Below are 225,867 nucleotides of genomic sequence, written 5' to 3'. Positions count from 1 at the left end.
GTGGCGGCTACGAGCAGAAGGCCGAGCTGACCGACGCGTTCCGGGGAGCGCTGGCCTGGTGCGCGGGGCTGCTGCTGGCCGGCGCGGTGCTGGCCCTCGTGCTGGTGCACCGGCCACCCCGCGAGGCCCTGCCGTCGCAGCCCTGCCACTCGATGCCCGCCGCCACGCCCCCGAAGAAGAACCGCCCTTCGGGGGCGTGACCCGAGCGTCAGCGGCGGGCGCGGTTGACGGCGCTGGTGACCGCCTTGATCGAGGCGGTCACGATGTTGGCGTCGGTGCCGACGCCCCAGACCGTCCGACCGTCCACCTCGCACTCCACGTACGCGGCGGCCTGCGCGTCACCGCCGGAGGACAGCGCGTGCTCGTGGTAGTCGAGCACCCGGACGCCCACGCCGACCGCCTGGAGCGCGTTGACGTACGCGTCGATGGGACCGTTGCCGATCGCGGTGAGCGACCGCTGCTCGCCACCGACACCGACCTTGGCCTCGATCTCGACCTTGCCGTCGGCGGTGCCGATCGTGTAGCCGGTCAACCGGACCGCCGGGTCCGGCTGGTGGTCGAGCAGGTAGTGCGTCGCGAAGATCTCCCACATGGCGGCCGGGTCGACCTCACCGCCGTCGTGGTCGGTGACGTGCTGCACGACGCCGGAGAACTCGATCTGGAGCCGGCGCGGCAGGTCGAGCTGGTGCTCGCTCTTCATGATGTACGCGACGCCGCCCTTGCCGGACTGCGAGTTGACCCGGATGACCGCCTCGTAGGTACGGCCCAGGTCCTTCGGGTCGATCGGCAGGTACGGGACCGCCCAGGTGTGCTCGTCGACAGGTACGCCGGCGGCCTTCGCGTCGGCGGCCAGGGCGTCGAAGCCCTTCTTGATGGCGTCCTGGTGGGAGCCGGAGAAGGCGGTGTAGACCAGGTCACCCGCGTACGGGTGGCGCTCGTGCACCGGCAGTTGGTTGCAGTACTCGACGGCCCGGCGGATCTCGTCGATGTTCGAAAAGTTGATCATCGGGTCGATGCCCTGGGAGAAGAGGTTGAGCCCCAACGTCACCAGGTCCACGTTGCCGGTGCGCTCGCCGTTGCCGAACAGGCAGCCCTCGATGCGGTCCGCGCCCGCCAGCAGGCCCAGCTCGGCGGCGGCCACGCCGGTACCCCGGTCGTTGTGCGGGTGCAGGCTCAGCACGACGCTGTCGCGGCGCGGCAGGTGCCGGTGCATCCACTCGATCGAGTCGGCGTACACGTTCGGGGTGGCCATCTCGACGGTGGCCGGCAGGTTGATGATCAGCGGGCGGTCGGGCGTCGGGTCGATCACGTCGATGACCTTGCTGCAGACCTCCAGCGCGTACTCCAGCTCGGTGCCCGTGTACGACTCCGGCGAGTACTCGTAGAAGATCTCGGTGTCCGGGGTGTGGATCTCCGCGTACTTCTGGCAGAGCCGCGCGCCCGTGGTGGCGATGTCGGCGATGCCGTCGCGGTCCAGACCGAAGACCACCCGCCGCTGCAGGGTCGAGGTCGAGTTGTAGAAGTGCACGATCGCCCGCTTCGCGCCGCGCAGCGACTCGTAGGTCCGTTCGATCAGGTGCTCCCGGCACTGCGTGAGCACCTGGATGGTGACGTCGTCCGGGATCATGTCCTGCTCGATGAGCTGCCGGACGAAGTCGAAGTCGGTCTGGCTGGCCGACGGGAAGCCGACCTCGATCTCCTTGTAGCCCATCTGTACCAGCAGCTGGAACATCCGCCGCTTGCGCTCGGGCGACATCGGGTCGATCAGCGCCTGGTTACCGTCGCGCAGGTCCACCGCGCACCAGCGCGGCGCGGCCTCGACGGTGCGGGTGGGCCAGGTGCGGTCCGGCAGGTCGACCCGGAACTGCTCCCGGTACGGCTGGTAGCGGTGGTACGGCATCCGGCTGGGGCGTTGCCGGGCGATCGGATCGGGTTCGGCGTCGGTGACAGGTTGAGCCATCTCGGAGTGCTCCCTGGAACATGTGGCGTCAGCAGATCGGAAGGTGTCGGCGGATTGCCGGGCGACGGTGCGCGGCGGTGCCGAGAGGAAACTCAGATGTGCTGGACGGCGCGATGCGACTCCGCGACGAGGTGCCGGCCGGTCAGGCCTCGTCGCGGCGGCTAAGGAGGAGAAGCGCTCGCCACATGACCAGGTCACCCTACGTGATGGGACGAAGGGTGCAAAGGCTGGTCCGGACTATGGGATCGATGTCATGGTCGCCTCCGGGGCCTGGGAACCCAGCCTCGGCGTCCGTTCGGTCCAGGTCACGGAGGGCACGATCGCCGCTGCGACCAGCACGAAGATCGCTGCCGTCGGTAACCAACCCCAGCCGCCGGTGCTGACGGCGAGCGCGGTCAATCCGGCCGGGGCGATCAGGTACTGCACCTGTCTGCCGAGTTCGAACGCCCCCACGTACGCGCCGCGCTGGGCGGCCGGCGGCAGGGTGGCGACCAGCCCCCAGGTGCCCGCCGAGTCGATCAATTCGGCGAGGATCAGCAGTAACGCGCCGACCACCAGCACCACGACGGTGAGCGCGCCCCGGGTGGCCCCGGAGATCGGCAGGACCAGGCAGGACAGGGCGATCAGCAGGCCACCCCGGCGGGAGGCCCGGGCCGCGCCCGAGGCCGTGTCGGTGCCCCGGCTGACGCGTACCTGGAGCAGCACGATCAGGACCGTGTTGAGCAGCACCAGGGCGGCGATCAGCGTCTTCGGGGCGTCGGTGTGGGTGAGGATCCACAGCGGCAGCACCGTCAGGTAGAGCGGCTGGTGCGCGGTGAGCAACCCGGAGAGCAGGGACACCACCATGAACGGGCGGTCCCGCAGCACGGCGAGCCGGCTCATCGGCTCCTCGGGTCGGGCGACCTGCGGCAGCCGGGGCAGTCGCCGGACGAACAGGGCCGTGATCAGGAAGACCGCCGCGATGAACCAGACCATCGCCCGGTACGCCTCGATCGTGTCCACCGCCAGCACCAGGCCGCTGATCACCGCGCCCAGCCCGAAACCCACGTTCAACGACGACCGCTGGTAGGCCATCGCCGTGACCCGTTCGGCGGGCGGGAGCGCGTTGATCGAGTAGACCTGCCGGGCCACGCCCGTCGACGCCTCCACCGCCGCCAACGCCACCACCACGGCGAGGAAACCGGCGAAGCCACCCACGAACGGGTACGACGCGAACAGCGCAGCGTCCAGCACCAGCCCCACCACCCAGACCCGCTGCGGCCCGTACCGGTCGGTGAGCCCGCCCAGCGGCACGGTGCCCAGCAGCGACACCCCCGCCGAGATGGACAGGCCCAGGCCCACCTGGGCGGCGCTGAGCCCCAGCGCCCGGGTGAAGAAGACGGCGCTGCCGGCGTGGAACAGGCCACTGCCGACGGCGTAGACCATGGCCTGCACGGCCAGCGCGCGGGTCAACCCGGCCGGCGGTACGACGTTCGCCACCGCGGTACGAATGCTCTCTCTGGCCCCCATGGCGGGGAAGTGAACCGTGCCCCCACAAGATCGGTCGAGCCTTTTAGGCTGGGTTGAATCCTGCTCCCGGGGGTGCCTGTGTCCGAGTTGCGCTTCAGCCTGGCCGACGTGGCGGGCGTGCGGCTCGCCGTGTCGCCGGCCAACGAGACGGTCATGAGCATGTGGGCGCTGGCCAGCCCCGTCTACCACGCGGTGCACCTGCCCTGGATCGACCGCGCCCGGGTGACGATGCGTCGGCCCGAGGTGGCCGCCCGGGTCCGACCGCTGGTGGAGCTGGCCCGGCCGCGTTGCTGGCTGCCCGACTTCCTCACCCCGGCGGCCCGACCGAACGTGGAGATGGCCGAGCAGCTTGCCCAGATCGCCGCGACACCGCCGGCCGTGGTCGTCCAGGACCTGCTGGCGACCACTCCGCGCCGGCCGCTGAGCCCGTTCGGGCAGGCGCTGCTCGCCGACCCCCGTGGACTGCTGCCGCAGCTCGTCGACGCGGTGCGGGTCTGGTACGACGAGGCGATCGCCCCGGACTGGCCGCGGATGCGGGCGCTGCTCGACGCCGACGTGGCCTACCGCGCCGCCCAGCTCGCCGAGAACGGCGCCGGACGGTTCTTCGAACAGCTCCACCCGAGCCTGCGCTGGCTCGGCGACCGGGTGGTCAGCGCCGACCCGTTCGAGCGGGACTTCGACCTGCGCGATCGTGGGTTGGCGCTGAACCCGACGGTGTTCTCCGAGCGGCGCGTGCTGTGGAACCTGCTGGAGGACTCGCTACCGGCGGCCGCGTACCCGGTGCGGGCGGTCGGGACGCTCTGGGAGACGGCCGCGTCGCCACCCGGCGACCCGTTGGCCCGGGTGGTCGGCTCCGGCCGGGCCGCGCTGCTGTACCTGCTCGACACGGCGTCCACCACCACCGATCTGGCCCGACGTACCGGGATGTCCGCCGGGAACGTCTCGGCGCACCTGACCGCGCTGCACGCCGCCGGCCTGGTCGACCGCGTTCGGCAGGGTCGGCACGTGCTCTACCGCAACACCGACGCGGCGGCGGTGCTGCTCCGCGCCAGCCGGGGCGGCTGACGTCAGGCGAGTAGTCAGTCGGGACGGCTGGCGTCAGGCGAGCAGCAGGTCGGCGACCGGGCGGCGGTGCCGCAGGCCGGTCTCGCTGGCGCGCAACTCGGCCGGCAGGGCGAACGGGTCGCCGAGTCGCCCGACGGCGGCGACCACCAGCGGTCGGATGCCGCCGGGCAGGTCGAGTTCGGTGGCGAGGCCGGCCCGGTCGAACCGGGTGAGCTGGCGTACGTGCAGCCCGAGGGCGGTGGCCTGGAGAGTCAGGTGGGCGATCGCCTGACCGAGGTCGTACGCGGCCCGCTCGGTGTCGCCGCCGGTGTGCGCGCCGACGACCAGCGTCGCGGCGTGCCGGGCCCAGCACTGGTCGCCGTCCGGGAGGTTGATCAGGATGCGCTTGAAGTTGTCGTCGTCCCGGTGCCCGAGGGCGAACCGCCAGGGCTGCCCGTTGTCCGTCGACGGCGCCCACCGCGCGGCCTCCAGCAGCGATGCCGCTTCCTGCGGCGTCAGGGTGGCGCGCGGGTCGAAGGCCCTGGGGCTCCAGCGGAAGGCGAGAAGTGGAGTCAGGTCAGCCATGTCGGCAATCGTCCCGTATGGGCGTTTAGCGGCTGAAAGCGGGCTGCGGAGATGTGGGCAAGAGCACCCGTAACGGTACGAAGATCAGGACGTTCCCGCGCTCGGGCTGAGTGCCGGGTCGGGAGTCGGCGGAGCCGCCGTGTCCAGCGGTTCCGCATCCACCACCGGGCCCGCCAACTGCACGGTGGCGGGCGCCGCGCCCGGCGGTGCGGCCAGCCGTAGGGTCCCGGCGTCGGTCCGGGCACCGGTCGGCGTGCCGTCCGGGTCGTAGCAGTAGATGCCGACGTCCAGCGGCGCGTTGAGCGAGGCGGACGTGGAGTCCACCGAGTAGCAGGCGCCGGTGAGGCCCTTCGGCGTGGTCGCCATGGCCACCGCGAGCGGCGCGCGCCGATCTGTCAACACGTCCAACCAGTCGGTGAGCGGATGCTGGATCCGCGGATCCAGCCGGCGCGGGATGGCGTCGTCGCGGTCGCCGAGGCGTACGCAGCGCGCCGGCTCCGGGTGACCCGTCGAGGGCAGGGCGCACTGGAACAGCCCGTCGGAGGTGGCGGCCAGCGAGACGTCGGCGGTGCCGCCGAGCGCCCCACCCGGCACGTCGACCCGCCAACTGCCGTCGTTCGCGCTTGTGAACACGATGGTGCGGTCGGGCTGGCCACTCCGGCTGAACACGTACCGCGCCACCAGGTGGCGATCCTGCGCGGCGGCGGCCAGGGCGGCCAACTCGTCACGGGTGCCGTCCACCTGCACCGGGCCGGGATCGGCCGGCGGCGGAGGCGGGGGCTGGGCGCTGTCGCAGGCGACCAGGGCTACCGGCAGAGCGAGCACGAGCGATCCGAGCACGCGGCCGGCCGGGCGGAGGAGGACGGGCACCGGCCCATTCTGGTGGGTGCGGGGCACCTGTGGGCAACGGCGCACAGGGGCCGCCTCCCGGCGTGTCGGGGCAGTTTGTCCGCGTACCCCTGGCCCCTCGCGGACCTGGCCAAGCGCGTCGGCCGGACGGCCGCGCGGGCCGGATGGTGGGATCACCCGACCCGCCGTCGTGACCCGCCGGATACGCTCAGGGGGTCTGACACGCGCCGCCGGCCCCGGTTCCGGCGGCGTCGGCACGCTCAGGGTCGCTGGGAGGGAGTGCACCGTCGTGGCACTCGTGGTGCAGAAGTACGGCGGGTCCTCCGTCGCCAACGCCGAGCGGATCAAGCGGGTGGCGGAGCGCATCGTCGCCGCCCGCAAGGCCGGCGACGACGTCGTGGTGGTGGTCTCCGCGATGGGGGACACCACCGATGAGCTGCTCGACCTGGCCAACCAGGTCAGCCCGCTGCCGCCGGGCCGCGAGCTGGACATGCTGCTCACCGCCGGGGAGCGGATCTCCATGGCCCTGCTGGCCATGGCCATCCACAACCTGGGGTACGAGGCCCGCTCGTTCACCGGCTCGCAGGCCGGCGTGATCACCACCTCGGTGCACGGCCGCGCTCGGATCATCGACGTCACCCCGGGGCGGCTCAAGGGCGCGCTCGACGAGGGCTCGGTGGTCATCGTGGCCGGCTTCCAGGGCGTCTCGCAGGACACGAAGGACGTCACCACGCTGGGTCGGGGCGGTTCGGACACCACCGCCGTGGCGCTCGCCGCCGCCCTGCACGCCGACGTCTGCGAGATCTACACCGACGTGGACGGCATCTTCACCGCCGACCCGCGGATCGTGCCCAACGCCCGGCACATCAAGGACATCACCTACGAGGAGATGCTCGAGCTGGCCGCGTGCGGCGCGAAGGTGCTTCACCTGCGTAGCGTGGAATACGCCCGCCGGGCGGGGTTGCCGATCCACGTCCGTTCGTCATACTCGACCAACACCGGCACGATGGTCACCGGATCGATGGAGGACCTTTCCGTGGAGCAGGCACTGATCACCGGGGTCGCGCACGACCGCAGCGAGGCCAAGATCACGATCGTCGGCGTACCCGACGAGCCGGGTGCCGCCGCGCGGATCTTCGACACCGTCGCCGACGCCGAGATCAACATCGACATGATCGTGCAGAACGTCTCCACCGAGGGCACCGGTCGTACGGACATCTCGTTCACCCTGCCCAAGGCCGACGGTCCGACCGCGATGGCCGCCCTCAGCAAGATCCAGGAGCCGGTCAAGTTCAAGGGCCTGCTCTACGACGACCACGTCGGCAAGGTCTCGCTGATCGGTGCCGGCATGCGCTCGCACCCCGGGGTCGCTGCCGGTTTCTTCGCCGCGCTCGGCGCCGCCGGCGTCAACATCGAGATGATCTCCACCTCCGAGATCCGGGTCTCCGTGGTCTGCCGGGACACCGACCTCGACGCCGCCGTCCGCGCCATCCACGACCAGTTCGAGCTGGGTGGCGACACCGAAGCCGTGGTCTACGCCGGGACGGGTAGGTAGCGCCGATGACGGCGCTGCCCACCCTCGCCGTGGTCGGAGCGACAGGTGCCGTCGGCACCGTGATGTGCGAGCTACTCACCGGGCGTCGCAACGTCTGGGGCGAGATCCGGCTCCTCGCCTCCGAGCGGTCGGTCGGCAAGCGGGTGCGCTGCCGGGGCGAGGAGATCGTCGTCCAGGCGCTGACCCCGGAGGCGTTCGACGGGGTCGACGTGGCCATGTTCGACGTGCCGGACGAGGTGTCCGCCGAGTGGGCGCCCATCGCCGTCGAGCGGGGCGCGATCGCCGTCGACAACTCCGGCGCCTTCCGGATGGACCGGGACGTCCCGCTGGTCGTACCGGAGATCAACCCCGAGCAGGTCCGCAACCGACCCCGGGGCATCATCGCCAACGCCAACTGCACCACCCTCGCGATGATCATCGCGGTCGCGCCGCTGCACCGCGAGTACGGCCTGCGGGAGCTGGTGCTCGCCTCCTACCAGGCGGTCTCCGGGGCCGGTCAGGCCGGTGTGGACATCCTGCACGACCAGCTCGCCAAGGTCGCCGGCGACCGGGCGCTCGGCTCCCGCACCGGCGACGTCCGCCAGGCGGTCGGCGACGACCTCGGCCCGTTCCCGGCGCCGCTGGCGCTCAACGTGGTGCCGTGGGCGGGCTCGTCCGCCGACGGCGGCTGGTCGTCGGAGGAAATGAAGATCCGCAACGAGTCGCGGAAGATCCTCGGCCTGCCCGATCTCAAGGTCAGCTCCACCTGCGTCCGGGTGCCGGTGGTCACCGCCCACTCGGTGGCCGTACACGCCGTCTTCGCCACCGAGGTCGACGCCGAGGGCGCCCGCGAGGCGCTGCGCAACGCGCCCGGCGTGATCGTCGTCGACGACCCCGCGGCAGGCGAGTTCCCGATGCCGATCGACGCGGTAGGCACGGATCCGAGCTGGGTCGGCCGGATCCGCCGTGCCCTGGACGACCCCCGCGCCCTCGACTTCTTCGTCACCGGCGACAACCTCCGCAAGGGCGCAGCCCTCAACACCGCCCAGATAGCCGAACTCCTAGCCAAAGAGTTCCGCACCCCCTAGCGGCTCTCCCTCCCCGCCACCCCCCGCCTCGCCGATCTTGCACTTCTGTCGCCGCATAAGGTGTAAAGGCGACAAAACTTCAACAAAAAGTGCAAGATCGGCGCGGGCAAGGGTGCGGGTGCGGGCGCGGGGTGGGGTTAGGCGGCGGAGAGGTGGACTCCGTCTCGGCCTTGGCGTTTTACCGCATAGAGGGCCTGGTCGGCTCTCTTCAGGGTGCGGTCGGGGGTTTCGCCGGGGCGGGGGAGCGCGACGCCCACGCTGATCGTGCGGCCGGTACGGCGGGCCGCCTCGGCCAACCGCTCGGCGATCCGGACCGCCTCCTCCGGGCGACTCACCTCGATCACCGCGACGAACTCGTCGCCGCCGATCCGGTACAGCTCGTCGCCGTGCCGCAGCGCGCCCTCCAGCGCCCGCGCCAACCCGACCAGCACCTGGTCGCCGGCCTGGTGCCCGTACGTGTCGTTGACCGTCTTGAAGCCGTCCACGTCGATCGCCAGCAGAGCCGTACGCCCCGGGGTGGCCGCCGCGATCCGCTGCCCGAACGGGCCGGTGTGCCGCAGCCCGGTGAGCGGGTCCGAGCTGGCCTGCTCCCGCAGTCGGACGAGCGTACGCAGCCGGTCCAGACTGGTCCACGCCTGCCCGGCGAGCAGTTCCATGAGGCTGACCGTGGTGGGGTCCGGGTGCAGGGCGCGGCCGTCGGCGACCAGCAGCACTCCGTCAGCCTCCGCCGGTCCGACCGGCACGGCGACAAGCGTGCGTACCCCCGCCCGGGTCAGCGGTCGGTAGTCCTCGGTCGGGGGATGCCCGGCCTCGCCCAGCGTGTATCCGGCGCCGTACCGGTGGGCCCGTTCGACGATGCGGTCCAGGGCGGCCGGGCCCGCGCCGGCCAACTCGGCACGGATCCGGGTCTCCAGCTCGTTCGACTCGGCCGGGGACGGACCGAGCTGGCCGCCGATGGACAGCACCGCGGTGGAGAGAGTGGACACCTCCCGGGCGGCCTCGGTCGCCGCGCTGATCACGGCCGCCTCGGTGGGGGCGGCGGACAGCGCCGCGGCGTGCCGGAGCAGCTTCTCGCTGCGGCTCTCGGACGGCGGGCCACCCAACGCGGCGATCCGCGCCCCGAGCCGGGTCGCCAGCCGCCGCGCGGTCTCCCGCCAGGGCCGCAGGTCGGCCGGGTCACTCCACTGCAGGTCCAGTACGCCGATCACCCGACCGCTCGGGTCGCGTACCGGAACGCACAGCTCGGTCGTGACGTCGGGGCGTACCGGTAGGTAGTCCGGGTCGACGGTGACGTCCGGGACCACGGCGGCGGTGCCGGTGGCGTACACCCGGCCGACGATCCCGGTGCGCGCCGGTACGGTCGCGAAGACCTGCCACGCGCCGGTCGCCGCCACGCACCGCAGCCGGTCGTGGGCCTCGAGCAGCACCGAGATGGTGGCCGGGGTGTGGTGGGACAGTGCGCTGACCGTCCACCGACAGGCTTCCGGCGCGCTGGACGCCATCGACAGGCGGACGGTGACGTCACGGATGACTCGCTGATGATCCACTCGCACGTCGTTCCAGGTAGGGGAGGGGCTGGATCAAGCGTACTCACGTTTTTCGGACGGCCTCCCGGCTTCGTACACATGTGCTATCCACAGGCTGTGGACGGGGCCTGTGGGAAAAGGTGCCGGGCGATAGCGTGGGAGTCCCGGCGTCCTGGAGGCGAGCCCATGCTCATCGCGCAGATCAGCGACCCGCACCTGACCACCGGTCTGCTCGCCGCCGAGCCCGCCGCCGGGCTGCACCGGGCGCTCGGGCGTGTGCTCGCCCTGAGCCCGCGACCGGACTGCGTGGTCATCACCGGCGACCTGGCCGACCACGGCCGACCCGACGAGTACGCGGCGCTGCGCGAGTTGATCGGGCGGTTCCCACTGCCGATCTACCTGACCACCGGCAACCACGACGACCGCGAGTCGCTGCTCGACGCGTTCGGCGGCACGCCCTGGCTCGGGGGCGGGTTCTCCGCCTACTACCACGTCGACCACGAGGCGGCGACCATCGTGGTGCTCGACTCGCTCGTTTCCGGCAGCGACGCCGGCCAGCTCGGCGAGGAGCAGCTCGCCTGGCTCGACGGGGTCCTCGCGGGCCGTCCGGAGGTGCCCGCCATCCTCTGCCTGCACCACCCGCCGGTCGCGGTCGGCATCCCCGCTGCCGACGCCATCCGGCTCGCCGACGGGCCCGCCCTGGCCGAGGTGATCGGCCGGCACCGGCACGTCGTGCGGGTCGCCGCCGGGCACCTGCACCGCACGGTCACCACGGGGTACGCGGGCACCGTGCTCACCGTCGCGCCCAGCACCTGGAAGCAGAGCACCCTCACCATGGCCACGGACGAGGTGATCGGCTGGGTCGCCGAGCCGAGCGCCTTCCTGCTGCACCGGGTCGAGCCGGACGCCTGCGTGACGCACACCGTCCAGGTCAGCCACTCGGCCGGGCAGACCTGCGGCTTCTGAGGTCGCCGCCGTGCTCATCTGGTACGTCGCGTACGGGTCGAACATGCACGCCGCCAGGCTGGCCTGGTACATCGGCGGCGGCTGTCCACCCGGCGGCCGGCGCACGTACCCGGGTTGCCGCGACACCCGACCTCCGAGCCGGTCGGCTCCGGTCTGGATGCCCGGCGGGATCTACTTCGCCGGTGAGTCCGGCGCGTGGACCGGCGGCATGGCGTTCTACGACCCGCAGCTGCCGGGCGAGGCTGCCGCGCGGGCCTACCTGGTGACCATCGACCAGTTCACCGACATCGCCGCCCAGGAGATGTACCGCCCACCGGGCGACACCGCCGACCTGCTCCCGGCGACCGGCGCGGCCATCGACGCGGCCGTCACCCACGGACGGGCGACGCTCGGTCCGGGGCGCTACGAAACCCTCGTCTGCCCCGGTCGGCGTGCCGGCCTCCCGATGCTCACCTTCACCGCGCCCGAACCGGCGTCCGCCGTGCCGCACCGGCCACCGGCGCCGGCCTACCTGCGCATGATCGCCCAAGGGCTGCACGAGTCACACGGTTGGCCGGCCGAGCGGATCGTCGACTACCTGGCGCGGCGACCCGGAGTCGTCGACGGCTGGCGGCCCGAAGCGGTCGCCACACTGGTCGCCGAAGCGCTCACCGTGGTCGGCTGACTCCGTCCTCTCTGGACCTTCGGCCGACGCTGTTTCGCCACCGGTCATCGACTGTTCGTCAGGTGGACCTGGTCCGGCGATGGGCGTTTCCGCAGCTCTCCCGCTCAGCCCGACGCGTCGGTCGCGATCCGTCGCTCGACTCGACCGGCCGGCGTCCGGATGAGAGGCTGTCCGGGCGGGAGGCGTTTCGCAACCGTGGCCGACCCTCTCCGACGGTGTCGGTCGGCGGCCCGGTCGGCCCACAGGCCGGGCACCGCACGCGTCGATTCTCACGAGGAGTTCCATGTCCGTACCCGGGATGCGTCGGGCCGCTGTCGGCCTGACCGCGCTCGCGGTGGCAGCGCTCGGCGCGGTCGCCACCACCGGAGAGCAGGCCGACGCGCGACCGAAGCCGGTCGACGTCACCCTGCTGGCCCTCAACGACTTCCACGGCAACCTCGAACCGCCGAGCGGCTCCAGCGGCACCATCGCCGGCCAGACCGCGGGCGGCGTCGAATACCTCGCGACCCACCTGGCCGAGCTGCGCGCCGCCGCGAAGAAGAAGAACACCATCACCGTCGCCGCCGGCGACCTGATCGGCGCGTCGCCGCTGCTCTCCGCCGCGTTCCACGACGAGCCGACCATCGAGGCGCTGAGCATGGCCGGTCTGGACTACGCCAGCGTCGGCAACCACGAGTTCGACGAGGGCGCCGCCGAGCTGCTGCGCATCCAGAACGGTGGCTGCCACCCGGTGGACGGCTGCGCCGATGGCACCCCGTACCGGGGCGCCGGCTTCAAGTACCTCTCCGCCAACGCCTTCAAGACCGCCACCGGCAAGCCGCTCATGGCGCCGTACGCGATCCACAAGGTGCAGGGCGTCAAGGTCGGCTTCATCGGGATGACCCTGGAAGGCACCCCGCAGATCGTCAGCCAGCAGGGCGTCGCCGGTCTCACCTTCGCCGACGAGGCGGAGACCGCCAACCGGTACGCCCGCGAGCTGCGCCGTAAGGGCGTACAGACCATCGTCGTGCTCCTGCACGAGGGCGGTGCCCAGGCGGCGACCGGTGGCATCAACGACTGCGTCGGCATGACCGGGCCCATCGTGGACATCGCCAACCGGATGGACCCGTCGATCGACGTGGTGGTCAGCGGTCACACCCACCAGGCGTACAACTGCAACATCAACGGCAAGCTGGTCACCAGCGCCAGCTCCTTCGGCCGCCTCGTCACCGACATCGACCTCAAGATCGACCGGCACAGCGGTGACGTGATCTCCGCCGCCGCGAACAACGTGGTCGTCACCCGGGACGTCGCCAAGGACCCGAAGCAGACCGCCCTGATCGACCGCTACAAGACCGTGCTCGGCCCGGTCGCCGACCGCCAGGTCGGCGAGACCACCGAAGCCATCACCAAGACCCAGGAAACCCTCTTCGGTACGACCCTGGGCGAATCCCCACTGGGCAACCTGGTCGCCGACGCGCAGCTCGCCGCCACCGACGACGAACAGAATGCGGTGGCCGCCTTCATGAACCCCGGCGGTGTCCGGGCCGACCTCAACGCCGGGCCGGTCACCTACGGAGAGGCGTTCACGGTGCAGCCGTTCGCCAACAACCTGGTGACCCTCGACCTGACCGGGGCGCAGCTCTACTGCGTACTCGAGCAGCAGTTCGTCACCGGCCGGACGCTGTACCCGTCGTCGACCGTCGGCTACGTGGTCGACCCGGCCGGCGCCACCGGCACCGCGGCCGACCCGTGCGCCGGCACCCGGGTGGTCCGGGGCAGCCTCACCGTCGGTGGCACCGCCGTCGACACGGCCGCCACCTACCGGGTGACGGTGAACAACTTCCTCGCCGGCGGCGGCGACGGCTTCAGCGCACTCACCGGCGGCACCAACCAGGTCACCGGCCTGATCGACCTGGACGCTCTGGTGGCGTACCTGACCGCGCAGTCGCCGGTCTCCGCCCCGGCGCTCGACCGTATCCGCACCACCGCCGAGGTCCCCGCCGCCTGACGGCCGACCCCGCGACGTCGGGCCCCGGAGCACCCGCTCCGGGGCCTGATCCGTCCCGCCCTGTTCCCGTCGGTCGCATGATCGCGCTCCAACCTGGAAGTAGTGGCCTGCGGGCGTGCGGATGCCACTCGATCCAGGATCGAGCGCGATCTTGCGGAATCGGCGGCTCCGCGAGCAAGATCCGCGCAACATCGGGGATGTTGCTGCCTCACGCGCGCCGGAGACAGCAACATCGGGGAACTTGCGCGGATCTTGGGCGCCGGGCGCCGGGCGCCGGGCGTCGGGCACCGGGCACCGCGCGCCGAGCGACGCGCGCCGCGCGCCGGGCGGGAGGCGTGTCGGGGTGTCAGACGGGGGCGGGGGTCGGGTTGGGGGTCGTGGGGGCCGGCGTCATCCGGCCGTCCTGATCGGCGCTGAGCAGTCGGCGCAGCGAGAGCGCGACCAGGGAGGCGACCAAGCAGCCTCCGACCACCGTCGCCACCCAGACCTTCCCGTCGGCGGCGCCGATCAGCGGGCCGGCGGTCACCGGGCCGATGACACCGCTGATTCCGAAGATCATCGAACTCATCGCGTTGTAGCGGCCGCGTAGCTCGTCGGTGGCCAGCGCGTTGGTCAACGCGGGCATGACCGGTGACAGCATCGTCTCGCCGAAGCCGAAGATCGCCGAGCAGGCCACCACGCACACGGCGGCCAGCAGGGCGTTCGTGCCGCTGACCAGCCCAGCCGCGCCGAGGACCAGCCAGGCGGTGGCGAACACGGCGCCCACCACGGCCAGCGCCCGGGTACGGCTGCGTCCGTCCATCCGGCGGATCACCACCAGTTGGGCGAGGACGATCATCACGGTGTTGGCGGCGAGCGCCCACGCCACCACTCGGGTGTGCACCTCGGCGACCCGTACCGCGTACGCGGCGAAGCCCACCTCGATCTGTGCGTATCCGCAGGTGGTGAGGATCAGGCCGAAGATCACCAGCCGTCGGAACGGGCGGTCGCGGAGCACGGTGAGGTAACCGCCGGGCGACGGCTCGTCGACGCCGCGACGGCTGCCGAGCCGGTGACCCACTCCCGGCAGGGTGAGCAGGATGATCGCCGGCAGCAGGTAGGTCACCGCGTCCAGCAGGTAGATCGTCTGGAAGGTGCCGAGGCGGGCGGTGTCGACGATCGCGCCGGACGTCATGCCACCGATGCCGATACCCAGGTTGAGCAGGGCGAAGTTCAGCCCGAAGACGCGTTGCCGCTCACCGTCGTCAGTCAGCGAGGCGAGGATCGTGTTCTGCCCGGACCAGATCGCCGAGCTGCCGACGGCGATCACGGTCATCACCAGCAGGGCTGACCCGGCCGAGTCGACAAGCGCCAGCGAGCCGGTCCCGACCGCCTCGATCAGCAGGCACGGCAGCACGATCCGACGTGCGCCGAACCGGTCGATCAGCGTCCCGCCCAGCGGCGACAGGGCCAGGGTGACCGCGCCGTACCAGCCGATCACGAGCCCGGCGCGGGCATCGGTGAGTCCGCGTACGTCGGTCAGGTAGATGAACAGGAACGGCAGGGTCAGGCCGCGCCCGATCGCCGACAGCAAGGTGCCGAGGAGGATCCGGCGGGCTTCTGGACGGCGAGGTAGGGCGCGACGCAGCATGTCCGGCATTCTGTGCGTTGGGTGTGACGTCAGGCGAACCCTTTTGGACGAAGCTCGGGCTCGCGGTGACCAACGCCACGACGGCAGCCGGTGTCGGCCCGGTCTGCGATGCTGGCCCGATGACCGGCACCTGGCGACACCTGCCTGCTTCCGCCCGCGCCATCGCGGTGACCGCCACGGCAGCCGTCGCCGCCGCCCAGGCCCGTGACGATGAGGAGTACGACGAGGCGGTCGCCGACCTGGCGGCTGACGAGCGGTCCGGTCTGGTGCTCGGGACGGTGGTCCGGCTCCTGCTAGAGGAGAGCCACCCGGATGGGTTGGACGGTGACGACATCCGCCAGGTGCTGGCGCGCTGCGTGCAGGACGCGATGCGCTGGCGGTCGGAGGTCGACCCGCACGTGGTGCTGGTCCTGTTGGCCGGCGCGCTGGGCGTGTACGACCCCGAGGGCGACGACGCGCCCCCGGACGCGTCCGCCCTGGCCCGGCACGCCCCGCTGCTGGTGGCCGATCTGCTGGCGGTGACGGGTGCGCCGTTGGACGGCTACCTGGCCGCCGCGTTCACCGAGATCGAGCGAAACGAGCGGCACGACTGACGGCGATAGGGCAGGGCCGCGACGCGAAGAGGGCACATCCGATCGATCGGATGTGCCCTCTTACCTCTGGTCGGGGTGGCCGGATTCGAACCGACGACCTCTTCGTCCCGAACGAAGCGCGCTACCAAGCTGCGCCACACCCCGAGGCGTGCCGACAAATAGTAGCCCACCCGCTCCGATGGTCAAACTCGGTACCCCCGCCGCCTGAGCCCGACCGGGATGATCGACTCGGCTTCCCTGAACGCGCGGTGTCCGGTCCGGGTGGATGGGCCGGTTTGCGGGAAGTCGAGTCGATCAACGGCGAGTCGATCAACGGCGAGTCGATCAAGCTAGCGGGGGATGAGGGTCAGGATGCTCGCCTCCGGGGGGCAGGCGAAGCGGACCGGGGCCGTCGGGTGGGTGCCGAGGCCGGCGGAGACGTGCAGCCACGAGTCCGAGCCCGGCCACCGGTGCAGCCCGCGCGCCATCGAGCGGGGCAGGCCGCAGTTGGTGACCAGCGCCCCGTACCCGGGGACGCACACCTGCCCGCCGTGGGTGTGCCCGGCCAGCAGGAGGCCGAAGCCGTCGGCGGCCATCTGGTCGAGCACCCGCGGTTCGGGGGAGTGCGTCACGGCGATGGACAGGTCGGCGGAGGACGCCACCCGGCCCGACACGGCCGGGTAGTCGTCCCGGTCGATGTGGGGGTCGTCGACGCCGACGAGGTCCAGCTCCCGGCCGCCGGCCTTGAGGCTCGTCCGGGCGTTGTTCAGGTCTGCCCAACCGGCGCCGGTGAAGACCTGGCGTAGCTCCTCGTAGGGCAGCTCGACGCCCTCGGTGTACTCCCGGTCGGGCAGGAAGTAGCTGAAGGGGTTCTTCAGCACCGGCCCGGTGTAGTCGTTCGACCCGAACACGAACGCCCCCGGATAGTCCAGCAGCGGTTGCAGCGCCCGCAGCACGCCCGGCACCGCACCGGGGTGCGCCATGTTGTCGCCGGTCACCACCACCAGGTCGGGATCCAGGGCGGCCAGCGACGCCACCCAGCGCTGTTTGCGGGCCTGGTTGGGCATCATGTGCAGATCCGACAGGTGCAGCACGCGCAGCGGCTCCGCGTCGGCCGGGAGCATCGGCACGTCGTACCGCCGCAGGGTGAACAGGTTGCGCTCGACGAGCGACGCGTACGCGAGGGTGGTCGCGCCAACCGCTGCGGTTCCGGCGGCGAGGCGGAATAGTGTGCGCTTTCGCATGGCGTTCAGGGTAGTTTGACCGTCCATGAGCACGCTGAAGGACCGCCTCACCGCCGACATGCGTTCCGCGCTCAAGGCGCGCGACGAGCTGACGACCTCCACGCTGCGGATGGCCCTGGCTGCCGTCGGCACCGCCGAGGTGGCCGGCAAGGCCAAGCGCGAGCTCACCGATGACGAGGTGCTCGCGGTGTTGACCAAGGAGGCCAAGAAGCGCCGGGAGGCGGCCACCGCCTTCGCCGACGCGGGCCGCACCGAGCAGGCCGCCAAGGAGACCGCCGAGGGCGAGGTGCTGGACCGCTACCTGCCCGAGCAGCTCTCGGATGCCGAGCTGACCGACCTGGTCGCGGGGGCGCTCGCCGCGGGCGGCTTCACCGGGAAGGCCCAGATGGGCCCGGCCATGAAGGCGGCCCAGGCCGCGGTGGCCGGCCAGGCCGAGGGGGGTCGGGTCGCCGCCGAGGTACGACGACAGCTGTCGGTCTAGTGCCTTTCGGTAACCGCTTCTGCAGAAATTGTCAACCACGTCCGCAAAAGTTGGGCTGCGAAGTATCGGCTGTGCGCCAGACCGAAATATGGTCTGAACCGAAGGCAAGCTTCTACTCGCGCGCTGCGGCCCGCTGTTCGAGTTTCAGTTCGGACAGCGGGCCGCAGTATTTATGTATCAGCAATTTTGTCGCGCATTCAGCAAGGGCGACTATTAACAGTTCGGCGAATCCATGATGCGGATTTTGTCCACCGTCCAGAAGCCCGTCGGAGTGCTGTTGTTGTTGACGTACTCGTTCGGGCCGAGGCAGCGCGTGTAGCCGTTCGTGTAGTGCAGCAGGGCACCGTCGTCGTTGCGGGAGTTGTAGACGTAGTAGGAGCCGTACGCCCCTGAGCTGAGGTTCTGGTAGGAGCTGGTGACATCCTTGTAGGCGGCCGTCCACGTCCTCGCGTTCCACTTGGCCTGAGTCTTGTAGAAGCACACCTGTGGATAGCCGCACCCGTAAGCAGTCGCGGCGCTAGCCGGTGAACCTATCGCCGTGGTAACAGAAATTGCGGCAACCACGCTTGCCGTCATCGTGCTAAGAATACGCCTGATCCGCATGTCTTTCCCCCGTCTGCGTTAAGGACTTAATGACGACTCTATAGGACGGGCTGAGGCGCAAGCAAGAGTGAAGGTGGTCATTGTTTGGTGGACGGTATGTGGTTTTTGTGATGGCTTGCTGTCTATGCCTCCCAAAAGAGTCGACGTAGTGGGCAGAAAAGTTGTCGCTGGCCGCACGAGTGCTCGGAGCAGTGGGTGCAATTCTTTGCAGCGGATCAGAGACTGTGCCGCGTCTTCGCTGGGCCCGCGTCAGTGAGGCGTCGGCGTCTAACAGAACGGGCGGGCACCCCCGAGAGAGGGTGCCCGCGCGTCTAACAGAACGGGCGGGCACCCTCGAGAGAGGGTGCCCGCCCGTTCGCGTGTGTTGCCGGGCCTCAGCCGCCCGGACGGTTACCGGGTCGGCCGGGCGGGTTGCCGGGCTGCCCCGGCTTGTTGCTGTCCGGCGGAGTGCCGCCGGCGCCGGTGCTGATCTGGATGGTGACCACGCCGCCCTTGATGGTGCGCCCGTCCGGGCTGGTGCCGGCGGCGGTGCCCGCCGGGCAGGACGACGCCACCTTCGTTTCGGACACGACGGGCTCGAAGCCCGCGCCCTTGATCCGGGACTTCGCCGTGTCGACCGGCTGGCACTTCACGTCGGGGATGCTGCGCTGGTCACCCTCGGAGATCTTCTGGCCCGGGGGTTCGAAGTTGATGCGCGGCTTGCCCTTCATGGCGTCCCGCAGCGTCTCGTACACCGGCGGGTTGATGCCGTCCTTCTCGGCGTGCTTCATCTTGACGTTCGTCTGCGGCCAGTCCGGGTCGGCCATGATGCCGGCCACCGCGTACTGCTTGGTCATCGCGACCAGCGCGGCGGTCTTCTCGGAGTCGGTGGTGCCGGACTTGCCGGCCACCGGCGCGTCGACGATGCCCTTCACCACGGCGGCCGTACGGCTGCTGCCGCACTTGCTGGTCTTGGAGTTGTCGCCGACCGGGCAGCGAGCGGCGTCGACGGCGGCGCGGGCTACCTCGGTGCTGAACCGCTTCTCACAGCGCGGGTTGGCGATGTCCAGCTTCTTGCCCTCCGGGTCGCGGATCTCCTGCACCGGGATCGGCTCGCAGTACTTGCCGTCCGCCGCGAGGGTCGCGTACGCGTTGGCCAGGTCCAGCGGAGTGGTGGAGGAGACGCCCAGGGTGAAGGCGCCCCACTGGTGGGCCGCCTCCTTCGTAGCGGCGAACTTGGCGTCGTTGCTGGCCCGGAACTGGATGCCGGCCCGCTTGGCGACGTCGACCACGTTCTCCGCGCCGACCTGCTGCTCCAGCGGCACGAAGTACGTGTTGACCGACTGGGCGAACGCGGTCCACATGTTCTGCACGCCACCGGCCTTCTTGCCGGAGTTGGTCGGGCAGTAGAAGTGGGTGCCGGGGCAGGCCGCTTCGCTGCCGCTTTCGATGATGTACTCCGACTTGAACTGCTGCGGCGCGTTCATCGAGTAGCTGAGCGGAACGCCCTTCTCCAGGGCCGCCACGATCGTGAAGATCTTGAAGGTCGAGCCGGCCTGGTAGCCGGCGATGCCGTCGCCGCCGGTGAGCAGCGGGTTGACCGTCGCCGGGTAGTTGCCCCGGATGCCCCGCTTGCTCTTCGCCGGATCGCTGGAAAGCTTGTTCTTCCGGTTCTTCGGGTCGTCCAGCTTGAACTGCCGGTTGACCGCCAGCGCCCGCACCCGGCCCGTGCCCGGCTCGACCACGGCGACCATGGCGGCTTCCTTGCTGTTCTCGCCCTTGGCCTTGCGGACCGCCTTGTCGGCGCCCTTCTGCGCCTGGACGTCGATCGACGTGACGACGGTGTAGCCGCCGCTCTTGAGCCGGCGCTCACGGTCGTACGAGGTCGAGCCGAACGTCGGCTGCTGCATCCACCAGCGGTAGAAGTAGTCGCAGAAGAAGCCCCAGCTGTTGACGTTGGTCGCGACACAGCCGTTCGGGGTGCGCTTGTCCTGCACCTTCAGCTTGACCGCCTTGGCGGCGTCGGCCTCCTGCTGGGTGATGGCCTTGGTGTCGACCATGTTCTGGATGACGTAGTTACGACGGTCCAGCGCCAGCGGGTAACCGCTCTTGGTGGTCGGGTCGTTCGTCGTCGGGGCCTTGACCATGCCGGCCAGCAGCGCCGCTTCCTCGATCTTCAGCTTGCTCGGCGGCTTGCCGAAGTAGACCTGGCTGGCCGCGTAGATGCCGTACGCGCCATTGCCGAACGAGGCGAGGTTGAGGTAGCGGGTCAGGATCTCGTCCTTGGAGAACTCCTTGTCGACCTGGAGGGCGAGGCGCATCTCGCGGAGCTTGCGGGCGCTCGTGTCCTCGGTCGCCGCGACCACGTCGGCCGGGTGGGTGGCCGAGTAGGCGATCGCCAGCCGGACGTACTGCATGGTCAGCGTCGAGGCGCCCTGGCGGCCGGCGCTCTCGTTCTGGTTGTTGACGAACGCGCGGGCGACACCGTTGATGTCGACGCCGTTGTGCTTGTAGAAGTCGTGATCCTCGGCCGCGATGATGGCCTTGATCATGTACGGCGAGATGTCGGCGTGCTTCACGTCTCGCCGGTTCTCGTCGTACATCGTCGCAAGCGGGGTCTTGCCGTCCGAGGCCAACAGGTAGCTGATCTGTGGCGCGCGGGCCACCGTCAGCTCCGTTGGCAGGTTGCCGAATGTCTCGGCGCCGGCCTTCGCGGCCAGTCCGGACATCGCCACCGCGGGGAAGGCCGCCGCAGCGACCACCACGCCAGCCAACAGGCCACATATGAGCAGCGATGCGGCGTTGGTCAGCACATTGTGGTCACGTTTCCGCATCCAGGTCACCTCGGCATGGTACGCGAGTAGGGAACGAGGGGCGCCTGGGCGTCTTTCCCCATTTCCTGCGCGCGCTGCCCTCGTTGTGCTAAACGCATGACCCCCGGTACGAGGTTGCGTGTGATCGGCGTGAGTCTCCTCCGTTTGGTGGAGGCGGCGCAGCGTTTTCGTGGACCTCGGCGGGGTAACCGGCGGTCGAGAGCCCGGGAAGCCGGGAGTGTCCGGAATGATGGATTTCGCCGACAACGTTGCGTAATCGGTCGACTACAGAGCATGATGATGGCGGCGACAGCGCCACATGTCGTCCGCGCCGCCTTGGGGAAGGCGAGCCGGGCGATCGGGGGGAATTGCCGGCTGCCGTGCAACGAGGTCGGTAGGTACTGCAAGGGGGGACGAGTACACATGGGCATGATCACTGACTGGCCGTCGCTGGCGGCGTGTCAGAACGGGGACCCGGACGCGTTGTTCGTACAGGGCGCCGAACAGAACGTGGCCAAGCGGATCTGCCGGAGCTGCCCAGTTCGGTACGAGTGCCTGGCCGACGCGCTGGACAACCGGATCGAGTTCGGTGTGTGGGGCGGTATGACCGAACGCGAACGCCGAGCGTTGCTGCGTCGTCACCCGCAGGTGACGAGCTGGCGCAAGATGTTCGAGGCAGCGATGAAGAAGAACAGCAAGGACAAGGCCGGCAAGGACAAGATCCTGGTCACCGCGGCAACCTGACGCCGCTCACGACCGGCTGATCGCCGCGCCGATCGTCCGTAGCCCGTCGACGTCGTGCACGTCGGCGGGCTGCGCCGTCACCGACACCGCCGGCACCGCCGGGAACGCCTCGGTGAACCGCGCGGCGACCTGCTGCTCGCGTACCGCCTGACGTGCCAGCGCCGCGTGCGCCCGCAGCACGTCGGCGGTGCCCTCGTGGCCACCCAGCTCGGCCAGCCGCTCCGCGGCGGCGCGACTCCGCTCGGCGTCCAGCTTCGGGACCACCGGGCGGTGCACCCGGTTGAGCACCAGGCCGGCGAGCGGCATCTTCTCCTCGCGCAGGCGGCCCGCGAAGTAGGCGGCCTCCCGGACCGCGTCCGGCTCCGGCGTCGCGACCAGCAGGAAGGCCGTCTCCCCCGCCTGGAGGATGCGGTACGTCTGCTCGGCCCGCTGCCGGAAGCCCCCGAACATCGAGTCGAGTGCGGCCACGAAGCCGGACAGGTCGGTGAGCAGCTGCGCGCCGAGAACCTTCTGCACCACCTTCGAGAACATCCCGAACGACGCCGTGACCAGGCTGAACATGCTCCGCCCGCCACTGCGCGCCGGTGCCAGCAGCAGGCGCAGCATCCGACCGTCGAGGAAGCGGGAGAGTCGGGCCGGCGCGTCCAGGAAGTCCAGCGCCGAGCGGGACGGCGGGGTGTCCACCACGATCAGGTCCCACTCGCCGCGCGCGTGCAACTGGCCCAGCTTCTCCATCGCCATGTATTCCTGGGTGCCGGCGAATGTCGAGCTCATGGCCTGGTAGAACGGGTTCGCGAAGATCTCCGCGGCCTTCGTCGGGTCGGTGTGCTGGAGCACCACGTCGTCGAAGGTGCGCTTCATGTCCAGCATCATGGCGTGCAGCTCACCGCCGCTGGCCTCGACGTCGATGCCCTTGACCTGCCGGGGCGTGTTGTCCAGCTCGGTCAGGCCCAGCGACTGGGCGAGCCGGCGGGCCGGGTCGATGGTGAGCACCACGGTGCGGCGGCCGTGCTGCTCGGCGGCCCGCAGCGCCAGCGCGGCGGCCGTGGTCGTCTTTCCCACCCCGCCGGCACCGCAGCACACGACGATCCGCACGCCCGGGTCGGCGAGGATCTGGTCGACGTCCAGCTGCGGCGCCGCGTCTTCGGAAGGCACCAATCGAGCGTATCGGGCCGCGTCGGTCCATGCGCCCGTGCTGAGCTCAGGTGTGAGTCAATCGGCGTGGACGAGGGCCTGGGCCAGGGCCGCGAGGCCCGTCCGGTCCACCCCGTCCGGCAGCAACGGCAGCTCGACCATCGGCAGCCCCAGCTCCACCAGGTCGGCGCGGAGGGAATCCTCCAGTTCGCGCCGGATGAGCTGGTCCCGTGCTTCGTCGTGCAACCCGGCCACGATGTCCTGATCGGCCGGCAGGCCAGCGGCGACCAGACCCCGCCGCAGGTCCGCCGCGGTGACCGCAGGGCCGGCCGGCAGCGCGGGCCGGGCGCCGTTGACGATCACCTTCCCGATGCCGAAGCCGAGGGACGTCAGGTCGGCGATGGCGTCGACCGTCTCCTGCACCGGCATCTCCTCCAGGAGGGTGACCACGTGCACGGCCGTCATCGGGGAGCGCAGCAGCGCGGACACCCCGTCGCTCTGGGTCTTGATCGGGCCGACCTTGGCGAGCCGGGCCGTCTCGGCCGTCACGTTGAGGAAACGACCGATCCGACCGGTGGGCGGCGCGTCCAGGACCACGGCGTCGTACGCGCGCCGCTGCCCCGAGGTGCGGGTCGTGGCCTCCTTCACCTTGCCGGTGAGCAGCACGTCCCGCAGGCCCGGGGCGATGGTGGTGGCGAAGTCGATGGCCCCCAGCTTGCGCAGCGCCCGCCCCGCCGCGCCCAGCTTGTAGAACATGTCGAGGTATTCGAGCAGGGCCTCCTCGGCGTCCACCGCGAGCGCGCGCACCTCACCACCGCCGGGCGCGTCGGCGAGGTGTCGCTCCTCGTACGGCAGCGGGTCGAGGCCGAAGAGTTGGGCGATGCCCTGTCGCCCCTCCACCTCCACCAGCAGGGTGCGCCGGCCACCGGCAGCCAGCGCCAGGGCCAGCGCTGCCGCCACGCTGGTCTTGCCGGTGCCGCCCTTGCCGGTCACGACGTGGAGGCGGGCCGACCATCCGCTACCGGCCGGGTCGGACGGCCGCTCAGGTGCACGCACCCGTCGAGCCTATCCAGGGCGACGGGTCACGCGACCTCGCAGACCCACCAACCCGTCTTCTGCACCACGGTGAAGCGCAGGTCCTGGTCGGCCACCTTCTCGTCGGCCGTGGTCATGGTGACCCGCGTGGAGACGGTGGCCCGGTCGCCGGTCTGGTTGTCGACCTTCGGGGTGGTCCACTTGAACCGGGGGTTCTGGTACGTGGCGGCGTACTTCTCCACCTCGGCCACCTTGGCGGCGATCTTCTTGTCGTCGCGCGAGGCGGCGCAGACGTGGTCGGCGGCCTTCCCGGCGTCCCGATCCTTGTAGACGGCGGTGAGGAACTCGTCGACGGCGACCGCCGGCTCCTTCGCGCCCTCGCCGGACTCGGCGTTACGCAGGGTCAGGAACGTTACGACGCCACCGCCCACGCAGAGCACCATGATCACGGCCAGCGCGATGGCCGCGATCAGCAGGCCGCGCTTCTTCTTCGGCTCGGTGCCGCCGGCGTACGGCGGGTAGCCGGGCGGGGGCGGCGGAATCGCGCCCGGGGAGACGGGCAGCGCCGACGTGTCGGCCGGGCCTCCGGTCGGCGGGACGCCACCGGGCGGGGCGGGGGCGACCGGCGCTCCGGGCTGCGCGGGAAACGCCCCTGCCCCAAGCTGGCCGGAAGAGACAGGCTGGCCGGAGACGGGCTGGCCGGAGACGGGCTGGCCGGAGACGGGCTGGCCGGAGACGGGCTGACCGGGCACGGGCTGGCCGGGGAGGGCGAGCTGACCACCGGGGACGGATTGGCCGGACCCGGCGCTCTGTTCGGGGAGCGCCGGCTGGCTGGCCCCGGCGGGCTGGCTGGGCTGCGTCGACGGGCCGGGCTGGGCCGGGATGACGGGCTGGCCCGGTGTGGCCGGCGTGCCGGACTCGCCGGTGGAGATCGTCGGGTCGGACTGCCCGGGGCTGGCCGCTGCCTCGGGCTGGGCGGTGGGGTCCGGGTGGGCCGGCGGAAGAGCGCGCGGGCCGGCCTGGTCGCCGCTGGGCGGTTGGGTCATCTCGTTCCCCCGGGGGTGCGGCGCCCGGCCGCCACCCCGGGCGCCGAGCGAGATCGAGCGGGCGGCCGGGCGCTGCGCGACCGTCCGACCGAGAGGGTAGCGGCCGACCGCCGGTTCGGTGTCGCCCCTACCGCGCCGTACGTCGCTTCTGGACCCGGAGAAGCGGATGGTGACATCCGACGCAGTCGGGATTCCTGCCTCCGGTCTGTCACATATGTGACTCAGGGTGACTGATCGTGCGCGTCCTGTTGGCGGGACCGCCCCCGTGGACCTACCTTCGTCCCGGTGCGGGGGACCGGAACGGTTGGTTGAACCCGACCGGAAGCGTGATCCGAGAGGTACGACCGGAGGCAGTTCATGCGCGACGCGGACAACATCCCTCGCACCCACTTCCCGACCAACGACCGGCAACGGCGGCTCGGGTCCACGGGTGAGGTGGCCGGCGGGCTGGTCGGCAACCTGCCCATCAACGAGCGGTCGTACCGCCGGGTTTCGGAGCCGCCGGAGATCGCCCGAGCGTCGAACCGACCGGTCGAGCGGTTGCGGGACGACGACGAGCCGGGCTTCGTCATCCACCTGCCGATCCGGGTGCCCGATCTGGCGGCGGCGACCATGTTGGCCGGGCGGGTCGCGGTGTCGCTGGGCTTCCTGCCGGAACTGGACGCGGGCGAGACGACCGTGTCGAACGCGGACGACCAGAACAACCGGCACCGGGTCTTCTGCGACCTGTTGCTGCCCGACCGCTCGCGTTGCCCGCAGGGGTACGGGCACGAGGGGCCCTGTGGAGAGCTGCCGGCCACGCCGGAGCAACGTCCCGCGCCCCGCCCGGCCAGCGGACCGTAGGCTGTGCCTCGACGAAGTCCGCACCACGAGGGAGCCCTCCAGCGATGCAGAAGTGGGAATACTCCACGGTCCCTCTGCTGGTCCACGCGACCAAGCAGATCCTCGACAACTGGGGTGAGGACGGGTGGGAGCTCGTCGCCGTGGTCCCCGGCCCCAACCCGGACCAGCTCGTGGCATACCTGAAGCGGCCCAAGGCGTGAGCGCCGGTACTCCGGCGCGGCGACGCTCCGCGATCGCGAACGACGAGGTGACGCGATGAGCAACGGCCCCCACGCGAAGCTCGCCGAGCTGGGTCTCGAACTGCCCGACGTGGTGCCGCCGGTGGCCAGCTACGTGCCGGCCGTGCAGTCCGGGCAGCACGTGTACGTCTCGGGCCAGTTGCCCATGGCCGAGGGTAAGCTCCTGGCGACCGGCAAGGTCGGCGCGGGGATCTCCGCCGAGCAGGCCAAGGATCTCGCCCAGCGGTGCGCGCTCAACGCGCTGGCGGCGGTCGACTCGCTGGTCGGCCTGGAGAACGTGGTCAAGGTGGTCAAGGTGACCGGTTTCGTGGCCTCGGCCCCCGGGTTCATCGGCCAGCCCGCCGTGATCAACGGTGCCTCCGACCTGTTCGGCACCGTCTTCGGCGAGGCCGGCCGTCACGCGAGAAGCGCGGTAGGCGTGGCCGAACTCCCCCTGGACGCCCCGGTGGAGATCGAACTGATCGTCGAGGTCGCCTGACCCCACCGCGATCTTGCACTTCCTGTCCCGACGAATGCCGTGAACAGGCATGAAGTAACAGCAGGAAGTGCAAGATCGCGGGGAGTGTCGGGCGGGGTCGTACGATCGCAGCCATGAGCGGGCACGTGACTGGGGCCGTGGCGGCGTTGGCTGGCGAGCTGCCGGCGTGGGTTTCGCTGCTACGCGCGCCCAACCCGGGGCCGATGACCCTCGACGGGACCAACACCTGGGTGCTGCGCGCGCCGGACGCCGACCACGCCGTGGTGGTCGACCCCGGGCCGGCCGACGAGGGGCACCTGAAGCGGATCGCGGAGCAGGGCCCGATCGGCCTGATCCTCATCACCCACGGGCACCCCGACCACACCGAGGGCGCCGCCCGCCTGCGTGAACTGGTCGGTGCGCCGGTCCTCGCCGCCGACCCGGCGCACACCATCGGCGGTACGCCACTGAGCGCCGAGACCACGCTCGACGACACCCTCGGCATCCGCCTGCTGAACACCCCCGGACACACCGCCGACTCGGTCTGCTTCCTGGTTGAGTGCGGCGACGAGCGGGTGGTGCTCACCGGTGACACCATCCTGGGCCGCGGTACCACCGTGGTGGCCCACCCGGACGGGAACCTCGGCGACTACCTGGGCAGCCTCGAGCTGCTGTCCTCGTACACCGGGATCGCGGCGCTGCCGGGCCACGGCCCGGCGCTGGCCGACTGCGCCGCCGCCGCCGAGTTCTACCTCGCCCACCGGCGTGCCCGGCTCGACCAGGTCCGGTCGGCTGTCGACGCCGGCGCCCGGACGCCCGCCGACGTGGTCGCGGCGGTCTACGCGGACGTGGACCGCTCGCTCTGGTGGGCGGCGGAATGGTCGGTCCGTGCCCAGCTGGAGTATCTGGGCGTCGACAGCGGGGAATCCGCGCCGGGGGTCAGTGGGTTGGAGCACACGTGACCTGCCCGGTGTGCGGAACCGTCGCCGTCCCCGGCGCACGGTTCTGCCACAACTGCGGCGCCGCGCTACCGGCGGCCGCCTCGTTGCCGGCGGCCGAGCGCCGGGTCGTCACCGTTCTCTTCGGTGACCTCTCCGAATTCACCTCCTGGTCGGAGGACCTCGACCCGGAACGCGTCGGCGCGGTCACCGACCGCGTGCTCGCCGCCCTGGCCGGTGCCGTCAAGACCTTCGGCGGGCACGTCGACAAGCTGACCGGCGACGGGATCATGGCGGTCTTCGGGGCCCCGGTGGCGCACGAGGACGACGCCGAGCGGGCCGTCCGGGCCGCCCTGTCGATGCAGCGGGCGGTGCGCCGGGTGCTCGACGACGAGCGGGGCGGCGGCGCGCCGCTCGGTCTGCGGGTCGGCCTGAACACGGGCGACGTCATCGCGGGCATCCAGGCCGCCATCGAGTACACGGTCATCGGCGACACGGTGAACACCGCCGCCCGGCTGGCCGACGCCGCTGCCGTCGGCGCGGTCTACGCCGGCGGGCGCACCGCCGCCGCCACCCGGCACGTCGCCTCCTGGCGGGCGCTGCGCCCGCTGCGGCTCAAGGGCAAGCGGGAACCGGTCGAGGCGTACGAGCTGCTGGGCCTGTTGGACGCGCCGGGCACCCGCTCGGGTCTCGGCGACGAGGCGCCCTACGTGGGCCGGGAGACCGAGATCGGGCGGATCGCCGGCCGACTCGCCGAGGTGATCGACCAGGGTGACCCGCGGGTGCTGCTGATGACCGCCGAGGCGGGCATCGGCAAGTCCCGGTTCGCCGCCGAGGTCGAGCGCCTCGCGGCCGGGTACGACGTGGGCGCCGGCCGGTACGCGGCGCACACCGGCGCGCGGGTGCTGTCGGTGCGCTGCGCCGCCTTCGGCGAGCGGCGTCGGCTCGCGCCCCTGGCCGACCTGGTCCGTGCCGCCGTCGGTCTCCCCAGCGACGCGGCCACCGCGCTGACCCGGCCGGCCGTGGAGGAGCGGCTACGCCGACTCGGCCAGCGTCTCGCCCGCTCGGGTGAGACGGTTCCGATCGCCAATGACCAACTGCTCGCCCTGCTCGGCTACGCCGAACTGCCCGCGCACGCCGGCACCGACAACGGCGAGTGGGGCGCCGCGGGTACGGCGGCCGCCGACGCCGAGGCGGTGCCGAGCGCCGTGGCCGACCTGCTCAGTGGGCTCGCCTCGGAAGCGCCGCTGGTGATCGTGGTGGACGACCTGCACGACGCGACCGCCGAGACCATCAGCGCCCTCGGGGCGACCCTCTCCCGACTCACCGGCCCGGTGCTCGTCCTGCTGCTCGGCCGCCCCGAGCTGGTCCGTACCGCCGGTGCGTTGACCCGGGTCGCGGACGCCGAGGTGCACTCCCTGCCGCCGCTGCGGGGCGCCGACGCGGCCCGCCTGCTCACCAGTTATCTCGGCGGCGGGAAGTTGCCGCCGGCGGACGCCGACCGGCTGCTCGCCACCGCCCAGGGCAACCCGTTCTACCTGGCCGAGTTGGTCACCCTGCTGATCGAGCGTGGCGCGCTGACCACCGCCGCCAACACGCGGGACCAGGACTCGTCCGGCTGGCGGTTGGTACCCGGCTCGCTGGGCAGCCGGCTGCTCTCCCGGGACCTCGCGGCCGTCCTCGCCGCCCGGATCGACGCGCTGCCCCCGGACGCCCGTTCCGTGCTGCGCGACGCCGCCGTCGTCGGCGACACCGTGCCGACGGGCGCGCTGGAAGCGCTCCGCGAACAGCGCCGGGACGGGAGACCGTCGGCGGTGGTCGCCGTCGAGTTCGACCGGGCCGTCGAGGAGCTGCTGCAACGCCGCATGCTGCACCGCACCCGCTCCGGGTACGCGTTCGCCACCCCGCTCATGCGGGAGGCCGCGTACGCCGGGGTGAGCAAGGCGGAGTTGGCCGAGCGGCACGCCGCGTTGGCCCGCTGGGCCGCGCCGGCCGAGGGTGTCACGGCGGGCGGCTTCTCGGAGGAGGCCCGCGACGACTTCGTGGCCGCACACGTGCAGCGGGCGGCCACGCTCGCCGACGCGGTGAAACTGCGACCGGACGCGCCGGCCCGCGCGGTGGTCCCGCTCGGGATCGCCGCACTCGGCCGGGCCGCCCGCCGCTCGCTGTCCGCCGGGGAGCCCGCCCTCGCCGTCGAGTACGCCGAACGCGCCAGCGAACTGGCCCGCGACGGGGTGCCGGCGACCGACCGGGTGGTGCACGCCCGCGCGCTGTTGCAGATCGGTCGGGTCGTGGACGCGCTCGCCTTCGCCGAGAAGATCGCCGCGAACGCGGGGGACGACGCCACCCGGGCCAGCGCCCTGCTGCTCGCCGGGCAGGCCCAGCAGACGCTCGGTGAGCAGGGCCGGGCGGAGGCCGCCTGGCAGGAGGCGTTGCAGGTGGCCACCGCCGAAGGGCTGCCCACGCTGCGCGCGTCCGCCATGCGCCGGCTCGGCATGGGCGACTTCGTGGCCGGTCGGCTGAGCCAGGCGAGCAGCCGGCTGGCCGCCGCGTACCAGGTCAGCCTCGCCGCGCAGGATCGGCGCGGGCAGGCCTGGTCGCTGCAGAACCTGGCGTGGGTGACCACCACCCGGGGCGACTTCGCCGGCACCGACGCCGTGCTCGGTCGGGCCGCACGGCTCTTCGCCGAGCTGAAGGACCCGTACGGTCGGGCCTGGCTCCGGGGCACCACCGCGTTCGCCCGGCTGCTCGCCGGTCGGCTGCGCGAGGCGTGCCGCCTGGCGCAGGTCTTCCTGCCCTTCGGCGAGCGGGTGGGCGAGGCGTGGGCGGTGGGTACGCTGCGCGCGGTCGCCGCGTTCGCCACCGCCGAGCTGGGCGACCTGGCCGAGGCGGACCGGGAGGCCCGCCGCGCGTACCGCGAGTTCGCGGCCGCCTCCGACGACTGGGGGCGCGGGTTCGCGCTGGTGGTCCGGGCCGTCGTGGCGCGCGGGCTGGGCGAGCCGGAACACGCGGCCGACCTGCTCACCGACGCCCTGGTGTACGCCGAACAGACCTCCCACCCGCTGCTCACCGGGATGGCCGGCACGCTGCGCGGCTTCGTGGCGCTGGACATGGGCGACCACGAGACCGCCGAGCAGGCTGCCCGGGCGGTGTTGACGGCCGTCGAGCCGCACAACCCGCAGGCGCCGGCGCAGGTCGCGCCCCGGGTGCTGCTGGCCACCGCCCGACTGGCGGCCGGCGATCCGGCGACCGCGGTCGGGCTGCTCGCCCCCGTGGCGACGGCCGCCGCCACCACGCCCTCCCTGCTCCTGTCCCGCCGCCAGACGATGGCCCGGTACGCGTCGGCTCTGCTTGCCCACGGTCAGCTGGAGCAGGGGCTGGACTGGGCCCGACGGGCGGTCGCCGCACCCGCCGAGGACGTACGCAGCCAGGTGATCGCGGCGAGCGTGCTCGCCGAGGCGTTGGCGGCCTGCGGTCACCCGGCCGAGGCCCGGTCCTGCGCCGACGAGGCGGTCCGCCTGGCGTACGCGACGGAACAGCGCAGCGAACGACGGGCCGCCAAAGCCCTCCGGGAGCGCCTGACCCCCACGAGCCCCCCGCTTGGTGATCATGAAGTTGTCGCCACCGACGCCGGCGTGTCGACGCAATAACTTCATGATCGCCGCCGAGGGCGGGTGGGGTTCGGTGGGTTTTGGCGGTTCTGGGGATGTGGTTGTCCCGGGGAGCGGCTAGCGTGTCACCACCGCGCGGTGCTCCACAGTGGTGACCGTCGCCGTGCCTGGGGGAGGCCCACCATGAAGCTGCCGCGTTCCGTCGCCGGCTGGACCATCGCGGTCTTCGGCGTCCTGGCGCTCGTGATGGGCGCCGTGGGACTGCTCTGGCCGGAGGCGCAGTTGCGCATGCTCGGGTTCGAGGTGCCGGCGACACGTTCCTCCGGTGACTACACCGGCACCTTCCTGCTGGCGTCCTCGATGGCGGCGTTCAACATGGGCGTCTACTACCTGCTCGCGACGGTCACCGAGTGGCGGTCGTTCTACCGGTTCACGGTGGTGTTCCGGTTGGTCACCTTCACCGTGTTCACCATCGCCGTGCTGGCCGACATCGCTCCCGACAGGTTCTTCGGCGTGGCCGCGTGGGAAGGGCTCGGTGCGGTGGCGACCGCAATCGGCCTGCGGGTGGACGCTCGCCGGGGCACGCCGCCCGCCTCTGCCGCTCCAGCGCCGGCCGCTTCGGCGGACGCGGTGCGCTGAGCCACCGGCAGGGTTGGGTATTTTCGAGCGGTGACCGACACCCCGACCGGCGGCCTGCCGGTGCCGATCGTGCCCGGTCTGACTGATTTGCGGGTCTTTGCCCGAGGTGGTTACGCCACCGTCTACCAGGCCACCCAGATCTCCGTCGACCGCGAGGTCGCCGTCAAGGTGGAAAATCGCACGCTGGACAGCGAACGCGACCAGGCCCGCTTCCTGCGCGAGGCGCGGGCGGCCGGACGGATGTCGTCGCACCCGCACGTCGTGGACCTCTTCGACGTCGGCGTCACCGTCGACCAGCACCCGTACCTGATCATGGAACTCTGCGACGGGTCGTACGCCGAGCGGATGCGCAACTCGCCGCTCGGCCCGGTGGAGGCCCGCGACCTCGGCATCAAGATCGCCGACGCGTTGGCCCACTCGCACGGTGCCGGAGTGCTGCACCGGGACGTCAAGCCCGCGAACATCCTGTACTCGCACTTCAACTCGGCGGTGCTTGCCGACTTCGGGCTGGCCGTACTGGCCGAGGCTCGGGACGCCTCGGTCACCCTGGAGGTGCTCACCCCGGCGTACGCGCCACCGGAGATGTTCAGCCACAGCCCGCCATCGCCGGCCGTTGACGTGTACGCGCTCTGCGCCACCCTCTACGCGGTGATGCACGGCCGACCGCCGCGGTGGCAGTCCGAGCGCAACCCCAGTCTGGTGACCGTGCTGGAGATGTTCAGCCAGCCCATCCCCGCCCTGCCCGGCGTCCCGGACGAGCTGATCGACGTGCTGCGGCTCGGCATGGCCAACGATCCGGGCGATCGGCCGTCCGCCCTCGAACTGCACGACCTGCTCGCCACCCTGCCGTTCGGCGGGCCGGCCGCCCCGGTGAGTGGCGCCCCCATCAGTGGTGGCGCCTCGATCGGCGGTGGCTCGCCCAGGTCCGGCCTGTACGGCACGGGCCAGCCCGGTCCCCGTCCACCGGTCGAGGACACCCGCCCCGGCGTGCCCGGCGGCCGGCGCTGGCGGCGACGCTGGTTCCTCGGAGGCGCCGGCGTGCTGGCGCTCGCCGCCTCCGCCACCACCGGCGCCTGGGTGGCCAGCACTGACGGGTCGCCCAGCCCGTCCCCCTCGGTGACCCGGGTCGCGGCGCCGGCGACCGGACCACTGCCCGGTTGTGCCGGCGTGCCGACCGAACTGCCCAGTGGCGCCCACTGTCTGCCCGAACTGGAGTGCTTCGGCCCGGTGCGCATCCGCGGCGAACGTGCGGAGGCCGCGCGGGTCCCCTGCGACGGCCGGCACACCTGGGAGGCGTACGCCGAGGGCGTCCTGCCGGTGCCGCTGCTGGGCGCGGACCACGACGAGGTGGTCGCCGCCGAGCAGGTACGACAGGTCTGCAGCACCACGACGTTCCGGCTGACCACCGAGATCACCGAGCCGGCCGGCTGGCACCTGGAGGTGTTGCCCCCCGTCGACGGCAACATCGACCGGGTCTACCGCTGCCTGGCCGGCCGGGGCGTCGACGCGCTCACCGCCCCCACTCTCACCGGTCGCTGAACCCGCCGCGCGCTCGTCCCCGCTCCCGCACCGCCCGCAACGCGTCCCGGCTGTCCAGCGCGTCGAGGGTGTCCGCGTCGATGCCGTACGGCATCAGGTCCGGTAAGGCGGTGGGGTGCGGCTGCTCCGCCGGCTCCGGTTCGTCACGCTGTCGGGCGGCGGACACGGCGACCGTGGCAACCGTCGCCAGCAGCACGCACAGCAGCGCGAGAACGACCCCGACGAGGTCCTGCCGGCGCAGGACGACCAGCAGGATGAGCAGCGCGAGGGCACCCGGCGCCGCGACCGCCGCCACCATCCGCGCATCGATCCTGGAGAGTCGATTCACCCTTCCAGCATGTCGTGACCCGGCTCGCTGTCAACCGCAGAGGCGATCCGCCACGCCGATCGGCGTCGATCGAACGGTTGGGTCGACCTGACCGATCGGTATGCGTACGCAGTGGACTCGTCTCGCTACTCTCGGTGTTCCGCAGGCTGGTCCGTCAGCGAGGTCGCCCATGAACGTACGCATGCCCCGGTCCCGGCTCCGCTCGGTCGCGACGACGCTGGCCGTCGCCCTGACCCTCACCCTGGCCGCCGCGGCCGGATGCGACAGCCGCAAGGAGCCGGACCTTCCGTCGGTGCAGCAGAAACTGCGGGAGTCGCACATCTATGGTCAGTCGACGCTGCGCATCGGCGTCGCCAACAAGGAGCCGCTGATGGGCGACCTGCGTAACGGCCAGTACGTCGGCTTCGACGTCGAGATCGGCAGGTACATCGCTGCCTCGCTCGGCTACCAGGGCGAGCAGCGGCTGGAGTTCGTGTCGGTGGCCACCGAGAACCGGATCCCGGCGCTGCAGGGCGGCACGGTGGATCTTGTGGTGTCCAGCTTCTCGATGACCGAGGAGCGCGAGAAGCTGGTCAGCTTCGCCGGCCCGTACTTCGTCACCACCCAGGAGGTGTTGGTGCCGGTCCGGCTCAAGGACAAGATCCGCACCATTGAGGACCTGCGTGACCCGGCCTACAAGGTCTGCACCAGTGGCGGGTCCACCTCGGAGGCCGAGCTGGAGAAGCACCAGGTCAGAACGTTCGTGGTGCTGGACGTGGGGGACTGCGTCGACGGTATCCGGGCCGGCCGGTACGACGTGGTGAGCTCCGACGAGACGATCCTCGCCGGCTTCATGTCCATCTACCCGAGGGAGTTCGAGGTCGTGGACATGCCGTTCGGCACCAGCGAGCTGCTGGGCATCGGCGTGCCGATCGGCGACCCCGCGCTGCGTGACCTCGTCGCGTACTTCCTGCAGAAGAGCTACCTGCTGGGCCGCAACGGGGAGGCGAGCCCCTGGCAGATCGCGTACAACAGCACCCTCGGGCCGTGGATGCGCGTCGAGAAGCGTCAGCCGCAGCCGCTGAATGTGCCGGATCTGGTGGACTTCGACGACAAGACGCCCACGTCGTGAGCACGACGCCGACCGCCACCGACGGCCCGGTTCCACCGCCCCGTACGCCGGTGCCGGTCGAGCCGACAACCCAGGTCGAGTCCGGACGCGCGCCCTGGGACCCGTCGGAACGGCGGGCGCGGGCCAGCCAGTCGTTCTGGACCGCAGTGGTGGGCGTGCCGGCGATCTTCTCGGTGCTCCGGCTCGGCGTGGAGGCGGGCGGCGAGCTACAGACCACCCTGTTGCTGGTCGCCAACGTCGGGACGGTCAACCTGCTCGCGGGTTTCCTCACCACCGCGGCCCGACTGCTCTCCACCGGGCTGGTCGCCGTCTTCGCGCTCGGCGCGGTGCTGGCCGTGAGCGTGGAGCGCCTGCCCGCCGGCACCCGACGTCGTCCACTCTTCGCCCGCTGGGCGGACCTCACCCCGGCCTGGTTCGTGCTGGCCAGCTTTCTGCTCGCCCTGCTCACCTGGCCGCTGCTCTACCTGCCGCTGCTGCTGCCGGCGTTCGCGGCCGCGTTCCAGCTCCGGCCGGAGCGGCTGCACGAATGGGTCGTACCCCGGTTCCTGGCGATCGTCGCGCTGTTCGCCGGGTACGGGTGGCTGATGGTGCCCACGCTGCGCGCCGCCGGTGCGGCGGGTGACCTGCTGGTGCTGGCGCTGCTGATGGTCCCGCCGGTGCTGGCGCTGTTCATCGCCGGGCCGCTGCCCGGCGTGGTCATCCGTCCGCTGGCCTCGGTGACCGAGGTGGCGGTGCTGGTCATGCTGCTCTGGGCCGCGCTGCCGGTGATCAGCACACCGGTCCTGCCGCTCACCGTCACCACCGTGGGCACCGAGAACGGCCCGACCGAGGACGTCCGAGGGCACGTGGTGACCACCGACGACGTCAACATGGTGATCCTGCAGGAACGGGGTGGGGTCCGGTACGTGCCCGTCGGCCTCGTCCGGGCGCAGGTGCTCTGCCCAAGCGAGGAGGAGTTGCCCCGGCACCGGCTGCGCATCCACGACTTCCACGTCGAGGACTCGCTGCTGGAAGGGCTGGGCCGCCGCGTACGCCCGGTGAACCGCATCGACGCCGCCTGCCGTGCCCCCGGGCTACCCGCCGCGCCTCAGTAGGACTTCTCCTGGCCCAGGACGTGCTGGGCGACGAAGTTGAGGATCATCTCCCGGCTGACCGGGGCGATCCGACCCGCCCGCACCGCGCCCAACAGCGTCGCCACCCCGTACTCGGTGGTCATGCCGGCCCCGCCGAGGGCCTGCACGGCGGTGTCCACGGCGAGCGCGGCGGCCTCGCCGGCCGCGTACTTGGCCATGTTGCCGGCCACCCCGGCCTCCAGGTCACGGCCGGCGTCGTACAGCGTGGCCGCCTTCTGGATCATCAGTCGGGCCAGCTCCACCTGCACGGCCGCGTGCGCCAGCGGATGCGACACCCCCTGGTGGGAGCCGATGCTCCGGCCACCCCAGACCTTGCGGGTGGCGGTGTACTCGCTGGCGCGTTCGATGGCGTACCGGCCGGTGCCGGCACCCATCGCGGCCACCGTGATCCGCTCGGGGTTGAGCCCACTGAACAGGGCCGGCAGTCCGGTGTCGAGGGACTCGCCGACCAGCGTGTCGGCGGGCACCCGCACGTCGTCCAGGTAGAGCAGGAACTGGTTCTCCGGAGACACGATCTCCATGTCCAGCTTGGACCGGGTCAGCCCGGCCGCGTCGGTCGGCACGATGAAGAGCGCGGGCTTGAGCTTTCCGGTGGAGGAGTCCTCCGTCCTCGCGACGACGAGCACGTGACCCGCCTCGTCGACCCCGGAGATGTAGCACTTGCGGCCGTTGAGCACCCAGTCGTCGCCGTCGCGGCGGGCCACCGTGCCGAGGCGGTGGAAGTTGGATCCGGCCTCCGGCTCGGTGATCGCGAAGACGATCTTCGCCGAGCCGTCGGCGAGACCGGGCAGGTGCCGTTTGCGCTGATCCTCGGTGCCGTGTCGGGCGATCACGGTGGCCGCGATGGCGGGGGACACCACCAACAGCAGCAGCGGGCAGCCGGCCGCCGCCAACTCCTCGCAGACGATGGCCAGCTCGGTGATGCCGCCGCCCCCGCCGCCGTACTCGGTGGGGATGTTGACCCCCAGGTAGCCGAGCCGGCCCGCCTCCGCCCACAACTCGGTGGTGTGTTCGCCGGCCTTCGCCTTCTCGACGAAGTAGCCGTGCCCGTACCGGCGGCCGAGCGCCCGTACCGCGTCGCGCAACTGGTCCTGTTCGGAGGTGAGGTCGAAGGTCATCAGTGGTCCTTTCCGATAACGGCCAGCACGACGCCCGTCCGTACCTGACCGCCGGCGGGCACCGGCAGTTCGGCGACCACGCCATTGGTCGGGGCGAGCACGGGATGTTCCAGCTTCATCGCTTCGAGGGTGAGCAGAAGGTCGCCGGCCGCGACGCGCTGGCCGACCTCGACGTGCACCCGGGTCACCGCGCCGGGCAGTGGCGCGAGCAGCGAACCGGCGGCCAGCTCCGCGGTCGGCAGTGGCAGACGCGGCAGCTCGGCCAGGCTCGTCGCCCCGTCCGGGCCGTCCACGAAGACCTCCGACCCCACCCGGTGTACGCGGTACGACCGCCGCACCCCGTCGACGTCGAGGACCACGCGGTCCGGGGTGGCCTCGACCAGCTCGACGGTGCACGGGCCGGCGGCGCGCTCGTCGGTGTCGCGTTCGACGGACCACGCGGCGAGCCGGCCGCTGCGGTCGAGCCGGTAGCGGACCTCGATCTCGCCGTCCGGACCGGTGAAGCGGGTGACCTGTGCGACGGCCGGCACGTTGCGCCAGCCGGAGGGGAGACCGGCGAGGACCGGTGCGGTCGATCGGCGGTGTGCGGCGTTGGCCAACGCGGCGGCGAGCGCGGTGACCGGGAGCTGGTCGGCGGGGAGCAGCGGCGCGAAGACCTCCGGGTGCCGGTCCAGGAAGCCGGTGTCGATCTCGCCGGCCGCGAACTCCGGGCTGCGCAGCACCCGCACCAGGAGATCCCGGTTGGTGGCGACGCCGTGGATCTCGGCCCGCGACAGCGCGCCCGCGAGCGCGCGGATGGCCTCGGACCGGGTCGGCGCCACGGCGATCACCTTGGCCAGCAGCGAGTCGTAGTGCACGCCCACCACCGAGCCGGCCACCACGCCGGAGTCGAGTCGCAGGCCCGCCCGCTGGATCCCGCCGAACTCGCGGTCCACACCCGGCACCTGGAAGCGGTGCAGGGTGCCGGTGGCCGGCCGCCAACCCTGCGCCGGCTCCTCGGCGCAGAGCCGCACCTCGATCGCGTGGCCACGCGGGGCGGCAGGGTGCTGACGGGCGGGCAGCGGCTCACCCTCGGCTACCAGAAGCTGCATCCGGACCAGGTCCAGCCCGTCCGGAGTGGTCAGTTCGGTGACCGGATGCTCCACCTGGAGTCGGGTGTTCATCTCGAGGAAGTAGACCGCCCCGTCGGGCGTCAGCAGGAACTCGACAGTGCCCGCGCCCACGTAGTCGACAGCCCGTCCGGCGGCCTCGGCCGCCTCGTGCAGACGCTCCCGGACCTCGGCTGGCACGAGACCGGGCGCCTCTTCGATGATCTTCTGGTGCCGGCGCTGGATCGAGCACTCCCGGACGCCGAGCACGTGCACGGTCCCGTGGGTGTCGCCGAGGATCTGCACCTCGACGTGCCGGCCGCGCTCGACGTACCGCTCGATGAAGACCGTGCCGTCGCCGAACGCCGAAGCCGCCTCGCGCCGCGCGGAGGCGACGGCCTCGGCCAGCTCGGCGGCGTCCCGGACGATCCGCATGCCCCGGCCACCGCCACCGGCGGACGCCTTCACCAGCACCGGGAAGTCGGTGACCTGATCGACGTCGGTCCAGCTCGGCAGCATCGGCACGCCCGCCTCGGCGAGCAGCGCCTTCGCCGCCAGCTTGTCACCCATCGCGGCGATGACCTTGGCCGGCGGACCGACCCAGGTCAGGCCCGCGTCGGCCACCGCCGCCGCGAACTCCGCGTTCTCGGCGAGGAACCCGTAACCCGGGTGGACGGCGTCCGCGCCGCTGCGCCGCGCCGCCTCCAGGATGAGATCCACCCGCAGGTACGTCTCGGCCGGCGTGGCGCCCGGCAGCCGGACCGCCTGGTCGGCCTCCGCGACGAAGGGCGCGTCGGCGTCCGCGTCCGAGTGCACGGCGACGGTCTGCACGCCCATCGTCCGGCAGGTGGCGAAGACCCGCCGGGCGATCTCGCCCCGGTTGGCCACGAGCAGTCTGGTGATCATCAGCGGCCCTCTCTACATCCGGAAGACGCCGAAGCCGTCGGCGCCCTGCACTGGTCCGTTGTGGATCGCCGACAGGCAGAGGCCGAGGACGGTACGGGTGTCCCGAGGGTCGATCACCCCGTCGTCGTAGAGCCGGCCGGAGAGGAACAGCGCGCCCGACTGCGACTCGATCTGCTGCTCGACCATCATCCGCATCGCCGCGTCGGACTCCTCGTCGTAGTCACGTCCGCGGGCGGCGGCCGCCTGCCGGGCCACGATCGACAGCACGCCGGCGAGCTGTGCCGGGCCCATCACCGCCGACTTGGCGTTCGGCCAGGTGAACAGGAACCTCGGCTCGTACGCCCGACCGCACATGCCGTAGTTGCCGGCTCCGTACGAGGCCCCGAGGTTCACCGTGAGGTGCGGCACCGTCGAGTTGGACACGGCATTGATCATCAGCGCGCCGTGCTTGATGATGCCCCGCTGCTCGTACTCGGTGCCGACCATGTAGCCGGTGGTGTTCTGCAGGAAGATCAACGGGGTGTCGGAGGCGTTGGCGAGCTGGATGAACTGGGCCGCCTTCTGCGCCTCCGCGCTGAACAGCACCCCCCGCGCGTTGGCCAGCACGCCCACCGGATAACCGTGCAGCTCGCCCCAGCCGGTGACCAGCGAGTCCCCGTACGCCGGCTTGAACTCGTCAAAGTCACTGCCGTCCAGGATGCGGGCCAGCACCTCGCGCGGGTCGAACGGCACCTTCAGATCGGAGCTGACGATGCCCAGCAGCTCCTCCGGGTCGTACTTCGGCGGCTGCGGCACCGCGGTCCGTGGCGCGGGACCCCGCTTGCGCCAGTTCAGCCGGCGTACGCACTGACGGGCCAGGCGGATGCCGTCGCGCTCGTCCTCGGCCAGGTAGTCGGCCAACCCGGACGTGCCGGCGTGCATCGCCGCGCCGCCCAGCGACTCGTCGTCGGTGACCTCTCCGGTGGCCATCTTCACCAGCGGCGGCCCGGCCAGGTAGACCTGTGACCGGTCCCGAATCATGATCACGTGATCCGACATTCCCGGCACGTACGCGCCGCCGGCCGTCGCGTTGCCGAAGACCACGCTGACCGAGGGGATGCCCGCCGCCGAGAGGCGGGTCAGGTCACGGAACACCCGACCGCCGGGGATGAAGATCTCCGCCTGGGTGGGCAGGTCCGCCCCGGCCGACTCGACCAGGTTGACCATGGGCAGCCGGTTGGCCAGGGCGATCTCACCGGCCCGCCGGGTCTTGGCGAGGGACCATGGATTGACCGCGCCGCCGCGTACCGTCGGGTCGTTGGCGACGATCAGGCACTCCACGCCCTCGACCACGCCGATGCCGGTGACCACGCTGGCTCCCACCGGGAAGTCCGTGCCGTACGCGGCGACCGGCGACAGTTCGAGGAACGGGCTGTCGGCGTCGACCAGCAGCTCGATCCGCTCCCGGGGGAGCAGCTTGCCGCGCGCGTGGTGCCGCGACACGTACTTCTCACCGCCGCCCGCGCGCGCCTGGTCGAGCGCGGTGTCCAACTCGGCCAGCCGCTCCACCAGGGCCGCCCGGTTCGCCGCGTACCCGGGCGTGGCCGGGTCGATCGCGCTGTCCAGAACGGTCACCGTTCCTCCTTCGTTCGCGACTGCGGGGCTCGCAAGCCCGGCTCACTCCTCGCGCTCACAGGCCCATGCCCTTTGCGATGATCTCGTTCATGATCTCGGTGGTGCCGCCGCCGATGCCGAGGATCCGCGCGTCGCGGTAGTGCCGTTCCACCTCGGCGTCACGCAGGTAGCCGAAGCCACCGTGCAGTTGCAGGGCCTGGTCGACGACGTGGTCGCAGGCGGCCACGGCGACGTTCTTCGCCATCGCCACCTCGGTCACCACCGGCTCGCCCGCAGCTACCCGGGCGGCGACCTCGTGCACGTACGACCGGGCCGCCTCGGCCCGCGTGTGCATCTCGACCAGCCGGTGCCGGACCACCTGCCGGCCCACCAGTGGACGCCCGAAGGTCTGCCGGTCCCGGCACCAACGCACCGCCAGCTCCACACAGCGTTGCGCGGTCGCGTACGCCTGTGTGGCCAGCGAGAGCCGCTCGGCCGCGAAGTGCTGCATGATCGCCAGGAAGCCGGTGTTCTCCGCGCCGATCCGATTGGTCACCGGCACCCGTACGTCCACGAACGACAGCTCGGCGGTGTCCGAGCAGTGCCAACCCAACTTCTCCAACCGGCGTCCCACGGTGAACCCGGGCGAACCCTTGTCGATCACGAACAGGGTCAGGTTGCCGCTTCCCGGGAAATCCGTGCACACCGCCGTGGTCACGAAGTCGGCCCGGTGACCGCTGGTGATGTAGGTCTTCGACCCGTTCACCACGTAGTGGTCGCCGTCGCGGCGGGCGGTCGTGCGGATACCGGCCACATCCGAACCGCCGTCCGGCTCGGTGATGGCCAGGGCGCCGATCATCGTGCCGGCCAGGGTGGGTCGGACGTACCGCTCGATCAGGCCGTCGTCACCCGGGGAGGGGACGCCGGTGAGTCGACCGCCAAGCGATCCGCCGGTGCGGGCACCGGCGGCGGCGACCATGTGCGGCAGCGCGATGCCGTGCGTGAACAGGGCCGCGACCAGGCCGGACGACCCGCCGGAACGGATCAGCTCCTCGGTCACGATGATGGAGTCGAGCAGGTCGCCGCCGCTGCCGCCGACCGACTCGGGAAAGCCGATGCCGAGCAGGCCCAGCTTCGCGGCCGTGGCGTGCAGGGCCCGGGGGACCTCGCCGGCCCGTTCCCAGTCGTCCAGGTGCGGCAGCACCTCCCGGGTCACGAACGCCCGGGTCAATTCGCGGAGCTGTCGACGCTCCGGCGTGTCCACGATGCTCATCGGGCGACCTCCGCCGGCAGGTCGACGATCCGCGCGCGGAGCAACTCACCGAGCGCCTTGGCCTGCGGATCGAACCGGGTGGAGGCGGCGACCCCGGCCCCGAGCAGGCCCTCGACCACGAAGTTCACCGCGCGTAGGTTCGGCAGCTCGTAGCGCCGGACGGTGAGTGCCGCCGTCTCCGGCAGCAGCTCGGCCAACCGTTCGACGGTCAACCAGGGGCGCAGCCACGCGTACCCGGCGTCGGAGCGCGCCCAGACGCCGAGGTTGGCGTCCCCGCCCTTGTCGCCCGAGCGCGCGCCGACCAACTCACCGAGCGCGCCGCGCCGGGTCGGGCCGGTGACCGCCGCGTCGCCACCCGACGTCGCCTCGTCCGGGGCGATCGGGGCCGTGCGGACCGGCGGGGCGATCGGCACCCGCTCGCCGCCGGGCAGGACCGCCACCTGCGCGACCTCGTCCTGCGGCACGGTGTCGGCGGTGAAGACGCCGTACGGGGTGGCGTCGCCCGGCAGGGTGGTCAGCGTGCAACCCGGGTACGAGGCCAGCGCCAGCTCCACGGCGGCGGCCGAGAAGGCCCGCCCGGCCCGCGTCCGGTCACTGTCGCGCAGGTGTACGTGCAGCAGGGCGCTGGCCGCCTCGGTGTCGGCGGCGTCGGGGTGATCGGTGCGGGCGAGGGTGAACTCCAGCCCGTCACTGCCGACCGCCTCCGCGATCTGCCCTCGTACGAGGGCCGCCTTCGCCTCGATGTCGAGGCCGCACAGGACGAACGTCATCGAGTTCCGGAAGCCGCCGAGGTTGTTGACGCCCACCTTGAGCGTGGGCGGCGGCGGGGTGCCCCGCACGCCGGTGACGCGCACCCGGTCCGGTCCGTCGGGGTGCAGTGTCACCGTGTCCAGCCGGGTGACCACGTCCGGTCCCAGGTACGCCGGCCCGCCGACCTCGTACAACAGTTGGGCGGTGACGGTCTCCACGGTGACCGCGCCACCGGTGCCCGGGTGCTTGGTGACTACGGCGGAACCGTCGGGGTGCACCTCGGCGATCGGGAAGCCGGGCCGGTGCCCGCCGTCGGGCAGTTCGGTGAAGAAGCTGAAGTTGCCCCCGGTGACCTGTGTGCCGCATTCGAGGAGGTGCCCCGCGACGGTGGCCCCGGCCAGCTCGTCGAGATCGTCACGACTCCACCCGTACCGTGCGATGGCCGGGCCCACCACCAGCGACGCGTCGGTGACCCGACCCGTCACGACCACGTCGGCCCCGGCGTCGAGGCAGGCGGCGATCCCGAACGCGCCCAGGTACGCGTTCGCGGTGAGCGCGTCGGCCCGTTGCAGCGCGTCGCCCTCGACGTACCCGACCTTCGCCGGCAGGCCCAGGCGACCGGCGAGCGCCTCGATGGCGGCGGCCAGGCCGGCCGGGTTCAGCCCGCCGGCGTTCGTCACGATCCGTACCCCCCGGTCGAGGGCCGTGCCGAGGCACGTCTCCGCCTGGCGCAGGAACGTCTTCGCGTAGCCGAGGCCGGCGTCGCGCAGTCGGTCCCGACCGAGGATCAGCATGGTCAACTCGGCCAGGTAGTCACCGGTCAGCACGTCCAGCTCGCCGCCGTCGAGCATCTCCCGCCAGGCGGTGAACCGATCACCGTAGAAGCCGGAGGCGTTGCCGATACGGATCACGGGCGTACCCCGTTCCCGCTGGCTGGCGTCCGGCCGTCGCCCGGCGGTCCGGCGAAGGCCTGGGCCACGTCGAGCCATTCGTCGGCGACCGGGCCGGTGGGCCGCAGGGCGAGATCCGCCCGGTGCCGGCGCTGGGTGACCAGGAGACAGAAGTCCCGGGCCGGGCCGGTCACCCGGTCGGCGGCGTCCGCCGGCCCCCAGGCCCAGGTGTCGCCGCCGGGCGCGGCCAGCTCGACCCGGACCGGCGTCGTCGGCGCCTCCCGACCGTGGGCGACGAAACCGTGCCCGAGGGTACGCACGCCGAGGTGCGCCACGTGGCGGAGGCGGTCGGTGGCCGGACGGGCGACACCGAGGGCGTCCGCCACGTCCTCACCGTGCGCCCACGTCTCCATCATCCGGGCGGTCGCCATCGAGGTGGCCGACATCCGGGTGCCGTACCAGGGCAGTTTCTCGCCGGCCGGAACGGCGGCCAGTGCGTCGACGAGCGCGGACCGGCCGGCTCGCCAGCGGGCCAGCAGGTCGGCGGGGGGTGCCAGGAACTCGTCGACCCCGGCGTCCACCAGCCGGGTCACGTCCGGCGCGCCGGTCACCGTCGCGTAGAACGCGTCGGTGTCGGTGGCGGCCAGCAGCGCCACGTGGTCGGTCCAGGCCAGGTGGGCGATCTGGTGCGCGATGGTCCAGCCGGTCGCCGGGGTCGGGCGGGCCCAGTCGGCCACGGACAGCGGCGCGACCAGCACGTCCAGGTCGGCGCACTCGTCGGTCAGGTCCGCGAGCAGGTCACTGAGGTCGACCATGGTGCCTCCGGTCGGTGCGGGCCCCGATGGGCGGGGTCAGGGCGTGAGCAGGGTGGCGAGCTGACGTTTCCAGGTGACGAGCAGGGCGGTACGACGGGCCGAGTCGTCGCTGAGCAGGTTGGCCACTCCGAGCCCGCGCATCAGGTCGAGGGTGGCCTGCACCGCCTCGCGGACGCCAGGTCGGCGCTCGTCGACCCCCAGCAGCGCGACGGTGAGCCGGTGCATCTCCCGGCCGACCGTCGCCTCCAACGGCACGAGGGCGTCGCGAAGCTCGCGGTCGGTGCGGGCCGCCACCCACAGTTCGAGCGCGGCGACGAAGAGCGGCCCGGTGAAGGCCACCCCGAGCAGATCGATCACCCGGTCCAGTCGCTGCGGGCCGGCCGGCAACGCCTCGGCCTCGGTGCGCAGCTCGTCGGCGCGGCGTTCGGCCAGGTGCGCCACGGCGGCCGTGACCAGCGCGGCCTTCGTGGGGTAGTGGTGCAACTGGGCACCCCGCGAGACGCCGGCCCGGGCGGCCACGACGGTGGTCGTGGTGCCGGACCAGCCGTGCTCGATGAGGCAGTCGACAGTGGCCTCCAGCAGGCGGGCCCGGGTGGCGCGACTGCGCTCCTGCTGGGGAACACGTGTCGATGCGGCGGGGGTCGATGCGGGAGGCACGCGAACAGCCTGTGGCCTCAGAAACAAACAGTCAAGACTGACTTTTTGTGGCGCAAGGCGACGAACAGTGGCCCGGAGCCGCTCTCACCGGCTGTTCTCGCGGCTGGTCCGGCCGCTCTCACCGGCTGTTCTCGCGGCTGGTCCGGCCGCTCTCACCCGGTGTTGTTCTCGCGGGCTGTCGGGCGGCCCAACCGCTCTCCTTGGACCCTGTCGAGCTGCCCCAGGAATGGGGCAATCGAGTCGCGTCGCCTCTTGACTCAGCTGCCCCAAATTCGGGGCAGCTCGACAGGACTCAACCACCTGGTCCGCAGTCCTGCTCGCCACCGATCGCCCGGCCGTGCCGGGGCGAGGGCTGGCTGGTCGAACGTGTACGCGGCGGGCAGATCCGCGCGGCTCAGCGGCCGTCGCGGGGGCCGAAGACGGCGAGTGCGTCGGCGTCGCTGTGTTGGGAGCGCAGGTACTCGTCGGCCCAGGACGCGGCGTCGGGGAAGGCCGACTCGGCTGCCACGCGGGCGCAGGCCGCGTCCACGTCGAAGGCGGTACGGCGGAGCTGGACGCCCGGCCCGAGCAGAGCCCACCACGCGCCCGCGCCCCCGTACGGCATGCCGACGCTGCCCGGGTTGACGACCAGCCGTCGGTCGACCAGCCGGGTGAAGGGCATGTGGGTGTGACCGCAGACGACCGTGGAGACCTCGGCCGGCAGGCCGGCGAACACCTCCGCCCAGCGTGCCATCCGCGAGTCGACGAGCACCATCTCCTCGTCGTCGCGGGGCGTCGCGTGGCAGAACAGTGTCCGGCCCAGGCCGTCGATCTCCAGCGTCACGGTCGCGGGCAGCGCGGCCAGCCGGGCTACCTGATCGTCCCGAAGCTGGCCGGCGGCCCAGTTCGACACCTCGATCGAGGCAGGGCGGCCCGCACGCGCCTCGACCAGCTCACGTTCGCAGTTGCCGCCCACCCAGCAGGCCCGGTCACCGAGCCCGGCGAGCACGTCCAGCACCTCGACCGGCTGCGGACCGGCCGCGATGTCACCGGTCAGCACGATGAGGTCGGCGGCGGCGACGTCCGGCTCGGCCAGCACCGCCTCCAGCGCGGGCAGCACACCATGGATGTCGGAGAGCACGGCGACCCGGTTCAGCATGGCCCCACACTTCACCCCGCCAGCCGTCCCGAACCAGCGATTCTGCGCCGGGCAGACAAACGCGCAGACAAATACGTCCCCGCCTTGCCGTCGGTGACGGAGGGCGGGGACGTACCGATGTCTCAGACGCGGGCGCGGCGGGCCAGACGCTCCGGGTCCAGGATGATGATGCTCTTGCCGTCCAGCCGCAGCCAGCCGCGCGAGGCGAAGTCGGCAAGCGCCTTGTTGACCGTCTCCCGGGAGGCGCCGACGAGCTGGGCGATCTCCTCCTGGGTGAGGTCGTGGGTCACGCGCAGGACGCCGCCGTCGCGGGTGCCGAAGCGGCCGGCCATCTGGAGCAGGTTCTTCGCCACCCGGCCCGGCACGTCCGTGAAGATCAGGTCGGCGAGCGAGTCGTTGGTCCGGCGTAGCCGCCGGGCGAGTACGCGGAGCAGTTGCTCGGCGATCTCCGGGCGGTTGTTGAGCCACGGCCGCAGCGCCTGCTTGCGCAGCCGTACGAGCCGGGTGTCGGTCACCGCGGTGGCGGTCGCCGTACGCGGACCCGGGTCGAAGAGCGACAGCTCGCCGACCATGTCCGACGGGCCCATCACCGCGATCAGGTTCTGCCGGCCGTCCGCCGCCCGGCGGCCGACCTTGATCTTCCCGGACAGCAGGATGTAGAGGCTGTCACCGGGCTCGCCCTCATTGAAGACGATCTCGCCCTTGCGGACCTCGATCGTCTCCATCTCCTTGGCGAGCGCCTCGGCAGCTTCCGGGTCGACACCCTGGAAGATCCCGCTGCGGGCCAGTACCTCGTCCATTGCGCACCTCCGGTTGCGCGTGCCGTCCGTCGGCCGGGGCCGCCGTCCGCTGATCCCCTCGCGCGCCGCCAAGTCTAGGCGCACGTGAGCACGAATCAGAGGTGGCCCCTGGAATCTTGATCGGTGGGCGTAACCTGCCCGACGTGCTGAGGGACCCGATTCTGACCAGCCGCGTCGAGGACGGGCGAAACGTACCGCTGCTCGTCTGGCGGGCCGACGGGCCCCTGCGGGCGGTCAGCAGCGGCCCGCTCGGTGGTGGTGTCGGCGTCCGGCGGTGGGTGCTGAACGCGACCGTACCCATGTCGTACGACCGGGAGGACCCCGCCGCCCACCTGGCCGCACTCGCCGCGGACCTGGCCCTGGACGGCCCCGGGGTGGGTCTGCTGACCGGCGTCGACGTGACCGAGGTGGTGGCCCGGACGGACACCGGGGTGCGGGCGTGGGCGACCGTCGGGCTCGGCACGCCGGTGCCCGCCGCCGCGCCGGCCGCGGGAGCGCTCACCCAGCGGGTGGGCACGGTCAACATCGTGGTGTACGTGCCGGCCCGGCTCGCCGATTCGGCGCTGGTCAACGCCGTCGCCACCGCCACCGAGGCGAAGACCCAGGCGATCGGGGAGCTGCTGGAACTGCCGGGGACGGGCACCCCCACCGACGCGGTCACCGTGCTCTGCCCGGTGGACGGGCCGGAGGCCGCGTACGGGGGGCCACGCTCGACGTGGGGCGCCCCATTGGCCAGAGCCGTCCACGCCGCCGTGCGCGCGGGCGGCGAACGGCCGGTCGTGCCCTGGTCAGACCGGCTGACCGGCTGAACTTCCGACCGATCGGCCCTCGTCGGCGCGTTCCGAGGTCGGTAGGGTCGCGGGCGATGTACGCTACCGCCCCTTCCGCGTCCCGCCCGTTCCGCTGCGTCGCCGTCGGCCTCGCGGCGCTGCTGGCCGCCCTGCTCGTCGCCGGCTGCGCCGACAGCGGAGACGCCCCGGTGTGGCAGCCCGGCGCCGGTGGCGGTGGCACGGGCGCGCCGCTGAACACGGCCGGCCCGAAGGCCAGCGGCGGCGCGACGGCCGCCAGCGGGGGCGGCTCCATCTCGCTCTCCGCGACCGGCGACATCATCATGGGCAACGCGCCCGGTCGGCTGCCCGCCGCCGGTGGGAAGGGATTCTTCGACTCGGTCACCGGGGCGCTCAAGGCCGACCTGGTCATGGGCAACCTGGAGGAGCCACTGACGGTGGACACCGGCGCCGGCAAGTGCGCGGCCAACTCCACCCGCTGCTTCCAGTTCCGCGCGCCGCCCGAGTACGCGGCGCACCTGCGTGACGCCGGGTTCCGGGTGCTCAACCAGGCCAACAACCACGGTTACGACTACGGGCCGAAGGGCTACCAGAACACGCAGAAGGCGCTGGAGAAGTACGACCTGGAGCACACCGGCGCGCCGGACGAGATCACCGTGGTCGACGTCAAGGGCGTCAAGGTCGCCGTGGCCGGCTTCTCCTCGTACGTCTGGTCCAACAGCCTGGTCGACATCGCCAAGGCCAAGACGGTGGTCGCGAAGGCGGCCACCCTCGCCGATGTGGTCGTGGTGCAGGTGCACATGGGTGGCGAGGGAGCGGACAAGACCCGGGTGAAGCCGGGCACCGAGCTGTTCCTGGGCGAGAACCGGGGCGATCCGGTCAAGTTCTCCCACGCCATGATCGACGCGGGCGCGGACCTGATCGTCGGCCACGGGCCGCACGTGCTGCGGGGCATGGAGTTCTACAAGGGGCGGCTGATCGCGTACAGCCTGGGCAACTTCGCCGGCGGCGGCAACTCGCTGAGCAACGCCGGCCGGCTCGGCTGGGGAGGCGTGCTGAAGGTGTCGCTGAAGCCCGACGGGAGCTGGAGCGGCGGCTCGTTCACCTCGACGTACATGAACTCGGCCGGCAAGCCGACGATGGACCCGGACGACCGGGGCCGGGGGCTCGTCACCGAGCTGAGCCGCACCGACTTCCCCAGCAGCGGGGCCCGGTTGGACGGGCAGGGCAGGATCACCGCGCCGACCGGCGGTTGACCCGGGAGGAACGTCCGGGGCGCGACGTAGGCTGACCGTCGTGACCAGTAGCCCTCCCGGCGCCAGCGAGACCGACCTCGGGCGCACCCGCCGCGCCCGCAGGATCGGCCGGGTGCTGACCGAGACGCACCCCGACGCGCACTGCGAGCTGGACCATTCCAACGCGCTGGAGCTGTCCGTCGCCACCATCCTGTCCGCCCAGTGCACCGACAAGAAGGTCAACGAGGTCACCCCGAAGCTCTTCGCCCGCTACCCGGACGCCGCCGCCTACGCCGGGGCCGACCGGGGCGAGATGGAGGAGCTGATCCGGCCCACCGGGTTCTACCGCAACAAGACGGACTCGCTGCTCAAGCTCGGGCAGGCCCTCGTCGACAGGTACGACGGCCAGGTTCCCGGCCGGCTCGCCGACCTGGTGACGCTCCCCGGGATCGGCCGCAAGACCGCCAACGTCATCCTCGGCAACGCCTTCGACGTGCCCGGTATCACCGTCGACACGCACTTCCAGCGGCTGGTGCACCGGTGGCGGCTGACCACCGAGACCGACCCGGTCAAGATCGAGCACGCGATCGGCGCGCTGTACCCCAAGCGCGACTGGACGATGCTGTCGCACCGGATCATCTTCCACGGGCGGCGGGTCTGCCACGCCCGCAAACCGGCCTGCGGGGCGTGCACGCTCGCGAAGCTCTGCCCCTCGTACGGCACCGGGCCGACCGAGCCGGCCGCCGCCGCCAAGCTGCTCAAGGGCCCCCGGGCGCGTGACCTGGCCGTGGCGGCCGGGGTCGACCCGGATCTGGTGCCGCCGCAGGCGGTCGCCGCGGAGGTGCCGTGAACCGCCTGCTCACGCGTGCGGCCACCCGGCGGCTCGCCCTGCTCGCCGTGCCGCTGACGCTGTTCGTCGGCGGCTGCACCGACAGCCCGGCCGACGACCCCGCACCCAGGTCGGCCGCCGCCGCCGAACGGCCGTCGCCCTTCAGAGACTGCGGCACGTTGGGTGCGGCACCGACACCCAGCCCCGGGGCTGTCTCCACCCCGCCGGCCGCGACCCCTGCCGCCGATGGGCAGGAGCTGCCGGCGTTGACCCTGGCCTGCTTCACCGGCGGTGCGCCGGTTGCGCTGCGGGACGTGGCCGGGCCAGCCGTGATCAACGTGTGGGCCTCCTGGTGCGGGCCGTGCCGCAAGGAACTGCCGGCCTTCCAGCGGCTCAGCGAGCGGACCACCGGTCGGCTCCAGGTGGTCGGTGTGAACACCCGCGACAGCCGGAGCGGCGCCCAGTCCATCGGCGAGGACTTCGGCGTACGGTTTCCGATCCTCGTCGACCAGGGTGACGCGCTGCAACGGGAGTTGAGGCGCAACGCCTTCCCGTTGACCCTCTTCGTCGACGCGGGAGGCCGGATCCGGCACATCGACGCCACCGGAGCCCTCGACGACGCCGCGCTCACCACGCTGGTACGCCAGCACCTGGGCGTGGCGGCGTGACTCGTCGACCGCCCGGCTGGATCGACCCGCTGCTGAGCCGACTGGGCACGGCCCGCGTCGAGGACTTCACCCGCCTCACCACCCCCGCCGAGGGTGGCCGGGAGAGCGCCGTGCTGGTTCTGCTCGGCGAGCAGCCCGACACCGGACCGGACGTGCTGATCCTGCAACGGGCCGCCACCCTGCGTAACCATGCCGGCCAGCCGGCCTTCCCCGGCGGGGCGGCCGACCCGGAGGACGCCGACGCCCGGGCCACCGCGCTCCGCGAGGCCAACGAGGAGGTCGGTCTCGACCCGGCCAGCGTGACCGTGCTGGCCGAGCTGCCGAAGCTGTGGATTCCGGTCAGCGACTTCGTGGTCACCCCGGTGCTGGCCTGGTGGCACGACCCGCATCCGGTGCACCCGCGGGAGCCCGCCGAGGTGGCCCACGTGGCACGGCTGCCGATCCGCGAACTGGTCGACCCGGCCAACCGGCTGCGGGTCCGCCACCCCAGCGGCTGGCTGGGGCCGGCGTTCTCGTCGCGCGGCATGCTCGTCTGGGGCTTCACCGCCGGGGTGTTGGCGGCCCTGCTCGAGATGGGCGGCTGGGCCCGCCCGTGGTCGCCCGGACGGCTCGTCGACCTGCCGCCCACGGGCGCCACTCCCGCGCCGTCGGCCGGCACCGACGAGGTCGACGAGACCGCCCTGCGCTGACCACCCGGTCACCTTCGGCAAGCGATGGTCATCCGGTGGGCGCGGTGCCCGTACGCTGGACCCCGTGTCCGTCGTGGATCTCGTCCTGCTGCTGCTCATGCTCGTGTTCGCGATCAGCGGATACCGTCAGGGTTTCGTCATCGGCATCACCTCGCTGTCCGGCTTCTTCCTGGGTCTCCTGCTCGGCCTGCAACTCGGGCCGCTGTTCGCCCGGCAGTTCGTCGACGCCGGCACCCGGGTGCTGATCTCACTGGTGGCGATCTTCGGATTGGCGGTGATCGGGCAGGCGCTCGCCGGCTGGCTCGGCTCGCACCTACGCAAGACGATCACCAGCGACGTGGGTCGGCGCATCGACGACGTCGGTGGGGCCCTCGTCTCCCTGTTCGCGGTGCTCTTGCTGGCCTGGCTGGTCGCCGTGCCGCTCGGATCGTCGTCGGTGCCCTGGCTCGCCGCCTCGGTACGCAACAGCGCGTTGATCAGCGTGGTGAACGGGATCCTGCCGGAGGAGGCACACCGGCTCTCGACCGCGTTGGAGGACACCGTCGACACCGACGGTTTCCCGGACGTCTTCGGTGGTCTCGCGCCCACCCGGGCCCGGCAGGTCGAGCCGCCCGACCCGGCCCTCGCGGGCTCCCAGGTGGTGGTCAACGGTCAGCGTTCGGTGGTCAAGGTGCTCGGCTCCGCGCCGAGCTGCTCGCGTCGGATCGAGGGCTCCGGCTTCGTGTACGCCGACGACCGGGTCATGACCAACGCCCACGTGGTCGCCGGCACCCGTTCGGTGGCCGTGGAGCTGGGCGGCGAGCGGTACGACGGCCAGGTGGTGGTGTACGACCCCAACCGGGACCTGGCCGTGCTGCTGGTGCCGGGGCTTCCCGGCCCGTCGCTGCGGTTCGCCGCCGGCAACGCGGGCAGCGGCTCGGACGCCATCGTGCTCGGCTTCCCGCTCGACGGCCCGTACAACGCGCAGTCGGCCCGGGTCCGTGACGTCGACCGGATCAAGGGCCCGGACATCTACTCCTCCGGGGACGTCACCCGGGAGATCTACACGATCCGGGCCCTGGTGCGCAGCGGCAACTCCGGCGGCCCGCTGCTGTCGGCCAACGGCCTGGTGCTCGGTGTCATCTTCGCGGCGGCGGCCGACGACCCCAACACCGGCTTCGCGGTGACCGCCGCCGAGGCCCGCCCGGTGGCGTTGGCCGGTGCCGAGCGCAACCGGGGCGTCGCCACCGGCGAGTGCACCTGAGCGTCGTACCGGATCAGGTCCGGGCGGTGGCGGCGACCGGGAGCTTCGCGCGTCCCCAGCGCAGTCCCCGGTCCAGGATCGCCCGGGCCATGATCGCGACGCAGGCGCCGCCGTTGAGGAAGGACGCCGTCACGTCGCTCGGGTGGTGCATCCCCCGGTACATGCGGGTCAGCGCCACGCCCACCGGCACCACCAGCAGCAGCGTCCACCAGGCGACCTTCGCGCCGGTGCTGCGCGCGCGCAGGGCCATCAGCACCGCGATGCCGACGTAGAGGGCGACCGCCGCCGAGGTGTGCCCGGACGGGAAGCTCGACGTGGGCGGTGAGACGTCCATGTGCTCCACCGCGGGCCGCTGCCGGTCGATCACCAGCGTGGTCAGCAGGAACACCAACGCCTGGGCGGTCACGGCCGCGCACAGGAACAGGGGCTCCCGCCAGCGCTTCAGCCAGAGCCGCAGCGCCAGCGCCACCAGCACGGTGACCACGACGATCATCTGAGTGCTGGCGAGGGTGCTGAACACCAGCGAGACGTCGTTCCAGCCGCCGGTGCGGTCACCGGCGAACTCCCGGTTGACCGCGTCCTCGACAGTGAACGGCCAGGTTCGGTTCAACACCCGGGTGACCAGCACCCCGAGCAGCACCATGACGCCGAACAGGAGGGACACCGGCAGCAGCACCCGCCGGACGATCTGGACCACGGTGTCGGACATGAGCCGGCCAATACCCGGTCGGCGTCCTCGTCACGCCTCAGGTCGCGTCGGGCTGCCGCTCGACCTCCGGCGCGACGCCGTCACGGGTCGGCCGTACCGGCCGCAGGCCCGAGTGCGCCCGCCAACTGGTGAACGCGGCGGTGGTCGCCGCGATCACCGCCACGCCGAGCAGCCAACCGCCGAGCACGTCGCTGGTGAAGTGCACGCCGAGCACCACCCTGCTCAGCCCGGTCACCAGCGTGACCAGCAACGCGGCGACCCAGAGCGCGACCTGCGCGGCCCCGCGCCGCACGTACGGCAGGAACACCAGCAGCAGCACGCCGGCGGCCAGGGTGGCGTTCAGCGCGTGCCCGGAGGGGAACGAGTAGCCGGCCGCCCGCGCCACCGGGTCGAGCAGTTCCGGTCGGTCCCGGCCGACGAGCAGCTTGAGCAGCGGCCCCATCAGTCCGCCGACGACCATGGTGGTGGTGGCCCAGAGGGCCAACCGGCGGGCCTTCCGGCGCACCAGCCAGATCACCACCAGCAGCACGACGACCCGCAGGGGCATCGGCGCGAACACCTCGCTCCACACCCGCATCAGCACGACCCAGGCCGGATGGTCCACCGCGTGCTCGTGCAGCGCGTCGGTGATCGTCGAGTCCAGCCGGTGCAGTGGTGCCCACGCTCCGAGCACCAGCAGCGCCAGCAGGGCGAACGGCACCAGCACCAGGAACGCCGCCGTCGCCGCCAGGGTCAGCCGCAACCCCAACGAGTGGTCCGGGTCGAGGCGACGCCGCCCCCAGGACGGGCGTCGGGCGGCGGCCAGGGTAGGGGTGGTGGGCGTACTCATGCGGTCGGTTCTACCCCACCCGCCGGGCAATCAGGCCTGTCCGGTGAGTCGTTCAGCGAGCGCGCTGACGGAACCGGCGCACCATCAGCGCCGCGCCGGTGACCAGAGCGGCGAAGAGCACGGCGCCGGTCCACAGTCGCTCCGGCGCGGAATCGGCCGGCACTCCCGCCGGTCGTGCCGTCCACCCCGTCTGCTGCCGGGGAGCGGTGAAACCGAGCGGATCGCTGCCGGCGCCGCTCACCGGGTCGTCGTCGCCCGAGCCGGGCGCCGGCCCGAAGCCGACCACGCCCGGCGAGGTCTGATCGTCCAGCGGGTTGGCGGCGACGGGCGGGACATCCGCCGTCAGCGCGGCCACCGGGTCGACCACCCCGTACCCGAACCGGTCGTCCCGGCCGGTCGGGCCGATGTCCCGGGCGGTGACCACGAGCCGGTTGACCACCTGGCCGGCGGGCATGTCCGGGTAGCGGGACCGGACCAGCGCGGCGGTGGCCGCCACCAGCGGCGCGGCGAAGCTGGTGCCCTGCACCCGCCAGTACCCGTCGGTCGGACGGGCGCCGACCAGGCCGGTGGCCGGAGCGGTGAGCACCGTCGCCCGACCGGTGATCGACCCGGACCACAGGTTGTCGCTGTTGCGCTCCAACCCGGCGACCGCGATGACGCCCGGCTCGCGAGACGGGTACCAGGGCTTGGAGTCGGGCGACGTGGCCAGGTTGCCGGTGCAGGCCACCACCACCACGTCGCGGGCGAACGCGTAGTCCAGAGCGGCGGCCAGGGCCGGGCTGTCGCCACTGCCGCCCAGCGACAGGTTGATCACCCGGGCGCCGTGGTCGACCGCCCACCGGACGCCCTTGGCGACGATCAGCGCGTCGTCGTACTTGTTGCGCTCGTCCAGCACGCGTACCGGAAGGATCCGGGCATCCGGTGCCAGGCCGACCACACCCCGCTTGTCGTCGTTGCGCCCGGCGATCAGGCCGGCGACCGTGGTGCCGTGGCCTACCGGATCCGGACCGGCGCCGCCGGCCGGTCCGACCAGGTCGAGCCCGGGCAGCACCTGACCGGCCAGGTCGGGATGGTTCGCGTCCACGCCGGAGTCGACCACGGCGACGGTCACGCCCCGACCGGTCGAGGTGCGCCAGGCCGTGTCGGCCCGCAGCTCGTCGAGCTGCCACTGCTCGTCACGAACCTGGTCGGTGCGGGAGAGGCTGTCACCGGGGGCGAACGCGGCCGGAGCGCCGGCGAGTTGCCCACCGCCGCTCGGCGTGGCGACGGGTGCGGCGCTCGGAACCGCGACAGCGGCCAGCGCCGCCATGCCGAGCAGCGCCCGGCCGGCCCGCCGGGCCACCGCCGGAGCGCTGTGCCGAACCCCAGTCACATCCACTGCCATTCATCCCGACGGAACCATGACGATCGGAGATTACCGGTTTCCCCACGCGTCACGGGGGGAACCGCGAAGACAGGTCACGGTGGCGGCAAATGTGCGAGCTGGACGAGGCGTACGCCCTCGCGCCGGGTGACTAACCGACCACGGCCCGGTGGCAGCGGCCCGGGTCGTACCGGCCCGACGAGCGCGCCCTCCTCCGGGCTGCCCGCCATCACCAGTCCGGCGGTGGAGAGTTCCCGCAGCCGCTGCACGATCGGCTCGTACTGGGCCCGGCCCGCGCCACCGGAGCGGCGGGCCAGCACGAGGTGCAGGCCGACGTCACGGGCGTGCGGCAGGTGCTCCTCCAGCGCCCGCAACGGGTTCGCCGGCCCGGTCGCCACCAGGTCGTAGTCGTCGACCAGCACGAACAGTTCCGGTCCCGACCACCACGAGCGGTCGCGCAACTGCTGCGGCGTGACCTCCGGCCCGGGCGCCCGCCGCTGGAGGTAACCGGCGGCCGACTCGACCAGGTCCGCGGTGTGCGCGGCCGCGGTGCCGTAGCCGATGAGGTGCGGTGTCTCGATGGCGCCGAGCAGGCTGCGCCGGTAGTCCACCAGGATGACCCGGGCCTCCTCCGGCGTGAAGCGCGTGGTGATCGACATGGCCAGCGCCCGCAGGAACGACGACTTGCCGCACTCGGCGTCGCCGAAGACCACGAAGTGCGGCTCGGCCGCGAAGTCGAGTTGCACCGGCCGTAGGTCGGCCTCGGCGACACCGATCGGCAGCCGCAGCCCGGTGGTGGCGGTGAGATCCAGATCGGCGTACGGCAGTACCGGCGGGAGGAGGCGGACCGGAGGCGCCACCGGCCCGGGCCAGCTGTCGGTGATCCGCTCGACCAGCTCGGCGGTACCCCCGCTCGGACCCGCCAGTCGCGGGAGCGCGGTCAGGAAGTGCAGGCTCTGGGCCGTCACCCCCCGGCCGGGACGTTCCGGCACGTTCGCCGCGGCCCGCCGGGCGACGAGGGAGTCGGCCGGGTCGCCGAGGCGCAGCTCCAGTCGGGAGCCGAACAGGTCCCGGATCGCCGGGCGGAAGTCCAGCCAGCGCAGGGCAGTGGCGACCACGTGCAGCCCGTACGACAGACCACGGGTCGCCAGGTCGGTGACCAGCGGTTCCAGGTCGTCGTACTCGCTGCGCAGCGTGCTCCATCCGTCCACCACCAGGAAGACGTCGCCGAACGGGTCGGCGTCCGGCTGATCGGTCGTCGCCGTCGCGGCCCGACGTCGCCGGTACGTGGCCATCGACTCCACGCCCAACTCGGCGAAGCGGCGCTCCCGGTCGGCCAGGAGTGTGGTCAGCTCGCCGACGGTGCGTCGTACGGCGGTCGGGTCGGCGCGACCGGTCACCCCGCCCACGTGCGGCAGGTCGCGCAGCGCCGCGAGGCCGCCACCGCCGAAGTCGAGGCAGTAGACCTGCGCCTCGGCCGGGGTGTGGGTGAGCGCCAACGCGCAGATCAGCGTCCGCAGCGCCGTGGACTTGCCGCTCTGCGGAGCGCCGACCACCGCCACGTGCCCGGCCGCACCGTCCAGGGCCAGCCAGAGCAGGTCCCGGCGCTGCTCCAACGGCCGGTCCACGACGGCCACCGGCACGCCCAGCGCCCCGTGCAGCTCGGGGTTTGCCACGGTCAGCCCGCGCGCCGGGTCCACCTCGACCGTGCCGATCAACTCGTCCAGGGTCGGCGGGTCACCGAGCGGCGCGAGCCACACCTGGTGCGCGGGCGGGCCCTGCCCGACGAGCCGGTCCACCAGCAGGTCGAGCAGGGTTTCCCGGTCGGGCTCGTCCTCGGCCACCATGGGCAGGGCCGGTGTCGTCGGCGCGGGCAGCGGTACGGCGTGGGTGGTGAACGTGAGCAGGCGGGCTTCCTCGCCGGCCGGGACGCCGGCCGTGGCGGCCCGGCGGCGCACGGCGCCGGAGACGTACGCGGCCTTGAACCGGGCCAGCGGGTCGGTGCCGGCGCGCAGGTAGCCGTGGCCCGGCGAGCGGGGCAGCTCGTGGGCGTCCGGCACGCCGAGCACCGTGCGGGACTCCAGCGCGGAGAAGGTGCGCAACCCGATCCGGTACGACAGGTGCGTGTCCAACCCGCGCAGCCGGCCCTCCTCCAGACGCTGGCTGGCGAGCAGCAGGTGCACGCCGAGCGACCGACCCAGCCGACCGATCTGCACGAACAGGTCGATGAAGTCGGGCTTGGCGGAGAGCAGCTCGGAGAACTCGTCGCAGATCAGCAGCAACGACGGCAGTGGGGCGAGCGGGCTGCCGGCGGCTCGCGCCCGCTCGTAGTCGCGCACGCTGGCGAAGTTGCCGGCCCGGCGCAGCAGCTCCTGCCGGCGGACCAGCTCGCCGTTGATGGCGTCGACCATCCGGTCCACCAGGGGCAACGCGTCGGCCAGGTTGGTGATCACGGCGGCGGTGTGCGGCAGCCGGTCGAACGGCGCGAAGGTCGCACCGCCCTTGAAGTCGACCAGGACGAAGTTGAGCTGCTCGGAGCTGTGCGTCGCGGCCAGCCCCAGCACGAGTGTGCGGAGCAGCTCGGACTTGCCCGACCCGGTGGCCCCGATGAGCAGACCGTGCGGGCCCATCCCGTCCTGGGCGGACTCCTTGAGGTCCAGCTCGATGGCGCCACCGTCGACGCCCACCCCGATCGGCACCCGCAGCCGGTCCCGGGGTGAGCGCGGCGTCCAACCCTGCTCCGCGGTGAAGCTCTCCGGGTCGCCGAGGCCGAGCAGCTCCGGCAGGCCCAACTCGATCTCCAGTGGGGCGTCCGGGCCGCGGGCCGTGCCGGCCAGCCGCAGTGGCGCCAGCCGTCGAGCGACGGCCTCGGCGTCGGCGAGGTCGAGGTGGTCGGCGCTGCCCACCTCGGCGTGCCCCTCGACCGACCACGAGTGCAGCCGCCGGCCGCGCAGCTCGAGCAGCAGCGCGTACCGGTCGAGCAGGCGCGGCGGTGGCGTCTCCAGGTCGAGCACGGTGACCGCGTCGATGCCGCCGTCGCCGGTCAGGTCGGTGGCGCCGGTCAGGTCGCCGCCGTCGAGGACCACCACCACGTGCGGGCCGTCGGTGGCCGGACCGGCCGGGCTGAACCGGGAACGGCTGGCCACCACGTCGGCGAGCAGCCGTTCCAGCTCCACGCCCGACGAGGTCACCAGCCGGGCGGGCCCGAGCGCGTCCAAGCGTCCGGGGTGGAGCACGTGCGGAAGCCACTTCACCCACTCCCAGGCGGCGCGGCGTTCGGGGCCGGCGCAGACCGCGATCAGCAGCTCGTCGGGCGCGTGGAACACGGCCAGCTGGATCAGCACGGCTCGGGCCAGGGCCTGCGCGGCCGGGTCGCCGGTGGGCGTGGGTGGCCCGCCGGTGGTCGGACCGCTGCCGGCGGAGCTGCGCACGTGCACCCGGGCGAAGCTGCGCAGGGACAGGGCCACCGGCAGCTCCGGCACCACCGAGTACGCGTCCAGGAAGCGGCGCAGCGCGCCGGCCGTCATCGGCTCCAGCTCCTCGAGCGGCCGGGTGACCGGCGGCACCAGCGGGGTGGCCAGCGTCTGCGGCCCGACGGCGACGCGAACCACGGCGAAGTCCGGGTCGCCGGGACGGCGTTCCCAGACCCGGCGGCTGTCCACGGTCGACCACAGTCGGCCCGGGTCGGGGTGGCGGTAGTACAGACCCGCGCGCTGCTGTCCGGCGGTCTGCCGGACCCGACGGCGCAGCGTCGCCAGGTGGCGCAGGTACTCGCGGCGGGCCGCCATCATCTCGGACTTCTTCGGGGTGCCCGAGGCGCTGCCCCACGTGGTCACCAGCATCGCGAGCGACGAGAGCCCGAACATGCCGCCGACGACGTACGAGTGCGCGCCGCCGCCCCGCCCGAACATCATCGCCATCGCCACCGTGCCGCCGAGCATGGGCAGGACCATCAGCGCCTGCTGCCACCGGCCGCCGGCCACGGCCGGGATCTCCGGCGGCGCCTCGACGGGCAGCTCGCCGACGGGGATCTCCGGCGCTGGCCGACGCGGTGGGCGCTTGATGACGACGGTGGACACTCGGCCTCCTGACTGCGCTGGGTAACCCGAGCCTGGCTCATGGTAGGTAAAGTCCTGTCGTCCCCGCAGCCTCCGATGCCGTTCGATATGGAGACCGGTCGATGACAACCGGACTGGCCCGCGTCACCATCAGCGCTCCCCAGCGGCGGGTGGACGTCGCCCTGCCGGAGCAGGTCCCCCTGGCCGAGCTGCTGCCCGACGTGCTCCGGCACGCCGGCGAGGGACTGGCCGACGACGGGGAGCGGCACGGCGGCTGGGTGCTGCGTCGTACCGACGGGGCGCTGCTGGCGACCGCGCAGGCGCTGCTGCCGCAGGGCGTCCGCGACGGCGAGGTGCTGCACCTGGTGCCGGCCCGCGCCCACTGGCCCGAGTTGGAGTACGACGACGTCGTGGAGGCGATCGCCGACGGCGCCCGTCGACGTGGCGGAGCCTGGTCACCCACCGCCACCCGGGTCGCCGGTCTGGCCGGCGCCGCCGTACCGCTCGCCGTCGGGCTGCTCGCCCTGCTCGCCAGCGGCCCGACGTCGGGCAGCGGCTGGGTCGCGGCGGCCGTGGTGGCGCTGCTGCTCACCGTTGCCGGTACGGTCGCCAGCCGTGCCAACGGCGACGGTGCGGCCGGCGCGACGCTCGGCGGGTACGCGCTCCCGTACGCCTTCGTGGCCGGCGCCCTCGCGGTCGGCTCGGGCGACCCGGTCGGCCCGCTCGTACCGGTGCGCTGGATCGGCGCGGCCGAACTGCTGGCCGGTTCGGTGGCGCTGCTGCTCGTGGCGCTGGTCGGGCTGCTCGGGGTGGCGAGCCGACAGCGGATCTTCGTGGCCGGAGTCACGGTCGGCCTGCTCGGTGCCGGCGCGGCACTCGGCGCGCTGCCGCTGACCCCCGCCGGCACGGCTGCGGTGCTGCTCAGCGCACTGGTCTTCGCCATCGGGGCGATCCCGCTGCTGGCCATCCGGCTCGGCAAGCTGCCGCTGCCGCCGATCACCCTGCCGGCCACCGAGCCGGAGCGGCCCGGGGACCTGCCGGACCGGGGTCGGGTGCAGGCGGCGGTCACCCGCACCGAGGAGATGCTCACCGGGATGCTGCTCGGGCACGCGGTGCTGGCGGTCGGGGCCGCCGTCGTACTCGGGGCGGCTGGTGGGACGGCCGGCGCGGTGCTGGTGGCGGTGGTCTCGGCCGTGCTGCTGCTGCGGTCGCGGCTGTTCGTGGCGCTGCGGCACCGGGTGCCGACGGTGCTCGCCGGGCTCGCCGGCTACGCGGTGCTGGGCGCGGTGCTGGTCGACCGGGCCGACGACACCGGCCGGCTGGCGCTGGTCCTCGGCGGGGCGGCGCTGGGCCTGGTGACCGTGGCCGCCGGCACCGGGTACGCCCGGCGACCCGTCTCGCCGTACCTCGGGCGGATCGCGGACCTCGCCGACACGGCCCTGGTGGTCGCCGTGGTGCCGGTCGCCTGCGCGGTGCTCGACCTGTACGACAAGGCCCGGGGTCTGCTCGGGTGAGCAGCTCCCGGGCCTGGCCGGTCGTCGTACGTCAGTGGGTGGACTCGCCGCGCGCCTCGGCGTCGCGCGCCCGCTGGTAGGAGGCGCGGATCTCGGCCTCGGCCTCGGTGCGGCCGACCCAGGTCGCGCCCTCGACCGACTTGCCGGGCTCCAGGTCCTTGTACACCTCGAAGAAGTGCTGGATCTCCAGGCGGTCGAACTCGCCCAGGTGGTGGATGTCGCGCAGGTGCTCCTGGCGAGGGTCCTCGTAGGGAACGCAGAGGACCTTGTCGTCGCCGCCCTTTTCGTCGGTCATCCGGAACATGCCGATCGTCCGGCAGCGGATGAGGCAGCCCGGGAAGGTCGGCTCGGGGACCAGCACGAGCGCGTCCAGCGGGTCGCCGTCCTCGCCCAGCGTGTCCTCGATGAAGCCGTAGTCGGCCGGGTACTGGGTGGACGTGAACAGGGTGCGGTCCAGCCGGATCCGGCCGGTCTTGTGGTCCACCTCGTACTTGTTGCGGTGACCTTTGGGGATCTCAACCGTCACGTCGAAATCCATCTGCACGCTCCCTCGTCTGCCCACGCTGGCTAACGGAACCACTGGCGGCCCTCCGGACAGGTGAATGCCCACCCGCCGACTCCGGCCGCCGCATAGTCTTCGGACCGAAGTAGTGTCACCCAAGCCGATTTTCGTTGGGGGAGGAGGGGGTCGTGGGGAGGGAAGATTCACACTACCGTCCGGACGGGGGCGTCGCAGGCGGTACCGGACGATCCGGCTCCGGTGGGGCGACCGGAAGAGTCCCGGTGCCGGACGCGCACTTCCCCCGCACCCCCGAGGAGTCGGTTCCCGAGCGGCCACCGCCGCTGCCGTGGCGTCCGTCCGGCTCGACCCCGGCGGGACCGAACAACGGTCGCTTCCCGGTCCTCGGTTCGGACCGCCCCGCGGGCGGCGCGCACCCCCCGGGTCGCGCGTCGGTCCGCCCCGCCCCGAGCGGCCCCACCTGGGGTGGCCCGATGCCCGGCGAGCGGCCGACCGCCGGCGGTCCGCACGGCGTACCGCCGCTGGGTCCGCCGATCTCCGCGCTGCCCTCGACGGCCGACGTCGAACCGCCGGTGACGCCGCCGGCCACGCCGCGCCGTCGCGGGCGACTGGTGACCGTGCTGGCCGTCGTGGTGCTGCTGGTGCTGGCCGGTGTGGGTGTCGTGGTGGCCCGTCCCGGCCCGGTCGCGGGCTGGCTGGGCGACGACGGGGCGTCCGCGCCGACCGCCGCCGGCCCCAGCCCCGAGCCGGACCCGTCGGACGTGTTGGACGGACCCGACCCGAACGCTCCGCTGCCCAGCGCCGACGCGGTACGGGCCGCGCTCGACCCGTTGGTCGACGTACCCGCCCTGGGTGACCGCGTGAACGTCTCGGTGGCCGACGTGACCACCGGCCAGACGCTCTACGGCAAGGGCGCGGACGACGGAACGGTGCCCGCCTCGGTGACCAAACTCGCGACGGCGGTGACCGTGCTGGCCGCCCGCGGCCCCGGATTCCGCATCCCGACCCGGGCGGTGGCCGGCACCAAGCCGGGCGAGGTGGTGATCGTCGGCGGCGGTGACCCCACGCTCGCGGTCAACAAGAAGGGCTACTACCCCGGCGCGGCACGCCTGGACGACCTGGCCGCGCAGGTGCGTACCGCCCTCGGCGGCACCGCCCCGACCAGCGTCACCGTCGACGGCACGGTCTACTCCGGCCCGCTGTACGGCCCCGGCTGGGACGACGACATCCCGACCGGCGGGTACGGCGGCGCGGTGACCGCGCTGATGACCGACGGAGCGCGCAAGGACCCGGGTGCCGAGCCCGGAGGCGCCGAGCGGGTCCCCGAGCCCGACCTGGCCGCCGGCCGGTCGTTCGCCCGGCTGCTCGGCGTACCCACCAGCGCCGTCAAGCGGGGTACGGCCCCGGCTCTGGCGACCGCCGCCGGTGGCACCCCGCCAGCCGGTACGGAGCTGGGTGTGGTGCAGTCGCCACCGCTGATCCGGTTGGTCGACATCATGATCAGCGAGAGTGACAACCTGCTGGCCGAGGCGCTGGCCCGCCAGGTGGCCCTGGCGCGCAGCCAGAAGGCGTCGTTCGACGGCGGCGCTGCCGCGATGGACGCCGAGGTGGCGGAGTTGGGCCTGCCCGCCGAGGAGATCACCCTCTCCGACGGCAGTGGGCTGTCGCGTCGCAACCGGATCAGCCCGTCCCTGCTCACCGACCTGATCCGACTGGCCGCGAGTCCGGATCATCCGGAACTGGCCGGCGTCTTCGGAGGCCTGCCGGTGGGCGGCTGGTCCGGCACGCTTGGCGAGCGCTACCGGGGTGCCCCGGGGACCGCCGCCGGCGCCGGCGCCGTACGCGCGAAGACCGGCACCCTGACCGGGGTGCACGCCATCGCGGGCCTGGTCACCACCGCCGACGGCCGACTGCTCACCTTCGCGGTGCTCACCGACAAGGTGCCCGGCGGGACGGACACCGCCCAACCGGCGCTGGACCGCATCGCCTCCGCACTGGCCGGCTGCGGCTGCCGCTGACGTCCGCGCGGGCCGGCTCCGGCTGCCGCTGACCAGCTCCGGGGCCCGGTCCGGGGTCGGCGCGTGGGGCCGCGACCGGCGTCGATCGCCGACGCGAGCCCGGGCTGGGGTGTCGCGACGCGGGTACGGTGGGTTCATGGCGCAGTTCGTGGACTGGGATCTGGCCGCCGCCACCGCGGGGGCGTTGAGCAAGTCGGGCCCCCGGGTGTCGTACACCGAGGCCACCGACGTGGTCGGCGACCTGCGTCGGCTGACCGACGAGGCCGCCGGGCACGTGGCCGACTACACCGGCCTGCGGGCGCAGGTGGCGCACCCGCCGGTGCGGGTGGTCGACCGGCGGGACTGGGCGGCCACCAACATCGCCGGGCTGCGTGAGGTGATCACTCCACTGGTCAGCCGGCTGTCCGGCGACAAGCAGCCCGGCGCGCTCACCGAGGCGATCGGGTCGCGGCTGACCGGGGTGCAGGCCGGCACCGTCCTGGCCTACCTGTCCGGCCGGGTCCTCGGCCAGTACGAGGTCTTCTCCGCCGACCCGGGCCAGCTGCTCCTGGTGGCGCCCAACATCGTCGAGGTGGAGCGCAAGCTCGAAGCCGACTCCCGGGACTTCCGGCTCTGGGTCTGCCTGCACGAGGTCACCCACCGCACCCAGTTCACCGCCGTGCCCTGGATGCGGGCCTACTTCCTCGGCGAGGTCCAGGCGTTCGTGGACGCCTCGTCCGCCGGCGGCGAACACCTCGTCGAGCGACTGCGGCGCGGTGTCGCGACGCTGTCCGAGGCGGTCCGCGACCCGGAGAGCCGGACGAGCGTGCTGGACATCGTCCAGACCCCGGCGCAGCGGGCCGTCCTCGACCGCCTCACCGCGCTGATGACCCTGCTGGAGGGGCACGCCGAGTTCGTGATGGACGGCGTCGGCCCGCAGGTGATCCCGAGCGTGGAGCGGATCCGGGCCTCGTTCAACCGTCGCCGCGAGGCGGGCAACCCGTTGGAGAAGGCGATTCGCCGGCTGCTCGGGGTGGACGTCAAGATGCGCCAGTACGCCGAGGGTCGCAAGTTCGTGCACGGTGTGGTCGAGCGCGTCGGCATGGACGGCTTCAACCAGATCTTCAACTCACCGCTCACCCTGCCCCGGCTGTCGGAGCTGGGCGACCCGGACGCCTGGGTGGCACGCGTGCACGGCCCGGCCGGCACCGTTCCGTCCGCCGGCTGACCGTCCGCCGGTGGCCGCGCTCGCCCCACCGGTGGCCGCGATCCGGGTGGCGGTCCGTCGCGCGCTGACCCACCTGCCGTCGGGCGGGCCGGTGCTGGTCGCCTGCTCCGGTGGGGCCGACTCGCTGGCCCTGGCGGCGGCGACCGTGTTCGTGGCGCCCCGGCTGGGTCTTCCCGCCGGCCTGGTGACCGTCGACCACGGCCTGCAGGACGGTTCGGCACGGCGCGCGGAGGCGGTGGCCGCCTGGGCCCGAGAGGCCGGGTTCGCGCCGGCCGTGGCGGTGCGGGTGGACGTGGCCGGCCGTCCGGGCGGGCCGGAAGCGGCGGCCCGCCAGGCCCGCTACGAGGCGTTGGTCGAGGCCGCACGGCAGCACGGGGCGGTCGCGGTGCTCACCGGCCACACGCGCGACGACCAGGCGGAGACGGTGCTGCTCGCGCTCGCCCGGGGCGCCGGTCCGCGCGGGCTGGCCGGGATGCCCGATCGGCGGGAGCTGGCCGGGGTGCCGTTGGTGCGTCCGCTGCTCCAGATCGGCCGGGAGCAGACCCGCGCCGCCTGTGCCGTCCTCGGGCTCAGCCCCTGGCAGGACCCGCACAACACCGACCCCTCGTACGCCCGCTCCCGGGTGCGGGCCGATGTGCTGCCGGCGTTGGTGCGGGCGCTCGGGCCGGGTGTGGTGGACAACCTGGCGCGTACCGCCCGGCTGGTGGCGGCGGACAACACCGCCCTCGACGAGATCGCGGCGATGGCGCTGGTGACATCCCGGCATCCCGCCGGTGGGCTCGCGGTGGCGGAGTTGGCCGGCCTGACCGCCGCCGTACGCGGTCGGGTGCTGCACGCCTGGGCCCTCGAGTTGGGCGCGGTCGGGGGCGCGCTGTCACACCGGCACGTCGGCGCGCTCGACGCCCTGGTCACCGACTGGCACGGTCAGGGTCCGACCGACCTGCCCGGGGGCATTCGCGTACTTCGTCGGGGCGATCGACTGGCGGTCGTCACCCCGGGCTGAGGGCCGCCGCGCCGTCGGTCCGGTCCCGGAACGTGGTCCGGTAGCTGTGCGGGGTGGCGCCGACCCGGCGGCTGAAATGGTGGCGCAGCGCCGCGGCGTCACCGAAACCGGCCTGGTCGGCGACGGCCTCCACGCTCAGCGGCGTCTCCTCGAGCAGTCGTCGGGCGAGCAGCACCCGCTGGTTGGTGAGCCAGTCGTGCGGGGTGGTGCCGGTCTCCGCCCGGAACCGCCGGGCGAACGTCCGGGGGGCCATGCCGGCGCGGGCGGCCAACTCCTCCACCGTGATCGTCCGGTCCAGGTGCCCCATCAGCCACTCCAGCACCGGTTCCAGGGTGGGCGCCTCGGGGGCCTTCGGGATCGGCGCCTCGACGTACTGCGACTGGCCGCCGTCGCGGTGCGGCGGAACCACCATCCGCCGGGCCAGCCGGGTCGCGGTGGCCGAGCCGTGCACCTGGCGGACCAGGTGCAGGCAGGCGTCGATACCGGCCGCGGTGCCGGCGCTGGTGAGCAGCCGACCGTCCTGGACGTACAGGGAGTTGCAGCGCACCCGGGCGCGGGGATGCCGGCGTTGCAGCTCGTCCACGTACCGCCAGTGGGTGGTGCACTCCCGGTCGTCGAGCAGTCCGGCCTCGCCGAGCAGGAAGGCCCCGGAGCAGACGCTGATGAGGTGGGCACCGCGCGCGTCGGCGCGGCGCAACGCGTCGAGCACACAGTCGGGTACGACGGTGCCCTGACCGTGTGCCGGAACGGCCACCAGGTCGGCCTCCTCGAGCGGGGCCAGGTCGGCGTTCGGCGTGAGGTGGAAGCCCGCCGAGGTGCGCACGACAGCGCCGTCGGGACTGCACACGTCGAAGCGGTACGCGGGGAAGCCGTCGGCCGTCCGGTCGGTGCCGAAGACCTCCGCGAGCACCCCCAGCTCGAAGGGAGCGACCTGGTCCAGGGCGAGGACGGCGACGGATCGGAGCATGTGACGAGGGTAACCCGAGAGATGGCAGTAAATCGATGCCCAATGGCATCTCTGCCACTGTCCGGGCGGTGCGGGTCGGCGCAGACTGGTCTCAGTCCGGTGCGCACCGGCGGCGAAACCGACAGCAATCATGCGAAAGTGAGCGCCGCCATGGAGTTCCTGTTCTTCCTCCTGTTCCTCGTTCTGCTCGTCGCCGCCTCGGCGGCCAACCTCACCGTGGACAGCCACGACTCGGCCGACTGGAAGCCCAGCGAGGACGGCCGCCGCTGGCGGTCCCGTACCAGCTGATGCTATTAGGCACCCTTTGCGGTGAAAATCCTGGGCGGGACCGTGCCGAAAGGTGCGGCCCCGCCGACGGAGGCCATCCGACGTACGGCAGGCTAGGAGTCATGGCTGACGGCTCCTGGTACGACGCCGACATCGACCACGTGATCATTTCCGAGGCGCAGATCCGCGAGAAGACAGCGGAGCTGGCCAAGCAGGTCTCCGCCGACTACGCCCACGTGGGCGACGGACTGCTGCTGGTCTGCGTGCTCAAGGGCGCGGTGATGTTCATGGCGGACTTCGCCCGGGCTCTGGGCCGAAGCGGCCCCCCGGCCGAACTCGACTTCATGGCCATCTCCTCGTACGGCCAGGGCACGACCTCCTCCGGGGTGGTCCGCATCCTCAAGGACCTCGACCGCGACATCGCCGGCCGGCACGTCGTGGTCGTCGAGGACATCGTCGACTCCGGTCTGACGCTCTCCTGGCTGCTGCGCTACCTGGAGTCGCGCTCGGCGGCGAGCGTCGAGGTCGTCGCGCTCTTCCGTAAGCCGGAGGCGGTCAAGGTGCCGGTGCCGGTGAAGTACGTCGGCTTCGACATCCCCACCGAGTTCGTGGTCGGCTACGGCCTCGACTTCGGCGAGCGCTACCGGGAGCTGCCCTACGTCGGGGTGCTCAAGCCCGAGGTCTACGCCCGCTCCTGAGCCCGGACGCCGGCCCGCCGCCGACCTGGGTGAGGGCGTTTCCTATCGGCGTTCGTCAAGCCGACGTTCAGCGGGCTCTCAGCTCTTGCGGTTACGGTGGACCCCGGTGGCGTGGAGGTAACTCCGCGTCCGACCCCTCGACCGCGTGACCGGGCGTTCGGGTGGCCGGGCCGGACTCCCCGCCACGCCGGTTCTTCCCGGACCCGATTCGATGGTGCACGACTGCGGGGCTCACCAGCTCACTCGTCGCGTACACCGCTGTGATTGTGTACGACTGCGGGGCTCGCAAGCTCACTCCTCGCGTACACGGTGTACCGTCGAATGACCGCGGCGCGGCAGTTTCGGTGCCTCGGGGTCGAGGCCGGCCCGCACGGCGGCTCCGGCCGCCGCTCACCGCGGCGACACCATCAGACGGTCAGGACGTCGATCAGGAGGATGCGGGCGCTCCGGCGCTCGACAACAGTATGGAACGTACGCGTTTCTTCCGCCGACCGGTGGTCTGGATCATCCTGGTCATCCTCGGCGCCGTTGTGCTCAGTCAGCTGTTCACCGCTGGTCCCAGCTACCACCGCGTGGACACTTCCGTTGCGCTCGACCAGCTCCACACCGCTCAGATCAACAAGGTCATCTTCCAGGACAAGGAGCAGACGCTCCAGCTCGACCTGAAGAACAAGACCAAGTTCGGTGACACCACCACCGACCGGATCGAAGCCCAGTTCCCGTACCAGGTGGGCGACGAGATCTGGAACGAGGTGCTGGCGGCCAAGGCGGCCAACCGGGTCACCGGCCCGGCCGACGCCAAGGTCTCATCGGACAGCATCTGGGTGAGCCTGCTGGTCAACCTGCTGCCGATCGCGCTGCTCGTGCTCCTGCTGCTGTTCTTCATGTCGCAGATGCAGGGCGGCGGCTCCCGGGTGCTCAACTTCGGCAAGTCCAAGGCGAAGATGATCACCAAGGACACCCCGAAGACGACGTTCGCGGACGTCGCGGGTGCCGAGGAGGCCGTCGAGGAGCTGTACGAGATCAAGGACTTCCTCCAGAACCCGGCCAAGTACCAGGCCCTGGGCGCCAAGATCCCGAAGGGCGTGCTGCTGTTCGGCCCGCCCGGAACGGGTAAGACGCTGCTGGCCCGCGCGGTCGCCGGCGAGGCCGGGGTGCCCTTCTACTCCATCTCCGGCTCGGACTTCGTGGAGATGTTCGTCGGCGTCGGCGCGAGCCGGGTCCGTGACCTGTTCGAGCAGGCCAAGACGAACGCCCCGGCGATCGTCTTCGTCGACGAGATCGACGCCGTCGGCCGGCACCGCGGCGCCGGCATGGGCGGCGGCCACGACGAGCGGGAGCAGACGCTCAACCAGCTGCTCGTCGAGATGGACGGCTTCGACACCAAGGGCGGGGTCATCCTGATCGCGGCCACCAACCGGCCGGACATCCTCGACCCGGCGCTGCTGCGCCCGGGCCGGTTCGACCGGCAGATCCCGGTGGACGCCCCCGACATGGAGGGCCGCAAGGCCATCCTTCGGGTGCACGCCAAGGGCAAGCCGTTCACGCCGGACGTCGACCTCGACGCGGTGGCCCGCCGTACGCCGGGCTTCAGCGGCGCCGACCTGGCCAACGTGATCAACGAGTCGGCCCTGCTCACCGCCCGCAAGGAGCAGCGCGCGATCACCAACGACTCCCTGGAGGAGTCGATCGACCGGGTGGTCGCCGGTCCGCAGCGGCGGACCCGGGTGATGAGCGACCAGGAGAAGAAGATCACCGCGTACCACGAGGGTGGGCACGCGCTGGTCGCCTGGGCGCTGCCGCACGCCGCGCCGGTGCACAAGGTGACGATCCTGTCCCGTGGCCGCTCGCTGGGCCACACCCTGGTGCTGCCGACCGAGGACAAGTACACCCAGACCCGCGCCGAGATGATCGACACCCTGGCGTACGCGCTGGGCGGCCGGGCCGCCGAGGAACTGGTCTTCCACGAGCCGACCACCGGTGCCGGCAACGACATCGAGAAGGCCACCCAGCTGGCCCGCGCGATGATCACCCAGTACGGCATGAGCTCCAAGCTCGGCGCGATCAAGTACGGCACCAGCGGGGACGAGCCGTTCCTCGGCCGCAACATGGGCCACGAGCGGGACTACTCGGACTCGGTGGCCGCCGAGATCGACGGCGAGATGCGGGCCCTGATCGAGCTGGCGCACGACGAGGCGTGGGAGATCCTGGTCGAGTACCGGGACGTCCTGGACAACATCGTGCTCGAGCTGATGGAGAAGGAGACCCTCTCCACGGCCGACATGGCGCGGATCTGCTCCCGGGTGGTCAAGCGCCCGCCGCTCGCCCCGTACAACGGGTTCGGCAAGCGCCAGCCGTCCACCGAGCCGCCCGTGCTCACCCCCGCGGAGAAGGACAAGCTCAAGGCGCAGGCCGAGGCCGACGGCGCGCAGGCGTCCGTCGGCGGTGGGTCGCCGTCCAGCAACAACTCGGACGGTACGCACTGAGCAACGACCCGACGGCCAGCTCCCCTCACCGGGAGCTGGCCGTTTCCGCGACCGAACCCGACGGTGACGACGAGCTGGACTACGTCGCCGCCCGGTTGATCAGCGGCAAGCTGACCGGCCGTCCCGTCGAGGACGCGGTCGACCTCGGCCGGATCGAGAGAGCTGTCCGCGAGATCCTGATCGCCGTCGGCGAGGACCCGGACCGGGACGGCCTCCAACAGACGCCGGCCCGGGTCGCCCGCGCGTACGCCGAACTCTTCGCCGGCCTGCGCGTCGACCCGGCGCAGGTGCTCAGCACCACCTTCGAGGCCAACCACGAAGAGCTGGTGATCGTCCGCGACATCGACGTGATGAGCCTCTGCGAGCACCACCTGCTGCCGTTCCGGGGCAGCGCGCACATCGGCTACATCCCCGGCCCGGACGGGCGGATCACCGGCCTGTCCAAGCTGGCCCGCCTCGTCGAGGTGTTCGCCCGCCGACCTCAGGTGCAGGAGCGGCTCACCTCGCAGGTGGCAGACCTGCTGATGAGCAAGCTGGCCCCGCGCGGCGTCGTGGTCGTGCTGGAATGCGAGCACATGTGCATGGCGATGCGCGGCATCCAGAAGTCCGGCGCCAAGACCATCACCTCGGCGGTGCGCGGCATCCTGCAGACGGACTCGAAGTCGCGGGCCGAGGCGATGGCCCTGATCCTTCCCCGCTGACCCGTCCGCGCGACGCCGGCCAGGTAGCCGGCGGGTCAGCCGGCCAGCAGAGCCAGCAGCAGGCCGGTCGTGACCAGGACCGCCGGCACCAGGCAGACCAGCACGCCGAAGCGCAGAGTGCGGTCCACCTGCTCGTCGGGGGCGGCACGGAACACCCGGCCGACACACACCCAGCCGACGACGAAGGCGGCCGCCGGCATCGGCAGCCCGCCGACCAGGGCCATCACACTGGCCGGGCCCGACCCGGTCGTCGCGTACACGGTGATCTGGATCAGCGGCGCCAGCAGCGCGAGCGGCCCGTACACCAGGAAGTTTCGGGCCCGCGCGGGCCAGGAGGTCGGTCGGAGGCCGCGCCGCGCGGCCAACGCCGCGTCCGCCGCCCCGGCCCGACCCCGCGCCGTCCGCAGCGCCGCCAGGACGGCGGCCGGGCCGCCGGCCATCGACCGGGCGGCCTCCGTCAGCTCCGGTGGCGACGGCACCAGCGAGATCGCCGGTACGCCCCGCTCCCGCAACCGCTCCTGCTGGGTCGCCAGCCCGGCGCGCACCACCGTCAGCTCCTCCCGGGCGGCTTCCGCCGAGCGGGCCTGCTCACCGGCGGCGGTCGCCGCGCTGCGACGGACCGCATCGAGCTGACGGGCCGCCGCCAGGTACTCGGCCCAGGCGTCGACAGGCGCCGTGCCAGCGTCCGGACCGGCGGTCCGCTGTGGACCCGGCCCGGTAGCCGTCGCCCTCACCTCGGGCCCCTCCCTACGCATCGTCGGCTCAGCCCGCATCGCCCACGCGCCCCGTCTCGTCCGGTGGCCCCGCCTCGTCCGGTCGCCTCGTTCCGTCCGGTGGCCCCGCCTCGTCCGGTCGCCTCGTTCCGTCCGGTAGGCCCGCCTCGTCCGCGAACGGCACCAGGATCGTGCCCCGCTCGTCGGGACCATCCCACAGCGCCGCCCGGTCCGGGCGCGCCCGCCACTGGACCGGCCTGCCGAACACGGCGGCGAGCTGCGCGGCCGGCACGTCCAGCGCCACGACAGCGGCCAGTTTGTCGACCTCGCCGTCCGGCTCCAGCAGCGCGGCGAACGGTGGCACCGCCCGCCACCAACCCAGTAGGTGCCGGCCCGCCGGTGGACCGTCCCGCAGCAGCGCCCGCAACCGATCCGCCGGCAGATCCCGGGGACCGGGCCGATCCAACCCAAAGATCACCAGGTATGTCGGCAGCTCGTCGTCGGCGTCCGCCAACAGCGTCGGCAGGTCGACCAGTCGGGCCGGATGACGGGCGGCCAGCTCGGCCGTCAACGCCTCCGCCAGCGGGCGAGCCCCCTGGTCGGGCGCGGCCACCACGAACCGGGCGGTGCCCGCCGCATGGTGGCTCGCGGTACTCCGGGCCGCCGTCGCCAGCAGGCCACCCGCCGCCGCGCCCGAGCCCAGCACCGCGAGGTTACGTCCAGGCGCGGGCCCCAACGGTACGGCGACCGTCGTACGGGCCACGTCCACCGCCCGGCCCAGCAGGGCCGCCGGGCCACCTGTCTGCCCGGCCAGGGCCGCCCGGTGACGCGGATCGTTGCCCAGCAGCGGACGGGCGTACCCGGCGAACACCACCGGCGGCACCGCATCCGACGGTCGGGCCGCCCACAGCTCGTGTCGCAGCCGCTCCACCACCGCCGGATCGTCGAGCGGATCGGGGTGGCGGATCAACCGCTCGTGACCACGGATCGCGCCACGTGGGCCGCCCAACCCCCCGGCGGTGTTCACCACCGCGCTGCCCACCGGCAGACCGGCGGCCGAATCGTTCGTCGGCTCCAACACCGGGCCGCCGCCCGGCAACGCCACCCGTACCGGAAACTGCCCGAGCACCGAATCCCGGTGCCCGGCGTCCGTACGGGCACTCAACCCCAGCTCACCCGCGCCGGCCAGCACCAGGTGCACGCCGTACGCCCGACCGGCGCGGGCCAGCGCGTCCACCTGCGCGGCTAGCTCGGTCGCCAGCCGATCCCGCTCGGCGAAGAGCAGCGGCACATTGTCCACCACACAGACGATGCGAGGCAGCGGACGGTGCTGGCGCAGCTCCGCGAAGCGCTGCCCGCCGGCCCGCTCCGCCGCCTCCGCGCGGTGCCGTACCTCGGCCGTCAACTGGTCGAACAGGTCCCGGACGTACTCCCGGTCGGCCGCCATGGCCGCCGCCCGCACGTGCGGGACCCAGGATCGGTCCCGCTCGGTCTGCAGAAACTCCACGAACGACTCGCCGTCGCCCAGGTCCGCCAGGTAGAGCGCCAGATCGTCCGGGCCGTACCGGGCGACCAGCCCCAGCAGGGCGGTGGTCAGGAACGCGGCACGACCCGCGCCCGACCGGCCGCTCACCAGCCAGTGCGGCGTCAGCTCCGTGAAGCCCAGCGGCACCGGCCGACCGCCCGCGTCCCCCACCATCGAGGTGAGGCTGTCCGAGGAATCCGCAGCCCACAGGCTGTCGCCCGTCTCCGGCAACAGATCCGCCAACGCCAACCGGGAGCCCGCCTCCACCTGGGCGGCGAGCCGTCGACAGACCGCGTCGACGAGATCCGCCGGTGGGTCCGTCTCCACGAAGACCGGTGAGTTCATCCCACCCGGCGCCTCGGCCCCGGGGCTCGCGAACGATGCGCCCGGCGGGTCGCCGAGCAGCGCGTACGCGTTGCGCAACACCAGCGAGGTGGCCCGGGGCAACGGATCCCGGGACGAGTACGGGCCGGGCGGCGGCCACCCCGCCACCACCAGGTGCAGCCCCGCCGCCGGTCCCTGCTCGGCCAGCGTCTCGATCCGTGCCAGGTCGGTCGGGCCGGTCAATTCCGGCAGCGTGGCGACCACCAGCAGCAGCGTACGGTCGTGGCGACGCCGTCCGCTCGCCCCCGGCGTTACCCACTGCTCCGCCTCCGTCAACACCGCGCGCAGACCCGCCACGTCCACCGCCGGTGGGGGCAGCAACCCGGCGTCGGCCAGCGCGCCGAACGGCGTCAGCACGGCACCCGTGGCATCCACCGCGCGTACCAGCAGCGCACCCGCGGGCGCGGCCCCCAGCAGCCGCAGCACCACGGCCCGCAGCAGCCCCGCCACCCGCGGCTCTCGCCCGTCGGCATCCACGCTCAGATGGCCCGTACCGACCAGCGGCACCAGAGCGGGGAACCGGGCGTCGTCCAAGGGCGCCGCCGTGCCGACCCGCACGAACGGCGGTGGGCCGTCACCCGCCGGAGAGCCCACGTCGAGTGAATCGAGAGCGGCCCCCGACCAGCCCGGGGCCAGCCGCGCGGCAACCAGCTGAAGCCGCTCGGCCAACTCGTACTGGCGGCGCTGATCGGCAGGGGCCGGGCGCACCTCGTCGAGGATCCCGGCGGCGGCGGTGACGACAGCGGCAGCCCGGCGGTGCAGCGCCGCGGCGCGGTTCGTGCGTGCCTTCGGACCGGCCACCGTGTCCACCTCCTCACCCGAGGTCGGCAACCCCTCCCCGAGCAGTGACGGTATCCCAGCCAGAGCCCCACCTCCGGGAGGTACTGCGGCGGTGCGCCGGTGTTGTCGCGGATGTCACCGGTGGGGAGTGGTCCGTCACGATCCGCTGGATCTGAGGCATTGGCTCCGGGCCGTCCAGCCGTTAACGTCAGGAGGTGGAATCAGTGCAGCCCCCCGCCGGTTCCCAGGTCTCCCGCGTACCGGCCCAGCGGACTCCGTCCGAACAGCTGCCGCCGGCCCTGCCAACGCCGGCACCACAGCCACGACGCCGCCGGCTGCGCACCGTGCTCATCGTTGTCGGTGGCGTGCTCGCGCTGCTCCTGCTCGGTGGGGTGGTGACAGGTTTCGTGCTCTACAACCGCGCCGCAGCCCCGGACCGCAGCGCTCCCGACGTGGTCGTCGACAACTACCTGCGGGCCTTCCTCGTAGACCGCAACGATGCTCGAGCCAATTTGTATACATGCGAAGGGCAAGCACAGCTTGGACCATTGCGGGAGCTCCGCCTTGAAGTGGAGCAGCGTGAGTCCAAATTTGATGTAACTGTACGAGTCAGTTGGGGACCGTTAAACAGGAGCCCGTCGAGTAGCGGCGAGTCGGTTGTTACGACGCTCACGATTGCCGGCTCCGCAGATGGTGTTCCAAGGAGCAGCCGGAGAGAAGATTGGACCTTCACCGTGGTCGAGGATGACGATGGTTGGCGTGTATGTGCTGCCGCGAAGGTCGGCTAGATGTCACTCGATCCACAGCAGATGGACGGGTACCTCCAGAGTGGTGGGTGACTGGCCGCGCCAGGCCCAGCGGTACCACTCCACCTCGGGCGTGATCCGCACGCAGATGTCGCCCTCGGCTCCCGAGTAGGTCTCGGTCACCGCCCTCATGTCCCGGTGTTCGCGACCGTCCTCGACGTGCACCACCCGGCGTCCGGTGACCGCGTCCGCTTCGAACACGGGGGTGGGAGCGCGGTGGGAGGGGCCGTCGAGCGAGACCAAGCGGATGCCGGTGTCCCGTCCGCCCTCGGATGTGGGTCGTTCACCGACCGTCTCCACCCACACCCGCTCCACCGGCACCAGCGGCGCGAACACCTCGACCTGGTCGGCCTCGGCCCGGTACCACTCGTGTTCGGGAATGACCGGCACGTAGGTGCGGGCCCCCTGCACGACCCGGTCGTCCGCGCGCAGGTCTCCACGCCAGCCCAGCCCGGGCAGACCCACGAGCACCCGCTGCCCGCGCAGCTCCACGCGCCCGGTGGCGGGCACGATGGTCAGGGGGCGGGGTGGCCGGGGCGCCCAGTCGGGTTGGTCGGCGAACGGGTCCGGCAGCGGTCCGGTCATGCCAGTGACGGCCTCACTCCGCGGCGCGCAGCGGAGCGCCCCGCTGGCGCATGAAGGGGATCGGGTCGGTCGCGCCCCGGCTGGACCGGTCGCTGCGCAGGTGCACCTCGAAGTGCAGGTGCGGTCCGGACGAATTGCCGCTGCTGCCGACCTGTCCGATCACCTCGCCGGCGGGGACGATCTGGTCCGGCGAGACGCGGGGCTGGACCACCATGTGGCAGTAACGGGTGATGTAGCCACCGGCGTGCAGAATGTCGACGAACCAGCCACAGCCACCCTTGCCCGGATAACCGTCCACGTCGCAACTCCGGCGTCCTTTGTTGTCCGGGTCGCAGCGGGCGACAAGCACTCGGCCGGCGGCCGCGGCACGGATCTCGGTGCCCTTCGCCGCTCCGATGTCGACACCGTTGTGGCTGGGGCGATCGGTGGTCCGGAAGCCGGAGCCGACGTCACCGGAGATCGGCGCCGTCCAGCCGGAAGCGGCGATCTCGCCGCGCTCGGCCGCGTCGCACACCGCCTTGCCGTTGATCTGAACGGTGCGGGCCGCACCACCGGCGAGTGCGTCCACGATCTTGCTGGCCAGCTCCTCGTGCTTGGCATACGCGTCCGGATAGGCGCTGACCTGGACCTGCTGCGCCACGACGGTCAGCGGCCGGCGCTGCCAGCTGCGCACCTTGACGAGTTTCTCGTAGAACTTCCGGGCGGTGTAGGCGGGCGTCATCCGCTCGGCGATCGAGCCCCACCCCGGACGCTGCTGAAAGAGGCCCAGCGAGTCGTGGTCGGCACCGACGCCCTCGTGTGGCAGGGACAGCGACTCGGGCACGTCCTTGTTGGCCAGGTTGCGTAGGGCGGACTCCTGCATCGCCGTGGCGAGGGCGATCACCCAACCACGCGAGGGAACCCCCATGTCCTGACCGACCTTGATGATGATCGCCGCGTTGCGGACCTGCGCGTCGCCGTACTCGCTGAACCGGGGTAGCTCGCCGGTGATGTCGACGGGACGCACCGGCCCGCAGCCCCAGCCAGCGAGGGCGTCCCCGTTCTCCGCGTCGCCCCCGAGACCGCTGAGGAAGAATGCCGCCGTCCCCCCGGTGCAGCAGAGCAGGAGCAGTACGCCGGTGAGCACCGAGGCGATCACGCCGGCCCGGATCGGCCGACGAAGAGCGCGGCCTGCTCGGCCGGCGGTCACTGTCGCTCCCAGTCGACCACGTCGACCAGCCAACTCTTGTCCGCTATCACCAGCTCCAACCGGAGACGGCCGGTGTTGAGCGGTAGCAGCACCTCGACGAAGGTCTCGGTGCGCGACCGCACCGTCGGCGGGCCGGTCACCTCCTCGGCCGGCACCCCGCCGGGCTCGGCGCCGGCCAGCTTCTCGGTGAGCGCCGGCGTCGACATCGGCCGCAGCCCGGCGTGCCACTGGTCGGCTGTCATGCCGGGCCGGCCGATCCAGGCCGAGGCGAACCGGTCCGCGATCTGCTCGGGCGAACGGGCACCGGGTGGGGTGACCGGCGACGGGGGTGCCTCGGTGGCGATCAGACCATCGTCACCAGCCGTCGGGTCGACCGTGGTGATCGGCCGGTTCGGCCGGTTGCTCAACCCGTCGGTCGGGTCGGTCGGACCGGACACCAGGCGCGCCGCTCCGATCACCCCGAGGATGAGGACCGCGATCAGCACGGCCACCCCCAGCCGGGATCGCAATGCCCGGCTGAAGAGGAACTCCAGGGCCCGTCGCATCGCTGTCACCGAGCCTCGGAACGCACCCGTGGTCCGGTGCGATCCGGCGCACGTTCGGTAGATCCCGGCCGATAGACCACGAATGACGGGTTCTCCGCCGGAACATCCGGTTCGGTCCACGTCGCCGATTGGCGGCGACGAGGCTGCGGCGGCACGGGACGGTCTCGACCGCTGGTCTCCCCAATCGGTGCCTCGTCGGCGCGTTCGTGACCATCCGGTCGGACGTCGTCGCTGCGTCGGCTCCCTGCCGGGGTGGGCGTCGGCGTCGGGGCCGTGTCTTCCCGGCGTGCCTCCGGGCGCAGTCGGGTCTGCTCGGCGTCCGGTGACCGGCGGCGCCCGCCCGCCGGTTCCACCGTCCCCCCAGGCTCCACGACGTCGAGTCGCGCCGCGACCCGCATGTCTCGGAAGAAGCGGCGGTGCCAGGAGCCGGCCGAACTGACCGCCTCGCTGCTGTCCTTACCGCCAAGCTGGGTGATCCGCCGGTACGGCCGTAGCAGTAGCCAACCGACCACTCCGCACAACCACACCAGTACCACCTGGAGCCATCCGGGGAGGGTGGGTGTACTCATGATCAGATCGACCGCGAACAGGTAGATGGCGGCCCCGGTGCCGAAGATGGCGATGTTGAAGATCGCGGCGACGACGGCGTTCGCCAGCCGTCGCAGGCCGGCGCTGGCCGGTCGGAGAAGCCCGACGGTGCCCAGGATGGGCGCCGCGATCACCGCCCACCTGAAGATGAGGAACCCCAGCAGGACCAGAAGCGACGCCGTCAGGTCGAACATGGCGAACAGCACCGAGGCCAGCACCGCGATGAACCCCGCCCCGACCCGGTCCATGTCGCGGACGCCCTGGAGGTACTCGTACGCCTCCGGATCCTCGGTCTGGATCTGCTGGGCCACCCGCGCCCACTGCTGCTGCTTCGCATTGATCGTCGCCTCCCGCGTGGCCGGGTTGGCGCGAAGCTTCTCCACCTCGTCCCACGACAGCGCCTTGGCGTCGTACAGCGCCGGCCCGTACTTGCGAGCCGTCTCACTGTCGGCCGAACCGAGGACACCTCGGACCCAGTTTCGATACAGCATCGCCTCAGTGGCGGTATCGCTGGCCCGTACGGCTGGTGGCCTGTTGTCCTTACAAGCCTCTGGATTTGGGTCATCGCACTGGCTCGGCGGAGTGTCTCTGGCGGCTGGGCCTACGGCATCATGCACCACGCCCAGGGACGTGACCAGGGTGCCGTCCGCGATGTTCGCCGACTTCACCGGCCAGGCGGCCAGCGCGGTGACCGCGACCATTACGAGGAGAGCCCAACCCGCGGTGGTCATCGCGTTGCTCATGTCCGACTGGCGGGAGCGCCAGAGGAGATAGAGGCCCACCACGCACAGCGTGACGATCCCGAAGACGCTGAACACCTTCTCGTAGACGGACTTCGTCGCTTTTTCTACCAGCGGGTCCGCCCAGCCCCACATGGACCGGGGATCCCAGGCGCGCTCGCGCAGCGCGTTGGAGGCGCCGACGATCGCGGTGGCAACCATGAACTCGCCATTGGCCACTGTGGTGGTGAACTTGTAGTCGGGGTGCAGTACCGATGATGCACAGCCGCCGGGGATGTCGTAAGTCGGATAGCTGTATCCCGCATAGCCGTAGTCGCTGTAGAGACCCTTTGGCCCGAGTTTCTTGGCGGAGTCCGGACGGCCCGCGAACCAGCCGGCGAGGCCGGAGTCGGGTGTGCCCGGGGTCGGCGCGTTGCGGCACTTGACCTCGTCCTCGCTGACCGCCTGGAGCTTCCCCACGCAGGTCCGGAAGTCGGCCTGCCACTCGGCCGTGGTGCAGAGTTCGGCTCGGGCCTGGGTGACGGGTGGGGCGGCGGCGGCCGCTTCCGCGCCGAGGAACGGCCAACTGAGGGTGGCCCCTGCCAGGACGCCGAGCGCGAGCAGGAACGACGCGATCCGAACCCGGGCCCCAGCCATGTCACGCCTCCAGATCGGGCAGGGAGATGCTCGGTAGGACTCCGGCCGCCGCGGCGATCGCGGCTGGCGTCGTGTCGAGGTGGTCCAGCAGGCCGTCGACGTACGAGACGTCGACCCGGACCTTCTGCACCCGGCCGTCGACGTCGCGCATCACGAACTCCCGGAAGCCGAGGCGGGAGGCCGAGTTGCTGTCGGCGGCGGAGAGCGAGGCCAGCGTGGCCTCGTACCCGTCGTTGACCGGCACCCGCAGCAGGCGCAGCGCCTCGGAGGCGATCTCGGCGTCTTCGGCGATCCGGCCGACGAAGACGGTGGAGACGAGGTTCTGCACGTCGAGGCCGAGGATGTCGCGGGGGTTCTGTGAGGCGACCAGCGCGGCGAGATTCCACTTGCGGGAGTCGCGGGCGAGCCGGACCAGGAACGAACGCCCGGACCGCCAGCCCTCCATGAAGTGCGCCTCGTCGAGGCCGACCAGCTTGCGGGACGACATCGACCCGCCGTAGCAGCGGCGGACGGCGAGCCGGTGCGCGGTGTGCAGCATCGGCAGGGCGAGCGCCTCTTCGGCCGACCAGTACTCACGTTCGATCTTGAGGTCGGGCAGCCGGAGCCCGGCCATGGTGATCACGGTGAGCGCCGCGTCCGCGCCCAGCAGCCCCTCGGGTGGCCGGCCGAAGAACAGCATGGCGAGCGGCATCTCGGCGGTGTCCAGGAGGAGGTTCGCCAACTCCTTGCCGGCGTCGTCGTCGAGCCGCCCGAGGCAGCTCACCACGTCGTCCAGGGTGGACGTCTCCTCGGCGGGCACCTGCCGGACGGCGTGCCGGAACAGAGTGGCGGTCGACGCCTCCCGGGCCACCTGCGGCGGCACGAGCATCATGCAGATGTCCTGGACCAGCATGCGGCGTTCGGCGCGCGCGTTGGAGACGGCGATCTCGAACTCACGGTCGCCGGCGGCCCCGCTGGCGAACTCGCTGCGCAGGGGCGTGGGGATGAGCGAGTAGGGCGCCAGGGTGCCGTGCTCGGAGCCGGTCAGGTTCAACACCCGGGAGTACGGGCGCAGCTCGGGCATGGCGCAGAGCCGGGCCAGCGGCCCGGACGGGTCGAGGAGGGTCACCTGCACACCCCGTCGGGCGGCGAGGTAGCCCAGCGCGCCGAGCAGGGTCGACTTGCCACCACCCGGCTCGGCCACGAACACCGCGAGCCCGGAGCGTTCGCGTACCTCCATGGGAAAGTGCAGGTCGAGGAAGACCGGGCGGCGGCAGGTGCCGGCGGTACGTCCGATCAGGTCGCCTCGGCGGTCGCCGACGGTGGAGGCGGCCTGGGGGAGCGCGGCGGCGAGCAGCGGTACGGGCATCCGGCGGACGTAGCCGGTGTTCGCGATGGGTTCGCCGGGAATGAACTCGCGGGCCAGCCAGTCCTGGTTCTTCGGGTGCTGCAGTGAGATGCGCAGCTCGCGGGAGTAGAGCTGGATGAGCCGGCGGGCCCGCTCCAGGCACTCTTCCCTGGTCCGGCCGCCGACGGCGATGCGGTGCCAGCCGTGTGCGCGCGCTGAGTCGACGGGCAGGCCGGTGGTCATCTCGTCGCCGATCACCAGCGCCCGCTTGGCGAGGCGTTCCAGCTCCGGGGGAGCGTCGATGCCGTGCTCGGCGTAGTCGAGCTGCTGGGAGCGGATCATGCGGAGCCGGTGTTCGAGGTTACGGAACGAGTCACCGGAGCCGAGGATGTCGACCCGGGTGGAGATCTCCATCGGCCAGGGCAGCCGTTCGTGGAAGTGCAGCCACGGCTCGTGCCGTTCCGGGATCTCCAGCGGTTCCATCCGGCCGACGGCGAGCACGGCCACGTGCCGTTCCTCGCCGGTCATCCGGTTGACCAGCTTGACCGTCGAGCCGTACGGGGTGCGGTAGCGCTCGACCTGTTCGGTCAGGGCGAGCAGGTCACCGCGCTCCCACTGCCCGTCGGTCACCGGCGAGAGCCGACCCGGGGGCGCCATGCACAGCGCGACCGAGCGGTAGAGCAGCCATTCCAGCTCCTGCGCGGTGACCCTTCGGCCCCGCATGCCGAACGCGCCGAGCACCTCGTCGAACTGCTCCACGGTGCGACCCAGCTTGCGACGTTCGCCGTCGGCGGTGCCCCGGCCGAAGGTGCGGAGCAACCGTTCGGTCAGGGAGTCGCCGAGGGAGCGACGGGCGAAGGTGACGCCCAGGTAGGTCTGCCCCTCGGCGTGGTTGACCGCCATCAGGTGCCGTTGGGCGGCGACCAGGTGGTCCGCCCAGCCGGTGGTGCCGGGAACGTCGGGCAGCGGCGCGGCCGTGTGGGTGTCGATGGTGCGCGCCCACTCGTCGGCCGGGAACGGCCGGGTGGTCCGGCGTAGGTGCAGCCGGAAGCCGGCGAGGCCCGCGTACTGCTCGGAGATCGCCGACAGCAGCGCCTCGCGTTCGGCGTCGGGGCGGAAGGCCCAGCGCACCTCGGGCAGCCAGTACCAGGCGGTCACCGTGTTCGGCGTGAAGGTCAGGTGACCGGCGATCTCGGTGATGGCCAGCTCGACCGACGGGTCCCGGTCACCGAACTTGATCTTCGGGGCGCGGACCCGCACCGGCTTGATCGGCCGGTCCTGACGGTTCGCGGTCCGCTGGCGGGGCGTGGTGACCTCTTTGCCGGCGCCGGTGGGTCGCTCCGTCCGGGTGGTCCGGTGCGGCCCGCGTTCCAGGGCCGGCCGGTCGACCGGCGCGGTCGGCTGCTCCGCCGGGGCGCTCGGACGCTGCACCGGTGCGGTCGGCTGCCCGGCTGACGTGGTGCTGGACGCCCGGCTCGCCGGGACGGTGGACGGCGGCGCGGGCGCGGCTGCGGCTGTCTGCTCGACTTCGGCCGTGGGCTGCGGCATCGGCCGTCGGTCGCCCGCCTGGTGTGGCAACCGGGGCTCGACGGTCGGACGGGTGTCGACCCGGTGGCCGCCGCTGGAGGGGTCGTCCGGCGTCCACGGTGGCTCCAGCTCGGGAGCCGGTCGGGCTGGTGTCGGCGGCTGCTGCGGGATCGCCGGCTGGCGTCGGCTGGCGGGAGCCGCGGTCACGGCCCGGGGGCCGGGGGGCCGCGCGCCACCGAACAGGTCCAGGAAGGGCGAGTCGATGTCGGCGTTTTCGCCGGCCGACACCGTGCTCGGCTCGGCGGGAGGCGTCCGGCGGGCGACCGGCCGGGGTGCCTGGAACACGCCGACCGCGCCGTGACCGGGCGAGGTCACCAGCGCGGGATCGAGTGCGACGTCATCCTCGGTCTCGGGGTAGTCGAACGACTGCGCACGGTGACTGGCCGGCACGGCCGGGCGGCCGGCCGGGGAGCCCGGCGTGGAAGAGCGACTCATGCGACCGCCTCACCCACGTGAAACAGACCGATCGACGTACCCCCGGTCATGCCAGCTCCTCCCGGATCCTGATCCGGCTGCCGACCAGGCGCGGGTCGCGCTGCTCGATCGCCGGCTCCCGGGTGCGTCGCCAGTCGGTCAGCGCGGTGCGGATGACCACCCGCGCCGGCCGATCTGGATCAACGTGCCGGAAGATGAACGACGTGGTCACGATGGCGAGCGCGATCTCCCAGGCCGGGAAGAGGTCGACCGTCAACGTGAACAGCCAGTGGATGAACATGTAGAGGGGGACGAGCAGGATGAAGAGCCCGTACTGGGCGTAGGGCAGGTGGACCGGAAGGGTGTAGCCGGGCGGCCCGAGGTAGACCAGGCGGGCCCGGTAGATGTCGTCGTCGGTGCGCAGCCGCATCTGGTGACCGCGCCTATTCGAAGATCAGGTCGATCAGGTAATCGCCGACGAAGAAGAGTGTTGCCGCGCCGGCGATGAAGGCCAGCCCGACGATGGCGATCGCCGAGCTCGTCAGGACCTTGGAAATTTCGCCCCGACTGGCGCGACCGATGAAGATGACGCCCAGGACCGCGAGCAGGATCGGCGCGATCTTGCTGGCGAAGAAGGTGACCACACCGCTGGTGTCGATCCCCTTCGGTGCCGGCTCCGCGAGCGGAGCCGAGGCCAGGGTGGAGAGCGCGTGGGCGACGCCGGACGACGCCGTCTCCATGAGCTCGAAGGCGATCACTGGAACCTCCCCATATCGCGGCCGGCGGAGCCGCGGCGGTGCAGTAGGCAAGCCTGGCGGGAAATCTGCTCACAGGGCGCAGCGGTTTCGACCCTGTGTTCGTTACTCACCACGGAGGGTGGCGAGCTTTGGGCGGTTTTTCCCCGCTTCGGCCCTCCCTCCAGGCTTCGCCATCTCCATGCTGGCCAATTCCAAAGCGTACGGGCCGCCCCGGATTGCGACAAGCCGCGAAGGGACTGCCTGTTGCTGCCCGGACGACCGATCGTACACCTGTTCCAATGCGCACGTCAGGGATGGTCGACCCGGGTCGCCGAGCTCCGTCGTCACGACCGGTACCGTCTAGTCGTGACCGATCTGGTACGGGCTCCGGGCCCGGTGGTGATGGGCGTCCTCAACGTCACGCCGGACTCCTTCTCCGACGGCGGACGGTACGCCGACCTCGACGCCGCCGTCGGACACGGCGTCCGTCTGCGCGAGGCCGGGGCGGACCTGGTCGACATCGGCGGCGAGTCGACCCGCCCGGGCGCCGACCGGGTCGACGCGGCGACCGAGGCCGAACGCGTACTGCCGGTCATCCGCGAGCTGAGCGCCGCCGGGGTGCCGGTCAGCATCGACACCAGCCGCGCGCGGGTGGCCGAGGCGGCGCTCGCCGTCGGCGCCGTGGTGGTCAACGATGTCTCCGGCGGGCTGGCCGACCCCGACATGGCCCGCGTCGTACGGGACGCGGGCTGCCCCTGGGTCCTCATGCACTGGCGTGGCCACTCCCGGCAGATGCGTGACCTGGCCAGCTACACCGACGTGGTGACCGACGTACGCGTGGAGCTCGGGCAGCGCGTCGACGCGGCGCTGGCCGCCGGGGTGGCCGCCGACCGCATCGTCGTCGACCCCGGCCTCGGTTTCGCCAAGACGGCCGCCCACAACTGGGAACTCAGCGCGCGCCTACCGGAGCTGCTGGACCTCGGCTACCCGCTGCTCTTCGGCGCCAGCCGCAAGTCCTACCTCGGTCGCCTGCTCGCCGCCGCCGACGGCACACCGCGGCCAACCGCCCAACGCGAGGCCGCCACCGTGGCCACCAGCGTGCTGGCCGTCGCCGCCGGCGCCTGGGGCGTACGCGTGCACGACGTGCGGGCCACCGCGGACGCGCTCGCCGTCTGGACCGCCACCGGCCGGCCGCGCCTCACGCCCGTCCGTCCCGATGGCCAGCCCGTCGGCTGTGCGGAGGCCATCCGATGAGTGACCGGATCCAGCTGACCGGCCTGCGGGCCCACGGCCGGCACGGGGTGTACGACTTCGAGCGGGAGCAGGGGCAGGATTTCGTGGTCGACGCCGTCCTCGAACTGGACCTCGGCCCCGCCGCCGCCAGCGACGACGTCACCGCCACGGTCCACTACGGCGAGCTGGCCGAGCGGCTGGTGGCGGTGGTGACCGGAGAACCGGTCAACCTGATCGAGACCCTGGCCGACCGGCTGCTCGCGGTCTGCCTGGCTGACGAGCGGGTCGTCACCGCGACGGTCACCGTGCACAAGCCGGAGGCGCCGGTGCCGCACACGTTCACCGACGTGGCCGTCACGATGACGCGGACGCGTACCCGATGACCCGGGCCGTGCTGTCGCTCGGCAGCAACCTCGGCGATCGCCTGGATCACCTCCGGACGGCCGTCGCGACGCTGGGTGACTCCGTGCTGGTGGTCTCCGGGGTGTACGAGACTCCACCGTGGGGAGACGCCGACCAGCCCGCGTACCTCAATGCCGTGGTGCTCGCCCAGGACGGGAGCGCGACCCCGCGCGACTGGCTGGCGCGGGCCCACGACGCGGAGCGCGCGGCCGGTCGGGTCCGTGAGCCGGGGCGGCGGTTCGGGCCGCGCACCCTCGACGTGGACGTGATCGCGGTGTGGGGGGACGACGACGAGCCGTTGCTCAGCGACGAGGAGGAGCTGACCCTGCCGCACCCCCGCGCACACCTGCGCGCGTTCGTGCTGCGGCCGTGGATCGACATCCAACCGTACGGGCGGTTGCCCGGCCACGGCTGGCTGACCGACCTGCTCACCTCCGGCCCGGCCGCCGACGACGCGCTGGAACTGCGTCCCCGGCCGGAACTGACGTTAGAGTCGACGACATGACCCAGTGGAGCCGGCAGACATGAGTCAGGCGAAGTCCCCACCGCCGGGCCCCGACGGGTCGCGGATGGGCCCCACCCGGATCTCGACGCTGGTCGTGGCGGCCCTGGCCGCGGCGGCGGTGGCCTGGCTCCTGATCAGCGCGTTCTACTACTCCGGCATCCCCCGCCTGCCGTGGCTGCCGGTGGTGACGCTGGCCGCGCTCGCGGTGCTGGAGGCGTACGCGGCCGTCAACACGCGCGGCCGCATCGACCGGAAGCCCGGCCGGGATCCGGTCAATCCGCTGCTGGTCGCCCGGTTCGTGGTGCTGGCCAAGGCGTCGGCGCTGGCGGGCTCCATCTTCGCCGGTTTCTACGCCGGGCTCAGCGGGTGGCTCTTCGTGGAGACCACCCGCGCCGCCACCGAGGACCGGCCGGCCGCCGGAGGCGGGTTGCTGGCGTCGCTGGCGCTGGTGGGTGCCGCGCTGTGGTTGGAACGTTCCTGCCGCGTCCCGGAGCGCCCGGACGACGAGCACGAGCAGGACCAGCGCGAGAGCCGCCCCGGCCAGCGCTGAGCAGGGGGTTACGTCCGGCTCCCACCGCGGGTACGGTGCCTCCGATCGGAGAGCAACGGCCGCCCCGGTCCGTCCGTGTGCCAGGACGGAAGCGGCCGGCCACTGGGGAGGCGGTGCCATGGGGTACGAAGACACGGGCCGGGAGCGGTCGGTCGACCCCACGCCCGCGGTTCCCGCCGCCGTCCTGGAGAACGTCTTCGACGATCCCACCCACGGCGAGCCGGGCCGCGACCGCGTCGGCGTGCACGTGTTCTGGGAGTTCCTGCTGCTGGCCGGTCTGGCTGCCCTGGGCTGGCTGCTCTGGCGGGCCGACCCGGACGCGCTGCGCGGTGCGGACCTGCGCACCTTGCTGGTCGACGCGGTCGGCCTGGGGCTGCTCGCTCTCGCCGCCGGGCTGAGTCTGCGCACCGCCGCCCCCAACCTGGCCATCGGGCCGGTGGCCGTCGCCGCCGCGCTGCACTACGCGGAGCAGGGCGACCGGGGCCTGGCCACGTCCGTGGGGTCGGCCGTCGTGGTCGCCGCGGTGGGTGGTCTCGTGCTGGCGCTCGCCGTGGTGGCATTGCAGGTGCCCGCGTGGGCGGCGAGCCTGGCCGGCGCCGCCGGCGTGGTGGTGTACATCGAACGCCGGTCTGCGCCGGTGCTGGTGCAGGGGGACTACGACCCGAGGAGTGCGGCCGGCTACCTCTTCGCCGGGTTCGCCGCCGTCGCGGTCCTCGGCGGTCTGTTCGGGGCGATCCGCGCGATCCGCCGGTTGGTGGGCCGGTACCGGCCGGTCGCCGATCCGGCCCGGCGCCGGGGCACGCTGGCCGCCGTGGTCACCGCGCTGGCGCTCGTCGGCTCCACCGTGCTGGCCGCGCTCGCCGGGGTTTTGCTCGCCGCCAACCCTCCCGGCGTCGTCACGCCCACCTCCGGGCTGGACTGGACCGTCCTCGCCATCGGTGTGTCCCTGCTCGGCGGCACCAGCGCGTACGGCCGGCGTGGTGGCGTGTTCGGCACGGTGCTGGCGGTCGGCCTGGTCACCGTCTTCGAGGCGTACGCGCCGGAGCGCGACTGGTCGGTGAGCCGCTGGGCGGTGGGCGGGGTGGCGCTCGGTGTCGGGCTGTTGGCGACCCGACTGGTCGAGACGTTCGGGCGGCCCCGGCCGGGTGTGGTGGAGAAGCCCGAGCCCGTCGGCGACGGCACGATCAGCTCGGGTTGGAGCGTGCCCCGGCCCCAGTTGGCCGACAACTGGCCGCCCACGCTGCCGACGCCGCCCGCGCCGGAACCGGCCGACCCGTGGCGGGATCCCCGCTGGGAGGACGGCCCGCGGCGCTGGGATGTCGGCGACCGGTGAGCCGTGTGGCGTCCGCCGAGCCGGCGGTGATCTCGACCGTTAGGCTCGCCGCATGACCGACACACCAGCCGCCGCCCCCGGCGGAACCTCGTTCGAGGAACTCGACGCGCTGTCCACGGAGGAGCTGCGGGAGCGGGCGTTCGCCCTGGCCCGGGAGCGCCGCGACGTGGGCTTCTACTGGTCGGTGCTGCGCCACCTGCCGAACGCGGACGAGGCCACGGTGCTGGACGGCGCGCCGAACTCGATCGGCCCGACCATCGACGAGGCGAACGCCCTGTGGCGGGAGTTGACCGGGCACGGCTACGAGGAGTCGGCGCCGCTGCTGCGGGCCGCCTTCATCGACTACCTGTTGAAGCACTGAGCCGCCCCACGCAGCCCAGGTCCACCCGGCCGGCCGGCAGGAGCCCTGGGCGGATCATGGGATTCGTCCGTACGGGCCCGGTCAGCGGCTACGGGACGGCCGCCGGCACCGGCGCGCTCGCCGTACTGCTGCTGGTCGGCATCTGTGGCAGCCCGGCGTACACCGGTTGGGCCGCCGCGACACTGACCGACCCGAGCTCGGCGGGCGGCTTCTACCTGCGCCTGCTCGCTTGGCCGGCCTGGCGACTGGACGCGGACGGGCAGGCCGGCGGCCTGTTCGCCGCCGACCTGCGGGCCGTCGCGCTGGTGCTCCTCGCGGTGGCGCTGCTCTATCTGCTGCCCGCCGCGCAGGTGGCCCGGGTACCCGGGCCGGTCAGCCAGTTCTTCTCCGGCTGGGCCGCGTACGTGCTGGCCGGCGGGCTCGCCGCCGTGCTGGCGGCGCTCCTCGGCCCGGACCCGTCGCTGCTGAAGGCGCTGCAGGACGCGAGCAGCGGCGCCGGCTACGGCTTCCTCACCGGCTGGATCATCGGCACCGCAAGCCTCGGCGGCCGGGCCTAGCCGCCAGCCCGGCAGACCGGGGCCTAGCCGCCAGCCCGGCAGCCGGGCCTAGCCGCCAGCCCGAGCGGATTCAGCCAGGCCGCCTAGGCCGGCCGCTAGCGACCCAGGCCGAGCAGGCTCTGACGGCTGAGCGCGCCGACCGGGCGACCGTCGTCGGTCACCAGGAGCCGGTCCTGTCCCGACGTCAGCAGTGCCGCCAGGGCGTCGTACGCCGTGCGGTCTAGCCCCACGGTGGGCAGGTCGGCGGGGGCGTCGCCGGGCACGGGCTCCAGGGACTCCCGGTCGAGCGGGGTGACCGCCAACCGGCGGATGCCCCGGTCGGCGCCGACGAACTCCCGGACGAACGCGGTGGCGGGGGCGCCGAGCAGCGCGGCCGGCGTGTCGTACTGCTCGAGATGCCCGCCCTCGGACAGCACCGCGATCCGGTCGCCGAGCCGGACGGCCTCGTCGAGGTCGTGGGTGACCAGGACGATCGTCTTGCGGACCTCGGCCTGCAGGCGGAGGAACTCCTCCTGCAGGCGGGCCCGGACGATCGGGTCCACGGCCGAGAACGGCTCGTCCATCAGCAGCACCACCGGGTCGGCGGCGAGCGCGCGGGCCACGCCGACCCGCTGCCGCTGACCGCCCGACAGCTCGTGCGGATACCGGCGGCCGAACTGGTTCGGGTCCAGTCCCACCAGGTCGAGCAGCTCGTCGACCCGGGCGCGGGTCCGCTGACGGGACCAGCCGAGCAGGCCCGGGACGGTGGCCACGTTCGCCCGGACCGTCTGGTGGGGAAAGAGGCCGACGTTCTGGATCACGTAGCCGATTCGGCGGCGTAGCCGCACCGGGTCGGCGTCCGTCACGTCCTCGTCGCCGAGCATGATCCGACCGGCCGTCGGCTCGATCAAGCGGTTGATCATGCGGAGTACGGTCGACTTGCCGCAGCCGGACGGGCCGATGAGCACCACCAACTCGCCGGCCCTGACGTCCAGGCTCAGCTCCTTGACGGCCTCGGTGCCGTTCGGATAGCGCTTCTGGATGCCCTGCAGGGAGATCGACGCCGCGCGAGGGGACTCGGCTGCGCCGGGGGCCTCCGGGGTAACGTCCACGTATGTCCTTCCGCCTGAGCTACCGGGCCGACCCGGGTAACCCCTGGTTCTCCTGGCAGTACGTGCGGGACAACTCTGACACGATCCTCGCCGCCGTGCGCGAACACGCCTCCCTCACCGGGCGCGCGGTGCTGATCGCGGTGCTCATCGCCCTGCCGTTGTCCGTGCTCGCGTACTGGTTCCGCCCGTTGGCCGGCCCGATCCTCGGCGTCACCGGAGTGATCTACACCATTCCGTCGCTGGCGTTGTTCGCCTTCATCGCGCCGTACCTGGGGACCGGCGCCACCACCGTACTTGTCGGGCTGGTCCTGTACGCGCTGCTGCTGATCGTCCGCAACGTGGTGGCGGGGCTCAACCAGGTGCCGCCGGAGGTCGGCGAGGCCGCCGAGGGCATGGGCTACGGCCGGTGGCGGCGGCTGTTCCGGATCGACCTTCCGCTGGCCATCCCCGGCATCCTGACCGGGCTGCGGCTGGCCACCGTGTCGACCGTCGCGCTGGTCACGGTCGGGGTGCTGGTCGGGCACGGCGGCCTCGGGCAACTGATCTTCGCGGGCTTCCAGAACAACCTCTACAAGGCCGAGATCATGACCGGGACGGTGCTCTGCGTGGCGTTGGCGGTGCTGCTGGACCTGCTGCTGGTTCTCGTCGGCCGACTGGTCACCCCCTGGGCCGCCCGGGGCGTCCGGTGAGCGCCGCCGCGAACCCCCTGCAGCAGGGGGTGCTCTGGCTCAACGACCCGCTGAACTGGACCAACCCCGGCGGCATCCTGGATCGCCTCGGCGAGCACCTGACGATCTCCGCCCTGGCGGTGGCGCTCGGCTGCCTGGTGGCCTGGCCGGTCGGGCTCTGGCTCGGGCACGCCGGTCGGGGCGGCGGCCTGGTGGTGCTCGTGTCCAACGCCACCCTGGCCATCCCCACCCTGGCGCTGCTGACCATCCTGCCGCTGACGTTCCTCGGGTTCGGGCGTACGCCGGTGGTGGTGGCGCTCGCCGTCTTCGCCGTACCGCCGCTGTTGGCCAACGCCTACACCGGCGTACGCCAGGTGGACCCGGAGGCGCGCGACGCGGCCCGGGGGATGGGCCTGTCCGGCGGGCAGTTGCTGCGGCGGGTGGAGCTGCCGTTGGCGGTGCCGTACCTGGCCGCCGGTTTCCGGACCGCGGCCGTGCAGGTCATCGCCACGGCGGCGCTGGCCTCGTTCGTCAACGGCGGCGGGCTCGGCGAGATCATCCGCACCGGGTTCGGTCTGAGCATCGCCGTCGGCGGTGGGCAGATCGTGGCTGGCGGTGTGCTGGTGGCCGGGCTGGCGTTGCTGGCCGAGCTGCTGCTCGGGATCGTGGAACGCGTGGTCACCCCGCGTCCGTTGCGCCGGGGCCGGCAGCGTACGGGCCGTCCACGACCCGCCGACGCCACCGGCCGCGCCTGAACGGTCACCGCGCGTGCTCCGTCCGGGTGAGTGGACGCCGAACCGGCGACCAGCGGCGGGCCGGTCGGTGACGATGCGGTGACGAAGCCCATCCCGAGTTGTCGGTCGGTCGCGGACCATGTTGGGTGGGAATTGCGGGCGGCCGACAACCAGGATCGCCCGTCGGACACGCGGCCGGCCCGGGACGGGTCGCGCCGGGACACGGAAGGCGGGCGGCACATATGCGCGCACGTACACGTCTCGCGATCGGCGCCGTCGGCGTCGTGGCCGGGGCAGCACTTCTCACCGGGTGTGGCGACGCCGGCTCGTCCGGCACCGACGCTCCCCAGACCAGCGCCTCGGGTGCCGGGTGCGCACCGGTCGCCGGCAAGCAGCTCATCGCGCTGACCGACGACAAGAAGCTCCAGAACTCCGACAACGTCATCCCGGCGATCAACAGCAAGGTGGCCAACCCACAGCTGATCGCCGCGCTCGACAAGGTCTCCGCGACGCTCGACACGCCGAAGCTGGTCCAGCTCAACAAGGCGGTCGACGTCGACCGCAAGACCCCCAAGGTCGCGGCCGAGGAGTTCGCCAGCGCCAACAACCTCACCGCGGGCATCGCCAAGGGCCCGGGTGGCGAGATCGTGGTCGGCGCCGCCAACTTCAGCGAGAGCCAGATCCTGGGCGAGCTGTACCGCATCGCGCTCACCGGCGCCGGCTACCAGGTCAAGGTGCAGCAGATCGGCAACCGCGAGCTGTACGAGCCGGCGTTGGAGAAGGGCGAGGTCCAGGTCGTCCCGGAGTACGCGTCGACAATGGCCGAGTTCCTCAACACCAAGGCCAACGGCCAGAACCCCAAGCCCGTCTCCTCGCCCGACATCAACACCACGGTGACCGCGCTCAAGGCCGAGGGCGACAAGGTGGGCATCACCTTCGGTGCCCCGGCCGCCGCGCAGGACCAGAACGCCTTCGCGGTGACCCAGGAGTTCGCCGACAAGTACGGCGTACGGACCCTCTCCGAGCTGGCCTCGAAGTGCTCCGGCAGCGCCACCGTGCTGGGCGGCCCGCCGGAGTGCCAGCAGCGGCCGTTCTGCAAGCCGGGCCTGGAGAAGACCTACGGCCTGTCGGTGGGCTCGTTCTCCTCCCTGGACCAGGGTGGACCGCTGACCAAGAACGGTCTGCGTGAGGGCAAGATCAGTGTGGGTCTGGTCTTCTCCTCGGACAGCGCGTTCGCCACGAGCTGACGCTCTGCTACGGCGTGTGACGGACGCCCTCGCCCCGCAGGGGCGGGGGCGTCCGTGCGTCCGGGAACCGTTCCCTCCGGTGCGGATCGTCGGTAGGCTGCTCTTCCATGCCAGCCCCGGTCACCTCCGACGCCCGGCGTCAACCGCTTCTGCTGACCGTGCTCTTCTGGGGCGGCGTGGCTCTGGCGCCCGTCGCGGCGTTGATTCTCCTGGTGGCTGACGGTAACGGTCCGCTGCGTCTCGCGGCGGTGCTCGCCATCGTGGCAGTGGTCCTGATCGGCCTCTCCATCGCGCTGCGCCCCGACGGGGACGGCGCGTCGGCGCGGGCCGACGAGCTGCTGGAGGAGATCGAGGAGTTGCGCCGGGAGTTGCGCGCCGAGATCGTGGCCGCCGCGCAGCGCGGTAACCAGGCGCTCGACCAGGCGCAGCGCGCCCAGGAGGGGATCGCCGCGGTCCGTCGCCGCCTCGACGCCACCGGTGCGGCCCTCGCTGGCGGCGCCCCGGCCGCCGAGCCGGCGGTGGCCAGCCGGGCCCGTGTGCCATCCGTCGAACCGGTGGACGACACCCCACCCGCCCGCAGCCGGGTACCGGTGCCCGGCGACATCCCGGCCGCCCGGGTGCGGGTGCCGGCGCCGGTCGAGGCCGCCGGTCGGGTTCCGGGGCCGGCCACGGGGGAGGACGCCCCCCGGGTGCGGGTGCCGGCACCGGACGAGGCGGCCGGTCGCTGGGGGCGCGACGACCGTGCCGACGACGAACCGGCGTACCGCCACCGCGCCGTAGACGCTCCGGAGCCCACCGCCGGCAGCGTCTACGGCGCCGCTGGGCGCCCGCCGGAGCACGACCGGGCGCGGGAGTACGACCCTCCGCGCGAGTACGACCGCCCGCGTGAGCGCGAGCGCCCGGAGTCGGCGCACCGGCCGGTCGGCGTGGTCCGGCACACCGAGACCGTGCACGTCACGACCCGGCACACCGTCGTCGACGGCGGTCCCGCCGAGTCGGGTGGGCGCTACGGCGCTGGGTACGGCGGCCAGTGGACCCCGCCGGCCCAGGAATGGACCCGGGGCGGCGGCACCCCGGGGCGTGCCCGTTCCTGGGACGACGCGCAGGAGCCCCGGTCCGCGTACGCCGACGACGACCGCGAGCGCCGCGCCGATGACCGGTCCTGGGGTACGCAGCACGCCTCTCGGGGGGAGTCGGCCCCGGTGGGCCCCCGCGACGGTTCGGGATGGGGCGGACCCGAGCGTGGCGACGAGGAGCCCCGCAGGGCGGCTCGCGGCGACGAGCCGGAGTGGACCGACCAGCGCGACGCGTACGCGCCGGCCGACGGGTCCGCGTGGGACGGTCGTTCGCAGCGCCGTGGCTGGTCGGAGCAGGCCGAGCCGGAGCGCGCCGGTGCCCCGCAGCCCGGTCCCGCCCTGCGCGCGGACGACACCGGCGAGTACTGGTCCCAGCTGCGGGCCGGCGACCGTTGGGCGGCCGTCCGCGACGACGACAAGGGCCGTGAGCTGCACGTCGGGGAACGCCGGGCCGAGGTGCACGCCGACGCCACGGGCACCGAGTACCGGATGGCGGACCGTTGGGCGTCCGTCCGCCACGAAGACGCCCGCCGGCAGGACGACGCCCGCCGGCAGGACGACGCCCGCCGCCACGAGGACCCGCGCCGCCACGAGGACCCGCGTCGCCACGAGGACGCCCGCTGGCAGGAGGATCCGCGCCGGCAGGACGAACGTCGGCCGGCGTTGCCGGTCGGTGGCGTGGCCGTACCGGACGAGTGGCGTCCGCCGCGTCAGCGCGGCCACGAGCCGGAACCCGCCCCCGAGCGAGGTGGTCGCCGCCGGGTCGAGGAACGGTACGGCTACCCGCCGCAGGACGACGCGCCCCGCGCCGGCGGCGCCCCGATCACCGACCGCTGGCGCTGATCCCGGTCACTTGTCGATGTCGCCGACGACGAAGAACATCGAGCCGAGGATGGCGATCAGGTCCGGTACGAGGCAGCCGGGCAGCAGGGTTGCCAACGCCTGCACGTTGGCGTACGACGCGGTGCGCAACTTCAACCGCCACGGCGTCTTCTCACCCCGGGACACGAGGTAGTAGCCGTTGATGCCGAGCGGGTTCTCGGTCCAGGCGTAGGTGTGGCCCTCCGGCGCCTTGAGCACCTTCGGCAGGCGGGTGTTGATCGGCCCGGTGAGCCGGTCCACCCGATCCAGGCACTGCTCGGCGAGGTCCAGCGACGCGTACACCTGGTCGAGCAGCACCTCGAAGCGGGCGTGGCAGTCCCCGGCGGTCTTGGTGACCACCGGCACGTTCAGCTCGTCGTACGCCAGGTAGGGGTCGTCGCGGCGCAGGTCCAGGTCGAGGCCGGAGGCGCGGGCCACCGGGCCGGACGCGCCGAACGCGGCGGCGTCGGCGGCGGACAGCACGCCCACTCCCACGGTGCGGGCCAGGAAGATCTCGTTGCGCCGGATCAGGTGGTCCAGGTCGGGCAGCCGCCGACGGACCTCGCCGATGGCCGCACGTGCCCGCCCGGTCCAGCCGTACGGAACCTCTTCCTTGAGGCCGCCCACCCGGTTGAACATGTAGTGGATCCGGCCCCCGGAGACCTCCTCCATCACCGCCTGGATGGTCTCCCGTTCCCGGAACGCGTAGAAGACCGGGGTGATCGCGCCGATCTCCAGCGGGTACGAGCCGAGGAACATCAGGTGGTTGAGCACCCGGTTCAGCTCCGCGAGAGCCATCCGCAGCCAGGTCGCCCGCTCGGGCACCTCCATGCCCATCAGGCGCTCCACGGCGAGCACCACGCCCAGCTCGTTGGAGAACGCCGACAGCCAGTCGTGCCGGTTGGCCAAAACGATGATCTGCCGGTAGTCGCGTACCTCGAAGAGCTTCTCCGCGCCCCGGTGCATGTAGCCGACGATCGGTTCGCAGGCGACCACCCGTTCGCCGTCGAGCACGAGCTTCAGTCGCAGCACGCCGTGCGTCGACGGGTGCTGCGGGCCGATGTTGAGCACCATGTCGGTGCCGAGCTGCTGACCGCCGGTGCCGGCGACCAGCCCGGCCCCGGTGCCGACGGTCAGTTCGCGGAGGTCCCCGGCGTCGGTGCTCATGCCCGTCATCGTGCCACGGCCGGCGGTAGCCCGATGCCGACCGGTTGGCGCAGCCACCAGTGCCCGCCGAGCCCGGCCGAATCGGTCAGCTCGGCCACCGCCGACGCCGCGGCCAGCGCCCGCACGTAGCCGGCCGGGTCGGTGCCGGCCAGGCTGAGCGGCGGTCGGCCGCCGTCGGCCCCGAGCGCCCGCAGCGCCTCCCGCTGAGAGACCAGGGAGTACGCACACCGGGCGACCGCTGCGCCAGCGGAGGCGACCGAGTCCATGGCCACGTGCGCGGTGACATCGCTCGACCCGTCCGGCACCGGAGGCACCTGCCGCCCACCTCGGTAACCGGTCAACGTCCCGTCCACCGGCCGCCCCTCCCGCAGATGCCCATAGTCGACCGCCACCGCCAACCCTCGGCAAATCCGTCGCACCGCATCGGCCCATGCCGCATCTCTGCTTCGGCCGATCTCGGCGCGTCGGTAGTCACTGCTGTGGGGTTCGGGGCAGCCCGGCCGGCTCCGGGCGGTCAGGCTTGATCCCTGCGCCGGCCGGGCTGCCCCGAAACCCGACTGACTTCCGCTTGTCGCGTCGGCCGAGGTCGAACCACCGGTCACGGCACGGTCCGCGCTGCGGGGGCTCGCGGGGCCGGGCCACCAGGTGGCCAGCCACTCAAGATCAGCGGCGGCGAGCGGCTCACCAACCGTCTCTACACCGGTCGAGGGTTCGACCAGCACGTACCGCCAGCCATCGTCGGCGTGCACCGCCACGTCGAGCGGAACGTTGTCCAGCCACTCGGTCGCCAGCAGCAGTCCGGTGATGCCGTCGGGGATCTCGGTGGTCCAGTGGATCTCCTTGGGCAGGTTCTCCGGCCGGTCGGCGTACTCGACTGCGGTGAAGCGGACTCGCTCCGCCAGCGACGGACGGACGGCGACCAACGACGGCTCGTCGGGCGCCGGCTCGTCGGGTGACAGACGGACGGCGGCCGCAGGAGTCAGGGTTTCCGGGGAGCCCGCCCACGCAGGGATCAAGCCTGACCGCCCGGAGTGGGTGGGCTCCCCGGAAACCCCGACCGCAACCCCGGCGGAGTCGGCGGGCTCCCCGGAAACCCCGACCGCAACCCCGGCGGACTCGGCGGGCCCGAGAAGGCGGCGTAGGGACATCAGCAGTTCCCCCCGTCCGGCACCGACGTCGACCACGTCCAGCCTCGGTGGATGGCCGAGGGCGGAGTCGACCTGCGTGAGGAGGCGCAGCAGCGCGGTGGCGAACGCGGGGGAGGCGTGCACGCTGGTCCGGAAGTGGTCGGCCGGTCCGGTGCCGGCCACGAAGAAGCCGTCCGGCCCGTAGAGGGCCTGGCTCATCGCGTCCCGCCACGGGATCGGCATCAGCGGGTGCGAAGTGCGGAGGGCGTCACCGTGCCGACCCTACGGCCACCGGTCCGGTGCCGGCCTCGGATCCCCGTCAGGCGGCCCTGCGGGGTTACGCCCGGAAGTAGTGCCCCTCGTCGAGGTCGGCGATCAGGCCGGCGGTGCCCGGGGAGTGGTGAAGGTTTTCACACATGCTTGTCCCGGTTCGGCGAGCCGGGCGCATACTTGCGATCGACCGGTACCCCTTCTCGAGGACTGGATCGTCGTCATGAGCGCACCGTTGCGCCCGCGTCCGGCCGCCCCACACGGGCCTGCCGGGTCGTGGGATCGCGCCGACACCGGCGCCCGCGCCACCTTCCGCCCACTCACCGTCGGTGTCGTCGGCGCGGGCCGCGTCGGGGCCGTGCTGGGCGCGGCGCTCGCCGCCGCCGGGCACCACGTGGCCGCCGTCGCCGGTGAATCCGGGGCCAGTCGCGCCCGCCTCGCGCTGCTGCTGCCCGACGTGCCCCGCCGCCCGGTCACCTCCGTCGCCCGCGTCGCCGCCGACCTGCTGGTGATCGCCGTGCCGGACGACGCGCTGGCCGAGGTGGTCACCGATCTCGCTCAGCGTGGCGCCCTGCACCCGGGTCAGGTGGTCGCGCACACCTCCGGCGCGCACGGTCTGGCCGTGCTGGCGCCGGCCGCCGCGCTCGGCGTCCGGCCACTGGCTCTGCACCCCGCCATGACCTTCACCGGTACGCCGGACGACCTGGCCCGCCTCGACGGAATCTCGTACGGGGTCACGGCCCCGGCTGACCTGCGTCCGCTGGCCGCCCGGCTCGTCACCGACCTGGGCGGCGTCCCTGAGTGGGTGGCCGAGGCGGACCGCCCGCTCTACCACGCCGCGCTCGCGCACGGTGCGAACCACCTGGTGACCCTGGTGAACGAGGCGACCGACCGGCTGCGTGACGCCGGGGTGGCCCGTCCGGAGAAGGTGCTCGCCCCGCTGCTGCGGGCCGCTCTGGAGAACGCGCTACGCCTCGGCGACGACGCGCTGACCGGCCCGGTGTCCCGGGGCGACGCGGGCACGGTCGAGCGGCACCTGGCCCGGCTGACCGCCACCGCGCCGGAGTCGGTCCCCGCTTACCTGGCGCTGGCCCGGCGTACGGCCGACCGGGCGATCGCTGCCGGCCGGCTACGACCGGTGGACGCGCAGTCGCTGCTCGGGGTGCTCGCCGGGACGGATCGGGAGGTGGCGGCATGACGCAGGTGGTGCACACCCGTGCCGAGCTGGACGAGGCCCGGGGCGCGCTGAAGGGCACCGTCGGCGTGGTGATGACCATGGGCGCCCTGCACGAGGGGCACGAGACGCTGCTGCGCGCGGCCCGGGAACAGGCCGACCACGTCCTGGTGACGATCTTCGTGAACCCGTTGCAGTTCGGGCCGAACGAGGACTTCGACCGCTATCCCCGCACGCTCGACGCCGACCTGGAGGTGTGCCGGCGGGCCGGCGCCGACCTGGTCTTCGCCCCCTCGGTGGCGGACATGTATCCGGACGGCCAGCCCCGGGTGCGGCTGGACCCCGGGCCGCTCGGCGCCGAGTTGGAGGGCGCGAGCCGTCCCGGCTTCTTCCACGGCGTCCTCACGGTGGTCCTCAAGCTGCTCCAACTCACGCGCCCCCACCTGGCGTTCTTCGGCGAGAAGGACTACCAGCAGCTCACCCTGGTCCGGCGGATGACCCGGGACCTGGACGTCCCGGTCGAGGTGATCGGCGTACCGACGGTCCGGGAGCCGGACGGGCTGGCGCTGTCCAGCCGCAACCGCTACCTGAGCGAGCCCGAGCGTGCGGCGGCGCTCAGCCTCTCCGCCGCGCTGCGGGCGGGGGCCCGGGCCGCCGACGACGGCCTGGACGCGGGCGAGGTGCTGGCCGCCGCGCACGCCGCGTTCGGCGCCGGTACGCCCGGGGCTCAGCTCGACTACCTGGTGCTCACCGATCCCGAGCTGGAGCCCGGGCCGGTGTCCGGGCCGGCCCGCCTGGTGATCGCCGCCTGGGTGGGCAGCACCCGGTTGATCGACAACGCGGCGATCCACCTCGCTCCTCGTCCCTGACCTCGGCCGTACCCCCACCACCCTTTCCGAAAGGCCAGTCCGATGCTGCGGACCATGCTCAAGTCGAAGATCCACCGCGCCACGGTGACCCAGGCCGACCTGCACTACGTCGGTTCGGTGACGGTGGACGAGGACCTGCTCGACGCCGCCGACCTGCTTCCCGGCGAGCAGGTCGCGATCGTGGACATCACGAACGGCGCACGACTGGAGACGTACGTCATCCCGGGTGCGCGGGGCAGCGGCGTGATCGGCATCAACGGTGCTGCCGCGCACCTCGTACACCCCGGTGACCTGGTCATCCTGATCTCGTACGCGCAGATGGACGACGCCGAGGCCCGGTCGTACCGGCCGCGGGTGGTGCACGTGGACGCCGACAACCGGGTGGTCGAGCTGGGCGTCGATCCGGCGACGGCAGCGCCGGGCACGGCGGGTGACCCGGTACCCAACCCGTTCGCGGTGTCCGGAGTCTGATCTCGCGCGCGGAGATTCCGGTCTGTCACCGGAAGGTCATTTCCGGTTACCCTGGGCACGCTGGCGGAAGCCGGTAGGTGGCTGGGGGAGGCCGCGATGCGCCGTGCCATGACGACCCTGTTCGCCACTGCCGTCACGGCAGTGCTGCTGGTGGGCTGTGCCACCTCCGGTGGGCTCGACGGCGACCTCACCGACGACTGGGCGGCGCTGCCGCCGGCCACGGCGTTCACGCCGGCGGTTGGGGTGTGCCAGGCCGCCGACTTCGTCGAGGTGGTCACGCTGGCCGCCTACCAGCCGATCGACTGCGCCGGCCCGCACCGGGTGGAGACCGTGCACGTGGGTGCGTTCCCCACCGAACGGCCCGCCGCGCCGGCCACCGGCTCGGTGGAGTTGCGCGGCGCGTTCGCCGAGTGCGACACCCGGGCCTCCGCGTACGTGGGCGACGACTGGCGGGCCGGGCGTCTGCGGCTGTCGGTGGCGCTGCCCTCCGGGCCGGGTTGGACGGCCGGCGCCCGCTGGTACCGGTGCGACGTCACCGAGTTGACCACGGTCGAGACGGCGGCGAAGGTGGTGGTCCGCTCCGGCAGCCTGCGGAACGCGTTGAAGGGCAACAGCGGGCTGCGGCTGGGCTGTCAGCAGACCCGGGGCGGGGCGGGCCGGGACGTGCAGACGCTGGTCCCGGTGGACTGCGCCGGCCGCCACGACGCCGAGTTCGTCGGGGTGTGGCGCGCGCCGGACAAGCCGTACCCGGCCAAGAACGCCGACTGGGCGCCCCTCTACACCGGCTGCCGCAGCGTCCTCGGGCGTTACGTGAGCGTGCCGGACGACTCCGACCTGCGGTTCCGCAGCGGCGTGGTGGTGCGTCCGCCGGGCGCGGGGCGCTGGCGCGTCGGTGACCGGGGGGTCCGCTGCTACCTGTGGTTGAGCGACCGTACGGTCACCGCGTCGTTGAAGGGCGTGGGCCCGGCCGGCCTGCCGGTGCGGACGAAGTGAGCGGCCGGACGGGGTAGCCCAAACCACTCGTTGAGCCCCCGCCGCCCCGGGCGAGGATCGTTCGGGTTGACTGATGGGATGGACCTTCCGACCGTCGACCTGCCGGCCCTGCCCAGACTGCTGGCCGCGCCCGAGCCCGGCTGGGTGGAGACCACCGACGTGATCGTGGTCGGGTCCGGGGTGGCGGGGCTGACCGCCGCGCTGCACCTGCGGGAGGCGGGCCTGCACGTCACCGTCGTCACCAAGGTCAATATCGATGACGGCTCGACCCGGTGGGCGCAGGGCGGCATCGCGGCGGTGCTCGACCCGGCGGACACGCCGGCGGCGCACGCGCGGGACACCGAGATCGCCGGTGTGGGGCTCTGCGACCCGGCGGCCGTACGGGTGCTCGTGGAGGAGGGGCCGACCCGGCTGCGGGAGCTGATGCGGATCGGCGCCGAGTTCGACCGCCATCCGGACGGCTCGCTGATGTTGACCCGTGAGGGTGGGCACCGGGCGGACCGGATCGTGCACGCGGGCGGCGACGCGACGGGCGCGGAGGTGCAGCGGGCCCTGCACGCCGCGGTGCAACGCGACCCGTGGATCCGGCTGGTCGAGCACGCCCTCGTGCTGGACCTGCTGCGCGCGCCCGGCGACGGCCCGGACGGCCTCGGCCCGGCCTGCGGGATCACCCTGCACGTGCTCGGTGAGGGCAGCGAGGACGGCGTGGGCGCGTTGCTCGCCCGGGCGGTGGTGCTGGCCACCGGCGGGATGGGGCAGGTCTTCGCGGCCACCACCAACCCGGCGGTCTCCACGGGCGACGGGGTGGCGCTGGCGCTGCGGGCCGGCGCGGCGGTGACCGACGTCGAGTTCGTGCAGTTCCATCCGACCGCGTTGATCACCCCCTCCGGCGTCGGGGTGCCCGGTGCCGGGCACGCGCAGCAGCCGCTCGTCAGCGAGGCGCTGCGCGGCGAGGGCGCGTACCTGGTGGACGGCGACGGCAAGCGGTTCATGGTGGGCCAGCACGAGCTGGCCGAGCTGGCCCCCCGGGACGTGGTGGCCAAGGGCATCCACCGCGTGCTGCTGGCCAGCGGCGCGGACCATGTCTTCCTCGACGCCCGGCACCTCGGCGGCGACTTCCTGGCCGCGCGCTTCCCGACCATCGTGGCGTCCTGCCTGGCGATCGGCGTGGACCCGGCCACCGACCTCATCCCGGTCGCCCCGGCCGCCCACTACGCCTCCGGCGGGGTCCGCACCGACCTGCGGGGCCGCACGTCGATCCCCGGTCTGTACGCCTGCGGCGAGGTCGCCTGTACGGGCGTGCACGGCGCGAACCGGTTGGCCAGCAACTCGCTGCTGGAGGGGCTGGTGTTCTCCCGGCGGATCGCCGACGACATCGCGGCCGGCCTGCCCGAGCAGGCGCAGCCGGCGGACGTCGGCGCGTGGCGCGGGGGTGCGGGCTGGGTGGTGCCGGCCGAGGCGACGCCGACGTTGCAGCGGGCGATGACGCGTGGCGCGGGGGTGCTGCGCTCGGCCGCGACGCTGGCCGGTACGGCTGCGGCGCTCACGGAGCTGGGCGCGGCGCGGGGTCGACCCCGGACCGCCGACTGGGAGGCGACGAACCTGCTCACGGTGGCGTCGACGCTCGTCGCGGCGGCGTACGCGCGCGCCGAGACGCGGGGGTGCCACTGGCGGGAGGACTTCCCGACGGCCGACGAACGGTGGCGGGGCCACCTCGTCGGGTCGGTCGGGGCGCAGGGCGCGGTGACGCAGCAGTGGGAGGCAAATTCATGATCGAGTCGACTCGGGTGGCGCTGCGGGCGGCCGGACTGGACCCGGAACAGGTACGACGAGTGGTCGAGACCGCGTTGGTCGAGGATCTGGGGCCGGACTTCCTGGACGTCACAAGCGTGGCGACCATCCCGGCCGAGCAGACCGACACCGCCGACCTGGTGGCCCGCGCGGACGGCGTGGTGGCCGGGCTGGCGGTGGCTGCCGCCGTGTTCGAGCTGGTGGGCGAGGTGACGGGCTTCGGTCGTACCGTCGAGGTGTCGTTGTCGGCCCGCGACGGCGAGCGGGTGGCCCGCGGCGACGTGCTGGCGACGGTGGCCGGCCCGACCCGGTTGCTGCTCACGGCCGAGCGGACGGCGCTGAACCTGCTCTGCCGGATGTCCGGGGTGGCCACCCACACCCGGGCCTGGGCGGACGCGCTGGCCGGCACGAAGGCGATGGTGCTGGACACCCGCAAGACGACGCCGGGCCTGCGGGCGCTGGAGAAGTACGCGGTGCGGGCCGGCGGCGGCACCAACAAGCGGATGGGCCTCTACGACGTGGCCATGATCAAGGACAACCACAAGCTGGCAGCCGGGGGCATCACGGCGGCGTACCGGCGGGTCCGGGAGTCGTTCCCGGAGGTGCCGGTGCAGGTCGAGGTGACCACCGTCGCCGAGGCCGTGGAGGCGGTGGAGGCGGGGGCCGACTTCCTGCTCTGCGACAACATGACTCCGGAGTTGCTGGCCGAGGCGGTGGCCGCGGTGGGCGACCGGGCGGAGCTGGAGGCCACCGGAGGGCTGACCCTGGAGGTGGCGGCCCGCTACGCGGCGACCGGCGTCGACTTCCTCTCGGTGGGCGCGTTGACGCACTCGTCGCCGATCCTGGACATCGCGCTGGACCTGCGCACGAACTAGTTGTCTAGGCTTCGAGCGTGCTGCTCTGCATCGACATCGGAAACACCAACACCGTGCTGGCGACCTTCGAGGGCGACAAGCTGGTGCACTCCTGGCGGATCAAGACCGATGCCCGTTCGACGGCGGACGAGCTGGGCCTGATGTTCCGGGGCCTGCTCGCCGGGGACAACGTCGAGATCACCGGGGTGGCCGCCTGCTCCACGGTGCCCGCGGCGCTGCGCTCGTTGCGGACCATGCTCAGCCGCTACTACGCCGATCTGCCGAGCGTCATCGTCGAGCCGGGCGTGCGCACCGGGGTGCAGTTGGCGATCGACAACCCGAAGGAGGTGGGCGCCGACCGGGTGGTGAACACCCTGGCCGCGTACACGCTCTACGGCGGGCCGTCGATCGTCGTGGACTTCGGCACCACCACCAACTTCGACGTGATCAGCGGTCGGGGCGAGTTCCTCGGTGGGGCGTTCGCCCCGGGCATCGAGATCTCCTTCGACGCGCTCGCGGCCCGCGCCGCCCAGCTGCGCAAGGTCGAGGCCACCAAACCCCGATCGGTGATCGGCAAGAACACCGTGGAGTGCCTCCAGTCCGGCCTGTACTTCGGCTTCGCCGGGCAGGTGGACCGGATCGTCGAGCGGATGACCGAGGAGTTGGGCGAGGTGCGGGCGGTGATCGCCACCGGCGGCCTCGCCTCCCTGGTGATGAACGAATGTCGCAGCCTCACCCACCACGAGCCGATGATCACGCTGATCGGCCTGCGGATGGTCTACGAGCGCAACCTCTGACGGGGTCAGCGGCGTCGGGCGCGCAGGACCAACGTCCGGTACGGCAGCTCGACGGTTTCCCGGCCGGCCAGGGCGGGGTGGGTGTCCAGCAGGTCGGCGAGCTCGCGCGCGACCCGCCGCTGATCGTCGGCCGAGGCGGTGAGCCAGTACGAACGGGTGCGGATCATGCCCAGCACCTCGTCCGGGGTGAGGACAGTGCGGTGCCCGAACTCGCGCGCCTCGACGGCCGTGAACCCGGGTCCGAAGTCGGTGTTGTTCTGGACCAGCTCGGCCGACTTGTCGTCGAGGTGGGCGATCCTGCCCAGCTCTGCCACCCATTCGACGCTGTCGTCCCGGATGTTCCAGATGGGGGCGAAGATGCCGCCGGGGCGCAGCACCCGGGCGATCTCGGCGTGCGCGGGCTCCCGGTCGAACCAGTGGTACGCCGTCCCGACCAGCACCGCGTCCGCCACGCCATCGGGCAGCGGCACGGCCTCTGCGCTGCCCGCCAGCGCCGTCGTGCCCGGCGTGGAGACCGCGAGTTGCGTCCGCATCCCCGGATCAGGCTCCACGGGTACGACGTGGAAGCCCAGCGCCTGCACGGCGCGCGTCAGGATGCCCGTGCCGGCGCCCAGGTCGACGACCTGCCCGCCGTCGCCCAGGCCGTCGAGGGCCCACCGGAGCGCCGTGGCGGGATAGGTGGGCCGGAACCGGTCGTAATCGCTCGCCGCGGCACCGAAGGACAGGGCGTGAGTGTGATCGACCATGTCGGGCAGGTTATCCCGTAACAGCCTCCGGAGCGCTTGAGTACGCTCGGGCCTGACCCCTGTATCTCCCGTGACGAGGAAGCGTGCCGTGAGCGAGCAGAACGCCGTGCCAGTGGACCCCGCCGACGACCTTCCCGAGCAGATGAAGGTCCGCCGGGAGAAGCGGGACCGGATGCTCGCCGAGGGCGTCGAGCCCTACCCGGTCGGCTTCCCGCGGACCACCACGCTGGCCGACGTCCGTGCCCGCTACGCCGAGCTGCCCACCGACACCGCCACCGGCGACGAGGTCTCGGTCACCGGCCGGGTGATCTTCGTACGCAACACGGGGAAGCTCTGCTTCGCGACCCTGCGGGACGGCGACGGCACGGAGTTGCAGGCCATGCTCTCCCTCGACCGGGTCGGCGCGGAGCGGCTGGAGGCCTGGAAGCGCCTCGTCGACCTGGGTGACCACGTCGGCGTGACCGGCGAGGTGATCACCAGCCGCCGGGGCGAGCTGTCGGTGCTGGCACAGCGCTGGGAGATGACCGCCAAGGCGCTGCGGCCGTTGCCGGTGGCGCACAAGCCGCTCTCCGAGGAGGCGCGGGTCCGGCAGCGCTACGTGGACCTGATCGTCCGCCCCCAGGCCCGGCAGATGGTCCGTACCCGCGCGGCGGCGGTACGGAGCCTGCGCGATTCACTGCACGGTCAGGGTTTCATCGAGGTGGAAACTCCGATGCTGCAACTCCTGCATGGGGGTGCGACGGCCCGACCGTTCGTGACCCACAGCAATGCGTTGAGCACCGATCTGTATCTTCGAATCGCTCCGGAACTGTTTTTGAAGCGCGCCGTCGTTGGTGGCGTGGATCGCGTCTTCGAGATCAACCGCAACTTCCGTAATGAGGGTGTCGACTCTTCGCACTCGCCGGAGTTCGCGATGCTGGAGACCTACCAGGCGTACGGCGACTACGACACGATCGGCGAGTTGACCCGCAATCTCGTGCAACAGGCGGCGATCGCGGTGAGCGGCTCGACGGTGGTGACCCACGCCGACGGGCGGGAGTTCGACCTGGGCGGCGAGTGGCGATCGGTGTCCCTGTTCGGGGTCCTTTCCGAGGCGCTCGGCGAGGAGGTCACGGTCCGTACCGAACGCGCTCGGCTGGTCGAGTACGCGGACAAGGTGGGATTGGCCGTGGACCCGAAGTGGGGCCCGGGCAAGCTGGCCGAGGAGCTGTTCGAGGAACTGGTCGTTCCCGGCCTGCAGGCGCCCACCTTCGTGCGCGACTACCCGGAGGAGACGAGCCCGCTCACCCGGGGGCACCGCAGTGAGCCGGGACTCGCCGAGAAGTGGGACCTCTACGTCCTCGGTTTCGAGCTGGGCACCGGGTACTCCGAGCTGGTCGACCCCGTGGTGCAGCGGGAACGGCTGGTCGCCCAGGCGCAGCTCGCGGCCCGCGGCGACGACGAGGCGATGCGTCTCGACGAGGACTTTCTCCGGGCCATGGAGTATGGAATGCCTCCCGCCGGGGGTATGGGAATGGGAATCGACCGCCTGTTGATGGCCCTCACCGGCCTCGGAATTCGGGAAACGATCCTCTTCCCGTTGGTCCGCCCGGAGTAGTCGTCCGCCGACTCCCAGCGAGTCGTAACGGCATCCTATTGACGGGGCGAGCAGCACGGGGGTTATTGTGCTCTCATTAGCAGGAGCGCCCTGCTCGAAAGGAATGTGGGACGTGGCCAAGCAGATCATTCACAAGCTGGTCGATGACCTGGACGGCGGGGACGCGGACGAGACCGTCAAGTTCGCGCTCGACGGCGTTCAGTACGAGATCGACCTGTCCGGCGCCAACGCCGCGAAATTGCGCGACGTATTCGCGCCGTACGTTGGAGCCGGCACCAAGGTTGGTCGCGGTGGCGTGGTGATCGGTGGGCGGGCCGCCCGCGGTCGCGGTGGCGCCACCGCCGACCGGGAGCAGAACAAGGCGATCCGGGACTGGGCCAAGAAGGCCGGCAAGGACATCTCGGACCGCGGTCGTATTCCGCAGGAGATCGTCGACGAGTTCCACGCCAAGCGCTGATCTCGTTCAGCGCAGCGGTGGCGACGGCCACCGCGGGGCGACACCGACGCCGGGCCGGAGCACTCTCCGGGCCGGCGTCGCCGTCTTTGCACGCCGTCGGGGCCGCGTGCGGTGGCCGGTCGCGGCGGGAATGTCGAGCGGACCGGGCGACGTTGTCCACAGGCGGTGGAGAAGTTTTCCACAACCTGTGGATGATCGTCGCGACCCCCCGCCGGGCCTCTGCGGGCCCTTCTGGGCCTCTCCGGAGGCGGCGGAGGGCTTCTCCGTGGCCGACCGGATTTCGCTCTACGCGTAGCGACAGGGGTACCGGAACACCTCCTGAGCGCGGACGGTTGTGCAAAACGACGTGGAACCGACCCGGACCGGAGAGACACGACCTCAGCTGAGTCGGTCAGCGACGATAGAGTAAGGAGGCACGGACGCCCGTCCCGGACGTTCGTGCACCGGCCCCGCCAAGATCTTGACCATCAAGGCGCACGGCACGTGAGGAGCACGAGGGCATGTTCGAGCGGTTCACCGACCGAGCGCGACGGGTTGTCGTCCTGGCCCAAGAAGAGGCCCGGATGCTCAACCACAACTACATCGGTACGGAACACATCCTGCTGGGCCTGATCCACGAAGGTGAAGGCGTCGCGGCAAAGGCCCTGGAGAGCCTCGGCATCTCCCTGGAGGGCGTCCGCCAGCAGGTCGAGGAGATCATCGGCCAGGGCCAGCAGGCGCCGAGCGGGCACATCCCGTTCACGCCGCGGGCCAAGAAGGTGCTGGAGCTGTCGCTGCGCGAGGCGCTGCAGCTCGGCCACAACTACATCGGCACCGAGCACATCCTGCTCGGGCTGATCCGTGAGGGCGAGGGCGTCGCCGCCCAGGTGCTGGTCAAGCTCGGCGCCGACCTCAACCGGGTCCGCCAGCAGGTGATCCAGCTCCTCTCCGGCTACCAGGGCAAGGAGCCCGCCGCGGCGGGTGCCGCGCCGGGTGAGGCCGCGCCGTCGACCAGCCTCGTGCTGGACCAGTTCGGCCGCAACCTGACCCAGGCCGCCCGCGAGGGCAAGCTCGACCCGGTCATCGGGCGCGAGAAGGAAATCGAGCGGGTCATGCAGGTGCTCTCCCGCCGTACCAAGAACAACCCGGTCCTGATCGGTGAGCCCGGCGTCGGTAAGACCGCCGTGGTGGAGGGGCTTTCCCAGAAGATCATCAAGGGCGAGGTGCCCGAGACTCTGAAGGACAAGCAGCTCTACACGCTCGACCTGGGTGCGCTGGTCGCGGGTTCCCGCTACCGCGGTGACTTCGAGGAGCGCCTCAAGAAGGTGCTCAAGGAGATCCGCACGCGCGGCGACATCATCCTGTTCATCGACGAGATCCACACCCTGGTGGGTGCGGGTGCAGCCGAGGGCGCGATCGACGCCGCCAGCATCCTCAAGCCGATGCTGGCCCGTGGTGAGCTGCAGACCATCGGTGCCACCACGCTCGACGAGTACCGCAAGCACCTGGAGAAGGACGCCGCTCTCGAGCGCCGGTTCCAGCCGATCCAGGTGGGTGAGCCGTCGCTGGCGCACACCATCGAGATCCTCAAGGGCCTGCGGGACCGTTACGAGGCGCACCACCGCGTGAGCATCACCGACGCCGCCCTCGTGGCCGCCGCGACGCTGGCCGACCGTTACATCTCGGACCGCTTCCTTCCGGACAAGGCGATCGACCTGATCGACGAGGCCGGCGCCCGGATGCGCATCCGCCGGATGACCGCGCCGCCAGACCTGCGTGACTTCGACGAGCGCATCGCCCAGGTGCGCCGCGACAAGGAGTCCGCGATCGACGCGCAGGACTTCGAGCGCGCCGCCCAGCTGCGCGACAAGGAGAAGCAGCTCCTCGGTCAGAAGGCGCAGCGGGAGAAGGAGTGGAAGGCCGGTGACCTGGACGTCGTCAGCGAGGTCGACGACGAGCAGATCGCCGAGGTGCTCGGCAACTGGACCGGTATCCCGGTCTACAAGCTGACCGAGGAGGAGACCTCGCGCCTGCTGCGCATGGAGGACGAGCTGCACAAGCGCGTCATCGGCCAGGAGGACGCGGTCAAGGCGGTCTCGAAGGCGATCCGGCGTACCCGGGCCGGCCTGAAGGACCCGAAGCGCCCGTCCGGCTCGTTCATCTTCGCCGGTCCGTCCGGTGTCGGTAAGACCGAGCTGTCCAAGGCGCTCGCCGAGTTCCTCTTCGGCAGCGAGGACGCCCTCATCCAGCTGGACATGTCCGAGTTCCACGACCGGTACACCGTGTCGCGGCTCGTGGGTGCCCCTCCCGGCTACGTCGGCTACGACGAGGGCGGGCAGCTGACCGAGAAGGTGCGTCGTCGTCCGTTCTCGGTGGTCCTGTTCGACGAGATCGAGAAGGCCCACCCGGACGTGTTCAACACGCTCCTGCAGATCCTGGAGGACGGTCGGCTCACCGACGGTCAGGGCCGGATCGTGGACTTCAAGAACACGGTCATCATCCTGACCACCAACCTGGGCACCCGTGACGTCGCCAAGGCGGTGTCGCTGGGCTTCCAGCAGTCGGAGGACTCCGAGTCCAACTACGACCGGATGAAGCAGAAGGTCAACGACGAGCTCAAGCAGCACTTCCGGCCTGAGTTCCTCAACCGGATCGACGACACCATCGTCTTCCACCAGCTGCGCCAGACCGAGATCCTCTCGATCGTGGACATCATGATCCAGCGGATCGAGGGCCAGCTGCGCAACAAGGACATGGGTCTGGAGCTGACCGACAACGCCAAGAAGTACCTGGCGGCGAAGGGCTTCGACCCGGTGCTCGGTGCCCGTCCGCTTCGTCGCACGATCCAGCGCGACATCGAGGACAACCTCTCCGAGCGGATCCTGTTCAACGAGCTGACCCCCGGTCAGATCGTGGTGGTGGACTGCGAGGGCGACCCGAACGACATCGACAAGTCCAAGCTCGTCTTCCGGGGTGCGGAGAAGCCGGTCGAGGTTCCGGACGCCGTTCCGGCCGACCTCGGGGGCACCGCCGCCGGCACCGCGGCAGCGGCGACGGACGAGGTGGCATAACCAGCAGCACAGCAGCACAAGAGGCGGGGCTCCGGCGGCGTAAGCCACCGGGGCCCCGCTCCTTTCTGCGCACCGCCCCTCAACTCGACGCCGCGCGTTCATCGCCGGGGAGGTACGCCCGGCCGTCCGGCGTGCCGCCGAGGGCGGCCGGACCGCCCACAACACCACCAAAGGACGCGCAGGAGGGTGGGGCACCGCGCCCGCCCCGAGGGTGACTGCCGGTGGAGGCTGAGTGCGGGGGCGGGTTGGTCAGGTGGTCAGTTTGGCGGTGGGGGTCGACGGGCCGTCGCCGGCGAGCCGGAACGAGTCGGCGCCGACCGGCTCCACGAGTCCGTCCTGCACCAGGCCGGCCAGTGCGCGGGCGCGCTGCACGTCGTCGGTCCACACCTGGTCGAGGCGCTGGTGCGGGACCGGCCCGGTGGTCTCCCGGAGCACCCCGAGCAGCAGTCCGCGTACCTGTCGGTCGGTGCCCGCGTACCGCTGGGGGCGACGGGTGGGGCCGGTCGGTGGCGGCTGCCCGGAGGCCCGCCAGGCGCAGACCGACTCGACCGGGCAGGCGGTGCAGCGCGGTGCGCGGGCCGTGCAGAGCACCGCGCCCAGCTCCATGAAGGCGGCGCTGGCCAGTGCGGCGGCGGCCGGCTCCGGGGGCAGCAGCTCCTCGGTGGCGACCAGGTCGGCCGGGCGGGTGACCGGCCCGGCGTCCGGCTCACCGGCTACGGCTCGACAGACCACCCGTCGGACGTTGGTGTCGACCACCGGGTGTCGTTGCCCGAACGCGAACGCGGCCACCGCGCGTGCCGTGTACGTGCCCACGCCGGGCAGCGCCAGTAGCTGTTCCAGCCGGTCGGGCACCTGGCCGCCGTGCCGGTCCACGATGGCCACCGCGCACTCCCGCAGCCGGACCGCCCGGCGCGGGTAGCCGAGCCGCCCCCACATCCGGATCGCCTCGGCCGGGGTGTCCGTCGCCAGCGCCGCCGGGTCGGGCCAGCGGGCCAGCCAGGCGTGCCAGGCCGGCACCACCCGGACCACGGGCGTCTGCTGGAGCATGACCTCGCTGACCAGGATGGCCCACGGGGTCACGTCGGGTTCCCGCCACGGCAGGTCACGGGCGTGCTGCTGGAACCATCGGCTGACCAGTGCGGCGAAATCGGGTTGAGTCATGGCGTCGTCGATGATGTCACGCGGTCCGGTCCCGCTGGTTGGGCGGCTCCGAGAGGGTGTCGCCGTGCTGGTGGGCGGATCGGGCAGAATGCGCGAATGAACGAGCTCGCGATCACCGTCATCGGCCGGGACCGGCCGGGCATCGTGGCCGACGTCGCCGAGGTGCTGGCCCGGCTGGGCGCGAACCTCACCGACAGCACGATGACCCGGCTGCGGGGGCATTTCGCGATGACCCTCATCTGCACCGGTCCGGCCGCCGCCGAGGTGGAGGCGGCGTTGGCGCCGCTGGCCGCCGAGGGGCAACTTCTGGCGACCGTACGAGCGGTGACGCCGGACGGTGAGGTGGCGCCGGCCGGGGATCCGTACGTGCTGGCGGTGCACGGGTCGGACCGGATGGGCATCGTGGCGGCGATGACCCGGGTGCTGGTGGACGCCGGTGGCAACGTCACCGACCTGAGCACCCGGCTGGCCGGTTCGCTCTACGTGGTGTTGGCCGAGGTCGAGCTGCCGGCGGGGGTCGTCGAGGCGCTGACCGAACGGCTGCACCGGACGGCCGCCGAGGTGGGGGTCGAGGTCACCCTCCGGCCGGCAGACCCGGATCTGCTGTGAGCGACGGGGAGGGCGAGGCGTACGCCGGCCTGGGGGATTGGACGCCGGAATCGCTCGCGGTGGCGGGTGAGGTGCGGGCCGTCGTGTCGGCCCCGCACCCGGTGCTGAGCCGGGCCGGAGGCGACGTCGATCCCACCGCCGAGGAGACCATCCGGTTGGCCGCCGACCTGGTGGCCACGATGCGGGTCTCGCCGGGCTGCGTGGGTCTGGCGGCGCCGCAGGTCGGCGTGGGCGCCCGGGTCTTCGCCGTCGACGTGACGGGCCACCCGAAGGCGGTCACCGTGCACGGCACCTTCGTGCTGTGCAACGCCCGGGTGGTCGAGGCGACCCGATGGAAGCCGGGTCGGGAGGGCTGCATGTCCGTGCCGGACCTGACCGGGGACGTGAAGCGGGCGAGTCGGCTCGTCGTGGAGGGTGACCTGCCGGGCACGGGGGCGGCGGTCCGACTGGTGACGGACGGCTTCGAGGCGCGGGCGTTGCAGCATGAGATCGACCACTGTGAGGGGCTGCTCTTTCTGGACCGGGTGGCCGGCGCGCACGCCGTCTACCAGCGCAAGGTGTACCTCTGAGCGAGCGGCCGGACGTCGGCCCGTCCGTCCTCAGTGGAGGTTGTTCGCGCCGCCCCGCTGACGCTCCGGCGCGTCGTGACCCGCCGGTGGGTGCGGCGCGACTACGGTGGGGGGCATCATGCGTCTGACGGTCGGCCCCCTGCCACCCGCCGTGTACTGGCGGCGTCGCGCCGTCGTATTCGGAGCGGTGCTGCTTTTCCTGATTGTGGTGCTCTACTCCTGCACCGGCTCGGGTCGCTCCGGCGGTCACCCACGGGCCGGCTCGACGCCGACTCCGACGTCGAGCCCGGGGGCCGTGGGGCCGGTGCTGACTCCGCAGTCGGGGGCTCCGTCGGCGTCCGGGTCGGCGGCGCCGAGTGCCACGGAGCGGTCCGCCGATCCGGATGCCACGAACGCCACGGACCCCGGGCCCGGAGCCACCACCAATGACCCACCGCCGGACTCGGCGGCCGGGTCGGTCGACGACGGCACCTGCACCGACGCGGAGATCAGCGTGACGTCGGCGGCGCGGCCCAGTTCGGTACAGCGCGGCGCGGTGGTCGACCTGCAACTGAAGATCAAGAACACCTCGAAGCGTACGTGCAGCCGCAACGTCGGCGCCGACCTCCAGGAGATCTTCATCAAGGCGGGCGCCGAGAAGGTGTGGTCGTCCGACACCTGCGGCAAGGTCCAGGGCTCGGATGTGCAGTCGTTCACGCCCGGGTTCGAGCGCTCCTACCAGGTGGGCTGGAACGGACGGGACACCAGCCGGTGCGACGGCGCGGGTCTGGCCGCGGGCCCGTTCGCGCCGGCGGGGACGTACCAGGTGTTCGCCCGGGTCGGCACCAAGTACAGTGAGCCCGTGAAGATCACGATCACCGGCTGAGTCGGCACTCCGGCCAGCCGGATCGGCGGCGGATCAGACGTACCGCTCGAGGATGGATGCCTCGGCGAGCCGCGACAGGCCCTCGCGGACGCCCCGGGCGCGGGCGTCGCCCACGCCCTCGACGGCCTGCAGGTCCTCCACGGTCGCGCCCAGCAGCCGCTGCAGGCTGCCGAAGTGCAGCACCAGGCGGTCGACCACGGCCACCGGCAGGCGCGGAACCTTGGCCAGCAGCCGGAAGCCGCGCGGGCTGACGGCGGCGTCCAGCGCGTCCGATGCGGCCGGGTAGCCGATCGCCTTGGCCACCGACACCAGGTCGATCAGCTCGGTGGCGCCCAGCAGATCCAGCTCCACCAGCGCCTCGTCCAGGGTGCGGGACTTACGACCGACGGGCAGGTAGTCCCGGATGACGAGCGTGCGGTCGGCGTCGACGCCGGCCATCAGCTCGTCGAGCTGCAGAGCGAGCAGTCGACCGTCGGTGCCCAGCTCGACGACGTAACCGGCGATCTCGTCGGCGATCCGGCGGACCATCTCCAGCCGCTGCACCACCGCCACCGCGTCCCGCACCGTGACCAGATCCTCGATCTCGAGCGCGGAGAGCGTGCCGGAGACCTCGTCCAGCCGCAGCTTGTAGCGCTCGAGGGTGGCCAGCGCCTGGTTGGCCCGGGAGAGGATCGCGGCCGAGTCGTCGAGGACGTGCCGCTGACCGTTGACGTAGAGGCTGATGATCCGCATCGACTGGCTGACCGAGATCACCGGGTAGCCGGTCTGCCGGGCGACCCGTTCGGCGGTGCGGTGCCGGGTGCCCGATTCCTCCGTCGGAATGGACGGGTCGGGCATCAGGTGCACGGCCGCCCGGACGATGCGGGTGCCGTCACTGGACAGCACCACGGCGCCGTCCATCTTGCACAGCTCGCGGACCCGGGTCGCGGAGAACTCGACGTCCAGCGGGAAGCCGCCGGTGCAGAGACCCTCGACGACCTTGTCATAGCCGAGCACGATGAGCGCGCCGGTGCGACCCCGCAGGATGCGCTCCAACCCGTCGCGCAGCGCGGTGCCGGGCGCCATCAGGGCGAGATTGGCCCGCAGCGGATCGCCGGCACCCCCGGCAGCGGCGGTCACGCTCACGCTGATCGGGCGGGCCGGCGAGCCCACGGTGCCGGTGCGGGCCTGGGGCGGCGCTCCGGCAGGCTTGGTGGTATCGCGGTCGATCGGCACGGGCACAGTCTACGGACTGCCGTGCGGTGGGTGCTGTCGTGGTTACTGTGATGTGTCACGATGCCGCCCTTCGAACCGTTTCCACTTGCGGCGATGCTGTCCGTTATCGCCGTTGGCGTCGGCACGCTGAGTCACTCGGCGGACGCGCGAGCCGCATGGTGCAGGGCTGAGCGCACGTCAGTGACCTCGGTCACCCGCATCTGGTCCGGCCCCGCGCCGGTGCTCGCCGGGCCACAACCCGGCGGAACCAACGCCACCTTGAACCCCAGGCGGGCGGCCTCCGCCAGCCGGCGCGGCACCGCACCGACCCGGCGCACCTCGCCGGTCAACCCCACCTCGCCGATCGCCACGAGATGCGGCGCGATCGCCAGGTTGAGCCCGCCGGAGGCGACCGCCAGCGCGACGGCCAGGTCGGCTGCCGGCTCCACCACCCGGATGCCGCCGACGGTGGCCGCGAACACCTCCCGGTCGTGCAGGGTCAACCGCTCCGTACGCCGTTGCAGGACCGCGAGCACCATGGCCAGGCGGGCCGAGTCGAGACCCGAGACGGTACGGCGGGGAGAGCCGGCCACCGTCGCGCCGATCAGGGCCTGTACCTCCGTGACCAGTGCCCGCCGCCCCTCCATCGCCACGGTCACGCAGGTCCCGGGCACCGGTTCGGAGTAGCGGGTGAGGAACAGCCCGGACGGGTCGGCCAGGCTGCTGATGCCGCCCTCGTGCATCTCGAAGCAGCCCACCTCGTCGGCCGCCCCGAACCGGTTCTTGACGCCGCGCACGAGCCGTAGCGAGGAGTGCTTGTCGCCCTCGAAGTGCAGCACCACGTCGACCAGGTGCTCCAGCACGCGCGGCCCGGCCACCTGGCCGTCCTTGGTGACGTGCCCGACCAGCACGGTCGCGATGCCCCGCTCCTTGGCGACCGAGACCAGTGCGGCGGTGACCGCGCGGACCTGGGTCACGCCACCCGGCACACCCTCGGTGCCGGTGGTCGAGATGGTCTGGACCGAGTCGAGCACCAGCAGGCCGGGCTTGACCGCGTCGAGGTGCCCGAGCACCGACGCCAGGTCGCTCTCGGCCGCCAGGTAGAGCTGCTCGTGCAGGGTGCCCATCCGCTCGGCGCGCAGCCGGACCTGACTGACCGACTCTTCCCCGCTGACCACCAGCGAAGGGCTGCCGGCATTCACCGCCCACTGCTGCGCCACGTCGAGCAGGAGGGTCGACTTGCCCACGCCGGGCTCGCCGGCGAGCAGCACCACCGCGCCGGGCACCAGGCCACCGCCGAGCACCCGGTCCAGCTCGCTCACCCCGGTCGGCCGGGCACGGGCCGGAGCCGCGCTGATGGTGGCGATCGGCCGGGCCGGCTCGGCCGGCATCCGGGAACTGACCACCCGACCGGAGACGGTCGGCCCGGTCACCGTCGACTCGACCACCGAGCCCCACTCGCCACACTCCGGGCAGCGACCGACCCACTTGGGCGGCTGGTGCCCGCAGGCGTCGCACTCGTACGCCGGGCGCGGTTCGCGGGTGGCGGACCGGGCGCGGGGCGCACCGGCCGCGCCGCCACGGCCGGAGGTCGATCGGGAGGTGGTCACATCAGGACGCTAGCCCTCTCGTACGACGAAAACACCCCGGCGTGGTGGTTCCCACGCCGGGGTGTTCCGTAGTCGAGGATCGGGCTTACTCGTGGGTGGTGCCGCCCTCGTTGCCCTCGTAGCCGCCCTCGCGCTCGATGATCGGCGAGGCGGGGGCCGCCGGGGTGAGCGGCACCGCGATCGGCGCGGGGCCGGTGACGGTGTTGCCGTTGCCGAAGTCGAAGGTCACGACGACGTTCTGACCGGAACGCAGCGCCTCGGTCAGGCCCACGAGCCGAAGCTGCGAGGTGGCCTCCGAGTTGAGCTGGAGGTAGCTCAGCGGGCCCAGCTCGATGCGAGCGGGCTGACCCGGCGCGGCCGGGCTGGCCGAGCCCGAGGCCCGCGCCGACTCCGGTGCGGACGGGGTCGCCGACGACGAGCCGGTCTCGGACGGGTTCGCGGACGGGCTGGCCGAGCCGGACTCGCCGGCCGACGGGCTGGCCGAGCCCGACGGGGTGGCCGAGGCCGACTCCGAGGCGGACGGCGCCGGGCTGGCCGAACCACCCGAGATCAGCACCTCGCGGGCGCTCTGGGTGGTGACGGTGACCGTCACGGGGCTCTTCGAGTCGTTGTAGATCACCGCGTTGAGCGGGGCGTCCTGGCCGGCCCGGTAACCCTCGGTGCCCGGGTAGGTGACCAGCAGGCCACGCACCGAGTAGGCGCCGTTCGGGGTCGTGAGGTTGACGCCCTGGACCGACGGCTCCTTCAACGCCGTCTCGGCGATCTGGCCAGCGCCGCATCCGGACGCGAGCAGGCTGGTGGCCGCCGCGATTCCGGACAGCAGCAGAGCCGCCCGCCGGGATCGGTTGATCGAGCGCGTCACGTCGGTCCTCCTCGTTACGATCCCCACCCGGGCGCACGCCGGGGGAGGTGGCCATACCCGCGCAGACCGCGCTCCAGGGTAGTTGGAGCTGATCGAGGCCCGCACGGGGACCCGGCAATGCCACCCTCCGGGGTGCCCTCACACCACCCGACCGCTCGCCACCAGCAGCACGACGTCGATGAGGGCCACCAGCATCACCGCCCGGAAGGCAGCCACCGGCCGCCGGCCCGCCCGGGCCGCCGAGCGCCCGGCGTACCAGCTCAGTGGCGGCACGACGGCGGCCGTGCCGACCGCCGCGAGCCCGAGGATCGACGGCGGCCCGGGCGGTCCCAGGACCAGGACGGCGGTCGCGGCGAGGAGAAGTCCGGCCGCTGCCGCCCGGCTGCCCGCCGCGCCGAGGCGGTGCGGCAGGCCGCGTACGCCCGTGCGGGCGTCGTCGGCGAGGTCGGGCAGCACGTTGGCGAAGTGCGCGCCGGCACCGAGGCAGGCCGCCGCCGTCAGCAGCCAGAGCGGCGGGGTCGGCTCGCCCGGTAGTGCCAGCACCACGAAGCCGGGCAGCGCGCCGAAGGAGACGGCGTACGGCAGGACCGAGAAGGCGGTGGCCTTGAGCGGCCAGTCGTAGAGCAGCGCGGATATCAGGGCGACCGTGAGCCAGAGGGCCGCCCCGGGGTTCGTGGTCAGCGCCAGCAGCGGGCAGGCCAGCGCGGCGGCCGCGGCGGCCCAGGCCGTGACGCGCCGGCCCACCGCGCCGGCGGCGACCGGCTTGTCGGTACGCCCCACAGTGGCGTCCCGCTCGGCGTCCAACGCGTCGTTGGTCCAGCCGACCGCGAGTTGGCTGGCGAGTACCGCGAGCACCACGGAGACGATTCCCCAGGGTCGGTGCCCCACTCCCCAGGCCAGCAGACCAGACACTGTGGTCACCGCGGCGGCCGGTTCCGGATGGCTCGCCCTGACCAGCCCTAACACCCTCGACGACATAAGGGAAGTCTGGTCGTTACCGAGCAGTCGTGCCACGCTCGGAGCCATGCGAGACGTGGCGTCGACCGCTCAGCGGGTGCTGCCGCGCAACGATCCGCGCCAGTACGACGACCTGGCCGGTGAGTGGTGGCGGCCGGATGGCGCGTTCGCGATGCTGCACTGGCTGGCCGAGGCCCGCGCGGCGCTCGTACCGCCGACGAGGAGTTCGGGCGCGGTCCTGGTCGATCTGGGCTGCGGCGCCGGTCTCCTCGCGCCGCACCTGGTCGGCAAGGGCTACCGGCACGTCGGGGTGGACCTGACCCGTTCGGCGCTGGTCCAGGCCGCCGGGCACGGCGTACGGGTGGTGCAGGGTGACGCCACGGCGGTGCCGCTGCCCGACGGGTGCGCCGACGTGGTCTCCGCCGGCGAGCTGCTGGAACACGTGCCGGACTGGCCGCGCGCGGTGGCCGAGGCGTGCCGGCTGCTGCGCCCGGGCGGCCTGCTCGTGCTGGACACGCTCAACGACACGGCGCTGGCCCGGCTGGTCGCGGTGCGGATCGCAGAGCGACTGCCGACGGTGCCGCGTGGCATCCACGATCCACGGTTGTTCGTGGACGCCCGGGCGCTGGTGGCCGAGTGTGCCCGGCACGGTGTCGAGCTGCGCCTGCGCGGGATCCGACCACAGGTCGGTGGGCTGCTCGCCTGGCTGGTGCGGCGGGCCCGCGCGGCACGGACACCGGGTGTGCCGTCGACCGGTCGTGCCCCGCGCATCGTGCCGACCCGGTCCACCGCCGTGCTCTACCAGGGCCAGGGGGTCCGCAGAGGATAGTCGGCTCGTGGCGGGGTATGGGACGCCGAGGAGGGAGCGATATGACGGTGCACGCGCTTGAGGCGGCCCGCCGATTGACGCCGCGGTTCGCCGCGCGGGCGGCGGAGCACGACCGGGACGGCTCCTTCCCGGCCGAGGACTTCCGTGACCTGCGGGAGGCCGGCCTCTTCGGTCTGATGGTGCCGCGCGCGCTCGGTGGCCTGGGAGCGAGCTTCGCGGAGTACACGGCGGTCGCTACCGAGCTGGCCCGGGGCAACGGCGCGACGGCGCTGGTGTTCAACATGCACGCCTCGGTGACCGGCGCGTTGGGTGCGGTCACCGAGGAGCTGGCCGAGGCTCTGGGGGTGTCCGACGAGGCGCTGGCCGCCCGGGACCGGCTGCTCACCGCCGCTGCCCAGGGCGCCTGGTACGGCGTCGCGATGAGCGAGCGGGGCACCGGCGCGCGCCTGTCGCAGTTGAGCACGGTCTACGAGCCGACCGACGACGGTTGGCACCTCAAGGGCAGTAAGACCTTCTGCTCCGGGGCCGGGCACGCCGACGGCTACCTGGTGGCCGCGCGCAGCGCCACCGACCAGTCGACGGTGTCGCAGTTCCTGGTGCCGGCCGGCAACGGTCTGAGCGTCGAGCCGACCTGGGACGCCCTCGGCATGCGGGCCACCTCGTCGCACGACCTGCATCTGGACGTCACCGTGCCGGGCGACCGGCTGCTCGGTGGGGTGGAGGGGTTGGCCCTCGTGATCGCCCAGCTCATGCCGCACTGGCTGGTGGCCAGCTACGCGGCCGTCTACGTGGGGGTGGCGCGGGCGGCCATCGACGCGGCGGCCGAGCATCTCAACGCCCGCAACCTGGCCGGCCTGCCGGCGGTGCGCTCGCGACTGGGCCGGGCGGACGCGGCGACGGCTGCTGCCGAGCTGGCGGTGGCCGAGGCGGCCCGCCGGGTGGACGACGAGCCGGGCGACGCGGAGACCAACCGCTGGGTGTGGCGGGCGAAGCTGCTGGCCGGGACGACGGCCGCCGAGGTGGCGGCGTCGATGCTGGAGGCGGCCGGCACCTCGGCGACCCGACGTGGCCATCCGTTGGAGCGGCTCTACCGGGATGCCCGCTGCGGCTCACTGCACCCGGCCACGTCGGACGTCTGCGCCGACTGGCTGGGCATCGCCGCGCTGGGCGGGGACCCGGACCGCGACGGATCGGCACCGCGTTGGTGAGCGGGTGTCGCGCAAGACGTACGAGGGTGCGGCCGGCCGAGGTGGCCGGTGGGACGGCCAGGGGGAGGACAGCGTTTGACGAGAGGTGGGGATCGTGTCCGTACCAGTGATCGCGGGGCTCGGGACAGCGCAGCCGCCGTCCGCTTCGCAGGACGAGCTGTGGGAGGGCTTCTTCTCCCGGCACTTCACCGGCAGCACCCGGGCGTTGGCCGAACGGATCTTCGCGAACTCGGGGGTGACCCGACGGCAGGCCGCGGTCAACCCGTTGCTCGAGGACGTCTCGGACTGGCCGACCGAGCGCCGGATGCGTCGCTACCAGGTGGAGGCGCTACCGCTGGGCAAGGAGGCGGTGGGGCGCGCGTTGACCGCCGCCGGTCTGGACGCCGGCGACGTCGGGATGTTCATCGTCTGCTCCTGCACCGGCTACGCCACCCCGGGGCTGGACATCCTGCTCGCCCGTGACCTGGGCATGGCGGCGGACACCCAGCGCATGTTCGTCGGCCACATGGGCTGCTACGCGGCGCTTCCGGGGCTGGGCGCGGCGAGTGACTTCGTCACCGCCAGGGGCCGGCCGGCGTTGCTGCTCTGCGCGGAGCTGACCAGCCTGCACATCCAGCCGTCCACGGCCCGGGTCGACACCCAGCAGATCATCTCGCACGCGCTCTTCTCGGACGCGGCCGTCGCCGCCGTGGTGGTGCCCGGCGGCCGGGGGTACGCGGTGCGCGAGGTCGCCTCGGTCACCGACACGTCGACGGCCGACCACATGACCTGGGACGTCACGGACGCGGGCTTCCGGATGGGGCTGTCGTCGAAGGTGCCGCAGGTTCTCTCCCGGCACGTGCGCGGCCTGGTCGACGACCTGCTGGCCCGGCACGGCGGCACCATCTCCGACGTGGACGGTTGGGCCGTGCACCCGGGCGGGCCGCGGATCCTCAACGTGGTCGAGCGGGAGTTGGCCCTGCCGCCGCAGGCGTTGGCGGCGTCCCGGGCGACGCTGGACGAGCATGGCAACTGCTCCTCGCCGACGGTTCTGCTGATCCTGGACCGATTGGCCCGTTCGGCGCCGGCGCCCCGACGGATCGTCATGCTGGCGTTCGGTCCGGGCCTCACTCTGTACGCCGTCCTGCTCGATCGACAGGAGTGAACGAGCGCGACCCGACCGCTACGCTCCTCGTATGAGTGCGGCGGAGGTCGACCGGCTGCGGTCGGCGGTGCTGGTCGGTATCGCCCTGGGCGCGTTGGCGGTCGGCGGCTGGTGGTGGCGCGCCGCCGCGCCGGTTCCGGTGGCCGGATCGGTACGCCAGCCGGTGGTCGCGCCCAGCGTCAGCACCGAGTTGGAACGTGTCCTGGCCCGTCTTGAGCCCGAGGCACGGGTGACGATGCGGGTCGATTCGCAGCGGGGCGAGGTCGTCCGGCTGGGCGGCGATCGGCGGGTCGTCATCGACCCGGAGACGGGTGAGGCCACCGACCTCGGTGCCGACGTGGGGGTTCTCGTCCCCGGGAGCGACCTGCCCTCGTTCCGCAGCACGATCTGGCGGGAGCAGCGGGAGCTGGCGCCCGGCGAGGAGCGGACCCGGCAGGCGTCCGACGATGGTTCCCGCTTCCTGCTCCAGTACCGGTGCACCCGACCGGGCACGCTGGCGGTGACGAGCACCGGGGCCGAGATCGTCGGCCCGCCGCGCATCGACTGCGACGGCACGCTCGCGTCCGCCCGACTGCTGCCCGGCGGCGGGCCGTTCCGGGTGTCGCTGTCGGCCGTCGGCGATCAGCCCATCGACGTCGAGGCGCAGCTCGTCGCGCTGCCTCCGTCCTAGCTGGCTCTGCTCAGCGGGCCAGGGCGGTCAGGTCGTCCTGGTACGCGTCGACCGGCCCGATGCCGGGCAGCACCCGGGTCACCACGCCGGCGCGGTCGACCAGCAGCGCGTTGGCGGCGCCCGGGCCCAGGAACGAGCGCAGACCGCCAGCGGGGTCGGCCAGCGCACGGACGCCGTCGACCGGCGGTGCGGTCGAGACGGCTCGGCCCTCGGTCACGGTGACGATCGTGACGCCGTCGGGCGCCGCCCCCACGGCCTCGGTGACGACGTCGGGGCAGCCACAGTCGTCCACGAGGATGATCATGGCGGGTAACAGGCCGCGGAGCGGCACGGGCGCCTGCCCGGCGTCGACCAGGTCCAGAGCGGGCAGCGCCTGACCGGTGAGCGACACCGGTGGTGGAGAGGGCGCCGGGGTGGGCCGGTCGGTGCTCCGGCCGGCGCGGGGCCAGGTCACGGCGAGCAGGCCGGTCAGGGTGGTGAGCAGTGCCACCAGCAGGACGAGCAGCGGCAGGGCGAGTGCCCGGCCTCCGGCGTGCCGGCCGGTGGCCCGGCGCAGCTCACGACGTACCTGGGCGGCCTCGCTGGCGAGGGCGGAGGCGTCGTCGGGGACGACGATGCGGCCCCACTCGGGTGGTAGGTCGGGCAGGCCGTCGGATGGCCCGTGGCCCTCTGCGTCCGGCTTGCCCATCGGACCCCCCAGGAAGCGTCTCGAGAGCGGAGTGTGGCTCGGACTCCAGGGTCCCGCACCGGGGGCACGTCCCGCTACATCTGGGCGCGGTCTCGCACGCCGGGATACCATGGGAGGAGCGCATAGCCCTTGATCTCGACGTTCTGTTCACTCGTATCGGGAAGTCATCCGATCGTCACGGAGCGTGTTTGAACCATCGGTTTGACCGCCTGTCAAGCTGAAGAAAGACCTCTCACAGGGCCCCTGAGCTGCGCCAACGGTCAGGACATCGGTGAGACATCGTTGCCTGAGCGTGTTACCCTAGACACAGCGAAAGGGGTTTCGAACCTATGGTTTTCAGTGTCGGCGAGACCGTTGTTTACCCCCACCACGGGGCCGCACTCATCGAGGCAATCGAGACTCGGGTCATCAAGGGCGAGCCTAAGCAATATCTCGTCCTGAGGGTCGCGCAGGGTGACCTGACGGTCCGGGTGCCGGCTGAGAACGCCGAGATCGTGGGCGTTCGCGAGGTGGTCGGCGAAGAGGGCCTCGGTAAGGTCTTCGACGTTCTCCGGGCTCCGCACACCGAGGAGCCGACCAACTGGTCGCGGCGTTACAAGGCCAACCTGGAAAAGCTGGCCTCCGGCAACCCGCTGAAGGTCGCCGAGGTCGTGCGTGACCTGTGGCGTCGGGAGCGGGAGCGGGGCCTCTCCGCAGGCGAGAAGCGGATGCTGGCCAAGGCCCGCGACATTCTCGTCGGCGAGGTCGCGCTGGCTGAGAAGAGCACCAAGGACGAGGCGGAGACGCTGCTCGACAAGGTCCTCACCGAGGCCTAGTCCGCACAGCATCGTCGTACCCACTTCGTAGCGAAGAAACCACCGAGGACCGCGACGTGACCGCGCAGCTCAACCCGCGCGGTGACGTCGCGGTCCTCGTGCCTGCGGCCGGTGCCGGCGTACGCCTCGGTCCCGGTCGACCCAAGGCGTTGCGCCTGCTCGCCGGAGAACCACTGCTGGTGCACGCCGTGCGCCGGCTCGCCGCCGCGGCGTCGGTCCACACGATCGTGGTCGCCGCACCGGCGGCGGACGTCGAGGGTGTCCGTGACCTGCTGGCCCCGGTGGCGCCGGTGATCGTGGTGGCCGGTGGCGCCGAACGGCAGGCCTCCGTCGCCGCCGCGCTCGCGGCCGTGCCGGCCGGCCCCACGATCGTCCTGGTGCACGACGCCGCCCGCGCGTTGACCCCACCCGAGCTGGTCGAATCGGTGGCCGCCGCGGTCCGGGGTGGCCAGGCGGCGGTGATCCCGGTCCTGCCGGTCGTCGACACCATCAAGGAAGTCGGTGCCGACGAGGTGGTGCTGGGCACCGTCGACCGATCCGCCCTGCGCGCCGTACAGACCCCGCAGGGCTTCCGCCGGTCCGTGCTGGCCGCCGCGCACGCCGCCGCGGGTGATCCGCTCACCGACGACGCCGGCCTGGTCGAGAAGCAGGGCGTACCGGTGGCCTGTGTGCCCGGCTCGGAGTACGCGCTGAAGATCACCCGTCCGTTCGACCTGGCACTGGCGGAGCACCTGCTCGCCGCCGGCGGCTGACCCCTGGCGGCCCGGCTCAGATATCCATCGTCGTAGTGGCGCGTCGGAGTCTGTCCCGGACGATGTACCGCTGGCCCTGCGTGAAAGCGCTTCCTCGCCCTCTTGCCAGGTGGGGAACCGGCTGCGGCAGGCTGAGGTGGCCTTCCGCACCTGGTCCGGTCAGACCGAAGACCTGATAACGCCCGTCGGTCCAGCCGAGTTTTCGACTGGCCGCGATGATGTCCGCGACCCGCGCGTCGCGTGCCTGCCCGGTGGCGCGTAGCCGGTTGATCTCCCCGACGGACCAGTCGACGTTGTCCAAGCGGAACAAGATTTTCGGTACCTCGGTGTGAATCTGCTGCTGCGAGTAGAAGGCCAGATACTCCACCGGCTGAAAGGACCGGCCAGCCTGACAGACATAGGCGTACGCGGATTCGTAGAGGCCCCAGGCGTCCCGAGCCGGGACCACGACCGTGTCATGTCGTGGCGAGGGTCGGGCCGCGTGTACCTGGCTGACCCGCTCGTTGTTTGCCAGCCAGGTGGCCGCGTCTGGGTCGGCCCACCCCAGTACGTCGATCATCTGCGTGAGGCGAAATGGTACGTCTGCCGCGAGTAGCGAGTCGTGGTGAGCGAGACGATTGCGGAAGACGCGCAGCCTCTCCAGGGCGGTGACGACGTCGTGCCGCTTGCCGGACGAGTGCGGGAAGGCCTTGTGGATCGCCTCACGCCATAGCTGCTCGTGCTTGGGGCCCAGCAGGTTGACCCAGAACCCGAAGCTCAGGCCGGCGATGACCTGGTCGCGCTTCTCCTTGCTGCTGTTCTCGTTGCGCAGCCGGACTCGTACCTGCAGAACGCTCTGGTCGATGCTGTCCTGGACGGCTTTGTTGGTGCTGATCGGCAACAGGAACCAGGGGATCCCGCGCCCGGCCTCGTTGAAGTGCCTCTGCATCGCCAGGTCGATGGCATTGCGGACGACGACTTCGACGTAATGGAACGCCTCGAAGGATGCGGCGGACAACGCCACGTTCCACTCGTACAGCTCGCAGGCCCTGCTGTGGTCGCCTCCGGCCGCATCAAGGTAGGAGCGGAATCGGCCGGATGAGACCCATTGAGGCATGGTGTGCAGGAAGGGGTGCTGCGCCATCGCCAAATGATAGGAAGAATCGCGCCCGCAAGCGACGGCTGCGCGACGTGTCCCAGAAAGATTAGAGCCCCAGGCGCGTGCAATAGGCAGAGGCAACCTGGGGCGTTCGGGCCGAAGATACCCCCAGCGTTGGCGCATGTCAAGACCACTGAAGCCCGGACGAAGGCGCAATCCGCGCGGGGGGACGCGTAGTCTCGGTTCATGATCGTTCCTCGGGTGGCCATCGGCACCGATGTGCACGCGTTCGAGCCCGGCCGACCCTGCTGGGTGGCCGGCCTGCTCTGGCCCGACCAGGACGGTCTCGCCGGGCACTCGGACGCGGACGTCGCCGCCCACGCCGCCTGCAACGCGCTGCTCTCCGCCGCCGGTCTCGGTGATCTCGGCTCCGCCTTCGGGGTGGGCCAGCCCGAGTGGGCCGGGGCGTCCGGCGTGGCGCTGCTGGCCGAGACTGCCCGCCGGGTGCGGGCCGCCGGCTTGGCGATCGGCAATGTGTCCGTGCAGGTCATCGGCAACCGGCCCAAGATCGGCCGCCGGCGGGAAGAGGCTCAGCGGGTGCTCTCCGAGGCCGTCGGCGCACCCGTGACCGTCTCCGCCGCGACCACCGACGGGCTCGGTTTCGCCGGCCGCGAGGAAGGTCTGGCGGGCGTCGCCGTGGCTCTGGTGTACGACGCCCCGGCCGCCTAGGCTCGCCGCGATGTCCACCGAACCCGCCCCCGACCGGTTCGCCGCCGACGGCTATCTCGAACGCGCCCAGCTCCTCGCCGAGTTGGGTCGCCACGACGAGGCGGCCGGCGAGTTGACCGAGGGGCTCGCGCTGAAGCCCGCCGACCCGGACGCCCTCACCATGCTGGCCCGGGTGCATCTCGCCGCCGACCGGCCGGCCGACGCGCTCGCCGCCGCCGACTCGGCCGTCGCCGCCGCACCGGACGCCCCGCCGGCGCTCGTTGTGCGGGCGATGGCGCTGTCCGACCTGGGGCGGTACGCCGACGCGGCCGCCGTCGCCGACCGGCTGCTGGCGCTCGGGCCGGCCGACGCGTACGCCCAGCGCAGCGCTGCGGCGATCCTGGCCGACGCGCGCAACGGCCAGCCGGCGCTGAACGCGGCCTGGCGTGGGGTCGAGCTGGCCCCCCAGGAGCCGGCGGCGCACCTGGTGCTCAGCCTGGTCGCGGCTCGGCTGGAGCTGTTCGACCTGGCCGAGCGGGCCTACCGGGAGGCGCTGCGGCTCGACCCCCGCCTCGCCGAGGTCGGGCACGACGTCGGCGTTCTGCGCCTGGAGCAGCGCCGCTGGTCGGTGGCGCTGGAGCAGATCGCCGAGATGGTGACGTTCGGCCCGAGCCGGATCGACTCCCCACGGACCCTCGCGTACGGCCTGCACCGCCTGGTGTTCTACGGCGCGGGCTGGTCACTGGTCGCCGCGGTGGTGGTCGCGTTCGCGGCGTCGGCGAACGACGGGTTCTCCCGGGTCCTGGCGGTGCTCGCCGCCCTGACCGGCGGCGTCGTGGTGTGGCAGCTCGCGGCACGGCTTCCGGGGTTCACCCGGACCGTCCTGCCGACCATGCTGCACGCCGACCGGACGATGGCCCTGGCGATCTACGCGGTGGCGGCCGCGCCGCTGCTGCTACTCGTGTACGCCGTGGTCGGCTCGCCGTGGCCGCTGGTGCTGGCCATCGTCGCCACGGTGATAGCCGAGTTCGCCGCCTTCACCAGAACAACCGTCCGCTAGGGGCGGCGTGCCCACGTCCAGGCGTAGGCGTCGTCCTCGCAGGCGCGCGCCGCGTCGCAGAGGTCGAGAGGGCGGAAGGTGTCGACCATGACGGCCAACTCGTCGAAGTAGTCCGCGCCGATGGAGCGTTCGGCGGCGCCCGGCTGGGGTCCGTGGGTGAACCCGGAGGGGTGCAGCGAGATCGAGCCCTGCTCGATGCCGGAGCCGCGCCGGGCCTCGTAGTTGCCGCCGGTGTAGAAGAGCATCTCGTCGGAGTCGACGTTGTGGTGGTTGTACGGCACCGGGATCGACTGCGGGTGGTAGTCGACCTTGCGCGGCACGAACGAGCAGATGACGAAGTTGGGCCCCTGGAAGGTCTGGTGCACCGGCGGGGGCTGGTGGATGCGGCCGGTGATCGGCTCGAAGTCGTGGATGGAGAACGCCCACGGGTAGAGGTGTCCGTCCCAGCCGACCACGTCGAACGGGTGGTTGGCGTAGACGTGACGGGTCCAGCCGCGGCGGTGCCGGACCAGGACCTCGACCTCCTCGCCGTCCACGAGCAGGGGGGTGTCGGGGCCGCGGACGTCGCGTTCGCAGTACGGCGAGTGCTCCAGGAACTGTCCGCGTACGGAGAGGTAGCGCTTGGGCGGGCCGACGTGCCCGGACGCCTCGACGGCGAGCAGTCGGACGGGCGCGTCACCGGTGGGGACCAGCCGGTGGATGGTCGAGGTGGGGATGACGACGTAGTCGCCGGCGACCGCGTCCAGGGCCCCGAACGGGGACTCGACCCGCATCGTGCCCGCCTCGACGTACAGGCAGTGGTCGCCGGTGGCGTCGCGGAACAGCGGGGAGGGCCGGTCGGCGAGGACGTACCCGATGCGGACGTCGTCGTTGGCGAGCAGGTACTGCCGGCCGAGGATCGGGTCGGCACTCCCGCCGTCGAGCTTGTGGGTGCGCAGGTGGCGGGGCTTGAGCGGCAGGTTCGGCGTCCGGGTGGACGCGGGCGGGGTGAACTCGTCGGCGGCCAGGATCGCGGTGGGCGCGTGCCGGTGGTAGAGCAGGGACGAGTCGGAGGAGAAGCCCTCCTGTCCCATCAGCTCCTCGGCGTAGAGGCTGCCGTCGGGCTGGCGGAACTGGGTGTGGCGCTTGCGCGGCACCTCGCCGACGCTGCGGTAGTACGGCATCTCGCCTCCCGATATATCCCGTTCACCGGCCGAAGGCGTCCGATAATCGGACGCTGTTGTCCGTTCCTTGTAGCGTCCCGTAGATTCTTGTTCCGTGTCAACGCAGGTGCCCGCGCTCCTCGACGGCCTGGTGGACGACGCCGCCGTCTTCCCTCCGGGCAGCGCCACGCTGCTCGACGCTCTGAAGGCGCACCGCCAGCACCGCGCAGCCTGGTACGCGGATCTGGTCGGCCCGCTGCTCGTCCCCGCCTCGACCGTCGTGACCGGCGAGCTGAGCGGTTTCGTCGACCCGGCTGAGGGCTTCGTGGTCGGGCTGATCGGTGACACCGGGATCGCCGGCCTGCCGTTCGCGCTCTCCTTCCTGCCGCCCGACGGTGTGACGGCCCGCCAGGTCGAGGTGGCCGTCGCCAAGCGGGGCGAGGACCCGCTACCCGGCATCGCCGAGCTGCTCCGGCTGACCGAGACCCGGCCGGGCGTCGAGTCCGTCTACGCCGAGCTGCCGCTGACCTTCGGCCTGCTGGGCGCCCTGGACGCGCTCGCCGCCGCCCGGGCCGACGGCGTGCCGATCGCCGCCAAGTTCCGCACCGGCGGCCTCGCCGCCGAGCTGTTCCCCACCCCGGCCGAGCTGGCGGCGGTGCTCTGCGCCTGCCGCGACCGCGCGCTGCCGTTCAAGCTCACCGCCGGACTGCACCAGGCGGTACGGCACCTCGATCCGGAGACCGGGTTCACCCACCACGGCTACGCCAACGTGCTTGCCGCGACGCTCGCCGCCGCCGACGGGGAGAGCGTGCGGGTGGTCGCCGAACTGCTGGCCGCCCTCGATCCACGTCCGCTGCTCGAACGCGTCAACGGACGGCTGGACGCGCCGCGCCCGCTCTGGGTCGGCTTCGGCTCGTGCAGCATCCTGGAACCACTTACCGATCTGATCCGGCTGGGGCTGGTGAACGGGGGCTACGACGCATGACCTGGGTGAGCGGCGTTGACGGTTCGCCGTACGGCGTGACGAACCTGCCGTACGGGGTGTTCGCCTCCGCCGGGGACGAGCCGCGGATCGGCGTACGTATCTCCTCGTGGGTGTTCGACCTGGCCGGGGCGGAGGCCGCTGGGCTGCTGCTGGCCGCCGGCGCGCTGGGCCGGCCCACCCTCAACGACTTCATGGCGCTCGGGCGTCCGCAGTGGACGGCGGTCCGCCAGCGGATCGTGGAGCTGCTCACCGACCCGGCGCACCGGCCGGCGGTCGAGCCGCTGCTGGTGCCCCTGGCCGACGTGGAGATGCTGCTCCCGTTCGAGGTGGCCGACTACGTCGACTTCTACTCGTCGGAGCACCACGCGTCGAACGTCGGGCAGATCTTCCGCCCGGGTCAGCCGCCGCTGCTGCCCAACTGGAAGCACCTGCCGATCGGCTACCACGGCCGCGCCGGGACGGTCGTGGTCTCCGGCACGCCGGTGGTCCGGCCGACCGGGCAGCGGGCGTCCGCCGAGGGTCCGGTGACCGGCCCGTCGGTACGCCTCGACATCGAGGCCGAGGTCGGCTTCGTGGTGGGTGTGCCCAGCGCGCTCGGCGACCGAGTCGCGGTGGACGATTTCGCCGATCACGTCTTCGGGGTGGTGCTGGTCAACGACTGGTCGGCCCGCGACATCCAGGCCTGGGAATATCAGCCGCTCGGCCCGTTCCTCGGCAAGTCCTTCGCCACCTCGGTCTCGGCCTGGGTGACGCCGTTGGAAGCGTTGGCCGACGCCTTCGTGCCGGCTCCGGACCAGGACCCGCCGGTCGTCGACTACCTGCGCGACGTGCCGCACCTGGGGCTCGACCTGCGGCTGTCGGTCGAGTGGAACGGTGAACGGGTCAGCGAGCCGCCGTTCGCCGGCATGTACTGGACGCCGGCCCAGCAGTTGGCGCACCTGACCGTGAACGGCGCGTCCCTGCGCACCGGCGACCTGTACGCCTCGGGCACCGTCTCCGGCCCTGAGCGCTCCCAGGTCGGCTCGTTCCTGGAACTGACCTGGGGCGGGGCCGAGCCGGCGAAGGTCGGCGCCGAGAGCCGTACCTTCCTCGCCGACGGCGACACCGTCACCATCACCGCCACCGCGCCCGGGCCGGACGGCACCACCATCGCCCTGGGCGAGGTCACCGGCACGGTCCAGCCGGCCCGCTGAGGCACCCGCCGCCGAGCCGTCTCATCGACGAGACTCTTGGTCGCACCGTCTGTGCGATAACCACACGCCGTTACCCCGTTGATCACGCGGATCAGTCGCCCCGCCACCCCCTTCTGGAGTGGTGGGGCGTCCCGACGCACACGGAGGTACAACGATGCACGATCTCACCGGAGCGCTCTGGCGTACCAGCAGCCGGTCCAACGACCAGGGACTCTGCGTGGAGGTGGCGGACAACCTGGTCGACGTGATCGGCCTGGTCGCGGTCCGCGACTCCAAGGACCAGAGCGGCCCCACACTGGCCGTCAGCCCGCCGGGATGGACAGCGTTCGTCGGGGCGATCAGGTCTGGTCGCTTCGAACGCTGAGCGGTGTCGCGCCGGCGGAACGGACAACGTGGCCTCCGGGGGGTGGAAATTCCGTCCGGGGGCCTCGTCCGGCCCGTACCGCGCGTACCGTCGTTGCCACGGGAGGGTGGCATGTCGACGGTCGCGGTTACCGGTTTCATCGAGGCGGACGCCGTCGATGTCTGGTGCCTGCTGACCGACCTGTCCGACCGGGCCGCCCGACTGACCGGGGCCGGTCCGGTCCAGGTGCTGACCCCGGGCCCGTTCGGGCCGGGCACCGCCTGGCGTGCGGAGCGCGCCCAGCCGGGCGGCGGCACTCTCACCGAGGAGTTCCTGGTCGTGGAGGCGCTCGCGCCCCAGAGGCTGGTGCTCTGCTCCTCCGGTGCCGGTGTGGACTACCGGATCACCTGGCGTCTCCGTCCGGCCCGGCGACGTCGCGGCCCGCGCACCGCGGTCACCGTCACCCAGGAGGCGGTGCCCACCGATCCGTACGGTCGGGTGGTGGCCCTGCTGCTCGGTGGCCTCGCCGCCCGGGCTGTCGAGGTGGCGCTCCGGCGAGACCTCGCCGATCTGGCCGTCGCTGCTCGCGCCGCCGGCTCGCTCGAAGCGGCCTGAGCGCACGTGCCCGGAGCTTGACCCGTACAACCTGACCGGGCTCCGACCCGCTGCGCTGGGTAGGGTGCCGGGCGGAGGTGCGGCATGGGGTTCCCGAGGGGCCGGCGACGGCTCGTGCTGGCGGTGGCGGTGCTACTCGCCGTGGCGGCCGTCGCGGTCGTCGTCCACCGGGTGCTCGCGCCGGCCGAGGTGAGTACGCCGGCCCGAGCTGACTATCCGGCGGCGCCCCAACCCGCGCCCGGTGTGATCGGCCGCCTCCCGGTCGCCCCGTTGATCGTGGACGGGCGGCTGCGGGTGTACGCCGCCCACCGCCAGGTCTATGCCGACCGGCCGGTCGACTGGCGGCACCGCACCACCCCCTACTGGTCGTACCGGCGGTGGCCCGCGGAGCTGACCGGGGTGGTGGCGAGCGGCACCATCGTGGTCAGCCGCTGGTCCGACGGCCGGTTGGTCGCCCTCGACGCGGCCACCGGGCGGGTGCGGTGGCGCGCCGACGGCCCGAAGCCCACCGAGAGCCGGACGGTGGCACGGCGTACGGGTGCGGCAGTCGTCTGGGATCCACGCGGGCTGCACCTCACCGACCTGCCGGACGGCCGCACGGTGGTGGTGGTCAGCGGAGACACCGAGGCGCGCGGGGTCGAGGTGAACGGCGGCCAGATGCTGTGGCGGGTCGACCTGCCCGGCCGGTGCCGCAGCGATGTCGGCACCACCGACGGCGGCCAGCTGGTCGGTCTGGACCGGTGTGCCGGGCCGGCGACCGTCGAGTTCCGGGACGCGGCGACCGGCGCGGTGCGCGAACGGTGGCGACCGCCGGGAGGGTCGGACGAGTTGGTGGTGACTCCGCTCGGTTGTCGTACCGGCTGGTCGGACTGCCAGGCCCTGCGGACGGCGGGGCTGGGTGACGAGGCCGGCCGGGGGTGGCTGGTAGGTGTCGGCGAGCCGGTAGCTGCCCCCGCGCTCGACCCGGCCGGTGCCATCGTGGTGGGTGAGCAGGCCGTGGTGGTGCTCGACGGGGTGGCGGTGGGCCGGTCGGTGCGTACGGGCGAGGAACTGTGGCGGCGTGCCGATCTCGGTGTGACACGGGTCCTGGCCGCGCAGCCCGAGCGGGTGCACCTGCTGACCGAAGCCAACGACCTGGTGACGCTGGACCCGGTGACCGGTACGCAACTGTCCCGCTTCTCGCTTGAGGTCGGTCGGGACGGGACGGGCTGGCTGCCCGGTGCGGTGGGGGTCGGGGGCGGCTACGTCGCGGTGGAACGTCTTCGCAGGCCGGTCGATCCCACCGGCGACGACAGCCGTTACTACCTGACGGCGGAGGCGGTGATCCTGGCCGCCACCTGATCGTGGTGTTCCCGGCAGCCGCAGAACTGAACCGTCCATACCCTTTGTCAATAAAAGGTATGTTTTTCACGGTTCAGGTTCTCCGGAAGGGATCAGCGCATGGGCAGGACACGTAACTATCTGGTGGGTGGCGCGCTGGCCGCCGCGGCGGGCCTTGCCCTGGCGGGTCCGCCGGCGCTCGGCGCAGGTCCCGCCTGGGCGCGTGGGTACGGGAGCGTCCGGGTCGCGCCGTCGGCGGACACCGGCGTGACCTTCGAGATCCTGCCGGCGTCTCCGACGCCCACGCCGACACAACCCCCGCCACCCACGCCCACGCCCACGCAACCCACGCCGGGACCACCCCAGCCCACGCCCAGCCACGGTGGCCGACTGCCGGTCACCGGTTCCGGCGGGTCGACGTTGCTGCTCGCCGGTCTGGGTGTGACCCTGCTGGTGGTCGGTGGGTTCGCCGTCCGCCGGACGAAGGTCTGACGTGCGCCCGCCGTCGGCGGTCGCGCGTCGGGTGGACGCCGGCGTGGTGTCAACGTCCGGCCGGGATCCGCTCCCGTGGCCTCGCGGCGGGAGGTCGACGGGACTGCCGGGAGCGGCGGGCCAGCACCGCGAGACCGGCGAGGAGCGCGAGACCCACGGCGGCCGCCGTCACGATCCAGCCGGACGTCATCCGGGAGACGACGCTGCCCCGTCTGCCGACGTGACCCGCGTCGGGAAACTCGATCCGCGCGCTCAGGCTGTGCTTCACCAGCCCGCTCTCCAGGTGCACCTCGACCTTCCAGGGCCCGTTCGGCAACTCGGCCGGTAGTCGGGCGATGACCTGCCGATGGATCTGGGTCACCTCCTTGCCGGTGCGGGGCGCGGAGGTGGCGGACGCCCAGATCACCCCGATCTCCCGGCGGGGTCAGGCGAGCGCCGCCTCCGCGGCTGCCAGGAACGCGTCGTTCTCGGCCGGGGTGCCGATGGTGGCCCGGACACCGTCCCCGGCGAACGGCCGCACGATCACCCCGCGCGACTCGCACGCCTTGCCGAACGGCACGGACTGCTCGCCGAGCGGCAGCCAGACGAAGTTCGCCTGGCTGGTCGGCACGTCGGGCACGAACTTGCGCAGCGCCTCGGTGACCCGCTCCCGCTCGGCGACGATGAGCGCGCAGCGGCGCTCCATCTCGTCGGCCTGCGCCAGGGCCGCGAGCGCGGCGGCCTGGGCGGTCGTGCTCGTGGAGAACGGCGTCACCACCTTGCGAACCGCCGCCGCCACCGCTGGCTGCGCGACCAGCCAGCCGATCCGCAGCCCGGCGAGGCCCCACGCCTTGGACAGGGTGCGAAGCACCGCCACGTTCGGCCGACCGAGGTAGTCCAGGCCGTCCGGCACCTCGGGGTCCGTGACGAACTCCCGGTACGCCTCGTCGATGACCACCAGCACGTCGTCCGGCACCGAATCGAGGAACCGGTCCAACTCGGCCCGGCGGAGGGCCGTGCCGGTGGGGTTGTTCGGGTTGCAGACCAGGATCATCCGGGTCCGGTCGGTCACGGCCGCCGCCATGGCCGCCAGGTCGTGCCCGTGCCCGGCGTCGTTGGCGACCCGCACGCTTGTCGCGCCGCTGGTCGCCGCGATGATCGGGTACGCCTCGAACGACCGCCACGCGTACAGCACCTCGTCACCCGGCAGGCAGGTGGTCCGTACGAGGTGCTCGGCGAGCGCCACCGACCCGCAGCCCGTGGCGATCCGGTCGGCGTCGACGCCGTACCGCTGGGCCAACGCGTCGCGCAGCGCGACCACGCCCATGTCCGGGTACCGGTGCGAGCCGGCGACCGCCTCGGTGACCGCCTCGACCACGCCCGGCAGCGGCCCGTACGGCACCTCGTTGCTGGCGAGCTTGATGGCCTCCGGCAGACCCAGCTCGCGGGCCAGGTCGGCGGGGCTGCGCCCGGGCACGTAGCTGGGCAGCGCGTCCAGGTCGGCGCGGGTCAGTCGCACCGCCGGCTGGTGGCGTCCGGAGTCGGTCATGGGGTGTCTCCCGAGGGCTGAGGGTGATCGTCGGTGGCGGGGGGACCGGTGGTGGCGGGGACCTCGACGACCACCGTCAGCGCGCGCCGGTCGTGCAGTGCCCGGCGCAGCGGGTGGTCGACGAGCGGCGACACCGAGTCGATGAGCTGGATCAGCAGGCCGATCCCGAAGCAGGGCCAGAGCAGGGTGGGCATGCCCAGTGTCGTCCATCGGCGCAGCGCCCGGCCGAAGCCCAACGGCTGGTCGGCCTCGATGGGGACGGCGCGGATACGCATCACCCGTTTGCCGATGGTCTGCCCGTTGGCGGCCATGGCGGGCACCTCGTACGCCAGCCACAGCGCGGTGGCGATCACCACGATCGCCACCTGGAGGAGCCCGGCCTGCTCGCTGATCGGCGGCAGTCCCTCGCTGGAGGTGTTGCCCTCCATCCCACGCCGGAACGCCTCCCGCCAGTACGGCGTCAGCTCTTCCAGCCACCGCCAGACGAACCAGCCGTTGACGAGCACGTTCAGCGCGAAGACGAGAGCGAAGTCGATCAACCGGGCGACGAGCCGCCGCCCGTAACCGGCCAACCTGAGCCCGTGCGGACGCGGCTCCGGTGGACGGCCGGGCCAGCCAGGGGCCCAGCCGGGCGGCACGCCCTGCGGACCCCAACCGGGAGGTGTGCCCTGCGGGCCCCAACCGGCGGGACCGTTCTGCGGGCCCCAGCCCGGAGGCGGTCCGGCCTGCGGACCGTGTCCGGAGTGCGGCGGGCCGGGATGCGGCGGGCCGGGATGCGGCGGGCCGGGGTGCGGCGGCCAGCCCGGCGTGGTCTCCGCCGAGGCGGCGCCGGCCGGCGCGACCGGGGTGACCGGTACCGGCGGCGGCTCGGGCGGGGGCGGTCCGTCGGGCGGGGTCGCGTCGACGGGGATGGCCGCGCCGAGCCAACCCTCGCCGTCCCAGTAACGACGGGTCTCGCGGTCGGCCGGGTCGACGTACCAGCCGGGCTCCACACTCACGCCGACGCTCCGCTGCCGTACCTGCTGGTCTGCTCGCTCACGAGGCAACCTTAACGACGACCGTCGCGGCGAACTTGTCGTGGAGGCACTGCTGCCAGGGCTTGTCCCAGAGCTGCCAGAAGCCGTCGACGTAACTCAGGCCGGGGACCAGCGAGCACGCCAGGTACTGCACGAGCCACCGACGGCCGGCCATCCGCCGGTCCAGCGTGCGGTTCGGATCGATCGGCACCACGCGCAGCTTCATGATCTTTTTGCCGAGCGTCTGGCCGCCGCGCTTGAGGTACTCCACGTGGTACAGCCAGTAGAGCCCGAGCAGCACGACGAAGAAGCCGAGCTCCGCCAGCAGCAGCGGCAGGAAGAAGTCGGTGAAGACGGTGGCCGGGTCGGGTTCCACGAGCGTGCCGTCCGGGTTGGTCCGGGTCATCTCGCTGAACATCTGCCACCACAGGACCAGGAAGACCGGCAGGAACAGCACCATCGACACGACACTCGCCAGTGCCGAGTCGATGAGCCAGGCCAGCAGCCGGTCACCGAAGCTGGCCAGCGGCTGCCCGCCCGGGCTGAGCGCGGGCGGGGCGACCGGCCAGTGCGGCGGGGCGTACCCGGGTGGGGCGTACTGCGGCGGCACGCCGTACCCCGGTGGGGCCTGGTGCGGCGGCACGCCGTACCCCTGGGGGTGTGGGCCGGGCGATGGCGCGACGCCGCCGGCGGCGGGCGGAGGCCCACCGGCCGGCGGCGTCGGGTACGACGGAGGCTGCGTCACGCTGGACAGTGTTACAGGTTGCCGCGCGCTTCCTGCTCCCGCTCGATGGCCTGGAAGAGCGCCTTGAAGTTGCCCTTGCCGAAGCCCAGCGAGCCGTGCCGCTCGATCAGCTCGAAGAAGACGGTCGGGCGGTCCTGCACCGGCTTGGTGAAGATCTGGAGCAGGTAGCCGTCCTCGTCCCGGTCGACCAGGATCTTGCGCTCCTTGAGCTGCTCGATCGGCACCCGCACGTTGCCGATCCGCTCCCGCAGCTCCGGGTCGTCGTAGTACGAGTCGGGGGTGTCCAGGAACTCGACACCGGCGGCGCGCATCGCGTCGACGCTGGCCACGATGTCGTTGGTCGCGACGGCGATGTGCTGGGCGCCCGGGCCCTGGTAGAACTCCAGGTACTCATCGATCTGCGACTTCTTGCGGGCGATGGCCGGCTCGTTGAGCGGGAACTTCACCTTGCGGGTGCCGTTCGCGACGACCTTGCTCATCAGCGCCGAGTAGTCGGTGGCGATGTCGTCGCCGACGAACTCCGCCATGTTGGAGAAGCCCATCACCCGTTTGTAGAACTCCACCCACTCGTCCATGCGGCCCAGCTCCACGTTGCCGACCACGTGGTCGACGGCCTGGAAGAACCGCTTCGGCTGGATGCCGGCGTCGATCATGGGCTGCCGGTCGACGATCGGGCCGCGCGCCACGAAGCCGGGCAGGAACGGGCCCCGGTAGCGGGACCGGTCGACGAGCGTGTGCCGGGTGTCGCCGTACGCGGCGATGGAGGCCATCCGGACGGTGCCGTTCTCGTCGGTCACGTCGTGCGGCTCGACGACGCCGGTGGCGCCCTGACCGACGGCGTGCGCGTACGCGGCGTCGACGTTCGGCACCTCGAGGGCGATGTCGCTGATGCCGTCGCTGTGCTTCGCCACGTGCTCCGCGCCGTCGGCGTCCGGGCGCACCGCGCCGGTCAGCACGAACCGGGCCGAGCCGCTGGTCAGCACGTACTGGGCGTGGTCGCGGTAACCCTGCTCCGGGCCCCGGTACGCCACGCAGGTCATGCCGAACGCGGTGGAGTAGTAGTGCGCCGCCTGCTTGGCGTTGCCGACCAGGAAGTGCACGTGGTCGAGCCCACGGACGGGGAACGGGTCGTGGCTGATGTCGTGGTCGACAGCGCCGACGAGCCGGTCGATGTCGACGTCCTCGGTCGACTGGGGTCGGTCGATCGCCTGGGTCATGGTGGCCTCCCTCGCGTACCGGCCGGCCTCGTGGGCCGGTTCCTGACCGAAGGATCGCGGTGCGGGCATCGAGTGGGCAACTGTCGACGTAAATGCTGGTCAGGTTGCGCATTCGGTATGGTCTGAACCCGTGAGAGGTGAGCAGGGTGTACAGCTCGACGCGCTCGATGTCCGGTTGGTCGAACTGCTCGCCGAGGAGCCGCGGATCGGGGTGCTGGAGTGCTCCCGGCGGCTCGGCGTGGCCCGGGGCACCGTGCAGGCGCGGCTGGACAAGCTCGTCGAGCGGGGTGTCATCCGGGGCTTCGGTCCGGAGATCTCGCCGGCCGCGATCGGCTTCGGGGTGACCAGCTTCGTCACGCTGGAGATCAGCCAACGGCAGGGCCACGACCCGGTCACCGCCCACCTGGCGGCGATCCCCGAGGTGTTGGAGGCGCACACCATCACCGGCTCCAGCGACCTGCTCTGCCGGATCGTGGCCCGCTCCAACACGGACCTGCAACGGGTGATCGACCAGATCGTCGCCTTCGCCGGCATCACCCGCGCGTCGACGATCATCGCGCTGGCGGAGCAGATTCCCTACCGCACGCTCCCACTGGTCCGCAGCGCCGTAACACCTTCCGGCGCAGAAAGCGCGGCGACACGGCGGCGCGGGCGTACGGAAGATCCGTGATCGTGGCTACGGTGTGCGGGTGGCGAAGGGGAGCGTGCGCGTCGGGCTGCTGGCCGGCCTCGCCGTGGTCGTCGCCCTCGCCGCCACCGGCGTCTGGAATCCGTTCCCCGGCATCTGGGACTGGGTGGACCGCAGCGAACCCATCTCCGAGCCGGACGTGATCTGGCAGCAGCGGGTCGGCGGCACCCCGCGCAGCGTGACCATCGCCGGCGACACCGTCGTGGTCGAGCAGCGCACCCGGGTGGAGGCCCGCAGCCTGGCCACCGGCGCCCAGCTCTGGGAACGCAAGGCGGACTGGTCGGCGGTCGCGGGTGGCGACCGCGATCCGGTCGTCGCCGTGGGCAAGCTCCTGGTCAAGGGGTACGAGCTGCTCGACCCGACCACCGGGGCGGTCCGACGGCGCGACGACGACGCCGTGGCCGTGTGGACGTACCGGAACCTGCTGCTGGACGCCCGCTGCACGGACGCCACCGACTGCACGCTGAGCGCGTGGGACCCGCGCGGCACCAAGCCACTGTGGACGGCCTTCCTGCCCGGGGTGCACAGCGGCCTGCTCGCCGACAACCCCGGCCTGCGCGGCACCCGCCGGCTCACCGCCACCCGCATCGACGACGGAGTGGCCGGGGCCGAGACCGCACCTCCGCTGCTCGGCTTCCCGGTCGACGGCCGGGTGCACGTCGTCGACACCGCCACCGGTCGCGTGCTGCAGAACGTCGAGCCCGGCCGGGACGAGCGGCTGTCGGTGGTGGGCGGTCGGATGCTGCGGATCGCCGCCCGCTCCCAGGACGGCACCTGCTACTTCGCCATCTCCGCGCGGGACCCGGCGACCGGGCAGGAGGCGTGGCAGCGGGCCGGGGTCAACCTGCGCACCGCCGACACCGCCGGCTGTGTCCAGCGCGAGGACCCGCAGGGCGCGCGGAACGTGCTGATCGGCGTCGGCCCGGACGGCCGCGAGGCGGTCATCGACGGGTACGACGGACGGCTGCTCTGGGTCGGCGAGGCCAGCACCAAGCTCGTCGCCGTCGACGACCGCTACGCGGTGTTCCGCTCCGCCGACAAGCGTTCGGTGGTGTCCCGTGAACTCGGCGCCGACAAGGTGCGGTGGACCAGGCCGGCCAGCGCCAAGGCGGGCGCGGCGCTCACCCCGTACGCGGCGGTGCTCGCCGACGAGAAGCCGTCGCGGCTGGTCGCCCTCGACCCGCGCACCGGGCGGGAGCTGGCCGTCCTGCGTACCTCGGCGAACGCCCTCGCCGTCGGCTCGCAGGGCATGATCATCGGCGAGGGTCGGGAGATCGGGTACGTCCGCTTCGGCGCCACGCCCGGCGCCCCCGTCCCGCAGCCCGGCGACGGCGGCAACCCCGGCCCGGTTGGCACCCGCCCGGGGTCGGGTGACGGCAACGGCGACTGCGGGCCCAAGGGTGAGTTGTGCACCGAACCGGACGGCGGCAAGGACGGCTGAGCGGGTGGGACTTCGGGGCGCTGAGCGCTGCCGACCTCGGCGGATGAGAGCGGCGTCCCAGACCCAGCCCGGCGGGTGGGAATGATCGACCGGTCTGCCCTAGGCTTGCCGCTCATGAGCAGTGCCGCCGCATTCTCGTACGCCCCCCTGCTGCCGACCGGCCCCGACCAGACGGAATATCGCCTGGTCACCGACGAGGGCGTGGACGTCGTGCACGGCCCGGGGGGCCGTCGTTTCCTCACCGTGGAGCCGGCCGCGCTGACCGCGCTGACCGCCGAGGCGATGCACGACATCGCCCACTTCCTGCGTCCCGCGCACCTGGCGCAGCTCCGGGCGATCATCGACGACCCGGCCGCGTCGCCGAACGACCGGTTTGTCGCGTTGGACCTGCTGCGCAACGCCAACATCGCCGCCGGCGGGGTGCTGCCGATGTGCCAGGACACCGGCACGGCGATCGTGATGGGCAAGCGTGGCCGGCACGTGCTTACCGACGGCGCGGACGCCGAGGCCATCTCCCGGGGCGTCTACCAGGCGTACACGAGGCTCAACCTGCGCTACTCCCAGCTCGCCCCGCTGACCATGTGGGACGAGCGGAACACCGGCAGCAACCTGCCGGCCCAGGTGGAGCTGTACGCCGAGGACCCGGACGGACACCCGGACGCGTACAAGTTCCTCTTCATGGCCAAGGGCGGCGGCTCGGCCAACAAGTCGTACCTCTACCAGGAGACCAAGGCGCTGCTCAACCCGACGCGGATGATGCAGTTCCTGGAGGAGAAGCTGCGGCTGATCGGCACCGCCGCCTGCCCGCCGTACCACCTGGCCATCGTCATCGGCGGCACCTCCGCCGAGTACGCGTTGAAGACCGCGAAGTACGCCTCCGCGAAGTACCTGGACGCCCTTCCGGCGCAGGGCTCGATGAGCGCCCACGGCTTCCGCGACCTGGAGCTGGAGGCGGAGGTGCTGGAGCTGACCCGCAACTTCGGCATCGGCGCGCAGTTCGGTGGGCGCTACTTCTGCCACGACGTACGGGTGGTGCGGCTGCCCCGGCACGGCGCGTCGTGCCCGGTGGCGATCGCGGTCTCCTGCTCCGCGGACCGACAGGCGGTCGCCAAGATCACCCCGTCGGGCGTGTGGCTGGAGCGCCTCGAAACCGACCCGGCGCGGTTCCTGCCCGAGGTCACCGAGGATGCGCTCGACGCCGAGATGGTCGTCCGGGTCGACCTCAACCGGCCGATGGACGAGATCCGCGCCGAGCTGTCCAAGTACCCGGTCAAGACCCGCCTGTCGTTGTCCGGCCCGCTCGTCGTGGCCCGGGACATCGCCCACGCCAAGATCGCCGAGCGGCTGGACGCCGGTGAACCGATGCCGCAGTACCTGCGCGACCACGCCGTCTACTACGCCGGCCCGGCGAAGACGCCCGAGGGGTACGCGTCGGGCTCCTTCGGCCCGACCACGGCCGGCCGAATGGACGCGTACGTGGAGAAGTTCCAGGCCGCCGGCGGCTCGCAGGTGATGCTGGCCAAGGGCAACCGGTCGGGTCAGGTGACCCGCTCCTGCCAGCAGTACGGCGGCTTCTACCTCGGCTCGATCGGCGGCCCGGCGGCCCGGCTCGCCCAGGACTGCATCAAGCACGTAGAGGTGCTCGAATACCCCGAGCTGGGGATGGAGGCGGTCTGGAAGATCGAGGTGGAGGACTTCCCCGCCTTCATCGTCGTCGACGACAAGGGCAACGACTTCTTCGCCGAGGTCACCAAGCCGGTGCTCACCATCGGCCGCCGCTGACCGCTGGGTCACGCCGAGAGGCGCCAGGCATGACGCCTGGCGCCTCTCGCGTCGGTAGCACCTCCACCGACATCGGTACGCCCGCCCGCTGGGGGGTGGGACGGGCGCACCGCCCCCGTCGGATGTCGTCACCGGCAACCTTGGAACAAGTCTGCGGCGCACCACACTCGATCCGCTCTCACATCACTATCACCGGACTTCGTCGACCTGTGACCGCCGGACTACGCTGCTGAACGTTGTGCCATGAACACGGGGGAGCAGATGCGGTTCGGAATCCTGGGGCCTCTGCGCGTCGGCGGTGGCGAGTCCACCGTCACCGCGGGCCGGGACCGGGTCGTGCTCGCGATGCTGCTGCTGCGTGCCGGACGGCTGGTGCCGGTCGAGGAGCTGATCGACGCGGTCTGGGAGGAGAATCCACCGGCCACCGCGCGTGCCCAGTTGCAGACCTGCGTGTCGCGGCTGCGGCGTCGCCTCGCCGAGCTGGGGCTGACCCCGGAGACCATCGTCACCGACCCGGCCGGGTACGGCGTCCGTACCGCCCCCGCCGATGTGGACGCGCACCTCTTCGCCCGTGGCGTCGAGGTGGCCCGCGCGGCCGGTGCGGCCGGTCGCCTGGTCGACGCCCGTACGCACTTCCGGGCGGCCCTGGCCCTGTGGCGGGGGCCCGCCCTGAGCGGCATCACCAGCCGCAGCGTCCGTCGCCGGGCGCAGGCGCTGGACGAGCAGCGGCTGACCGTGCTGGAGGAGTGCGTCGACGTCGAGCTGCGCCTCGGGCGGGCCGCCGAGTTGATCGAGGAGTTGACCGAGAGCGTCGATCGGCATCCGCTGCGGGACCGGCTGCGGGCTCAACTGATGCTCGCGTTGTCCTCGGTGGGTCGGCAGGCGGACGCGCTCGCGGTCTACCGGGAGGGCCGACGGTTCTACGCCGACGAGCTGGGGCTCGAACCGGGGGCCGAGTTGCAGGAGCTGCACCAGCGGGTACTCGCCGGTGACCTGGCCCTGGCCGGGCGGGAGGTGCGGTCCTCGGCCCCGGTGCGGTCGCTGCCCCGCGCGATCGGCGACTTCACCGGTCGCCAGCAGACGCTCGCGCGGTTGGTGAAGGACGTGGAGGCCGGCGCGCACATCCAGCTCATCGACGGGATGGCCGGCAGCGGCAAGACCGCGCTGGCGGTACACGCCGCTACCGCTCTCGCGGACAGCTATCCGGACGCGCAGCTCTACATCGACCTGCACGGCCACAGCGAACGCACCCCGCTGACCCCGTCCGCCGCGGTGGCCACCCTGCTACGGCAACTCGGCGTGCCCAGCGACCGGATGCCGACGAACCAGGACGACCGGTTGGCGCTGTGGCGTACGGAGCTGGCCGGCCGGCGGGCCCTGCTGGTGCTGGACAATGCCGGCACCGCCGACCAGGTGACACCGCTGTTGCCCAACGGCTCGCACTGTCTGATCCTGGTGACCAGCCGTCGCCGGCTGGTTGGGGTGGACGAGGGGCGGCCATTCTCGCTGCCGGTGCTCGACCCGGACGAGGCGGTCGAACTGCTCGGGCACGTGGTCGGTTCCGACCGGGTGGCTGCCGAACCGGAAGCGGCAGCCGAGGTGGTGCGGCGGTGCGGTCACCTGCCCCTCGCCATCCGGCTGGCCGGTGCCCGGCTGGCCCATCGGCCCCGCTGGCGTGTCGCCGATCTCGCCGAGCGACTGACGACCCGACCCGACCCGCTGGCCGAGTTCGAGGCCGGCGACCGGTCCGTCGGTCGGGCCTTCGCCCTGTCGTACGCCCAAGTTTCGCCGCCGTCGCAGCGCGCGTTCCGACTGCTGGGACTGCACCCGGGGGTACGGTTCGACACCCCGGTCGCCGCCGCCCTCGCCGAACTGCCCCTGCCCGATGCACAGGATCTGCTGGACGAGTTGGTAGACGCGCACCTGGTGGAGGAGGCGGAGCCGGGGCGGTACCGGTTGCACGACCTGGTTCGCGAGTACGCCCGGACCCTGGTCGCCGAGCCGGAGCGGGCTGCCGAGCGGCGGGACGGCATCGAGCGACTGCTTGATCATCACTTGCACGTCGCCACGGCGATCGCCCGCAGTCGGGAATTGTCCGCCGCTCGTCCGCTGCTCGTGGTGGCGGAGCCGCTCCGGCCCGACCTGGCCGTGAGCGTCGCCGAGCAGGGCCGAGCCTGGTTCGACGAGAACCTGGCCCTGTGGCCCGCCCTGGTCCGCCTGGCCGAGACGGAGGGCTTCCTTCGCTACTGCTGGCAGTTGGCCAGGGCATGTTGGTACGCCCAGTTCGAGAGCGGCCGCCTGGACGAGCTGCTCGAGACGCACTACGCCGGCCTGCGCGCGGCGGAGGGGTTGGGCGACGAGAAGGCGGTGGCGACGTTGCTCAACTATCTCGCGTCGGCCCACTACCGGCTGGGCGACTTTCCCGAGGCGATCCGGGTGATGAAGAGGTCGCTCGACATCTTCCGCCGGCTCGGTCTGCGCCGCGAATTTCGCAACACACTCGGCAACCTGGGGATCTCGTACGCCGCCAACTTCGAGTTCCAGCAGGCTCTGGAGTGCTACGACGCCGCCCGGGAGTTGGCGACGCGGATGCGCGACACGGCCGCGCTGTCGAACGAACTCAACAACCTGTCGTTGACCCTGCTGCTGTGGGGTCGGCTCGACGAGGCGGTGTTCACGGCCCGCAAGCACCTGGGGATCGCCCGTGAGATCGGCGACCCGCGCCGGATCGGCAACGCCGTGGGGCATCTCGGGATGGCCCGGCACCGGCTGGGCGATCGGGTACCGGCCGGCCGGCTGCTGCGGGCCGCGCTGAGAATGAAGCGGCAGGTGGGCGCCCGGTTCGGCGAGGGCGAACTGCTTAACGAGATCGGGGTGATGGAACGCGAGGCCGGCCGCCCGGAGCGGGCCGCCGGGCTGCACCGCTCGGCGCTCGTCGCGATGACCGAGGCTGGTGACCGCGTCGCCCAGTGCAGCTCGCGCAACCTGCTGGCCAGGGCCATCTTGGCCCAGGGCGACGTGACCAGTGCCCTCGATCTGCACCGCCGGGTACTCGCCGACGCGAACCAACTCGGCGCTCGATACGAGCAGGGCCGGGCGCTGGAGGGCATCGGCCGGTGCCTCCGTACGACCGACCGGGCGGCAGCCCGCGCCCACCTGACCCGGGCGCTCGACCTGTATCGGCAGATCGACGTGCCGGAGCGACACGAGGTGGAGCGGCTGCTCGCCGAGCTGGGCTGACGGATCATCTGCGGTTCGGCCGTGGGCGCGGCAGGATGGTACGCGTGACGACTCCAGAGGCGACCGGTTACCGGATCGAACGCGACTCGATGGGTGAGGTCGAGGTGCCCGCCGAGGCGCTGTGGCGGGCGCAGACGCAGCGCGCGGTGCAGAACTTTCCGATTTCCGGCCGGGGCATCGAGCCCGCCCAGATCAAGGCCCTGGCCCAGATCAAGGGTGCGGCGGCCGAGGTCAACGGCGAGCTGGGCGTGATCGACGCCAACGTGGCCGCCGCGATCGCCGCCGCCGCGGCGCACGTGGCCGACGGTGGGTACGACGACCAGTTCCCGGTCGACGTCTTCCAGACCGGTTCGGGGACGTCGTCCAACATGAACGCCAACGAGGTGATCGCGACCCTGGCGAGCCGGGAGCTGGGCTCGCCGGTGCACCCGAACGACCACGTCAACGCGTCCCAGTCCAGCAACGACGTGTTCCCGTCCTCGATCCACCTGGCCGCCACCCAGTTCATCGCCGAGGACCTGCTGCCGTCGCTGACCCACCTTGCCGAGGCGCTGGAGGGCAAGGCGTCCGAGTTCGAGACGGTGGTGAAGGCGGGGCGTACGCACCTGATGGACGCCACTCCGGTCACCCTCGGGCAGGAGTTCGGCGGGTACGCCGCCCAGGTCCGCTACGGCATCGAGCGGTTGGAGGGCTCGCTGCCCCGGCTGGCCGAACTGCCGCTGGGCGGTACCGCCGTGGGCACCGGCATCAACACGCCGCTCGGCTTCGCCGCCGCCGTGATCGGCAAGCTGCGCGAGTCGACCGGGCTGCCACTGTCGGAGGCCCGTAACCACTTCGAGGCGCAGGGCGCCCGCGACGCCCTGGTGGAGACCTCCGGGCAGCTCCGTACCATCGCGGTGGGCCTCTACAAGGTCGCGAACGACATCCGCTGGATGGGTTCCGGCCCCCAGGCCGGCCTGCGGGAGCTGCGCATCCCCGACCTTCAGCCCGGCTCGTCGATCATGCCGGGCAAGGTCAACCCCGTGGTCGCCGAGGCGATGCGGCAGGTCTGCGCCCAGGTCATCGGCAACGACGCGACAGTCGGGTTCGCCGGCTCCCAGGGCGACTTCGAGCTGAACGTCATGCTCCCGGTGATGGGCCGCAACCTGCTGGAGTCGATCCGGCTGCTCGCCGCCGCGAGTCGGCTGTTCGCCGACCGCCTGGTGGCTGGCCTGGTCGCGGACGCCGAGGTCTGTCTGGCGTACGCCGAGGGCTCACCGTCGATCGTCACCCCGCTGAACCGCTACCTCGGGTACGACGAGGCCGCCTCCATCGCCAAGGAGGCGCTGGCGAAGCAGGCGTCGATCCGCGAGGTCGTCATCTCCCGAGGGCACGTCGACTCCGGCAAGCTCACCGAGACCCAGTTGGACGAGACGCTGGACCTGCTCCGGATGACCCACCCCTGACCGGTTGCCGGGCGACTCCTCGCCGGCCGACGTGCCGAGGCCGCCGCGCAGCGCGCGCCGACGCGGCTGACGCAGCCGACGAGCGTCTTCAGGGCGGGTCCCCGCGCGGTGTCGCCCAGGCGAGGAACCGCATGTAGAGGGCCTTCGGGTCCGGGCCGTCGTGCGGGTTGAGCCGGTACAGGTCGGCGGCCGCGTCGTGCAGGATCGTGCACAGGTAGATGCTCAGGGCGATCCGGTCGTGGGCGTACTCCTGGCGCAGGGCGAGTCGGGCCACCGGGCACGGCCACGGCGCGGCGCAGACCCGGCAGAGCCACAACGGCCGCAACGGCAGGTGCGGTCGACGGGGTACGGCCGCGCGGTCGTCCGAGACGTTCCGGGACATGGTGTGGGAGTCCTTTCGAGCTGAATCGCTGGCGACCTCACCCCCGCACCCGATCAAGATCGTGCTCGATCCTGGATGTAGTGGCCTCGGCACGTCCGGAGGCCACTGTTTCCACGATCGAGCACGATCTTGCGGGGTGGGACCGCCCGGCACGGGGGTTCGGGCGGTCCCGGGCGATGCCGCTGGCCCGGGGGACGGGGAGCGGCGTCGCACTTCACAGTCTGGTGATCGGACGACTACGGTCGGAAGGGTTCGGCCGACCTGTCGGGGCTGCCCTGTTTCCGGGTGGTGCCGGCTCTGTTGGCCGTCTGGAATTGATCGCCGGCGGGTTGGAGAGTGGTCGGGCATGGCCGATGGGCAGATGACGGCGGCGGCGTTCCTGGTCGCGGAGCTGCGCCGGGCGCGGGCTCGCCGAGGCTGGAGCCAGGACGAGCTGGCCAAGGCGGTCAACTACTCGCCGTCCATGGTCAGCGCGGTCGAGCTGGGCCAGCAGCCGCCCACCGCGAAGTACCTGGAACTCCTCGACCGCGCCCTGGACACCGGCGGCCTCTTCAGCCGCATGTCCACCGAGTTGGTCAGCCTGGACAAGGCTCAGGTCTGGCTGCGTGGTTGGCGTGCGATCCTCGCGGAAGCGCGGGCGCTGCGGTGGTTCGACCCGCTGCACATTCCTGGGCTGCTGCAAACCGAGGGCTATGCCCGTGCGATCTTCGAGTCCGATCGGCTGCTCGATGCCGAAGAGGTGGAGCGTCGGCTGGCGGACAGGCTGGACAGCCAGCAGGTTCTTTACCAGGACCGACCGCCGCACCTCGTCGCGGTAGCCGATGAGGCTGTTCTGCGGCGGCGCGTTGGCGGCCGCAAGGTGATGTGTGAGCAGGCCCTGCACCTGGCTCGGCTGGGGACCGAGCATCCTCGGGTGCAGCTACATGTGGTGCCGCGCAGCGCGGAGGAATATCCCGGCCTGAACGGCCCGTTCATACTCGCCACGCTTGCCGACCACAGCGACCTTGCCTACCTTGGTGGTCAGATCGGTGGCCAGGAACTCGATCTGCCGGCCGATCTGCTCCACCTACAATGGACCTGGGAAGCGACCCTCGGGCAGGCGTTACCTCCGCAGGAGTCGATCGAGTTGCTGAGAGAAGTGGCGGAGTCGTGGAGCTGACCCGAGCCCAGTGGCGAAAGAGTAGCCGCAGTGGTTCCAACGACCAGTGCGTCGAGGTGGCTACGGATCTGGGGGGCGTGGTCGGGGTGCGGGACAGTAAGGACCCGGACGGACCCGTGCTGGTGGTCGACGCGTACTCCTGGCGGCTCTTCGTGGTCGCGCCCCCGCGCTGACGCGACCGCCCTGCCCGCGACGGTGGTCGCGGGGTTTCCTGCGCAACTTCACCGTTGTTGCTGCTTCCGCGCGGCGTGAGGCAGCAGTTTCCCCGAAGTTGCGCGGATCTTGCGGAAAACCGCGGCGGCCTGCGGGGTAATCGGCTCGACGGTGTCCGCGTGGCGGCGGGATGATGCGGGGCATGCGGGACGGCGATGGCGATGGCGTGTCGACCGAGCGGCTGCGGATGCGCCGGTTGACGATGGCCGACGTGGACGCGTTCGTCGAGCTGGACGGCGATCCCGAGGTGATGCGGTTCCTGACCGGCGGCGTCGCCACCCCGTTGGAGGCGATCCGGGACGAGCAGTTGCCCATGCTGCTCGCCCAGTACGAGCGGCATCCCGGCCTGGGGCGTTGGGCGGCGCTCGACCGGGCGTCCGGTGAGTTCCTGGGGTGGTTCGCGCTCGACCCGTCGGCGGACGGCACCGAGGCCGAGTTGGGCTACCGGCTGCGCCGCGCGGCCTGGGGGCGTGGCCTGGCGACGGAGGGGTCCCGGGCGCTGGTCCGGTACGCGCTCGACGTGGTGGGCGTGCGCCGGGTGTGGGCGCAGACGATGGCGGTGAACGAGCGGTCGCGCCGGGTGATGGAGAAGGCGGGGCTGCGTTACGTGCGCACGTTCCACCTGGACTTCGACGACCCGATCCCGGGGACCGAGCAGGGCGAGGTGGAGTACGAGCTGCTGGCCGCCGACGTCGCTCAGGACCGGCCGGCGGCCTTGCGCGCCCGGTAGGCGGTCACGGCGGCGCGGTTGCCGCAGCCGGCCTCGCAGAACCGCCGCGACCGGTTGCGGGACAGGTCGACGACGACGTTGTCGCAGTCCGGGTGCTCGCAGATGCGCAGCCGGCTCAGCTCGCCGGTCCGGACCAGGTCGGCGATGGCCATGGCCGCCTCCACCGCCATGCGGGTGGCCAGCGGCGCGTCGCGGGGCACGGCGTGCAGGTGGTACGGCTCGTCGTCGTGCTCGATGAGCTGCGGCAGTGCCCGGTGTTCGCGGAGCAGGCCGTTGATGATGTCGACGACCTCGGGCGGTTCGGCGTCCCAGATGCGGCGCAGGCGGGGGCGCAACTGTCGTACGGCGTGTAGCTCCGCGTCGGTGTGCTCGTGCCGTCCGCTGTAGGCGTGCCGGAGAAAGAACGCGTCCAGCGCGGCGACGTCGGGCAGCAGCTCGCCGTCGCGGCCTCCGGTGTTGACCAGCGCGGTGGCGGCGATCAGCGAGCATTCGGTGTCATGAGCGAATAGCAACTTGACTCCTGTCACGGTGGCCGCCTAGCGTCATGGGCACAAGGATAGTTTGCCCATGACACACGTGCCGCAGCGAGGAGCGCGAGATGCCGCAACGACCCGCCGTCGGCGCCGCGTTGGCGCTCCTCTCCGCCGTCACGTTCGCCACCTCGGGCACCTTCGCGCGCTCACTCATCGAGGCCGGATGGTCGGCCGAGGCCGCTGTCGTCGCCCGGGTCGGGGTGGCCGCCCTGGTGCTCGCGATCCCCGCCCTGCTGGCGCTGCGCGGCAGGTGGCACGTGCTGCGCGACAACAGCTCCGCGGTCGTGATGTTCGGCCTGCTCGGGGTCGCCCTGGCGCAGGTGTGCTTCTTCAACGCGGTGCGCTACCTGCCGGTCGGCATCGCGCTCCTGCTGGAATACCTGGGCATCATCCTCGTCGTCGGCTGGATGTGGCTGCGGCATGGCCAGCGCCCCCGGCGGCTCACCGTGGCCGGCTCCGTTGCCGCGCTGTGCGGGTTGGTGTTCGTCCTGGACCTCACCGGCAACGCCGCCTTCGACCCGGTCGGCGTGGTCTGGGGGCTGGGCGCCGCGTTCGGTCTGGCCGGCTACTTCGTACTCGCCGGCCGGGTCGACCCCCGCCTGCCCTCGGTCGCCATGGCCAGCGGCGGGATGGCCGTCGGCGCGGCCGTGCTGCTGCTCATCGGGGTGACCGGGCTGCTGCCGCTGCGCGCCACGTTCGGCGAGGTCACCTTCGCCGGGCACCGCACCACCTGGCTGCTGCCCATCGTCGGGCTCACCCTCGTCGCCGCCGTGATCGCGTACCTGGCCGGCATCGCCGGCAACCGGATCCTCGGGCCGCGGCTGTCGTCGTTCGTCGGGCTGACCGAGGTGCTGTTCGCCGTACTCATCGCCTGGCTGTTCCTCGACGAACTCCCGACCGCCTGGCAACTCCTCGGTGGCCTGCTGATCGTCGCCGGGGTCGCTCTGGTACGCCTCGACGAGCTGCGCGGCGTGCCCGCGCCCGCCGCGCCGGAGCCCGCGCTGACGGCCGGCACCCGGTGAGGTCGGCCGCCCGGTGAGAGAGTGGCGGACGTGCTGACCACTGTGGTGTTCGACGCCGACGAGACCCTGCTCGACCTGCGGCCCGCGGTGACCGGCGGGCTGTCGGCCGTCCTCGACGAGATGCGGCGTCGCACCTCGGACGCGGCCGGCGTGACGCTCGCCGAGCTGGAGTCCGACTGGGGAGCGGTCTTCGGTGAGCTGAGCGCCGCTCCGGTCATGGAGATCCGCCGGGCCGCGCTGGCCCGGTCGCTGGCCCGCGCCGGCCTCGGCGACCACCTCGACGAGATCGCCGACCTCTTCTTCGCCCGCCGGTTCGCCCTCACCCGGCCGTTCCCGGACGTCCCACCGGCACTGGTGGCGCTGCGCCGCCGGTACACGCTGGGCTTCGCCACGAACGGCAACAGCCGCGCCGAACGCTGCGGGCTCGCCGGCGAGTTCGCCTTCGAGGTGTACGCGCACGAGAACGGCCTGCCCAAGAAGCCCGCCCCGGAGTTCTTCGCGGCGGTGGTCGAGGTTGCCGGGGTGCCCGCCGAGCAGATCGTGTACGTCGGCGACTCGTGGGAGCACGACGTGGTGGCGCCCCGACGGGCCGGCCTGCGGTCGGTGTGGCTGAACCGGCACGGGCTGCCCCGTCCGGCCGGTCTCATCCCGGACGCGGCGGTGTCCACCCTGGCCGAACTGCCCACTGTCCTGTCGGATCTGCCGGCGGCATCGTCCGACCGGGTGGATCTGGCCGTCGGCCAGGGCGGATGAAGGACAGATTCACCGGCATAACGGACGTTCATCTGGCGGGAACCCGCCGGGTGTTGTGTGATGACGCCACGTCCCTCAACGAGAGGATTCGATGTGGTGAGCAAGCGCTTCACCGTCGGTGCCGTCGCGACCGCGGCGGTACTGGCACTTACGGCAGCGGGCCTGGGTGTACCTGCCAGCGCCGCGCCGAGCACGTCCCGCACCTTCACGGTGGTCGCCGAGGACGGGGTCGCCGCCGACACGGCGGTCGCCGCCATCCGGGCCGCCGGCGGCACGGTGGTGTCCTCGTCCGACGAGGTCGGCATGTTCCAGGTCACCAGTGACCGGGCCGACTTCGCGGCCCGGGCCGCCGCCGCGCCGACCCTGGTCGGTGCCGCCGAGCAGAAGGCCATCGGCCGCAAGCCGAAGCTGGACCGGGTCGAGCAGGAGCACCTGACGGCCGCCACCAAGGCCGCCGCCGGCGCTGCCGCCGCCCGGCGCGGGGCCAAGATGGACCCGCTCGACGACAAGCTCTGGGGTCTGGAGATGATCCGGGCCGACAAGGCCCGCAAGATCGAGCCCGGTGACCGTCGGGTGACCGTCGGCGTGCTGGACACCGGCGTCGACGCCAGCAACCCGGACATCGCGCCCAACTTCAACTGGGCGTTGTCGCGCAACTTCGCACCCGACCTGATCGACGTGGACGGCCCCTGCGAGGTGCCGAGCTGCCTCGACCCGGTCGGCACCGACGACGGCGGGCACGGCACCCACGTGGCCGGCACCATCGGCGCCGCCGCCAACGGCTTCGGCCTCTCCGGTGTCGCCCCGAACGTGTCGCTGGTCGAGCTCAAGGGCGGCCAGGACTCCGGCTACTTCTTCCTCGACCCGGTCGTCAACGCCCTGGTCTACGCCGGCCGCAACGGGATCGACGTGGTCAACATGTCGTTCTACGTCGACCCGTGGCTCTACAACTGCACCGCCAACCCGGCCGACTCGCCCGAGGCGCAGGCCGAGCAGCGGGCCATCATCAAGGCCATGAAGCGGGCGCTGGTCTTCGCCCACAACAAGGGCGTCACCCTGGTCGGCGCACTCGGCAACAACCACGAGGACCTGGGCGCGCCGCGCACCGACACGTCCAGCCCGGACTACGGCGCCGACCCGTACCCGCGCCCGATCGACAACAACAGCTGCTGGGACCTGCCCACCGAGGGCCCGCACGTGATCGGCGTGTCGTCGGTCGGCCCGTCCGGCAAGAAGGCCGACTACTCCAACTACGGCACCGAGCAGATCTCGGTCGCCGCGCCGGGCGGCTGGTTCCGCGACGGCTTCGGCACGGACAGCTACCGCGCCGACGCCAACATGATCCTGTCGTCCTACCCGAAGCACGTGCTCCAGGAGGAGGGCTCGGTCGACGCCGACGGCAACATCGTCGCCGGGTTCGAGGAGTCCGTCTTCAAGCAGTGCAAGGCCAACGGTGAGTGCGGCTACTACACCTACCTCCAGGGCACCTCGATGGCGTCCCCGCACGCCGCCGGTGTGGCCGCGCTGATCGTCAGCCGGTACGGCAAGCCGCAGGGCCGGGGTGGCTTCGGCATGTCCCCGGACCAGGTGGAGCAGCACCTGTACCGCACGGCCGCCGAGCACGCCTGCCCGGAGCCGCGCCTTCAGCAGTACCGCAACGAGGACCGTGACGAGACCTTCGACGCGTACTGCGCCGGTGGGCTCAACTTCAACGGCTTCTACGGGTACGGGATCATCGACGCCTACGCGGCGGTGAAGACCCCGCTCAAGCTCAACGCACGCCCGTAACGCACCGCCTGCAGGGCCCGGTCGACGCTCGTCGGCCGGGCCCTGCCGCGTCGGGCGTGGGCCGCGTCGGGGCGGGGGTCGGATGATCGACTCGGGTTCTTGGAAGGCGGGCTGTCGCGGCGCCCCGGATAGCCCGGTCTCCAAGAAGCCGAGTCGATCACGGGCGTTCACTGCCGCGCCACGGGTGTTCACCGTCGCCAGCCGCGGGCGTTCAGGGCGGCGCGCACCTCGCGTAGCACCGCCGGGAACTCGGCGTGCATCCGCCGACTGGTCACGTGGAGCACCAACCAACCCGCGCCCACCAGCAGGTTGAGCCGTCGGCGGTCACGGTGCAACTGGTCGATGTCGGAGTGCCACTGCCCGTCGTACTCCACTGCCACGCGGTAGGTGGGCCACGCCAGGTCGGGGTGCAGGACCACGCCGTTGGGCAGGCGTACCGGATGTTGGACGACGGGGCGCGGCAGGCCGCCCAGCACCAACCGCGCCCGTAGCTGGGACTCCGGCGGGGACTGGGCCTGCCCGTCGGCCAGGTCGAAGAGCCAGTCCGCCCGGCGAGCCCCGGGTCGGTCCGTGTTGCGGGCGGCCTCCCTGGCCAGCGCGGCGCTGTCGGTCAGTCCCCGCCCGAGCAACGTGTCGATGATGGGCAGCGCGCGGACCGGGTCGAGCCAGACCGCCGTCTCCCAGGCGGACCGCGCGGGGCCCGAGCAGGGCAGCGGGCTGCGCGTTAGGCGATCCGGTCCCGGTGGGCGGGTCGCGCCGGTCGGGCGTCTCGCCTTCGAGGGACCGCTCGCCGGCGGACAGGGGGCCGCCCGTTCAGACATCGGACCGCTTACGCGCCGGCCGGTGGCGGCGTGTTCGGACGCCGTGTGGACATGCACCCGAAGGCCGCGTTGGGCGCCGACCCGCAACGGTCGGGGCGCGAGGATGTGCACGTCGTCGGTGAAGGCGGCGGCGTGCTCGACACCGTGCAGGAAGGCGGCCGACGGACCACCCACGACCACCCCGGGCGGCAGCCGCAGGAGCGCGGCGCGGCAGGCCAGGGCGTGGTCCCGGTCCAGTCGGGCGTCGGCGTAGATGTCGTGGCGAAGTCGTACCCAGGCGCTGCTGCGTAGCTGGTGCTCGGTGAGCAGGCCATCCCGGACGACGTCGGAGCCGCGGAAGACCTGCCAGGTCAGGGCGTCGGGTCGGTACGGACGTGGTGGCATGCCGAGCAGCGTGCTGCCGGCCGCCACCCGCCCGAAACCCCTGTGGACAACCCCGCCGAGGGCCTCGCCACCGCCTGTGGAAAACCACGAAGCGCCTCGGAAATCCTGCTATGGCGGGCGGGATCCTGGAAGCCGGGGCGTCGCGGCGACCCGGACAGCCCGACTTCCAGGAACCCGAGTGGTCAGCAGAGTATGGCCGCCACCGCCGTTGCGGCGGCCTGCACCTGAGGGCCGACCAGGTCGACGTCCAGCGGGGCGAGGGCGACGACGCCGACACTGGCCTCCAGACCCGGTACGCCGAGCACCGCCGCGGCCACCCCGTACGCCCCGGACTGCAACTCGCCGCTGCTGCTCACCGGCTCGGCCGCGCCGCTTCGCCCGGCCAGGATGGCCCGACCCGCCGCGCCCCGGTCCAGGGGGTGTCGAGCCCCCGTCCGGTACGCGACGTGGAACGACGTCCAACTCGGCTCGACCACCGCCAGGGCGACACCCTCACCGCCGTCCACCACGGTCAGGTGGGCGGTCGCGCCGGCCTGTTCGGCGAGTCGGCGCAGCGCCGGCAACGCTCCCTCGGCGAGCAGCGGCTGGGCGCGTCGGGCCAGGTGCAGCACGCCTGCGCCGATCCGGAGTCGGCCATCGCTGCCCCGGCGCAGCATGCCGTGCCCGGTCAGCGGGCCGACGAGCCGGTAGACGGCCGCCCGCCCGATGCCGAGTCGCGTCGCCACCTCGGTGACGGTCAGCCCGGCCGGCGCGTCGGCGACCAGGTGCAACAGTCGCAGGCCACGGTCGAGGGTCTGTGCCGTCTCGCCGGCCCGCCCGGGCGTGGCCTGCGTGGTGGGAGCGGGCGGCTCGACGGGGTGTGCGGTCGCGTCCACGCCTGGCAGCGTACGACCCGGCACCGGCGGACCCGGACAGGCGCGGACGGCTACCCTTGTACGGTGACGCTACGCCTGTATGACACCGCCACCCGATCGGTGCGGGACTTCGTCCCGCGGGAAGCCGGCAAGGTGGGGGTCTACCTGTGTGGTCTCACCCTTCAGGCCCCGCCGCACATCGGTCACCTTCGCTCCGGCGTCAACTACGACGTGCTGCGGCGCTGGTTCCTGGCCGCCGGCTACGAGGTCACCTTCATCCGCAACCTGACCGACATCGACGACAAGATCCTCGTCAAGGCGGGTGAGCAGGGTCGGCCGTTCTGGTCGATCGCGTACGCCAACGAGTTGATCCTCGCCGAGTCGTACCGGGCGCTGAACGTGCTGTCGCCCACCTACGAGCCGCGCGCCACCGGGCACATCCCGGAGATGCACGAGCTGATCACCAAGCTGATCACGGACGGGCACGCGTACCCGGCCACCGACGGCTCCGGCGACGTCTACTTCGATGTGGCGTCCTGGCCGGCGTACGGGTCGCTGTCGGGTCAGTCGCCGGACGCGATGCAGTCGGCCGGCGACGCGCCGGACCGGGGCAAGCGGGATCCGCGCGACTTCGCCCTCTGGAAGGGCGCCAAGCCGGACGAGCCGGCGGACGCGTACTGGCCGTCCCCGTGGGGGCTGGGCCGCCCGGGTTGGCACATCGAGTGCTCGGCGATGTGCTGGCGCTACCTGGGCCCGGAGTTCGACATCCACGGCGGTGGTCTGGACCTGACGTTCCCGCACCACGAGAACGAGATCGCCCAGTCCCAGGCGGCCGGGCTGCCGTTCGCCCGCTACTGGGTGCACCACGGCCTGCTCAACATCGGCGGGGCCAAGATGGGTAAGTCGGCGGGTAACGCCCTGGGCCTCGCGTACGTCGACTCGCTCGGTGTGCGGCCGGTGGAGCTGCGCTACTACTACGCCGCCGCGCACTACCGCTCGGTGATCGACTACTCGGAGGACTCGCTGCGCGAGGCGGCCACCGCGTACCGCCGGATCGAGGGTTTCGTCCAGCGGGCGGCCGAGCGGGTCGGTGCCGGGCAGTTGGGCGACCTGCCGGCCGGGTTCGTGGCGGCGATGGACGACGACCTCAACACGTCCGCCGCGCTGGCCGTGCTGCAACAGCACCTTCGGGACGGCAACACCGCGCTGAGCGCGGGTGACGATGTGACTGTCCGCACCACCCTGGCCGTCGTACGGGCAATGCTGGATATCCTCGGGATCGACCCCCTCGACCCGGCCTGGACCGGTGGCGGCCGACCCGATGATCTCCGTGCCGTGGTGGACTCCCTGATCGCGCTGGCCCTGGAGCAGCGCGCGCAGGCCCGGGGCCGCAAGGACTGGGCTGCCGCCGACGCGGTACGTGACCAGCTCAAGCTGGCCGGCGTGGTGGTCGAGGACACCCCCCAGGGCCCCCGTTGGACTATTGGAGAGCAGGACTGATGGCCGGCAACTCGCAGCGCCGTGGCCGGCGACTGACGTCGAAGGCGGGTGCCCCCAAGGGCTCCGGCGGCAAGAACAAGGACTCCCTGGCCGGGCGGGGTCGCACCCTGCCCGCTGACGAGCGGCCGTGGCACAAGGGCTACTCGGGCACCGAGAAGCTGCCGCAGCGCACCGCCTGGAAGCAGGACAAGGAGCGCCGGGTGGCGGCCGAGGAGGGGCGTGCCCCGAAGATCGGTCAGCCGGGCAGCAAGGACACCACCTGGGGCAAGGGTGGCGGTCGGGGGGTACCGGTCGGTCGTGGCGCGACCGGCGGTCGGGGTGGCAAGCCCACCTCGCGGTCCGGTCCCCGGGTCTCCCCGGGGCGCAAGTCCAACCCGTCGAAGGACTCCCCGGAGCTGTTGGTCGGGCGCAACCCGGTGCTGGAGGCGCTGCGCGCCCAGGTGCCGGCGACGGCGCTCTACACGGCCCAGGGCATCGACGTGGACGAGCGGACCAAGGAGATCATCCGGACCGCCGCCGACCGGGGCATCGCGAACCTGGAGATCAGCCGGGCCGAGCTGGACCGGATGACCGGTGGGGTGCTGCACCAGGGCGTCGGGTTGCAGGTGCCGCCGTTCGCGTACCAGCCCTTCGAGGACATGGTGGCCGCGTCGCTGGAGCAGCAGGCCCCGTTGCTGGTCGCGCTGGACGGGGTCACCGACCCGCGCAACCTGGGTGCCGTGATCCGGTCGGCCGCCGCGTTCGGCGCGCAGGGTGTCTTCGTACCCGAGCGTCGTGCTGCCGGGATCACCGCGACCGCCTGGCGGACCAGCGCCGGCGCGGCCGCGCGGGTGCCGGTGGCCCAGGTCACCAACCTGACCCGGTCGCTGAAGGCGTGCCGGGACGCCGGCTTCATGGTGGTCGGCCTGGACGCCGACGGCGACACCGACCTGTACGACCTGGAGGCCGCCGTCGGCCCGCTGGTGGTGGTCGTCGGTTCCGAGGGACGTGGGTTGTCCCGGCTGGTTGGGGAGACCTGCGACCTGACCGTCAGCATCCCGATGATCTCCGAGGTGGAGTCGCTCAACGCGAGCGTCGCCGCGGCGGTCACCCTGGCCGAGGTCGCCCGCCGCCGCTCGGTCGAGCTGTAACGACGTCGACGAAGCCCCCTTCCGCCAGTTGCGGGAGGGGGCTTCGCCGTCAGATCTGGTGGAGCCAGGCGACGAAGAAGACCGCCCCGGCCACCGCCATCAACAGCGTGGTCGGCAGCAGCCAGGCCGGACCCCGCTCCCCGTCGAGGCGTCGGGTCAGTCGTTGGTGCACGGCGGCGATGCCGATCAACGCGGCCAGCCCGGCGGCCGCCATTGGCAGGCCGACGAGGAAGTGCGCCAGCCACGCGCCGGCCCGGCTCGGGCCGCCCCAGGAGTGGTCGTACGGGCCGGGATCGACCACCCCGTACAGGACGCCGCGCAGCACCATCAACAGCTCGACGCCGATCGGCAGCAGGGCCACCAGGCCAAGCAGCAGGCTGAGCAGCGCGTGCCCGAGCACCGCGAGCGCGCCGGCTCGCCGGCCGGGCAGCGCCATCGGGGGTGCGCCGAGCAGGCCGGTCCGCAGGCCCCGCCACCGCGCGACGGCGGCGTCGGCCCCGCCCACCGGGGTGGTGGCCAGCGTGAACAGGGCGACCGGCATCAGCGTCGCGCAGTAGGCGAGGCTGCGGCCGGCCCGGCGGATGATCCGGTTCCGGTGAACGGTGGCGGTGGTGGTGGCGGACACGGCGTCTCCTCGGGCTCGGTGTGCCGCGAACGCTAGGGACACGACACATCCCGCCGCGTCACCCCGGGGAGCCACGCTCGCGCTGGCTCCCGGGGATGACGACCCCTCCCGGGTACGACGAAAGGGGCGGCCCGCCGCAGCGGACCGCCCCTTCGCGGGTACGGCGTTACGTCAGATCCGGCTGCCAGTGGCGGCGTGGAAGACGTGGCTGCGACCGGCGACCGGCTTGACGAAGACGGTGTCACCCATGTTCGGCATGCTGCGCCGGTCGGTACGGACGACGAAGCGCTCCGAGTTGCCACCCAGCGCGGCGTGGCCGTAGACGTTGGCGTCCGAACCGAGGTCCTCGACCAGTTCGACCACGACCGGCATGCCGCCCTCGGTCGGGCTGACCAGCTCGCAGTCCTCCGGGCGGAAGCCCACGGTGACCTTGCCGTCGCCACCCTCGGCGCGGGCCGCCTCGACCTGCTCCCGGGTCAGCGGGATCTGCAGCTCGGCGAACTCGGCGCCCCGCTCGTTCAGCGGAACGGTCTTGATGTTCATGGCGGGCGAGCCCATGAAGCCGGCGACGAACACGTTCGCCGGGGTGTCGTAGAGCGCCCGCGGGGTGTCCACCTGCTGGAGCACACCGTCGAGCAGCACGGCCACCCGGTGACCCATGGTCATGGCCTCGACCTGGTCGTGCGTCACGTAGACGGTGGTGACGCCCAGCTTGGCCTGGAGCGACGCGATCTGCGTACGAGTCTGCACACGCAGCTTGGCGTCGAGGTTCGACAGCGGCTCGTCCATGAGGAAGACCTGCGGCTCGCGGACGATCGCCCGGCCCATCGCGACACGCTGACGCTGACCGCCGGAGAGCGCCTTCGGCTTGCGGCTCAGGTACTCCTCGAGCTGGAGCAGCCCGGCCGCCTCCTTGACCCGCCGGTCGATCTCCGACTTGGAGGTCTTGCGCAGCTTCAGGGCGAACGCCATGTTCTCGTACACCGTCATGTGCGGGTAGAGGGCGTAGTTCTGGAAGACCATCGCGATGTCGCGGGCCTTCGGGGGAAGGTGGGTGACGTCGCGCTGGTCGATGTAGATCGAGCCGGCGTCGACGTCCTCCAGACCGGCGAGCATCCGCAGGCTGGTGGACTTGCCGCAACCCGACGGGCCGACGAGAACGAGGAACTCGCCGTCGCCGATCTCGAGGTTCAGCTCGTTGACGGCGGGACGCTCGGTGCCCGGGTAGATCCGGGACGCCTTGGAATAGGTGACCGTAGCCATGGTGGTGCGCTTCCTTTCACCGGCAGGAACGTGCCGGACGATCCGAGTGAAGGAGCGACCGGCACGAGCCCGTGCCGGTCAGCGGACGGCAGTCGGTCGCGGGGGCGGCCGGGCTGTCGCCCGTGTCACTTCACCGTAATTGGCTTTCCCCGTGCTGCCAAGACGAGGGACCCGCGGAAGTGACCCAATGCCTACGCATTACGGGCAGTCGGGCACGGCAAGGCATCAATCGACGTCGCGGTGCGGCGTGGGGCGTCGGGTTGTTGACGTTTCCCGTGCTCGGGAGCACTCGCGAGCGGGATATCCGGACGTCAGTCGCTATGCTGGCGTCGACACACGCGCCCCTGTAGCTCAGCTGGCCAGAGCACTCGCCTTGTAAGCGAGATGTCGCCGGTTCGATCCCGGCCGGGGGCTCAGAATATCTGGCGCAGCCCGGCCGCGCCGACCGCGCGGCCGGCACAGGCGATCGATGGTCGGCCACTCCTATAGTTCGGGTAACACCGACGTCGAGGAGTCGCATGAGCCCGCTCGTCGCGATCGCCGGCAGCGCCCAGGTCAACCGCTCCTACTCGCCGGCCGTACGCGATCCGGAGGCCGCTCCCGCCGCGGCGGCCGAGCTGGGCTCGGAGCTCGCGAGGCAGGGTTGCCGGATCGTCGTGTACTCCAGCGATCCCGACTACCTGGAACGCGACGTCGTACGCGGCTACGTGGGCTCCGGGCGGGCGACGTCCGGGTCGATCCTGGTTCGTGGCCGGTACCAGCAGGACGTGGACTTCGAGGAGGCCCAGCGGCATCCGGAGGTGTTCGCCGTCGTGCCCGAGTCGACCGACGACTGGGAGGTCAGCTTCTACCGGTCGCTGCTGACGGCTGACGCGCTGCTGCTGGTGGGCGGCGGGCGCTCCACGTTCATCGCGGGGCTCATCGGCCTGTCCCGTCGTATCCCGGTCGCCGCGGTCGCGGCGTTCGGCGGCGGCGCGGAGAAGACGTGGCAGCGACTCAACAACGAGCGTGGTGTCGCCACCGAGGAGGAGGTGGCATTGCTGGCCCGACCCTGGCAGCCGAACGCGGCCGGCCCGATCGTCACCGCGCTCTGCGCCCAGGTGCGGCGCCGCGCGGACGAGGAACGCGCCGCTGGTCGGCGTACGGTGGCCGGCCTGGTGACCGCGCTGGTCCTGCTGCTGCTCGCCCTGGCGACGATCCCGTTGGCGTACGCCGCGCCGGCCGGTGGGTGGCAGAACCTGGCGGTCCTGGTGGCCGCGCCGATGATCGCGTCGGTGTGGGGTGCGATCGTGCGCAACGCGTACGACGGCAACGGCAACTGGCTGCGGGCGGCGGCGTTGGGGTCGGCGGCCGGTGTCATCGCGTTCCTGCTGTTCGTGGCGGCGCAGCTCGCCACCAACCCGGGCCTGCTCGACGGTGACGCGGCTCGGAGGTTGGTCTTCTTCGTGCTGGCCATCGGGTTCATCGGCGGGTTCACTTCCGAGGTCGTCTACGCCAAGCTGCGCGATCAGGACGTGACGCAGACACCGGTCCTGCCGCCGGGCGGCCCCCGGTGAGTCGGGCCGTGGAGGAGTCCAACCGGGCGATGCTGCGCGCCCGCGACGCGATGGACCGGTCGTACGCCGAACCGTTGGACATCCCGGCGCTGGCCCGGATCGCGCACGTCTCCGAGGCGCACTTCATCCGGACGTTCCGGGCGACCTTCGGTGAGACGCCGCACCGCTACCTGCAACGCCGCCGGGTGGAGCGGGCCATGACGCTGCTGGTGGAGACGAACCGGGACGTGACGGACATCTGTTACGCGGTCGGCTTCGGCAGCCTGGGCACGTTCAGTCGGACGTTCCGGCAGATCGTCGGTGAGCCGCCCTCGGAATTCCGGCGTCGCCGCGCGGCCGCCGGCAACGTGCCGTCCTGCTTCACGAAGGCGTGGACGCGTCCCAGCAGTTTTGGATAAGCAGCAGGTCAGGGCCACCCTCTACGGTCGTGGCATGACGATGAACGCGATCAGCCGCTCTCAGATCTACGTCCTCGACCAGGACGAGGCGCTCGACTTTTACGTGAACAAGCTCGGCATGGAGGTCAACACCGATCAGGATCTCGGCTTCATGCGCTGGCTGACGGTCAACCTGCCCGGTGACCCGGAGCGCGAGATCCTGCTGGAGAAGCCCGGCCCGCCGGCGCTGGACCCGGCGACGGCCGAGCAGGTGCGGGAGCTGCTCACCAAGGGTGCCCTGGGCGGGTACCTCTTCATGACCACCGACGACGCCCACAAGACCCACGAGGACCTGGTGGCGAAGGGCGTCGAGATCACCGACGAGCCGACCGAGCGTCCGTACGGGATCGACTTCGGCATCCGGGACCCGTTCGGCAACAAGATCCGTATCGGCCAGATGTTCCCCCGGGCGTAGTTACAAGATCAAGAAACCGGAGGGCGCGGGCCAGCACCGCGCCCTCCGGTGTGTTGGGGTGTACGGCATGCGGACGCGGCTGCTGTACCTGACCCGCCACGGCGAGCAGGACCTCGCCGGGCACGCCGACACGGGCTCGACCGAGCCGGACACCGGCCTGTCCGAGCGCGGCCGGCGGCAGGCGGCGCTGCTCGCCGAGCGCCTGCGGGGCCGGTCGTTCGCGGCCGTCCACCACGGGCCGCTGCGCCGGGCCGCGCAGACCGCCGAGGTGGTCGCCGCGGCACTGCCCGGGGTTCCGGTGTACGCGACCGGGTTGGCCGGTGACCACCTCCCGCACGACACGGACCCGACCGGCCTGCCGTCGGCGTACGCCGAGTTCCTGGCCGGATTCTCGGCGACCGAGCGGGCCGACGGGCCGCGCGTGACGGCGGAGGCCGTGCGGCGCTTCACGGGGCCGGCGGAGGTCGACGAGGCGGCGGCCGTGGGGGAGCCGGTCCGCGAGCTGGTGGTGACGCACACCTTCCTGATCGCCTGGCTGGTCCGGCATGCGCTCGACGCGCCGGAGCGGTGGTGGCTGGGCTTGAACCACCACAACGCCGGGTTGACCGTCATCCGGTACGGCCCTGCCGGGCCACCGAACCTGATCGCCGTCAACGACGTGGCGCACCTGCCGGTCGAGTTGCGCGGCACCGGTCTTCCCCCGGACTACCTCGTGTGACTCCCCGTCAGGCGGTGACCTTCAGCAGCAGCTCGACAAGTTCCCGGGTGGCGGGCGGCGGCGCGGGATCGGCGGGGCAGTCGACGTACCCGGTCTCGACGGTCCCGACGGTGAGGCGGTAGCTGAACGCGTCGGCGCAGCTCGACGTGGTGGCCGTGCGACGGGCCTCGGCGCTCAGCCGTGGGTCGGCGGCCAGTCCGCGCAGCCGGCCCAGGTCGGCGGTGCCGAGCTTGCCGGTACGACGGCCGCCGGCCCGGTCCACCACGGTCCACCGGCCGTCCGGCTCGACGGTGATGTTGTCGCCGCGCCCGGCGAAACCACCGGAGCGGAACAGCGCGACCCGAGCCCGGTCGTCCGCTTTCGGCCCGCCCGGGACCGGGCTGCTCGGGACGGACCCGCTCGGGACCGGGCCGCTCGGGACGAGGCCGCTCGGCGCGGGGATGTTCGTGAGGTCCGGGCCCGCGGTCGCGCCGCTCACCGGGGGCAGGTCGGTGGGGTCGGGGGCCCGGTCGGTGCCGGTGCAGCCGGCCAGGAGGGCGGCCAGGATCGCGATCGTGACGCCGGTCGTGGAGGCGGGTCTCATGTCCGTCGGACGCGCCGATGCCCGCTTCGGTTCCCTTGTCAAGGCCCTCATCCGTTCGGCCAATCTCAATGTCTGGGAGCGGTCCAAGGCTTCTCTTTTCTTCAACACATAGCTATATCTACATCCGTGACTACCCCCGTCACACCCTTTCTCCTTTCAGGAGGGCACGTGAAACGACCCCTTGCGGCCGTCAGCGCAGCGCTGCTCACCAGTGGCCTGTTGACCTGCGTCGCCACCGCGGCGCACGCCGCTCCGCCTCCCGCTCCCGCGTCGGACGCCTCCGCCGCGGCCCGGGCGGCGACCGTCCTGCAAACGAACCCCGGCGCCGTCCAGGGTTCCAGCGCCGAGTCCTACCAGGTGCAGAGCACCCGGGTGGACGCCTCCGGCGCGGCGCACACCCGCTACACCCGCACCTACCAGGGGCTGCGGGTGTACGGCGGTGACTTCGTCATCCACACCGCGCCGAACGGCACCTACGCCGGCAGTTCGGTCGGACTCGCCGCACCGCTGACCCTCCTCACCACGGCCAAGGTCAGCGCCGACGCGGCGAAGAAGACGGCCCGCGCCGGGTTCACCGGCAAGGCCGAGACCGTGGGCGCACCGGAACTGTTCGTCGACGCCAGCTCGGGCAAGGGCCGGCTGGCCTGGGAGACGGTGGTCAGTGGCTGGCAGTCGGACGGGCAGACGCCGTCGCGGCTGCACGTCATCACCGACGCGACCTCCGGCGCGACCGTGGGGTCGTACGACGAGATCGAATCGGTCACCGGCAGCGGCCAGGGCATCTACACCGGCACGGTCAGCATCGACACGACGCTCTCCGGCAGCACGTACCAGATGATCGACCCGGTGCGCGGCAACGGCCGTACCTGCGACATGAACAACGGCACGTCGTCCTGCACCACGTTCACCGACGCCGACAACGCGTGGGGCACCGGCGCCAACTCGAACCGGCAGTCGGCCGGCGTGGACGCGCACTTCGGCGCCGCCAAGACGTTCGACTACTTCAAGAACGTCCACGGCCGTAACGGGATCTTCGGCAACGGCCAGGGCGTTCCGAGCCGGGTCCACTACGGCAACAACTACGTCAACGCCTTCTGGGACGGCGCCCAGATGACCTACGGCGACGGCTCAAGCAACTCCCGCCCGCTGGTCGCGCTCGACGTGGCCGGGCACGAGATGAGTCACGGCGTCACCGAGGCGCTGGCCGGCCTGGTCTACTCGGGTGAGTCCGGTGGCCTCAACGAGTCCACCAGCGACATCTTCGGCAACATGGTGGAGTTCTACGCCGCCGCGCCGAGCGACCCGGGTGACTACCAGGTCGGTGAGAAGATCAACATCAACGGCAACAACACGCCGCTGCGCTACATGTACAACCCGTCGTTGGACGGCTCGTCCGACTCCTGCTGGTCCACCAGCACGAAGAACAAGGACGTGCACTACTCCTCCGGCGTCGGCAACCACTTCTACTTCAACCTCGCCGAGGGCACCGGCTCCACCTCGTACGGCACCTCGCCGGTCTGCGGTTCCGCCCCGGCGGTGACCGGCATCGGTCGTACCAAGGCGGAGAAGATCTGGTACCGGGCCCTGGACGTCTACTTCACCTCCAACACGTCGTACGTCAACACCAGCAACCCGGCGAACACCGCCCGCGCCTACAGCCTGCGGGCGGCCACCGACCTGTACGGCAGCTGCTCGACCGAGTACAAGGCCGTGCAGGCCGCCTGGACGGCGGTCAACGTCGCCGGCAACGACGCCACCTGCTCCACCGGCAACGACTTCTCCGTGTCGCTGTCGCCGACCGCCGGCTCGGTGAACCCGGGCAGCGCGGTCTCCACCACCGTGTCGACCGCCACCACGAGCGGTTCGGCGCAGACCGTGACGTTCTCCGCGTCCGGCCTGCCCAGCGGCGCGAGCGCCTCGTTCAGCCCCGCGTCGGTGACCTCGGGCGGCTCGTCCACCCTCACCATCAGCACCTCGTCCAGCACCTCGCCGGGCACCTACTCGGTCACCGTGAACGGGGCGGGGGCGGTCACCCGCAGCGCCACCTACACGCTGACTGTGAACGGCTCCGGCGGCGGCTGCACCTCGCCGGGCCAGAAGCTGGCCAATCCGGGCTTCGAGTCCGGCTCGACCAGCTGGACGGCCAGCTCCGGGGTGATCACCAGCTCCAGCGGCCAGGCGGCCCACGGTGGGTCGTACAAGGCCTGGCTGGACGGGTACGGCAGCACCCACACCGACACGCTCGCCCAGTCGGTGGCCCTCCCGACGGGTTGCTCGTCGTACACGCTGAGCTTCTGGCTGCACATCGACTCGGCCGAGACCACCACCAGCACGGCGTACGACAAGCTCAACGTGCAGGTGCTCAACTCGGGCGGGACGGTGCTGGCCACGCTGGCGACCTACTCCAACCTGAACAAGGCCTCCGGCTACAGCCAGAAGTCCTTCTCCCTGGCCGGGTACGCCGGCCAGACCGTCACCCTGAAGTTCACCGGCACCGAGGACTCCTCGCTCCAGACGTCCTTCGTGGTCGACGACACGGCGGTCAACGTCTCCTGACCTGACCTAACCTGACCGACACCCGGGACCCGGCGGCCACCGTAACGGTGGTCGCCGGGTTCGCGTCCGGGCCGTTCTGGCAATCTTGGGTCGGCTCGGATGGCGTGGGAAGAGGGGTTTGCGTGTCGGACGCGGAGTTGACTGTCGCGGTGGCCGGACCGGTGGCAACCGTCGTGATCCACAACCCGGCTCGCCGGAACGCGATGACGGCGGCCATGTGGCGGCAGCTCCCCGAACTGCTCGACCGGCTGGAACCCGACCCCGAGGTGCGGGCTCTGGTGCTCACCGGCGCGGGCGACGCCTTCTGCGCGGGCGCCGACCTGGGTGATCTGGCCGAGCTGCTGGACGCCGGCGACACCAGCATCGCGGTCGCCGCCGAGGAGCGGCTGGCAAGCTTCGCCAAGCCGACGATCGCGGCGATCCGGGGCGCCTGCGTCGGGGGCGGCGCGCAGCTCGCGGTCGCCTGTGACCTGCGGATCGCCTCGGACGACGCCCGGTTCGGCGTACCTCCGGCCCGCCTCGGGCTGGTCTACCCGGCGCCGACGACGCGCCGGCTGGCGCGGCTGGTCGGGCCGTCGGCGGCGAAGCACCTGCTCTTCACCGCCGAGTTGATCGACGCCGAGCGGGCCCTGCGGATCGGCCTGGTCGACGAGGTGCTGCCGGGCGACCGCCTCGCCGAGCGGATGGACGACCTCACCGCGACGATCGCGCAACGGTCACCGCTGAGCGTCACCGCCGCCAAGGAGATCGTCGACGACCGCTCCGGGCCGGCCCGGATCGCCTGGTGGCACCGGAAGGTCGCGGACAGCGGCGAGGCCCGTGAGGGCGTGGCGGCCATGGCCGAACGTCGTACGCCCCGCTTCGCCTGGCGGCCGCCGACCGAGCGCTGAAGCTCGTGGCTTGATCCACTCGGTTTTCAGGAAGGCGGGATGTCCCGTGCGCCGGGACACCCCGATCTCCTGCAACCCGAGTCGATCTACGTCGTCGACGACCGCATCGGTAGGCCTGCGGGGCTGGATCCCGGTGCCGACTCGGCCCGGTAGCACCCACCCCCTCTTTCCCCTTTGCTCTGCTTCAGCGGAGGCGACAGCAACGGACTGTGAGTGTTGCCTCCGCTGAAGCAGAGCAAAGGACGTGTCCAGGTATCCGCGGACCCCGCGCGCCGGGTCGGTCACGCCTCGGTCGGGGTTCCATCCATTGCGATACCTCGATCCCGGGTGGTGCCCGCCGTGAGTCGTACGGCAGTCTGTCGGTCGTGCAGCGTGATCAGTTGCTTGCGGGCCGCTACCGGCTCCTGGAGCGTCTCGGCAGCGGCGGCATGTCGGCGGTCTACCGGGCGTACGACGAGGTGCTCGAACGGGACGTGGCGGTGAAGGTGCTCGTCGCCTCGGACCCCAACGCCCGTCAGCGGATCCGGGCCGAGGCCAAGGCGGCGGCCCGGCTGTCGCACCCGCACGTCACCAACGTCTACGACTTCGGCGAGTCGCCTCTCGACGGGGTTCAGGTGCCGTTCGTGGTGCTGGAACTGCTCAACGGCGACACCCTCGAAAGACGGCTGGTCGCCGGGCCGTTGCCACCACGCGCCGCGCTGCGGGTCTGTGCCGAGGTGGCGTCGGCCATCTCGGCAGCGCACGACCAGGGGTTGGTGCACCGGGACGTGAAGCCGGGCAACGTGATGCTCACCCCCACCGGCGCGAAGGTGCTCGACTTCGGTATCGCGGCGGCCGCCGGTGACTCCGAGATCGACTTCGACGGCCGGCTGCTCGGTACGCCCGCGTACCTCGCGCCGGAGCGGCTGGCGGCCGGCGAGGTCCTGCCGGCCTCCGACGTGTACGCGCTCGGCCTGCTCCTGCACCGGACGCTCACCGGTCGGTTGCCGTGGGCGGCCGAGACGCAGACCGGAATGCTCCGTGCCCACGTACACGTCGATCCGGATCCGCTACCCGAGATCGATCGGGTGCCCGCCGAGGTCCACCGGCTCTACCACTGGTGCCTCGCCCGCAACCCCGACGACCGGCCCCCGGCAGCCGAGGTGGCCCGCATCCTGCTCACCGTCGTCTCCGGGCTGGCCGGTGCAACCGCCGCCTCCAGCCTGGCGGCCGCCTCGGGGTCGGCCACAGCCTCCGGGCCGGCCGGTGCGGACAGGGCTGCCGGCGCGGACAGGGCTGCCGGCGCGGACAAAGCTGCCGGCGTGGACAGGTCGACCGCCCCGGACAGGGCTGCCGCCTCGGACAGGGCGGTCGCCGCTGGCTCGTCCGCTGCCCGCCCGGCCAAGGATGGTGACGCCGGGGCGAACGAGGCGCGCAAGGCCGCAGCGGGTGAGGACGCGGGGGCGGCCGACGGCGTGAACCGGGCTGCCTCCGACGCCCCCCGGCGACGGTCCTGGCGTCGGCGACGGGTGGCGCTGGTGGTCGGCGGCGCGGTGATGGCAGCGGTGGCGGTGGCCGGGTCGCTCGGCGACTACGGCGCGCGGCGGCACGACGGAACCACCCCACGAACCGGGATCGGGACGGGTGGCACCACCACCGTGGGCCTGCCGGAGACCGTGGCGCAACCGGAACCGTCCACTGTGCGTGCGCCCGCCGAACCGTCGGCTGGTTCTACGTCGGCCGCTCCCCGCCCTGGTCCCGGGGGCGGGGCCGGGCCGGGTCGCCCCTCGACCCCGGGTCAGCCGCCGCCGACGGTCGCGGCGACGGTCGCGCCCACGGGCGCGTCGCCGACTGCCGAGTCCCCGGGTGTCCCGGTGCGCGCCCAGGGCGGAACGGCCACCGTCCGCTGTGTCGGGGGATTGGCCGAACTGCTCACGGTCACCCCCGCGCCGGGTTACCAGGTGCCGCCGTACGACGCGGGGCCGGCGAAGCAGGTCACGGTCGAGCTGACCGCACCCGAGCACAGCAGCGAGATCCGGGTCCACTGCGCCGCCGGGCGGCCGAAGCCGAAGGTCACCGAGCGCGCCGCGTGACCGGGGCCGGCGGGTGCCGCGCCGGGGGCGTACCCCCGGACGCGGCCCCCCGTTCCCGCCGGCCGGTCGGTCACCGCCCCGCGAGCGACGCCCAGCCAGGGTTCACCGGCTCGCGGCGCAGCGGCATACCCGCCTCCGCCGGGGTCCGGTCACCCTTTCGCTGGTTGCAGCCGTAGCAGGCGGCGGTGGTGTTTCGCCACGTGTTCCGGCCACCCCGGGAACGCGGCAGGATGTGGTCGATGGTCGACGCCGGGCCACCGCAGTACGCGCAACAGCGGTCGTCGCGGCGCAGCACCCCGGCCCGGGACCAGGCCGGCCCGGAGTTGAACCGCCACCGGGTGACCACGTAGCGGACCAGCCGCACCACCCGGGGCAGCGGGAAGACGCCGATCACCCGATCGGGCTCTGCCTCGTGGATCTCGGCCACCCGTCGGCAGAGCATCCGGACGGCGTGCTGGACGGTGACCCGGTGCAACGGGCCGAGGTCGGCGTTGACGACGAGTACGGCATCCACCGGGACTCCTTTCTACAGTGGCGGCGGAAAGCGAAGAGCCGCCCGGTCCGGCGTTCGGGACGGGCGGCTCGGCGCGTACGGGTACGCGTCAGTCGGGCCGGCCCGCCCGGGGGTGTTCCGTCGTCACGACCTGCTCCCGCTGTGGTGGTTGACCTTGCGCGATCACGGTAGGTCCGCACGGGAGAGAGGGGCAACGTATTTCGATCGGCTGCCCGGCTCCTCGGGAGCACGCTGACGACGGGTACGGGTAGTGCTCCCGGCCGTGCGGCGGGCGTTCGTCAGGGGCTTGTCCAGCCGCAGTGCCATCCGCGCGGTGAGTTCGCTGTCCAGCAGCGGACGGTTGACCTCGCCGGCGACCGCCAGCGCGGGTCCCGAGACGGAGCGCCAGATGGCGGCCAGCCCGGCGCCCAGACCGAGCAGGGCCACGGCGGCCCGCGTGGTCGGCGAACCGGCCGCCGCTGCCGCGCTCACGCCGACCAGCGCGAAGAGCACCACCAGCAGCGGCACCAGCACCGGCCAGAAGATGCCCCGGGCGGCCTGGGCGACCAGCCGGCGGTCCCTGATGATCAGGTTCCGGGCGACCACCGCGTAGTCCTCCTCGTCGAGCAGGTCACGCGGATGCAGGCCGCCGGTGAGCACGCCGCGCCACAGGTCGCCCTGGTTGCGCAGTTCGCGGCTCAGCTCGGCGGGCTCCGGTTCGGTCGGGTCACCCCGGCCGGCCCGTTCCACCGCTACCGCCCAGGCGGCCAGCGACCGGCGGACCACCGCGGCCGAGTACGGCGGGAGAACGCTGGCCAACTCGTCCAACCACCGGGTGATCTGGATCTGTCGACCATCGAAGCGGCGCAGGAGTTGGGCGGCGTCGCCGGGCCGGACCGTGTCGGCCAGGGACCGGCCCAGCCGGTAGGCGAGTCCGACCCGGAGGTTGGTGGCCATCGCCCAGCGCAGCACGTCCACGTTGAGGTCGTCGAGGGCGAGCAGCAGCGGCTCGGTGCCGACCAGGTCCGGCCGTTCCAGACCGGGAGGGCGTTCCAGATCGGGAAGGCGGTCCAGGTCGGGCAGTCGCGTGCGGGCGGCGGACGTGTCGGGCAGCGACCCGGTGTGCCGGGTGAGCGCCGAGATCTGGGCCAGCGCGACGTCGACGCCGTCGAGGTACATCCGCATCCGGCGAGGGAAGGACATCTCGGTCAGGTTGGAGAGCTTGGCCGGTGGGTGGATCGGCGTGGTCGGCCCAGGTTCGGCGTGTTGCCCGTGGTGGTAGGCGTCCGCCATCCACCAGCCCAGCCGGAGGGCGGTGACGACACAGGCGCGCTCGTCACGGATGAGGGGGTACGCGTCGTCGCGGACGGCCTCCTCGGCCGGCCGTCCGTCCGCTGCGCCAGCGCGGTGCAGTGGTGACATCGCCGCTGCCCTCCCGCCCGGTCGATCGACGGATGATCAACCGAGCGTACGGCAGCGTACCGTCGCTTATGTCGCTTTTGATCGGTTTGGGGCTGCTCGCCCGGCCAGCAGCCCACGCGGGCGGACGGAGCGCACCGGCTCGGTCGCGGCGCCCTGAGCCCGCAGGATGTGGTTCGCCGCGATGATCCCGGTGGCCGCCGAGCGTTCCATCAGCGCGCTCGGGAAGTCCGTCGCGATCCCGTCGCCCGCCAGGTAGACACCGGCGGCCTCGGTGCGGACCCCCGGACGCCAGGCGTGACTGCCCGGGGTGAACGCCGGGGCCTGCGCCTCCACCCGGGCGCGCAGTTCCCGGACCCGCAGGTCGGCCGCCTCCGGCCAGAGCGTCACCAGCTCGCGGCGCATCCGCTCGGCCAACTCCTCGGCGGGCACACCGGGCTCACAGGCGTACGCGTGCAACTCGACGACCGAACCGCCGGTGCGGTGCGCCCAGCGCCGCGACTCGTTCTCCAGCCGGTGGTACAGCGTCACCGAGTCCAGTGTGGGCTGCCGGGACACCCCGCTGAACACCGCCCGGTCGGCGGCGACGTCACCGTCGCACCAGTACCGCGCCACCGCGTACGGCGGGCCGGGCCGGCCGAAGCGGGGCATGCGTGCCGCCAACTCCGGTGCGCCGGCGACCAGGTCGGGGGAGGCCCCCACCAGCGCGGCGAGCGCGGGCGGATCGACCGCCAGCACCACGTGCGCGGCCCGGTGGTCGCCGCCGTCGGTGGTCGTCACCCGCCAGCCGTCGCCGTCCCGGTGCACCCCCGTCGCGCCGGAGCGGGTGAGCACCCGACCGCCGTGCTTCTCCACGTGCCGGGTCAGCGGCTGCCAGATCGCCGTCGCATAGTCCTCGTCCGGGCAGTCGAAGGCCAGCCCCTCCGGATTGCCCAGCAGGTAGAAGTGGAACTGGGCGACCATCTCGGCCGCCGACATCTCCGCCTCGTGGTTGAAGAACGAGTGGGAGAAGACCTCGAACAGCATCGCGCGCGCCCGGTCCGGCAACCGCAGCGACGCCAGCAACTCGTCGGCCGTGGTCTCGTCCAGTTCGGCGTAGGTGCGGACCGGATCGTAGGTGAGCAGCGGCAACGCCGCGTCCCGGTCCATCGACCGCAGGTCCGCCAGGCGCAGGCTGGGACTACGCAACAGCAGCGCCAGCAGGTTCGCCGGAGGCGCGGGGGGCAGCCGGCCGAACTCCTCGGTCGGCCACTGTGCGCTCAGGATCGGATAGCCCGGGACCGGTTTGAGAAAGCCCAGGCCGGGCTCGACGCGCCGGAGGATCGACCGCCAGTTGTAGTACTGCCGGAAGAACGCGTGGAAGCCGTGCTCGTTCTGCTGCTCCCCGTCGGGCAGGGCCTCCGGCCAGGCGCCCAGCCGTCCACCGATGGTCGACGCCGCCTCCAGCACGGTCACGTCCACCCCGCGTTCGGCGAGCACCACGGCCGCCGACATGCCGGCGATGCCCGCGCCGACCACGACCGCCGCGACCGGTCGCGGCACGCGGGCGGCGCCACCACCGCCGGGGTCCACCTCATGCTGGCGTACGCCGATGAGCCGACCCACCACACGCGACAGCGCCACGGGCACCTCCCTCGTCTGCCGCCAGTCTCCTACGGCAGGCAGCGCGGCGCCCGGTCGGACGCGGGCCAGACGTACTCCAGATCGTCGGGCGTGTCGGTGCCGAAGATCGGGGCGTAGTGCGTCGGGTCCTTGCGCAGCAGGGAGGAGCGGTGGCTCAGGTGCAGGTCGTCCCGGCCGAGCCACGGTGGCAGGTCACCGGCACGGGCCAGCTCGTCCTGGGTCCGTACGACACCTGCCCCGCACGCGGCGGCGAGGTCGACGGCCAGCGTGGTGGCGCAGGTGTCCGCCCGGCCCGGCTCGGTCCAGACGGCGCACATGTCCAGCCCGTACCGGGTCAGCGCCTCCTCGTACCCGGCCCACATCTTCACGGCCGGGTGGTTGCGCCACCCGTATCCCGGCCAGGTGAGCCCGCGCAACACCTGGATGGCCTCCACCCGCTGCTTGCCCAGCCGCTTCTGGTCCAGCGCGCGGGCGCTGGCCAGAAAGTCCGGGTACGGGAGGAAGGTCTGCATGGCAGGTGCTCTACCCACGGCCCGGGTCGGCATGCCTGCCCGGGACGATCCGGGTGGGGTCGCCCAGGGTGATCGTGCTGGTTACGATCCGGGCATGGCGGAACCGTGGCGGAACCGGGCGCGACGGGCGGTCGAGTGGAACTGGCGGCTCCGCTCCGCCGGCGACCCGCGTCCGCACTACGTGATCTGTGGCCGGGACGCCCTGGCCTACTACGTGGCCCGCGCGCTGCTCGAGTCCGACCTGCCCGTGGGCGGCGCACGGGTCACCGTCGTGGTGCCGGAGCGCTACCGCAGCAACGGTCCGGACGTGGCGAGCCTGCGCGGCGTCCGCGTGATCCGTTCGGAACGCCTGGACGTGGCGACCTTCGAGGCCGCCGGTCTGGCCGGGGCGACCGGGTTGGCCCTGCTGCACCAGGACGACGTGGGCAACCTGCACGCCGCGCTCTGCGCGCAGGCCGTCGACCAGCAGGTCCGCCAGGTGCTGCGGATGTTCAACGGCACCCTCGCCGACGGCGTCCGCAAGCTGATCAGGGCGCCCGTCGAGGTGCTCTCCGACGCCGAGATGGCCGCCCCGGCGTTCGTGGCCGCCGCGCTCGGCGAGGTCGACCCCAGCTCCTTCCAGCACCGGGACAAGACGTTGCGGGTGGCGCGGCGTGCCGACGTCCGGACGCAGGACGTGGTGTGCGCGCTGGCCCGCCCCGACGGGCGGCAGGGGATGGAGTTGCTGCCGGCCGAGCAGGCCGGCGCGGACCTGGTGCTCGCCGAGGCGACCGGTCAGCCGCCGGGCACCGAGGTCGCCGCGCGGCGGCTGGTCCGGGCCCGGCGTCGACGCCGGCCGGTCACGATGCTGCTGGGGGCGGTACGCGGCTTCGCGACCCGCAAGATCGGCATTGCGGTGATGCTGGTGCTCGCCGTGATCGTGGTGCTCGGAGCGCTGATCTCGCGCACCGAGGGCGTCTCTCCGTTGGAGGCGCTGTACCTGACCCTGGTCACCACCCTCAGCGGCGCCGACCCGGACACTGCCAAACCGGCCGGCGCGCAGATCATGCAGGTGGTGCTCAACCTGGCCGGGCTCGCGCTGATCCCGTTGATCACCGCCGTCGTCGTGGACGGCATCGTCAACGCCCGTCTCGCCCTGCACACCGGTCTGCTGCAACCGGCCCGCGCCGGGCACGTCGTGGTGATCGGCCTCGGTAACGTCGGCACACGGGTGATGGCCCAGCTGCGCGAGTACGACGTCGAGGTCGTCGCGATCGACAAGGACCCGGCACCACGTGGCGCGGCCCTGGCCCGTCAATTGGAAGTCCCGCTGGTCGTCGGCGACGCCGCGCTGCCCGAGACCCTGGTCGCCGCGTCGGTGGCGGACTGTCAGGCACTGGTGGTGGCGTCCACCGACGACGTCGCCAACCTGGAGGCGGCGCTGGCCGCCCGCGACCTCCGCGACGACCTGCGGGTGGTGCTGCGGCTCTTCGACGGTGACTTCGCCGAGCGGGTGGAGGAGACCTTCGCGCTCGGGGTGTCCCGATCGGTCTCCTACCTGGCCGCCCCGGCCTTCATCGGCGCGCTCACCGAACGCGCGGTCATCACCACCATCCCGGTCGACCGGCACGCGCTGCCGGTCGCCGAGGTGCCGGTCGCCGCCGGCTCCGAGCTGGACGGTCGTCCGCTGGACACCGTCAACCGGGACGGGCAGGTCCGGCTCATCGCCCGGACCCCCGCCGGCGCGGCGAAGACGATCTGGTGGAAGGACCTCGACCCCCGCCAGGTGATCTTCGCGGGCGACCGGCTGACGGTCGTCGCCCGCCGACGCGGGTTGGACTGGCTGACGCGCCAGTGCGCCCCGCCCCTCGCGGCCCACCCGGTGTCACCGTCCCGCCCGCCAACCGTCGGGGCTGTTTCGCCGGCCCAGGGTGGGGGCGTCGACAGGTGGCCCGGCCAGCCGACTGACGACGCTCGCATCCCGGACGAACCTGACTCCCGCGCCACGCGACCAGGCTGATCGTCCAGCCTCTGCGCGACAATCCATGGCATGCGTTTCCGCGTCCTGGGGCCGACCCAGGTGCTGGCAGCCGACGGGCGCGAGATTCCCGTGGGCGGCCCTCGCCTGCGCGCGCTGCTGACGATCCTCCTGCTCGACGCGGGACACGTCGTCTCCGCCGACCGGCTGATCGACGGCCTGTACGGCGAACACCCGCCCCGAGGCGCCGCCAACGCGCTCCAGTCCCAGGTGTCGCGGCTACGTCAGGTGCTGCCCGCCGAGCAGAACCCGGTCGAGTTCCACCCGGCCGGCTACCGCCTCGCCGTGGATCGCGAGGAGGTTGACGCGTACCGGTTCGAGCGACTGGCCGAGGCCGGGCGGCGCGCGCTCGCCGGCGGTGACTGGGCCCGAGCGGCGGCCGTGTTGCGCACGGCGCTGAAGCTGTGGCGTGGCCCGGCCCTGGCCGATGTGCCGGGCGCACTCGGGCAGGCGGCCCGGCTGAACGAGCTACGGCTGGCCGCGATCGAGGACCGGGTCGACGCGGACCTGGCGTTGGGCGCGTCGGCCGCGCTGGTCGCGGAGCTGCGGGAGTTCGTCGTCGCGCATCCGCTGCGGGAGCGGTCACGGGGGCTGCTCATGCGTGCCCTGTCCGCGTTGGACCGGCCGGCGGAGGCGCTGACCGAGTTCGAGGACGCCCGGAGCACGTTGGCCGAGCAACTCGGCGCCGACCCGTCGGCGGAGCTGGCCGCGATCCACCTCGCGGTGCTGCGGGGTGAGGAGAGCGGGTGGACCCGACGGGCGCTGCCGAGCCAGCTCACCACGTTCGTCGGGCGGGACGAGGAACTCACCCGCGTCGGCGCTCTGCTCGGCGAGCGCAGGTTGGTCACCCTCATCGGTCCCGGGGGAGCGGGTAAGACCCGGTTGGCGATCGAGGCAGCCGGCCGCCTGGACGGGGAGGTCCGCTTCGTCGAGCTGGCCGGGTTGACCGACGGTTCGGACGTACCGCAGGCGGTGTTGAGCGCGCTCGGCCTGCGCGACGCGGGCCTGCGCGCCCCGGCCGAGCCGGGTCGGCAACCCGCCGACCGGCTGGTCGAGGCGCTCGCCGAGCGCCGGCTGCTGGTGGTCCTCGACAACTGCGAACACGTCGTCGCCGACGCCGCCCGGCTGGCCGCCCGGTTGCTGGGCGCGTGCCCGGGGCTGCGTGTCCTGGCCACGAGCCGCGAGCCGCTCGGGTTGGCCGGCGAGGCGTTGTGCCCGCTGTCCGGGCTCACCCTGCCGCCGGTCGGCACGCAGGAGGCGGACGTTCACGACTACGCCGCCGTGCGTCTCTTCGCCCAGCGGGCCGAGGACGTCGCACCCGACTTCGCCGTCACGCCGGCCAACCTCGGCACGGTGCTGCGGATCTGCCGCACCCTCGACGGTCTGCCGTTGGCGATCGAGCTGGCCGCCGCACGGCTGCGCGCGTTGCCCGTCACCGAGGTGGCCGCCCGCCTCGACGATCGATTCCGGCTGCTGTCGATGGGCAGCCGGGCCGCGTCGCCGCGACACCGCACCCTCCGGGCCGTGGTGGAGTGGAGTTGGGACCTGCTCGGCGACGCCGAACGCAGAATGGCCCGACGACTGACCGTCTTCGCCGGCGGTACGACGCTGGAAGCCGCCGAGCGGGTCTGCGACCTGCCGAACGTGGACTTCGTGGAGGCGCTGACGAGCCTCGTCGACAAGTCCTTCGTGGAGATGACCGGTGGTCGGTACCGGATGTTGGAGACGGTCCGTGCCTTCTGCGCCGAGCGTCTCGCCGAAGCGGGTGAGGCCGACGACCTGCGGCGTGCGCACACCGCGTACTTCCTGGAGTTCGCCTGGACCGCCAGCGACCACCTCCGGCGTCCGGAGCAGCTGCACTGGTTGCGACGGCTCGACGCCGAACGGGACAACCTGCACGCCGCGCTGCGCCGTGCCACCGTGGCCGGTGACGCGGCCGACGCGGCCGGCATGGTCGCGGCGCTGTCGTTCTACTGGTGGCTGCGCGGCATGCGCGGGGAAGGAGCCCGGCTGGCCGCGGACGTCCTCGGACTACTCGGCACCGAAGCACCTGCCGGGCTGCGCGAGGAGTACGCGCTCTGCGTCTACAACGCCTCGCTCAGCGGATCCGGGCAGCTGGACTCGCTGGGTACGCAGCGTTCGGTCATCCGCAGTCTCGACCGGCCGCCACGCCAACCCTTCCTGCTGTATCTGTCGGGGATCTCGGCCGGGCCGCCGTCCGGCGGATCCGAGCACGTCAAAGAGCTGATGCGGGAGCTGCGGCGGCTGGTCGGCGCGGACCTGTGGATCAACGCGTTGGGCGCGATGGGGAGCGGCTCGGCGCAGATGTGGAGTGGTCGGTGGGACCAGGCCGGGACGGAACTGGAGATCGCGCTCGACGGTTTCCGGCGGGCCGGGGACCGCTGGGGCTCCATGATCACTCTGGGCGCGCTCGGCGAACTCGCGGCCCGGCGCGACGATCCGGAGGCGGCGGGCACCCACATGGACCAGGCCATGAGGCTGGCCGAGGAACTCGAATCAGTCGTCGACCAGGCCGACATGCTGCGTACCCGGGGCGAGATCCGGCTGCGCGCCGGTGACCTCGTCGCGGCGCGCGACGACTTCGCCGCCGCCCTGCTCCTCGCGCAGCGCAGCGGCGCACCGGAGTTCGTCTCCGCCGCCCGGCTCGGCCTCGCCCAGGTGGCACGACTGAACGGTGAGCTGGCCGAGGCGCGAAGACTCTGCGAAGCGGCGTTGACCGGCGGCCTGACCGGCTGGTACGTCGGCGAAGCCACCCGGGCGGAGATCATCTTCGTGCTGGAACAGATCATCGAGGCGGAGAAGGCCGGGCCTGGTGCGCCGCCGTCAGTGGACCGTGCGTGATCCGTCAGCGGGCCGCCGCACCGTCGGGGCATGACGACATTCGAAGTGGTCGCCGAAGGGCTGGGCAAGCGGTATGGCCCGACCCGGGCGCTGGACTCGTTCGACCTGGCCGTTCCGACCGGCACCGTCTACGGGCTGCTCGGCCCCAACGGCGCGGGCAAGACGACGGCGGTACGGATCCTCGCCACGCTGCTGCGTTTCGACGCTGGCCGGGCCAGCGTGGCCGGGTACGACGTGCTGCGCCAACCGGACGAGGTGCGCGCCCGGATCGGGCTGACCGGGCAGTACGCGGCGGTCGACGAGACCCTCAGCGGCCGGCAGAACCTGGAGCTGTTCGGCCGGCTGTTCCGCCTCGGCCGCCGGGCGGCCCGTCAACGCGCCGACGAGCTGCTGGAACGGTTCGGGTTGCGGGACGCGGCGGGTCGCTCCGCCGGTGAGTACTCGGGCGGGATGCGGCGGCGGCTGGACCTCGCCGCCAGTCTGATCCGTACCCCGCGGGTGCTCTTCCTCGACGAACCCACGACCGGTCTGGACCCGCGCAGCCGCAACCAGGTGTGGGACCTGGTTCGCACTCTGGTTGCGGACGGGACCACGGTGCTGCTCACCACGCAGTACCTGGAGGAGGCCGATCAGCTCGCCAACCGCGTCTCGGTGATCGACGCCGGGCGGGTGGTGGCCGAGGGCTCGCCGGACGAGCTGAAGGCGATGACCGGCGGTGACCGGGTCGAGGTGGTGGTCCGCGACGCTGCCGCCCTGAGCCGGGCGGCCCGGGTCATCGCGTCGGTTTGCGGCGCTGAACCCGAGGTCGACCCGGAGGTCCGTCGGCTCAGCGTCCCGGTGGCCGACCGGGTCGCCGGCCTGGTCGACGTCGTGCGCGCGTTGGATGACGCCGGAGTCGCGGTCGAGGACATCGGGCTGCGGCGCGCGACGCTGGACGAGGCGTTCCTGTACCTGACCGGGCACCGGACCGACGAGGCTCGCGAGCCCGTCGGGGTGGGACGAGAGGCGGATCTGGCATGACGGCAGCGGTGGTGGACGGTTGGACGATGACCAGGCGGAACATGATCCACGTGGTCCGCGCGCCCGAGGAGCTGATCCTCTACTTCTCGCTGCCGATCATGTTCGTGCTGGTCTTCGGCTACGTGTTCGGCAGCGGTATGCAGGTGGCCGGCGGTGGCAACTACCGCGAGTTCCTGCTGCCCGGTGTCTTCGTGATGACGATGCTGTACGGCCTGGGCGCCACCGCGACCGGCGTGGCGATGGACCTCAGTCGGGGTGTCGTCGACCGGTTCCGGTCGATGCCGATGGCCCGGTCCGCCCTGATGACCGGTCGCAGCGCGGCCGACCTGCTCCGCGCGCTGCTGGAGATGTCCACCCTGCTGGTCTGCGGCCTGCTCGTCGGGTGGCAGTGGCGACAGGGTGTCGGCAAGGCCCTGCTCGCAGTCGGGCTCCTGCTGCTGCTCCGCACCGCGATCACCTGGGCCGGGATCTATCTGGCGCTGCTGGTCCGTAACCCGGACACGGTCGGCGTGATCGTCTTCCCGGCCGCGTTCCCGCTCAGCGCCATCTCCAACGTCTTCGTGTCGCCCGAGCTGATGCCGCCGGTCATCGGGGCGATCTCGGAGTGGAACCCGTTGTCGGCCACCGTCGCGGCGACGCGGGAGCTGTTCGGCAATCCGGGACTGGGTGGCGACTCCTGGCCGGCGGAGCACGCCCTGCTGTTGGCGGTGCTGTGGCCGGTGCTCCTGATCGCCACCTTCGCCCCGCTGGCGGTGCGTCGTTACCGGCGGTTGAGCCGCTGACCGGGCCGTCGGTGGCCCGCCCCTAGCGCGTACCAGGCGATGCCGGCGGCGAGCACGCCGAACCCGGCGACGACACTGCCGAGGGGCAGGTTGACCGCGAGCACCAGGCAGCCGACCAGCCCCAGGGCGGCGAGCACCCGGACCGGCGACCGCCGGTCCGGGTCCCGGCCCAACGTGAGCGCCGCCGCGTTGGTGATCGCGTAGTAGACCAGCACCGTGCAGCTGGAGAAGCCGATCGCCTGGCGTACGTCACCGAGCAGCACCACCACGATCACCACGGCGGCCACCGCCACCTCGGCGCGGTGCGGTACCCGGCGCACGGGGTGCACGGCAGCCAGCGCGCCGGGCAGGTCGTGGCGGCGGGCCATCGCGAGCGTGGTCCGGCCCACCCCGGCGACCAGGGACAACAGCACCCCGACGACGGCGATGGTCGCCCCGGCGCGGACCACCCAGGCCAAGCCGGGCAGCCCGGCGGCGGTCACCACGTCGACCAGGGGCGCCGCGGACCCGGCCAGCCGGTCGGCGCCCAGCACGCCGAGCGTGATCACGGCCAGGACCAGGTAGATCGCCAGCACCGCCCCCAGCGCCAGCGGCACCGCCCGGGGAATGGTCCGCTCCGGGTCGCGCACCTCCTCGCCGAGCGTGGCGATCCGCGCGTACCCGGCGAAGGCGAAGAACAGCAGCCCGGCGGCGGTGAGCACACCTCGCGCGGAGCCGCCGGTATCGGTCAGCCGGTCCAGGTGCACCGGCCCGCCCACCAGACCGACGGCCGCGACGAGGGTCAGCACGGCGAGCACCAGCGCGACGAGCGCCTTCGTGGCGGTGGCCGTCTTACCGATGCCGCGCAGGTTCACGGCGGTCACCGCGAGGACCGCGCCGACGGCGACCAGCCGGGTCTGCCCCGGCCACAGGTACGCACCGATGGTCAGCGCCATCGCCGCGCAGCTCGCCGTCTTGCCGACCACGAACCCCCAGCCCGCCACGAATCCCGCCAGCGGGCCGAGGCGCTCACGGCCGTACACGTAGGTGCCGCCGGACTCCGGGTAACGGGCCGCCAGCCGCGCGGAGCTGGTCGCGTTGCAGACGGCGACGAAACCGGCGAGCACCAGCGCGGGCAGCAGGCCGGCGCCTCCGGCCGCCGCCGCGGCCGGGGCGAAGACCACGAAGACGCCCGCGCCGAGCATCGAGCCCAACCCGATGACAACCGCATCGGGTACGCCCAGCCGCCGCGCCAGTCGATCCACGAGCCGAAATCCTAGGGGTACGACGTGAACGGGCGGTCCCACTCACGTAACCGGCCGGGGAGCGGCAGATCGTCCCACGGCACCCGGTACAGCAGCCGGTCCAGGAAGAGGCCGAGCAGCAGCGCCGCGACGCCGTCGGTGAGCCAGTGGAAGTTCAGGTATGTCGTGGTGACCAGCAGGATCGCCGGCGGTGCGAAACGGATCAGGCGGTACACACTCGGGTGCAGTCGCCCGGCCGTCAGCGCGGTCAGCAGCACGGCGATCACCCCGTACCAGACGATCGCGTTGGCGACGTGCCCCGACGGATAGGAGAGGTCGTACTCGGTGGGCGGCAGGTCGTTGAAGATCCGGACCGAGTGAGCCGGCGGCAGATCCGAGCTGGGCGCCGCCCGATCGGTCACGATCTTGAGCGGGCCGACCGTCAGGTACAGCAGCACGAACGCCGCCGCCAGCAGCAGCAGTGGCCGAACCGTGCGGGAGCGCCACGCGACCGCCAGCCCGAGTGCCCCGGCGATCGGCATCAGCAGCCAGCCGCCCTGACCGAGGAAGTTAAACACCCGCGCCGTCCAGTAGATCGGCGCCGGGTGATGGGCGTAGGCCCATTCGCGGACCGCGAGGTCCAGCCCGAGCAGCGCCCCGTTCGCCAGCGCCAGGGTCACCGCCCCGAAACCGGCCAGCAGGAGGGCGTCGAACCACCAGCCGGCCGGGCGGACGGGCCGAAGCCGCAGGTCACGTCGTACACCCGTGGGTTTGAGCACGCGACCACGCTACCGGCCCGGCGCGAGACCGGGATGTGCGGCGCTGTGGGCCCAACCACGATGTGCGGCGGAGGCGGGGGGTTACCCGTCATGCTTGTCCCCGTGCGGATCACGTCTGCCCTCGTCGACCCGGCGCTGCTCGACCTGCCCTGGTCGACACCGCTGGAAGAGTGGCCTGCCCAGCACCTGGTGGCTCTGCCGCAGGGCATCTCCCGGCACATTGTCCGGTTCGTCCGGTTGGGCGACTACGTGTACGCCTTCAAGGAGACCCGCGAGCGGATCGCCGAGCGGGAGTACGACCTGCTGCGGGCCTTGGAGCGGATCGACTTCCCGTCGGTGGAGGCGGTGGCGGTCGTCGCCGACCGGCAGGCCGACGACGGGGAGCCCCTCGAATCGGTGCTGATCACCCGGCACCTCCAGTTCTCGCTGCCGTACCGGGCGCTCTTCTCGCACACCCTGCGGCCGGAGACGATGAGCCGGCTGCTCGATGCGCTCGCGGCGCTGATCGTGCGGATGCACCTGACCGGCTTCTTCTGGGGTGACTGCTCGCTGTCGAACACGCTGTTCCGTCGGGACGCGGGGGCCTTCGCCGCCTACCTGGTCGACGCGGAGACGGGTGCGCTGCACAACTCGCTCTCCAACGGGCAGCGCGGCGAGGACCTGGAGATCGCCCGGGTGAACATCTTCGGGGAGGCGTTGGACCTGCAGGCCGCCGGCCTGCTGCACGAGTCCATCGACCCGGAGGTGGTCTGCGAGGAGGTCGTGCAGCGCTACGAGCGGCTGTGGCACGAGATCACCTACGAGCAGGCGATCGAGCGACAGGCGCGGCACGACATCGAGGGACGGATCCGTCGCCTCAACGACCTGGGATTCGACGTGGCCGAGGTGGCCATGTCGAGCGCCGCGGACGGGCGTTACCTGGTCCGGCCGAAGGTCGTCGACGCCGGCTACCACACGCGACGGCTGCTGCGGCTCACCGGTCTGGACGCCGAGGAGAACCAGGCCCGCAAGCTGCTCAACGACCTGGACGCCTACCGCGCGGAGAGCGATCTGACCGACGAGCAGCAGGCGGCGCACCGCTGGCTCACCGAGGTCTTCGAGCCGGTGGTCCGGGCCGTGCCCGCGCACCTACGGCGCAAGTTGGAGCCGCAGGAGCTGTTCGCGCAGATCATCGAGCACAAGTGGCTGCTCTCCGAGCAGGCCGGCCGGGACGTGGGAATGCGACACGCGGTCCAGTCGTACCTGTCCGACGTGCTGGTGCACCGCCCCGACGAACAGGCCATCCTCGGCGTCGACGTCCCCAGCCTGAGCTGAGGCCCGTCCAACAGGGCTGGCGTCACGGCCGACGGGCTGACGTCACGGTCGGGCTGCGCCGCGAGAGGTACCAGGCCCCTTCCTCACGCCCTGTCGAGCTGCCCCGGATGTGGGGCGCGACGTGTCGGGTCGAGTTGCTGCCGGTGCTGTCGAGCTGCCCCGGATGTGGGGTGGGACGTGTCGGGTCGAGTTGCTGCCGGTGCTGTCGAGCTGCCCCGGATGTGGGGTGGGACGTGCTGGGTTGAGTTGGCTGCTGCTGCCGCTGCCGGGTTCGGTTTCGGTGCCCCCGCCCGCCCCGTATCTGGGGCAGCTCGACAGGCTCTCCAACAGGCATGCGCAGGCCTCGCCGGAAGGCGGGACCCGCGTCACTCCACCCAGGAACCGCCGCGCAGCACCCGTACCACGTTGAGGTCGTCGTCGAGCACGACCAGGTCGGAGCGGAGACCCACCTGGAGGGCGCCGACGCGGTCGCCCAGGCCGATCGCGCGGGCCGGGGTGGTCGCCGCCATCCGGGCGGCGTCGGCCATCGGGATTCCGGCGTGCACGGCGTGCCGCAGCGCCGCGTCCATGGTCAGCGTGCTGCCGGCGATCGCGCCGTCGCGGGCGAGCCGGGCCACCCCGTCGGCGACGGTCACCGCCTGCCCGCCCAGCTCGTACTCGCCGTCGGCCATCCCGGCGGCGGCCATCGCGTCGGTGATCAGCGCGGCCCGGTCGGGGCCGGCGGTCGTGGTGGTGAAGGCCAACATGCCGTCGTGCAGGTGTACGCCGTCGGCGACCAGTTCGCAGACCACGGTGGACGCGTCGAGCAGGGCCACCACCGGGCCCGGTTCGCGGTGGTGCACCGGACGCATGCCGTTGAACAGGTGCGTACCCACGCTAGCCCCGGCGGCGATCGCGGCCCGGGTCTGCTCGTAGGTGGCGTCGGTGTGACCCACGGCGGCCACCACGCGCTGCGCGGTGAGCAGCTTGATCGCCTCCAGCGCGCCGTCGCGCTCCGGGGCGAGGGTGACCATGCGGACCGCGCCGTGGCCCAGCTCGATCAGCTCGGAAAGCTCATCCGTGGAAGGGTCCCGGAGGTACTCGGGGTTCTGCGCGCCGCAGCGGGCGGTGGAGAGGTAGGGGCCCTCGAAGTGGACCCCCGCCAGCACGCCCTCGTCGACCAGCGGCGCGAACGCCTCGGTGGCCGAGCGCATCACCGTGAAGGGCGCGCTGACCAGGCTGGCCAGCAGCGTGGTGGTGCCGTGTCCCAGGTGGAAGGCGGCCGCCGCGCGGGCCTCGGCGGCGTCCCCCGTGGTGAAGGTGTGCCCGCCGCCGCCGTGCGTGTGCATGTCGACGAAGCCCGGCAGGATCCAGTGCCCGTCGCGGACCGACGGATATTCGGCCACCGCGGTGATCCGTTCACCGTCCCACTCGACGCAGCCCTGCCGGATGACACCGGTCGGGGTCACCACTCGGCCGTTCACCCGTTCGGTCATCGTTCCTCCAGTTGGTCAAGCACGGTCGGCGGTCAGGGTGTCCAGCGCGAGCAGGGCGGCCCCCAGGCAGCCGGCCTCGTCGCCGAGGGCGGCCGCGACGAGCTGCGGCTCACGGTGGAAGGTCATCCGCTCGTGCAGCGCAGCCCGGAGGGGAACGAGCAGCAGGTCGCCCGCCTGGGCGAGTCCGCCGCCGAGCACGATCGTCGTCACGTCGAACAGTGCCTGCCCGGTGGCCAGGCCGTCGGCGAGCGCCTCGACGGCCGAACGCCAGACCTCGGCGGCGAGTGGTTCGCCGGCCGCCGCCCGTTGGGCGACGGCGGCAGCCGTCACCGGAGCGTCGGGCCGGCCGTCGGCCAGCTCCGCGTAGCGTCGGCCGATCGCGGACGCCGACGCGACCGCCTCCAGGCAGCCGGGCCGCCCGCATCCGCACCGCGGACCGTCGGGTCGGACCATGATGTGGCCGATCTCGCCGGCCGCGCCGTGCGCGCCGACGGCGGCCACACCGCCGACGACGTGCGCGGCGGCGATGCCGGTGCCGATCGCCACGAAGAGCACGTGGTCGGCGCCGCGTCCGGCTCCGAGCCGGGCCTCGGCGAGGCCACCGACGCGCACGTCGTGGCCGAGCGCGGTGGGCAGCCCGAGCCGTCGCACCGCCAGGTCCCGCAGCGGTACGTCCCGGAAGCCCACGTTCGCCGACCACACCGCCACCCCGCGCGCCTCGTCCACCACGCCGGGGACCGCGATGCCGATGGCGACCGGGGTGAAGCCGTCGGCGCGGGCCTTGTCGGCCAGCCCTTCGGCGACGCCGAGGATGGTGTCGACCACGGCGGCCGGCCCGCGCGCGGCGTCGGTGGGGTGTCGTTCGGTGCGTACCGCCACGCCGTCCGGCCGGACCAGGGCGCACTTCATGCCGGTGCCGCCGACGTCCAACGCCACGACCACCCGGTCGTCGCGCCCGGCACCGCTCACGCCAGTACCACTGACCGGGACAGGTGTCGCGGCGCGTCCGGGTCGAGGCCACGGCTGGTCGCCAGGGCGACCGCGAACCGCTGGGCCAGGATCAGGTCGGCCATCGGGTCGACCGGGGTACGACCGGCCGACCAACTCCCGAGCACCGTGCGCCAACCATGCGTGCGGCTATGGACGAAGGCGGCGCCGGTGGCGGCGACGTCCTCGGGCAGCCCGTCGGGCAACTCGCCGAACGCCCAGACCAGCCGACCCGGGGCGGCGACCGAGATGGGGCCGTGCCGGTAGTCCATCGCCGGGTACGCCTCGGCCCAGAAGGTGGCCGCCTCCCGGCACTTGAGGGCGGCCTCCTGGGCGAGGCCGACCGTCCAGCCTCGACCCAGGAAGGTGGCCTGCTCGATCGTGGCCGGGTCGATCGGCAGCGGGGAACGCACCGCCACCTCGGCGTCGGCGGCGAGCGCGGTCATCGGGTCGCCGAGGTTCGCCCGGAGCAGGGCCAGCGCGGTCGTCGCGAAACGGGTCTGCACCACCGAGCGCTCGTCGGCGAAGGCCATGGTCACCGCGGTGGCGGCCAGGTCGACGGCGGGCGCCGCCGGGTCACCGACGATGACGGTGGTGGGCGTATGCCCGCGCAGCGCGGCGAGCAGTTCCAGCACCTCGGTGGTGGTGCCGGAGCGGGTGATCGCGATGAGCCGGTCGTAGCGGCGGCCGGCGGGGAACTCGGACGCCTGGAAAGCGTCGGTCTCCCCCTGGCCGGCCTGCTCGCGGCGGGCCGCGTACGCCATGGCCATGAACCACGACGTGCCGCAACCGACGACGGCGACCCGCTCGCCGGGGCGCGGAAGATCGTCGCGTACGGCGTCGGACAGCGACGCGGCCTCCCGCCAACAGTCGGGTTGACTCGCGATCTCCGCGTCCACGTACGCCATGGGTAACTCCTCGCAGGGCCGACCTGTCTGCGCAATACGGCTCGTAAGGGCCGTATTTCGCGCGTTATTCTGCGCGAACCGAGGTGGTCGTGGCAACCGGCCGGCCGATCGCGCAGGCCAGTCTTTTGCGCCAGCCTAGTTTCGCGCACTAGTGTGCACGCAATCAATCACCGACCGTGCAGTTACTGGGAGGGCCCCCGAGGTGGACCGGTACGCCAGATGGAACGCCCTGCTGGAGATGCTGACCGACAACGGTCGGGTCAGCGTCGAGGCGGCCGCCGAGCGGCTGGACGTCTCCCAGGCGACCATCCGGCGTGACTTCGACCAGCTCGCCCAGCAGCAGATGATCACCAGAACCCGAGGTGGCGCGGTCGCCAACGGTGTCTCGTACGACCTGCCGCTGCGCTACAAGACGGCCAAGCACTCGGCCGAGAAGCAGCGGATCGGCGCTGCCGCCGCGGCGCTCGTCACGCCCGGAACCGTGGTCGGCCTCAACGGCGGCACCACCAGCACGGAGGTCGCCCGGGCGCTGGCCGTCCGGCCGGATCTCAACACCAGTGCCGAGGGCGCCCAGCTCACCGTGGTGACCAACGCGCTGAACATCGCCAACGAGCTTCTCGTGCGGTCCCGGATGAAGGTGGTCGTGGCCGGCGGTGTGGTGCGCCCGAAGTCGTTCGAGCTGGTCGGCCCGCTGGGCGGCGCGTTGCTGCGCGAGGTCACCCTGGACGTCGCCCTGCTCGGTGTGGACGCGATCGACCCGCAGCTCGGCGCCGCCGCCCACCACGAGGGAGAGGCGGCCATGAACAACCTGATGGTCGCGCGCGCCAAGCGGGTCGTGATCATCGCGGACTCGTCCAAGCTGGGCGGTCACGCCTTCGCCCGGATCTGCCCGGTCGAGCGGGTCGAGACGCTGGTGACCGACTCCGGGGCCGCGCCCGAGGTGGTGGACGCCTTCCGGGCGGCCGGCGTGCAGGTCGTCTGCGCCTGAACGGTCACGCTCCGTCGATGAAATGCATCGACCGGCGTGTTACTGCATACCGGGTATTGCGCACCGCTGCATACCGCGTATGGTGTCGGCTGTCACGCCCACCATCGGGGGAGGTGCAGCTTGCCAGCTGTCCTGGAGATCGAAGGTCTACGTAAGACGTACAAGAGTCGTCGACGCGGCACCCGCAACGCGCTCGACGGCTTCGACATGCAGGTCGACGCGGGGCAGGTGCATGGCTTCCTGGGTCCCAACGGATCCGGCAAGACCACCACGCTGCGTACGCTTCTCGGCCTGATCCGGCCCGACGGCGGACGGATGACGCTGCTCGGGCACGAGGTGCCCGCCGCGCTGCCCACCGTCGCCGGCCAGGTCGGCGCGATCGTCGAGAGCCCACAGTTCTTCCCGCACTTCACCGCACGGGACACGCTGTCCCTGCTGGCCGGGGCGGGCGAGGTGCCCGCCACGCGGGTCGACGAGGTGCTGGAGCTGGTCGGGCTGCGCGACCGGGCCGGCGAGCGGGTCAAGACGTACTCGCTGGGCATGAAGCAGCGGCTCGCCGTCGCGTCCGCCCTGCTGAAGAACCCGACGCTGCTCATCCTCGACGAGCCGGCCAACGGCCTGGACCCGGGCGGCATCCGGGAGATGCGCACGCTGATGCGCAACCTCGCCGAGTCCGGGATGACCGTGCTGCTGTCCAGCCACATCCTCGGCGAGATCCAGCTCATCTGCGACTCGGTCACCATCATCTCGCTCGGCCGACGGGTCGCCTTCGGCCCGGTCGACGAGGTGCTCGCCCAGCACTCGTCCGGCGCGGTCCGGGTACGCCTGGAGGCGGTCAGTGACCTGCCGACGGCGACCGAGGCCCTCACCCGGGCCGGCATCCGGGTCACCGGGCACCCGGACCACCTCATGCTGACCGGCGTCGACAAGCCGGCATCGGTGACCCGGCTGCTCGCCGAGCAGAACCTGTACGTCAGCGAGTTGGCCCCGATCGCGGTCGACCTGGAGAGTGTCTTCCTCGAACTGACCGCCACCGCGCCGGTCCCCGGCCAGCACCGGCAGGTCGACGAGTCCATGAAGGTCGGTGGCACGGGTCAGCCCGGCGCCACCGGAGGAGGGTGGGGCGCGTGAGCCTCTATCGGACGGAGCTGCGCCGGCTGGTCAAGCGGCGCTTCACCCGCTACATGACGCTGCTCGGCCTGCTGGTGCTGGCCGCCGTGGTGGTCGGTGTGTTCTTCACCAACCAGAAGATCGACGCCGGCCAGCTTGCCAAGGCCGAACGGCAGGCCGACCAGCAGTACCAGGAGCAGGTTCGCTGGAGCGAGCAGGAGCGGGTCAACTGCGAGCAGGCCAAGAAGGCCGGCACCTCGAGCGACGGCCGCTACCCCGACGACTGTTCGGTGATCACGCCGCCGCCGCGCGAGGAGATCAAGGCGGAGTGGTTCCTGCCGTCGACGTTCAACTTCCGCAAGACGTTCGACGAGACGCTGGTCCCGTTCGCGGCGATCCTCGCCCTGGTCGGGTTCGTGATCGGCGCGTCCTTCGTCGGAGCCGAGTGGAGCACCGGCGGCATGATGAACCTGCTGCTCTGGCGGCCGAAGCGGCTCACCGTACTGTTCACCAAGCTGGCCGCGCTGCTCACCGGCATCCTGGCGGTGACGCTGCCCGCCGCGGTGCTGTGGTTCGCCGGCTTCTGGGCCGTCGCCAGCTTCCGGGGCAGCACCGAGAAGATGACCTCGGGGGCCTGGCAGTCGTTCGCACTGACCGGACTGCGCGGCGTGGCGCTGGTGCTGGTGATCACCACCATCGGCTTCGCGCTGGCCTCGCTGGGCCGGCACACCGCGATGGCCCTCGGCGGTGTCGTCGCGCTGATGGTGGTCGGCCAGTTCGGCCTCGGCATCCTGCTGTCGATGGCGAACGTCAAGTTCGCCGAGGCGTGGCTGCTGCCCACGTACGCGCTGGCCTGGATGACGAAGACGGTCAAGCTGGAGAACTGGCAGTCCTGCAACGCGACCTACTTCGGCGAGTGCAAGCCGGAGACGATGGACATCACCTGGCAGCAGTCCTCCGCCATCTTCTCGGTCGGGCTCGTGGTGATCCTCGGCGCGGCGGTCTGGGCGATGCGTCGCCGCGACATCTCCTGACCGACACGTCAACGGCCCGGCGCGGCCGGCTTCGACCGTCGATGTTCCGACGGGCGGGGCCGGCCGCGCCGGCTGCTGCGACCACGGCCCGCCCTGACTAGGCTGAACGGCATGCCCGCCGACGCCACCCCGGCCGCCCCCGAGCCGTCCACCGACGCTCGGCCGGCCGAGGCGGCCGGCGGAGTCGCGCCCAGTGTGCCGACCCCACGACCGGCGCCGCCCGTCGAGAGCACCGACGACGGCGAGTTGGACGACACGGCGGAGCCGACCACTACCTCTCCCGCCTCTCCGGCAGCGGGCCTGACCACCCGTGAACAGGCCATCCTCGCCTTCGAGCAGCAGTGGTGGCGGCACGCCGGCGCCAAGGAACAGGCCGTGCGGGACACCTTCGGCGTCTCCTCGACGCGGTACTACCAACTGCTCAACGGCCTCCTGGACAATCCGGCGGCGCTCGCCGCCGATCCCGTGCTCATCGGCCGGCTCCGCCGGCTGCGCTCGTCGCGGGCCCGCAACCGCCGCCGCTGACCGACATGTCCGGTGGGCCGGTGGTTGCCCGCCTTCCGACGGCTCCTCCCGGTCGTCCCGCCCACCGACTCGCATGTCGGCCGGGCCCACGGGTAGGCGACAGGAGTTCCGGGGTCGCCAGGCGACCGAGCACCCAGGAGGGGAGCGGAGCATGACGGCAACGAACCAGAGCAGCAGTGCGCAGCAGGCCCGCCAGGAAGCGTCCCGCGTCGGCCACCAGGCCACACAGGCCGGCGGGCAGGTGGCCCACGCTGCCGCCGAGCAGGGCGGGCAGGTGGCCGCCGAGGCCCGTAGGCAGGCCCGCCAGTTGACCGGCCAAGCCGGTGGACAACTTCGGGAACAGGCGCAGACGCAGCAGCGACGTGCCGCCGACGGGCTGCGCGACATCGGTCGCGAACTCGGGTCGATGGCCGAGCGCGACGGTGATTCCGGGCTGGCCGGTCAGGCGGTACGCCGCGTGGCCGACGCCGCCCAACACGCCGCCGGGTGGCTCGACGAGCGCGAGCCCGGCGAGGTGCTCGACGACGTGCGCACGTACGCGCGGCGACACCCGGGCACCTTCCTTGCGGGCGCGGCGGTGGCCGGACTTCTCGTCGGACGGCTCACCCGTGGCCTGACCGGCTCGGCCGCCGGCAACGGCGGAGGCGCTGGCGGAGGCGGCGGCATGCCGAGCGCGCCGGACCAGGACGGTCAGCAGCCGTACGTGGGGGCGGCGCGGGCGCAGAACGTCTCGCCCGCCGGGCGTCCGCAGCCGGACGTGCCCGGTGGGGTGGCGCCGTGAGTGCCCCGGAGAAGGAGCGCACCCAGGCATCGGTCGGCGACCTGCTGGGCGACGTGACCCGGGATCTCTCGACCCTGGTGCGCAAGGAGGTCGAGCTGGCCAAGGCCGAGCTCCGCGAGGAGGTCAGCCAGGCGGGCAAGGCCGGCGGCATGTTCGGCGGCGCGGGGCTGGCCGGGTTCCTGGCCGTGCTCTTCCTGTCGTACGCCGCCTGGTGGGGGCTGTCCAACGTGATGGACCAGGGCTGGGCGGCGTTGATCGTCGCGGTCGTCTGGGCCGCCGTCGCCGGTGGCCTGTTCCTCAACGCACGCACCCAGCTGAAGCGGGCACGCGAGGTGCTGCCCCGAACGAAGCAGACCGCCCGGGAGTTGCCGGACGCCCTGCGGGGCCGGTGACCGAGTCGGTAGGGAGAGCGGACCATGAGTGATCCGGATCGGATCCGGTGGGAGATCGAGACCACCCGCAACGAGTTGAGCAGTGACGTCGACGCCCTGGCCGACAAGGTCAACCCGCGTCGGATCGCCGGTGACAGCGTCGGGCAGGCGCGTGGCGCGCTCACCCGAGCGAAGGAGAAGATGATGGGCAGCTCCAACCACCTGGGGCAGGATGCCAGCCAGCGGATGTCGCACGCCGCGGGCTCCGTACGCGACGAGACCCGTTCGCTCGGGCAGCAGTCGCGCGCACAGGCGCAGGGCAATCCACTTGCCGCCGGACTGGTCGCCTTCGGCGCCGGCCTGCTGGCCGCCTCGCTGATTCCGCCGAGCGGGCGCGAACGTCAGCTCGCCGGCCGCGCGAGGGACCTGGTGAGCGAGCACTCGGGCGAGCTGCGCCAGCAGGCGAGCCAGGTCGGCCACCAGGTCCAGGACAACCTGCGGGAGCCCGCGCAGCAGGCGGCCCAGTCGGTGCGCTCCAGCGCCCAGCAGGGGATGTCCGCCGTACGCGACCAGGGCCGCTCGGCCACCGGTCAGGTGCAGGGGCAGGCGCATGCGGCAGCCGACCAGCTACGGCAGCGCTGATGTGCCGGGGCCGGCGTCGATGATGCGGGTACGTTCCGCGTCCGCGCCGGCCCCTGGTCGGCCCGTCAACGAGGACGTGGTCTTCCAGTTCGGTCCGCTGGTCGGAGTCCTGGACGGCGCCACCGTCCCGGACGGCTTCGACACGGGCTGCGTCCACGGGCCGGAGTGGTACGTCCGACACCTGGCCGCCCGGCTCGCGGTGGCGGAGGCGGCCCGCCCGGCGGCCCGCCTGACCAGCAACCTGGCCGCGGCCATTCTCGCCGTCCGCGCCGACCACGGCGGGCAGTGCGACCTCGACCACCCGGGCACCCCGTCCAGCACCGTCTGCCTGCTGCGCGACTGCGGCGATCAGGTCGATTACCTGGTGCTCTGCGACAGTCCGCTGGTGCTCGATGTGGACGGCCAGGTCAGTGTGGTGACCGACGACCGGCTGGACACGGCGATGGCCGAGCTGCGCCAGACCCTCGCCACCGTGCCGGCGGGCGCGTCGGACCCGGTCGAGCGCTTCCGGCACGCGGTGGGCGTCCAGCGGGAGCGGATGAACCGTACGCACGGGTACTGGGTCGCGGCGTCCGACCCGGACGCGGCGTTCCATGCGGTGACCGGGACGGCTCCCCGGCGGGGTTCGGCGACCCTGCGCCGGGCGGCGCTGCTCAGTGACGGCGCGTCCAGCGCGGTCGAGCAGTTCGGGCTGACCGACTGGGCCGGACTGCTGGATCTGCTCAGCGCCGAAGGTCCCGCCGCGCTGCTCGGCCGCGTGCGCGATGCCGAGCGCGATCATCCCGATCGGCTCCGCCGGCACAAGTCGACCGACGACGCCTCGGTGGTGTTCTGCGAGTTCGGGCCATAGGCCAAATGACGACGGAGCGTGAGGAGAAACACGCGAACCGCCCGACCGGCCGGTACCCGTGGCCGGACCGCCATCCGCTGCCCAATGGGGTGGACTTCGGCCGATGGGGCCGGCAGACTGCGGCACGTGGCGAGTGCGGTCCGGCTGGAGCCGGTGGACGAGCGGAATCTGGAGCCGTTGCTCTCCGTAGCGGCGGCCGAGGCCGAGCCGGGTGAGGTGATGCCTCCGGTGGAGGCGCCCGCCGGCTGGTCGCTCGCACGCCGGGAGGCCTTCCGCGAGTTCCACCGGGCGAGCTTCGCCGGCCTGGACGGCCCGACCGGCTCCCAGATGTACGCGATCCTCGTCGGCGGCGAGGTGGTGGGCATGATCCGGATGACGCGCTGTGACGAGCCGGGCACGGTGGAGACCGGCATGTGGCTCGGCCTCTCTGCGCGGGGCCAGGGCATCGGCGCGGCCGCCCTGCGTGAGTTGCTCAACGTCGCCGCCCGCGCTGGAATGCGTGCGGTCGTCGCGGAAACGACGCCGGACAATGTTGGTGCGCTCGCCATCCTCGAAAAATGCGGCGCAAAACTGCGCTCAGATGGTGGAAAGGTGCACGCCGAAATCTGCCTGGATTCGACGCCGCCGGCTCTCTGACGATCCTTTCCGTCTTTCGCGCGTCTGGCGTTCGCACTGCTCAGAACCGCCTTCCTGTCCCGTCTGCACCGTCTGGCAACGCTTTTCCGAATACCCGCCGACCAGTGCGGACGGAATTCCTCCCCGACGGTTTCACGGCAATTCCGCCGGGTACTGCCCGCCGGGTCCGCAAATGTGGGACGTCTGATCCAGGGTGTGGTGTGCGCTGTTCCCCGGTAGCCCTCCTCCGCCCTGATCCCGCAGACGTTCCGGACCCACCGGGGAGCGAGGGAGACCTGATGAAGACCGGAACACGAATCGGGCTGGCGGTGGGCTTCGGCTACCTGCTGGGCCGTCGTCGCAAACTGCGTACGGCGCTGACCCTGGCGGCTGCCGTGGCGGCCGGGCGCGCGAGCCGCGACCCGGGCGGTCTGCTGAAGCGGGGTGGCAACCTGCTCCAGTCGTCCCCACAGTTGAGCAACCTCAGCCGACTCGGTGGGCCGCTGGTCAACGCCGGTCGGTCCGCCGCGACCGCCGCGGCCGGCAGCGGCGTCGACGCGCTCACCGGACGGCTGCGCGGCTCCGCCGACGCGTTGCGCCGCCGCGCGGGCAACCCCGGCGGCGGTGGTCAGGGCGGCAACGGCGACCAGCGCGGCAACGGCGACCAGGGCGGCGACCAGGGCGGCGACCGCGACCAGGGCGGCGACCGCGATCGTGCGACGGCGAGCGGTCGGGACGACGCGTCGGCCGGGCAGCGGCGGGGGCGGTGACCATGGCGGGAGAAACCAACCCGGGCGGCCTCGGCGACAAGATCCGCGGCCAGTTGGCGGACGAGGTGCGCAACCTCGCCGGTGCCATCGGCGAACGTGCGTTGAGCGTGGTGACCGAGCGGATCACCGGCGCGACCGGCCGCCTGAGCGACTACGCGCGCCAGGGCGGTGGACCCGGCCTGATCGCCGCCGCCACCGGAGCCCAGAAGCTGGCCGAGGGCGGCTCCCCGGTGAAGGCGATGCTGCACGCCGGGGTGGCCGGCGGTAAGGAGAAGGTGATGTCGGCTCTCGGCCGTGCGAGCGGTAAGGGCGGTAAGGGCGGCAAGAACAAGGTCACCAACATCGTCGAGACGATCGAGGTCGGTGTCCCGGTGCGGGCCGCGTACAACCAGTGGACGCAGTTCGGTGACTTCCCGAGCTTCATGAAGAAGGTCGAGCAGGCCGACAACGACGAGCCCGAGAAGATGACCTGGAAGGCGCAGGTCTTCTGGTCGCACCGGACCTGGGAGTCGACGATCGTCCGCCAGGTGCCGGACAAGCTCATCCACTGGCGGTCCAAGGGCGAGAAGGGATCGGTCGACGGCACGGTCAGCTTCCACGAGCTGACCCCGGACCTGACCCGCATCCTCGTGGTCCTCGAATACCACCCGCAGGGCCTCTTCGAGCACACCGGCAACCTGTGGCGGGCCCAGGGTCGGCGCGTACGGCTGGAGTTGAAGCATTTCGTCCGGCACGTGATGACCGAGGTGGCACTCGACCCGGACCAGGTGCAGGGCTGGCGCGGCGAGATCCGCGACTCCCAGGTGGTCAAGGACCACGAGACCGGCCTGCGCGAGGAGCGGGAGCAGCAGGAACGCGGCGGCCGCGAACCAAACGAGCCCGAGGACGAGGAGTACGACGAGGAACCCGACGAGGAGCAGCCGCGCCGTCGGCCCGCCGGGCGACTGCGCCAGCGCCCACCACGGCGACCGGCCGAGCCGGAGTACGAGGAGGAGTACGAGGCGTACGAGGACGGCTACGACGAGGGGTACGCGGACGAGGCCGACGAGGAGCCGCCGCCCGCACCCCGCCGCCGTGCTCCTGAGCGGGCCCGTCGCGCACAGCCCCGCGAGGAGCCGCAGCGGCCGCGACCGCCCGTCCGGCGCGGGTCGGAGCCGGCGCGACGGCCCGTGGTGCGACGCCGTCGGGGGGAGGACGAGTGACGCTGGTCTCCGGTGACGCCGTCGGTGGTGCCCTGGAACGCGTGGAGGGTACCGCCGGCGGTCTCGCCGACGTGGTGGAGACGGTGCTCGACAAGGGCGTCGTGATCGACGCGCAGGTGTCGGTCGGGGTCGTCGGCATCCCCCTCGTGGAGATCAACGCCCGGGTTGTGGTGGCGAGCATCGAGACGTACCTGCGGTTCGCCGAGGCGGTGGACCGGCTCGACATCGGCCCGGAGAAGGGCGAGGGGTTGGCCGGTCTCGTCGGCGGGGTCACCGGTGCGGTCCGCGAGGTCACCGGCTCGGTCCGGGACGTCACCGGCTCGGTGCGGGACGTCACCGGAGATGCCACCGGCACCGTACGGGACCTCGGGAGGGGCTGACATGGCGGACGGGACGGGACTGTTCATCTACGGGCTGGTGCCGGCGGACGTCGAGGCGACGCCCGACGCGGCCGGCGTGGGCGAGCCCGCCGGCGAGGTGACAGTCGTCCGGCACGGCGACCTCGCGGCCCTGGTCAGTGAGGTGCCACTGGACGCGCCGCTGGGCCGCGCGGCGGACCTGCGGGCGTACCAGGAACTGCTGGACGGTACGGCGGTGGTGGCCCCGGTGCTGCCGGTGCGGTTCGGCACCGTCGTCACCGGGCCGGACGCGGTGCTGGACCTGCTCCGGCCCCACCACGACCGGTTCGCCGCCGCGCTCGCGGAGTTCGAGGGTCGGGTGCAGTACGTCGTGCAGGGCCGCTTCGACGAGCAGGCGTTGCTGCGCGCCGTCCTCGACGAGAACCCCGGTGCCGCCCGGCTCGCCGAGCAGGTACGGGGTCGGGCCGAGGCGGCCAGCCGGGAGCCCCGGATCCGGCTCGGTGAGCTGATCAGCCAGGCGGTGGAGCTGCGTCGCGAGGCGGAGAACCGGCGGCTGCTCGACGTCACGGCCGAGTACGTGGTGACCACGCAACTGCGCCCGCCCACCCACGAGATGGACGCGGGGCACGTGGCGCTGCTGGTGGACACCGACCGCGAGGCCGACCTGGTCGACGTGCTGGAGCAGTACGCCCAGGACCGGCGGGGTCTGCTGCGGCTGCGACTGCTCGGGCCGCTCGCCCCGTACGACTTCGTCGCCGCGCATCAGTTGGCGGGCTGACCGTGGACCTGCTCTGGGCGCTGCTGACCCTGCCGTACGCCCCCGTGCGGGGGCTGACCGCCGTGGTCGGGGTGGTGGCCCGGGAAGCCGAGGCGCGACAGCACAACCCGGTCAACGTCCGGCGTGAGCTGGAGGAGTTGGACGCTGCCGTGGCCGCCGGTGAGCTCAGCGTGGAGGAACGCGATCGGGCCGAGCAGCGGGTGCTGGACCGGCTCACCGGGGGCGCCGGGCGGCGGGCCGGCGGCACGCCGCCCGCCACCGGACGGTCTCGCGGCCCGGGTCGGGAGAGGGGAGTGCGCCATGACCGACGACGCGAGAACCGGCGGTCCTGAGCAGGACGACGAGGAGTACCTGGAACCGGTGTCGGCGGCCGAGGCGGCGCGGGCGGGCCTGCGGCAGCTCGTCGAGTTGACCGGCCGCGAGCCGTCGGTGACCACGTCGCTGGAGGCCACCCAGGACGGCTGGCTGGTCGGGGTCGAGGTGGTCGAGGCACGCCGGATCCCCAACTCGACGGATCTGCTCGGTCTCTACGAGGTGGAGCTGGACGTCGAGGGGAGCCTGCTCGGCTATCGGCGGGTACGGCGCTACCAGCGCGGAAAGGGTGAGGTGGGCTGAGATGACGGTCGGGCAGCCGCCCTCGGTGGTGCAGAACTCGGGTCAGGTCCTGCCCGCCGGGCACGAGCCGGCCAATCTGGGCGACATCCTGGAACGGGTGCTCGACCGGGGCATCGTCATCGCCGGTGACATCCGGGTCAGCCTGCTCGACATCGAGCTGTTGACGTTGAAGCTGCGCCTGGTCATCGCGTCGGTCGACACGGCACGCCAGATCGGCATCGACTGGTGGGAGCACGACCCGTGGCTCAGCTCGCGGGCCCGCCCTCCGGTGGAGCCGGGGCCGCGCGACCCGGAGCAGGTCGAGGCGGAACGGCGTCCCCGGGTCGCGGCCCGGGCCCGCCGCCGCGATGCCGAGCTGAAGGAGTGGGATGAGTTCGACGGCTGAGGTGGCGGCCGAGGAGTCCGCCCCGGCGACCGGGGTGTGGCTGCACGCCGTGGTGCGCGACGTCGAGCCGGCGACGCTGGCGGGGCTCGCCGGGATGGGCGGCGCTCCGGTCCGCGCGGTCGCCGGGGCCGGGCTGGTCGCCGTGGTCAGCCCCGCGCCACTCGACGAGTACGGCGAGGAGCCGCTGCGCCACCACCTGGAGGACCTGGCCTGGTTGGAGCGGGCCGCGCGGGCGCACCACGCCGTGGTGGACGCGCTCGCCCGACAGGGGCCGGTGGTGCCGGCCCGGCTCGCCACCGTGCACACCGACGACGAGCGCGTGGCGACGTCGCTCGCCGCCCGGCGGGCCGAACTGTCCGCCACCCTGATCCGGCTGACCGGACGCGGTGAGTGGGGCGTCAAGGGTTATCTGGTGCCGGGAGCGCCCGTCGAGAGCACGGCCGCCCAGGACGGCGGCGGGGTGGGTACGGCGTACCTGCGCCGCAGACGCGCCCAGTTGACCGCCCGCGACGAGCGACAGCAGGGGGCGAGCGCGGCCGCCGACGCCGTGCACGACGCCCTCTGCGAGGTGGCCGTGGCGGGGCGTCGGCACGCCCCGCAGGACCGGCGGCTCTCCGGGGCGTCCACGCCGATGGCGCTCAACGGCGCGTACCTCGTCGACGTCGCGGCGCTGCGCCGCTTCACCGACCTGGTCGATACCCTCGGGGATCGTCATCCGGGCCTGCGGTTGGAGCTGACCGGCCCGTGGCCGGCGTACTCCTTCGTGGCGGAACGACCGGCCGGTGCCGTCGGGGAGCCACGGTGACCACCGCGCTCGCGCCGAGCAGCGCGGACGATCCGCTGGCGTACCGGCCCGTCGCCCTGGTCGACCTGCTCGACCGGGTGCTCGCCACCGGCGTGGTGATCAGCGGCGACATCACGCTGGCCATCGCCGACGTCGACCTGGTCCGGATCTCGCTGCGCGCGCTGGTGGCGTCGGTCGGCGCGCTGGCGGCGGAGGACGCCGGGTGACCGGCCGGGACGACGCCAACGAGCTGGTCGCGGCGCTCGACGCGTCGTCCTGGCAGCCGCCCCGGGTCACCCCGCTGGACGGCCGGATCTCCGTGGACCGTGACTCGGTCGAACGGGGGCTGGCCAGCCTGGTGCTGACCGTCGTCGAGTTGCTCCGCCAGCTCATGGAACGGCAGGCGCTGCGTCGGGTCGACCTCGGCGACCTCAGCGAGGAGCAGGTCGAACGCATCGGGGTCACGCTGATGGCGTTGGAGGAGCAGATGGCCGGGCTGCGGGAGCACTTCGGCCTGGCCCCCGAGGACCTCAACCTGGACCTCGGCCCGCTCGGCCCGCTGCTACCCACGGACTGACGGTCGGCGGCGACCCCACCGGGGCCACCGCCGACCGTCCGATCAGGCCGGGAGGCGTACGACGTCGTAGTCGACGGTCGGGCCGGGCTCGACGTCGAACCGGCCGTTGACCACGTAGAGCGCCGAGCCGAGCAGGTCGCCGGTGGCCGGCGACCGGAGGGCCGGGCTGGTGATCTCCCGCCGGACCACCCCGGCGGTGCCGTCGGCGTTCAGCTCGACGACCGCGACGACGTTGCTCAGGTTCCGGATCACGTAGAGGGTGCGACCGCGCAGCACCAGCCCGTCCGCCCGGTCCACCGAGTAGCCGCCGAGGTCGACGACCTGGCTGGCGCCGGTGCGCGCGTCGACGCGGACCAGCCGACCGGTCAACATCTGGTCGACCAGCAGGTCCCCGTCGGGAAGCGCCACGATCCCGTTGTTGAACGCGTCTGGTGTGGCGGCCGGGCCGGTGAGCGGCAGTACCCGGGCGGCGGTGGCGGCGGGCAGCCGACCACCCGGAAGCAGCGGTACGACGTACAGCACCGGCCGGGCCGAGTCGGTGAAGTAGACGGCGTGCCGGGTGACCACGAGGTCGTTGACGATGCTGCCCGGCTCGTCGGTGAACCGGTAGTTGGCCAGTTGCCCGCCGGTCGCGCCGTCGTAGACGCTCGCCGTGCCGGCGGAGAAGTCGGCGGTCCACAGCCGGCCCTGCGGGTCGAGCTTGAGACCGGCCTTCTGGAGCCCCGGAGCGCCCGCGATGAACACCGAACCGTGTCCGGTACGGAGGTCGCCCCGCCAGACGGCCCCGTTGCCGACCGAGCCCACGTAGACGGTGGTGCCCCGGCCGATCGTCAGCCCTTCGGGGCTGTACCCGTCGGGCAGCGCGATCCGGGACGGGAACGACGTCCGCGGGTGGGCGTTCCCGGCCGAACCGACCGTGGCGAGGGTTGCCGCCGCCACCAGGGGGACGACGAGAAGAGAGAACAGCCTGCGCAAGAGGGTCACCGCCAGTCGTCGAGTGGATCTCTCCACTGAGGATGTGTCGCCCTCGTAACGCTCCGCGTACCCCGGAAGGTTGGAGTGGCGCCTAGTCCCGCTCGGCGGCGTACGCGGCCAGCCAGGCGACCTGGGCCGGGTCCAGCGACGGGCGGACGCGGTCCCGCGCGGTGGCGACGTGCGCGGCGGTGATGGTGGCGGCGGCCAGCGACTCCCGCATCGCGGCGAGTGCCGCCTCCCGGATCACGGCGGCGCAGTCCGCGGCCGAGAAGCCGTCCAGTTCCGCGCCGAGGGCGGCCAGGTCGACGTCGGATGCCAGCGGCACGTTCCGGGACGCGGCCCGCAGGATCTCCGCGCGGGCCGGACCATCCGGTGGCGGCACGTAGACCAGCCGCCCCAGCCGGCCGGGCCGCAGCAGCGCCGGGTCGACCAGGTCCGGCCGGTTCGTGGCGCCGACGACCACCACGTTGCGCAGCGCCTCCACCCCGTCCAGCTCGGTGAGCAGCGCCGCGACCACCCGATCCGTGGTGCCGCCGTCGGTGGCCTGCCCGCGTACCGGGGCCAACGCGTCGACCTCGTCCAGGAAGATCAGCGTCGGCGCGGCCTCCCGGGCCCGGCGGAACAGCTCGCGGACGGCGCGTTCGCTCTCGCCCACCCACTTGGAGAGCAGTTCCGCGCCCTTGACCGAGAGCACGTTCGCCCGGCCCGACCCGGCGAGCGCGGTGACCAGGTACGTCTTGCCGCAGCCGGGCGGCCCGTAGAGCAGCACGCCGCGCGGTGGCTGCACGCCGAGGCGGGCGAAGGTGTCCGGGTAGGTCAACGGCCACAGCACCGACTCGGTCAACGTCTGCTTGACCTCGTCCAGTCCGCCGACGTCGTCGAGCGTCACCGACGCCAACTCCAACGTCGACGCGGCCATCGTCGTCGGTCGGACCACCTCCAGGGCGGCGGTGAAGTCGGCCATCGACACCGTGGGCGTCGACGCGGACTTCTGCCGCAGCGCCGCGCGTACCCCGGCCTCCCGGACCAGCGCGGCCAGGTCCGCCGCGACGAACCCGGGGGTACGGCCGGCCACCTCGTCCAGCCGTACGTCGTCGGCGAGCGGGACCTGCCGGGTCAGCACCGTGAGCTGTTCGCGGCGCAGGGGCGCGTCGGGCAGCGGCACGCTGATCCGCAACGACAGCAGGTCCGGCGCGCGCAGCGCCACGTCGACGGCCTCCGGCCGGCTGGTGGTGCAGACCACGGCGGCCCCCGCCCGGACGACCTCCGCGAGCACCTGCCGGAACACCGTGGCCAGCGGGCCGGGCTCGTCCGCCGGGGCCAGGGCCTCCACGTCGGTGACCAGCAGCACCGCCGGCCCGCCGGCCCGGGCCCCCGTCGCGGTGGCGCGCAGTCGGTCGGCGGCGGCCTGGTCGGCCAGCGCGACCACCTCGGGCGCCCACAGCGGGTGTACGCGGGCACCCACCCGGGCCGCCACCGCCCGGACCAGCGCCGACTTCCCGGAGCCGGCCGGCCCGGAGAGCAGCACGCCCAGCGAGACGGTGGTGCCCAGCCGACCCAGCACCTCCCGGTGGTGGAAGCCGAGGTCGAGGAGTTCGGTCAACTCGTCCGCCTGGGCGCGCAACCCCGGCAGCTCGTCCACGTCCGGCGCGTCCGCCTCCTCGACGGCGTCGACCGTCCCGGGCTGCCGGGCCGGTGGTGGCGTGCCGCGGGTGGCCGGACCGTGTTCCCAGGCGACCACCGTGTCCATGGTGACCAGCGACCCGGCGGACTCCTCGACGGTGACCACGGTGAGCAGGGTGCTCGTCCAGGCGAAGCCGACGCTGGTGGCGAGGCTGCGCCGGGCCGCCTCGACGAGACCGCGCGTCGACGCGTCCGGCAGCACGTCCTGCGGCAGCAGCGAGACGTCGTCGCCGGCGGTGACCACCTTGCCGAGCAGGGCGAGCCGGAGCATCTCCGGGCTGACCGCCGCGATGACCTCCACCGGCCCGGCCAGGATGACCCGGGCCGCCGGGGTCAGCGGCAGCGGCGAGACGCGCACCGACGCGCCATCCCGTACGCCCAGGTTGCCGAGCGTCAGGTCGTCGGCGTAGAGCAGGGCGCTGCTCGCGCCCGCCCCGGCCGCCGCCACGATTCCCGCGGTCTCCCGGCGACCCGTCAGCCGCACCGGCGAGCCCGGGCGCAGGCCCAGCGCGGTCAGCGCCTCCGGGTGCAGCCGCACGATGCCCCGTCGGGCGTCCAGCGCGGCCGGTCGAAGGCTCGCCGTCAGGGTCAGGTCGGGTGGGGCCACCGCCCGACCGTAGTACCCGTCAGCCGGCCACGTCGTTCAGCGCCGCGGATCCAACTCGTCGAGCAGCGACGGGTCGCGCCGGATCAGCTCCGCCAGGCGGGCCGCCGGGTCCGGCGTCAACCCGTCCGGGCCGGGCGCCCACGCCGGGACGGTCCGCCCGGAGAGCGGCCAGGACGGCGGGGGTTCCAGCGGGGCCACCGGCGGCTCCGGGCCGACCGTCACGTCCGGGCCGTCCCAGGAGACCCGCAACGGGTACGTCCGGCCGTCGTGCTCCACCCGGACGGTCACCGTCAGCCCGGGGTACGCGCCGACGACCTGGCGTACCGCCTCGGTCACCTCCTCGACCGGCCCCCACTCGGCGTCGTCGGCGGGGTCGTGCCGTTCCGCGTGCCGGGCTGGCCCGGCGTTGCGGGCCGGCGCGGTGACGCCCGGCTCGGCGGTCGGGCCCGGCGGTGGCGTGGTGCCGTCCCGGTCGTCGGCCCGCCGGCGCAGCGCCTCCTCGCGCCGGGCCAGCCGGGCCAGCGTCTCGTCCAGGTCGCCCCTCACCAGATCACCCCTTCCCGCCACGGCCGGAGCCGGTCGGCTCAGGCCTTCCTGTCCCGGGTGGCCCGGTCCAACGCGCGGTCCAGGACGACCAGCAGGGCGTCCCGCACCGAGAGTCGGTCCCGGGCGTCGAACTGCACCAGGGGTACGTGGTCGCCGATGGCCAGCGCCCAACGGATCTCGCCGAGTTCCAGTGCCAGTCGCCCGTCGAACGCGTTGACTCCCACCACGAACGGCAGACCGGCCCGCTCGAAGAAGTCGATCGCCGGGAAGCAGTCGTCCAGTCGTGCGCTGTCGACGACCACGAGCGCGCCGAGCGCGCCCCGGGCGAGGTCGTCCCACATGAAGCCGAAGCGGGACTGCCCCGGCGTGCCGAACAGATAGAGCTTCAGGCTGCGGTCGATGGTCACACAACCGAAGTCCATCGCCACCGTGGTCGTGGTCTTGTTCGACCGTACGCCCGGGTCGTCCACGCCGATGCCGGCGCTGGTCATCTCGGCCTCGGTGGTCAGCGGCGCGATCTCCGAGATCGCGCCGACCGTGGTGGTCTTGCCCACCCCGAACCCGCCGGCAACGAGGATCTTGACCGGTACGGGTGGCGCGGCCGACGGACGGCTGGTCGGTCCCGTGTCGGCCGGCGGCCGGTACGGCGGCGGCGGCCCGGTCGGCGGCGGCGCGCTGGCCCGCCCGGACGCTCCAGGAGTGCTCGCGGCCGCGCCGTAGCGGGCGGTGGCGCTGTTGCCGGCGAGACCCCCGATCGGGGCGACCGGCCATTCAGGAGATCGCACGAAGTCCATCAATCACTCGCAGGATGAGGTCGGGGTCGTAGGCGTCGTTGGCGTCGGTGAGGTGCACGTCCAGGTGCCCGGCGGCCCGCAGGTCGCCCACCAGCACCCGGGTCACGCCGAACTGCAGCCGGGCCCGGGCGGAGATCTCGGCCACCGAGATCGGTTCGGCGCAGAGCGCGATGATCGCCTGGAGCTCCGGTGCCAGCAGGCTGACCGGCGTGCCCGTCCAGCGGGCGACGTCGGAGCGGGTCACCTGCGTCTCGAGTCCGATCGCCGGATCAGCGCCGGCCACCCGCCCGGCGGTGAGCACGAACGGCCGCAGACCGGCCGGGCCACTGTCGTCCGGAGCCGGCGTCGGCTCCGGCGCCGCCGACGCGCCGCCCCCACCCGGGTGCGGCGTGCGCAGGTAGGGGCGGATCCGTACCCCGGGCTCCGGGTCCGGATCCTCGCCGGCGACGTCGGGAGTCACTGCTGAACGGCGTTCTTCAGCTCGGCGATCAGGCGCGGGGTGAGCGCGCCGCCGGCCCGGCCGGCGAAGAGCGTCATCTCGTACGCGACGGTGCCCAGGTTCGCCGAGCGGTCGGCGACGACACCCAGCACGGAACCGCTGCTGATGGCGCTGATCAACAGGTATCCGTCGGCCATGTCGACGATCACCCGGTTGAGGCCGCCGAGCGCGTACCAACTGGCCGCGCCCCCGGCGAGGCTGGTCATGCCGGAGACCACGGCGGCCAGGCGCTCCGCGTTGGAGCGGTCCTTGATGGCCGACATGGCCATCAGCAGCCCGTCCGAGGAGACCGCGATCGCCTCCAACACCCCGGCCGTGCTGGAGGTGAAGGAGTCCAGCAGCCAGTTGAACGTGCGGGCCTCGGGGCTGAGGTCCCCGGCGGTGGCCGGCTGGGTCTGGTCGACGTTGTCGTGCAGGAAGGGGCTGGTCACCGTGATGATCCTTCTTCGTTCCGACGATCTGGGCTGACTTCGCGGAGAGCGCGGGCGACGCCCGCCTCGAACTCGGTGATGAGGCTGCGCACCTCGGCCGGGTCGCCGAGCTGCGGGCTGGCTGGTGGGTTGGGCGGTGAGACCGTCAGGTTCGCGCCGGGCACGCGCCGGCTCAGCCGGGGACGGCCCCGGTTGGTGCCGCCGGTGTCCGCCACGGTCGGGCCGAAGCCGCCCGGGGTGGTGGGCAGGTCGACGGTAGCGCCGGAATCCGTCACCGTGGGCCCCGCGCTCGCGGGCGGGTCGGTGACCGTCCGCATCGACCAGTTCCCGCCGGGGCCATCGGCGGGCGGAACGCTCGACTCGGCCCGGCGTACACCGGACTGGAACGCCTCGACCAGCGCGCGGGCGGCGTCCGGGTCGGCGCTGGTGGCGTCGACCGGCCGGGTGGGAGCGGCGGTCGCGGCGAGGCTCGCGCCGGGCACCCGCTGCCGGATCCGGGGGCCGGCGGATGTCCCCGCCGTGGTGGCGCTCTGCGCGACGGCCGCGGGTTGCGGTGTCGTACGGGCGGTCGCGGCGGCGTCCGCCGACTCCCGAGCGCCGAAGGCGTCCCAGGACTCGCCGGACTCCAGGCTGCGGGTGGCCCGGCTGAGCAGGTCCGTGTCGAAGCTGGACGGTGGCACTGCGGCGGCTGCGGCGACGGCCGGCGCGGCGGCGGTGGCCGGCGCCGCGACGGCGCCCCGGGCACGGGCGCCCCGGGTGGAGTCGAGAGCCAGCCGTCGTCCCCGGTCCGGTACGGCGGCCCGGGCGACCGTCGCCCCGGCCCGGTCGGCGCGACGCAGCACCAGTGACGCCTGGGGGATCTCCACCTGAGCGGTCACCCCGCCGCCGACGGTGGCGGCGAGACGCACCTCCCAGCCGTGGCGGCGAGCCAGCCGGCCCACCACGAAGAGGCCGAGCACCTCGGTCGGCGCGAGGTCGAGACGTTCCCGCCGGGTGAGCCGGGCGTTCTCCTCGGCGAGCCGCTGCTCGTTCATGCCGATGCCGTGGTCCACCACGGTGATCCGGGCACCCAGCCCGGACGTCTCGCCGGTCACCACGACCCGGGTGTGCGGCGGGGAGAAGACCGTCGCGTTCTCCATCAGCTCGGCCAGCGCCAGGACGAGGTCGCCGACGATGGCCGGCGCGGCGGCGACACCCGCCGGCACCTGGACGTCGACGCGGGTGTAGTCCTCGATCTCGCCGAGCGCCAATCGCACCACGTCGGCCAGCGGAACCGGCGCCGTGTGCGCGTCGGCGCCGGCCGAGCCGGAGAGCACCACGAGGCTGCCGGCGTTACGCCGCAGCCGGCTGGAGATGTGGTCGAGCCGGTACAGGTGCTCCAACCGGCCCGCGTCGGCCTCCTGCTGCTCCAGCCGGTCGATCAGCGCGAGCTGCCGGCTCACCAGGTTCTGGGTACGCCGTCCGACGTGCCCGAACATCTGCGCCACGTTGCGCCGGCCGGCGATCTGCCGCTCGACCAACTGGGCGGCGGTGTTCTGCACCCGGTCGAACGCCCGGGCCAGGTCACCGATCTCGTCGCTGGAGGAGATGACCACCGGTTGCAACCGGACCGACTGGACGCTCTCCGCCTCGTCGTCGGTGACCCGGACGAGCTCCGCCTCCGCGACCCGGGCGACCCGGTCGGCGGAGCGGGTGAGCTGGGTCAGCGGACGGGCCACCGTACGCGCCACCGCCGCGCTGAGCAGCACCACCAGCGCCAGGATCAGCGCCGCCGCGCCAGCCACCAGGTAGGCGGCGGTGAGCGCGCGCCGCTGGTCGGCCTTCACCTCGGCGAGTACGTCGGCGACGATCTTCTTCTCGACGAACTGGCCGAGCCGGATCATCGTGCGGACGGCCGGGAACAGTGCCTCCATCGGCACGTCGCGGACCGCGCCGGCCGGGTCCCGGGCGCTGGTGATCAGGAAGTCGGGGCTGGTACGCGCGGCCACGGCGGCGTCGTTGAGCTGGGCCACCTTGAGCTGCTCGGGCGTGATCAGGCTGCGGAAGCGCGCGTTGTCGACCTGGAGGGCCGCGATGCACGCCACGTAGCCGGCGGTGGTGTCCGGAGTGCCGATCGCCTTGACGAGGATGCTCAGCGTGGCGCAGGAGCCGATGCCCTCGTCGGCCCGGAGCAGCCCGTCCAGGGCGAGCACCTGGCGGCCGGGCAACGTCTCGGTGTCCACACTGAAGACCAGCCGCAGCGATCCGATCAACTCCCGGTTGACCGGGCCGAAGGCGTCCATCACCTGGCCGGGGTTCGCGCCGCGGGCAAGTACCGCCCTGCGCAGGTCACCCAGCCGGGACACCCCGTTGAGCGCGTGGTCGACCTGCTCGGTCAGCGCGTCGCCGCCGTCGGCCCGAAGGTCGGCCACCCGGTCGTCCACGTCGGCCGCCTTGCGGATCACCTCGGAGCGTTCGACCCGGCCGAGGAGGAAGCCGATCGACAGGATGCGCTCCTGCTGGAGGTCCTGGACGAGGCTGCCGACCCGGCTGGCGAGCCGTACCTGGTCGGTGATGTCGGCGGCGCGTTGGGCGGCGGCCACCCGGTCGAGCACCACGGGCACCGCGAGGCCGACCATGCTCAGCAGGGGAATCACCACGAGCAGCGCGAGCTTCCCGCGGATCCGGAGCTTAGCGAGCAGCATCGAAGGGCCCCCACTGTTCGGCTACCGGCTCGTGGGCCGCGCCCACCGGTTGCAGCGGTCGGAGGTCGGTCGCGGCCGGTGGCTGCCAGGGGTCGCCGGGCGGCGGGGTGGCCGGGGTCGTGGCGTCCGGCGCGGTGGCCCGGCGGCGTGTCCGCCGGTCGGTGGCGATCAGCAGTACGGCGAGCCAGATCAGCACCAGTGCGGCCACCCCGGCCGCACCGGCGGCCAGCCACCGGTCCCGGGCCAACCCGTCGATCCGTTCGGTGAGCAGGGTGTCCAGCTCGCCGAGGATGACGGGCTGAAGCTGCCGGGCGGCGTTGCGCGAGTTGAGCGCGGTGGCGGCCAATTGGCCCTGGTCCACCGTTCCGGAGGCGCTCGGCGTCGAGTACAGGGCCATCGCCTCCACCGACCGCTGGTAGGCGTCGAGCGGGGTCAGCACGTTGGCGCCCAGGTCGGTGCTCTCCGAGTTGTCCACGGCGGAACGCAGGTTGTCGACCACGTCGGTCGCGGGCGCCAGGGCGGCCACCCGCAGGCCGGTCATCTCCATCAGGCTCCGGGGCCGTTCGGCGGCCGGTCGTCGAGCGGCGAGGACACCCAGGTCGGCGAGCCGGCCGGCGCCCACCACCGCCTCGGGCAGCTCCTGGCCGGCGCTGTCCTGAAGGAAGAACGAGTCGGCGCCCGGGTCACGGCCCAGCCCCGAGCTCTCCCGGACCTTGCGGTGCAGGGCGAGCAGCAGGTCGGTGACCTCGCCGTACGCGGTGTAGGCGGCCTCCGGGTCGGCGGGGCTGCGGTCGCGCAGCGCCTCCAGTTTGGCCCGCAGCCCGGCCCACCGTTCCTGCGTGCGCAGTTCTCCGCCGATGCGGGCGTCCACCGCGGCGGCCTGCTCGACGGCGCGGGTCAGGGGCTCGCCCGGGACGGGGCGGCCGGCGACGGCGGTGGTCTGGGCCTCCACCAGTGTCTCGGTGACCGGGGCCAGCGCGCGGAGGTACTCCACGCCGAGTCGCTCCCGGTCGGCCAGGCTCCGATCGTCGCCGGTGTGTCGCCAGGTGGACGCGAAGAGCGTGCCGACCGGCGCGAGCAGCGCGACGAGAAGCAGCAACGGCAGCGATCGGCCGAGCATGGACGTTCGTCGACGGGCCCGCGGCGCGGGGACTGTCATGGTGTGTCTCCTCCGGCGTCGGGCGGGGATCGGCGCGGTGTCGGGTTCGCCGACAAGTCCCGTCCACCGGACCGGAAAACTAATCGAACCCCCAGGCGAGCTGGCCGGTTGCGACGAGTCAGGTTTGCGTCAGTTCGAGCGATGTCACCGTTCGTCAGGGTTCCGGGCACGCTCTGTCCGATTCGATGGTGTGACATGAAGGCATCGAGGGTGATATCCGCGAAAGATCGGAATTCACGGGATCCGAACTCAACTCACTGGCCCGCCACGCCTGATGCTCGGTCGCACTAGACCGGATCACCGATCGGGGCAACCGGACGGACGTACGGCGGATCTCAGCCAACGCTCAGGCTGCGAGCCGTACCGTGTGCCGCATGAGATCGCCGTCGCCGGCCGCGTGGTTCCGGCGTGCCCTGCCCACCCGCCGCCGCGCGATCGCCGCAGCGGCGGTCGTCGTGCTGCTGGCTGCCGCCGTGACCTGGGCGGTGTGGCCGCAGGGATCGGATGTACGCACCCAGAGCGCGATGCTCACCGTCCGCTCCGGACCGTCCGGCGACGCGCCCGTGGACCTGGACACCACCCTGTACCTCCCGTCCGGCGCGTCGTCCGGCCGGAAGGTCCCCGCGGTCCTGCTGGCGCACGGCTTCGGCGGCACGAAGGAGTCGGTGCGCTCGGACGCGGAGGAGTTCGCCGGACGCGGCTACGCGGTGCTCACCTGGACCGCGCGGGGCTTCGGCCGCAGCGGCGGCGAGATCCACCTGGACAACCCGGACTACGAGGTGCGCGACGCCCAGCGGCTGCTGGACTGGCTCGCCGCCCGGCCCGAGGTGCGGACCGACGCCCCCGGCGACCCGAAGGTCGGCGTGGTCGGCGGCTCGTACGGCGGCGGCCTGGCGCTGCTGCTGGCCGCGCAGGACCGCCGGGTGGACGCGATCGTCCCCATGATCACCTGGAACGACCTGTCCCGCGCCTTCCTGCCGGAGAGCACCGGCGGGGCGCCGACCGAGGGCGTGTTCAAGAAGGGCTGGGCCGGCCTCTTCTTCGGCGGCGGGGGCAACGTGGGCAGCGGCCCGGCTGGGCTCGCCGGTACGACCGCCGCCCAGCCGGAAGGAGCGCCGGCGTCCGCCGGCCCACCGAGCCCGGGCCCGGGCTCGGGTCCCGGAACCGCGCCCGGTGGCCTACCGGCCGGTGCCGCCGACCCGTCCTGCGGGCGGTTCGCGGCCGACGTGTGCGCCGCGTACCTGCGCATCGCCACCGCTGGCCGGGCCGACCAGGCGGCCGTCGACCTGCTGCGCCGGTCCAGCCCGGCCGGTGTGCTGGACCGGATCAAGGCGCCCACCCTGTTGGTGCAGGGCGAGGCGGACACGCTCTTTCCGCTCGGCGAGGCGGACGCGAACGCCAGGGGGATCGCCGCCGCCGGCACCCCGGTGCGGGTCGCGTGGTTCACCGGCGGGCACGACGGCGGCAGTGGACCGCGCTCGGACTCCGACCGGGTGAAGTTCCTGACCGTCCAGTGGCTCGACCACTACGTCAAGGGCGAGGGCGACGCCCCCGGCGACGACTTCACCTGGTCCCGGATCGCCGGCTTCGACGCGCTGGACCGGGGCCTGGTCGCCACCGGTTTCCGCCGCGCCGACTACCCCGGCCTCGCCGGCAACGCCCGCCGGGAGGTGGTGGTCGCCGGACCGGCGCAGCCGATCGCGAACCCGCCGAACGGCAACCCGGCCGCCATCTCCTCGATTCCGTTCGCCGGCGGTCTCGCCTCGCTGCTCGACGGGGTGGCCGGCGACGTGCCCGGCCAGCACGCGCGCTTCGAGTCGACGCCGCTGACCGAGGCGGTCGACGTGGCCGGCGCGCCCACCGTGACCGTGCGGGCCGCCTCGCCGACCGGGGAGGCGGTCCTCTTCGTCAAGCTGTACGACGTCGACAAGGACGGCGCGGCGACCCTGCCGAACGGCCTGGTCGCGCCGATCCGCCTCACCGGTCTGCCGCAGCGGGTGCAGGACGCCCGCCCGGTAACGGTGACGCTGCCCGGGATCGTCCGCCGGATCGAGGCGGGGCACCGGCTGCGCCTGGTGGTCGCCAGCTCCGACCAGGCGTACACCACCCCCGCCGCGCCCACCGTCTACACGGTGGCCGCGGACGGCGCGGTCAGCCTGCCCACGGTCGACGGCGAGCCGATCCCCACCGCGGCGACCGTCTGGCGCTGGGTGCTCGCCGGCCTGCTCGCCGCCATCCTGATCGGGCTCGTCGTGGTCGTCGCCGTCGTCCGCCGCCGGCATCGCCGCCAGGACCGCTCGGTGCATCCGGAGTACGCGGACACGCCGCTGGCCGTACGCGCGCTGCGCAAGGAGTACGCGGACGGGTTCGTGGCGGTGTCGAACGTGGACTTCGAGGTACATCCGGGTCAGGTGGTGGGCCTGCTGGGTCCCAACGGCGCGGGCAAGACCACCACCCTGCGGGTGCTGATGGGGCTGACCCAGCCGACCGCCGGGGAGATCTACGTGTTCGGCCGCCGGCTGGTGCCCGGCTCGCCGGTGCTGTCCCGCATCGGCGCGCTGGTGGAGGGGCCGGGATTCCTGCCACACCTCTCCGGCCTGGCGAACCTGCGGGCGTACTGGCGGGCCACCGGGCGCCCGGCCGAGGACGCGCACTTCGACGAGGCGTTGGAGATCGCCGGTCTGGGCGACTCGGTGCACCGGAAAATCAAGAACTACAGCCACGGCATGCGCCAGCGGCTCGCCATCGCCCAGGCCATGCTGGGCCTACCCGAGTTGCTGGTGCTGGACGAGCCGACCGACGGGCTCGACCCGCCGCAGATCGCCGAGATGCGCCGGGTCCTGCAGCGGTACGCCACCGACGGCCGGGCGGTGCTGGTCTCCAGTCACCTGCTGGCCGAGGTGGAGCAGACCTGCACGCACGCCGTGGTGGTCAACAAGGGTCGGATCGTTGCCTCCGGGCCGGTCCAGGAGATCGTGGGCGAGTCGCCGAGCGTGCTGTTCGACGTCACCGATCCGGAGGCGGCGCGGGCGGTGCTGGACCGGCTGCACGGCGTACGGGTGTTGCCGGAGAGCGACGGGCAACTGGTCGTCGACACCAACGGCACGGCCCGCAGCGAGGTGGTGGCGGAGCTGGTGCGCGCCGGCATCGGGGTGGACCGGGTGGTGCCCCGGCGACGGCTGGAAGACGCGTTCCTCGCCCTGGTGGGCGAGAACTCTCGGGGAAGCGGTGACCGGTGATGGCTGTTGTCGACGCGGGCGAGGCCCGGGGTTACCGGCCGTCGGCCACCCTGCCCTTCGCGGCGGAGTTCCGCCGGCAGGCGTCCCGGCGGCGGACCCAACTGGCGCTCGGGTTCATGGTGCTGCTGCCGCTGATCATTCTGATCGCCTTCCAGTTCAACTCCGGCGGCGACGACGACAACGGCAACAACGAGTTCGCGAGCCTTGTCGACCTGGCCACCTCGGGCGGGCTCAACTTCACCCTCTTCTCGATCTTCGTGTCGGCGTCGTTCCTGCTGGTGGTGGTCGTCGCGCTGTTCTGCGGCGACACGGTGGCCAGCGAGGCGAGCTGGGGGAGTCTGCGCTACCTGCTGGCGATCCCGGTGCCCCGGGCACGGCTGTTGACGGTGAAGCTGGTGGTCGCGCTCGCGTACTCGGGACTGGCCCTGGTGTTGTTGGCCGGCACCGCCCTGCTCGCGGGCACCCTGCGCTACGGCTGGTCGCCGCTGCGCAGCACGGTGGCAGCCGAGCTGGAGCCGGGCGAGGGGCTGCTCCGGTTGCTGGCCGTGCTCGGCTACCTGGCGGTCGTACTCCTGGTGGTGGCCGGCCTGGCGTTCCTGCTGTCGGTGACGACGGACGCCGCGCTGGGCGCGGTCGGCGGAGCGGTCCTGCTGTGGATCCTGTCCAGCATCCTGGACCAGATCACCGCCCTGGGCGGGCTGCGGGACTTCCTGCCCACCCACTTCAGCACCGCCTGGCTCGGGTTGCTGTCCACCCCGGTGCAGACCGACGACGTGGTGCGCGGCACCATCTCGGCGATCAGCTACGCGACGCTGTTCTGGGGGTTGGCGTTCTGGCGCTTCACCCGCAAGGACATCACGTCGTAGGCGTCCGCCAGGCGCTGACGCCGATCCGTCCGGTGTTGCCCACGTCGACCGGGCCGTGCGGGTCGACCTCCTCGGCCGGCTGACCGGCGGCGGGCGCCACCGACAGGTACGCCCCGTCGGTGGCGACCACCGTCGAGTCGGTGACCAGGTTGCGCCAGAGGACGCTGGCGATGGCCCGTTCGCCGGGTGCGAGGGTGATCTCGCGGGGCGGCTGGTCGTAGCCCGACGTGATGTCCTTCGCCCCGTTCTGCACCGCCAGGATGATCGGCTTGCGCTGCTCGTCGAGGACCCACACCGTCGGGTACCCGTTCAGGCGGTACGGGCGGTCACCGCAGTTGACAAGCTCCAGGCCGAGGGCGCGCAGCCCCATCGCGGCGTCCCCACCGGTCGACCGGATCCGGACCCCGGATGGCAGGCACTCGGCCACCGGGGCCGTGCTCGCCGACGCGCTCGCGCTGGGAGCGGCTGCGGGAGGTGGGCCGGTCGGGTCCCCGCCCTGCCCGGCGTGATCGCGGGGGACGCAAGCGCTGAGCGCGAGAACCAGCATGGTCGCCGCGCCGACCCGTCGCCCGATGGAATTCCGGAAGATCATCCCGCGATCCTCGCGCACCGAGGTGGCCAGCCGCTGCCCGGCTGTCGTCGCTCGCTCTGGTGCGACCTGCCATCCCCTGCTCAGGCAATGTCGAGCTGCCCCAGATCCGGGGCGTCGCTGCTGGTCGCCGTCCGCCGTCGGAACCTGCCGGGCCGAGCCTCGCACGACTCACCGAGGTGGTCGGTGGGCAGGGCGCAGCGGGCACCGCCGGGCAGTCGGTGGTCGCACCAGACCCGGGTGCGCACGACCTGGCGATCATCCTCGCTCAGCGTCGTCTCGCCGAAGTCGATCGCGGTGACGTGCCCGAGCGAGTCACGCAGCGCCTCGGCCAGCGCCCGCGCGCCGTCGACGCTGGTCAGCGTGGTGGGTAGGTGAACGATCCAGCGTGGCGGTACCTCGTACTCCGTCATGGTTCTCTCCCTGGCTCGGGCGGCGCCGTCCTGGGCCCGGCGTTAGTTGGTCGCTCCGGACAACCCTTCGGTGTACGACGTCAGCGCCTCCACGGCCGCCGTCAGGCTCTCGGCCATCCGGTCGAGCTGTTCGGCGGCCCGGGACCACTGCCCACTCGCTGCCTCGGCGGCCAGGTCGGGCTGGTTGGCGTCGGCGAGCTGCTGGCGAGCCGTGGTGATCCGCGCCGGAAGCTGACCGACCCGCGCGGCGGCGGCACTGAACTGGTCGCGGGCGGTGTCCAGCACCTCGACCAGGTCGCCGATGCTGGGCTGGCCGGTCGTGGTGCGTAGCCGGCTCACACCGTCGCTGAGCTGCCGTTCCGCGTCGCCGGCCAGGTCGAGCGCGTCGTCCCCGCGACGCCGCGCGTGCCGGATCGCCGGATGGGCACAGCCGGCGCTTGTCCGCTCCAGCAGGACGGTCGCGGCGGCCACCGCGAGGTACATCTCGCGCAGCTCGCCGGCCACCTGCTCGACCTCCCAGGCGGCGCTCGCTTCGGTCACGGTCACGGGGGCCTCCTCTCGGATCGATGGGTGCCGGAGCAGCGCGACAACCAGCTCAGATGGGGAACATCCGAGCCGTCCTGCGCGCTGCCCCGGCAGGGGGAACCGCCCAGTGCCTAGCTGGAAGTTCCTCTTCCCAGCTTTACCGGTAATGCCGGTAAAGTCAACGATGCGCTTGAGGTGACTCGCGTCGTCGTGATCAGATGGGCATGCCTAGCTGGGAGTACCTTGCATGCCCACACCACGGAAGTTCGAGCCGCACTACCGGCGGATCATCGCTGACATCAGAAGGCGTATCGCCGACGGCGAGTGGCCGCCTGGGCACAAGCTGCCGTCCACCAAAGAGTTGGCGGACCTGTACAACGTCGGTAGCCAGTCGACGGTGCGGCAAGCCATCACGATCTTGATTGAGACTGGTGAGTTGTACGGCCATCAAGGACTGGGCGTCTTCGTGGCTGAATAACCTCAGCTCGGGACTGCGATACACGTCGATACTCGATACCGTCACCAGGTGTATTTCAACCGAGGGCGGCTTGCCCGATGAGCATCGCCGAGCTGAAGGCGACCCTCGGTGCCGCCATCGAGTCCGCCCGCCAAGGGCGCCGAACCCTCGATCAGGCGATTGCTGAGGCCGAATCAGCGGCCAGCGAAGCGGCCCGAGTCCTCCGAGGCAGTCGGCATGCCGAGGTGACGCGGACTCACGGTGCACTCCTTTCCGCCCAAGCTGAGGTAGAACCGACTCGCCGCCGCTTCGATGCCGTTGCCGAGAAGGTAGGCGACTACCGCTCGCGGCTGGGATGACCAGCGTAGGCGAGGTGGTCGCGCAGCTCGTGGCGATACGAGCAAGCCTCGACAGCGCAGTGGTGAGAGCGTCGCGCGCGCGGGCGGACGCCGAACAGGCGCTCGCGCACCTGGCCGAGGCTCTCCAGGGTGGCACCAATCAACGGCTGGCAGCCGCTGCCGCAGATGCCGAAGTCGCCAGGGACAAAGCAGGTCGCTACGCGCGGCTGCTGGCCGACGCTGCCCGGCACATCAGCGCCTACGTAAACGTCATCGCTCCCGGCGCCGCACCAGTCGACCCGTCAGTCGACGCCTCCACGCCCTCCGGCGAGCGTCTGGTCACCGAGGCCGAAGCCCGCGGCAGCAAAGCCGACATCCTGTGGCGACGGCAGGTCCAGAAGGCGGACGACGCCGAAGACGCCTTGAAGAAGAGCGAGAGTGGCGCGAAGGAGTTCTACAAGTTCCTGAGGCAGGACAATGGCGGCGGATCGAGTACTGGCACTGCCTCGCCGGGACCGGCTCAAGCTTCTCCCCAGATCGACAACCCCGTGACGGCGCTGGTGATGGCGGCCGGTGCGGTGGCGGTCATTGCCAAAGCGATGTGGAACTATGGCCACACTCGACGAGCGAGGAGACGGGACAGCGATGATCAAGTCCGACCTGATCGAGTACGTCCGGACGATGATCCGGAGTGACTACGCTGCCAACGAGTCCGTCGGTGCCCGGCTCGATGCCGAGGGCTGGGACGGCTTCCCACGGTTCCTTGCCGCTCTGTTCTTTGTGGCGGTCGACCGACGATTTGGCGAGACCGCAGACCGGGTCGGAGTGATCAAGTTTGTCGCAGAGTTGCGAGCCCAGTACGAGGGCGGCCCTGAGATCCGGGCCGACGACGCTGAATCATTGATCCTGGCAACCATCGACCCCTCGCTTGACTACACGGTCAGCCCCGAAATGATCGGGCGGATCCAGGCGGCGACGGTCCAGAAGATCTTTACTGAAGAAGGTCTCGTCGACTCCGCGCTAGACACCCTGCTCTTAGAGGCAGCCCACCTCGCATCGCGGGACTAGCGCCTGAGCCCGCGCTCCGCGTGTGATCGGCGCAGACAACCGGCTCGAGATGCTGTAACCCTCATCTACCCGAGGACGCTCATGTAGTTTCGGGCGGCCTGCGAACTGCCCTGGAGCAGCGTCATCGCCTCCACGAGGCGTTGCTTGCCCTGCTCGGCGCGGGCGATCGCTTCGGCCAGCGCTGGATGTCCGGTGCCGGCGGCTACAGCCCGAAGTCTCGCCACGGTCTGCTCGGTTGCCTCGACGGCGGCGCGAATCTGCTGCTGGGTGGCGTTTCCTTGCTCCGCAGCCTGTGCAAGCGCCGCCTTGACTTCCTCGATGCTCGCCATGCGCGCCTCCCGACCTTCGATGCGAAGCGATGTTGCGCCGCGTGTCGGAGCGGACACTATCCGACATCTGCGCGCTGCCGGAGTCCCGGCTGCCAGGTCGAGGCGGCGGCCCCGCGCCCCCTCGGTGGCAGCGCTTGCCCCACTTCCGGGGCAGCTCGACAGGGTGTACGGGTACCCCGCCAGGCGGTACGTTGAGGGCTCGGGAGCGCTCCCAAAGTCGGTGACGACGACTGCGCGGGCGGTCAAAACAGGGCAAATCGCGGCTTCGGCCCCGTACGCTTCAGGTTCTCCCGCCGGGGATTTTCCCACTAGCAAGGAATTTATTAACATCGATGGATTGAGGCCCCACCATGGAAGAGATCTGTTCCCTTCGATGGAGGTCTCCATGAACGTCTCTCGGCTCGGCGGGCCGACCCTGTCCCTCTTCCGCATCGTGATCGGCCTGCTGTTCACGCTGCACGGCCTCGCGTCGGTCTTCGGGTTGTTCGGCGGCAACTCGACGACCGGCAAGGCCATACCGCTCGGCACCTGGCCGGGCTGGTGGGCCGCCCTGATCCAGCTCATCTGCGGCGCGCTGGTGCTGGTCGGACTCTTCGCCCGACCCGCCGCGCTTCTCGCGTCCGGCTCGATGGCGTACGCCTACTTCGTCGTGCACCAGCCGGACGACCTGCTGCCGCTACGCAACGGCGGTGAGCTGGCAGCCCTCTTCTGCTGGTCGTTCCTGCTGGTCGCGACGCTCGGCTCGGGCCCGTGGGCGCTCGACTCGTTGCTCTTCAAGCGGCGTGCCGAGGTGCCGTCGATGGCCGAGCCCAGCCCGGTGAACGCCTGACCGACCCGTAACGCGCGTCGCCGGAGCCTCGGCGTGTCGGCTCCGGCGACGCGTGCGTGGACGGTTCAGGCCGCAGGGCGGGGGGTGAGGACCGCGTCCAGGAGGCCGGGGTAGAGCTTGTCCACCTCATCGCGGCGCAGTCGGACCAGGCGGCTCGTGCCGGCGGCCCGGGTGCGGGTCAGCCCGGCCTCGCGCAGCACCTTGAGGTGGTGGCTGCGGGTCGCCTTCGAGACGCCGAAGTCGAAGCTGCCGCAGGCCGCCTCGCCGCCCTCGGCAAGCGCCCGGATGATCTGTAACCGCACGTCATCGGCGAGCGCGGCCAGTACGGCGGTGACCGGTACGGCGGTCAGGTCGGGTTCGTGCGGCTCCATGTGACCAGTCTAACCCTTGTTCGACAACGATCGAACAACACCCTAAGGTCGGTGTCGTTGGTTCGAAGATACTCGAACATTGGAGCTGACGATGCGATCCCGCGCCGCCGCCTACCCGTTGCTCGCCGCGCTCGCCTGGGGTGCGATGTTCCCGATCCTGGCCACCGCGCTGGCGAGGGTCGACCCGCTCAACCTGACCACCGCCCGCTATCTGTTCGCCGCCGTCATCCTGGTCGGCATCCTGCTGCTCCGCGAGGGGTCTGCCGCGCTGCGCCTCGGCGGTCGGGGAGTCGAGGTGGTGGTGCTGGGTGTCGTCGGCTTCGCCGGCTTCAACCTGCTCACCAACCTGGCGCTCGAACACGCCGCCCCGCAGCAGATCTCCCTGTTCGTCGCGACCACCCCGATCATCACCCAACTGGTCCGGTGGGCCCGGGACGGCGTACGGCCGAAGCCTCTCCTGCTGGTCCTCTCCCTGGTGGCGCTCCTCGGCGTCGGCCTGGTGATCACGCGCGGGAGCCTGGCCGGGCTCGGCCAGTTCGGTCTCGGCGGCCTCATGATGATCGGCGCGGTGCTCGGCTGGGCCATCTACACCCACGGCGCGACCCGGTTCGGCGCCTGGTCACCGCTGCGCTTCACCACGCTGACCGCGCTCGCCGGCACGGCCGCCATGCTGGTCGCCAGCATCGGCGCCGACGCCGTCGGGTGGCAGCACGCGCCGGCCGCCGCCGACCTGGTGGCGGTCACCCCACAACTGGCGTACGCCGTGCTCGTCGCCGCCGTCGTCGCGGTGCTGGCCTGGAACACCGGTGTGCAGCGGCTGGGCGCGGCCAACGCCGCCCTGTTCATGAACCTCGTCCCGGTGACCACGTTCGTCGTGCAGATCGCCCGTGGCTACCGACCGGAGGGGGTCGAACTGGCCGGCGCGGCGATCACCATCGCCGCCCTGGTCGCCGCGAACCTCGCGGCGCGCACCCGGCCCCGGCCCTCGTCGCCGCCCCGGGCGACGGCTGTCACCGATCCCGTGGCAGTGGTCGACCAGGTGGCGGTGGCCGCCCGCTGACCCACTGGCTGGGATGCCCGGTGGAGGCGCCGGGCAACGTTGCCTAGACTCGACGGCACAACTGCATACCTCATCCAGAGGGGCTGAGGGATACGGCCCGACGACGCCCCGGCAACCACCCCGCGCGCTCACCGCTGAGCGACCCGCGGGGCAGGTGCCAATTCCGTCCCCGCCGCACCGTGCGATGCGGGGAAAGATGAGAGGACTCTCGACATGACGTCGACGCTCGCCGCCTCCGGGATCGACACCTCCGCCAGCCCCGCCCGCGCCCTCGTCTGCCGCGCCTGTTCGGCCCGCTACCCGCTCGCCGCCCAGCACGCCTGTTACGAGTGTTTCGGCCCGCTGGAAGTCGACTACGACACCGCGGCCCTCGCCACGGTCACCCGCGAGCAGATCGAGGCCGGCCCGAACAACATCTGGCGGTACGCCGCGCTGCTGCCCGCCGGGCAGGACCCGGCCAGCCGGGTCACCCTCGACCCGGGTCTGACCCCGCTGGTGGCGGCGCCGCAGCTCGCCGCCGAGCTGGGCATCACCGCTCCGCTCTGGGTCAAGGACGACAGCGCCAACCCGACCCACTCGTTCAAGGACCGAGTGGTCTCGGTGGCGCTGACCGCCGCGAAGGCGCTCGGGTTCAGCCGGTTCGCCTGCGCCTCCACCGGCAACCTCGCCAACTCGGTGGCCGCGCACGCCGCCCGCGCCGGTGTGCCCTCGATCGTCTTCATCCCCAGCGACCTGGAGCAGGGCAAGGTCATCACCACCGCCGTGTACGGCGGCGAACTGGTCGCCATCGACGGCTCGTACGACGACGTCAACCGGCTCTGCGGCGAGCTGGTGGAGACCGACGAGTTCGAGGACACGGCGTTCGTCAACGTGAACGTCCGGCCGTACTACGCGGAAGGCTCCAAGACCCTCGGGTACGAGGTGGCCGAGCAGCTCGGCTGGCGCATCCCCGCCCAGGTGGTCATCCCGATGGCCAGCGGCGAACTGCTCACCAAGATCGACAAGGCCTTCTCCGAGCTGGTCGAGATCGGCCTGGTCGAGGCCCCGGCGGGCGGCTGGAAGGTCTTCGGGGCGCAGTCGGCCGGCTGCAACCCGATCGCGACGGCCCTGCACGCCGACACCGACACGATCATCCCGGTCAAGCCCACCGGCATCGCCAAGTCGCTCAACATCGGCGACCCGGCCGCCGGCCTCTACGCCCTGGAGGCGGTGCGCCGCACCGGCGGGTGGATGGAGTACGCCGACGACGACGAGATCCGCGCCGGCATCCGCGACCTGGCCCGTACCACCGGGGTGTTCGCCGAGACGGCGGGCGGCGTCACCGCGGCGGTGCTCCGCAAGCTGGTCGAGTCCGGCCGGCTCGACCCCACGGCGGAGACGGTCGTCTTCAACACCGGCGAAGGTCTGAAGACGATCGACGCGGTGGCCGCCCAGGTCGGCCCGACCCACCAGATCAAGCCGTCCCTGCGTGCCGCCCGCGACGCCGGTCTGCTCGGCTGAATCCACCGGGTGACTGGATTTTCGCTGTGAGTGTGGAAAACCCGCCGCTCAGGACTTGACGGCAGGAACCGGACGGCGCAAGATGCTCCGTGCGGGAGGGCATTTCGCCGAAGACTTTTGAAGTTCTTGCGACCCAACGCCGGAGGCGTTGTGCGAGTGCCCCTCCCGACCACGTTCGACAGGGCCAGCGAAAATTCGCTGGCCCTGTCGCTTTTGCTCCTGCCAGGCTCGCCCACATGAGCATCACGATCGCGCCGTTCGACGGCACCGACCGGACCGCGGTCGACGAGGCGTACCGGATCGGAGCGGCGGCCACCGAGGCCGATCTGCCCGACTTCCCGCCGTCCTGCCGGCAACGCTTCGACGCCCAATTCCACACCCCGATGCCCGGCACCCGTTCCCTCTGGGCGCTGGCCCGGCTGGACGGGGTGCCCGCCGGTTACCTTCAGCTCGACCTGCCGCAGCTCGACAACCCCGACAACGCCACCACCGAGCTGACGGTCCGTCCGGACCTGCGTCGCCGGGGCGTCGGTCGGGCCCTGCACGAGTACGGGGTACGCCTGCTGCGCCAGCACGGCCGCAAGCGGGTCGTCGCCATGGCTGTCGCCGCGCTGCCCGGCGGTCCGGCCCGACCGGTGGCGGGCGCGGCGTTCGCCACCGCGATGGGGGCGCACTCCGCGCTGGTCGAAGTGCGCCGCCGGCTGGACATCGCCGACATCGACCGGGTCGCCCTGCGGGCGGCGCTGGCCGAGGCCAAGCCCCGCGCCGAGGGCTACCGGTCCGTCACCTGGCAGGGCAACACCCCGCCGGAGTACGTGGCGGACATCGCCTACCTGGACGGCCGGCTGCTGATGGACGCGCCCATGGGCGACGTGCAGTGGGAGCCGGAGCAGGTCGACGCCGAGCGCATCCGGGGCAACGAACGCGCCCTGGACGCCCGGGGCCGGCGGCGCTACCACCTCGCCATGCGACACGAGGCGTCCGGCCGGCTGGTCGCCTGGACCCTGCTCGACGTGGGCGCCTCCGCCGACTGGCACGCGTACCAGCAGATCACCCTCGTCGACCCGGCCCACCGTGGTCACCGGCTGGGCCTCATCGCCAAGGCCGAGAACCTGCACCACCTGCTGACCCACGAGCCCGCCGTACGCGTCATCGACACCTGGAACGCGGCGAGCAACAGCTACATGGTGGCGATCAACGAGCAGCTCGGATTCCGCCCGGTGGATGCCTGGGACAACTGGCAGCTCACCCTCTGACGGGTATCCGCCGCTACTGTTCGCGGAGCTCCGTCATGCATGATGGCCGCATGACGGAGACCCCGCATCCCCTGTACGACAGGCACGCCGACACCCTCAACCGTGCGCTGACCGCGATCACGGAGCGGGGCTACTGGTCCGCCTATCCCGAGTCCCCCAGCCCCCGCGTGTACGGCGAGACCGCCGCCGCCGACGGCAAGGCCTCCTTCGAGGCGTACCTCGGTGCTGACTTTCCCCTCGACCAGCCCGGCGCCGGCGAGCGGATCGCCACCGAGACGAGCCCGTTCGGCGTCGACCTGGCGGTGCGGTACCCGCACGCCGGCACCGACGAGCTGGTCGCCGCCGCGTCCGCCGCGCTGCCGGCCTGGCGCGACGCCGGCCCGCAGGCCCGCATCGGCGTCTGCCTGGAGATCCTCGACCGGCTGCACAAGCACATCTTCGAGCTGGCCAACGCGGTGCAGTTCACCAGCGGGCAGGCGTTCGTGATGGCCTTTCAGGCCGGTGGCGCGCACGCGCTGGACCGGGCGCTGGAGGCGCTGGCGTACGCGTACGCCGAGATGACCCGGCACCCGGGCACGGCCGGCTGGGAGAAGGCCGCCGGCAAGGGCGACCCGCTGCGGATGATCAAGACGTTCCACGTGGTCCCGCGTGGCGTGGCGCTGGTGATCGGGTGCAACACCTTCCCGACCTGGAACTCGTACCCCGGACTGTTCGCGTCGCTGGTCACCGGCAACCCGGTGATCGTGAAGCCGCACCCGCGCGCGGTGCTGCCGCTGGCGATCACCGTGAAGTACGCCCGGGAGGTGCTCGCCGAGGCCGGCTTCGACCCGAACCTGGTCCTGCTGGCGGCCGAGGCCCCCGGTGAGAAGCTCGCCAGCGACCTGGCCCTGCACCGGGCCGTCAAGATCGTCGACTTCACCGGTTCCACCGAGTACGGCGACTGGCTGGAGACACACGCCCGGCAGGCGTCGGTCTACACCGAGAAGGCCGGCCTGAACACGGTCGTCATCGACTCCACCGACGACTTCGCCGGCATGTGCCGCAACCTCGGGTTCACGCTGACCCTCTACAGCGGGCAGATGTGCACCACCTCGCAGAACATCCTCATCCCGGCCGGCGGCATCGAGACCGACCAGGGGCACAAGAGCTTCGACGAGGTGGCCGGCGGGATCGCGGCGGCGATCGGCAAGCTGACCGCCGACCCGGCCCGTGGTGTCGAGCTGACCGGCGCCATCGTCAACGACGGGGTGCTGGAGCGGCTGGCCGAGGTCACCAAGGTCGGCGAGCCGGTGCTGGAGTCGCGGACGGTGGCGCACCCGTCGTACGCCGACGCGGTGGTGCGTACCCCGACGATCGTGAAGCTGACCGCGGACGACGCGCAGACGTACGGCCGGGAGTGGTTCGGGCCGATCTCCTTCGCCATCGCGACCGACTCCACCGCGCACAGTCTGGAGCTGATGCGCCGGACCATCGGTGAGAAGGGCGCGCTGACCGCCGGGGTCTACTCCACCGACGAGGCGGTGCTGGACGCCGCCGAGGCGGTCGCGGTCGAGGTCGGCGTGCACCTGTCCGGCAACCTCACCGGCGGCGTCTTCGTGAACCAGTCGGCGGCCTTCTCCGACTTCCACGGCAGCGGCGCCAACGCGGCGGCGAACTCGGCCCTGACCGACGGGGCCTACGTGGCCAACCGGTTCCGGATCGTGCAGTCTCGGCGCCCGGCCTGACCTCTCGCGGTGATCAAGAGGTTCGCGTCAGAAATCACGCTGTTCTTGACGCAAACCTCTTGATCACCGGGGTCGGAGGCGGGTTTTATGCGGGGCGGCGCATCTGGAGTTCTTTCAGGGCGGGGATGGTGGGGTGGGGGACCCGTACGCCGGTGTCCTTGAAGCCGAGGCGCTGGTAGGCCCGGTAGGCGCGGTCGTTGCCGACCACCACCTCCAACATCAGCTCCGGCCGGCCGCAGTCCCGCGACCAGGCGGCCACCCCGTCGATCAGTTCGCCGAGCAGCCCGCTGCCCCGCCAGGCCGGCGTGACGTACACGGCGTAGATCACGGTGAGGCCTGGCTCGTTCGGGGCGGCCGTTCCTCCGGCGTGCCCGACTAGCCGGCCGCCCGGATCCGCGACGAACTGCGCGGTGTGCGGACCGGTCGACGTGAACGCCACCCGGGCGGCGAACTCGTTGTGCGGTCGGGCCGCGGCATCGGCCAGGGTCTCCAGGAAGGCCAACGGCGCGTCGGCGAGCATCTCCAGGCGCAGCGCCCGCATCCGGGCGGCGTCCTGCGGTCGTACCCGGTGGATCCGTGCCTGCCGCAGGGGCGTGGCGCCCGTGTCGGTGCTCATGCCCGCATGCCTACCACAGGGGCGGACTCGCGCCGGCGACCCGTGCCGCCAGATCCCCTCCATCCGGTCCAAACACAACCATCGTCATGAATCCGACGGGCCCTCCGATCGCTACGAACTATGCCCGATTTGAGGTCGTGCGCTCCCGTCACTCCTCGTGTAGCGTGCGATTTCGATCACCTCTTTCAGCGGTCGTCGTCGATCGCTGAGGTGGTGGTTCGCGGGTGTCCGGCCGTGCCGGACGTTCGGGCAGGCAACGCCGCGCAGAGTGAGGGAAGTGCACCGTGGCACAGGGTTCCGTGAAGTGGTTCAACGCCGAGAAGGGTTACGGCTTCATCGCCGTCGACGGCGGTCAGGACGTGTTCGTCCACTTCTCCGCGATCGAGATGGACGGTTACAAGGCGCTCGACGACGGTCAGCGGGTCGAGTTCGAGATCGCCCAGGGCCAGAAGGGCCCGCAGGCGGAGCACGTCCGCGTCATCGGCTGACCGATCCCGATCTGCTCGCCGGTTGTCCGCTCGATCGGCTGGCGAGTCGGGGCTGCGGCGCGGACGCCGGCCCGGGAAGATCGTGAACCGTTCCAGCCGATGCTGAGGAGGGTTCATGACCGACCAGTCGCCGCCACCCGCCACGCCCTCCGGGCCGGGTGAGCCGGGCCCGTCCGTCGAAGGCTCCGGCGCGTCACCCGTTCCGGGTACGCCGCCCGTGTCTGGCGCTGGGATGCCGCCGGTCGGGCCGCCGACCGCTGGTATTCCGCCGGTCGGGCCGCCCACCGCTGGGATGCCGCCTGCTGAGCCGCCGCCGGTCTGGGATCCCGCGCGCGGCGCCTGGGTCCCGGCCGGCCCGCCGACGCAGGGCTGGACCGCTCCTCCCGTCGGCGGCTACCCGCCCGGGGCCGGTCCCTACGGCGGGCAACCGTGGTATCCGGGGGCGCCGGTCGGCTGGTACCCGCCGGGTTACGGCCTCGACCCGAACGACGCCCTGGTCACTCCGCCCGGCGCCGGTATCGGCGGCTGGTTCGACCGGTTCTGGGGCGCGCTGCGTCGGGGCTGGCGGCAGTTGGTGCCGATCATGCTGCTCACCCAGGTCCTGCCGGCGGCGGTGCTCTCGGTCATCTCGTTCGGTCTGGACCCGTCGCCCGCCTGGGAGGCGCAGGCCGAGACGGACCCGTCGGCCGGGCTTCCGGACAACTTCGCCACCAGCCTGTTGACCCTCGTCGTCGTGCTGGTCGGCGGCAGTCTGCTGATCGGCCTGGTGCAGGCGCTGGGCTGGGCCGCGGGCAGTTGGGTGATCACCCAGCAGGCGGCCGGCCGGCCCGCCCGGCTCGACGCGGCGCTGCGGTACGGGCTGCGCCGGGCCGTCGGCGTGTGGGGCTGGACGCTGCTGGTCAGCCTGCTCATCGGCATCGGAGTCTGCTTCTGCGTGCTGCCGGGCATCTACCTGGCGTTCGCGTTGAGCATGGCCGGTCCGGTCTACCTGTTCGAGCGGGACAACCCGATCGGCCGGTCGTTCCGGATGTTCCACGACCGGCTCGGAATGCTGCTCGGCCGGGTGGCCCTGGTGGGCGCGGCGGTGATCATCGGAACCGTGGTGCCCGGCGTCCTGGAGTCGGCCGGCACCGTCGCGTTCGGCGAGGATCCGTTCGCTGCCCCGGGCCCCGCGGTCGGGGTGGTGGCGGTCATCGCCGTCACGGCCGTGCTGGCCCTGCCGGCCCACCTCGCCCAGTTGATCGGTCTGCTGATCACGTACGCCGAGCAACGCGCTCATGAGGGGCCCGTGAACGGGGCCACACTGGCTGCGGAACTCGACTGACCGGGCTCATCGTGCTTGCACTCGGCAGGTGAGAGTGCTAAACAAGTCATTGGCACTCGCATACCGTGAGTGCCAATGGTCGGGACGGTGGGGCCTGGTTGCACCGGTGTGGAGACACCGGGGCAGCACATGGCCGGTCGTCGCGGGCTATCCGGCCCGGCCGAAGGACGTCGTCGTCGCCAGGTGGCGACGTCCCAAGGTGCGTACACCAGGCGGCCCATCCGGGGCACACATCTCGGGTGGCCCGTGAGTGTCCAGGAGGACAACGCCGTATGGCCAAGATGATCGCGTTCGACGAAGAGGCGCGCCGCGGCCTCGAGCGGGGCATGAACCAGCTCGCCGACGCCGTAAAGGTGACCCTCGGCCCCAAGGGCCGCAACGTCGTGCTCGAGAAGAAGTGGGGTGCCCCCACCATCACCAACGATGGTGTGAGCATCGCCAAGGAGATCGAGCTCGAGGACCCGTACGAGAAGATCGGCGCTGAGCTGGTCAAGGAGGTCGCCAAGAAGACCGACGACGTTGCCGGTGACGGCACGACGACGGCGACCGTCCTGGCCCAGGCCCTGGTTCGCGAGGGCCTGCGCAACGTGGCCGCCGGCGCCAACCCGATGGCCCTGAAGCGGGGCATCGAGGCTGCTGTCGCGAGCGTCTCGGAGGAGCTGTCCAAGCTCGCCAAGGACGTCGAGACCAAGGAGCAGATCGCCTCCACCGCCTCCATCTCCGCTGGCGACAGCACCGTCGGCGAGATCATCGCCGAGGCGATGGACAAGGTCGGCAAGGAAGGCGTCATCACCGTCGAGGAGAGCAACACCTTCGGGCTGGAGCTGGAGCTCACCGAGGGTATGCGCTTCGACAAGGGCTACATCTCGGCCTACTTCATGACCGACCCGGAGCGTATGGAGGCCGTCTTCGACGACCCGTACATCCTGATCGTCAACAGCAAGATCTCGTCGGTGAAGGACCTGCTCCCGATCCTGGAGAAGGTCATGCAGGGCGGCAAGCCGCTGCTGATCATCGCCGAGGACATCGAGGGCGAGGCCCTGGCCACCCTCGTCGTCAACAAGGTCCGGGGCACCTTCAAGTCGGTCGCCGTCAAGGCGCCGGGCTTCGGTGACCGCCGCAAGGCCATGCTGGGCGACATCGCCATCCTCACCGGTGGCCAGGTCATCAGCGAGGAGGTCGGCCTCAAGCTCGACGCCGTCAGCGTCGACATGCTGGGCCGCGCCCGCAAGGTCGTCGTCACCAAGGACGAGACCACCATCGTCGACGGTGCCGGTGACGCCGAGCAGATCCAGGGCCGGGTCAACCAGATCCGGGCCGAGATCGACAAGAGCGACTCCGACTACGACCGCGAGAAGCTGCAGGAGCGGCTGGCCAAGCTGGCCGGTGGCGTTGCGGTCATCAAGGTCGGCGCGGCCACCGAGGTCGAGCTGAAGGAGCGCAAGCACCGCATCGAGGACGCCGTTCGCAACGCGAAGGCGGCCGTCGAGGAGGGCATCGTCCCCGGTGGTGGCGTCGCGCTGGTGCAGGCCGGCAAGACCGCCTTCGACAAGCTGGACCTGGTCGGCGACGAGGCGACCGGTGCCAACATCGTCAAGGTCGCGCTGGACGCCCCGCTGCGGCAGATCGCCGTCAACGCCGGCCTCGAGGGCGGCGTCGTGGTGGAGAAGGTCCGTAACCTCGAAGCGGGTCACGGCCTCAACGCCGCCAACGGCGAGTACGTCGACCTGCTGGCCGCGGGCATCATCGACCCGGCCAAGGTGACCCGTTCGGCGCTGCAGAACGCGTCGTCGATCGCCGCGCTGTTCCTCACCACCGAGGCCGTCGTCGCGGACAAGCCGGAGAAGACCCCGGCTGCCCCGGCTGGCCCGGGTGGCGGGGACATGGACTTCTGAGTCCAGTTCCGACACACCGAACGGGGCGGGCCGCTGACGCGGTCCGCCCCGTTCGTCGTCAGGTGGGCAGTGGACGCTGGTTGCGGCGCTTCTGCGCCCGGTCGTACGGCGGCAGCGACCGGATCGGCGCGTCCACCATCTCCTGCGGTTCCTCGGTCGCCGGTCGACCGTCGGTGCTCATCTCGGCCAGCTGTTCGGCGTCGCCGTAGTCCAACCGGTCGAACGGCAGTTGGCCGGGCAGTTCGTCGGCCGGTTT

Annotated in this window: 212 protein-coding genes, 2 tRNA genes, 2 pseudogenes and 1 riboswitch (2 of these 217 only partly in view); of the genes and pseudogenes, 130 read left to right on the top strand and 86 right to left on the bottom strand. The window is 72.3% G+C overall.

Annotation, left to right across the window (positions count from 1 at the left end; translation table 11 throughout):
* Window positions 1–200: the 3' portion of an MFS transporter gene (locus ACIA3K_RS09865; protein WP_396800231.1), read on the top strand. The gene continues 1,315 nt to the left of window position 1, outside the view; the window shows 200 of its 1,515 coding nt (coding positions 1,316–1,515); the start codon falls outside the window, past its left edge; its stop codon occupies window positions 198–200.
* An 8-nt stretch (window positions 201–208) separates the two neighbouring features.
* Here the strand turns inward: ACIA3K_RS09865 and leuA are convergent, their stop codons facing one another.
* Window positions 209–1,960, bottom strand: coding sequence for a 2-isopropylmalate synthase (leuA, locus tag ACIA3K_RS09860; protein ID WP_396800230.1), 1,752 nt, complete (start codon window positions 1,958–1,960; stop codon window positions 209–211).
* Between the two features lie 237 nt (window positions 1,961–2,197).
* Entirely contained in the window at window positions 2,198–3,469 is a 1,272-nt protein-coding gene (locus tag ACIA3K_RS09855) for an MFS transporter (RefSeq protein ID WP_396800229.1), read from the bottom strand.
* Window positions 3,470–3,547: 78 nt separating this feature from the next.
* Here ACIA3K_RS09855 and ACIA3K_RS09850 point away from each other — a divergent pair, with 78 nt between their 5' ends.
* Window positions 3,548–4,534 carry a MarR family transcriptional regulator gene (locus ACIA3K_RS09850; protein WP_396800228.1) on the top strand — a complete coding sequence of 329 codons (987 nt, stop codon included), beginning with the start codon at window positions 3,548–3,550 and terminating at the stop codon, window positions 4,532–4,534.
* Window positions 4,535–4,567: 33 nt separating this feature from the next.
* Here the strand turns inward: ACIA3K_RS09850 and ACIA3K_RS09845 are convergent, their stop codons facing one another.
* Window positions 4,568–5,098: a nitroreductase family protein gene (locus ACIA3K_RS09845; RefSeq protein WP_396800227.1), complete on the bottom strand. Its 531-nt coding sequence runs from the start codon at window positions 5,096–5,098 to the stop codon at window positions 4,568–4,570.
* Between the two features lie 84 nt (window positions 5,099–5,182).
* Window positions 5,183–5,968, bottom strand: a complete 786-nt coding sequence (locus ACIA3K_RS09840; RefSeq protein WP_396800225.1) for a hypothetical protein — start codon at window positions 5,966–5,968, stop codon at window positions 5,183–5,185.
* Window positions 5,969–6,236: 268 nt separating this feature from the next.
* Here ACIA3K_RS09840 and ACIA3K_RS09835 point away from each other — a divergent pair, with 268 nt between their 5' ends.
* Together ACIA3K_RS09835 and ACIA3K_RS09830 are read left to right on the top strand one after the other, a co-directional pair.
* Complete coding sequence (locus ACIA3K_RS09835) at window positions 6,237–7,502, top strand: aspartate kinase (protein ID WP_396800224.1); 1,266 nt, start codon at window positions 6,237–6,239, stop codon at window positions 7,500–7,502.
* A gap of 5 nt (window positions 7,503–7,507) precedes the next feature.
* Window positions 7,508–8,569, top strand: a complete 1,062-nt coding sequence (locus ACIA3K_RS09830) for an aspartate-semialdehyde dehydrogenase (protein ID WP_396800223.1) — start codon at window positions 7,508–7,510, stop codon at window positions 8,567–8,569.
* 137 nt (window positions 8,570–8,706) lie between these two features.
* Here the strand turns inward: ACIA3K_RS09830 and ACIA3K_RS09825 are convergent, their stop codons facing one another.
* Window positions 8,707–10,116 (bottom strand): diguanylate cyclase, encoded by a 1,410-nt coding sequence (locus ACIA3K_RS09825; RefSeq protein WP_396800221.1) that lies wholly within the window; start codon window positions 10,114–10,116, stop codon window positions 8,707–8,709.
* 165 nt (window positions 10,117–10,281) lie between these two features.
* On the opposite strand from ACIA3K_RS09825, the gene ACIA3K_RS09820 reads away from it, so the two are divergent.
* From ACIA3K_RS09820 to ACIA3K_RS09810, 3 genes are all read left to right on the top strand, one after another.
* On the top strand, window positions 10,282–11,061 hold the full coding sequence (locus ACIA3K_RS09820) for a phosphodiesterase (protein WP_396800219.1): 780 nt from the start codon (window positions 10,282–10,284) through the stop codon (window positions 11,059–11,061).
* A 10-nt stretch (window positions 11,062–11,071) separates the two neighbouring features.
* Entirely contained in the window at window positions 11,072–11,725 is a 654-nt protein-coding gene (locus ACIA3K_RS09815; protein WP_396800217.1) for a histone deacetylase, read from the top strand.
* A gap of 283 nt (window positions 11,726–12,008) precedes the next feature.
* Window positions 12,009–13,715: a bifunctional metallophosphatase/5'-nucleotidase gene (locus ACIA3K_RS09810; protein WP_396800216.1), complete on the top strand. Its 1,707-nt coding sequence runs from the start codon at window positions 12,009–12,011 to the stop codon at window positions 13,713–13,715.
* A 346-nt stretch (window positions 13,716–14,061) separates the two neighbouring features.
* Here the strand turns inward: ACIA3K_RS09810 and ACIA3K_RS09805 are convergent, their stop codons facing one another.
* A complete protein-coding gene (locus ACIA3K_RS09805) occupies window positions 14,062–15,345 on the bottom strand; it encodes an MFS transporter (protein ID WP_396800214.1) in 1,284 nt (427 codons plus the stop codon).
* 119 nt (window positions 15,346–15,464) lie between these two features.
* Between ACIA3K_RS09805 and ACIA3K_RS09800 the strand changes: the two genes are divergently transcribed.
* Window positions 15,465–15,938, top strand: a complete 474-nt coding sequence (locus ACIA3K_RS09800; RefSeq protein ID WP_396800212.1) for a hypothetical protein — start codon at window positions 15,465–15,467, stop codon at window positions 15,936–15,938.
* 67 nt (window positions 15,939–16,005) lie between these two features.
* Here the strand turns inward: ACIA3K_RS09800 and ACIA3K_RS09795 are convergent.
* Both ACIA3K_RS09795 and ACIA3K_RS09790 read right to left on the bottom strand, forming a co-directional pair.
* Window positions 16,006–16,082: transfer RNA gene (locus ACIA3K_RS09795), tRNA-Pro, on the bottom strand.
* A gap of 185 nt (window positions 16,083–16,267) precedes the next feature.
* Window positions 16,268–17,161 carry a metallophosphoesterase gene (locus ACIA3K_RS09790; protein ID WP_355052540.1) on the bottom strand — a complete coding sequence of 298 codons (894 nt, stop codon included), beginning with the start codon at window positions 17,159–17,161 and terminating at the stop codon, window positions 16,268–16,270.
* A 25-nt stretch (window positions 17,162–17,186) separates the two neighbouring features.
* On the opposite strand from ACIA3K_RS09790, the gene ACIA3K_RS09785 reads away from it, so the two are divergent.
* The gene (locus ACIA3K_RS09785; protein ID WP_396800211.1) at window positions 17,187–17,642 is read left to right on the top strand and encodes a GatB/YqeY domain-containing protein; all 456 of its coding nucleotides are present in this window, start codon (window positions 17,187–17,189) and stop codon (window positions 17,640–17,642) included.
* Window positions 17,643–17,855: 213 nt separating this feature from the next.
* On the opposite strand, the gene ACIA3K_RS09780 is transcribed toward ACIA3K_RS09785, so the two are convergent.
* Both ACIA3K_RS09780 and ACIA3K_RS09775 read right to left on the bottom strand, forming a co-directional pair.
* A complete protein-coding gene (locus ACIA3K_RS09780; protein WP_396800210.1) occupies window positions 17,856–18,125 on the bottom strand; it encodes a hypothetical protein in 270 nt (89 codons plus the stop codon).
* Between the two features lie 494 nt (window positions 18,126–18,619).
* Entirely contained in the window at window positions 18,620–21,058 is a 2,439-nt protein-coding gene (locus ACIA3K_RS09775; RefSeq protein ID WP_396800208.1) for a penicillin-binding protein, read from the bottom strand.
* A gap of 402 nt (window positions 21,059–21,460) precedes the next feature.
* Here ACIA3K_RS09775 and ACIA3K_RS09770 point away from each other — a divergent pair, with 402 nt between their 5' ends.
* Window positions 21,461–21,781: a WhiB family transcriptional regulator gene (locus ACIA3K_RS09770; protein WP_396800206.1), complete on the top strand. Its 321-nt coding sequence runs from the start codon at window positions 21,461–21,463 to the stop codon at window positions 21,779–21,781.
* A gap of 6 nt (window positions 21,782–21,787) precedes the next feature.
* On the opposite strand, the gene ACIA3K_RS09765 is transcribed toward ACIA3K_RS09770, so the two are convergent.
* From ACIA3K_RS09765 to ACIA3K_RS09755, 3 genes are read right to left on the bottom strand one after another with little or no spacing between them, the layout of a single operon-like run.
* The gene (locus ACIA3K_RS09765) at window positions 21,788–22,936 is read right to left on the bottom strand and encodes an ArsA-related P-loop ATPase (RefSeq protein WP_355052536.1); all 1,149 of its coding nucleotides are present in this window, start codon (window positions 22,934–22,936) and stop codon (window positions 21,788–21,790) included.
* 57 nt (window positions 22,937–22,993) lie between these two features.
* A complete protein-coding gene (locus ACIA3K_RS09760) occupies window positions 22,994–23,971 on the bottom strand; it encodes an ArsA-related P-loop ATPase (protein ID WP_396800204.1) in 978 nt (325 codons plus the stop codon).
* A gap of 26 nt (window positions 23,972–23,997) precedes the next feature.
* Window positions 23,998–24,702 carry a hypothetical protein gene (locus ACIA3K_RS09755; RefSeq protein WP_396800304.1) on the bottom strand — a complete coding sequence of 235 codons (705 nt, stop codon included), beginning with the start codon at window positions 24,700–24,702 and terminating at the stop codon, window positions 23,998–24,000.
* Between the two features lie 651 nt (window positions 24,703–25,353).
* Here ACIA3K_RS09755 and ACIA3K_RS09750 point away from each other — a divergent pair.
* From ACIA3K_RS09750 to ACIA3K_RS09720, 7 genes are all read left to right on the top strand, one after another.
* Entirely contained in the window at window positions 25,354–25,839 is a 486-nt protein-coding gene (locus ACIA3K_RS09750; protein WP_396800202.1) for a hypothetical protein, read from the top strand.
* A gap of 44 nt (window positions 25,840–25,883) precedes the next feature.
* Entirely contained in the window at window positions 25,884–26,039 is a 156-nt protein-coding gene (locus tag ACIA3K_RS09745) for a DUF4177 domain-containing protein (protein ID WP_007466198.1), read from the top strand.
* Window positions 26,040–26,094: 55 nt separating this feature from the next.
* Complete coding sequence (locus ACIA3K_RS09740; RefSeq protein WP_396800200.1) at window positions 26,095–26,556, top strand: RidA family protein; 462 nt, start codon at window positions 26,095–26,097, stop codon at window positions 26,554–26,556.
* A 113-nt stretch (window positions 26,557–26,669) separates the two neighbouring features.
* Window positions 26,670–27,497 carry an MBL fold metallo-hydrolase gene (locus ACIA3K_RS09735; protein ID WP_396800198.1) on the top strand — a complete coding sequence of 276 codons (828 nt, stop codon included), beginning with the start codon at window positions 26,670–26,672 and terminating at the stop codon, window positions 27,495–27,497.
* Window positions 27,494–31,123: an adenylate/guanylate cyclase domain-containing protein gene (locus tag ACIA3K_RS09730; protein WP_396800197.1), complete on the top strand. Its 3,630-nt coding sequence runs from the start codon at window positions 27,494–27,496 to the stop codon at window positions 31,121–31,123. The genes ACIA3K_RS09735 and ACIA3K_RS09730 overlap by 4 nt, the downstream gene beginning before the upstream one ends.
* 144 nt (window positions 31,124–31,267) lie before the next feature.
* Window positions 31,268–31,723 carry a hypothetical protein gene (locus ACIA3K_RS09725; protein WP_396800196.1) on the top strand — a complete coding sequence of 152 codons (456 nt, stop codon included), beginning with the start codon at window positions 31,268–31,270 and terminating at the stop codon, window positions 31,721–31,723.
* 30 nt (window positions 31,724–31,753) lie between these two features.
* Window positions 31,754–33,262: a serine/threonine-protein kinase gene (locus ACIA3K_RS09720; RefSeq protein WP_396800195.1), complete on the top strand. Its 1,509-nt coding sequence runs from the start codon at window positions 31,754–31,756 to the stop codon at window positions 33,260–33,262.
* Here ACIA3K_RS09720 and ACIA3K_RS09715 read toward each other — a convergent pair.
* Window positions 33,249–33,590 (bottom strand): hypothetical protein, encoded by a 342-nt coding sequence (locus tag ACIA3K_RS09715; RefSeq protein ID WP_396800194.1) that lies wholly within the window; start codon window positions 33,588–33,590, stop codon window positions 33,249–33,251. The genes ACIA3K_RS09720 and ACIA3K_RS09715 overlap by 14 nt on opposite strands.
* Window positions 33,591–33,759: 169 nt before the next feature.
* Here ACIA3K_RS09715 and ACIA3K_RS09710 point away from each other — a divergent pair, with 169 nt between their 5' ends.
* Window positions 33,760–34,701 carry a transporter substrate-binding domain-containing protein gene (locus tag ACIA3K_RS09710; protein ID WP_396800193.1) on the top strand — a complete coding sequence of 314 codons (942 nt, stop codon included), beginning with the start codon at window positions 33,760–33,762 and terminating at the stop codon, window positions 34,699–34,701.
* A complete protein-coding gene (locus ACIA3K_RS09705) occupies window positions 34,698–35,795 on the top strand; it encodes a hypothetical protein (RefSeq protein WP_396800192.1) in 1,098 nt (365 codons plus the stop codon). The genes ACIA3K_RS09710 and ACIA3K_RS09705 overlap by 4 nt, the downstream gene beginning before the upstream one ends.
* Here ACIA3K_RS09705 and ACIA3K_RS09700 read toward each other — a convergent pair.
* From ACIA3K_RS09700 to ACIA3K_RS09660, 9 genes are all read right to left on the bottom strand, one after another.
* Entirely contained in the window at window positions 35,789–36,952 is a 1,164-nt protein-coding gene (locus ACIA3K_RS09700; RefSeq protein WP_396800191.1) for an acyl-CoA dehydrogenase family protein, read from the bottom strand. The genes ACIA3K_RS09705 and ACIA3K_RS09700 overlap by 7 nt on opposite strands.
* Window positions 36,952–38,946 (bottom strand): biotin carboxylase N-terminal domain-containing protein, encoded by a 1,995-nt coding sequence (locus tag ACIA3K_RS09695; RefSeq protein WP_396800190.1) that lies wholly within the window; start codon window positions 38,944–38,946, stop codon window positions 36,952–36,954. The genes ACIA3K_RS09700 and ACIA3K_RS09695 overlap by 1 nt, the downstream gene beginning before the upstream one ends.
* Window positions 38,947–38,958: 12 nt before the next feature.
* Window positions 38,959–40,560: an acyl-CoA carboxylase subunit beta gene (locus ACIA3K_RS09690; protein WP_396800189.1), complete on the bottom strand. Its 1,602-nt coding sequence runs from the start codon at window positions 40,558–40,560 to the stop codon at window positions 38,959–38,961.
* 55 nt (window positions 40,561–40,615) lie between these two features.
* The gene (locus ACIA3K_RS09685) at window positions 40,616–41,812 is read right to left on the bottom strand and encodes an acyl-CoA dehydrogenase family protein (protein WP_396800188.1); all 1,197 of its coding nucleotides are present in this window, start codon (window positions 41,810–41,812) and stop codon (window positions 40,616–40,618) included.
* The gene (locus ACIA3K_RS09680; RefSeq protein ID WP_396800186.1) at window positions 41,809–43,473 is read right to left on the bottom strand and encodes an acyclic terpene utilization AtuA family protein; all 1,665 of its coding nucleotides are present in this window, start codon (window positions 43,471–43,473) and stop codon (window positions 41,809–41,811) included. The genes ACIA3K_RS09685 and ACIA3K_RS09680 overlap by 4 nt, the downstream gene beginning before the upstream one ends.
* Window positions 43,470–44,267, bottom strand: a complete 798-nt coding sequence (locus ACIA3K_RS09675; protein ID WP_396800184.1) for a TIGR03084 family metal-binding protein — start codon at window positions 44,265–44,267, stop codon at window positions 43,470–43,472. Before ACIA3K_RS09675 ends, ACIA3K_RS09680 begins: the two co-directional genes overlap by 4 nt.
* A gap of 36 nt (window positions 44,268–44,303) precedes the next feature.
* On the bottom strand, window positions 44,304–44,924 hold the full coding sequence (locus tag ACIA3K_RS09670; RefSeq protein ID WP_396800183.1) for a TetR/AcrR family transcriptional regulator: 621 nt from the start codon (window positions 44,922–44,924) through the stop codon (window positions 44,304–44,306).
* A 394-nt stretch (window positions 44,925–45,318) separates the two neighbouring features.
* Window positions 45,319–46,062: a metallophosphoesterase family protein gene (locus ACIA3K_RS09665; RefSeq protein WP_396800182.1), complete on the bottom strand. Its 744-nt coding sequence runs from the start codon at window positions 46,060–46,062 to the stop codon at window positions 45,319–45,321.
* Between the two features lie 122 nt (window positions 46,063–46,184).
* Window positions 46,185–46,862, bottom strand: a complete 678-nt coding sequence (locus tag ACIA3K_RS09660; protein ID WP_007466162.1) for a Crp/Fnr family transcriptional regulator — start codon at window positions 46,860–46,862, stop codon at window positions 46,185–46,187.
* Window positions 46,863–47,005: 143 nt separating this feature from the next.
* Here ACIA3K_RS09660 and ACIA3K_RS09655 point away from each other — a divergent pair, with 143 nt between their 5' ends.
* The 6 genes from ACIA3K_RS09655 to ACIA3K_RS09630 all read left to right on the top strand — a co-directional run bounded on the left by ACIA3K_RS09655 (window position 47,006) and on the right by ACIA3K_RS09630 (window position 52,314).
* On the top strand, window positions 47,006–47,671 hold the full coding sequence (locus ACIA3K_RS09655) for an adenosylcobinamide amidohydrolase (protein ID WP_396800181.1): 666 nt from the start codon (window positions 47,006–47,008) through the stop codon (window positions 47,669–47,671).
* A gap of 56 nt (window positions 47,672–47,727) precedes the next feature.
* Window positions 47,728–48,906, top strand: a complete 1,179-nt coding sequence (locus ACIA3K_RS09650) for a CapA family protein (protein ID WP_396800180.1) — start codon at window positions 47,728–47,730, stop codon at window positions 48,904–48,906.
* Between the two features lie 40 nt (window positions 48,907–48,946).
* Window positions 48,947–49,735 carry an endonuclease III gene (gene nth / locus ACIA3K_RS09645; RefSeq protein WP_355052514.1) on the top strand — a complete coding sequence of 263 codons (789 nt, stop codon included), beginning with the start codon at window positions 48,947–48,949 and terminating at the stop codon, window positions 49,733–49,735.
* A gap of 5 nt (window positions 49,736–49,740) precedes the next feature.
* Window positions 49,741–50,382, top strand: a complete 642-nt coding sequence (locus ACIA3K_RS09640; protein ID WP_396800302.1) for a redoxin domain-containing protein — start codon at window positions 49,741–49,743, stop codon at window positions 50,380–50,382.
* Window positions 50,379–51,071, top strand: a complete 693-nt coding sequence (locus ACIA3K_RS09635; protein WP_396800179.1) for an NUDIX hydrolase — start codon at window positions 50,379–50,381, stop codon at window positions 51,069–51,071. Before ACIA3K_RS09640 ends, ACIA3K_RS09635 begins: the two co-directional genes overlap by 4 nt.
* A 64-nt stretch (window positions 51,072–51,135) precedes the next feature.
* Window positions 51,136–52,314, top strand: coding sequence for a MarP family serine protease (locus ACIA3K_RS09630; protein ID WP_396800177.1), 1,179 nt, complete (start codon window positions 51,136–51,138; stop codon window positions 52,312–52,314).
* 13 nt (window positions 52,315–52,327) lie between these two features.
* Here ACIA3K_RS09630 and ACIA3K_RS09625 read toward each other — a convergent pair whose 3' ends face one another.
* The 4 genes from ACIA3K_RS09625 to eccCa all read right to left on the bottom strand — a co-directional run bounded on the left by ACIA3K_RS09625 (window position 52,328) and on the right by eccCa (window position 59,294).
* Window positions 52,328–53,023 carry a phosphatase PAP2 family protein gene (locus ACIA3K_RS09625; RefSeq protein WP_396800175.1) on the bottom strand — a complete coding sequence of 232 codons (696 nt, stop codon included), beginning with the start codon at window positions 53,021–53,023 and terminating at the stop codon, window positions 52,328–52,330.
* 37 nt (window positions 53,024–53,060) lie between these two features.
* Window positions 53,061–53,852: a phosphatase PAP2 family protein gene (locus ACIA3K_RS09620; RefSeq protein ID WP_396800174.1), complete on the bottom strand. Its 792-nt coding sequence runs from the start codon at window positions 53,850–53,852 to the stop codon at window positions 53,061–53,063.
* A gap of 52 nt (window positions 53,853–53,904) precedes the next feature.
* Entirely contained in the window at window positions 53,905–55,236 is a 1,332-nt protein-coding gene (mycP, locus tag ACIA3K_RS09615) for a type VII secretion-associated serine protease mycosin (protein WP_396800173.1), read from the bottom strand.
* Between the two features lie 74 nt (window positions 55,237–55,310).
* Window positions 55,311–59,294, bottom strand: a complete 3,984-nt coding sequence (eccCa, locus tag ACIA3K_RS09610) for a type VII secretion protein EccCa (RefSeq protein WP_396800171.1) — start codon at window positions 59,292–59,294, stop codon at window positions 55,311–55,313.
* 101 nt (window positions 59,295–59,395) lie between these two features.
* On the opposite strand from eccCa, the gene eccD reads away from it, so the two are divergent.
* Complete coding sequence (gene eccD, locus ACIA3K_RS09605; protein ID WP_396800170.1) at window positions 59,396–60,787, top strand: type VII secretion integral membrane protein EccD; 1,392 nt, start codon at window positions 59,396–59,398, stop codon at window positions 60,785–60,787.
* Between the two features lie 31 nt (window positions 60,788–60,818).
* Here the strand turns inward: eccD and ACIA3K_RS09600 are convergent, their stop codons facing one another.
* Window positions 60,819–61,325, bottom strand: coding sequence for an inorganic diphosphatase (locus ACIA3K_RS09600; protein ID WP_355052506.1), 507 nt, complete (start codon window positions 61,323–61,325; stop codon window positions 60,819–60,821).
* Window positions 61,326–61,780: 455 nt separating this feature from the next.
* On the opposite strand from ACIA3K_RS09600, the gene dacB reads away from it, so the two are divergent.
* From dacB to tilS, 3 genes are all read left to right on the top strand, one after another.
* Window positions 61,781–63,325: a D-alanyl-D-alanine carboxypeptidase/D-alanyl-D-alanine-endopeptidase gene (gene dacB, locus ACIA3K_RS09595; RefSeq protein WP_396800301.1), complete on the top strand. Its 1,545-nt coding sequence runs from the start codon at window positions 61,781–61,783 to the stop codon at window positions 63,323–63,325.
* Between the two features lie 136 nt (window positions 63,326–63,461).
* Window positions 63,462–64,532 carry a zinc-dependent metalloprotease gene (locus ACIA3K_RS09590; RefSeq protein WP_355052505.1) on the top strand — a complete coding sequence of 357 codons (1,071 nt, stop codon included), beginning with the start codon at window positions 63,462–63,464 and terminating at the stop codon, window positions 64,530–64,532.
* Window positions 64,533–64,542: 10 nt separating this feature from the next.
* A complete protein-coding gene (gene tilS / locus ACIA3K_RS09585) occupies window positions 64,543–65,535 on the top strand; it encodes a tRNA lysidine(34) synthetase TilS (RefSeq protein WP_396800169.1) in 993 nt (330 codons plus the stop codon).
* Here tilS and ACIA3K_RS09580 read toward each other — a convergent pair.
* Window positions 65,522–66,502, bottom strand: coding sequence for a GlxA family transcriptional regulator (locus ACIA3K_RS09580; RefSeq protein ID WP_396800168.1), 981 nt, complete (start codon window positions 66,500–66,502; stop codon window positions 65,522–65,524). The genes tilS and ACIA3K_RS09580 overlap by 14 nt on opposite strands.
* 138 nt (window positions 66,503–66,640) lie before the next feature.
* Between ACIA3K_RS09580 and ACIA3K_RS09575 the strand changes: the two genes are divergently transcribed.
* From ACIA3K_RS09575 to folE, 4 genes are all read left to right on the top strand, one after another.
* On the top strand, window positions 66,641–66,790 hold the full coding sequence (locus ACIA3K_RS09575; RefSeq protein WP_355052605.1) for a hypothetical protein: 150 nt from the start codon (window positions 66,641–66,643) through the stop codon (window positions 66,788–66,790).
* 101 nt (window positions 66,791–66,891) lie between these two features.
* Window positions 66,892–67,467 (top strand): hypoxanthine phosphoribosyltransferase, encoded by a 576-nt coding sequence (gene hpt / locus ACIA3K_RS09570; RefSeq protein ID WP_355052502.1) that lies wholly within the window; start codon window positions 66,892–66,894, stop codon window positions 67,465–67,467.
* 464 nt (window positions 67,468–67,931) lie between these two features.
* Window positions 67,932–69,953, top strand: a complete 2,022-nt coding sequence (gene ftsH, locus ACIA3K_RS09565) for an ATP-dependent zinc metalloprotease FtsH (RefSeq protein WP_396800166.1) — start codon at window positions 67,932–67,934, stop codon at window positions 69,951–69,953.
* Window positions 69,954–69,988: 35 nt separating this feature from the next.
* Window positions 69,989–70,654: a GTP cyclohydrolase I FolE gene (gene folE, locus ACIA3K_RS09560; RefSeq protein ID WP_355052593.1), complete on the top strand. Its 666-nt coding sequence runs from the start codon at window positions 69,989–69,991 to the stop codon at window positions 70,652–70,654.
* Window positions 70,655–70,689: 35 nt separating this feature from the next.
* On the opposite strand, the gene ACIA3K_RS09555 is transcribed toward folE, so the two are convergent.
* Together ACIA3K_RS09555 and ACIA3K_RS09550 are read right to left on the bottom strand one after the other, a co-directional pair.
* On the bottom strand, window positions 70,690–71,409 hold the full coding sequence (locus ACIA3K_RS09555) for a hypothetical protein (RefSeq protein WP_396800165.1): 720 nt from the start codon (window positions 71,407–71,409) through the stop codon (window positions 70,690–70,692).
* A 7-nt stretch (window positions 71,410–71,416) separates the two neighbouring features.
* Window positions 71,417–74,086, bottom strand: a complete 2,670-nt coding sequence (locus ACIA3K_RS09550; RefSeq protein ID WP_396800164.1) for an FtsK/SpoIIIE domain-containing protein — start codon at window positions 74,084–74,086, stop codon at window positions 71,417–71,419.
* 194 nt (window positions 74,087–74,280) lie between these two features.
* Here ACIA3K_RS09550 and ACIA3K_RS09545 point away from each other — a divergent pair, with 194 nt between their 5' ends.
* Entirely contained in the window at window positions 74,281–74,844 is a 564-nt protein-coding gene (locus tag ACIA3K_RS09545) for a hypothetical protein (protein WP_396800300.1), read from the top strand.
* Window positions 74,845–74,847: 3 nt separating this feature from the next.
* On the opposite strand, the gene ACIA3K_RS09540 is transcribed toward ACIA3K_RS09545, so the two are convergent.
* From ACIA3K_RS09540 to ACIA3K_RS09510, 7 genes are read right to left on the bottom strand one after another with little or no spacing between them, the layout of a single operon-like run.
* Window positions 74,848–75,447: a hypothetical protein gene (locus ACIA3K_RS09540; protein WP_355052498.1), complete on the bottom strand. Its 600-nt coding sequence runs from the start codon at window positions 75,445–75,447 to the stop codon at window positions 74,848–74,850.
* A gap of 13 nt (window positions 75,448–75,460) precedes the next feature.
* Window positions 75,461–76,636 carry a M23 family metallopeptidase gene (locus ACIA3K_RS09535; protein ID WP_396800163.1) on the bottom strand — a complete coding sequence of 392 codons (1,176 nt, stop codon included), beginning with the start codon at window positions 76,634–76,636 and terminating at the stop codon, window positions 75,461–75,463.
* On the bottom strand, window positions 76,633–77,190 hold the full coding sequence (locus tag ACIA3K_RS09530; RefSeq protein ID WP_396800162.1) for a hypothetical protein: 558 nt from the start codon (window positions 77,188–77,190) through the stop codon (window positions 76,633–76,635). The genes ACIA3K_RS09535 and ACIA3K_RS09530 overlap by 4 nt, the downstream gene beginning before the upstream one ends.
* Window positions 77,187–79,145 carry an MFS transporter gene (locus ACIA3K_RS09525; protein ID WP_396800161.1) on the bottom strand — a complete coding sequence of 653 codons (1,959 nt, stop codon included), beginning with the start codon at window positions 79,143–79,145 and terminating at the stop codon, window positions 77,187–77,189. The genes ACIA3K_RS09530 and ACIA3K_RS09525 overlap by 4 nt, the downstream gene beginning before the upstream one ends.
* A gap of 1 nt (window position 79,146) precedes the next feature.
* Complete coding sequence (locus ACIA3K_RS09520; protein WP_396800160.1) at window positions 79,147–82,494, bottom strand: ATP-binding protein; 3,348 nt, start codon at window positions 82,492–82,494, stop codon at window positions 79,147–79,149.
* 46 nt (window positions 82,495–82,540) lie between these two features.
* The gene (locus tag ACIA3K_RS09515; protein ID WP_204942430.1) at window positions 82,541–82,903 is read right to left on the bottom strand and encodes a hypothetical protein; all 363 of its coding nucleotides are present in this window, start codon (window positions 82,901–82,903) and stop codon (window positions 82,541–82,543) included.
* Window positions 82,904–82,916: 13 nt separating this feature from the next.
* The gene (locus ACIA3K_RS09510) at window positions 82,917–83,231 is read right to left on the bottom strand and encodes a hypothetical protein (protein ID WP_007466099.1); all 315 of its coding nucleotides are present in this window, start codon (window positions 83,229–83,231) and stop codon (window positions 82,917–82,919) included.
* Window positions 83,232–83,576: 345 nt separating this feature from the next.
* On the opposite strand from ACIA3K_RS09510, the gene folP reads away from it, so the two are divergent.
* From folP to ACIA3K_RS09475, 7 genes are all read left to right on the top strand, one after another.
* Complete coding sequence (gene folP / locus ACIA3K_RS09505) at window positions 83,577–84,464, top strand: dihydropteroate synthase (protein ID WP_396800158.1); 888 nt, start codon at window positions 83,577–83,579, stop codon at window positions 84,462–84,464.
* Complete coding sequence (gene folB, locus ACIA3K_RS09500) at window positions 84,461–84,826, top strand: dihydroneopterin aldolase (RefSeq protein WP_396800157.1); 366 nt, start codon at window positions 84,461–84,463, stop codon at window positions 84,824–84,826. The genes folP and folB overlap by 4 nt, the downstream gene beginning before the upstream one ends.
* The gene (folK, locus tag ACIA3K_RS09495; RefSeq protein ID WP_396800155.1) at window positions 84,823–85,350 is read left to right on the top strand and encodes a 2-amino-4-hydroxy-6-hydroxymethyldihydropteridine diphosphokinase; all 528 of its coding nucleotides are present in this window, start codon (window positions 84,823–84,825) and stop codon (window positions 85,348–85,350) included. The genes folB and folK overlap by 4 nt, the downstream gene beginning before the upstream one ends.
* A gap of 19 nt (window positions 85,351–85,369) precedes the next feature.
* Window positions 85,370–85,900 carry a DUF3180 domain-containing protein gene (locus ACIA3K_RS09490; RefSeq protein WP_355052490.1) on the top strand — a complete coding sequence of 177 codons (531 nt, stop codon included), beginning with the start codon at window positions 85,370–85,372 and terminating at the stop codon, window positions 85,898–85,900.
* Window positions 85,901–86,018: 118 nt separating this feature from the next.
* Window positions 86,019–87,233, top strand: coding sequence for an ABC transporter permease (locus ACIA3K_RS09485; protein WP_396800153.1), 1,215 nt, complete (start codon window positions 86,019–86,021; stop codon window positions 87,231–87,233).
* A gap of 52 nt (window positions 87,234–87,285) precedes the next feature.
* Entirely contained in the window at window positions 87,286–87,594 is a 309-nt protein-coding gene (locus ACIA3K_RS09480) for a hypothetical protein (protein WP_355052488.1), read from the top strand.
* A gap of 56 nt (window positions 87,595–87,650) precedes the next feature.
* On the top strand, window positions 87,651–88,151 hold the full coding sequence (locus ACIA3K_RS09475) for a hypothetical protein (protein ID WP_396800150.1): 501 nt from the start codon (window positions 87,651–87,653) through the stop codon (window positions 88,149–88,151).
* A 95-nt stretch (window positions 88,152–88,246) separates the two neighbouring features.
* On the opposite strand, the gene ACIA3K_RS09470 is transcribed toward ACIA3K_RS09475, so the two are convergent.
* Window positions 88,247–89,242, bottom strand: a complete 996-nt coding sequence (locus tag ACIA3K_RS09470) for an ABC transporter ATP-binding protein (RefSeq protein WP_396800149.1) — start codon at window positions 89,240–89,242, stop codon at window positions 88,247–88,249.
* 2 nt (window positions 89,243–89,244) lie between these two features.
* Here ACIA3K_RS09470 and ACIA3K_RS09465 point away from each other — a divergent pair, with 2 nt between their 5' ends.
* From ACIA3K_RS09465 to ACIA3K_RS09450, 4 genes are all read left to right on the top strand, one after another.
* Window positions 89,245–89,931 (top strand): ABC transporter permease, encoded by a 687-nt coding sequence (locus ACIA3K_RS09465; RefSeq protein ID WP_357132758.1) that lies wholly within the window; start codon window positions 89,245–89,247, stop codon window positions 89,929–89,931.
* Entirely contained in the window at window positions 89,928–90,665 is a 738-nt protein-coding gene (locus ACIA3K_RS09460; RefSeq protein WP_396800148.1) for an ABC transporter permease, read from the top strand. Before ACIA3K_RS09465 ends, ACIA3K_RS09460 begins: the two co-directional genes overlap by 4 nt.
* 221 nt (window positions 90,666–90,886) lie before the next feature.
* Complete coding sequence (locus tag ACIA3K_RS09455) at window positions 90,887–91,891, top strand: glycine betaine ABC transporter substrate-binding protein (protein ID WP_396800146.1); 1,005 nt, start codon at window positions 90,887–90,889, stop codon at window positions 91,889–91,891.
* Window positions 91,892–91,998: 107 nt separating this feature from the next.
* Window positions 91,999–93,810 (top strand): hypothetical protein, encoded by a 1,812-nt coding sequence (locus ACIA3K_RS09450; RefSeq protein ID WP_396800145.1) that lies wholly within the window; start codon window positions 91,999–92,001, stop codon window positions 93,808–93,810.
* 6 nt (window positions 93,811–93,816) lie between these two features.
* Here the strand turns inward: ACIA3K_RS09450 and ACIA3K_RS09445 are convergent, their stop codons facing one another.
* Together ACIA3K_RS09445 and ACIA3K_RS09440 are read right to left on the bottom strand one after the other, a co-directional pair.
* Window positions 93,817–95,004 carry an NADH-quinone oxidoreductase subunit D gene (locus ACIA3K_RS09445; RefSeq protein ID WP_396800144.1) on the bottom strand — a complete coding sequence of 396 codons (1,188 nt, stop codon included), beginning with the start codon at window positions 95,002–95,004 and terminating at the stop codon, window positions 93,817–93,819.
* On the bottom strand, window positions 95,001–96,365 hold the full coding sequence (locus ACIA3K_RS09440; protein ID WP_396800143.1) for an SAM-dependent methyltransferase: 1,365 nt from the start codon (window positions 96,363–96,365) through the stop codon (window positions 95,001–95,003). Before ACIA3K_RS09440 ends, ACIA3K_RS09445 begins: the two co-directional genes overlap by 4 nt.
* 250 nt (window positions 96,366–96,615) lie before the next feature.
* Between ACIA3K_RS09440 and ACIA3K_RS09435 the strand changes: the two genes are divergently transcribed.
* The 7 genes from ACIA3K_RS09435 (at window position 96,616) to ACIA3K_RS09405 (ending at window position 103,341) form a co-directional block, all read left to right on the top strand.
* Entirely contained in the window at window positions 96,616–97,590 is a 975-nt protein-coding gene (locus ACIA3K_RS09435; protein WP_396800141.1) for a Rossmann-like and DUF2520 domain-containing protein, read from the top strand.
* Complete coding sequence (panC, locus tag ACIA3K_RS09430; RefSeq protein ID WP_396800140.1) at window positions 97,587–98,435, top strand: pantoate--beta-alanine ligase; 849 nt, start codon at window positions 97,587–97,589, stop codon at window positions 98,433–98,435. Before ACIA3K_RS09435 ends, panC begins: the two co-directional genes overlap by 4 nt.
* 42 nt (window positions 98,436–98,477) lie before the next feature.
* On the top strand, window positions 98,478–98,906 hold the full coding sequence (panD, locus tag ACIA3K_RS09425) for an aspartate 1-decarboxylase (RefSeq protein ID WP_355051012.1): 429 nt from the start codon (window positions 98,478–98,480) through the stop codon (window positions 98,904–98,906).
* Window positions 98,907–99,002: 96 nt separating this feature from the next.
* Window positions 99,003–99,899 (top strand): septum formation family protein, encoded by an 897-nt coding sequence (locus ACIA3K_RS09420; RefSeq protein WP_396800139.1) that lies wholly within the window; start codon window positions 99,003–99,005, stop codon window positions 99,897–99,899.
* Between the two features lie 78 nt (window positions 99,900–99,977).
* Window positions 99,978–101,672 (top strand): L-aspartate oxidase, encoded by a 1,695-nt coding sequence (locus tag ACIA3K_RS09415; protein ID WP_396800137.1) that lies wholly within the window; start codon window positions 99,978–99,980, stop codon window positions 101,670–101,672.
* Complete coding sequence (nadC, locus tag ACIA3K_RS09410) at window positions 101,669–102,565, top strand: carboxylating nicotinate-nucleotide diphosphorylase (protein WP_396800136.1); 897 nt, start codon at window positions 101,669–101,671, stop codon at window positions 102,563–102,565. The genes ACIA3K_RS09415 and nadC overlap by 4 nt, the downstream gene beginning before the upstream one ends.
* A gap of 17 nt (window positions 102,566–102,582) precedes the next feature.
* Window positions 102,583–103,341, top strand: a complete 759-nt coding sequence (locus tag ACIA3K_RS09405) for a type III pantothenate kinase (RefSeq protein ID WP_396800134.1) — start codon at window positions 102,583–102,585, stop codon at window positions 103,339–103,341.
* 5 nt (window positions 103,342–103,346) lie between these two features.
* Here the strand turns inward: ACIA3K_RS09405 and ACIA3K_RS09400 are convergent, their stop codons facing one another.
* Window positions 103,347–104,087: a class I SAM-dependent methyltransferase gene (locus ACIA3K_RS09400; protein ID WP_396800133.1), complete on the bottom strand. Its 741-nt coding sequence runs from the start codon at window positions 104,085–104,087 to the stop codon at window positions 103,347–103,349.
* A gap of 88 nt (window positions 104,088–104,175) precedes the next feature.
* Here ACIA3K_RS09400 and lysS point away from each other — a divergent pair, with 88 nt between their 5' ends.
* The 3 genes from lysS (at window position 104,176) to ACIA3K_RS09385 (ending at window position 109,191) form a co-directional block, all read left to right on the top strand.
* Complete coding sequence (gene lysS / locus ACIA3K_RS09395; protein WP_396800132.1) at window positions 104,176–105,684, top strand: lysine--tRNA ligase; 1,509 nt, start codon at window positions 104,176–104,178, stop codon at window positions 105,682–105,684.
* Between the two features lie 112 nt (window positions 105,685–105,796).
* Window positions 105,797–106,141 (top strand): Lsr2 family protein, encoded by a 345-nt coding sequence (locus ACIA3K_RS09390; RefSeq protein WP_355051005.1) that lies wholly within the window; start codon window positions 105,797–105,799, stop codon window positions 106,139–106,141.
* A 500-nt stretch (window positions 106,142–106,641) separates the two neighbouring features.
* Window positions 106,642–109,191: an ATP-dependent Clp protease ATP-binding subunit gene (locus ACIA3K_RS09385; protein WP_179781273.1), complete on the top strand. Its 2,550-nt coding sequence runs from the start codon at window positions 106,642–106,644 to the stop codon at window positions 109,189–109,191.
* Between the two features lie 249 nt (window positions 109,192–109,440).
* On the opposite strand, the gene ACIA3K_RS09380 is transcribed toward ACIA3K_RS09385, so the two are convergent.
* The gene (locus tag ACIA3K_RS09380) at window positions 109,441–110,352 is read right to left on the bottom strand and encodes an A/G-specific adenine glycosylase (RefSeq protein ID WP_396800130.1); all 912 of its coding nucleotides are present in this window, start codon (window positions 110,350–110,352) and stop codon (window positions 109,441–109,443) included.
* Window positions 110,353–110,448: 96 nt separating this feature from the next.
* Between ACIA3K_RS09380 and ACIA3K_RS09375 the strand changes: the two genes are divergently transcribed.
* The 3 genes from ACIA3K_RS09375 to ACIA3K_RS09365 all read left to right on the top strand — a co-directional run bounded on the left by ACIA3K_RS09375 (window position 110,449) and on the right by ACIA3K_RS09365 (window position 112,395).
* Window positions 110,449–110,961, top strand: a complete 513-nt coding sequence (locus tag ACIA3K_RS09375; RefSeq protein ID WP_396800129.1) for a glycine cleavage system protein R — start codon at window positions 110,449–110,451, stop codon at window positions 110,959–110,961.
* Complete coding sequence (locus tag ACIA3K_RS09370) at window positions 110,958–111,530, top strand: peptide deformylase (RefSeq protein ID WP_396800128.1); 573 nt, start codon at window positions 110,958–110,960, stop codon at window positions 111,528–111,530. Before ACIA3K_RS09375 ends, ACIA3K_RS09370 begins: the two co-directional genes overlap by 4 nt.
* A gap of 118 nt (window positions 111,531–111,648) precedes the next feature.
* Window positions 111,649–112,395, top strand: a complete 747-nt coding sequence (locus ACIA3K_RS09365) for a hypothetical protein (RefSeq protein ID WP_396800127.1) — start codon at window positions 111,649–111,651, stop codon at window positions 112,393–112,395.
* 33 nt (window positions 112,396–112,428) lie between these two features.
* Here ACIA3K_RS09365 and disA read toward each other — a convergent pair whose 3' ends face one another.
* The 4 genes from disA to ACIA3K_RS09345 all read right to left on the bottom strand — a co-directional run bounded on the left by disA (window position 112,429) and on the right by ACIA3K_RS09345 (window position 117,039).
* The gene (disA, locus tag ACIA3K_RS09360; protein ID WP_355051000.1) at window positions 112,429–113,610 is read right to left on the bottom strand and encodes a DNA integrity scanning diadenylate cyclase DisA; all 1,182 of its coding nucleotides are present in this window, start codon (window positions 113,608–113,610) and stop codon (window positions 112,429–112,431) included.
* Window positions 113,611–113,741: 131 nt separating this feature from the next.
* Window positions 113,742–115,199, bottom strand: coding sequence for a DNA repair protein RadA (gene radA, locus ACIA3K_RS09355; RefSeq protein WP_396800126.1), 1,458 nt, complete (start codon window positions 115,197–115,199; stop codon window positions 113,742–113,744).
* 85 nt (window positions 115,200–115,284) lie between these two features.
* Window positions 115,285–116,061 carry a hypothetical protein gene (locus ACIA3K_RS09350; protein WP_396800125.1) on the bottom strand — a complete coding sequence of 259 codons (777 nt, stop codon included), beginning with the start codon at window positions 116,059–116,061 and terminating at the stop codon, window positions 115,285–115,287.
* A 138-nt stretch (window positions 116,062–116,199) separates the two neighbouring features.
* Window positions 116,200–117,039, bottom strand: a complete 840-nt coding sequence (locus tag ACIA3K_RS09345; protein ID WP_396800124.1) for a UbiA family prenyltransferase — start codon at window positions 117,037–117,039, stop codon at window positions 116,200–116,202.
* Between the two features lie 46 nt (window positions 117,040–117,085).
* Between ACIA3K_RS09345 and ACIA3K_RS09340 the strand changes: the two genes are divergently transcribed.
* The 4 genes from ACIA3K_RS09340 (at window position 117,086) to ACIA3K_RS09325 (ending at window position 120,869) form a co-directional block, all read left to right on the top strand.
* Complete coding sequence (locus tag ACIA3K_RS09340; RefSeq protein WP_396800123.1) at window positions 117,086–117,847, top strand: methyltransferase domain-containing protein; 762 nt, start codon at window positions 117,086–117,088, stop codon at window positions 117,845–117,847.
* Between the two features lie 41 nt (window positions 117,848–117,888).
* Window positions 117,889–119,055, top strand: a complete 1,167-nt coding sequence (locus tag ACIA3K_RS09335; RefSeq protein WP_396800122.1) for an acyl-CoA dehydrogenase family protein — start codon at window positions 117,889–117,891, stop codon at window positions 119,053–119,055.
* A gap of 85 nt (window positions 119,056–119,140) precedes the next feature.
* Window positions 119,141–120,199 (top strand): type III polyketide synthase, encoded by a 1,059-nt coding sequence (locus ACIA3K_RS09330; protein WP_396800120.1) that lies wholly within the window; start codon window positions 119,141–119,143, stop codon window positions 120,197–120,199.
* 31 nt (window positions 120,200–120,230) lie between these two features.
* Window positions 120,231–120,869 (top strand): hypothetical protein, encoded by a 639-nt coding sequence (locus tag ACIA3K_RS09325; protein WP_396800119.1) that lies wholly within the window; start codon window positions 120,231–120,233, stop codon window positions 120,867–120,869.
* 10 nt (window positions 120,870–120,879) lie between these two features.
* Here ACIA3K_RS09325 and ACIA3K_RS09320 read toward each other — a convergent pair whose 3' ends face one another.
* Entirely contained in the window at window positions 120,880–121,557 is a 678-nt protein-coding gene (locus ACIA3K_RS09320) for a hypothetical protein (RefSeq protein WP_396800117.1), read from the bottom strand.
* Between the two features lie 329 nt (window positions 121,558–121,886).
* Between ACIA3K_RS09320 and ACIA3K_RS09315 the strand changes: the two genes are divergently transcribed.
* Both ACIA3K_RS09315 and ispD read left to right on the top strand, forming a co-directional pair.
* Window positions 121,887–122,372: a CarD family transcriptional regulator gene (locus ACIA3K_RS09315; protein ID WP_007073334.1), complete on the top strand. Its 486-nt coding sequence runs from the start codon at window positions 121,887–121,889 to the stop codon at window positions 122,370–122,372.
* A gap of 56 nt (window positions 122,373–122,428) precedes the next feature.
* Window positions 122,429–123,124, top strand: a complete 696-nt coding sequence (gene ispD, locus ACIA3K_RS09310; RefSeq protein ID WP_396800116.1) for a 2-C-methyl-D-erythritol 4-phosphate cytidylyltransferase — start codon at window positions 122,429–122,431, stop codon at window positions 123,122–123,124.
* A gap of 16 nt (window positions 123,125–123,140) precedes the next feature.
* Here ispD and ACIA3K_RS09305 read toward each other — a convergent pair whose 3' ends face one another.
* A complete protein-coding gene (locus ACIA3K_RS09305; protein WP_396800115.1) occupies window positions 123,141–124,247 on the bottom strand; it encodes a hypothetical protein in 1,107 nt (368 codons plus the stop codon).
* A gap of 201 nt (window positions 124,248–124,448) precedes the next feature.
* On the opposite strand from ACIA3K_RS09305, the gene ispF reads away from it, so the two are divergent.
* Both ispF and ACIA3K_RS09295 read left to right on the top strand, forming a co-directional pair.
* Window positions 124,449–124,931 (top strand): 2-C-methyl-D-erythritol 2,4-cyclodiphosphate synthase, encoded by a 483-nt coding sequence (gene ispF, locus ACIA3K_RS09300; RefSeq protein ID WP_396800114.1) that lies wholly within the window; start codon window positions 124,449–124,451, stop codon window positions 124,929–124,931.
* Between the two features lie 10 nt (window positions 124,932–124,941).
* Window positions 124,942–125,970 carry a tetratricopeptide repeat protein gene (locus tag ACIA3K_RS09295; RefSeq protein ID WP_396800112.1) on the top strand — a complete coding sequence of 343 codons (1,029 nt, stop codon included), beginning with the start codon at window positions 124,942–124,944 and terminating at the stop codon, window positions 125,968–125,970.
* Here the strand turns inward: ACIA3K_RS09295 and ACIA3K_RS09290 are convergent.
* Window positions 125,967–127,133, bottom strand: coding sequence for a homogentisate 1,2-dioxygenase (locus ACIA3K_RS09290; protein ID WP_396800111.1), 1,167 nt, complete (start codon window positions 127,131–127,133; stop codon window positions 125,967–125,969). The two genes, ACIA3K_RS09295 and ACIA3K_RS09290, sit on opposite strands and share 4 nt — an antisense overlap.
* A gap of 94 nt (window positions 127,134–127,227) precedes the next feature.
* On the opposite strand from ACIA3K_RS09290, the gene ACIA3K_RS09285 reads away from it, so the two are divergent.
* From ACIA3K_RS09285 to ACIA3K_RS09260, 6 genes are all read left to right on the top strand, one after another.
* The gene (locus ACIA3K_RS09285) at window positions 127,228–128,097 is read left to right on the top strand and encodes a hypothetical protein (RefSeq protein ID WP_396800109.1); all 870 of its coding nucleotides are present in this window, start codon (window positions 127,228–127,230) and stop codon (window positions 128,095–128,097) included.
* Window positions 128,094–129,290, top strand: a complete 1,197-nt coding sequence (gene fahA, locus ACIA3K_RS09280) for a fumarylacetoacetase (protein WP_396800108.1) — start codon at window positions 128,094–128,096, stop codon at window positions 129,288–129,290. The genes ACIA3K_RS09285 and fahA overlap by 4 nt, the downstream gene beginning before the upstream one ends.
* 154 nt (window positions 129,291–129,444) lie before the next feature.
* Entirely contained in the window at window positions 129,445–129,654 is a 210-nt protein-coding gene (locus ACIA3K_RS09275) for a DUF397 domain-containing protein (RefSeq protein ID WP_355050986.1), read from the top strand.
* Window positions 129,655–129,765: 111 nt separating this feature from the next.
* Window positions 129,766–130,248 (top strand): SRPBCC family protein, encoded by a 483-nt coding sequence (locus tag ACIA3K_RS09270; RefSeq protein ID WP_396800106.1) that lies wholly within the window; start codon window positions 129,766–129,768, stop codon window positions 130,246–130,248.
* 84 nt (window positions 130,249–130,332) lie between these two features.
* On the top strand, window positions 130,333–131,589 hold the full coding sequence (locus tag ACIA3K_RS09265; protein WP_396800105.1) for a PQQ-binding-like beta-propeller repeat protein: 1,257 nt from the start codon (window positions 130,333–130,335) through the stop codon (window positions 131,587–131,589).
* A 99-nt stretch (window positions 131,590–131,688) separates the two neighbouring features.
* On the top strand, window positions 131,689–132,060 hold the full coding sequence (locus ACIA3K_RS09260; RefSeq protein WP_396800104.1) for an LPXTG cell wall anchor domain-containing protein: 372 nt from the start codon (window positions 131,689–131,691) through the stop codon (window positions 132,058–132,060).
* 49 nt (window positions 132,061–132,109) lie between these two features.
* Here ACIA3K_RS09260 and ACIA3K_RS09255 read toward each other — a convergent pair whose 3' ends face one another.
* The 5 genes from ACIA3K_RS09255 to hppD are packed head-to-tail and all read right to left on the bottom strand — an operon-like array spanning window position 132,110 to window position 136,566.
* Window positions 132,110–132,466, bottom strand: a complete 357-nt coding sequence (locus tag ACIA3K_RS09255; RefSeq protein WP_396800103.1) for a hypothetical protein — start codon at window positions 132,464–132,466, stop codon at window positions 132,110–132,112.
* Between the two features lie 18 nt (window positions 132,467–132,484).
* Complete coding sequence (hisC, locus tag ACIA3K_RS09250; RefSeq protein WP_396800102.1) at window positions 132,485–133,588, bottom strand: histidinol-phosphate transaminase; 1,104 nt, start codon at window positions 133,586–133,588, stop codon at window positions 132,485–132,487.
* Window positions 133,585–134,586, bottom strand: coding sequence for an RDD family protein (locus tag ACIA3K_RS09245; protein WP_396800101.1), 1,002 nt, complete (start codon window positions 134,584–134,586; stop codon window positions 133,585–133,587). The genes hisC and ACIA3K_RS09245 overlap by 4 nt, the downstream gene beginning before the upstream one ends.
* Window positions 134,587–134,623: 37 nt before the next feature.
* The gene (locus ACIA3K_RS09240; protein WP_396800100.1) at window positions 134,624–135,349 is read right to left on the bottom strand and encodes an RDD family protein; all 726 of its coding nucleotides are present in this window, start codon (window positions 135,347–135,349) and stop codon (window positions 134,624–134,626) included.
* Between the two features lie 11 nt (window positions 135,350–135,360).
* On the bottom strand, window positions 135,361–136,566 hold the full coding sequence (gene hppD, locus ACIA3K_RS09235) for a 4-hydroxyphenylpyruvate dioxygenase (RefSeq protein ID WP_355050977.1): 1,206 nt from the start codon (window positions 136,564–136,566) through the stop codon (window positions 135,361–135,363).
* Window positions 136,567–136,696: 130 nt separating this feature from the next.
* Here hppD and ACIA3K_RS09230 point away from each other — a divergent pair, with 130 nt between their 5' ends.
* The 5 genes from ACIA3K_RS09230 to ACIA3K_RS09210 all read left to right on the top strand — a co-directional run bounded on the left by ACIA3K_RS09230 (window position 136,697) and on the right by ACIA3K_RS09210 (window position 145,162).
* A complete protein-coding gene (locus ACIA3K_RS09230; protein ID WP_396800099.1) occupies window positions 136,697–137,236 on the top strand; it encodes an Lrp/AsnC family transcriptional regulator in 540 nt (179 codons plus the stop codon).
* Between the two features lie 13 nt (window positions 137,237–137,249).
* On the top strand, window positions 137,250–138,695 hold the full coding sequence (locus tag ACIA3K_RS09225) for a PQQ-binding-like beta-propeller repeat protein (protein WP_396800097.1): 1,446 nt from the start codon (window positions 137,250–137,252) through the stop codon (window positions 138,693–138,695).
* Between the two features lie 114 nt (window positions 138,696–138,809).
* Window positions 138,810–140,477: a fumarate hydratase gene (locus ACIA3K_RS09220; protein ID WP_396800096.1), complete on the top strand. Its 1,668-nt coding sequence runs from the start codon at window positions 138,810–138,812 to the stop codon at window positions 140,475–140,477.
* 261 nt (window positions 140,478–140,738) lie between these two features.
* Complete coding sequence (locus ACIA3K_RS09215; RefSeq protein WP_396800299.1) at window positions 140,739–143,717, top strand: BTAD domain-containing putative transcriptional regulator; 2,979 nt, start codon at window positions 140,739–140,741, stop codon at window positions 143,715–143,717.
* A 35-nt stretch (window positions 143,718–143,752) separates the two neighbouring features.
* Window positions 143,753–145,162 carry a class II fumarate hydratase gene (locus ACIA3K_RS09210; protein ID WP_396800095.1) on the top strand — a complete coding sequence of 470 codons (1,410 nt, stop codon included), beginning with the start codon at window positions 143,753–143,755 and terminating at the stop codon, window positions 145,160–145,162.
* 88 nt (window positions 145,163–145,250) lie between these two features.
* Here ACIA3K_RS09210 and ACIA3K_RS09205 read toward each other — a convergent pair whose 3' ends face one another.
* Complete coding sequence (locus tag ACIA3K_RS09205) at window positions 145,251–145,544, bottom strand: hypothetical protein (protein ID WP_396800093.1); 294 nt, start codon at window positions 145,542–145,544, stop codon at window positions 145,251–145,253.
* Window positions 145,545–145,890: 346 nt separating this feature from the next.
* On the opposite strand from ACIA3K_RS09205, the gene ACIA3K_RS09200 reads away from it, so the two are divergent.
* The 3 genes from ACIA3K_RS09200 (at window position 145,891) to ACIA3K_RS09190 (ending at window position 147,646) form a co-directional block, all read left to right on the top strand.
* Entirely contained in the window at window positions 145,891–146,703 is an 813-nt protein-coding gene (locus ACIA3K_RS09200) for a Scr1 family TA system antitoxin-like transcriptional regulator (RefSeq protein WP_396800091.1), read from the top strand.
* Window positions 146,694–146,876 (top strand): DUF397 domain-containing protein, encoded by a 183-nt coding sequence (locus ACIA3K_RS09195; RefSeq protein WP_396800089.1) that lies wholly within the window; start codon window positions 146,694–146,696, stop codon window positions 146,874–146,876. Before ACIA3K_RS09200 ends, ACIA3K_RS09195 begins: the two co-directional genes overlap by 10 nt.
* A 182-nt stretch (window positions 146,877–147,058) precedes the next feature.
* Complete coding sequence (locus tag ACIA3K_RS09190; RefSeq protein ID WP_396800088.1) at window positions 147,059–147,646, top strand: GNAT family N-acetyltransferase; 588 nt, start codon at window positions 147,059–147,061, stop codon at window positions 147,644–147,646.
* Here ACIA3K_RS09190 and ACIA3K_RS09185 read toward each other — a convergent pair.
* Window positions 147,613–148,158, bottom strand: a complete 546-nt coding sequence (locus ACIA3K_RS09185; RefSeq protein ID WP_396800087.1) for a CGNR zinc finger domain-containing protein — start codon at window positions 148,156–148,158, stop codon at window positions 147,613–147,615. The genes ACIA3K_RS09190 and ACIA3K_RS09185 overlap by 34 nt on opposite strands.
* An 86-nt stretch (window positions 148,159–148,244) precedes the next feature.
* Between ACIA3K_RS09185 and ACIA3K_RS09180 the strand changes: the two genes are divergently transcribed.
* From ACIA3K_RS09180 to ACIA3K_RS09170, 3 genes are all read left to right on the top strand, one after another.
* On the top strand, window positions 148,245–149,201 hold the full coding sequence (locus ACIA3K_RS09180) for an EamA family transporter (RefSeq protein WP_396800086.1): 957 nt from the start codon (window positions 148,245–148,247) through the stop codon (window positions 149,199–149,201).
* A 30-nt stretch (window positions 149,202–149,231) separates the two neighbouring features.
* A complete protein-coding gene (locus ACIA3K_RS09175) occupies window positions 149,232–149,954 on the top strand; it encodes an HAD family hydrolase (RefSeq protein ID WP_396800085.1) in 723 nt (240 codons plus the stop codon).
* Between the two features lie 96 nt (window positions 149,955–150,050).
* Window positions 150,051–151,742 carry a S8 family serine peptidase gene (locus ACIA3K_RS09170; protein WP_396800084.1) on the top strand — a complete coding sequence of 564 codons (1,692 nt, stop codon included), beginning with the start codon at window positions 150,051–150,053 and terminating at the stop codon, window positions 151,740–151,742.
* A gap of 188 nt (window positions 151,743–151,930) precedes the next feature.
* Here ACIA3K_RS09170 and ACIA3K_RS09165 read toward each other — a convergent pair whose 3' ends face one another.
* Both ACIA3K_RS09165 and ACIA3K_RS09160 read right to left on the bottom strand, forming a co-directional pair.
* Window positions 151,931–152,947, bottom strand: coding sequence for a hypothetical protein (locus ACIA3K_RS09165; RefSeq protein ID WP_396800082.1), 1,017 nt, complete (start codon window positions 152,945–152,947; stop codon window positions 151,931–151,933).
* Between the two features lie 182 nt (window positions 152,948–153,129).
* Complete coding sequence (locus ACIA3K_RS09160) at window positions 153,130–153,822, bottom strand: IclR family transcriptional regulator (protein WP_396800080.1); 693 nt, start codon at window positions 153,820–153,822, stop codon at window positions 153,130–153,132.
* A gap of 63 nt (window positions 153,823–153,885) precedes the next feature.
* Between ACIA3K_RS09160 and cysS the strand changes: the two genes are divergently transcribed.
* Window positions 153,886–155,301, top strand: coding sequence for a cysteine--tRNA ligase (gene cysS, locus ACIA3K_RS09155; protein ID WP_396800079.1), 1,416 nt, complete (start codon window positions 153,886–153,888; stop codon window positions 155,299–155,301).
* A complete protein-coding gene (gene rlmB / locus ACIA3K_RS09150) occupies window positions 155,301–156,431 on the top strand; it encodes a 23S rRNA (guanosine(2251)-2'-O)-methyltransferase RlmB (RefSeq protein ID WP_355050959.1) in 1,131 nt (376 codons plus the stop codon). The genes cysS and rlmB overlap by 1 nt, the downstream gene beginning before the upstream one ends.
* Window positions 156,432–156,480: 49 nt before the next feature.
* Here rlmB and ACIA3K_RS09145 read toward each other — a convergent pair whose 3' ends face one another.
* Window positions 156,481–157,056, bottom strand: a complete 576-nt coding sequence (locus ACIA3K_RS09145; RefSeq protein ID WP_396800078.1) for a hypothetical protein — start codon at window positions 157,054–157,056, stop codon at window positions 156,481–156,483.
* A 171-nt stretch (window positions 157,057–157,227) separates the two neighbouring features.
* Window positions 157,228–158,319, bottom strand: coding sequence for an ABC transporter ATP-binding protein (locus tag ACIA3K_RS09140; protein ID WP_396800076.1), 1,092 nt, complete (start codon window positions 158,317–158,319; stop codon window positions 157,228–157,230).
* A gap of 340 nt (window positions 158,320–158,659) precedes the next feature.
* On the opposite strand from ACIA3K_RS09140, the gene ACIA3K_RS09135 reads away from it, so the two are divergent.
* From ACIA3K_RS09135 to ACIA3K_RS09115, 5 genes are all read left to right on the top strand, one after another.
* A tRNA-Thr gene (locus ACIA3K_RS09135) sits at window positions 158,660–158,733 on the top strand.
* Window positions 158,734–158,837: 104 nt separating this feature from the next.
* Complete coding sequence (locus ACIA3K_RS09130; RefSeq protein WP_396800075.1) at window positions 158,838–159,875, top strand: hypothetical protein; 1,038 nt, start codon at window positions 158,838–158,840, stop codon at window positions 159,873–159,875.
* Window positions 159,872–160,273 carry a helix-turn-helix domain-containing protein gene (locus tag ACIA3K_RS09125; protein WP_396800074.1) on the top strand — a complete coding sequence of 134 codons (402 nt, stop codon included), beginning with the start codon at window positions 159,872–159,874 and terminating at the stop codon, window positions 160,271–160,273. Before ACIA3K_RS09130 ends, ACIA3K_RS09125 begins: the two co-directional genes overlap by 4 nt.
* Window positions 160,274–160,307: 34 nt before the next feature.
* Window positions 160,308–160,727 (top strand): VOC family protein, encoded by a 420-nt coding sequence (locus ACIA3K_RS09120; protein WP_355050955.1) that lies wholly within the window; start codon window positions 160,308–160,310, stop codon window positions 160,725–160,727.
* Window positions 160,728–160,794: 67 nt separating this feature from the next.
* Complete coding sequence (locus ACIA3K_RS09115; protein ID WP_396800073.1) at window positions 160,795–161,445, top strand: histidine phosphatase family protein; 651 nt, start codon at window positions 160,795–160,797, stop codon at window positions 161,443–161,445.
* Window positions 161,446–161,452: 7 nt separating this feature from the next.
* Here ACIA3K_RS09115 and ACIA3K_RS09110 read toward each other — a convergent pair whose 3' ends face one another.
* Window positions 161,453–162,028, bottom strand: coding sequence for a hypothetical protein (locus ACIA3K_RS09110; RefSeq protein WP_396800071.1), 576 nt, complete (start codon window positions 162,026–162,028; stop codon window positions 161,453–161,455).
* Between the two features lie 168 nt (window positions 162,029–162,196).
* On the opposite strand from ACIA3K_RS09110, the gene ACIA3K_RS09105 reads away from it, so the two are divergent.
* From ACIA3K_RS09105 to ACIA3K_RS09095, 3 genes are all read left to right on the top strand, one after another.
* The gene (locus ACIA3K_RS09105; protein WP_396800069.1) at window positions 162,197–164,584 is read left to right on the top strand and encodes a M4 family metallopeptidase; all 2,388 of its coding nucleotides are present in this window, start codon (window positions 162,197–162,199) and stop codon (window positions 164,582–164,584) included.
* Between the two features lie 122 nt (window positions 164,585–164,706).
* The gene (locus ACIA3K_RS09100; protein WP_396800067.1) at window positions 164,707–165,474 is read left to right on the top strand and encodes an enoyl-CoA hydratase/isomerase family protein; all 768 of its coding nucleotides are present in this window, start codon (window positions 164,707–164,709) and stop codon (window positions 165,472–165,474) included.
* Window positions 165,475–165,839: 365 nt separating this feature from the next.
* Complete coding sequence (locus ACIA3K_RS09095) at window positions 165,840–167,546, top strand: serine/threonine-protein kinase (RefSeq protein ID WP_396800065.1); 1,707 nt, start codon at window positions 165,840–165,842, stop codon at window positions 167,544–167,546.
* Between the two features lie 70 nt (window positions 167,547–167,616).
* Here ACIA3K_RS09095 and ACIA3K_RS09090 read toward each other — a convergent pair whose 3' ends face one another.
* The 4 genes from ACIA3K_RS09090 to ACIA3K_RS09075 all read right to left on the bottom strand — a co-directional run bounded on the left by ACIA3K_RS09090 (window position 167,617) and on the right by ACIA3K_RS09075 (window position 171,593).
* Complete coding sequence (locus tag ACIA3K_RS09090) at window positions 167,617–168,060, bottom strand: HNH endonuclease (RefSeq protein ID WP_396800063.1); 444 nt, start codon at window positions 168,058–168,060, stop codon at window positions 167,617–167,619.
* 162 nt (window positions 168,061–168,222) lie between these two features.
* On the bottom strand, window positions 168,223–169,461 hold the full coding sequence (locus tag ACIA3K_RS09085) for a hypothetical protein (protein WP_396800062.1): 1,239 nt from the start codon (window positions 169,459–169,461) through the stop codon (window positions 168,223–168,225).
* Window positions 169,462–169,527: 66 nt separating this feature from the next.
* Window positions 169,528–171,081, bottom strand: coding sequence for an FAD-dependent oxidoreductase (locus ACIA3K_RS09080; protein ID WP_396800060.1), 1,554 nt, complete (start codon window positions 171,079–171,081; stop codon window positions 169,528–169,530).
* A 29-nt stretch (window positions 171,082–171,110) separates the two neighbouring features.
* Entirely contained in the window at window positions 171,111–171,593 is a 483-nt protein-coding gene (locus tag ACIA3K_RS09075) for an MSMEG_6728 family protein (RefSeq protein WP_396800059.1), read from the bottom strand.
* Between the two features lie 94 nt (window positions 171,594–171,687).
* Here ACIA3K_RS09075 and ACIA3K_RS09070 point away from each other — a divergent pair, with 94 nt between their 5' ends.
* Genes ACIA3K_RS09070 through ACIA3K_RS09055 form a run of 4 tightly spaced genes read left to right on the top strand, consistent with a single transcriptional unit; the run spans window position 171,688 to window position 178,274 of the window.
* Entirely contained in the window at window positions 171,688–173,592 is a 1,905-nt protein-coding gene (locus tag ACIA3K_RS09070) for a potassium channel family protein (RefSeq protein ID WP_396800058.1), read from the top strand.
* Between the two features lie 30 nt (window positions 173,593–173,622).
* Window positions 173,623–176,472 (top strand): BTAD domain-containing putative transcriptional regulator, encoded by a 2,850-nt coding sequence (locus tag ACIA3K_RS09065; RefSeq protein WP_396800057.1) that lies wholly within the window; start codon window positions 173,623–173,625, stop codon window positions 176,470–176,472.
* Between the two features lie 30 nt (window positions 176,473–176,502).
* The gene (locus ACIA3K_RS09060; RefSeq protein ID WP_396800056.1) at window positions 176,503–177,492 is read left to right on the top strand and encodes an ATP-binding cassette domain-containing protein; all 990 of its coding nucleotides are present in this window, start codon (window positions 176,503–176,505) and stop codon (window positions 177,490–177,492) included.
* On the top strand, window positions 177,489–178,274 hold the full coding sequence (locus ACIA3K_RS09055; RefSeq protein WP_396800054.1) for an ABC transporter permease: 786 nt from the start codon (window positions 177,489–177,491) through the stop codon (window positions 178,272–178,274). The genes ACIA3K_RS09060 and ACIA3K_RS09055 overlap by 4 nt, the downstream gene beginning before the upstream one ends.
* On the opposite strand, the gene ACIA3K_RS09050 is transcribed toward ACIA3K_RS09055, so the two are convergent.
* Window positions 178,253–179,518 (bottom strand): APC family permease, encoded by a 1,266-nt coding sequence (locus ACIA3K_RS09050; protein ID WP_396800053.1) that lies wholly within the window; start codon window positions 179,516–179,518, stop codon window positions 178,253–178,255. The two genes, ACIA3K_RS09055 and ACIA3K_RS09050, sit on opposite strands and share 22 nt — an antisense overlap.
* A gap of 11 nt (window positions 179,519–179,529) precedes the next feature.
* Window positions 179,530–180,276, bottom strand: coding sequence for a phosphatase PAP2 family protein (locus tag ACIA3K_RS09045; protein WP_396800051.1), 747 nt, complete (start codon window positions 180,274–180,276; stop codon window positions 179,530–179,532).
* Window positions 180,277–180,378: 102 nt separating this feature from the next.
* On the opposite strand from ACIA3K_RS09045, the gene ACIA3K_RS09040 reads away from it, so the two are divergent.
* Window positions 180,379–181,590 (top strand): DUF4032 domain-containing protein, encoded by a 1,212-nt coding sequence (locus ACIA3K_RS09040; RefSeq protein WP_396800050.1) that lies wholly within the window; start codon window positions 180,379–180,381, stop codon window positions 181,588–181,590.
* A gap of 365 nt (window positions 181,591–181,955) precedes the next feature.
* Here ACIA3K_RS09040 and nagA read toward each other — a convergent pair whose 3' ends face one another.
* From nagA to ACIA3K_RS09025, 3 genes are read right to left on the bottom strand one after another with little or no spacing between them, the layout of a single operon-like run.
* Window positions 181,956–183,065 (bottom strand): N-acetylglucosamine-6-phosphate deacetylase, encoded by a 1,110-nt coding sequence (gene nagA / locus ACIA3K_RS09035; protein WP_396800049.1) that lies wholly within the window; start codon window positions 183,063–183,065, stop codon window positions 181,956–181,958.
* Between the two features lie 15 nt (window positions 183,066–183,080).
* The gene (locus ACIA3K_RS09030; protein WP_396800048.1) at window positions 183,081–184,034 is read right to left on the bottom strand and encodes an ROK family protein; all 954 of its coding nucleotides are present in this window, start codon (window positions 184,032–184,034) and stop codon (window positions 183,081–183,083) included.
* The gene (locus tag ACIA3K_RS09025) at window positions 184,031–184,960 is read right to left on the bottom strand and encodes an SIS domain-containing protein (protein WP_396800046.1); all 930 of its coding nucleotides are present in this window, start codon (window positions 184,958–184,960) and stop codon (window positions 184,031–184,033) included. The genes ACIA3K_RS09030 and ACIA3K_RS09025 overlap by 4 nt, the downstream gene beginning before the upstream one ends.
* A 202-nt stretch (window positions 184,961–185,162) precedes the next feature.
* Here ACIA3K_RS09025 and ACIA3K_RS09020 point away from each other — a divergent pair, with 202 nt between their 5' ends.
* The 19 genes and pseudogenes from ACIA3K_RS09020 to ACIA3K_RS08930 all read left to right on the top strand — a co-directional run bounded on the left by ACIA3K_RS09020 (window position 185,163) and on the right by ACIA3K_RS08930 (window position 197,346).
* The gene (locus ACIA3K_RS09020) at window positions 185,163–185,948 is read left to right on the top strand and encodes a DeoR/GlpR family DNA-binding transcription regulator (RefSeq protein ID WP_053654382.1); all 786 of its coding nucleotides are present in this window, start codon (window positions 185,163–185,165) and stop codon (window positions 185,946–185,948) included.
* A gap of 120 nt (window positions 185,949–186,068) precedes the next feature.
* Window positions 186,069–187,079, top strand: coding sequence for an ATP-binding cassette domain-containing protein (locus tag ACIA3K_RS09015; protein ID WP_396800045.1), 1,011 nt, complete (start codon window positions 186,069–186,071; stop codon window positions 187,077–187,079).
* Complete coding sequence (locus tag ACIA3K_RS09010; protein WP_396800043.1) at window positions 187,076–188,092, top strand: ABC transporter permease subunit; 1,017 nt, start codon at window positions 187,076–187,078, stop codon at window positions 188,090–188,092. Before ACIA3K_RS09015 ends, ACIA3K_RS09010 begins: the two co-directional genes overlap by 4 nt.
* A gap of 111 nt (window positions 188,093–188,203) precedes the next feature.
* Complete coding sequence (locus tag ACIA3K_RS09005; protein ID WP_396800041.1) at window positions 188,204–188,617, top strand: DUF3263 domain-containing protein; 414 nt, start codon at window positions 188,204–188,206, stop codon at window positions 188,615–188,617.
* A 151-nt stretch (window positions 188,618–188,768) separates the two neighbouring features.
* Complete coding sequence (locus ACIA3K_RS09000) at window positions 188,769–189,398, top strand: hypothetical protein (RefSeq protein ID WP_396800040.1); 630 nt, start codon at window positions 188,769–188,771, stop codon at window positions 189,396–189,398.
* Entirely contained in the window at window positions 189,395–189,790 is a 396-nt protein-coding gene (locus ACIA3K_RS08995; protein WP_396800039.1) for a phage holin family protein, read from the top strand. The genes ACIA3K_RS09000 and ACIA3K_RS08995 overlap by 4 nt, the downstream gene beginning before the upstream one ends.
* Before the next feature lie 24 nt (window positions 189,791–189,814).
* Complete coding sequence (locus ACIA3K_RS08990) at window positions 189,815–190,411, top strand: DUF3618 domain-containing protein (RefSeq protein ID WP_396800038.1); 597 nt, start codon at window positions 189,815–189,817, stop codon at window positions 190,409–190,411.
* Window positions 190,380–191,261, top strand: coding sequence for a hypothetical protein (locus ACIA3K_RS08985; protein WP_396800037.1), 882 nt, complete (start codon window positions 190,380–190,382; stop codon window positions 191,259–191,261). Before ACIA3K_RS08990 ends, ACIA3K_RS08985 begins: the two co-directional genes overlap by 32 nt.
* 126 nt (window positions 191,262–191,387) lie before the next feature.
* Entirely contained in the window at window positions 191,388–191,897 is a 510-nt protein-coding gene (locus tag ACIA3K_RS08980; RefSeq protein ID WP_396800036.1) for a GNAT family N-acetyltransferase, read from the top strand.
* A gap of 278 nt (window positions 191,898–192,175) precedes the next feature.
* Complete coding sequence (locus tag ACIA3K_RS08975) at window positions 192,176–192,646, top strand: hypothetical protein (protein ID WP_396800034.1); 471 nt, start codon at window positions 192,176–192,178, stop codon at window positions 192,644–192,646.
* A 2-nt stretch (window positions 192,647–192,648) separates the two neighbouring features.
* The gene (locus ACIA3K_RS08970; protein WP_396800033.1) at window positions 192,649–193,848 is read left to right on the top strand and encodes an SRPBCC family protein; all 1,200 of its coding nucleotides are present in this window, start codon (window positions 192,649–192,651) and stop codon (window positions 193,846–193,848) included.
* 2 nt (window positions 193,849–193,850) lie between these two features.
* Window positions 193,851–194,060: pseudogene (gvpJ, locus tag ACIA3K_RS08965) on the top strand (gas vesicle protein GvpJ); the annotation flags it as partial.
* Between the two features lie 169 nt (window positions 194,061–194,229).
* Window positions 194,230–194,985, top strand: coding sequence for a GvpL/GvpF family gas vesicle protein (locus ACIA3K_RS08960; RefSeq protein ID WP_396800032.1), 756 nt, complete (start codon window positions 194,230–194,232; stop codon window positions 194,983–194,985).
* Between the two features lie 2 nt (window positions 194,986–194,987).
* Window positions 194,988–195,317, top strand: a complete 330-nt coding sequence (locus ACIA3K_RS08955; RefSeq protein WP_396800031.1) for a gas vesicle protein GvpG — start codon at window positions 194,988–194,990, stop codon at window positions 195,315–195,317.
* Complete coding sequence (locus tag ACIA3K_RS08950) at window positions 195,286–195,600, top strand: gas vesicle protein (protein ID WP_396800029.1); 315 nt, start codon at window positions 195,286–195,288, stop codon at window positions 195,598–195,600. The genes ACIA3K_RS08955 and ACIA3K_RS08950 overlap by 32 nt, the downstream gene beginning before the upstream one ends.
* 49 nt (window positions 195,601–195,649) lie before the next feature.
* A pseudogene (gene gvpJ, locus ACIA3K_RS08945) lies at window positions 195,650–195,802 on the top strand (gas vesicle protein GvpJ); the annotation flags it as partial.
* Between the two features lie 166 nt (window positions 195,803–195,968).
* Window positions 195,969–196,790, top strand: a complete 822-nt coding sequence (locus tag ACIA3K_RS08940) for a GvpL/GvpF family gas vesicle protein (protein WP_396800028.1) — start codon at window positions 195,969–195,971, stop codon at window positions 196,788–196,790.
* Entirely contained in the window at window positions 196,787–196,996 is a 210-nt protein-coding gene (locus ACIA3K_RS08935; protein WP_396800027.1) for a gas vesicle protein, read from the top strand. The genes ACIA3K_RS08940 and ACIA3K_RS08935 overlap by 4 nt, the downstream gene beginning before the upstream one ends.
* The gene (locus tag ACIA3K_RS08930) at window positions 196,993–197,346 is read left to right on the top strand and encodes a gas vesicle protein K (RefSeq protein ID WP_396800025.1); all 354 of its coding nucleotides are present in this window, start codon (window positions 196,993–196,995) and stop codon (window positions 197,344–197,346) included. The genes ACIA3K_RS08935 and ACIA3K_RS08930 overlap by 4 nt, the downstream gene beginning before the upstream one ends.
* Before the next feature lie 42 nt (window positions 197,347–197,388).
* Here ACIA3K_RS08930 and ACIA3K_RS08925 read toward each other — a convergent pair whose 3' ends face one another.
* The 8 genes from ACIA3K_RS08925 to ACIA3K_RS08890 form a co-directional block, all read right to left on the bottom strand.
* Window positions 197,389–198,330 carry a superoxide dismutase gene (locus ACIA3K_RS08925; RefSeq protein ID WP_396800023.1) on the bottom strand — a complete coding sequence of 314 codons (942 nt, stop codon included), beginning with the start codon at window positions 198,328–198,330 and terminating at the stop codon, window positions 197,389–197,391.
* 82 nt (window positions 198,331–198,412) lie between these two features.
* Window positions 198,413–200,611: an AAA family ATPase gene (locus ACIA3K_RS08920; protein ID WP_396800021.1), complete on the bottom strand. Its 2,199-nt coding sequence runs from the start codon at window positions 200,609–200,611 to the stop codon at window positions 198,413–198,415.
* Window positions 200,612–200,647: 36 nt separating this feature from the next.
* Window positions 200,648–201,157, bottom strand: coding sequence for a hypothetical protein (locus ACIA3K_RS08915; protein WP_396800020.1), 510 nt, complete (start codon window positions 201,155–201,157; stop codon window positions 200,648–200,650).
* 38 nt (window positions 201,158–201,195) lie between these two features.
* Window positions 201,196–201,951, bottom strand: coding sequence for a GTP-binding protein (locus tag ACIA3K_RS08910; protein WP_396800019.1), 756 nt, complete (start codon window positions 201,949–201,951; stop codon window positions 201,196–201,198).
* On the bottom strand, window positions 201,929–202,411 hold the full coding sequence (locus tag ACIA3K_RS08905) for a DUF742 domain-containing protein (protein WP_396800018.1): 483 nt from the start codon (window positions 202,409–202,411) through the stop codon (window positions 201,929–201,931). Before ACIA3K_RS08905 ends, ACIA3K_RS08910 begins: the two co-directional genes overlap by 23 nt.
* Entirely contained in the window at window positions 202,408–202,881 is a 474-nt protein-coding gene (locus ACIA3K_RS08900) for a roadblock/LC7 domain-containing protein (RefSeq protein ID WP_396800016.1), read from the bottom strand. Before ACIA3K_RS08900 ends, ACIA3K_RS08905 begins: the two co-directional genes overlap by 4 nt.
* A complete protein-coding gene (locus ACIA3K_RS08895; RefSeq protein ID WP_396800015.1) occupies window positions 202,878–205,565 on the bottom strand; it encodes a nitrate- and nitrite sensing domain-containing protein in 2,688 nt (895 codons plus the stop codon). The genes ACIA3K_RS08900 and ACIA3K_RS08895 overlap by 4 nt, the downstream gene beginning before the upstream one ends.
* Window positions 205,552–206,724, bottom strand: a complete 1,173-nt coding sequence (locus tag ACIA3K_RS08890) for a hypothetical protein (RefSeq protein ID WP_396800013.1) — start codon at window positions 206,722–206,724, stop codon at window positions 205,552–205,554. The genes ACIA3K_RS08895 and ACIA3K_RS08890 overlap by 14 nt, the downstream gene beginning before the upstream one ends.
* A 374-nt stretch (window positions 206,725–207,098) precedes the next feature.
* On the opposite strand from ACIA3K_RS08890, the gene ACIA3K_RS08885 reads away from it, so the two are divergent.
* Window positions 207,099–209,963, top strand: a complete 2,865-nt coding sequence (locus ACIA3K_RS08885) for an alpha/beta fold hydrolase (RefSeq protein WP_396800011.1) — start codon at window positions 207,099–207,101, stop codon at window positions 209,961–209,963.
* A complete protein-coding gene (locus tag ACIA3K_RS08880) occupies window positions 209,963–210,829 on the top strand; it encodes an ABC transporter permease subunit (RefSeq protein ID WP_355050919.1) in 867 nt (288 codons plus the stop codon). The genes ACIA3K_RS08885 and ACIA3K_RS08880 overlap by 1 nt, the downstream gene beginning before the upstream one ends.
* On the opposite strand, the gene ACIA3K_RS08875 is transcribed toward ACIA3K_RS08880, so the two are convergent.
* The 3 genes from ACIA3K_RS08875 to ACIA3K_RS08865 all read right to left on the bottom strand — a co-directional run bounded on the left by ACIA3K_RS08875 (window position 210,819) and on the right by ACIA3K_RS08865 (window position 212,377).
* Window positions 210,819–211,421, bottom strand: coding sequence for a DUF4232 domain-containing protein (locus ACIA3K_RS08875; RefSeq protein ID WP_396800010.1), 603 nt, complete (start codon window positions 211,419–211,421; stop codon window positions 210,819–210,821). The genes ACIA3K_RS08880 and ACIA3K_RS08875 overlap by 11 nt on opposite strands.
* 80 nt (window positions 211,422–211,501) lie before the next feature.
* A complete protein-coding gene (locus ACIA3K_RS08870; RefSeq protein ID WP_396800009.1) occupies window positions 211,502–211,831 on the bottom strand; it encodes a hypothetical protein in 330 nt (109 codons plus the stop codon).
* Between the two features lie 42 nt (window positions 211,832–211,873).
* Complete coding sequence (locus ACIA3K_RS08865; protein WP_396800008.1) at window positions 211,874–212,377, bottom strand: hypothetical protein; 504 nt, start codon at window positions 212,375–212,377, stop codon at window positions 211,874–211,876.
* A gap of 226 nt (window positions 212,378–212,603) precedes the next feature.
* On the opposite strand from ACIA3K_RS08865, the gene ACIA3K_RS08860 reads away from it, so the two are divergent.
* From ACIA3K_RS08860 to ACIA3K_RS08850, 3 genes are all read left to right on the top strand, one after another.
* Window positions 212,604–212,834 (top strand): winged helix-turn-helix domain-containing protein, encoded by a 231-nt coding sequence (locus tag ACIA3K_RS08860; protein WP_357128894.1) that lies wholly within the window; start codon window positions 212,604–212,606, stop codon window positions 212,832–212,834.
* A gap of 352 nt (window positions 212,835–213,186) precedes the next feature.
* On the top strand, window positions 213,187–213,846 hold the full coding sequence (locus ACIA3K_RS08855) for a hypothetical protein (RefSeq protein ID WP_396800006.1): 660 nt from the start codon (window positions 213,187–213,189) through the stop codon (window positions 213,844–213,846).
* The gene (locus tag ACIA3K_RS08850; RefSeq protein WP_396800005.1) at window positions 213,797–214,219 is read left to right on the top strand and encodes a hypothetical protein; all 423 of its coding nucleotides are present in this window, start codon (window positions 213,797–213,799) and stop codon (window positions 214,217–214,219) included. The genes ACIA3K_RS08855 and ACIA3K_RS08850 overlap by 50 nt, the downstream gene beginning before the upstream one ends.
* A 65-nt stretch (window positions 214,220–214,284) precedes the next feature.
* On the opposite strand, the gene ACIA3K_RS08845 is transcribed toward ACIA3K_RS08850, so the two are convergent.
* Window positions 214,285–214,548 (bottom strand): hypothetical protein, encoded by a 264-nt coding sequence (locus ACIA3K_RS08845; protein WP_355050909.1) that lies wholly within the window; start codon window positions 214,546–214,548, stop codon window positions 214,285–214,287.
* A gap of 385 nt (window positions 214,549–214,933) precedes the next feature.
* Here ACIA3K_RS08845 and ACIA3K_RS08840 point away from each other — a divergent pair, with 385 nt between their 5' ends.
* Window positions 214,934–215,377 (top strand): DoxX family protein, encoded by a 444-nt coding sequence (locus ACIA3K_RS08840; RefSeq protein WP_396800002.1) that lies wholly within the window; start codon window positions 214,934–214,936, stop codon window positions 215,375–215,377.
* A 65-nt stretch (window positions 215,378–215,442) separates the two neighbouring features.
* Here the strand turns inward: ACIA3K_RS08840 and ACIA3K_RS08835 are convergent, their stop codons facing one another.
* Window positions 215,443–215,748, bottom strand: a complete 306-nt coding sequence (locus ACIA3K_RS08835; protein WP_396800000.1) for an ArsR/SmtB family transcription factor — start codon at window positions 215,746–215,748, stop codon at window positions 215,443–215,445.
* Between the two features lie 91 nt (window positions 215,749–215,839).
* On the opposite strand from ACIA3K_RS08835, the gene ACIA3K_RS08830 reads away from it, so the two are divergent.
* The 4 genes from ACIA3K_RS08830 to paaN all read left to right on the top strand — a co-directional run bounded on the left by ACIA3K_RS08830 (window position 215,840) and on the right by paaN (window position 221,288).
* A complete protein-coding gene (locus tag ACIA3K_RS08830) occupies window positions 215,840–216,808 on the top strand; it encodes a DMT family transporter (RefSeq protein ID WP_396799999.1) in 969 nt (322 codons plus the stop codon).
* Between the two features lie 67 nt (window positions 216,809–216,875).
* A riboswitch (SAM riboswitch) is annotated at window positions 216,876–217,011 on the top strand.
* A 10-nt stretch (window positions 217,012–217,021) separates the two neighbouring features.
* Window positions 217,022–218,308 carry a threonine synthase gene (thrC, locus tag ACIA3K_RS08825; protein WP_396799997.1) on the top strand — a complete coding sequence of 429 codons (1,287 nt, stop codon included), beginning with the start codon at window positions 217,022–217,024 and terminating at the stop codon, window positions 218,306–218,308.
* Window positions 218,309–218,544: 236 nt separating this feature from the next.
* A complete protein-coding gene (locus tag ACIA3K_RS08820; protein ID WP_396799996.1) occupies window positions 218,545–219,564 on the top strand; it encodes a GNAT family N-acetyltransferase in 1,020 nt (339 codons plus the stop codon).
* A 50-nt stretch (window positions 219,565–219,614) separates the two neighbouring features.
* Window positions 219,615–221,288 (top strand): phenylacetic acid degradation protein PaaN, encoded by a 1,674-nt coding sequence (gene paaN, locus ACIA3K_RS08815; protein ID WP_396799995.1) that lies wholly within the window; start codon window positions 219,615–219,617, stop codon window positions 221,286–221,288.
* An 85-nt stretch (window positions 221,289–221,373) separates the two neighbouring features.
* On the opposite strand, the gene ACIA3K_RS08810 is transcribed toward paaN, so the two are convergent.
* Window positions 221,374–221,904 carry a GNAT family N-acetyltransferase gene (locus tag ACIA3K_RS08810; protein WP_396799993.1) on the bottom strand — a complete coding sequence of 177 codons (531 nt, stop codon included), beginning with the start codon at window positions 221,902–221,904 and terminating at the stop codon, window positions 221,374–221,376.
* Between the two features lie 284 nt (window positions 221,905–222,188).
* Here ACIA3K_RS08810 and ACIA3K_RS08805 point away from each other — a divergent pair, with 284 nt between their 5' ends.
* From ACIA3K_RS08805 to groL, 3 genes are all read left to right on the top strand, one after another.
* A complete protein-coding gene (locus ACIA3K_RS08805) occupies window positions 222,189–222,392 on the top strand; it encodes a cold-shock protein (RefSeq protein ID WP_124815530.1) in 204 nt (67 codons plus the stop codon).
* A gap of 115 nt (window positions 222,393–222,507) precedes the next feature.
* Window positions 222,508–223,716: a hypothetical protein gene (locus ACIA3K_RS08800; protein ID WP_396799992.1), complete on the top strand. Its 1,209-nt coding sequence runs from the start codon at window positions 222,508–222,510 to the stop codon at window positions 223,714–223,716.
* 272 nt (window positions 223,717–223,988) lie between these two features.
* Window positions 223,989–225,611, top strand: a complete 1,623-nt coding sequence (gene groL / locus ACIA3K_RS08795; RefSeq protein WP_357392346.1) for a chaperonin GroEL — start codon at window positions 223,989–223,991, stop codon at window positions 225,609–225,611.
* Window positions 225,612–225,669: 58 nt separating this feature from the next.
* Here groL and ACIA3K_RS08790 read toward each other — a convergent pair whose 3' ends face one another.
* Window positions 225,670–225,867 carry the 3' portion of a hypothetical protein gene (locus tag ACIA3K_RS08790; protein ID WP_357392347.1) on the bottom strand. Its footprint extends 48 nt past the window's final position, so 198 of the gene's 246 nt are visible here — the last part of the coding sequence; its start codon lies off the right edge, out of view — the gene reads right to left on this strand; its stop codon occupies window positions 225,670–225,672.

This window comes from Micromonospora sp. NPDC051543 (assembly GCF_044454415.1).
Lineage (GTDB): Bacteria > Actinomycetota > Actinomycetes > Mycobacteriales > Micromonosporaceae > Micromonospora.
Note: the sequence above shows the minus strand (reverse complement) of the source record. Positions and strands in the feature narration are given on the sequence as shown.

Bases quoted from the DNA above. Each gene is read 5' to 3' on its own strand.
- ACIA3K_RS09440 (WP_396800143.1), bottom strand. From the start codon at position 96,365: ATGCCGATCCCGTGGCGGGACGCGATGAGCCAGGCCCTCTACGGGCCG.
- ACIA3K_RS09465 (WP_357132758.1), top strand. From the start codon at position 89,245: ATGTCCTTCCGCCTGAGCTACCGGGCCGACCCGGGTAACCCCTGGTTC.
- ACIA3K_RS09205 (WP_396800093.1), bottom strand. From the start codon at position 145,544: ATGTCCCGGAACGTCTCGGACGACCGCGCGGCCGTACCCCGTCGACCG.
- ACIA3K_RS08890 (WP_396800013.1), bottom strand. From the start codon at position 206,724: ATGACAGTCCCCGCGCCGCGGGCCCGTCGACGAACGTCCATGCTCGGC.
- ACIA3K_RS09455 (WP_396800146.1), top strand. From the start codon at position 90,887: ATGCGCGCACGTACACGTCTCGCGATCGGCGCCGTCGGCGTCGTGGCC.
- ACIA3K_RS09120 (WP_355050955.1), top strand. From the start codon at position 160,308: ATGACGATGAACGCGATCAGCCGCTCTCAGATCTACGTCCTCGACCAG.
- ACIA3K_RS09555 (WP_396800165.1), bottom strand. From the start codon at position 71,409: ATGCGTAGGGAGGGGCCCGAGGTGAGGGCGACGGCTACCGGGCCGGGT.
- ispF (WP_396800114.1), top strand. From the start codon at position 124,449: ATGATCGTTCCTCGGGTGGCCATCGGCACCGATGTGCACGCGTTCGAG.
- ACIA3K_RS09735 (WP_396800198.1), top strand. From the start codon at position 26,670: ATGAGCGGGCACGTGACTGGGGCCGTGGCGGCGTTGGCTGGCGAGCTG.
- ACIA3K_RS09515 (WP_204942430.1), bottom strand. From the start codon at position 82,903: ATGCGGCTGCGCACCGACGACGACATCTACCGGGCCCGCCTGGTCTAC.
- ACIA3K_RS09790 (WP_355052540.1), bottom strand. From the start codon at position 17,161: ATGCGAAAGCGCACACTATTCCGCCTCGCCGCCGGAACCGCAGCGGTT.
- ACIA3K_RS09180 (WP_396800086.1), top strand. From the start codon at position 148,245: ATGCCGCAACGACCCGCCGTCGGCGCCGCGTTGGCGCTCCTCTCCGCC.
- ACIA3K_RS09085 (WP_396800062.1), bottom strand. From the start codon at position 169,461: ATGTCACCACTGCACCGCGCTGGCGCAGCGGACGGACGGCCGGCCGAG.
- hisC (WP_396800102.1), bottom strand. From the start codon at position 133,588: ATGACCGACTCCGGACGCCACCAGCCGGCGGTGCGACTGACCCGCGCC.
- nagA (WP_396800049.1), bottom strand. From the start codon at position 183,065: ATGACCGAACGGGTGAACGGCCGAGTGGTGACCCCGACCGGTGTCATC.
- ACIA3K_RS09650 (WP_396800180.1), top strand. From the start codon at position 47,728: ATGTACGCTACCGCCCCTTCCGCGTCCCGCCCGTTCCGCTGCGTCGCC.
- ACIA3K_RS09270 (WP_396800106.1), top strand. From the start codon at position 129,766: ATGTCGACGGTCGCGGTTACCGGTTTCATCGAGGCGGACGCCGTCGAT.
- rlmB (WP_355050959.1), top strand. From the start codon at position 155,301: ATGGCCGGCAACTCGCAGCGCCGTGGCCGGCGACTGACGTCGAAGGCG.
- ACIA3K_RS08940 (WP_396800028.1), top strand. From the start codon at position 195,969: ATGAGTTCGACGGCTGAGGTGGCGGCCGAGGAGTCCGCCCCGGCGACC.
- ACIA3K_RS08950 (WP_396800029.1), top strand. From the start codon at position 195,286: ATGACCGACGACGCGAGAACCGGCGGTCCTGAGCAGGACGACGAGGAG.
- ACIA3K_RS09385 (WP_179781273.1), top strand. From the start codon at position 106,642: ATGTTCGAGCGGTTCACCGACCGAGCGCGACGGGTTGTCGTCCTGGCC.
- ACIA3K_RS09855 (WP_396800229.1), bottom strand. From the start codon at position 3,469: ATGGGGGCCAGAGAGAGCATTCGTACCGCGGTGGCGAACGTCGTACCG.
- ACIA3K_RS09600 (WP_355052506.1), bottom strand. From the start codon at position 61,325: ATGGATTTCGACGTGACGGTTGAGATCCCCAAAGGTCACCGCAACAAG.
- ACIA3K_RS09065 (WP_396800057.1), top strand. From the start codon at position 173,623: ATGCGTTTCCGCGTCCTGGGGCCGACCCAGGTGCTGGCAGCCGACGGG.
- ACIA3K_RS09315 (WP_007073334.1), top strand. From the start codon at position 121,887: ATGGTTTTCAGTGTCGGCGAGACCGTTGTTTACCCCCACCACGGGGCC.
- ACIA3K_RS08835 (WP_396800000.1), bottom strand. From the start codon at position 215,748: ATGGAGCCGCACGAACCCGACCTGACCGCCGTACCGGTCACCGCCGTA.
- ACIA3K_RS09215 (WP_396800299.1), top strand. From the start codon at position 140,739: ATGCGGTTCGGAATCCTGGGGCCTCTGCGCGTCGGCGGTGGCGAGTCC.
- ACIA3K_RS09620 (WP_396800174.1), bottom strand. From the start codon at position 53,852: ATGAGTACGCCCACCACCCCTACCCTGGCCGCCGCCCGACGCCCGTCC.
- ACIA3K_RS09305 (WP_396800115.1), bottom strand. From the start codon at position 124,247: ATGGCGCAGCACCCCTTCCTGCACACCATGCCTCAATGGGTCTCATCC.
- ACIA3K_RS08860 (WP_357128894.1), top strand. From the start codon at position 212,604: ATGCCCACACCACGGAAGTTCGAGCCGCACTACCGGCGGATCATCGCT.
- ACIA3K_RS08960 (WP_396800032.1), top strand. From the start codon at position 194,230: ATGGCGGACGGGACGGGACTGTTCATCTACGGGCTGGTGCCGGCGGAC.
- ACIA3K_RS08985 (WP_396800037.1), top strand. From the start codon at position 190,380: ATGCGGCAGCCGACCAGCTACGGCAGCGCTGATGTGCCGGGGCCGGCG.
- ACIA3K_RS09590 (WP_355052505.1), top strand. From the start codon at position 63,462: ATGGCGCAGTTCGTGGACTGGGATCTGGCCGCCGCCACCGCGGGGGCG.
- ACIA3K_RS08910 (WP_396800019.1), bottom strand. From the start codon at position 201,951: ATGGACTTCGTGCGATCTCCTGAATGGCCGGTCGCCCCGATCGGGGGT.
- folB (WP_396800157.1), top strand. From the start codon at position 84,461: ATGAGTGACCGGATCCAGCTGACCGGCCTGCGGGCCCACGGCCGGCAC.
- ACIA3K_RS09675 (WP_396800184.1), bottom strand. From the start codon at position 44,267: ATGGTCGACCTCAGTGACCTGCTCGCGGACCTGACCGACGAGTGCGCC.
- ACIA3K_RS09415 (WP_396800137.1), top strand. From the start codon at position 99,978: ATGGACCTTCCGACCGTCGACCTGCCGGCCCTGCCCAGACTGCTGGCC.
- ACIA3K_RS08840 (WP_396800002.1), top strand. From the start codon at position 214,934: ATGAACGTCTCTCGGCTCGGCGGGCCGACCCTGTCCCTCTTCCGCATC.
- ACIA3K_RS08870 (WP_396800009.1), bottom strand. From the start codon at position 211,831: ATGACGGAGTACGAGGTACCGCCACGCTGGATCGTTCACCTACCCACC.
- ACIA3K_RS09060 (WP_396800056.1), top strand. From the start codon at position 176,503: ATGACGACATTCGAAGTGGTCGCCGAAGGGCTGGGCAAGCGGTATGGC.
- ACIA3K_RS09345 (WP_396800124.1), bottom strand. From the start codon at position 117,039: ATGTCGTCGAGGGTGTTAGGGCTGGTCAGGGCGAGCCATCCGGAACCG.
- ACIA3K_RS08970 (WP_396800033.1), top strand. From the start codon at position 192,649: ATGGCGGGAGAAACCAACCCGGGCGGCCTCGGCGACAAGATCCGCGGC.
- ACIA3K_RS08845 (WP_355050909.1), bottom strand. From the start codon at position 214,548: ATGGCGAGCATCGAGGAAGTCAAGGCGGCGCTTGCACAGGCTGCGGAG.
- ACIA3K_RS09485 (WP_396800153.1), top strand. From the start codon at position 86,019: ATGGGGTACGAAGACACGGGCCGGGAGCGGTCGGTCGACCCCACGCCC.
- ACIA3K_RS09800 (WP_396800212.1), top strand. From the start codon at position 15,465: ATGACCGGCACCTGGCGACACCTGCCTGCTTCCGCCCGCGCCATCGCG.
- ACIA3K_RS08880 (WP_355050919.1), top strand. From the start codon at position 209,963: ATGGCTGTTGTCGACGCGGGCGAGGCCCGGGGTTACCGGCCGTCGGCC.
- fahA (WP_396800108.1), top strand. From the start codon at position 128,094: ATGACCTGGGTGAGCGGCGTTGACGGTTCGCCGTACGGCGTGACGAAC.
- ACIA3K_RS09475 (WP_396800150.1), top strand. From the start codon at position 87,651: ATGGGATTCGTCCGTACGGGCCCGGTCAGCGGCTACGGGACGGCCGCC.
- ACIA3K_RS09375 (WP_396800129.1), top strand. From the start codon at position 110,449: ATGAACGAGCTCGCGATCACCGTCATCGGCCGGGACCGGCCGGGCATC.
- ACIA3K_RS08885 (WP_396800011.1), top strand. From the start codon at position 207,099: ATGAGATCGCCGTCGCCGGCCGCGTGGTTCCGGCGTGCCCTGCCCACC.
- paaN (WP_396799995.1), top strand. From the start codon at position 219,615: ATGACGGAGACCCCGCATCCCCTGTACGACAGGCACGCCGACACCCTC.
- panD (WP_355051012.1), top strand. From the start codon at position 98,478: ATGCTGCGGACCATGCTCAAGTCGAAGATCCACCGCGCCACGGTGACC.
- ACIA3K_RS09540 (WP_355052498.1), bottom strand. From the start codon at position 75,447: ATGACCGGACCGCTGCCGGACCCGTTCGCCGACCAACCCGACTGGGCG.
- ACIA3K_RS08830 (WP_396799999.1), top strand. From the start codon at position 215,840: ATGCGATCCCGCGCCGCCGCCTACCCGTTGCTCGCCGCGCTCGCCTGG.
- ACIA3K_RS08800 (WP_396799992.1), top strand. From the start codon at position 222,508: ATGACCGACCAGTCGCCGCCACCCGCCACGCCCTCCGGGCCGGGTGAG.
- ACIA3K_RS09490 (WP_355052490.1), top strand. From the start codon at position 85,370: ATGAGTCAGGCGAAGTCCCCACCGCCGGGCCCCGACGGGTCGCGGATG.
- ACIA3K_RS08875 (WP_396800010.1), bottom strand. From the start codon at position 211,421: ATGATCTTCCGGAATTCCATCGGGCGACGGGTCGGCGCGGCGACCATG.
- ACIA3K_RS08820 (WP_396799996.1), top strand. From the start codon at position 218,545: ATGAGCATCACGATCGCGCCGTTCGACGGCACCGACCGGACCGCGGTC.
- ACIA3K_RS09005 (WP_396800041.1), top strand. From the start codon at position 188,204: ATGCCCGCCGACGCCACCCCGGCCGCCCCCGAGCCGTCCACCGACGCT.
- ACIA3K_RS09340 (WP_396800123.1), top strand. From the start codon at position 117,086: ATGCGAGACGTGGCGTCGACCGCTCAGCGGGTGCTGCCGCGCAACGAT.
- ACIA3K_RS09810 (WP_396800216.1), top strand. From the start codon at position 12,009: ATGTCCGTACCCGGGATGCGTCGGGCCGCTGTCGGCCTGACCGCGCTC.
- ACIA3K_RS09200 (WP_396800091.1), top strand. From the start codon at position 145,891: ATGGCCGATGGGCAGATGACGGCGGCGGCGTTCCTGGTCGCGGAGCTG.
- ACIA3K_RS09380 (WP_396800130.1), bottom strand. From the start codon at position 110,352: ATGACTCAACCCGATTTCGCCGCACTGGTCAGCCGATGGTTCCAGCAG.
- mycP (WP_396800173.1), bottom strand. From the start codon at position 55,236: ATGGCAGTGGATGTGACTGGGGTTCGGCACAGCGCTCCGGCGGTGGCC.
- ACIA3K_RS09480 (WP_355052488.1), top strand. From the start codon at position 87,286: ATGACCGACACACCAGCCGCCGCCCCCGGCGGAACCTCGTTCGAGGAA.
- ACIA3K_RS08850 (WP_396800005.1), top strand. From the start codon at position 213,797: ATGATCAAGTCCGACCTGATCGAGTACGTCCGGACGATGATCCGGAGT.
- ACIA3K_RS09290 (WP_396800111.1), bottom strand. From the start codon at position 127,133: ATGCCGTACTACCGCAGCGTCGGCGAGGTGCCGCGCAAGCGCCACACC.
- ACIA3K_RS09740 (WP_396800200.1), top strand. From the start codon at position 26,095: ATGAGCAACGGCCCCCACGCGAAGCTCGCCGAGCTGGGTCTCGAACTG.
- leuA (WP_396800230.1), bottom strand. From the start codon at position 1,960: ATGGCTCAACCTGTCACCGACGCCGAACCCGATCCGATCGCCCGGCAA.
- ACIA3K_RS09365 (WP_396800127.1), top strand. From the start codon at position 111,649: ATGCGTCTGACGGTCGGCCCCCTGCCACCCGCCGTGTACTGGCGGCGT.
- ACIA3K_RS09295 (WP_396800112.1), top strand. From the start codon at position 124,942: ATGTCCACCGAACCCGCCCCCGACCGGTTCGCCGCCGACGGCTATCTC.
- thrC (WP_396799997.1), top strand. From the start codon at position 217,022: ATGACGTCGACGCTCGCCGCCTCCGGGATCGACACCTCCGCCAGCCCC.
- groL (WP_357392346.1), top strand. From the start codon at position 223,989: ATGGCCAAGATGATCGCGTTCGACGAAGAGGCGCGCCGCGGCCTCGAG.
- nadC (WP_396800136.1), top strand. From the start codon at position 101,669: ATGATCGAGTCGACTCGGGTGGCGCTGCGGGCGGCCGGACTGGACCCG.
- ACIA3K_RS09660 (WP_007466162.1), bottom strand. From the start codon at position 46,862: ATGGACGAGGTACTGGCCCGCAGCGGGATCTTCCAGGGTGTCGACCCG.
- ACIA3K_RS09275 (WP_355050986.1), top strand. From the start codon at position 129,445: ATGCACGATCTCACCGGAGCGCTCTGGCGTACCAGCAGCCGGTCCAAC.
- ACIA3K_RS09165 (WP_396800082.1), bottom strand. From the start codon at position 152,947: ATGCCACCACGTCCGTACCGACCCGACGCCCTGACCTGGCAGGTCTTC.
- ACIA3K_RS09000 (WP_396800040.1), top strand. From the start codon at position 188,769: ATGACGGCAACGAACCAGAGCAGCAGTGCGCAGCAGGCCCGCCAGGAA.
- dacB (WP_396800301.1), top strand. From the start codon at position 61,781: ATGCCCGGCGAGCGGCCGACCGCCGGCGGTCCGCACGGCGTACCGCCG.
- ACIA3K_RS09110 (WP_396800071.1), bottom strand. From the start codon at position 162,028: ATGAGACCCGCCTCCACGACCGGCGTCACGATCGCGATCCTGGCCGCC.
- ACIA3K_RS09450 (WP_396800145.1), top strand. From the start codon at position 91,999: ATGCCAGCCCCGGTCACCTCCGACGCCCGGCGTCAACCGCTTCTGCTG.
- ACIA3K_RS09710 (WP_396800193.1), top strand. From the start codon at position 33,760: ATGAACGTACGCATGCCCCGGTCCCGGCTCCGCTCGGTCGCGACGACG.
- ACIA3K_RS09190 (WP_396800088.1), top strand. From the start codon at position 147,059: ATGCGGGACGGCGATGGCGATGGCGTGTCGACCGAGCGGCTGCGGATG.
- ACIA3K_RS09435 (WP_396800141.1), top strand. From the start codon at position 96,616: ATGAGCGCACCGTTGCGCCCGCGTCCGGCCGCCCCACACGGGCCTGCC.
- hpt (WP_355052502.1), top strand. From the start codon at position 66,892: ATGGCTGACGGCTCCTGGTACGACGCCGACATCGACCACGTGATCATT.
- ACIA3K_RS09265 (WP_396800105.1), top strand. From the start codon at position 130,333: ATGGGGTTCCCGAGGGGCCGGCGACGGCTCGTGCTGGCGGTGGCGGTG.
- ACIA3K_RS08810 (WP_396799993.1), bottom strand. From the start codon at position 221,904: ATGAGCACCGACACGGGCGCCACGCCCCTGCGGCAGGCACGGATCCAC.
- ftsH (WP_396800166.1), top strand. From the start codon at position 67,932: ATGGAACGTACGCGTTTCTTCCGCCGACCGGTGGTCTGGATCATCCTG.
- ACIA3K_RS09220 (WP_396800096.1), top strand. From the start codon at position 138,810: ATGAGCAGTGCCGCCGCATTCTCGTACGCCCCCCTGCTGCCGACCGGC.
- ACIA3K_RS09070 (WP_396800058.1), top strand. From the start codon at position 171,688: ATGGCGGAACCGTGGCGGAACCGGGCGCGACGGGCGGTCGAGTGGAAC.
- ACIA3K_RS09320 (WP_396800117.1), bottom strand. From the start codon at position 121,557: ATGGGCAAGCCGGACGCAGAGGGCCACGGGCCATCCGACGGCCTGCCC.
- ACIA3K_RS09745 (WP_007466198.1), top strand. From the start codon at position 25,884: ATGCAGAAGTGGGAATACTCCACGGTCCCTCTGCTGGTCCACGCGACC.
- ACIA3K_RS09525 (WP_396800161.1), bottom strand. From the start codon at position 79,145: ATGGCTGGGGCCCGGGTTCGGATCGCGTCGTTCCTGCTCGCGCTCGGC.
- ACIA3K_RS09845 (WP_396800227.1), bottom strand. From the start codon at position 5,098: ATGGCTGACCTGACTCCACTTCTCGCCTTCCGCTGGAGCCCCAGGGCC.
- ACIA3K_RS09130 (WP_396800075.1), top strand. From the start codon at position 158,838: ATGAGCCCGCTCGTCGCGATCGCCGGCAGCGCCCAGGTCAACCGCTCC.
- panC (WP_396800140.1), top strand. From the start codon at position 97,587: ATGACGCAGGTGGTGCACACCCGTGCCGAGCTGGACGAGGCCCGGGGC.
- ACIA3K_RS09260 (WP_396800104.1), top strand. From the start codon at position 131,689: ATGGGCAGGACACGTAACTATCTGGTGGGTGGCGCGCTGGCCGCCGCG.
- ACIA3K_RS09625 (WP_396800175.1), bottom strand. From the start codon at position 53,023: ATGTCCGACACCGTGGTCCAGATCGTCCGGCGGGTGCTGCTGCCGGTG.
- ACIA3K_RS09785 (WP_396800211.1), top strand. From the start codon at position 17,187: ATGAGCACGCTGAAGGACCGCCTCACCGCCGACATGCGTTCCGCGCTC.
- ACIA3K_RS09445 (WP_396800144.1), bottom strand. From the start codon at position 95,004: ATGACGGGCATGAGCACCGACGCCGGGGACCTCCGCGAACTGACCGTC.
- ACIA3K_RS09685 (WP_396800188.1), bottom strand. From the start codon at position 41,812: ATGAGCATCGTGGACACGCCGGAGCGTCGACAGCTCCGCGAATTGACC.
- ACIA3K_RS09770 (WP_396800206.1), top strand. From the start codon at position 21,461: ATGGGCATGATCACTGACTGGCCGTCGCTGGCGGCGTGTCAGAACGGG.
- ACIA3K_RS09115 (WP_396800073.1), top strand. From the start codon at position 160,795: ATGCGGACGCGGCTGCTGTACCTGACCCGCCACGGCGAGCAGGACCTC.
- ACIA3K_RS09400 (WP_396800133.1), bottom strand. From the start codon at position 104,087: ATGGTCGATCACACTCACGCCCTGTCCTTCGGTGCCGCGGCGAGCGAT.
- ACIA3K_RS09055 (WP_396800054.1), top strand. From the start codon at position 177,489: ATGACGGCAGCGGTGGTGGACGGTTGGACGATGACCAGGCGGAACATG.
- folK (WP_396800155.1), top strand. From the start codon at position 84,823: ATGACCCGGGCCGTGCTGTCGCTCGGCAGCAACCTCGGCGATCGCCTG.
- ACIA3K_RS09520 (WP_396800160.1), bottom strand. From the start codon at position 82,494: ATGAGTCGCTCTTCCACGCCGGGCTCCCCGGCCGGCCGCCCGGCCGTG.
- ACIA3K_RS09820 (WP_396800219.1), top strand. From the start codon at position 10,282: ATGCTCATCGCGCAGATCAGCGACCCGCACCTGACCACCGGTCTGCTC.
- ACIA3K_RS09025 (WP_396800046.1), bottom strand. From the start codon at position 184,960: ATGGCGTACGTGGACGCGGAGATCGCGAGTCAACCCGACTGTTGGCGG.
- ACIA3K_RS08990 (WP_396800038.1), top strand. From the start codon at position 189,815: ATGAGTGATCCGGATCGGATCCGGTGGGAGATCGAGACCACCCGCAAC.
- ACIA3K_RS09700 (WP_396800191.1), bottom strand. From the start codon at position 36,952: ATGACCTTCGACCTCACCTCCGAACAGGACCAGTTGCGCGACGCGGTA.
- ACIA3K_RS09725 (WP_396800196.1), top strand. From the start codon at position 31,268: ATGAAGCTGCCGCGTTCCGTCGCCGGCTGGACCATCGCGGTCTTCGGC.
- ACIA3K_RS09580 (WP_396800168.1), bottom strand. From the start codon at position 66,502: ATGCTCCGATCCGTCGCCGTCCTCGCCCTGGACCAGGTCGCTCCCTTC.
- ACIA3K_RS09075 (WP_396800059.1), bottom strand. From the start codon at position 171,593: ATGCAGACCTTCCTCCCGTACCCGGACTTTCTGGCCAGCGCCCGCGCG.
- ACIA3K_RS09695 (WP_396800190.1), bottom strand. From the start codon at position 38,946: ATGATCACCAGACTGCTCGTGGCCAACCGGGGCGAGATCGCCCGGCGG.
- eccD (WP_396800170.1), top strand. From the start codon at position 59,396: ATGACAACCGGACTGGCCCGCGTCACCATCAGCGCTCCCCAGCGGCGG.
- ACIA3K_RS09335 (WP_396800122.1), top strand. From the start codon at position 117,889: ATGACGGTGCACGCGCTTGAGGCGGCCCGCCGATTGACGCCGCGGTTC.
- ACIA3K_RS08895 (WP_396800015.1), bottom strand. From the start codon at position 205,565: ATGCTGCTCGCTAAGCTCCGGATCCGCGGGAAGCTCGCGCTGCTCGTG.
- ACIA3K_RS09210 (WP_396800095.1), top strand. From the start codon at position 143,753: ATGGTACGCGTGACGACTCCAGAGGCGACCGGTTACCGGATCGAACGC.
- ACIA3K_RS09140 (WP_396800076.1), bottom strand. From the start codon at position 158,319: ATGGCTACGGTCACCTATTCCAAGGCGTCCCGGATCTACCCGGGCACC.
- ACIA3K_RS09420 (WP_396800139.1), top strand. From the start codon at position 99,003: ATGCGCCGTGCCATGACGACCCTGTTCGCCACTGCCGTCACGGCAGTG.
- ACIA3K_RS09325 (WP_396800119.1), top strand. From the start codon at position 120,231: ATGAGTGCGGCGGAGGTCGACCGGCTGCGGTCGGCGGTGCTGGTCGGT.
- ACIA3K_RS09775 (WP_396800208.1), bottom strand. From the start codon at position 21,058: ATGCGGAAACGTGACCACAATGTGCTGACCAACGCCGCATCGCTGCTC.
- ACIA3K_RS09750 (WP_396800202.1), top strand. From the start codon at position 25,354: ATGCGCGACGCGGACAACATCCCTCGCACCCACTTCCCGACCAACGAC.
- hppD (WP_355050977.1), bottom strand. From the start codon at position 136,566: ATGACCCAGGCGATCGACCGACCCCAGTCGACCGAGGACGTCGACATC.
- ACIA3K_RS09665 (WP_396800182.1), bottom strand. From the start codon at position 46,062: ATGCTGAACCGGGTCGCCGTGCTCTCCGACATCCATGGTGTGCTGCCC.
- ACIA3K_RS09805 (WP_396800214.1), bottom strand. From the start codon at position 15,345: ATGCTGCGTCGCGCCCTACCTCGCCGTCCAGAAGCCCGCCGGATCCTC.
- ACIA3K_RS08975 (WP_396800034.1), top strand. From the start codon at position 192,176: ATGAAGACCGGAACACGAATCGGGCTGGCGGTGGGCTTCGGCTACCTG.
- ACIA3K_RS09830 (WP_396800223.1), top strand. From the start codon at position 7,508: ATGACGGCGCTGCCCACCCTCGCCGTGGTCGGAGCGACAGGTGCCGTC.